Below are 225782 nucleotides of genomic sequence, written 5' to 3' on the forward strand. Positions count from 1 at the left end.
GGCTGATCACCCCGCCGGACCCGGTCGTCGCCCGCGCCGGCGCCACCCGGGTCGGGGCCCCCGCCCGCGCCCCCCGCCCCGCCCCCCCCCCACGGCGGGGATCAGCCGGTTTCGCGGCTGCGCCAGGTGGCCCGGACGAGCTCCCGCTCGGCGCCCGTGAGGTGGACGGCGGCGGCGAGCCAGCGCTCCGCGTACCGGTCGGCGCTGGCCTCGCCGAGCCGCCCGAACACGTCGCGCTGCCTCCGGTCGGCCTCCTCCGCCAGGGCGGTGGTGAGCTCCGCGGCGGTACGGAAGCCGGTGCGGCGCAGCGCCGCGGCGTCCGTCCGGGCGCCGCCGCTGCGGGCGGACTCGGCGACCGCGCGCCGCCCGCCGGAGACGGCGAGCTCCACCTGGCGGCGGACCCGCCACAGCGGGGAGCCGTCCAGCGGGTCGGGCTCCGCGGCGACCACCGGCCCGTCGGCGGCCAGTTCCTCCGCGGACGGGAAGTTGGCGCCCTGCAGCAGGTCGTAGCCGAGGTCCGCGTGGCCCTGCCACTCCGGCGGCAGCTTCAGCGTGGCCGACGCCCCCGGCACGGGAGCGACCGCCAGCGGACGCAGGGTGGCGGCCCGGTCCGGCTCGACCCGGCCGAGCACCCGCACCCGCAGGCCCGGGTGGGCGGCCAGCCGGGCGAGGTTGGCGGTGTGCGCCAGGTCGGGGTGGCGGTTGGCCGCCACCAGCCGGACGAGCGGGCCGTGCGGCGCACCCGTCTCCCGGTCCAGTTCGCGGGCGAGCAGGCAGTCGGCCTCCGCGCCGAGGACGACCAGGTCGCAGCCGACCGGCCGGCGCAGCCGCTCGGTCTGCTCCGGGTCGGCGAGCGGGCCGTCGGCGAGCCGGTCGGCGGCGGACTCGGCCAGCGGCCGGGAGAACAGCGCCGCCACCGGGCCCGAGCCCCAGCCCAGGCCGGCCACCGGGTTGGCCCGGACGCCGCGGCCGGAACCGAGCCTGCCGTCCGCGGAGACGGTCGCGCCGGAGACCAGCAGGCCGCCGCGGGACAGTCCGGCGTGGTCGAGGGCGGCCGACCCCACCGAGACGGGGGCGGTGCCGGCGCCGCGGGCCCGGGCGGGGCCACCCGGCTTGATGTCGGCGACCGACAGCCAGCGGCCGTCCTCGGTGACCAGGTGGGTCACCACGCCGCCGTAGCCGGTGGCGGTGAGCACCGGCTCGCGGAACACGCCGTGCACCCGCAGCGCACCGCCCGGCTTGTAGGCGCGGCGGGCCGTGCCGAGCAGCGCCGGGTCGGCCGGGCCGGAGCGCAACAGGGCGGTGGTGAGCAGGAGTTCGCGCAGTGCGGCGGCCAGGTCGGCGGTGCGGTGGCTGCTGTAGCGGGCGCGGGCGCTGCGCAGACCGCGCACCACCCGCAGTGCGGCGGCCTCGGCCCGGTGCAGGTCGGCCAGTCGTGCGGTGTGCGCGGCCCGCAGCAGTTCGGCCTGCGGGACGGCCCCGGCGGCCGGCACCCCGGCCGCGAGGACGGCCGCCGCGGCCGCCCACAGGTCGTCGGCCGCCCTCACCTGGGCGGGGGTCGGCCGGACGGGCGCGGGCGGTTCCGCGGCAGCCGGCGCCTGCCCGGCGGCCTCCTCGGCCGCGGGCGCACCGCCCTCGGCCTCGGCGCTCCCGGCCTGCGGGGCGGCCCCGGCGGCCGGCGGGTCGGCGATCGGGCAGCAGCCCAGCACGGCCGCCCGGTGCAGGCAGCGCGGTGCCAGCAGGCAGCTGCACTGCGCCTGGCCCTCCTCGGCCACCGTGCCGGCCGGACCGGGCAGCAGGGTCACCACGGTGTCCTCGCCGCACCGGACGCTCACCCCCGCACCGTCGGGCCCGGGGGCCAGGGGCAGCGCGGCGTACTGCTCCACGGTGGCGTCGAGCTTCTTGCGCAGACGGGACGTCAGGGACTCCACGGCCGCCGCCAGCACCTCGGGTGCGACGGGGGGCAGTCGGAGCTCGTCGGCAGCGGTCATCGCCTGTCCTTCGGTCATCGGGTGCCTCCGCGGAGGCGGTCGCCGACCCAGCGGGCGAGGGCGAGCGGGCTGAGGGCGGCCACCGGCATGCCGGCGGCGACGAGCTGCCGGGCGACGGGCACCGAGTAGCGCGGCGTGCCGGTGTCGTCGAGTGCCGCGCAGCCCATCAGGTGCACCCCGGAGGAGGCCAGCGCGCGGACCTCGCCGAGCAGGCCGCCGAGCGGGTAGCCCTCCTCGAAGTCGCTGACGACCACGACGAGGGTGCGGCTGGGCACGGTCACCAGCGACCGCGCGTGGGCGAGCGCGGCGCCGATGTGGGTGCCGCCGCCGACCTTGACCTCCAGCAGCAGCGACAGCGGGTCGGAGACCTTGTCGGTCAGGTCGGCGACCTGGGTGGAGAAGGCCAGGAAGTGGGTGGAGAGGGTCGGCACGCCGCCCAGCACCGCCGCGGTCAGGGCGGACCAGATGACCGAGGCCTCCATCGACCCGGACACGTCGACCACCAGGATCAGCCGCCAGTCGGCCTCCCGCCGGGAGCGGGTGCTGAACACCGGCTGCTCGGGCACCACGACCGTCCGGCCGTCCTCCAGCCGGCGGGTGTGGGCCAGGTTGGCCCGCAGGGTGCGCGGCAGGTCGATCCGGCCGCCGGGGCGGCGGGTCGGCCGCGGGGTGGCCAGGCCGGTCATGGCCGGGCGCAGCCGGGTGGCGAGCTCGCGGGCGAGTTCGTCCACCAGGCGGCGCACCAGCGGGCGCAGCTTGTTCAGCTGGTGCTCGGGCATGCCGCCGGCCAGGTTGAGGACGGAGGTCAGCAGTTCCATCGACGGGCGGACGGCCGACGGGTCGATCTCGGCGAGCACGTCGGTGCGGCCGGTGTCCGCGGCGGCGGCGAGCACCTCCTCGCGGACGTCGGCGCCGAAGAGCGCCTCCAGCTCCTCCGACCACTCGCGGGCGGTGGGGAAGGATGCCTCCTGGCCGCCGCCGCCGCTGCCGGAGCCGGTGTCGAGGTCGGCGGCGCCCTCGCCGCGCCCGGCGCCGTACAGCTCGTCCAGGGCGTGCGCGTAGCGGCGGGCGCCCTCGGGCAGGCGCTCGGGCTCGCGGCCGAGCAGCAGGCGCCAGCGGTCGGCCGGCGAGAGCCGGTCCGGTGCGGCGGCGCCGTCCGCGGGCTGCGCGTCCTCCGGCCGGGTCCCGGCGGTACCGGACTCGGTCCCGGGGGTGTCGGGCCCGGTCCCGGTGGTGTCGGCGGTGTCCGTTCCGGGGGTGCCGGGCCCGGTGCCGGGCAGACCGAGGGCGGCGAGGGCCTCGGCGGCGGCGGTGTCCGCCGCCGCCCACAGGGCGATCAGCTCGGCGGGGGCGGCGAGCGTCAGGTCGAGGCGCTCGCCGAGCCGTTCGGTGACGGTGTCCAGGAGCCGGCCGCGCCCGGCCGGGCTGAGCGCGTCGAAGCCGGCCCGCAGGGCGGGCAGCCGCTCCAGGAAGCCCCGGTCCGGCAGGGCGTCGATGCGCCCCATCAGCGGGTCGAGCGCGTCCGGCGCGTACTGCAGCAGCGGGCCGCCCGCGGTGAGCAGGCCGGTCAGCAGCCGGGCGAGCCGGCGGCGCCCCTCGGCGTCGGCGGCGGCGTCGACCCAGCCGGCGGCGCGGGCGCCGAGGCGGTCCGCGGTGTCCAGGTCGAGCAGCACGCGGGCGGCCAGGGCCGCGCCCTGGACGAGCGGGGAGCCCGTCCGGGCGAGGTCGGCGAGGGCGTCGTCCATGCGCAGGCCGAGCCGGTGGTCGCCGGCCCGGGTGGCGAGGGCGACCAGGGCGGCGGCGTCCGCCGGGTCCTCGCTGCCGGCCAGGCCGGGCAGGCCGCGGACGGCGGCGTCCAGCAGGACGACGGCCAGCTCGGCGGCCTGTGCCCGGCTCTGCTCGGTGGTGCCGGGCAGGTGGGAGAGCCGCAGTGCCTCCAACAGGTCCAGCGCGTCGAGGAGTTCGGGCAGGGTCGCGGAGGCGGGCAGCAGCTCCCCGGCCTCGGTGAGCCGTTCGGCGACGAGGCCGGGCAGGTCGCAGCCGGCGGCGGCGCGCAGCCCCTTCAGCACCTGGCGGCAGGTCGGGCCGCCGTCCGCGGCCTGGTGGCGCGCGGTCTCCCGGAGGGTGCCGGCGGCGGCGAGTTCGGCGGTGACGCCGCGCACGCCGGCCAGGTCGAGCCGGGCGGCGGTGGACGGCGTCCAGGACATCCGCCAGCGGGTGGTCAGCGCGGTCGCGTCGCCGGTGCCGGCCACCTCCAGCGGCTTGCCGTAGTCGATGCCGCAGACTGCGAGGCGCTGCAGCAGCACCTCGCGGCGCCGGTCCAGCGGGGAGCGCTGCGGGTCGAGGCGCAGCTCGCGGGAGTCCGGGTCGTCCGGGCAGGGCAGGCGCAGCTCGGCGAGCTCCGCCTCCACGGACGGGCCGAGGCCCGAGCGCGGGGTGCCGGGGGCGAGCCGACCGCGGTCGGCGCCGACCAGGACGGCCTCCAGGGCCTTGGCGAGGGCCCGGCCTCGGCCGAGCGGTTCGCCCTGGCCGAGCACGGCGGTGACCGCCTCCAGCAGCTCGCCGCGGCCGGGGGCCGGGAGGTTGCGCAGCCGGGCGAGGTCGCAGGCGAGGCGCAGGGTCTCGGCGGCCTCGCCGGTGCCGGCGGGGTGGCCGGCGGCGCGCAGCTCCCGGCAGATGTCGGTGATCGCCCGGGCGGCGGCCTCCTGCACCCCGTCCGGGTCGCCCTGCGCGGCCAGCACCTGCTGCTGCCAGCGGGGGTCGCGGATGCCCGCCGGGTAGCCGGAGCGGGCGTCGAGCAGGCCGAAGGTGTAGGGGACGAGCGAGGTGACCGGGCCGCCCTCGGCGGGTGCCGGGGCCGGCACGTCCTCCACGGTGCCGGCGACGGGGCCGACGGGCAGGGCGGGCCCGTGGAAGGCGCCGACGACCGCGGCGACCCGGCGTCCGCCGGCGGCGGCCTCCGCGATCACCTTGCGCATGTGGGCCTCGCGGGCGAGGTCGCGGGCGGGCACGCCGCCGCGCTCGGCCGCGTCCCGGCGCAGCGCCCAGCCGACGGCGAGGGCGGCGCGGCGCACGGCCTCCGGCTCGCTGCCGGGGGCGCGCACCTCGACGGAGCGGTCCCACAGGTCGTCGCCGTCGCGGCCGGTGCCGGCCGCCTCCAGGGCGTCCGCGTACGCGGTGCCGGCGGCGCGGGCAGGGGCGGAGTCCGGCGCGGGCGCCGACTCCCGGTCCCGGTCGGCCATCGGCAGGTCGCAGCAGCGCACCTCGACGCCGTGCTCGCGGGCCCAGCGGATCGCGGCGAGCTCCGGCGAGAAGTCGGCGAACGGGTAGAAGCCGAGCCGGCCGTCGCCGTCCGCCCCGGCCAGGGCGACGGGGGCGACGGTGCCGGGGTCGGCGAGGTGCGGCAGCCACCGCTGGAAGTCGGTCGGCAGCTCCACGCAGACCACCTGCGGGTCGGCCTTGTCGAGCAGTGCGGGCACCACCGCGGCCAGGGCCGGGCTGTGGTGCCGCACGCCGATCAGGTAGGGCGCCGCGGAGGCGGCGAGCGCCTCCACGGCCTCCCGCGGGTCGGCGGTGTCCTCAGTGGTACGGGGGTCGGTCACCGCAGGTTCTCCCGCAGGTCCCACAGGCGGCGCCACATCGCGGAGCCGTCCTCGGCGCGGCGGCGCACCGGGCCGTCCCAGTAGCCGAGCAGGCGGCCGTGGTCGGCCGGGTCGTCCTTGCGGACGGCGCCGAGCAGGTGCCCCGGGACCAGGTCGAGGACGTCGCCGCCGGACAGGTAGGCGCGGGCCAGGCCGAGCGAGGCGGCGACGTGCACGGCCTCGGCGGTGGACATCACGGTGCCCGGGCGCTCGACGTCCCAGCCCTCGGCGGAGCGGCCGGTGCGCAGGTCCCGGAAGACGGTGACGAGCACGTCGAGCACGGAGTCGTCGACGCCGAAGGCGGCGCCGGCGCGCTGCACGGCCGCGGTCGCCTGGGTGCGGACCAGCTCGGTCTCGGCGTCGGCGTCGGCGATCGGGTGGACCGTCTCGAAGTTGAAGCGGCGCTTGAGGGCGGCGGACATCTCGGAGACGCCCCGGTCGCGCAGGTTGGCGGTGGCGATCACGGTGAAGCCGGGTACGGCGGCGACGGTGGCGTCCGCGGTGCCGGCGAGCTCGGGCACGCTGACCCGGCGGTCGGAGAGGATCGACACCAGCGCGTCCTGCACCTCGGGCAGGCAGCGGGTGACCTCCTCGATCCGGGCGACCTTGCCGCTGCGCATCGCGGTCATCACCGGCGAGGCGACCAGCGCCTGCGGGGTGGGGCCCTGGGCGAGCAGCAGCGCGTAGTTCCAGCCGTAGCGGAAGGCGTCCTCGGTGGTGCCGGCGGTGCCCTGCACGGTGAGCTCGCTGGTACCGCTGACCGCGGCGGACAGCAGCTCGGAGAGCATCGACTTGGCGGTGCCGGGCTCGCCGACGAGCAGCAGGCCGCGCTCGCCCGCGAGAGTGACGACGCAGCGCTCCACCAGGGCGCGCTCGCCGACGAACTTCGGGGCGATGACCAGCTTGGCGGGCAGGGCGCCGTCCTGGCGGCGCTTCGGCGGCAGGGTGAGGGCCTCGCCGTCGCTGCCGCACACGAAGGTGACCACGGCGCTCGGGGTGAGCGCCCAGCCGGGCGGGCGGGGGCCCTCGTCGTGGGCGGCGAGGAAGGCGAGTTCGGCGGCGTACCGCTCCTCGGCCGGCAGGATCTGCCGGGCCTGCGGGGCCGTCTGATCGGTCGTCGGGGTCATGGGTTCGGTCCTTAGGTCCAGGGATGGGGATGTGGCGGGGCAGGGGGTGCGGCCGTTGCCTGTCGCGGCACTGGTGCCGCACCCCCGGGTGCCCGGTGCTCCGTCAGCGGCGCCGGCCGCGGCGCGCCTTGGGCGCCTTCAGCTGCTGGAAGCGCGGCAGGTCGCCGTCGAGCAGGCGCTGCCAGGCCCGGCGGTACAGCTCGGCCGCGGGCTCGGCGGGCATCAGCACGCCCAGCGCGGTGGAGCCGCCGCCGAACAGCGGGAGCTTCCAGGTCTCCAGCGGCAGGTGCGGGCTGCGCTGCTCGGTCCAGCCACCGGGCAGGAAGAGCGTGCGTCCGGCGCGGACCCGGGTGGCCTGCACCACCAGGTCGGTCGCCGCGAGTTCGGCGCGGGCGGCCTTGATCCGGGCCGGCCGCCAGCCCGTCCAGCGGGAGGTGTTGCGGTCGGTCGGGTCGGGCATGGCCAGCAGCATCAGGTAGAGCGCGGCGGCGTCCGCGCCGAGGCCGTGCCGCTCGGCGGCGTCCGCGACCAGGTCGGGCACCGAGCGGGTCGGGTCCTGCGGCCACCAGGTGCCGTCCTTGCCGCGCTCGCCGGCCACGGGCTCGCCCGGGTCGCCGAGCAGGGCCTCGAAGTCGGCCGAGCGCGCCGTCCGCAGGGCGGCCTCGGCGGGGAACGGCTCGGCGCCGTTCTCCCGCAGCGCGGGCAGGTGCGGGTCCTCGCCGGCCGCGTCGAGCAGCGCCGTCCGGATGCCGGGGGCGGGCTGGTTGTCGTAGGTGGCCATGACGACCGCGCCCCACCGCTCGTAGCCCTCGCCGACCTCGGTCGGCGCGCCCGCGACCTTGCGGAACTGCGGCAGGCTCACGTACCGGCCGAGGTCGAGCATCAGCTCGGGGTTGGCGAGCCGGGCGCGGACGGCGGTGAGCGCGGCCGGCAGCGAGGCCCGCAGCGGGTCGCCGGCCGGCAGGCGGTGGGCCAGCCAGGCGCTCATCGCGAGCGCACCGACCAGGGTGGCCGCGGTGAAGCCGCTGCCGGAGCCCTCGACCGGCACCACCCGGTCGTTGCGGACCGTCCAGGCCAGGTCCTCGGTGAGCTCCTTGGCCCGGGCCGGGTCCAGCACGCCGGCCAGCGCCTGGCGGGCGCCCCAGCCGGTGCGCACGGCGCGGACGGCCTCCGCCAGCAGCGCCTCCGGGACGGCGACCCGGGGGCCGACCAGCTCGTTCCACACCGCGGCGGCGGCCGCCACGTCCGGGCCCTCGGTCCACAGCAGGGCCGGGTCGGCCGGCACCAGTGCGGCGAGCACCCGGCGGCAGGTCCCGGCGCCCAGGCTGCGCAGCTCGTCGCGGGCGACCGCGGCGTCCGTGACCTTCAGCCCGAGCATCGCGCGGGTCTCGGACGGCAGGAAGTTCCGCTCCCACATCTCGATCCGCGGCATGCCGGACACCACCAGGGAGGCCATGGTGACGGTGACGCCGGTGAGCTCGGCGAACCGCGCGGCGGCCTCCGGGAACCACGGCGCCGGCTCGCGGTCGGCGGCGTACGCCAGCAGGGCCGCCGCCCGGCCGTCCCCGGCGGTGCCGCCCAGCGGCTCGCAGGACAGCAGGGTGTACGGCGCCGGCGCCTCGAAGCGGCCGGACGGGTCGTGGAACAGCACGGTCGACTCGGTGTCGCCGTTGGTCGCCACGTCGCCGTCGACGAACAGCAGGAACGCGCCGCCGCCGAGCTGCAGCAGCATGTCGCGGTCGCCGTTGCGGGTCGAGCCGTCGCGGCCGGCCAGGTGGGCGGCCCCGACGTGCAGCCTGGCGGTGCGCCAGTGCGCCGTCCCCGCGGGGTCGGTGAGGCCCACGCCGGCCAGCACCTCGAACAGGCCGCGCAGGGCCGCGCGGTCCTCGGGCGTGCTGGTGGCGGACACCGCGCGCAGCGCGGTCGCCATGGGCAGCTGGGGCAGCTTCTGCCAGGCCACCCGCTCGTACGGCGTCTCGGTCCCGTCCAGGTGCACGGTGCCGGGTGCGGTGGCCTCGGCCTCGGCGGAGGCGGCCCGGGCCAGGAAACGCACCTGCTCGGCGGTGTAGCGGCTCTGGTGCGCGTTGTACCAGGAGGACACCAGGCCGAGGCCGCTGAGCGCTGGCTGCAGCTCCTCGTCGCCGGGGCCGGGGGCCTCCTCGACCGGGACGGCGCCGCCGGAGAGCTCCAGCTCCAGGCGCTCGGTGACGGCGGCGAGCCGCTGCTGCGGGCCGGCCGCGTAGCGCAGCAGACCGGCGATACCGGCCAGCAGCCGCTCGTCGGTGACCTCCGGCAGCACCGCGCGGATCGCCGCGACGAGCTCCGCGGGGCGCTGCGGGTCGTCCTCGGCGGCGGCCTTGAGCAGCGCGGCGGCCGTGCCCTCGTCGATGCGGCGCAGCGCGGCGGAGCCCTGCGGGTCGCGCGGCTGCAGGTAGTGCCAATAGCGCAGCGGCGGCAGGATCAGCGTGCCCCGGGCGAACTCGCCGGGGACGTCGTCGGTGCGGACGGTGGCGGTGGTGGCGCCGTCCGCGTCGACCAGCCGGATGCCGTAGGTGCCGTTCTGGACGACGGCCTGCGGCCGCTCGGCGCCGGGGAACTGCACCAGGCGCAGCGGGCAGCCCCGGCCCGGCGGCAGGGTGATGCCGCGTCCGGCGAGGTCCTCGCCGCGGTGCGAGCCGTCGGCCAGGGTGAGGGTGCGCCAGCCGAGCAGGCCGTCCACCGGCGCGCCGCCGGGGGTGGTGTCGCCGGTCGGCGCGGGCATCACCCAGCCGCCGCAGACCTTGCTGTCCGCGGGGGCGTCCTTCAGCGCGTCGGCGAGGAAGGCGGGGTCGGCGACCCGGCCGACGGTGTCGGTCGCCGGGTCGTACTCGTGCCAGGCCCAGGGGGCCGTGCCGCCCGGGTCGGCCCACACCCAGAAGGAGCGGCCGTCGCCGATGATCCGGCGCTCGCCGGGCAGCGCGGTGTCCCCGGCGTGCACGGTGCCCCGGCCGCCGGTGCGCCCGCCGTCGGCGAGCGGCAGGCTGTAGGTGTTCAGCGAGCCCAGCCAGTAGGTGCGGGTGCCGCGGCGGGAGGTGTTCTCGGGCATGGTGAACACCTGGTCGGCGGCGGTGTGCCAGTAGCCGAGGAAGCGGCGGTTGTTGGCCTGCGACTGCCAGTGGACGAGCAGCGAGCCGTCCACGTAGTGGAAGCCGGTCTCGGCGGAGTCGCCGGCGGGGATCCGCAGGTCGTGGCTGAGCACGGTGCCCTCGGCGCCGAGCACCCGGGCCTGCGAGGGGCCGGCCGCGATCAGGTGCGGCCAGGCGTCGGCGACCACGATGTCGTCGACGTCCTTGCGGGGGACGAGCTCCGCGGCGGCCTCGTCCCAGGCCGGCCAGCCCAGTTCGTCGAGCACGCCGGCGCGCAGCGAGCGGGCGAGCACCGTCGACAGGTCGGTGGAGGCGGCGGCGCGGACCTCCTCCTCGGCGAGCGCCAGCACCTCGCCGGGCAGCCAGCCCAGCTTCTGGAAGGCGTTCGGCAGGTCGGGCAGGCCGACGGCGAGCGGCTGGCGGGCGACCTCGGCCATCCACTCGGCGAGCATCGGCCGGCCGCCGGGGGAGCGGGTCAGCAGCCCGAAGGTGCGCCGCCCCTCGGCGTTGTCGTAGATCTGGTGGGCGCCGCGCCGGAACGCCTCGCGGAACCGCGGGTCTGCGGCCAGGGCGGTCAGGTCGCGCCGGCCGTCGCCGTGCGCCCAGGAGTCCAGGCGCAGCGTGGTGTTCTCGGTCGGGTCGGCCACCGGCACGCCGAGCTCCAGCAGCTGGTCGAGCAGGTCGACGTCGGCGTCGGTGACCGGGACGGCGGTGCCGGCCTCCGTGTGCTCGGTGCGCAGCCGCTCGGCGATCCGGTCGACCAGCGGGTAGAGCACGGGTATCCGGGCGCGGGTGTTCCAGCGGTTGCCGCGCCAGGCGAGGAACCGGCCGAACCAGCCGGCGGTACCGTCCGAGGGACGCTGCTCCGCGGGCAGGGTGTCGTCGACGAGGCCCGCGGTCGCCCCGGACTCCTCCAGGATGCCCAGCCACAGGCCGGGCAGGTCCAGCTCCCAGCCGGTCGGCATCAGGTCGAGCAGCTTGCCGCGCCCGGCCGGGTCGCGCCGGCCGAGCGCCACCAGGCCGCCGCGGTGGCGGGTCCACCAGCCGGAGGCGGCGCGCAGCGTGGCGGGCAGGGTGAGCAGCTCGGCCAGGTAGTCGGCCTCGGCCGCCTCCGGGTCGGCCCCGGCGGCGCGGGCGAGCCGGCGCAGGTCGGTGGCCATCTGGGCGGACGGCTCGACACCGCCGGCGGTGCGGCGCACGCAGAGCAGGCGGAACCGGTCGAAGGCCTCCTGGGCGCTGACCCGGGCGGTCAGCTCCTTGGCGTACCCGGAGAGCACCTTGACGGGCAGTGCGCCGGCCAGCGCGAACTCCAGGAACACCGCGTCGGTGCGCTGCTCGTCCAGCCACAGGCCGTGCTGGGCCTCCGCCTTGCGGGCCCGGGTGAACAGCTGGGAGGCGAACTGGGTGTTCTCGACGCCGAGGAAGACCCGGCCGGCCTGCTCGAAGAAGGTCGGCAGGAAGTGCGGCACCGCCTCGGCGAGCTGCTCGCCGAGCTTGAGGTAGGCCTCCATGGCGGCCTTGGGCTTGGTGGAGGCGAGCTTGGCGACCCGCTCCATCTCCGGGACGATCGCCAGCGCGTGGTGGCCGTCCTCCGGGTGGTGGGCGAGCACGAACTCGGGGAAGCCGAGCGACTGGCGCTGGCCGACGCCGACCTCGACCGGGTCGCCGTCGCGCTCCAGGCCGAGGAAGCCGGCCACCAGGTCCTCGGCCTCGCCGAGCTCCTCCGGGACGAGCCGGACCACGACCCGCCCGTCCAGGCCGGGGTGGCGGTAGCTGCGCGCGGTCAGCGGCACGGCCCGCTCGCCCGCGCCTCGGGTGCCGGGCGGCAGTACGGCGCCCGCCTGCAGCAGTTCGGCGGCCTGCGCCCCGCTCGTCGCCATCGCCGTTCCCGCCCCCGTGTCCTTGTCCTTGCTCATGCGTTCGTGCCCTTCTCGACCGTGCGGCCCGCGTACAGCGCAGCGGCCATCCGCATCCCCTCCGACCAGGCGACCGGGCCGACCTCGGGCAGGGTCAGCAGCCGGCCCTCGCCGTCCCGCCAGCACAGCGAGCCGGTCTGCGAGTCGTTGTCCCAGTACTGCTCGCCGATCCACACCGCGGGCTCGACCGTCCGCTCGCCGTCGCGCACCCGGGAGGTCGCGTAGCCGCCGGAGACCCGGTAGCCGAGCGAACCCGCGCGGGCCGCCAGGCCGAACCGGGAGAACCGGCCGCCGGTGAACTCCTTGACCTCGGTGGCCTTCTCCGCCACCTCGGCCGGCTTCGCGAAGACCGCCCGGTGGATCTGGTCCACGCCCTGGACGACGCCCAGTTCGGCCGCGAACTCCCGCAGGTCCTCCAGGTCCTCCAGCAGCACGGGGTGCGGCAGGGTCACCGTGGCCGGGGAGATGCGGACGGTCTCGCCGTCCAGGTCCACCAGCCGCAGCTCGCCGTCGGCGGTCGCGTCGCGCAGGAAGCCGACCTCGTCCTCGCCGTCGCCGACGACCACCAGGTCGCGCAGCGCCGCCTGCCAGGCCTCGTCCGGCCAGACCCGGGCGATCACGCCGGTCGGCACCGGCAGCGAGGACACCATCCAGGCGTCGACCTGCTGCCGGCAGGACTCGGCGTGGCGGTCCAGCCAGGCGGTGAACCGGCGCAGCCGGTCCACCTCGGGGTGCTCGCGCACCGCCTTCGGCAGCGTTTTCAGCTGCTTGCCGGCGGAGCGCCCGGCGGTTGCCCGCGCCGTCACCCTGCCCTCCACCAGGGCGACCTCGTACCCGTCGCCCGCCGCCAGCCAACCCATGGCAGTCCCCACCTCGTGCTCGACATGTCGTCAGAAACCCCCGCAGCCGACCGGGGGTTCGAACACCCCGCCCGCGGTGATGTCGGAAACCTAGCGCCACCCGCGGACAACGCATCCCGCTGGGCGGTGCACGGGCCGCCGGGCGGCGCTCCGGAGGGGTTGCCGATACGGACGGCGAACGGGGCCGCAGGGTTGCGGCGGTCCGCGAGCGGTGTGCGGCGGCGGCGCGGACGCGGGCTCGTCGCTGCACGCACCAGACGGGCGCGGCACCCGCAACCGGCCGGCACGCCGCCGCGGCGCTGTGGTGCAGATCACAGCGCCCGGATGCGTCGCGGCCCTGAGTTGCTTCCCCGGTCAGGCGCTCGGGACGTGCTCCGCCTGCCCGCCCGGCTCGGTCTGCTGCTGGAGCTCCGCGACCTGGCGGCGCAGTTCGCGGACCTCCGCGGTCAGGTCCTGGATCGCCCGGTGGTTCAGGTGGTCGATCCGGTCCTCCGCCTCGAAACGGGACACGAACCACGCCGCGATGTTGGCCGTCACCACACCCAGCAGGGCGATCCCCGACAGCATCAGCGCCACCGCCAGCAGCCGCCCCAGCCCGGTGGTCGGCGTCAGGTCGCCGTACCCGACGGTGGTCATGGTGGTGAAGGACCACCAGAGCGCGTCCTCCAGGGTGCGGATGGTCGCGGTCGGGGAGGCCCGCTCGATCTCCAGCACGGCCAGCGAGCCGAACACCAGCAGCCCCATCACCACCCCCGCCACGTACGTCGTCAGCCGCACCTGCGAGGCCATCCGGACCCGCTGCCCGGCCAGCAGCAGCGTCGACACCAGCCGCAGCAGGCGCAGCGGCTGCACCAGCGGCAGCAGCACCGAGGCCAGGTCGAGCGGGCTGCGCCGGACGAACTGCCAGCGGTCCTCGGCCAGCACCAGCCGCGTCGCGTAGTCCAGCGCGAACGCGGCCCACACCGCCCATTCCGCCCAGGCCGCCCCGCCGAGCACCCACTCCGGCGCCCCGGGCGCGAGCACCGGCACCGCGTACGCGACGGCGAACAGCACCGAGAGTCCGATCAGCGGGGCCTGGGTGTGGCGCTCCCAGCGTTCACGTCGGGTCGTCATGTCCGGCCTTCCTCCGCGGGCACGAGCTGCGGGGGCCGGACAGCCGCGCCGCCGGCCCGCGGCACCGCACGGCGCACCCATGACGCCGGCGGCCGCCGCCGTGCCGGACGAACACCCTGGTCAACAGCCCCGCAGGCATCCTCCCACGGCGGCGCGCCGCCGATCGCCGCGATCGTCAGGACCGAGCGGATCCGCGAGCGCACCACGGACGCCGGGTGCACCGCCCCGGTGCACGGCCCCGGAGCGTCCTTCCCGTGGGGCCAGCCCGGCACGCCCGTCCGAGGGGCGGGCCCCTGGTGCCGACGCCCGGTCACGGTTGGTACGCTCCCGGTGAGCCGTGACTGGCGCGCAGGGATGGACTCGACCATCGGGGAGCGGCTCCGTGTCTCACGCTGTCGCCGTGCGCCTGGGCCGTTCGAATCGTCACGAGGAGACAGCCTTGGCCACCTCCGGCACCCCGTCCGCGCCGCACACCCAGGTCGACCCGACCGCGGGCACCGCCTTCCGCACCGCCATCGACACCGTCCGCGCCGTCGAACCCCGCGTCGCCGACGCCATCGGCGCCGAGATCGAGGACCAGCGGGCCTCCCTCAAGCTGATCGCCAGCGAGAACTACGCCTCCCCGGCCGTGCTGCTGGCCATGGGCAACTGGTTCAGCGACAAGTACGCCGAGGGCACCGTCGGCCGCCGCTTCTACGCCGGCTGCCGCAACGTCGACACCGTCGAGGCACTCGCCGCCGAACACGCCCGCGAGCTGTTCGGCGCCGAACACGCCTACGTCCAGCCGCACTCCGGCATCGACGCCAACCTGGTCGCCTTCTGGGCCGTACTCTCCCAGCGGGTGGAGAGCCCCGCGCTGCGCCGCGCCGAGGTCCGCCAGGTCAACGACCTCACCGAGCAGGACTGGGCCGAACTGCGCCGCGAACTCGGCAACCAGCGGCTGCTCGGCATGTCCCTGGACACCGGCGGCCACCTCACCCACGGCTTCCGGCCCAACATCTCCGGCAAGATGTTCGACCAGCGCAGCTACGGCACCGACCCGGCCACCGGCCTGATCGACTACGACGCGCTGCGCGCCACCGCCCGCGAGTTCCGCCCGCTGATCCTGGTCGCCGGCTACTCCGCCTACCCGCGGCTGGTCAACTTCCGCCTGATGCGGGAGATCGCCGACGAGGTCGGCGCCACCCTCATGGTCGACATGGCGCACTTCGCCGGCCTGGTCGCGGGCAAGGTCCTCACCGGCGACTTCGACCCGGTGCAGCACGCCCAGATCGTCACCACCACCACCCACAAGTCGCTCCGCGGCCCGCGCGGCGGCATGGTGCTGTGCACCTCCGAACTGGCCGAGCACGTCGACCGCGGCTGCCCGATGGTCCTCGGCGGCCCGCTCTCGCACGTGATGGCCGCCAAGGCCGTCGCCCTCGCGGAGGCCCGCCGCCCCGAATTCCGCGACTACGCGCAGCGCGTGGTGGACAACGCCCGCGCCCTCGCCGACGGCCTGCTGCGCCGCGGCGCCACCCTCGTCACCGGCGGCACCGACAACCACCTGGTGCTGGCCGACGTCTCCGGCTACGGCCTGACCGGCCGCCAGGCCGAGGCCGCCCTGCTGGACTCCGGCGTCGTCACCAACCGCAACGCCGTCCCGAACGACCCCAACGGCGCCTGGTACACCTCCGGCGTCCGGATCGGCACCCCGGCCCTCACCACCCGCGGCCTCGGCACCGCCGAAATGGACGAGATCGCCGACCTGATCGACACCGTCCTGCGCGGCACCACCCCCGCCACCACCGCCGCCGGCACCCCCTCCAAGGCCCAGTACGTCCTGGACGCCCGGATCCGCGACACCGTGGCCAAGCGCGCCACCGACCTGCTCGCCGGCTTCCCGCTCTACCCGGGCCTCGACCTGCTCTGACGACACGACGAACAAGGGACGCGTGGGGGCACCTCCCGGCCGAAGGCCGGGGACGCACCCCCACGCGCCCCTGACTCCTACGGTTCGTCGTCCACGGCGCCGGGGGCCAGGGCCGGGGCGGGGAAGGCGTGGCGGGTCTCGGCACCGGACCACCAGATGCCGATGGCGAGGACTGCGGTGGCTTCCAGCAGGGCAGCCCGGTCCAGGCCGCCGCAGGGCAGCGGTGTGCAGCCCATCGATCCGATCAGGTCCGCGGTCAGGACGACGGCGGCCGGGTCGTCCGCGCAGTACGGGACCGCCAGCGCCGCACCGCCGAACTCCGGCCGTGGCAGCGTCCAGATGCTCTCGTGGCAGATGCCGAAGGCCTTCGCCACCCGGGCGTCGGGGGCCGCCGCCGCGAGGCGGGCCGCAACGGAGTCCCGTCCGCCTGCCGTGGTCAGCACCGGTCCTGCGGCGCCGGGCGCCATCGGCACCGTGCAGTCCAGCAGCGTGCGCCCGGCGAGGTGCTGCGCCAGTCCCTCCACCACCTGCGGTGCGGCCTCGGCGGGCAGTGCCACCAGGACGGCCTCGCCGAAGCCCGCCGCTTCCGTCAGGCCGCCGTGCCGGGCGGCGCCCGCCACGGCCGCCGTCCGGGCCGCCGCCCTGCGGTCACGCCCGCCCACCAGGACCTCGTGCCCGGCCCGCACCCAGGCCCCGCCCAGGGCGGCCGCCATCGCGCCCGTACCGAGAATGCCGATCCGCATCGTCCGCTCCTCCTCACCGTGCGCCGCTCCGACGGCGGCGTGTCCCCGGACGCTAGGCGGGCCGATGCACACCGCCCGGTGTGTGTCGGCCGGGCAGGATGTCACCCATGGGAGAGCCGGACGACGACATGGGCGGGGACGTGTTCGCGGCGGACTGCCGGGCCAGGATCGCCTTCGAGGTGATCGCCAACCGCTGGGACAGTGTGGTGGTGTACATCCTCGGCGAGCAGGGCCCGATGCGGCCGCGTGCCATGCTGACCCGGATCGGCGGCATCAGCCCGAAGGTGCTCAACGAGGCCCTGCGGCGCCTGGAGTACAACGGCCTGGTGGAGCGCCGCCGCTACGCCGAGGCCCCGCCCCGGGTGGACTACGCCCTGACCGGGCCCGGCCGCGCCCTGATCGGCCCGATCCGCGCCCTGGGCGCCTGGGCCGCCGCCCACGGCGACGCCGTCCTCGCCGCCCAGGACCGCTTCGACCGCGACCGGGATCGGGACAGCGACGACGACCGGCCCCGCCGACCACAGCACGGCACGTAGGCTGAGTGCTCTGCCGACGGGGGAGCGAGGGGCGGCCATGACTGCCGAGGGCAAGGTCGACATGACGCGCAGCCAGGTGTTCGGCGAGGTCGCCGAGCTCTACGACGCTGCCAGGCCGGGCTACTCGGACGAACTGGTCACGGAGGTGCTGGCGTACGCGGCGCTCGGCGGCCGGGCGGCGCTGGAGATCGGTGCGGGGACGGGCAAGGCCACCCTGCCGTTCGCCGGGCGCGGTGTCCCGCTGCTGTGCGTCGAGCCGGACGCCCGCATGGCGGAGGTGCTGCGCCGTAACACCGCGCGCCACCCGGGGGTGCAGGTCCAGGTGGGCCCGTTCGAGGAGCTGTGCCCGGACGACCGCCGGTTCGGGTTGGTCCTCGCCGCGACGTCCTGGCACTGGGTGGACCCGGCGCGGCGCTGGGGTCTGGTCCACGGCGCCCTCGCCCCGGGCGGCGCGGTGGCCCTGTTCTGGAACCCGCAGGGCGTCCGCGACGCCGGGCTGCACGCCGCACTGGCGGAGGTCGACCGCCGGCACGGTCTGGCCGGCACGCCGCACAGCGTCCGGGCGTCCGACTTCGGTGAGGTGCCGGGGAACTGGGGCGGCCTGCCCGGCGGTTGGCCGGAGGCGGAGTGCCGGAGCGACGGACGCTTCACCGACCTGCGGTCGGTGCGCTTCCGTCAGGACCGCCACTACGACACCGAGAGCTACCTCGGGTACCTGGCCTCGCTGACGACCTACCGCGTGCTGCCGCCCGACCGGCGCGAGCGCGTCCTGGCGGACACCGCCCGGGTGCTGGACGCCCACGGCGGTGTGGCCACGGAACGCTTCAGCGACCTCTTCCTGGCCCGGGCCCGGTAGTACCGGGGTCAGCCGAAGAGCCGCAGGGCGCAGGCGACGAGTGCCGCCCGCGCCTCGCCGGACGAGTGGCACTTCCCCGATGCCGACCTGACCGTCCACCTGCACCGCCGGCCCGTCGACGACCGGCTCGGCTTCGACACCAGCGTGGTCTTCGGCCCGGCCGGCGTCGGGCTCACCGGCTCGGTCGTCCACGACTCGACGGGCCCCGTCGGGCGGCTGGAACAGGTGGTGACGATCCGCCGACAGGCCCTGGCCGCCGCGCACCCCGCAGCGGCCGGCCGAGGCCGCGGAGCCGTACGGGGCCGGTGGCCGGGAGTCAGCCGGTGGGCCCGCTTACGGCCGGCGTCGGGCTCACCGGCTCGGTCGTCCACGACTCGACGGGCCCCGTCGGGCGGCTGGAACAGGTGGTGACGATCCGCCGACAGGCCCTGGCCGCCGCGCACCCCGCAGCGGCCGGCCGAGGCCGCGGAGCCGTACGGGGCCGGTGGCCGGGAGTCAGCCGGTGGGCCCGCTTACGGCCGGCGTGCGGTGAACCGGTTGTCTCGTAGCGGGTCGCCAAGCGGTCGACCGGCGCCACCCGTCGGTAGGGTGTGTCGGTCCTGAGGGAAGGGGGCCGCGGTGGTGCAGCAGGAATGGCCCGAGGGCCCGGCGGCCGACCCGGTGGCGGCGCGCGAGCGGTACACGCACGACCTGCAGGAGGCGCGCCGGGATCTCCGGGAGGCGGTGCGGCCGGACCTCTTCGGGGCCAACGTCGGCCTCGGCCTGGTCGCCCTTGCCGCGGTGGCCGTCGGGTACGTCGAGGGCCCGGTGGTGGGAGCCGTAGTACCGGCGGCCTTCGCGGTGCTCTTCCTGGTCGTCGCGGCGATCACGGCCGCCTGCGGCGTTCGCGGCGCGAAACTGCTGCGCCGCAGCTACCTCCTGACCTTCGGCTGGGGCAACTGGATCTGACCGACTCCTTCGCTTGCGGACGGTTCGTCAACGGTCCGAAAGCTTCGCGCAGCAGGTCGCGAGGGGCGAATCGCCGCCGGTGTCACCCGATCTGACGGACCGACGGTCGGTGGAGGCCGCCCGGGGGGTCGGTCCGTGCGCGGTTCCGTGCGGAATCGGTGATCGTTCCGTGCTGGATCGGAGCGGCGGCGGGGTATGGGATGTCCGCCGTGGCGGCAACCGGCCGTGCCACGGTGCCGTCCTCCCCGGCGGCGCCCGACGGGCGGCCGGTGCCCCCGGTACTGCGCCACCCCGGCGACCGTACTCCCCGAACCGAAAGGCCCCGCCGTGGACATCCGACGCCGTGCTCTCGCCGCCGCCCTCGCCCTGGCCGCCCCGTGGGTGCTGGCCGGCTGCACCGGCGACGGCGCCGACGGAGCGGCGGACACCGCCGCCACCAGTGCCGTCTCCGCCGCCGCGCAGTCCGCGTCCGCCGCGGGCACCGCCGCCTCGGCGGCCGCCTCGCCGACGTCCGCCGCAGCCTCCGCCGCGGCCACTGCCAAGACCTCGGCCAAGCCCACCGCCACCCCGACCGGCGGCTCCGGCGGTGGCGGCGAGGCCGAGCGCTGCGTCAACCCCTGGCTGAGCGTGACCCCGTCCACCTCGGACGGCGCCGCCGGCACCATGGTGCAGCGCTTCGTGCTCACCAACACGTCCACCGCGCCCTGCTCCCTGCAGGGCCGCCCCTCCGTCGCCCCGTACGCCCCGACCGGGCAGCCGGCCCTGGCCGTCACGGTCGGCGCCATCCCCGCGGGCTTCGGCAACCTGGGCGGCGGCGGCAGCACGCTGCTGCTGGCACCCGGCGCCACCGCCGCGTTCTTCCTCAAGTGGAGCAACGTGCCGGTCGGCGACGGCCCCTGCCCCAAGGCCGCCGGCTTCGCCTTCCGCGCGCCGCTGGACCCGCTGGCCGACCCCGACAAGAAGGTGCCGTTCGCGTTCCAGCCGTGCGGCGGCAGCATCCAGGTCTCCCCGGTGCTCCCCGCCTCCGCCACGTCGTGAGCTGACGGCCCGCCATCCCGCCGTGCGGGCAGCCCGGTGCTGCCCGACACTGATCGCGACGACCGCGCCGGACGGACGCGGTCGCGGCACGCGGCCCCGGCCGGCAGGGAGAGTGAGCGACGTGGCGGAGAGCGGCTGCGCCATGATGAAGCGCCAGGCGAAGACCCAGCGGGAGGAGATCCACCGCTCCCGGCGGAGCGTCACCGAGTTCGAGGCGAAGATCCGGGCCCTGGAGGCCGAGCCCGAACCCGACCAGGCGCAGATCTGGGCGCTCAAGCAGGCCGTGCAGCGCCTGGGCCAGAAGGTCGAGGAGGACGAACGCGCCCTCTTCGACCTCGAGTCCGTGATCACGGAGAACTGCCGGCCGTGACCGGGGCGCCGTCCGGCGGCGCACGGCAGGCCGCCCGGGCCGGGGTTCGCACCCCTGCCCGGGCGGCCTCGCCGGCGGTCCGCCGGACGGCGCGGATCAGCCGATCTCGATCTCCGCGAGCGGGTCGTTGTCCGTGGCCGCGCCCGACAGCCAGGCGGTGACCAGCGCCGGACCGGCCTCCCAGAAGGAGACGTCCGGCACGTACGGCGTCGCGGCGAGGCGGACCACCACGTCCTGCGGGCTGCCCGTGCAGGTGACCATGGGCAGCGTGCCGGCCTCGTCCACCGAACCGGTGATGCCCTGTATCGCCCGCACCAGGACGGCGCGGACGTCACCGGCGGGGCAGGAGACCGAGACGGTGACGTCGAGGACGCGGCCGTCCTCGGCAATGGCGCCGCCGACGACGGCGATGCCGCCCTCGCCGACGGCGGACGCCTGCGGAGCCGCGGCCATGAGCGAACCGGTGGCGAGGAGCGCCGCAAGGGCGGCCGTGCGGAGGGTCCGGGAAACGGACATGGGTCGATCCCTTTCGTGATCGCGGAGACGGCCGGCCCCGGGAGGAGGCGGCCCGCGGACCAACCTCCACCGGACCCCCGGGGCCGGCAACTCGTAGCCTCCGTTCGATCGCGCACGGTAACTCCGTGCGCGCAGGTGATGTCCGACCAGGTGCTTCAACCACCCGAGCGTTCACGGAGGACACCCCCTAGCCTGGGCATGATGAGCCGCACGCGCGTACTCGTGGACCGGCTGCTCGCCCGTGATCCGGGCCTCAAGACGGTGCACCGCGCCGTGCGGGTCAGCCTGGCGGCCTGCGCCGGCTTCTACTCCTGCCGCTACGGTCTCGGACAGCCCGTCGCGGGCACCTACGCGCTGTTCGGGGCGATCTCCGTCGGCGTCCTCTCCCGGATCGGCGGCGGCTCCCGCGCCCGGGTCCGGACCCTGCTGCTCGTCCTGCCCGCCACCTGGGTGCTGGTGTCCCTTGGCACCCTGCTCGCCGTACGCACCTGGGCGGCGGCGCTCGGCATGCTCGCCGTCGGCTTCGCGGTGGCCTTCGCCACCGTCGGCGGCCCCCGGCTGGTCGGGCTCGCCAACGGGCTGCAGCTCTTCTACATCCTCCCGTGCTTCCCGCCCTACGCACCGGACGACCTGCCGCAGCGGCTGGCCGGCGTCACCCTCGGCATCGTCCTGCTGGCCGCGGCCGAACTGCTGCTCTGGCCGGCGCCGCCGCCGGTGGACTACCGGGACCGGCTCGCCCGCGCGGCCGCCGCCGTGGCCGCCCTCGCCGACCGCACCGCGGCACGCTGCGAGGGCCCCACCGCCCGCCGCCCGGCCGCGGACCCCGACCCCAGCGCCGAGCCGATGGCCGAACTTCGGCTCTCCCGGATCCCCCTGCTGGAGCGCCCGGCCTCGGCCGGCGCCACCGACCGCGCCCTGACCCAGGCCGCCACCGCCCTGCGCCACACCCGCACCCAGCTGCTGCGGATCGGCCGCTTCACCGACCGCGCCGGCCCGGACCCGGAGGCCGCCACCCTCCTCCACGCCACGGCCGAAGCCGTCCGGGAGTCCGCGGCGGGCGTCCGACCGGGCCGGCCGGCACCCGCCGTGCCCCCGATCGAGGCGGCCGTCGCCGCCTTCGAGGAGCAGCGGGCGGCCGCGGTCCACCCCTTCACCGCCCCGGACGGTCGTGACCCGGTACAGGACCGGGCGGCCGCCCGGCTCGCCCTCGGCAGCATCGCCCTCGAGGCGGCCGAAGGCGCCCGCTTCCTCGCCCTGGCCGTACGGATCTCCCGGCGCGCGCCCGTCCCGCCCGACCGGACGCCGCCCGCAGAACGGCCCGGCCCGTTCTGGTACGCGGGCCGCCCGGCCGCCCGGCTCTGGTGGAACCGCTTCCGGTACAACCTCACGCCCCGGTCGGTCTACTTCCAGAACGCCCTGCGGACGGCCGCCGCCCTCGCCGCAGCCCGCACGGTCGCCGGCAGCCTCGACCTCGCCCACGGTTTCTGGGTGCTCCTCGCGACCCTCACCCTGATGCGCACCACCGCGGCCGACACCCGGATGACGCTGCGCCCCGCGCTCACCGGCACGCTGTGCGGGGCCGCCGCCACCGCCGTCATGCTCGTCCTGGTCGGCGACCGGCACCTCTTCTACGCCGTCGTCCTGCCGGTCGCCATGCTCGTCGCCTTCACCGTCGGACCGCTCCTCGGCCTGGCCTGGGCCCAGGGCACCTTCACCGTCGTGGTGGCCATGGTCTTCGCCCAGCTGGCCCCGGCCGGCTGGCGGCTCGCCGAGACCCGGCTGCTCGACGTGGCCACCGGCGCCGCCGTCGGCACCCTCGCCGGCCTGTGCGCCTGGCCACGAGGCGGCGGCCGGGAGCTCCGCCGCCGGACGGCCGAACTGCTGGCCGACAGCGCCGCCGCCATCCGCGAGACCGTCGCCGTCCTCACCGGAGCCCCCGCCTCCGGCGGCGCACTCCGCCAAGCCCGCGTCACCGCCGTCCTCACCGAGGCCACCTACGCGCAGTACCGCTCCGAACACCACGACACGCCGCCCGACGGGCCCGACTGGCAGGCGGCGCAGCTCGCCGGGCTGCACACCGTCCGCGGCGCCGAACAGCTCCTCGCCCGGATCGCCCCCGAGTCCCTCGCCCCGTGGCCGGACACCTCCGGCTCCCTCGCCCGGGACGCCGACCGCGCCGCCGCCGCCTTCCGCGGCCAGGGTGCCGCCCTGCTCGCCGGGCGGCCGGCCGACCCCGCCGATCCGCTGCTGGCCGAGGCCCGCACCGTCCTGACGGACGAACGGACCACGGCGACCCTGCTGCCGGCCGACCCGGCGGCCCTGCACGCCGTGGACCTGGCGGTCTGGCTCGGCGGCGTCATCGACGACCTAGCGGCCCTGGCCGCACCCGCGGCGGACGCCGTGCCCTCCGGGGCGGCGGTCAGCCCTCCCGGTCGGCCTCCCGCTCCTCCGGGCCGGCGGCCGGCGGTGCCGCCGGACGGGACCGGGCCGCCTCGCTCTCCGTGGTGACCCGCGTGCCGGGGTGCCACAGGGCGCAGAGGAAGGCCACCGCCAGCGCCGCCGCCATGCCGTACAGCACCGGCCGGTAGGCCGCGGCGAAGTCCGCCCGGACGGCGTCCAGCAGGGCGGGGTCGACGCCGCTGCCCGCCCCGGAGGCCCCCGGGCCCGGCCCGGTGAGGCTGCGGGTGATCAGCTCCGCCGTCGAACGGGCGGTCCCCTGCGGCAGGCCGCGCTCCTCCAGCGTCGAGGTGATCCGGTTCGCCGTGGTGTGCAGCAGTACCGTGCCGAACACCGCCAGGCCGGCACTCGCCGCGTAGTTCCGGATCGTCTGGGTGATCCCGGTGACCTCCCCGTACGAGCGGCCGATCGCCCGGTTGACGGCGTCCGTCGAGGCAGGGGTGAGCAGCAGTCCGATCCCGGCGCCGGCCAGCACGATCCACGGCCACTGCGCCGCCGGCGACAGACGGGTGATCCTCGCCGCCCACAGGGCGAAGCCGGCCGCGCCGACCGCGGTGCCCAGCAGCATGGCCGGCCGGGCGCCGCGCCGGTCCAGGATGCGGCCGCCGATCTGCGAGGCGGGCCCGAAACCGGCGAAGAACATCAGCAGGTACAGGCCCGCCTCGTCGGCCGAGTACCCGAGCGCCAGCTGCGCGTACAGCGAGGCGAAGAAGAACACCGGGACGAAGGCCGGCATGGCGAAGAACAGCACCGCGTTGTCGGCCGAGAACGCGCGGTCCGCGAAGACCTGCACGGTGATCAGCGGGTCCCTGCTGCGCAGCTCGGCCAGGACGAACAGCACCAGCACGGCCAGCCCGCCGCCGATGCACAGCCAGGTCGCGGCGCTGTCCCAGCCCCACAGCGCGGCCTGCTGCAGGCCCAGCACGCTCAGCCCCATGCCGACCGCCACCAGCACGGCCCCCGGCCAGTCGACCGGCTCCGGACGGGGCGTGTTGCGGATGCGGGCGCGCAGCGTCAGCACCAGGGCGACCGCCGCCACCGGCACGTTCACCCAGAAGATCGCCCGCCACGTCCAACTGGTCAGCCAGCCGCCGAGGATCGGGCCGATGGCCGTCAACCCGCCCGCCACGCCGAAGAACAGCGCCAGCGCGCGGCCGCGGCGCTCCACCGGGAACACCTCGACCACCACCGCCAGCGCGGCCGGGAACAGCAGTGCCGCGCCCACCCCCTGCACGGCCCGGAACCCGATCAGCCAGGGCTCCGCCGCACCGCCCGTCGGCACGGCCCCGCACAGCGCCGAGGCCGCCACGAACACCGCCGTGCCGACCAGCATCATCCGCTTGTGGCCGGCGATGTCGGAGATCCGCCCGCCCAGCGCGAAGAACGCCGCCAGCGTCAGCAGGTAGGCGTTGACCACCCACTGCATGCCGCCCGCGGAGAGGCCGAGTTCGCGGATGATGCTCGGCGCCGCGATCGACACGACGGTCTGGTCGATGAAGGTCATCGAGACGGCGAACAGCATGCCCGCCAGCGCGAGCCCCTCACTGGTGGCGCCCCCGCCCCGCCCTCCGGTGCCCGAAGCCACAGCACTCTCCCTTCCCGAGGCACCCCCCGTCGACACTGCCCGCCCCGCCCCGACGGGCCGCACTGCGCCACGGCCAAGTCATCCACTCGGCGCAGACCGTGGCCGGCCCCTCGGGGAGGGGAAAACCGCGCGACCCGTCCGCCGGGACCGCGCCACAATGGCCCCATGCGTATTCGAGCCGCCCGCGCCGACGACCTCCCACTGCTCCAGGACATCGAGCGGGCTGCCGGGCAGCCGTTCCGCGAGGTCGGGATGGCGGAGATCGCGGACGACGAGCCGTTCTCCACCGAGGAGTTGGCGGAATTCGTGGCGGCCGGTCTGGCCTGGGCCGCGGTCGACGGCACCGATGCGCCGCTCGCGTACCTGGTGGCCGAGCGGGTGGACGGGAACCTGCACGTCGAGCAGGTGTCGGTGCACCCGGACAGTGCCCGCCGGGGTGTCGGACGGGCGCTGCTGGACCACCTCGCGGCGCTGGCCGCCGCCGAGGGCGTCCCCGCCCTCACCCTCACCACCTTCGCGGAGGTGCCGTGGAACGCGCCGTACTACGCGCGCTGCGGCTTCACCGTCCTCGCCGAGGAGCACCTCGGCCCCGGTCTGCGGGCCGTCCGCGGCCGGGAGGCGGCGCACGGGCTCGACCGGTGGCCGCGGGTGTGCATGCTGCGCCCGGTCCCGCCGTCCGCCGCCGACGCCTGACGGGCGGTCAGTCGGTGGTCGGCGCGGGCAGGTCGAGCGTGAAGCTGAACCGGTCGCCGCGGTAGAGCGTGCGCACCTGCTCCAGCGGGGCGCCCGTCAACGGCATCCCCGCCACCGTCAAGGGCTGGACGCACACCCCGCCCGCCGGCGCCGCCACCGCCCAGCTGCGCTTCCGCTACACCGGCACCAACAGCGCCTTCTGGACGGTCGACCAGGTCTCGCTCGACCGGTGACCGCCCCGGCGGGAGCCGCTTCCTCCGCGGCTCCCGCCCCCGGCCGTCAGACCCTCTGGTCCGCGGCGGCGCCGAGTCCGCCCCGCCGCTGTCGGCATCCACGGGGTGCGCGTGGGCCGTCCGCTCGCCGATGCTCCGTCGAGGAGCCTGCCTGTACCTCCGTGCGGGTCCGGACCCGTCCCGAGCAACCTCGCATCGGGGTCGAACCACCCGGTCGGAGTAGCCGCGCGGGCCGCGTGCCCCCGTGCGGGAGGACGGACGTTGCGCCGATCGGGTGGAGTGAGCGCAAACCGTCAACCCGAGGGTGCATTCCTGCCGAAGAGCTGATGGAGGCTGCACCTCACCGGAGCGGCCGACGCTTCGTCAGAACAGCTCGACAGGACAGGAGTCCACCATGACCACCCTCCGCACCACCCTCGCCCTCGCGGCTGCCGCCGGCACCCTGCTCCTCGGCGCCGGCACCGCCTCGGCGAGCGCCGGCGCCGAAGGGATCGCCACTGGCTCGCCCGGCGTGCTGTCCGGCAACGTCATCCAGGTGCCGGTCCACGTCCCGGTGAACGTGTGCGGCAACTCGATCGGCGTCGTCTCCATCCTCAACCCGGCGTTCGGCAACGCCTGCTCCAACATGGGCTGACACCCAGTCGGCACAAGCCCGCCGGCCCCGGACGCGCCGTCACACCGCACCGCCCGGGGCCGGCGGCCCACCCCGAACGACCGGGCTGTCGGAGCCGTCCGGCACCCTGACGGGGTGCTGATCCACGGAACCGAAGGCCCGCTCGTCCCCGGCGAGCCGCTCACGACCCGGCCCGGGTTCTGGGCCGCCCACCTGCTGCTGCTGTGCCGCAGCTCCGACACCCGACCCGAGTGGTTCGGCGGCGACGGCGCGGACGCCGATTCCACCGCCGAGTCCCTCTTCGACGAGCAGGCCTGGCCGGTGTTCCGGGTGCCGTTCACCGACGGGCACACCGTCGTCCTCGTGTACGGCAACAGTGCCGACGACCCGGCGATCGAACTGCTGCTCACCCACTCCGACTGGAGCCGCCCCGAAACGGTCCTCGTCGCCGACGGCGACCGCACCGGCCCGGGCCTGTCCTGGAGCGAGCTGTACGCCGTCGCCTCCTCGCCCGACCCGGCCGCCGACGGCCTCCACGCCACCGCCGTCCGCCTGCTGCTCCTGCTGCCCGCCCTGCGCGGCCCGGGCCTCCCGGCGGACGCCGCCGAACGGATCGCCGCGGCGCTGTGCGCCGTCGGGGCGCCGCCCGCCACCGCACCCACAGCTGCCGCCGAGCTACTGCGGGGGACGGTCGGCGAGGCCGGCCACTCCCCGTGCGAGGGGTCCCCGTTGAGCGGCGGCACGGGCAGGGGACCGGCCGACTGCGGACTCCCGCGCCGGCTGAACCTCTCCCGGGCGCAGAGCGACCGTCTCGCCCGCGCCCTCGGAGTCCCTGCCTGCGGCTGCTGACCGGCACGGCTTCGCGCGGGGCGCCCGAGTGTGCGGCTGCTGTCAGCGGGCGCTGCCCGTGAGGTCGGCCTGGTAGCGGGTCTGTCCGCAGAAGGCGCCGCCGTAGCCCATGATGTCCATCCGGCCGGTGAGCCGCCCGCCCGAGGCCGTCACCCGCATCGATCCCGACACCGGCGCGAACGGGCAGGCCGCCAGGCCGGAGGAGACCGTGTAGTGGTTGCCGAGGGTCGCCGCGATCCGCTGGTCGGGCTCCACGGTGACGGTCGAGCCGTATGCCGTGACGTACGCCAGGTCGAGGCGGGCGGCACCGGCCCCCGGATTGCAGCCCGAGTTGCTGCCGAACCAGATCGCGCCGGCCTCCGGACGGGCCGCGGGGGAGCCGGAGACCAGGCAGACGTCCACCGGGTTCACACCGTTGGTGGTGCCGGACTCGCTGATGGTGCCGAGGATGCGGAGGGTGCCCGCGCGGTTGAACGAGCGCCCGCCGGCCACACCCGTGATCGTCACGTCGTAGGTGCCCGAAGGCCCCTCCGCCGCGGTGTCGGCACCCGTGCTGCCGTCGTCGGCCTCGGGTGTGGCGGACTCCTCCTCGGCCTCCGGGCTGCTCTCCTCGGGCTCCTCGGATTCCTCGGGCGAGGGCGTGGTGGACTCCTCGTCCGGGGAGGCGGACGGCGAAGCGCTCGCCGAGTCCTCCGACAACGCCGAGGCCGACTCCGGGGACGCCGTCCCGGCCGACAGCACCGCGGAGTCCGAGGAGCCGGACGAGGCGCCGCTCCCGCACCCTGCGGTCAGCAGCGCCACCGCCACCGCAGCCCCCACCGCACGTCTTCTCCGCCCCGCCACGGCCGACCCCTCCCTCGCCCGGGGCCGCGCCGCCCCCGGCTGCTCCCATTCCGGCGCGGGACAGCGTGGCAGGAATCGTGGGTCTTCGAGCCGGTTCGGGTGAATTGCTGCGGATTCGAGCCGCGATGTGCACGGGCGCCGGGCGACCCGGCCGCGGAGCAGGCCCGGGACTACGCTGTCCGGGTGATCGCTTTCTCCGCGCCGGTCGCCGGCGACGTCCTGATGCGGCCCGCCGTCCCGGAGGACGCCGAGGCGCTGTGCCGTGCGCTGGTCCGCAACCGGGAGCACCTGCGGCCCTGGGACCCGCCGCGCGACGAGGACTTCTTCACCGTGGCCGGTCAGCGCGCCCGCCTGCACGACCAGCTGGTGCAGGCCGAGGCGGGCCGGCTCGCCCCCTGGGTCCTGGCGAGCGGGGACGAGATCGTCGGCGCCGTCACGCTGTCCAACATCGTGCGGCTGCACGTCCAGAGCGCCAACCTCGGCTACTGGGTGGACGCCACCCAGGCCGGCCGCGGCCTCGCCTCCGCAGCCACCCTGCTGGCCTGCCGCGCCGCCGACACCGAACTCGGCCTGCACCGCCTGGAGGCCGGCGCGGCCGCCGCAAACACCGCCTCCCGGCGGGTGCTCGCCAAGTGCGGCTTCGAAGTGATCGGCACCGCCCGCGGCCTGCTCTTCCTGGAGGGCGCCTGGCACGACCACGTTCTCTACCAGCGCCTGCTCAACGACCGTCCCCTGCGGACGTCCTGACGGTCTTCCCGCTCTCCGGCACGGCCGTCCCACCCCACCGGTGGGCGAGGTCGACGATCCGGTCGTCGAGCGGCTGGTACAGCCGGGTCGGGTGGTCGGTGCCGAGCAGCGGCCCGAGCGCGTCGATGGCCGACGGCTGGGACACCGCTTCGGCGCACGCTGCGCGGATCCGGTCCCTCGTCGACGGGCGGCCTGTTCCCGAACGGGTTGCCGACCTTCCTGACCCCGCTGCCCGGGGAGAGGGTCGGCCGCCCGCCGATCCTGTCGACGCCGTTCGACGTCGGGCCCTTCGCCCTCGGGCAGTGACCGGCGCGGCCCGGCCGGCCGCTGCGGCCGGCCGGGTCAGCCGGCGTAGGGGCCGGTGATGGCGAGGGTCTCGGCGACCGCCTCGCGGACGGCGCGGGCATGGGTGAGGGACACCGGCCCGGCCGCGTCCGGGGTCGGGCGGACGCCGCGGTCGGCCAGCAGGTAGAGCACGCGCAGCGTCCGCATGGTGTTGGAGGCGTAGGCGGGCACCGGCCCCGGGGAGGCGGCGCGGAAATCGGCGGCGATCGGCTCCAGCCAGCGCAGCGACTGCTGCTCGGTCAGCTCGGGGCGGGTGAGGGTGAGGGCGACGGCACAACCGAGCCGGTCGTCCTCCATGGCGTCGAAGACGTGGTCGGTGGGGGTGAGGAGCCGGGCGCAGGCGAGGTCCAGCAGCTCGGCCGGGTCGGTGTGCGGGCTGCGGCCGAACGCCCCGAGCAGGTCCGCGCCGTGTGCGACGGCGTGCAGCCAGCCGAGCCCGGCGTCGTGCCCGCGGAGGTCCCGCTCCTCGCGGTACCAGCGGTCGAAGGCCCGCAGCCAGGCCGGGTCGTGGTCGCCCAGCCGGACGAGCCGGGCGAGGATCAGCGGCGCGAAGGTACGGGCCTGGATCTCGGGGTCGGAGAAGCGTTCGGCCATTTCGTCGCCGAGCGACTGCCGCAGTTCGGGCGGGAGCCGGGGGATCCAGCGGTGCAGCAGCACGTAGGCCTGTTCGTCGCGGACCACCGGGTCCGGGGAGCGCAGGTCGGCGCTGAGGCCCGCCACCAGTCCGGGCGCGGGGCGCAGGGACTCGTCCTCGAGGAATGGCTGCCAGGAGCTCACCCGGTCATCCTACGAAAGCGCTCCCCGGCTGCCGGAACCCGCCGATCGGCTGCCGTCGCGGCGTTCTGACCGGACGTCGGCACCGCGGGGCGCGTCCGCTGCGCCGACCGGACGGCAGCGGCGGCCGGGCGGGCCGTTGCGGGTGTCCTGCCCCGTCGGGCGGGCCGGCGGCGGTTATCGTCGACAGTCCCTGCCCTCCGGATGGGAGTCGTGGTTCGCCCGTGGCGAGGTTGTCCGAGCAGTGGCCGCGCTACGTGCGGCTGGCGCCGTGGGTGCTGGTCGTCGGCGGGCTGGTCTGGGACTCGCTGGCGACCGCCGACTACTGGGGCGACCCGATGATGGCGGCGGCCTCGGTGCTGGCGGGCGCGCTGCTGTCGCTGCGGGACACCGTGGCGGTCGGCGTCGCCATCTCGGTCGGCGTGATCGTGCTGACCGCGCGGGACGGCACCATCGGCACCACGGCGGGCTGGCTGGAGCTGCTGAACACGGTCTTCGCGGCGCTGATCGGACTCTGGGTCAACCGGGTGATTGCCCGGCACGGCCGCCGGCTGGCGGTGGTGCGCTCGGTGGCGGAGGCGGCCCAGCAGGCGGTGCTGCCCGCGCCGCCCGCCCGGGTGGGCCCGCTGGCGGTGGCCGCGTGCTACCGCGCCGCACAGACCGAGGCACTGATCGGCGGCGACGCGTACGCCGTCCAGGAGACCCCGTTCGGCGTGCGGGTGCTGATCGCGGACGTCCGGGGCAAGGGCCTGCGGGCGGTCGCGGCGGTGTCGGTGCTGCTGGGGGCGTTCCGGGAGAACGCCGACCGCGAGCCCGACCTGCCGGCCCTGGCCGCCGGGCTGGAGCGCGCGCTGGCGCGGGAGAGCGCCCTCGGCGAGGAGGAGATGCAGGCGGAGGGTTTCATCACCGCGCTGCTCGGCGAGTTCGATCCGGCGGGGCGTCGGCTGCGGCTGCTGAACTGCGGGCACCCCGGCCCGTACCTGCTGGCCGGGGGCGGCCGTGCGGTCACGGTGCTGGAGGCTCGCGAGCCGGGCCTGCCGCTGGGGATGGGCGGTCTCGGGGTGCCGGTCGCGGCGGCGGAGGAGTGGCCGTTCGCGGCGGGGGACACCCTGCTGCTGGTCACCGACGGCGTCACCGAGGCGCGGGACCGGGCGGGGGAGTTCTACGACCCGGCGGTCCGGCTGCCCCCGCTGGGCCCCTTCGCCCGGCCGCAGCAGGTGATCGACGCCCTGGTGGCCGACGTCGAACGGTGGACGGGCGGCCCCCGGGACGACGACATGGCCGTCCTCGCCGTGACCTGCCGCCCGGGTCCGTAGGGCACACCATCTGGATGTTCCGTCCAGATCAGACGTATGGTCCAGGTGTGGAGACGGAACCGACCGACCCCCGGGTCCGGCTGTGGGGCCCGGTCTGCCAGGCGGTGGCCCTGCTGCTCGGCCCGTACGCCGAGGTGGTGCCGCACGACGCCCGCCGCGACCGGGTGCTCGCCATCTGGAACCGCACGCCGGCCGTGCCCCCGGCGACCCCTCGCTGCTGGGCGAGCTCGACCGGCTGCAGCCGGCGGCCCACGACGTCTACGGCCCGTACGAGAAGCTGCTCGCCGACGGCCGGCGGCTCTCCTCGGTCAGCGCCGTGCTGCGCGGCGAGGACGGCACGCCGTCCGCCGTGCTCTGCGTCAACCTCGACCGCACCCCGCTCGACCAGGCGGCCGCCGTGCTGAGCCGCTTCGCCGCGCCGACCGCCGAACGGCCCGAGCCGCTGTTCGAACAGGACTGGACGGAACGCGTCCAGGAGATCGTCGGCGCCTTCGTCCGCGACCGCGGCCGGCCCGTGGAGCGCCTGAACCGCGCCGAACGGCTCGCCGTGCTCGCCGAACTCGACCGGGCCGGCGTCTTCGCCGTCCGCCGCGCCGTCCCCGTCGTCGCCACCGCCCTCAAGGCCTCGCGCTCCACCGTGTACGCGCTGCTCGCCGACCTCAAAGCCCCCCGGAGCACCCCATGACCCGCCTGCCCGACTTCCGCCTCGAGACGTACTTCTCGCGGTGGGAGCTCACCGCCCGCCACCACCTCACCGCCTCCGACGTGCAGACCATGCCGATGGCCGACCTGCTCGCCCTCGCCGACGCGGAGGACCTCGACGCCTGGCAGAACCTCACCCTCGGCTACACCGAGACCTTCGGCGACCCCGGCCTGCGCGCGGCGATCGCCGGCATGTACGACACCGTCGGCGCCGACGACGTGATCTGCTTCGCCGGCGCCGAAGAGGGCCTGTACATCGCCACGCAGGTCCTCCTCGACCGCGGCGACCACGCCGTCGTCGTCACCCCCGACTACCAGTCCGCGGAGACCGTCCCGCCGGCGCTGTGCGAGGTCACCGGCATCGCCCTGGACGAGAAGCAGGACCGGGCCCTCGACCTGGACGCGGTCACCGCCGCCCTGCGCCCGAACACCCGCGTGGTGTCCGTCAACTTCCCCCACATATCGCATTACTGACCTCGGCTCGTCAGGGTGATGTCGAGGCTCAGACCGATGCCCGCTATGAAGCCGTCGAGAGTGTCGGGCCGGTGCTGCGGGCGCTTGAGCCGGTTGCGGACGAGGGCTTCGAGTCGGTCGAGGGCGACCACGGCCAGGTTGGCAAGGCTGCGCTTGACGTGCGCCCAGACCCACTCCACTGGGTTGAGGTCGGGTGAGTAGGCGGGAAGTGGGAACACCGTCAACCAGGCACGCTCGGCGATCAACTCGCGCATGGCGTGGGAGACATGGGTGTTCAGGCGGTCCCAGACCAGCACCATCGGCGCCTTGACGAGGTGGTGCACGCCGTCGACCAGGGCGATGAAGTCGCGCTCGCCCATGCTGCGGCGCCGGCCCTTGCCGGCGGGGGTGCGTGATCAGGCGGTGGCACAGCCGGGTGCGTGAGCCGGGTCGCATGGCGATCAGCCAGGCCACCGACAGGCGTCCCGATCGACGGCCGCTGACGGTCACGACCGGGGTGCGGCCTCGCCGGCCCCAGGTGCGCCCTTTGGGCGGCCGGCGGGTGAATCCTGCTTCGTCCTCGAAGCAGATGCAGCCCCCGCAGGCCGCCCGCGCTCTTTTACTTCCGCCCAAGTCGCCTCCTTCCACACGGCGTGGGCCTGCTCATCCCGCTCGGCCACCGGCCGTGCGGGGACCTGCGGGCTGAAGCCGAGCCGGTGCATCAGCCTCGTGGCACCCGAGACGCTGTACGAGACGTGGAACTTCCGGCCGATCAGCGTGGCCACCCTTGCCGCGGTCCAGACCTGGTCCTCCACCCAGCCGTGCGCGGCCGGACCCTGGTCCAGATACGCGGCTGGAGCACCAGGTTCTTCCATCATGCCCCTACCGCCCGATCCCGTCGGGCCCGCGCCCGGGCGGTGGACGGGGTGCTCCCGGCACCTGGTGGTCCTGCCGGCCGCGCGAGTGCTGCGCCGTGGGGCCGTGTTGTGATGGGTTTCCCGGGTCGGCCGGCCGGAGCGGACTTGCCGTGCACCGTCCCGCCTGCCCGCCTGTCGTTCGTACTGCTCCTGCTGATCCTGGTCGGGCTTCGGCGCGGTGTCTGTACCGACCGGTGGCGTGTTGCGCTGCTCCGTCCCGCGTACGGGCCGTTCACCGGTTGCGAACGACAGGGAGCCGGCCGCGGCCACAGCCCGGGGTGACCGATCGCCCTCATCCGACAGGCACCGGGCGCGGTGCTGGACCTGTGGACGGGCAGCGGCCCGTTCCCGGCGGACGGGCTGGGGGTCACGTGGGCTGGGCCGCGTTCGCGTCCCAGTCGATGTGGTGGTCGAACTGCCAGGCCATCTTCTCCGGGTTGATCAGCTTCATGGCCATCGGCATCAGCAGGTCGCGCAGGGCGCGGCCGACCGGGCCCGCGGTCTTGTCGCTGTTCGTGCGGGCGGCGAGCTTGATGATGCGTTCGACGCGGGGACGGCGAAGGTGCTCGTACGTCGCGAAAGCCTGGTCGTAGGGCAGGTCCCGCAGGCAGCGCGCGAGTTCGACGGCGCTCTCGGCGGCGATGGATGCTCCCTGGCCGGAGCTGGACGAGGGGGCGTGGGCCGCGTCGCCGATCAGGGCCATGCGGCCGCAGGTCCAGTTCGCGACCCTCGGCATGTTCTCCATCGGGCCGGTGACGAGGAGTCGGCCTGCGTCGGTGCGGCCGATCAGTTCGAGCGCGGGGGTGCGGTCGTCGGCGAAGGCGGTCCGCAGGGTGCGCATCCACTGCTCCGCGCCGATCGCCTGAGCCTCGGCAGTCGTCATCGGGGCACGGTGGGGCAGGTTCACGAACCACATCGCCGAGGAGTCGTCGAAGATCTGGTAGCCGAAGAACGCGCGCTTGCCGAAGCACATGTACATGACGCCGCCGGTGGAGGGCATACCCGACCGGTCCATCCGCGCTCCGAAGCACATCAGACCGGCGTAGTTCGGCTGCGGTGCGGCGGGGTCGATCAGGGAGCGGACCGTGGAGCGGATGCCGTCGGCGCCGATCAGGATGTCGGCGCTCGCCTGTGTACCGTCCGCGAAGTGCGCGGTGACGCCGGAACCGGTGTCCGTCGCGCCCGTCAGCCGCTTGCCGTGGTGGATGGGCACGGAGCGGCGCTCCGCCTCGTCGTAGATCGCACGGTAGAGATCGGCTCGCCAGACGAACTGCAGGGACGGGAGGCGGGAAGGCGGGGCGAACCGCGCGAGGTGCTTGCCCGTCCAGCTCCGCAGCCCCATGGCGGTGACCGGGGTGCCGATGGCGCGGACGAGGTCGCCCGCGCCGATCGCATCGAGGGCGTTCTGGCCGTTCGGGGCGATGGTCATGGCGCCTCCGATCCCATCGGCCGTGTGGTCGTACGCCTCGTGGACGGCGGCCTCGATGCCTGCCTGCCGTAGTGCCATCGCGACGACCGGGCCGGCGATACCGCCGCCGATGACGAGCGCGGTGCGGGCTTTGCCGATGCGGGTCATGACTGGTGCCCCCTCGAAGGGTCGCCGATTGTCGGCACGCCGCCGCTCTTGTGTGCGCGGCGCAGATCCTGGGCGTACGCGCGGGAGGTCATCGCCGAAAGAATCGCGATGCCGCCGCGGTGGATGCGGATCTCGCTGTTCGTCGCAGAGCCGGAGAGCCGGACCAGGCGGCCGGCCGCCCTGTCGTCGGCGGACGGGGACCGGGAGTCCTTGATCCGGCCGCGGGCGGTCCACCTCGGGTTCCGGTGGTCGACGGCGGTGCCGTCGTCGACGAGCAGCTTGACCATGGCCCGGTCCATGTCGAGGTGGATCTCGACGTCGTCGGGAAGGCCGGGGGAACGGAGGTCGAGGACAGCGGCGCCGCGGCGGGCCTTGACCTCGAAGCGGTCGGCCTCCGTCCAGTCGCCGAGGTGCTTGACGAGGTCGCGGTCGGAGTGGATGCGCTCGGTGAGGGACATCCCGGTGGTTCCTCTCTGTGAGGTGCCGTGTGGATGAGTTCGATAGTTTCACTGAAACTAGTATCTCGTCAACTAGTTTCTCGGAGGTTAGAATCGAGCCCATGCCCGCATCCGCCCCCCGCAGCTCCCCTCTCGCCCTGACCGTCCTGGCCCTGCTGCACTACAAGCCGCTGCACCCGTACGGCATCCAGCGGCTGGTCAAGGACTGGGGCAAGGAGCAGGTCGTCAACGTCAGGCAGCGCGCGAGCCTCTACCGCACGATCGAGCGACTCAACGGCGACGGGCTGATCGCGGTCCGCGAGACCGGGCGCGATCAGCAGTACCCCGAGCGGACCGTGTACGAGGTCACCGACGCGGGGCGCGAGACCGCCCGCGCCTGGCTGGAGGAGATGCTCACCACGCCCAAGGAGGAGTTCCCGGAGTTCCCGGCCGCCCTCTCGAACCTTCTGCTGCTCACGTCCGACGAGATGGCGGACCTTCTGGAACGCCGGGTCGACGCCCTCGCGCAGAAGCTCGACGGGCTGGAAGCGGCCGTGGCCGCGGAGGCGGAGCAGGGACTGCCGCGCATCACCCGCCTGGAAACCGAATACCTGCGGGCCGTGACGGCCGCAGAGCTGGCGTGGGTGCGCACGGTGGTCGAAGACCTGCGGGCCGGCCGGCTCTCCTGGTCGAAGGAGCAGTTGGACGCCCTGGCGGCAGGGCCGGGAGCGAGCCCGCCCCCGGAGGGTCCGGGGACGGCCTGAAGCGTTGCGGTCGCGTGACCGGGGTTCCGTGGCGTGATCTGCCGGGCCCATCAGCATGCGGCGGGGTGCCCGCCGCAACGGCGCGGGGCAGAAGGAACCGCCCGGTGGTGTCGCCGCGGAGCCGGACGACCACGGGCTGGGCAGGTCGCGGGACGAAGATCCATCTGGCGTGCGAGCAACGGCAGAAGCCCCTGTCGCTCTTGATCACTGCCGGGCAGCGGGGTGACAGCCCGCAGTTCGAGCCGATTCTGGACGCGATCCGGGTGCCTACCGGTGGTTTGTTAAACCCATAAGACCGACCGGCAATAGGCATCGAAGACGTGGGGAGACGGCAGAACGGGCACAGGCCCACGTGATCATGGAGTTCTCTACGCTCTGTGACCGCAATAGGACGACTGTGCCCGCGCTGCCATCTTCCCTGCTGGAACCTGCCTGGGTCCAGTTCAGTGCTCTGCTGCCCGAACAGCCGGAATTCCATCCGGGCCACCCGCTGGGCCGCCACCGGCGACGCATACCGGGCCGCGTTGTGTTCGACCACGTCGTCCAGGCGCTGGTCCACGGTTCCGGATACGAGCGCGTCTCCTCGCCCGGATGCTCCGACCGCACGATCCGACGCCGCGTCAAACTGTGGGCTCAACTGGGCATCACGCAGAATCTGCACCGGATCGCCCTGGAGGCGTACGACCGCATGATCGGCCTCGACCTCGGCGAGATCTCGGTCGACGGCTGCATCACCAAGGCCCCATCCGGCGGGGAGAAGGCCGGCCGCTCACCCGTCGACCGGGGCAAGCAGGGACTGAAGCGGTCGGTCGCCTCCGACGCGTGCGGGGTCCCGCTGGGAATCGTGTCCGCCGGCGCGAACCGCCACGACTCCCCATTGCTCGGCCCCACCCCGGCGGCGGCCGGGGAACAGGCCGGCGCAATGCCGGAGGTCGTCAACATCAACCTCGACCGCGGATACGACAGCACCAAGTCCCGCGTGCTCATAGCAGAGTTGGGATTCTCGGCCGGGATCGCCCGCAAGGGCGTGCCCGCCCCGGTCCAGGCCGGCAAGCGCTGGGTCGTGGAGCGCACGCATTCGTGGATGAACGACTACGGCAAGCTGCGGCGCTGCACCGAGAGGAGCGGCGAGGTCGTGGACTTCTACCTCTACCTCGCCGCCACGCTCCGCATGCTCATCCGGCGCTCGACGAGCCGCTACCGCTGGGACGGCCGCCCCACAACCCGACGCCTCAAGTGATCCATTTGCCGGTCGGTCTTACATGGGGCAAGGCGGGTCTTCGAAAGTTTCGGGAGCACGGGTGGACCCTGCTAGGGGTCGGAATCACACTGTCCAGCCCGGCGGGAGAGTGTCAGTGAGCGGCATCTCGGCCCAGATGGTTTTGCCGGTGAGACTGTGTCGGGTGCCCCAGCGGTGCGCCATCTGGGCGACGAGCATCAGGCCGCGGCCACCCTCCTCCCAGTCACGGGCGCGGCGCAGGTGCGGGGCGGTGCTGCTGGCATCCGAGACCTCGCAGATCAGGACCCGGTCGCGGATCAGGCGCAACGTGATCGGCGGGGCCGCGTAGCGGATCGCGTTGGTCACCAGTTCGCTGACGATCAGTTCCGCCGGATAGATCTGCTCGATCGAGCCCCACTCGGACAGCCGTTGGGAGACCGCCTTGCGGGCGGTCGCGACCGCGGACGGGTCGGACGGGACCTCCCAGGTGGCGACGTGGTCGTCGCCCAAGGCGCTGGTGCGCGCGATGACAAGGGCGACGTCGTCACGGGGCCGCCCCGCCACCAGGTCGTCGAGGACCGCGTCGCAGGCATCTTCCAGCGACGGTCCGCTGTGTGCGAGCACCTGGCACAGCCGCTGGTATCCCTCGTCGACATCGCGCTCGCGGGTCTCGATCAGACCGTCGGAGAACAGCGCCAGCAGGCTGCCTTCGGCCAGTTCCACCGTGGTCGCCTCGAAGGGCAGCCCGCCGACGCCGAGCGGTGGGCCGATCGGCGTCCGGGCTGCCGCTGGCGCGCCCTCCGGCGGCACGATCACTGGCGGCGGATGCCCGGCGCTGGCCATCGTGCACGACCGGGACACCGGGTCGTAGATGGCGTAGCAGCAGGTGGCTCCGATCTCGCCGACCTCCCCCGTGGCCCCGGCCTCCGACGACAGCCGCACCACGAGGTCGTCCAGGCTGGTCAGCAGCTCGTCCGGCGGCAGGTCCACGTCCGAGAGCGTGCGCACGGCGGTGCGCAGCCGGCCCATGGTCGCGGTGGCGCGGATGCCGTGGCCCACCACGTCGCCGACGACCAGGGCGATACGGGCACCGGAGAGCGGGATCAGGTCGAACCAGTCACCACCGATTCCGGAGCGGGCCGACGCCGGGATGTACCTGGAAGCCGCCGCCATCGCCGCCTGCTCCGGCATGCGCTGCGGCAGAAGACTGTGTTGCAGGGAGAGCGCGGTCTCACGCTCACGGGTGTACCTGCGAGCGTTGTCGATCGCGACGGCGGCTCTGGCGGCCAGCTCCTCGGCCAGCAGGAGATCGTGCTCCCCGAACCGTTCCATCCGATCGGGGCGGCTTCGGCGGTAGAACACGGCGACACCGAGCGTCACCCCGCGGGCACGCAACGGCACCGCCACCATCGAGTGGTAGCCCTGGTCCCGGATGATCGCGGCGCGGCGCCTGTCCACTCCCATCCAATGGACGAATTCGGGGTCCTCGGCGTTGCAGAGCACCCCGCCGCCCGTGGCGAGCGCGCGGGCCGGGGGTGAGAACTCCGGATAGCTGTCGGTGGTACCGATCTCCAACACGGTCGGCAGTCGCGTGCCCGGGGCGAAGCGGTGCGCGATCCGCCGGAGCATCACACTGCCGGAGAGCTCGCCCGCACTCGGTTCGACATCGGCTTCGAGAGCGGTGAGCAGGTCGACGCTCGCGAAATCCGCGAACTCGGGAACCGTCACCTCCAGCAGCTCACACGCGGTTTGGCCGAGATCCAGCGTGCTGCCGATCCTGCTGGCGGCCTCATTGAGCAGCACCAGCCGCTTGCGCGCCCAGAACTGCTCGGTCATGTCATGGGCGACGAGGGCGACACCGTGCACCGCGCCGTCGGAGTCCTTCAGGGGAGCGAAGTCGACGGACCACGCATGGATCCGCCGCTCGCCTCCGGTGCGCTGGAAACTCTCCAGGTGCACCGGCTCGCCGCCCTCCAGCGCGCGGCGCAGTCCGTCGGCGAGGTCGACGGTCTGAGGCTGGGTGGTGATGTCGAGAATGCCCAGGCCGCGCACCGCGCTGTCCGGCAGGCCGACGACGGGAACCATGGCCTGATTGGAGCCGCGGTACCTGAGCTGCGCGTCGTACAGCGAGACCGAGCAGCGGGGCAACTGCTCGAAGGCCCACCGTGCGAGATCCTCGTCCTCGGGTCGGGCATCCGACCCCGTCAGCGCGCACACGACGCGCCAACTGTCCGGCGCGGCATCCGGCGCTTCTCCGCGCGGCACGCCGTGATGCGCGACCACCGTCACATCCACGCGCTGCCCGTCGCGGTGCCGCAGGGCGAGCGGGCCACTCCACCGTTCCGGGCTCCCGGCCAGAATGCGTCGCACGTCGTCGCGTGTGACGGGCTCGACCAGCAGGTCCGCCGCCGGCCGACCCACGACCTCGTCGGCGGGATAGCCCAGTAACCGCTCGGCATCGGCGTTCCAGCGTGTCACGTACCCGTGAACATCGACGATCGCCACCGCCGTGCCCGTCTCGCCACCGCCCCACGGGGTCGGTCGGCCCTCGGGAAGGCGCCCATCCTGTTTCGTCACGGCATGATCACTCACAGAAATTCGGGAGCATCCAGCCTAGCCCGGCGAGGAGACCAGCCACAACAGCACCAGCAGCTCCCCGCCCACCCGTTGCGACCAGGCAAGTTGCCGTAGTCCGCGCCCCGGCGGCCACCCGCGCCGAGAGCGCGGCCTCGCGGGCACACGCCAGGTGCCGTCCGAGGGAATCCGCACATCCGAACAGGTGACTGCATGCGAACGATTCGATGCGCAGCGGGGGTGTCTTCGGAACATGGCCGAATGACGGATCCCTTCGACTGCGCACTTGCCCACGCCTTCGCCCCGTCGTCCTCGTTGGCCTCCGGACTCCCATCGACGCCTGCGGCAGGCGGATCGGGTGCAGAACCCGGCGCGGGTCAGGGGTCGGGTGCGGGTCGGTCGAGCAGGCTTCAGGCGCGCGGAGCCGCAGGCGGTGCCGGGCGGGTTCGCTGCTGCGAGCGCGAAGGCGCGACGCGGGCGAGGGCCCGGTGAAGGCCGTGTGGGGCACGGCGTGCGCCGGACCCCACACGGGTGGTCGGCGTCAGGCGTCGCCGTTGAGCATGGCGGCGGTAAGGACGTTGCCGGCGACACCCCAGCCGCCGTCGACGACCTCGTCGACGAGCACGACCGTGGTGGGACGGGCCCGCTCACCGTAGATCTCCGCGTACAGCTCGGTGGTGCGCTCGACGATCTTCTTCTTGTCCTCGGCGGTGATGGTGCCTGCGGGAACCTTGAAGTTGGCGAAAGGCATGGGTCCTGCTCCTTTGAGTGGGTTTCTTCCATGGGGTCGGCAGTCTGTGTCCGAGGGCGGAAGCCGATGGCCGTCCCTCGGCTGGTGCCGGCGTGGGTCAGAGGCTGGCGCGGGGAGTGAGCAGTTCGTCGATGCCGATGTGGTGGAGGAACTCCGCACGAATGCGGTCGTACACGGCGGAGACCACTTCGCTGCCGTCGCGGCCGGGATCGAAGCCACTGGACGCGCCGGTGATCACCACGACCTTCGGCCGCGCACTCACACCATGCCGCCGTTGGCCCGCAGGACCTGGCCGTTGACCCAGTGCCCTTCCGGGCTGGTGAGGAACGCGACCACGTTGGCGATGTCCTCGGGGGTGCCCAGCCGCTCCAGCGGCGGGGTCTTGGCGAGCAGGTCGATCTGCTCGGGGGTCTTGCCGTCGAGGAACATGTCCGTGGCCGTGGGCCCGGGAGCGATGGTGTTCACTGTGACGTCCCGTCCGCGCAGCTCGCGGGCGAGGATCAGCGTGATCGACTCGATGGCGCCCTTGCTCGCCGCGTACGCGGCGTACGCGGGGAACTGAGTGCCGATCACGGAGGTCGAGAACCCTACGAAGGAGCCGCCCGTACGCAGGCGCCGGGCCGCCTGCTGGGCGACGACGAAAGTGCCGCGGGTGTTGGTGCGGTGCACGGCGTCGAGCACGGCGAGGTCGAGGTCGGCGATGGGCGACAGAGCGAGTCGACCGGCGCAGTTCACGACGACGTCCACGCCGCCGAACTCCTTCTCCGCCAGGTCGAACATCGCGGCCACCGCGATCTCGTCCGCCACGTCCGCCTGCACGCCGATCGCCTGCCCGCCGGAAGCGGTGATCTCCGCCACCGCCTCCTCGGCGGCCGCCGCGTCCTTGGCGTAGTTCACCACGACGGCCAGGCCGTCCCGGGCGAGCTTGCGGGAGACCGCGCGGCCGATGCCGCGTGATCCTCCGGTGACGACGGCGACCCGCGCGGCCCCCGGTTCTTGCGTTCGATCTTGGTGGTTCGTGGTCATGTCCTCCACGATGCACCGCCCTGACCTGCACAACCAGGGGATGTCATCCCCTGGGTCACGGGCCCGGCCGAGCGCAGAATGGATGCCATGAGTTCTGCGAAGTACACCGAGCTGGGAGCCTTCCTGCGTTCGCGGCGTGAACGCATCCGCCCCGCCGACGTCGGCCTCCCCACCGGGCCCCGGCGCCGGGTGCCGGGGTTGCGCCGCGAAGAGGTCGCCCAGCTCGCCGGGGCGTCGGTGGACTACTACAACGAGCTCGAACGGGGCGCCGGATCCCAGCCGTCCGAGCAGATGATCGCCTCGCTGGCGAGGGCGCTACGCCTGAGCGCCGACGAACGCGACTACCTGTTCCACCTGGCCGCCCGCCCGGTGCCCGTACAGGGCGGAGCGGCCTCGCACGTGCACCCCGGCATGCTCGACCTCCTCGACCGGCTGGCCTCGACACCGGCACAGGTGATCACCGACTTGCACGTCACCCTCGTGCAGAACCCGGTCGCGGTGGCCCTGCTCGGAGACCAATCCGGTTTCCGAGGGGCCCGCGCCAGTTTCGTCCACCGGTGGTTCACGGAGCCCGACTCCCGGCGTCTCTACCCCGAGTCCGATCACGAATCCCAGTCCCGTGCCTTCGTCGCGGATCTACGGGCCGCCGCCGCGCGGCGGGACGCCAAGGACACAGAAGCCACCTCGATGATCCATTCGCTGCTCGGCGTCTCCTCCGAATTCGCCGCGCTGTGGGCCGACCACGACGTGGCCTTCCGGCGGGACGACCGCAAGCGCCTCAACCACCCCACACTCGGTCTGATCGAGGTCAACTGCCTCAACCTGTTCAGCGAGGACGGCCGGCAGCGCCTGCTGTGGTTCACTCCCGCAGCCGGTATGGACAGTTCCGGCCTGTTCGACCTGCTCGCGGTCATCGGCACGCAGGAAATCGCCGAACCGACACCTTGACGACCCAGCTGGCTCGGCCTGCACCGAGCATCATTTGACGGGGCGGGGCGGGACGGAGCCGCGCTGCAGCGGCAGCAAATCCGCTCGCCTGCCCAGGCGATCAGCGTGAGCGTCCTTGAGGTGATGACAGCAGACGACGTTCTGGCGTCCTCGCCGTGCTGCGGCGGGCGGAGGTGGACATCTGGATCGGTGGCGGCTGGGGCAGCGACGCCCTCGTCGGTGAGCAGACCCGTGAGCACCGCAACCTGGACCTGATGCACCGGGTCGATCAGGAGCCGGAGGTGGTCGCGGCCCTCTCCCGAGCCGGTTTCGCCGAGACCCTGAATTGGCGGCCGGTACGGTTTGTGGTCACCGACCCCGGTGGTCGAGAGATCGATCTGCACCCGCTGCTCTTCGCCGCTGACGGGTCCGCAGCCCAGGCCTCGACCGACGCCGAGCACCCGTTCACCTACCCCGCCTCGTGCTTTGTCACGGGGATGATCGAGGGGACCGCCGTCCCGTGTCTGTCGGCCGATCAGCAGGTCTACTTCCACCGTGACCGCAGCACCGGCTGCGCGCAGATCCTCGGCATGCCGTCGGGCGGCGTTCTCCTCGATCCCCTTCGAAGAGCAGAACCGGAGGCGTGTCGGTCACGGTCTGCTTTGCGCGCCACAGCCCGACGCCCGTCATTGTGCGGAACGTCTTCGCAACCTCCAACGGGCTGGGGGCCGACCTCGAGGAGCACCACGTTGTGAGGGATGTCGTCGCAGATGAGCGTGGAGTACTCGGTCATTTCTGCTCGGGCTGCTTGCAGCGTACGCAGCGGAAGACAGTCACAGGCTCGCCTCCGTGTCGGGCTGGGGCCGGAGCTCGTGGACCACCTCGATGCGGCCGACGATGTGCCGGTTGAACTCCTCCAGTTCCTCGGCCGGTACCCACAGTTCGCCTGGGACATCGCCCGCTCTCCTCGGTCGTACGGTTGGGCGCCCACCGTAACCGCGCCGCTGACCGTGGTCGATTTCCGCGCGTGATCTCCGCGCCGTACTGGGCGGCGTCGAAGCGGAGACCAGGCAGTTCAGGCTGTGGCGGTTCGGATTTCGGCGCCGGTGGTCGGCGCCAGTTGCGTCACAGCACGGTGTCGCCGTCGCGGACGACGGTGCACGTCCGGATCGACCGGCTTTGGCGCCTGGGCCGGCGTGCACGCGCACCCGCTCCCGCAGTGGACGGAGCGCTGCGGCGCCGGCATCCCCGGTCTCCGGGAGGGTCTGACGGGCGGTAGTAATCTTGGGTGGCCGGGGGCGCTAGCAGGCCGGTCGACCCGGGGAGAACATTAGTGGCGGAGGACAAGCGGGGCCCGTCGCTGGTCGGGCGGCAGCGGGAGACGGAGCTGCTGACCGCGGCCCTGACGCAGGCCCGGGGCGGGGCGGGTGGCTCCGCGGTGCTGCTGCGGGGCGATGCCGGCGTCGGCAAGAGCACGCTGCTGGCCTGGGCGGAGCGTGAGGCGCGCGAGCGGGGATTCACTGTCCTGCGGGCGGTGGGCACCGAGGCGGAGACCGACTTCGCGTTCGGGGCACTGCACCAGGCCCTCTGGTCGCTGCTCCGGCGATCCTGCGCCCTGTCCGCCCACCAGCGTGAGGCATTGGAGAGCGCGCTCGGTGTCCGGGCCGGAACCCCGAGCGGGTTCGCCGTGGGTACCGCGGCCCTGGCGCTGCTGGACGAGGCGGTGCAGAGCTCCCCGGTGCTGCTGCTCCTGGACGACCTGCACTGGATCGACTCGTCGAGTGCGACCGTCTTCGCCTTCCTCCGCCGGCGCTGTGCGGAGCTGCCACTGGTGATCGTCGGTGCCAGCCGCCCCGACGGCCCCGCGGCGCAGACGTGGGCGGACGGACCCGTCGACGTGGAAGCCCTGTCCCGGGCGGACGCGACCCTGCTGCTCGGCACCTGCTACCCCGAGCTGGCGGCGACCACCACGGACCGGGTCCTGGAGGAGGCGGCCGGCAACCCCTTGGCGCTGGTGGAGCTTCCCCGGCAGCTGGTCGACGGCCAGCGGCGGGGGATCGTCCCGCTGCCGGACCGCCTGCCGCTGGGGCGGAATCTGGAGCGGATGTTCGCCGAGCGGCTGGGATCGGTGACGCCGGAGGCCGGCCGCCTGCTCTTGATGGGCGCGCTGGCCACCGGTACGGACTTCGGCGGCCGGGTGTGGCTGGGCGCCGTCGGGGGCGACGACGTGCGGGACACCCTGGAGCGCATCGAGGCGGACGGTCTCGCCCGCCTCGATGCCGACGGACGGCTGGTGTTCCGGCATCCCCTGGTCCGCACCGCGGTGATCTCGGCGGCCTCGGACTCGGCACGCCGCGAGGCCCACCGCGCCCTGGCTGACTCCCTCGCGCCGGACGACCCCCGGCGACTGGTCCACGAGGCGTCGGCCGCGCTCTTCCCGGAGGAGGGCCTCGCACACCGACTGCAGGAGGTCGGCCGTGGCCTCGCCGGACGCGGCGGTGACGCGGAGGGAGCGCTCCTGCTCGAACGCGCCGCCGCCCTCAGCCCCGACCCTGCCGACCGCGCCCGCCGCCTCACCTGGGCCGCCGTGATGGCGGCCCGCGGCGGCCAACTGCGTCACACGGCGGCCCTGGTGGAGGAACTGAAGGCCGGCCCGGTCCCGCCGGATGTCGCTCCGCTGTTCGCATACGCGGTGGTCTACGCCGACCAGAGCCACCACATCGACTTCGAGTCCTCCGCCGCACTGCTGCCAGGGGTTCTCGACACACTGACGGCGCAGGGCGCCGACATCTTCGGCGGTCTGGTCGAACAGGTCTACTTCAAGCTCTTGTTGGCCGCAACCTACACGGACGACCCGTGGGCCTGGCGAGCTCTGGAACGGCACCGGGAGAACGTCTCCGAGGCGGGCCGGCTCTGCCTGCGGGCCTGGACCGACCCGGGCTCGGGCGTCGCCGAGGAGCTACGGGCGGTGACCGAGGACATGACGCAGGAGCAGGAGGCCGGTGCGGCCTGGCTGCTGCTGTGGACCGCTTCGGCGCTCGACCGGCCGGAGGTCGACCTGTGGCAGCGCTCCACCGGGCTGCACGGCTATGCCACCCAGGGCTCGGTGGCCAAGGCCAAGTGCCACCGGGACTACCTGCTCGGACACTGGGACCAGGCCGCCGTCTGCCGGCGCGAGGCCGAGATCGCGGAGGAGCTCGGCTACCACTGCAACGCCTTGATGTTCCGCCAGTACTACGCCCACTTCCTGGCCGGGCGGGGCGACGAGGCCGGACTGCGCGAGATCGAACGGGCCATCAGGCCCACGGCCACCCGCGCCCGGATGCGGTTCGTCCTCGACCGGCTGACCCACCTGCGCGGCCTGGCCGCCCTCGCCCACGGTCGCTACGAGGAGGCGTACGCGATCTTCAGCGAACTCGCCCCGCCCGGCCGGCCGCCCAGTGGCCCGCCCTGGTACCACGCGCTGGTCTTCGACCTGGTGACGGCCGCCGTGCACACCGGTCGGCGCGAGGAGGCGCGGGCCCGTGTCGCGGCGGGGCGGGCCGAAGGCTCCGCGGAGATCTCCGGCCGGCACGCCTTCCTGCTGGCGGCCGCCGCCGCCCTGGCCGCCGAGGACGAGGACGCCGACGCCGCCTACCATGCCACGTACGCAGTGCCGGGTGCCGAGCAGTGGGTGTTCGACCTCGCCCGACTGCGGCTCGCCCACGGCTCGTGGCTCCGCCGCCGCCACCGGCCCGGGGCCCGGGAGGCGCTGCGCGCGGCGCACCACGTGTTCCGTCGCCTCGGGGCGGATCCCTGGGCGCGGCGGTGCGAGGAGGAGCTGCGTGCCGCAGGCGACCCGGTGGCACCGCCGTCGGGCGGAGCGGCTCCGAATGCGTCCGGGTTGACCGGCCAGGAGCTGCGGATCGCCCGGCTGGCCGCCACCGGCCTGAGCAACAAGGAGATCGGCCAACTGCTCCAGCTGTCGCCCCGTACCGTCGGCGCGCACCTCTACAAGGTCTTCCCGAAGCTCGGCATCACCTCGCGGGCCGCGCTCGCCCTCGCCCTGGGCGGCGACTGACCCGCCGGGGCGTTCGGCCGACTGTGCTCTCCGCGCACCGGGCCGGTCCCGCAGCGCACCACGGCGGCCCGGTAGTCAGATGACCTAACAGGCCTGCCGACCTGCGGATCAGGCTTGCGTCGCAGGGTTGCGACGGAAGGGCGGTCAGATGGGCTCGCAGGTGACGACCGCGTCGGTCCCGGACGACGAGAAGGCGGCGTTCTGGAATCGGGCGATGTCGCGGACGCTGGTGCCGGTGGAGGTGGTCCCACGCGCTGGGCGGTCGTTCGAGGGGCACCTGGCGTCGCACCGGCTCGGGTACGTCCGGATCTCGACGCTGGAGGCGGACGCAGCGCGGATCTCCCGTACGTCGGCGTTGATCGCACGGACCCCGCGGACCGAGCCACAGGTGGGGGTCGGGGTGCAGGTGTCGGGTCGGGCCGTGCTGGAGCAGGACGGGCGCCGGGCGGAGGTGTCGGCAGGCGGGCTCGTCCTGTACGACACGACGCGGCCGTACTCCGTCGACTACCCGGAGCGCTTCCGCACCCATCTGTTCCACCTGCCGCGCCGGCTGCTGGGCGTGCCGGAGCGCGAGCTGCAGCAGGTGGCGGGCACGGCCGTCAGCCCGGCGGAGGGGTGCGGGTCCGTGCTGCTGCCCTTCCTCAGCACACTCGCCGCGTCCGCGGACTCGTACTCCGCCCCGGTCGGTGACCGGCTGGCCGGCAGTGTCGCCGACCTGCTCAGCACGCTCGTCGCCCAGCTGACCGCTGACCGAACGGCCGACGGGCCGCGCGCTGCGAACGACCATCTGGTCCGCCGGGTGCGGGAGCACATCGACCGCCACCTGTGCGACACGGAACTGTCGCCCGAGACGATCGCACGGGCCCACCACATCTCCGTGCGGTACCTGCACCGGCTCTTCGAGCGCGAGGGGGTGACGGTGAGCCGGCTCATCCAGCAGCGTCGGCTGGACGCATGCGCCCAGGAGTTGGGCCGTCGCGGCCGTGCCGCGCCGACGGTGTCGGCGGTCGCCCAGCGGTGGGGCTTCGTCAACCCGGCGCACTTCAGCCGGGCCTTCCGGGCCGCCTACGGAGTCTCGCCCCGCGAGTGGCGCGCGCTGCGGACCACGGATGCCGGCTGACGATCCGCAGGCCGGTGGCCGCAATCCGTGCACGGACAGGCCATTGCGGCCGCCGTCGGGAACATACGGTCGAGCGGCGTGCGCAGCGCCCGTCCGATCACGCCAGGAGCCAAGAGTTGTCCGACACCACCCCCTCGCACCGCCGACGACCGGCGCTCGACCGGGCGCTCCAGGAGTTCCTGGACGCGTCCGCCGGCAAGGCGGCGACGGAATTCCCGGACTTCTCCCTCCTCGCCCCGGACGGCGCGGACGTTGCGGGCGACGTCGCTGCGGCGGTCCTCGGGGAGCCGGACGACCCGTACGGCACCACGGCTGAGTGGCTCGCCCTGCCCTGCGGGCCGACCGGGCGGGTGCACGTTCAGGTGACCAGGCCGGTCGGCGCCCCCGAGCCGAGCCCCGTGGTGCTGTTCCTGCCCGGCATCGGCTGGTCGTTCGGCGACGCCGCCTCCTACGGTCAGCTGATCCGGGAGTTCGCCCTGGGCACCGATGCCGCGGTCGTGTACGTCGACTACGCCCGGGCACCCGCGGTCCGCTATCCGGTCGCCGTCGAGCAGTGCTACGCCGTGGCCCGGTGGATCCACGCGCACGGCCACGAGATCGGACTGGAGGGAGGCCGGATCGCCGCCGTCGGCGACTCCGCGGGGGGCAACCTGGTGGCGGCCCTGACGTTGCTCGCCCGGCAGCGCGGGGACGTACGGCTGGTGCACCAGGTGCTGCTCTGCCCGGTGACCGACGCGGATTTCGACACCCCGTCCTACCACCGGTTCGCGACAGGGTACTTCCTGCACCGCGACCACATGCGCCGGTTCTGGGACGACTATCTGCCCGAGCCGCGGCGGCGGCGGGAGGTCACCGCCGCGCCGCTGCGGGCCACCCTGGACCAACTCGCCGGGCTCCCCCCGGCGCTCGTGGTCACCGCCGAGGCCGACGTGCTGCGGGACGAGGGCGAGGCCTACGCGGCCAGGCTCCGTGTGGCGGGCGTCCCGGTGGTGGCGACGCGTTACCAGGGTGCCGTGCACGGCTTCCTCCTCCTCGACGCGCTCCATCCCACCGGCACCGCCCGGGCCGCGCTGATCCAGGCCGTCGACACCGTGCACGTGGCCCTGCACCGCCGCTCCTGGTGAGGTCGGGTGAGGCGGACCTCGGCGGGTGGGTTTCTTCCTGCGGTTCTTCCTGGTCCGGGACGTCGCAGCGCGGTGGGATGGAGCGGGCGGCGGAGCGGGGATACCTGCCGCCCGCCTGATGCCCCGCACCCCGACACGTGAGGAGCGCTGATGTCCGCCGTTCTCGACACCGCCCCGGTGCCGCCGGCCGAACGGGCCGAGTACTGGCACGAGGCGGTCTCCCACACCTTCATCCCGCTGGACGTCTCCCTGCTCGAAAGCGCACCCGCAGCCGGGACCATCACCAGTCACCGCCTCGGTGCCCTGCAGGTCTCCCTGGTGCAGGCCGGCCCGCAGCGGGTCGTCCGCACCGCGGGTCTGATCGCCCGGGGCGGGGAGGACCACCTCACACTGGCGCTCCAGCACCGTGGCACCGCCCGGCTCGGGCAGGACGGCCACCAGGTGCTGCTGCGGCCGGGCACCTTCGCGATCTCCGACGCCGGGCGGCCGTTCGCCAAGGAACTGCCGGAGCCCTTCGCCTTCACGGCCTTCCACTGGCCGCGCTCCGCGGTGGGCGTGTCCGACGAGGACCTGCGGGTGCTCACCGCGACGGCCTTCGACACCGGCAGCGGTACGGCCGCACTGGTGGCCGCGTACCTGGAGCGCCTCGCCCGGTCGGCGGGCTCGCTCGAGCCGGGTGTGGCCGGCCGGCTCGCCACCACGGCCCTGGACCTGCTCGCGGTGCTCGCCCACGAGCGCAGCGGGCGGTCGGTCCCGGACGCGCCCGAGCCGGCGGGCGCCACGCTGGCACGGGTGAAGGACCACATCCTGCGCCACCTGGGCGACCCGGACCTGTCACCGGAGCGGATCGCGGCGGCCCACCACGTGTCGGTGCGCTACCTGCACAAGATCTTCCAGTTCGAGGGCGAGACGGTGGCCCGCTGGATCCAGCGGCAGAGGCTGGACATGTGCCGGCGGGACCTGGCCCGCCCGGCGCTCGACCGGTCGACGGTGGCGGCGGTCGCGGGCCGGTGGGGCTTCGTGAGCGCCAGTCACTTCAGTCGGGCGTTCCGGGCCGCCTACGGCGTCTCCCCGCGCGAGTGGCGAGCGTGCGCCGGGACGGGCCTCACCCCGGACCCGGTCCTGGCCGCGCGGGAGTTGCGGCGGCCGGTCACTCGAAGCTGGTAGGCGGCGACAGCCGTCCGGTCCCAAGCCCCTCGATGCCGGCACGGGCCTCCCGCACCAGGTCCGCGGGGATGCGGTCCTCGAGTGTGAGGACGGCGCGGTACTCGGTGGCGGCCTCGCCGCTCCCCCCGAGGTGGGCGAGCGCGTGAGCCAGGTGGAGGTGGACCTTGGCCGCCACCCGGTGGTAACCGCGGGCGTCGAGCTGCCCGCGGAGGGGGCGAAGGGCATCGACCGCCTCGACCCAGTGCCCGAGATTCAGGTGGACCAACGACAGGTGGTACGTGGCGATCAGCGTGGTGAGGCCCCGCACGCTCTCCGGTATGTGTTCGGCATGGCGGGGATCGGCGAGCACATCCATGACCTCCCGGTGGGTCGCGATGGCTTCGTCGATGCGGCCGGCCTTGTGCAGCAGCCGGATGCTCACGTTGCAGGCCGGGAGGTAGCGGTTGATCTCGTCCGCCGCGATGAAGAGGTCCATGGCCCGGCGGCAGTGGTCCGCAGCCGACGAGGCGTCACCGACGGCGTCCCGCAGCACGCTGAACCGCAGGTGCGCCCGTGCCTGCTGGACCTGGTCTCCGCAGGCCCGGGCGAGGTCGAGTGCGGCCGCGGCGGCGGCGTCCGCGTCCGCGTGGCGGCCCTCGCACACCCAGTGGGCCCAGGACAGGTCGTTCAGATGGCCGGCCTCCGTCGCGGGCTCGCCGAGCGCCGACGCGGCCCGGGCGGCCGTCGTGAAGACCTCGGTCCAGTGGCCGGCGGACACCCAGTTGTCGGACACCAGGCCCATGGCCCGGCCGACCTCGTTGACCGCGCCGTGTTCACCGAGTTCGGCGGCCTCACGGAAGGCGGCCAGCCAGTTGGCACGCTCCGCCTTGAGCCAGCCCATGGCCTGCTCGGGGCTCTCCAGTGCCGCCAGCCGCTCGGGATCCGGCGCCGGCGCACCGTAGTCCGGTTCGTGCCACCGCCCGGCGATGACGGCGGTGTCGAGCAGCCAGGCGCGCAGCCGGGAGCGTGAGGCCTCCGGTTCCGCCCCGCCGTCCTCCTGGCGCAGTTGCGCCCTGGCGTACAGGCGCAGCAGATCGTGGAGACGGTAGCGGTCGTCCCGGTGGGTTGTCAGCAGGCCGGCTTCCAGCAGCTCCTCCAGCAGGTCCTCCGCGTCGAACAGGGAGACCCGGGCGAGGACGGCCGCCAACGGGAGGCTGAAGTCCGGCCCCGGGACCAGCGACAGCAGCCGGAACATCCGGGCGGAACCCGGGGCGAGGCGCGAGTAGGACAGTGAGAACGCCGAGTTGACGCGCAGATCGCCCGCGCTGAGCGAGTCCAGCCGGCGGTCCTCGTCGGTGAGGCGGACGGCCAGTCGGTGCAGGCTCCAGTTCGTCCGGGTGGCGGCCCAGTTCGCGGCGACGCGCACGGCGAGCGGCAGATGGCCGCACAACTCGGCGATCGTCCGCGCGGCGTCGGGCTCCGCGTCCACCCGGCCGGCGCCGACCACCGCACGCAGCAGCGAACCGGACTCCTGCGGATCCAGCACGGGCAGCTCCACGCGCCGCACCCCCTCCAGCCCGGCCATCGTGTGGCGGCTCGTCACCACGACCAGGAGCCGCCCTTCCCGCGGCAGCAGAGGCCTGACCTGGGCCTCGCGGCCGGCGTTGTCCAGGACGAGCACCCCGTGCAGCCTGCCCGCGACCTCCTGGTAGCGCGCGAGACGTTCCTCGGGGCTCAGCTGCACCAGATCCAGGTCACCCGCACCCCACGCGCCCAGCAGCCGCATCACCGCCTCCTGCGGCGACAGCGGCTGCGCGTCCAGCCCCTGCATGTCCAGCAGGTACGCCCCGTCCGCCAGCTCCGGCGCGAGCTGTTCGGCCAACCGGACGGCCAACGACGTCTTGCCGCTGCCCGGCGCGCCGAACACCACCGCGACCGGCGGTGCCGCGGTGCCCCCACCCGGCTCGGCGGGCGGCGGCCGGTGCGCGAGGCCGCGCAGCGCGGCGAGCTCCGCCTGCCGGCCGACGAAGTCCCGGACGCCTCTGGGCAGCGCGCAGAGCGGTGCCTTGACGGCAGCCGGTGGCCTGCTGCCCGTGCGGCCGGCCCGTGCGACCGCCAGCAGTTCGGCATGTGCGGCCTCGTCCAACACGAGACCCTGCGCGATCGCGGTGACGGTTCCGCGCTGCGGGCGCAGACTCCGCCCCCGCTCCATGTCGCCGATCGCGCGCCCCGAGACACCGGAGGCCTCCGCCAGCTCCTCGATCGTCAGGCCACGAGCCTGCCGCAGCTCCCGCAGCATCCGGCCGAACCGTGTCCCGCTCTCGTCGCCCATCGCACTCCCGTCCGCCCGGCCCGCCGAGGTCCTCGGGCTCATTCATACCGCCACGGAGAGCGGAAGTGAAACTTTCAACTGAACCCTCGAACGACAGCGGCGAGGCCGGTCCGTCCGCTGGCGCGGTCAGGGGTGCGCGGAGCGGCTGGAGGCGGTGCGCCGTCAGTACAGGCCTCCTGCCTGCGCGTTCCTAGCCTGATGACCGTCCTGCAGAACAACGAAACCCCGAGGTGATCACCATGTCCGCGCAGAACGCCGCCGGCGCCGGGCCGACCCTGGAGCCCGAGGCCCGGGCCTTCGCCGAGGCCACCGCGAACCCGCCGTACCTGTTCGACCTGGGCCCCGCCAAGGGCCGCCAGGCGGTCGACGAGGTGCAGTCCGGCGAGATCGCCAAGCCGGAGATCGACGAGGAGTGGATCGAGGTGGCCGGCGGCCCGACCGGCGCGGTCCGCGCGCGCATCGTGCGCCCCGCCGGAGCCACCGACCCGCTCCCCGTCGTCCTCTACATCCACGGCGCGGGCTGGGTGTTCGGCAACGCCCACACCCACGACCGCCTGGTGCGCGAGCTGGCGGTCGGCGCGCAGGCCGCCGTCGTCTTCCCGGAGTACGACCTGTCGCCCGAGGCGCGCTACCCGATCGCCATCGAGCAGAACTACGCCGTCGCCCGCTGGGTCGTGACCGACGGACACACCAAGAACCTGGACGCGTCCCGCTTCGCCGTCTCCGGCGACTCCGTGGGCGGCAACATGAGCGCGGCGCTCACGCTCATGGCCAAGGAGCGCGGCGACGTCCCGCTGGTGCAGCAGGTGCTGTTCTACCCGGTCACCGACGCCGCCTTCGACACCGACTCCTATCACCGGTTCGCGACCGGCTACTTCCTGCGCCGCGACGCCATGCAGTGGTTCTGGGACCAGTACACCACCGACCCCGACCAGCGCGCCGAGATCACCGCCTCGCCGTTGCGCGCCACCGTCGAGCAGCTCCAGGGGCTGCCGCCGGCGCTGATCATCACCGGTGAGGCCGACGTGCTGCGCGACGAGGGCGAGGCGTACGCGGTGAAGCTGCGCCAGGCCGGTGTTCCCGTCACCGCCGTCCGGTTCCTCGGCACCATCCACGACTTCGTGATGCTCAACGCGCTGCGCTCGTCAACCTCCGCGCAGGGCGCCGTCACCCTGGCGGTCCAGACGCTGCGTCAGGCCCTGCACCAGGGCTGACCGCCCGCCGCCGCCCCGAAGAACTCGGCACACCCAAGGAGACACGAATGACGGCGAACGACACCCCCACCGTCGTGCTGGTGCACGGCGCCTTCGCCGACACCTCCAGTTCCGCCCGGGTCATACCCGAACTGCTCGCCGACGGACTGAAGGTGCTGGCACCGGCCGTACCCAACCGCAGTCTGACCGGCGACAGCGCCTACATCGCGTCCGTGGTCCGGCAGATCCCGGGACCGGTCGTGCTGGTCGGCCACTCCTACGGTGGCGCCGTGATCACCGTTGCCGGCGCCGAGGAGAACGTCAAGGCGCTGGTGTACCCGGCGGGTTACGCGCTGGAGGAGGGCGAGAGCCTGGGCGAGCTGCAGGGCGGCTTCCCCGCCTCCGAGCTCGCGTCGGCGCTGGTGTACACGCCCTTCCCGCTGGAGGGCGGCGACGGCCAGGGCACCGACGTCCCGGTCGAGGTCGACCGCTTCCCGGCGATCTTCGCTGCCGACGTCGACCCGGCGCTGGCGCGGGTGCTCGCGGTCTCGCAGCGCCCGCTCGCCGCCGCGGCCTTCGGCGAGGCCGTGCCGGTCTCCGCATGGAAGAGCAAGCCGTCCTGGGGGCTCGTCTGCTCCGCCGACTGGACCATCAACCCCGAGGTCGAGCGGTTCGGCCACCGGCGTGCCGGGGCGACCACGGTCGAGATCGACTCCTCGCACCTGGTCATGCTCGCCCACCCCGAGCAGGTCGCCGACCTGATCCGCACCGCCGTCCGCTCCGTCACCTCCGTCACCGACTGAACAGGAGAACCATGAGCAGCCAACCACGCCTCCACCAGCACAGCCCCGAGATCCACGCGTTCGGCACCGTCACCCAGCTGCCGATCGCACTGTCCCACGACGCCCGGCAGTACTCCTGCCAACGGCTCAACCGCGTCCTCGCGGACACCCAGTTCCTGTACGCCCTGTACAAGAAGCACCACTGGGGCGTGCACGGCCCGACCTCCTACCAACTGCACCTACTGTTCGACAAGCACGCCCAGGAGCAGCTGACCCTGGTCGACGTGCTCGCCGAACGGGTGCAGAGCCTGGGCGGCGTCGCCGTGGGCGATCCCCGACACGCTGCCGAGATCACCGGCGTGCCGCGTCCGCCGGACGGGGTCGAGGACGTGCCCGCGATGCTCTCGCGGCTCCTCGACGCCCACGAGACCATCCTGGCCGAGGCCCGCGACGCGGCCACCCGTACCGCGCAGCTCGGCGACGACGGCACCCAGGACCTCCTGGTCTCCCAGGTCATCCGCACCGGTGAGGCCCAGGTCTGGTTCCTCGCCGAGCACCTCGTGGTCACCCCTCACCCCGGGGCATGACCGGCGGGCGGGGCCCGTCCGACGACGGGCCCCCGCCCCGACACGGCCGCTCACACGATCACGATCACCGAAGCCGCGAGGGCGACCGGCTCGGACGCCGTACCGCCCGTCACCACCTTGGAGGTAGCGTGCCCGGACGCCACCCGATGCACGACCAGGGTCCCGCCGAGGGAGCGGACTCCACGGTGCTCCCGTTGGGGGCTCAACTTTTCATTGGAGAAGGACAGTTCATCGACCTGCCGGTGCGGTTCGAGTACCGCCGCGACGCTCCCTTCGCCGTGCTCCTGGAGTTCCCCGACTCCGACGAGGCCGTCGGGACCTGGGAGTTCTCCCGCGACCTGCTGTGGGAGGGCCTGCACAAGCCGGCGGGTCTCGGCGACGTGCGGATCTGGCCGCCGTGCCACTGCCACGGCCGCCGACAGCTGCGGATCATGCTCATGGGACGTGACGGCACGGCCCTGCTCGACGTCCCCGTCAAGCCGCTGCGCGGCTGGCTCCGCAGCCGGAGCTTCGCCCTCGTACCCCGCGGCACCGAGTCCGAACTGATCGACTGGGACGCCGAACTGAGCCGCCTGGCCGGTGACCGCTGAGGTCACCTCGCCGGTGCCCGCCGTCGAGCGGCCACCGGTCGGCCGGGCCCGGGTCAGCCGCGGTAGGCCTCCAGCAGGCGCAGCCAGACCTCGCTGATGGTCGGGTAGGCGGGCACCGCGTGCCAGAGCCGGCTGAGTGGTACCTCCCCGGCGACGGCGACGGTCGCCGAGTGGAGCAGCTCGGTGACCCCGGATCCGACGAAGGTCGCCCCCACCACGGTCTCCCGGTCCAGGTCGATCACGGCCCTGGCCTGCCCGCGGTACCCGTCGGCGTACAGCGCGGCCCCCGCCACATCGCCGATCCGGTAGTCGACGGCCCGCACGCGCCGGCCGCTCGCGGTCGCCTCGGCGAGGGTGAGCCCGACCGAGGCGACCTCCGGGTCCGTGAAGACCACGGCGGGCACGGCCGCCCGGTCGGCGGTCGCGACGCTGCGCCCCCAGGGGGTGAGGTCGAGTTCGCGCCCGGCCGCCCGGTCGGCGATCACCGCGCCGAAGATCCGGCCCTGATACTTGCCCTGATGGGTCAGCAGCGCGCGGTGGTTGACGTCGCCGGCCGCGTAGAGCCAGCCGCCGGCCACGCCCACGGCCAGCCCGGTGTCGTCCACCTCGATCCAGTCGCCGGGCTCCAGCCCGACCGTGTCCAGTCCCAGGTCACCGGTCGAGGGCCGCCGCCCGGTGGCGAACAGCACCTCGTCGACCCGAAGCTCTCCGTGACCGCCGAGGTCCAGGACGACCTCGCCGTCCCGGGCCAGGCCGGTCACCGGGACCCCGAACCGCAGATCGACCCCGGACTCCCGAAGTGCCTCGGCCACCAGGTGGCCGGCGAAGGGCTCCAGTCGCGGCAGCAGGGCCGGTCCCCGGACCAGCAGGGTCACCCGGCTGCCGAGCGCGCTCCAGGCCGTGGCCATCTCCACGGCGACCGCGCCGCCGCCGACGACGGCCAGCCGGCCGGGGGTCTCGGCCGCGCTGGTCGCTTCGCGACTGGTCCACACGCCCGTCCGCTCGATGCCCGGCAGGTCGGGCAGGGCTGCACCGGTGCCGGTGCAGACGGCCACGGCGTGTCGTGCGGTCAGGACCCTTTGGCCTCCGCCCGCGACGTCCACCACCACCCGTCGCTCGCCATCCAGCCGGCCGTGCCCGCGGACCAGTGTGATCCCGGCGGAGTCCAGCCAGGCCGCCTGGCCGTCGTCCCGCCACAGCGAGGCGAAGTCGTCCCGGCGGCGCAGCACCGCGTCGGCGTCCAGCCCGCCCCCGACCGCGGCCCGGGCGCCGGGCAGCCGCCGCGCCTCCCGCAGCGCGGCCGGCGGCCGGAGCATCGCCTTGCTCGGCATGCACGCCCAGTACGAGCACTCGCCGCCCACGAGTTCGCGTTCGACGATCGCCACGCTCAGCCCGCCGGCCCTCGCGCGATAGGCGAGGTTCTCCCCGGTCGGACCGGCACCCAGCACCACAAGGTCGAACTCGTCGGTTCCGCTCATCTGTCAGCTGTCTCCCTCGCCACCTGATGCACAGTCACCGGACGTCCCCCGCAGGCGCGGTCCGGACCGTAACCGACGTTAGGCAGGCCGGCCGGAGAGGCCTGTTCCGTGCGTGCCCGGTGCTGTCCTCGGAGGGCACGGAAAGTTCCGTCGTAGCCGTGGACCTCGCCGAATCGGGTGCCGGACATCCAGTCCTCGCGCGCCCGGGTGATCTCCTCGCCGGTGCGGCCGATGAAGTTCCACCACATGACGAGCTTCTCGTCGAAGGGTTCGCCGCCGAGCAGCAGCAGGGAGCCGTCGGTGAGGGCGCGCAGGGGCAGTTCGCGGCGGCCGCTGCCCAGGTAGAGCATCGAACCGGGCTCAAGCCGGACGCCGTCCACCTCGGTGAGCCCGGACATGGTGAGCACCGCGTACTCGAAGTCCGGTTCGACGGGGATCCGGGCCGAGCGGCCCTCGCGCAGCGTCAGGTCGGCGCCGACGAGGGGGGTGTGGATGGTGCCGGGGGAGGTAGTGCCGTCGAGGGTGCCGAGGATGACGGTGGCGTGCAGGCCGGGGGCGGTGACTTCGGGCAGGTGGGGGTGGTGTTCGAAGGCGGGGTCGGTGTGGCGGTGGGCACCGGGCAGGGCGACCCAGAGCTGGGCGCCCTGCAGGTAGCGGGCGTGCTCGCGCGGGGACTCCTCGGAGTGAGAGATCGCCCGGCCGGAGGTCATCAGGCTCAGCTCGCGCGGACGCACGGTTTGCAGGCTGCCGAGGCTGTCGTGGTGCAGCACTTCGCCCTGGTGCAGCCAGCTCACGGTCTGCAGGCCCATGTGTGGATGCGGCGGCACCTGCATGCCCGGCTCGTCCGTGATGTCGTCCGGACCGTAGTGGTCGACGAAGCACCACGCACCCACCATCCGCCGGCCGAGGTTCGGCAGCAGTCGGCGGACGATGGTGCTGCCGCCGAGCGCGGTCCCGCGCGGTTCGAGGAGTTCGCGGACCGGTCCGCCGGGGGTCGCTTCACGACCGCCGCGGACGGACGGGCGAAGGTCGGATTCAGCCATGGTGGGCGGCGCCTTCCGGGATCGGGCCGCGCGGGGCGGCCGGGACGATGGGCGTGCCGGCGGAGACGGCGCGCGTGACCGGGTCCGGTCGGCGATGTCGAGCAGTCGGGCGCGCTGGGCGTCGTCCAGGTCGCCGAACAGGTCGATGCGGCGGGTGATGTGGACAGCCTTCTCGGGCCCTTCTCGTAGCCGAGGTGCACCCGCACCGTCTCCAGCGGCCATTCCTTGCGCTGGGCGTACATCCGCAGGGTGATCGCGGTGCAGGATCCGAGCGCGGAGAGCAGCAGCCCGATGGGGGTGGTCGCAGTGTCCGCGCCGCCGACCGACGGCGGTTCGTCGGCGGTGAGGTGGTGGCGGCCGGAGCGGATGTCGACGCGGTAGTCCTCGCCGGTGCTGGTGGCGACGACGCCGGCCGACCGGACGAAGTCCCGGGCGGCGACAGCGGGGGCGGGGGCGGTGTCGGCCGCCGTGTCGGGGCTCACAGGCCGAACCGGGTGCGCTCGGCCTCGGGCACCAGGTCGACGTAGTCGGGGTGCTTGCCGAGCCAGCCCCGGATGAACGGGCAGTACGGGAGGACGGCCAGGCCCCGTTCCCGGGCGCTGTCGAGGGCTGCGCGGGCCAGGATGCCGCTGAGTCCGCGGCCGCCGAAGTCGGGGTCGATCTCGGTGTGGATGAACTCGATCTCGTTCTCGTAGCGGTGATACTCGGCGAAGCCGGCGAGTGCGCCGTCCTCGGTGATCTCGAACCGCGACTGGTCAGGGTTGTCGGTCACAGCGGTCGTCATCGTTACCTCCGGGTGGCGGACCGCAGGATGGCCTGTCGTTGAATATGGTTTATTCTTCAACTAGATGTCGATCAAGTGACTCGATGATTCCGGTCGTCCTGGTCGCCCTCGCGGTAACCGAGCGCGACCGCCCCGACCAGGACGGTACTGGCCAGCAGTGCCCAGCCCAGGTGGCCGTGGATCACCAGTGCGGCGCCCGGTGCGGCGCCGGCCAGCATCGCCAGGACCGCGCCGAGCCGCCGCGCCAGCCGGGGGTTGTCACCGCCGGCGAGCGAGGAGTCCGCCGCGAGGCCGGTCAGGGTGAGCGTCAGGACCGTGGTCGTCAGATCCGGGACCGCGAGCTTGCGGACGGTGCCGTTGCGCAGGCCCATGGCCAGCGCCAGCAGGGCGATCAGCGTGGTCCCGGCCGCCGTCCCGTACTCGCTCGCCCCGTTCGGCGCGCACGCGAACGCGACTGCCGTCGCCGCCGCCTGCAACGCCGTCTCGGCCAGCAGCGCCGCGCGCAGCCATGGCGCCCGGCGGCCGGCGCTGTGCCTGGCCGCGAGCCGCCCGGCCAGCACCGAACCCGCCAGGAAGGCCGCCAGTGAGGTGAGCGAGCCGGTGATCGAGAAGCCGTCCGTGCCCACCAGGGCGAAGCCGATCACGACCACGTTCCCGGTCATGTTCGCGGTGAAGACGTGGCCGAGTCCGAGATAGCTGATCGCATCGATCAGGCCGCTCACGGCGGTCAGCGCGAACAGGGCCAGCACGAGCGGGTGGTGGTCGTGGATCCGCGCGGCGGGTACGGACGTGGGGGAGGAGGGGGAGGTCACGAGGGTGGTCCTTTCACGGCTCTCGCCGGGCAACGCCGTGCGCGCCAAGCGGCAAGGACCGGGCGGCGCATGGTGGTTGAACCAGTCAACCGGGAAGCGGACGGCTCAGAGGAAGCAGGGGTCGTCGAGTACGGGACCGCCGCCCTGTCCGGGTACCCACTGGCCGCGGGCCGCGCGCCAGGCACGTTGCTCGTCGGAGTCGGCCACCGCGGCTGCCAGCTGCTCAGCCTGCCGGACGCCGGACAGGCTCGGTGCCGGGGAGGCCTGGTAGCCGCCGAAGCGGGCCACCGGGCTCCACAGCGGCACCACGGCCGGCAGCTCGGGCGCAAGGCCCTCGTGCTCCTGGGCGCCGTACACAATGCGGCCGCCGACTATGGTGAGCACCGACTCGATGTGCGGGATGTCCGCCTCGGGGACGGTGAGGTAGTCGGCGCTGAGCACCGTGAGGTCGGCGTAACAGCCCACCCGCAGACGACCCTTGACCTCGTCCTCACCGGTGAGCCGGGCACCGCCCAGGGTGTACAGGTCGAGCGCCTCCTCGCGGCTCAACCGGTTGGTGTCCGGGCGGAGCGCACGTCCACTGACGGCCCGTCCGGAGACCAGCCAGTGCAGGGCCACCCACGGGTTGTAGGAGGAGACCCGGGTGGCATCGGTGCCGGCGCCGACGGTCAGGCCGCGCTCCAGCATCGCCCGCACCGGCGGGGCTTCGGCGGCCGCGCTCGCGCCGTAGCGCCGGAGGAACGCCTCACCTTGGAAAGACATCCGGTTCTGCACCGAGACGGCGCCGCCGAGCGCCGCGATCCGGTCCAGGCTCGCGGTGGAGACCGTCTCGGCGTGGTCGAAGAGCCAGCGGCCCCCGCCGGGGAACAGGCCCTCGGCGGCCAGCCGCTCGAAGACCGCAAGGTCGCGGCGGATCGTCTCGTCGTAGCTCGCGTGCAGCCGGAAGCCCCAGTCGTGCTCCGTCAACAGGCGCACCGCCTGCTCGAACCCGGCCTCGTAGGGTCCGAGTTCGGGACGTGGCTCGGAGAAGTTCTCGAAGTCGGCGGCCGCCCAGGTGAGGTTCTCCCCGGCCCCGTTGAGCCGTAGCCACTCGTCCCCGTCGCCGGGTCGGACGGTCTCCACCCAGCGCCGCAGGTCGTCCAGCTCCTGTCCGGCGGTCTGCGGGAACAGGTGGTAGGCGATCCGGAGCGTCAGCCGGCCGCCCTTCGCCAGTTCCGTGACGGTGCCGTAGTTCTCCGGGAAGCTCTGGAAGCCGCCCGCCGCGTCGATGGCGGAGGTGAGCCCGAAACGGTTGAGCTCGCGCAGGAAGTGCCGGGTCGAGGTGGCCTTGTCGGCCTCGTCCAGGGTCGGCGCCTTGGCCAGCGTGGAGTACAGCAGCAGGGCACCCGGGGCGGCCAGCAGCAGGCCGGTCGGCTCGCCGTCGTGAGCGCGCACGATCTGCCCGCCGACCGGGTCGGGAGTGTCGCGGGTGAAGCCCGCGGCCCTCAGCGCCGCCCGATTGAGCAGCGCCGACTGGTACAGGTGCAGCACGAACACCGGGGTGTCGGGGGCGGCTGCGTTGAGTTCGGCGAGGGTGGGCAGCCGGCGCTCGGCGAACTGGTCGGCGGACCAGCCGCCCACCACCCGGACCCACTGGCCCGGCGGGGTGCGCTCGGCCTGGGCGCGCAGCATGGCCAGCGCCTGTCGCAGCGTCGGTACGCCGTCCCAGCGCAGCTCCAACACGTAGTTGAGGCCGCCCCGGATGACGTGCAGGTGCGAGTCGTTGAGGCCGGGGACGGCGCGCCGGCCGAGCGCGTCGACCACCCGGGTGTCCGGGCCGACGTGCGGCAGGACGTCGGCGTCGTCGCCGACGGCGGTGATCAGGCCGGCGCGGATCGCGACCGCGCTCGCCCGGGGGTGCAGCGGGTCGCCTGTGTACACCTTGGCATTGCGCACGACCATGTCGGCGGCGTGGTCGGGGGAGCGGTCGGAGGCCGACGGGCCGGGGCGGATCCCGGCGACGGGCATGCTGGACATGCGATCTCGCTTTCGGAGAGCGGGGGAAGCGGTTAATCACTCGCCGATGAAGGCGGGGCGGTCGGCGTGGATGGCGCCCTGGATCTCCTCGAAGACGATGCCGTCGGCATCGTCAGGGTTGTCCTCGGTCTTCAGCAGGGAATGGCGGTACCACGCCGAGCACCACGGCCTTGGAGACACGCCCCGAGCCGTAGGTGCCGAGGTAGCGGGTGACCTCGCCGCTGCCCATACGGGGAGGAAGGGCACGTTCGCGCTCCGTGCAGGTGTGGTCCTGCCGGTGTCGGCAGCCGGCGCGATCGGGACTCGGTACGGACGAATCCGGGGACCCGCAAGGCGGCGGCTGTCCTCCGCACGCACCAGTTCTGATCCGTCCGGGCAGCGCGCGCCTCAGTCGAAGCGCAGGTCCGCGAGGTGCTGTTCGAGGGCGGTGACATCGTCCGCGGGTTCGACCCGGGTCGGGCGGTCCGCCATGAGTGTGGCCAGCTCACCGCCCGCCCGGCGGATCCGGGCGGGCAGGCCGTCGGCGTACGCGTCTCCCCCTGAACCCCAGTCCGCAGACGCCGCGTACACCGCGGTGGGAACGACGGCGGTGCGCAGATACGCGAAGAGCGGTCGCATGGCGTGTTCCAGGACGAGGGAGTGGCGAGCAGTGCCCCCGGTGGCCGCGACCAGGACCGGCTTGTCTGCGAGGGCGTCCGGATCGATCACGTCGAAGAAGGATTTGAACAGCCCGCTGTAGGAGGCCGTGAACACCGGGGTGACGGCGATCAGGCCGTCGGCTCCGGTCACCGCGCCGATCGCGGCAGCCAGGTGCGGTGCCGGAAAGCCGGTCACGAGATGGTCGGCGATATCGCCGGCCAGTTCGCGCAGCTCCACGACCTCGGCCGACACGACACCGCCCCGGACGGCGAGTTCGTCGCGGACCGACTCGACCAGCCGGTCCGCGAGCAGGCGGGTGGAGGAAGGGGTGCTCAACCCCGCGGAGACGGCGACCAGCCTCATGAGGCGGTCACCCCCTGCGGCGTCGCGGCGGCGGTGGCTCGCGCCGCGTGCGTCGGGGCGTCCGGTACGGTGGCCGGGCGTCCGATCGCGAACTCCCTGCGCAGCACGGGTACGACCTCCTCGCCGAGGATGTCGAGCTGCTCCAGGACGGTCTTGAGGGGCAGGCCTGCGTGATCCATCAGGAAGAGCTGGCGCTGGTAGTCGCCCACGGTCTCCCTGAAGGACAGGGTCCGTTCGATGACCTGCTGGGGAGAGCCCACGGTCAGCGGGGTCTGCTCGGTGAAGTCCTCCAGCGACGGGCCGTGGCCGTAGACCGGCGCGTTGTCGAAGTACGGGCGGAACTCCCGTACCGCGTCCTGTGAGTTCCTTCGCATGAAGACCTGGCCGCCGAGCCCCACGACGGCGTCCTCCGGACGGCCGTGGCCGTGGTGGGCGTACCGGCGCCGGTACAGTTGCACCATGCGCCTGGTGTGGTCGGCCGGCCAGAAGATGTTGTTGTGGAAGAAGCCGTCGCCGTAGAACGCGGCCTGTTCCGCGATCTCCGGCGACCTGATGGATCCGTGCCAGACGAAGGGCGCGACGCCGTCCAGCGGGCGCGGTGTCGAGGTGAAGGCCTGCAGGGGCGTGCGGAACCTGCCCTCCCAGTCCACCACGTCCTCACGCCACAACCGGCGCAGCAGCGCGTAGTTCTCCCTGGCGAGGTCGATGCCCCGGCGGATGTCCTGCCCGAACCAGGGGTACACCGGTCCGGTGTTGCCACGCCCCAGCATGAGGTCGACCCGGCCGTCGGCCAGGTGCTGGAGCATCGCGTAGTCCTCCGCGATCTTCACCGGGTCGTTGGTGGTGATCAGAGTCGTGGCGGTGGACAGGATCAGCTTCTCGGTGCGGGCGGCGACGTAGCCGAGCATGGTGGTCGGGGAGGAGGGAACGAACGGCGGGTTGTGGTGCTCGCCGGTCGCGAAGACGTCCAGGCCCACCTCCTCGGCCTTGAGAGCGATGGTGACCATCGCCTTGATGCGCTCGTGCTCCGTGGGAACACGACCATCGGTGGGGTCGGGTGTCACGTCCCCGACGGTGAAGATGCCGAACTGCATGATGCTTCTGCTCTCCTGAACCTGTGTGGATGCTGTGATCGCGGGCCTCGAAGCCGGAGTGCGCCTGATCGTCGGTGCCGGCGTTGGTGTCGATGTCGGCGTCGGCGCCCGCGGCAGCCGGTGGTCCGGCTGCCGCGGGTGGGGCTCACTCCGGGTGAGCCGGCGGGAGAGGCCTCACTTCGCCAGGAACGCGAGGAGTGCGGTGTTGACCTCCTCCGCGTGGGTCCACAGCAGGCCGTGCGGGGCGCCGTCGATCTCGACGTAGTCGGCGGACGGGAGGGCCTTGTGGAAGGGGCGCGCGGTGCCTTCGGCGGGGAGGATGCGGTCGGCCGTGCCGTGCAGGATCAGGGCGGGGACATCGATGGCCGGGATGTCTGCACGGAAGTCGGTGTACCACGTCGACGGTGCCGCGGAGGCCGCGAAGGAGCCGCCGCCGGCCGCGGTGTTCCAGCTGTTGCGGACGGCTTCCTCGCTGATGCGGGTGCCCAGGTTCTCGTCGAGGTTGTAGAAGTCGTTGAAGAAGGCGGTGTAGTAGGCGTAGCGGTCGGCCTTCACGGCGGAGACGATGCCGTCGAAGAACTCCTTCGGGGCGACACCGTCCGGGTTGTCGTCGCTCTTGAGCAGGCAGGGCTCCAGCGAGGCGAGGAAGGCGACCTTGGCAACGCGGGCGGAGCCGTACCTGGAGACGTAGCGGGCGACCTCGCCGGTGCCCATCGAGAAGCCGACCAGGACGGCGTCGGTCAGGTCGAGGGTCTCCATCACGATGTTCAGGTCGGCCGCGAAGGTGTCGTAGTCGTAGCCGGTGGTGGGCTGCGAGGACTGGCCGAAGCCGCGTCGGTCGTAGGTGATCACGCGGTAGCCGGCGTCGAGCAGCGCGGCGCTCTGCCGCTCCCAGGAGTGGCCGTCGAGGGGGAAACCGTGGATGAGGACCACCGGCTGCCCGGTGCCGTGGTCCTCGTAGTAGAGGTCGATGGAGGTGGTGTTCTCGTGGCCCGCGGTGATGTACGGCATGGTTGTCTTCCTCGCTCAGGGTCGGCTGGTCCGCGCCTCGTCGCGGCGCGGAATGCCGTCACGCTATGGCGGGGTAGGCGCCGCGAGTTGTCACAGGACGTCCTGGGTCTTGCCTGCGGGTGCAGCGTCCGCGGACGGATGCGGGGGCGGGAACGGGGACGGACCGACCGCGTCGACGTCGGCCTGCGCCATTACCGGCGATGGCCGACCGGTTGGTGTGCTCACGCTCGTGAGCAGGCGCGGGATCGCATGTGACCGAGGTCCGGCCCGCTGTGACGAGCCGACTTGCCGCCTCCTGCTGCAGTGCCCGCCGCGCGGAGGTTTCGAGATCGGTGCCTGGACCGCCTGACGGAGCAGGTCATGACGGAACACTGGGCGTTCGCCCGTCGTCCTCGATGAGGCCGGCGGTGATCGCCCAGTGCGATGGAAGGCGCGCCCCAGGACCGAGCCGATCCATAGGAATTCGAGGGTGCCCGCTCGGAGTGCGGACAGCTTGCGAGCAGCCGGAGAGCCGGGGTCTCGTCATCATCGACCAACGGTCCGAGGACAGCGGCTTGTACGGGGGTGCGCGGGTCTGGGGTGCAGGTGTTCAGAGTGTGCGGCGAACGCCTGCCTGGCGTTCCAGATTGCGGAGCTGGACCGCGAGGTCGCCCTCGACGGCGGCGTGGGCCGGGCCGCTGCGGCCGATGGGCAGGACCTCCTCGGTGCGCATGTCCTCCAGCATCAGGGCGAAGGCCGTGTACATCGCAACGAGCGCCACCAGGAGGCCCAGTGCGCCGGACGTGCGGGTGAGCCACGCGGCGCCGGTAAGGCCTGACAGGCCGGTTGCCGCCCAGCGGGGCAGGGAGACCAGCAGGACGAACCACAGCGCGCGCTTGGGCCGTGTTACCGCGGTCATCAGCGCCCCCAGGCACAGGAACGCCAGATTGAAGACGCCCAGCACGCGCAGACCGTCAGCCGCGCCGCTTAGCATGACGAGCGCGTACGCCAGCCAACTGCCGGCGAAGGCGCCCATCAGTGTTGCCGCGATCACGTCGCGGGCGCCGAAAGCCAGGATGCTCACCAGGAGTTGCAGCGCGAAGGCCGGCAACACGCACAGGGCGACGGCGCGGCGGGCCTCGGCTTCGAATACTCCGAGCTGCAGGCACGCCGTCATCACGGAAGCGATCGCCACCGCGAAGAAGCCCAGCGGCATCGGTGAGGCGATAGGACGGAGGTTGATCCGGGTCATCGACCGGAGGTCGGGCTCGAATCTGCGTCGCGGCGGAGTGTTCGGCCGGCTGTCCTGCGCGTCGGCGTCGTCGGCGCCGTTGGTGGCGGAGGCTGTGTTCATCGCGTGGATCTCTCGTTCGGGTACTCGAAGCGGGGCGGGGCCGAGGGCTCCGGATGAGGCGATGGTGGTGTCCACTCGGATGTCCGCGAGCCGACGGGTGAAAGGGTCCGGCCGCCCGGTCGGGGACTCGGGCGGCCGGACCCGGTTTGTGCGGATCGTGCTCAGTGCCCGCTGGTGACCGAGGACTGTGCCCCGGGGGCCGGCCGGTGCAGGACGATCCGGGTGAGCAGGCCGGAGCCGAGCCCGGCAGCGAGTGCGAAGGCTGCCCACCACAGCGGGTACGGCGTGAGGCCGAAGGCCGCGTCGAGGGACCAGTCGCCGGGTCCGGTGGCGGTCAGAGCCGCGGCGGTACCGATGAGGACGAGCGGGTACTCGTACCCGTCGTTCTGCACCCAGAGGCCATGGCGCCACTTCACGGTGAGGGCGACCGTCATGACCCCGATGGCGCCGATCGCGGCGAGCGGAGTCAGGAAGCCGGCGGCGAGCAGCAGACCCGATCCGATCTGGCCGCCGCCTGCCGCCAGGGCGGTGAGGGCTCCGCCGCGGAAGCCGTCGGCGCGGAACTCCTCGGTGCCGCCCGCGAGGCCCTTGCCCCCCAGGTGTGAGCTGATCTTCTGCACGCCATGGCCGGCGATGAGCAGTCCCACCAGCAGACGCAGGATCAGAATGCCGGTGTCCACGGGCGTCAGCCGGCCGCGTGCGCGCCGATGACGCTCTGCGCGTACACGACGCCCAGGCCGTACGCGCCCGCGTGGGCCTTGACGATCTCCATGACCGCGCCGTACGTCTCCTGGCGCGCCCAGTCGCGCTGCAACTCGAGCAGGACCTGGACCCAGGTCACCGGGACCGCGCCGGCGGCCACCATCCGCTGCAGCGCGTGCTCGTGGGCGGCCGGGCTGACGCCGCCGGAGGCGTCGGAGACGACGTACACCTCGTACCCCTGCCCCAGCGCCGACAGCGCGGGCAGCACCAGGCAGACCTCGGTCCACAGACCCGACAGGATGATCTTCCTGCGCCCGGTCGCCTTGACCGCCGCCACCAGCGCCTCGTCCTCCCAGGCGTTCATGGTCGTGCGGTCGATGATCTCGTGCTTGGGGAACACCTCGGCGAGCTGCGGCAGGAGGGGCCCGGAGAACGACTCGGCGGCGACCGTGGTCAGGACGGCCGGTACGTCGAAGGCCCGAGCCGCCTTGGCGAGTCCCACGGTGCTGTTGATGATCGCGGCGCGATCACCACTGCCAGTGCCGAAGAACATCTGCGGCTGGTGGTCCACGAAGAGCATGACCGCGTTGTCGGGCGTGAGGAGATCCGCGCTCGGAGCAGCCTGCACCTTGGTGATGTCGAACATCGGGAACCCTTTCGGAGCTGTCGGTGGGGCGCCTGCCGCGTTCGCGGCCGGGCACACCCCGAAGCTACGAGCGGACCGACCGGCCGGGTTTCCCCCGCGTGCCCGGGAACCAGCACGACAGTGCACTACCGGTCAGCGCGGTCCTCGCACGCTGCCCTGCCAATCGGTGAGGTCGCCGCCCTTTGGTCGGCGGTGCGGAATGACCACCAGGAGAGGAAGAGCGGTCAGACCTGTGACGATGCCGGAGCAAAGCCCCTATTCGGACACGGACCCCCTGCCCCGAAGGCAGACACCCGCCGCCCCGGACGCAGCCGGCAGACCGCACTCAGGGCATCAACGAGCGAGCCAGGCAGGATATGGGCCAGGCCACCCCCGGAGCGGCACCCTCATCCTCACAGGCAGGATAGGTGACCACCAGTGCTCTCCGGCAGAAGAGTTGAGACGTCAGATACCTCACTCAACTGCCTGGGAGCCCTGTCTGTTCTTCCCCGGTCCGCGACCGCCCAGCCGCCACCCGATCGGTGGCCGCTCTGAAAAGGCTCCATGTTCGAGGGAGTCACCTTCAACAGCCGCCGGACTTCTCCGGAACCGACTTCAGAGGTACGGCCCACTTCACCGACGCCACATTCAGCGGATGGCCCACCTTCCGGAGCGCTGTCTTCCAGAGCCCTGCAGGGTTTGCCGGAGCGACCTTCGAAGACGGGGCGAACTTCAGCGATGTCGCCTTCGTCAAGGACGTCGACTTCGAGCGCGCCACCTTCCACAGCACCGCCTCATTCAGCGAGGTCGCCTTCGAAAGCGGCGCATACTTCGCCAACGCCGTGTTCAACGGCGCGGCTTGGTTCGGGGGCGCTGTCTTCAACGGTGTCGCCCGGTTCGAGGACACCACCTTTGCCGCAGACGCCGGATCCAGCAAGGTGGCCTTTGCCGACGAGGCGATGTTCAACGGTGCCGTGTTTCCAAGGCTGCCACCTTCAGCGCCGCGACCTTCACCGACGCCCGCTTCGACAGGGCCCACTTCGCAGGCAACCTCTGGCTCGGCGCCACCGCCTTCACCGGCATGGTCATGTTCGGCAGCGCCACGTCGACGGCATCCAGCACCTGGGCCCGCTCACCGCATCCATGCTCGTCCTCACCGGCGCGCGGTTCACCGGCCCGCAGGCCACGACCGAAGCCATCGCCCGGAGGTCACCTGCAGCGCGACCGCCTTCGAAGGCTCTGCGACGCTGCGCCTGCACTACGCCGAGCTCCACTGCCCCCTCGCGACGCTGACCGTCCCCACCGCCGTGCAGTCCTGGCCCACCCCGTTCACCGTGGACGGCAACCCGCTCGACGAGAGCCTGCTCGCCGCCGGAGGCATCCCGGCCAGCGTGCAGCTCGTCTCCCTGGAGGGCGTCGACGCCGCGCACCTGGTCCTGACCGACGTCGACCTGACACGCTGCCAGTTCACCGGCTCATTCCACCTGGACCAGATCCAGATCTGCGGCGGCTGCAGCTTCGCCGAGCCCCCGACCGGCCGGCGCCGCCGCGGCGCGCTGCCGGCCCGGTGGTCGCAGCGCAACGTCCTGGCCGAGGAACGGCAATGGCGGGCTCTGCAGGGCGGGGCAACAGCCGCGGCTGGCCAGCCGGCCCCCACCACGCAACGCCCGCACGAGCCCCCGGCCCGGACGACCTGGCCGGCGTGTACCAGCAGCTGCGGAAGGCGTTCGAAGAGGCGGGCAACGAACCGGACGCCGCCGAATTCTCCTACGGCGAGAGGGTCTGTTAGGCAGGTTCGTGGTCTCGGTGCCACCGCGCGCAGTCGGCAGCCCAGTCGGCTCGGGTCGTTGGAGTGCTTGGTACAGCCGCTCGGCAGGTACCTCGAAGGCGCGTTCGTGCTCAGGCTTTGGGATGCTGATCCGCCGGCGTAGCGAGGTCGTGTCGGACATTCAGCAAGACCGCCGTCGTCATCACCGCGAAGTCCGCCGGGCGCAGGGTCTTCGGCCTCGCCACCGCAGGCGTGCGTCTCGCTTGACCTGCTGCGCGTCAGTCCGGCAGCCAGTTCAGCTCGTGCGCCAGGGTTTTGGCGACGGCACGGATGCGGCGGTGTAGTGGCGACTGCTCGCGTGGGAGGACCAGGTGGAACGTCAGGCTGGGCGCGCCCCGCAGCGGTCGCCAGGTGAGACCGGCCGGTTGTGCCGTGGCCGCGGCTTCTCCGGCCGGGGCGAGGGTGAGCCCGTCGCGCAGGTCGCGCTGAGACATGTCGAAAGAGACTGCGGGCGTGTGGAATCGGGGGTGTGGTCGGGTGTCTCGGAACAGCGCGGACAGCTGATCGTGGATCACGGGGTTGGCCGCACGGTCCGGGAGTCGCAGCGGATACGCGGCCGCGTCGGCGATCTCGATCTCCGGGTGTTCGGCCAGCGGATGGTGCTGCGCCAGCTGGACCCCGGTGCGCGCACGCCGCAGCAGGAACCGGCGTACGCCACGGCCCGGTTGTTCACCGCGGGTGATCCCGGCATCGATGCGGCCGTCGGCGACCGCGGGGGAGATCTCCGGTGTCGCCATCGGGACCGCGCCGACCTCGAGTCCGCTGTTGCCGCGAATCAGCCTGTCCACCAGGGCCGGTGCCGTCTCGGCCCCGGCGCTGAGGCTGTATCCGATGCGCAGCGTGCCCAGTTCACCGGCCGCCGCGCTCCGGGCGGTGTCCCATGCCCGGTCCAGCGCCGCCAGCGCGGGCGGCGCGGACTCCGCCAAAGCCGCACCGGCCGTGGTCAATACGACGTTACGCGTGTTGCGGACCAGCAGGGCCGTACCGAGCTCCGCCTCCAATCGGCGCATCCGGGCGCTGAGTGCGGGCTGTGCGATACCGATCCGTGCGGCCGCGCGGGTGAAGTTCAACTCCTGCGCCAGCACCAGGAAGTACCGCAGGCTCACCGTATCCGGCGCCACGTGCCCTCCCTGCCGATTGATAACGATCCGTTCTGAGTCTATCCCGTACCGGTCTTTCCCTCGACCGCACATCAAGCCCTAACCTGCGCATGCCGGATCGATCGATCCGAGTGTCAATTCGAAGTCGGACGTGTCCGGCCGAACACAGGAGGTTTCCATGGCCAAGGGCTACTGGGTCAGTGTCTACCCCGCCATTTCCGACCCTGAGAGGCTGACTGCCTACGGCAAGCTGGCCGGTCCGGCTGTCCGGGCCGGGGGCGGGCGCACCCTGTCCCGTGGCGGTCGAGTCGTCGCCCACGAGGCCGGAATCACGCAACGCGTCGTTCTGATCGAGTTCGACAGCTTTGAACAGGCCGTCGCGGCATACGAGAGCGAGGCATACCAGAAGGCACTGGTGGCCCTCCCCGACGGCGTCGAGCGCGACTTCCGCATCATCGAAGGCATCGACTGACCGGCGGGCCCAGCCATCGCTGAGCACCCGTCACCTGAAACGCACACGGTGCTGAACGACGACTCATGAGACGAGTTCGAAGCGATGCCCCGTGTCCCAGTTCGTCGTCGACGTCCTCGACGGCCTGATCCCTGTCGGCCGCTCGCCGCGCCACCCGACGCCGAGCAGCTTGCCTGACTTGCCTGATACGGCGATCAAGCTCTGACCTGCCACAACGGCGATTCACCCTAGACAAAGCTCGACCGGCACGGCGGTGCCGGCGGGGTCCGCTCGGCCCAGGAGCGCCCGAGCGGGACGGCGAAGACGGTGCCCTCGGCTGTCTGCGCCAGGAGTACCTGGCCTGGCGCAGCGTTCCCCGGACGCGGTAGGCGCAGGCGGGCAGAGACGGCCTGGAGCGCTTCTCGCCGGGCCTCGGGTCCGACGAGATCAGCGCCCGTCGGTCCGGACTGCGGCGAGCCGGTCGAGCCGTTCGGCGGCTCCGGTTTTCGTGGCCCGCCAGAGCTGTCGCGGGCCCCTGCCGCGCCCCGTGCCGCGGAGGGTGCTGTCGCGCCGTGCGACCTGCGCGGATACCTGCGTTCTCCGCTCGTCCGGCCGTCGTTCGCCGGGCCCGTCGGCGGAGGGTTGCGATGGTGGCGAGCGGGGTGGTGGTGTGCGGCTGCCGAGTCCGCTTCGAGGCGGTCGCCTCCACTGGTGAGCCCTACTCGCACACGCGCCGATGGATCCGCGATGACCCGTCGTTCGGCGAGTGCGTGGGGGGGGCTTCCCGGGAGCTGTCGGAACGCTGAGGCCCGGCCGCCCACCGCCGGCCGGGCGGTCCGGTGCGCAGGGCCCCGGACCGCCCGGCCGTGTGCGTGTTACCGGACGGCCGACGTCAACGGGTACTTGGTGAAGTCGTAGAGCGGCAGCCGCGCGCTCTTGTACCGGTACTGCATGCTCACGTCGTCGAGGAGGAACGGCGCGGTGTTGCCGGCCTCGTCCCAGTGCGTGAACTCGAGCGTCACCGTCTGGTTGCTGCTGGAGTAGAACTTGTCGGGGAAGGTGACCGTCACCGGCTCGTAGCCGCCGCTGCCCCCGGCCGCGTTGTGGCGGGTGTAGAGGTCGGTGCGGGTGCCGTCCGCGGTGACCGCGGTGACGACGAGGCGGTGCTGGATCCCGATGTAGTCGGCCTTCATATGGAAGGTAACCGCCGGCACCCGGAGGGCGGGGACGGTGATGTCCTGGCTGATCCGGTGACCGAGTCGGTACGTGGCGCCGGAGCCGCCCAGCTTGGCCTTCCAGACACCGGAGTTGGCCGGGTAGGCGGGGTCGTCGGTGACCAGCTGACGGTACAGGCCGGTGACGCGCCAGTCGTCCACGGACACTTCGCCCCAGCCGACATGCTGCCGGATTCGAAGCCGGGGTTGACGACGCCCTGGTCGGTGGCGGAGGCGCTCGGCGCGGCGAGGAACACGGCGGCCGCGGCGAGGGCGGTGGCGCGGACGGCGAGACGCGCCGGACGCGAGGTCTTTCTCATGGTTCTCCTGTAGCTGTACTGCCCGGAACGGCCCTCCGGGATCGGCCGTCCGTCCCGCCCCGAAGTGGTCTGCCGATCGTTCGAGGACGTGCCGATCTCCCCGGGGGCATACGGGAGTTCACCCCTGACGGGGTGTCATGGTGAAGGGTGGGTCGGACGGCGCATCGGCAGCCGTTCCAACTGCGGGGACACTCTAGCGGTAGTTACCGACGAGTTCACACGGCCCGGAACAGCACACGGGAAGGGGACGCCGGACGGCGGATCCGCGATGCCCCGCCCCGAATCGCGGTGGCAGCGGACGGTGTGACGGCCGGCCGGAAGGTCGTGGGAGTCCCGGCGTTGGCACGTCGCGCGGGGAGCGGCAGGAGCAGCTGGACCTTGGTGGCGAACTCGACGCCGTCTGCGATCCCGGCCGCCCGGCAGCGCTCGCGGTCGTCCGTCCAGGACTTCGGCAGGTAGAGCGCCGGTCGATCAGGGTCCGGCCCCGTTCGCCCGCGTAGGCGAGGAACACCCCGACCTGGCAGTTCTCGGTGCGGCCGGCGGTGCCGGAGTACGCCGCTGGACGCCGGCCGACCGCACGCCCTGCTTCAGGAGGCCGGTGTCGTCCACGATCAGCACGCCACCCGGGTCGGCCGGGTGCTCGACCACGTACTCGCGCACGTCGTCGAGCACCCCGTCCGCGTCCCGGTCGATCCGGTTCGGCAGCCGCTGGATCCGGTCCGGACCGCCGCGGCCGGCCTCCTCGGCCACCGTCCACCCGTTCTTCCGCTCCAAAGGCGCCGGCAGGCCCCGCATGTAGGCCAGCGCCGACTCCCGCGACTCGCTTCGCGCGAACCGGATCCTCGGGCTCGGCACCTTCTTCCTCACCCTCTACACCACTCACCGCAGCAGCACCCAGGGCAACGCGGGGATCAGCGTGCTCTTCGGTTCCATCTACGGCCTGAACGGCAGTCAGGCCGCCGTCGTCGTGATCGCCGCCGCCATCGCCGCCGCCGTCCTGCTGATGGCCCGTCCGCTGCTGCTCGCCACACTGGACGAGGCGGTCGCCGCCGCCCGCGGGGTGCCCGCCACCGCGCTCGGCCCGGCGTTCCTCGCACCGGTCGGTGCCTGTGCGGCGGAGGCCACCCAGGCGGTCGGCTCCCTGCTGCCGCTCGGACTGCTCGCCGCCCCCGCCGGCACGGCCATCCGGCTGACGACCCGTCCGTACCGGGCTCTCGGGCTCTCCGTCGCACTCGCCGTCCTGGAGCTGTGGGCGGGGCTCGCACTCAGCGCCTAGGTGCCCGCACTGCCGCCGAGCTTCAGCATCATGGCCGTCGCAGCGGCCTGCTACGGCGCGGCGTTCCTGGCCCCGCCCGCCACCCGCCGGGCCGGCACCTGACAGATGGAGGCCCCCACCCTGCCGAGGAACCGTCGGACGGCGGCACCGATCTGGAAGGAGACCCCGCAGCGGACTCTGGTGCTCCAGGCCCTCGCCGCCGGCCCCGGCTTCATCAGCGCCCAGCTCCTGCACGCCCGCATGGTCTCGGCGGACAAGGCCGTGGGACTGAGCACCGTGTACCGGGCCCTTGCCTCGCTCACGGCCGCGGGCCGGGCCGATGTGGTCCGCGACGAATCGGGCGAGCGGCTCTTCCGGCATCGGCCCGGTACGGACCACCGCCACTTCCTGATCTGCCGACGGTGCGGCTACAGCCTCGCGGTCGAGTCGGAACCGGTCGAGAGCTGGGCCGACGAGGTCGTCGAGCGGTCCGGTTTCGTCGACGTCCGGCACACCGTCGAGCTGGCCGGTGTCTGTGCCGACTGCGCGGCCGCATCTCCGGCTCGCCCATGGCGGCCCCCGAAGAGTTCGGCGCGCCCACCCCGCCGCGCCTGCGGGTCCGCGAGCCGCAGGGCCCCGATGATCGGACGTGGCAGAGGACGGGCCCGACGGTGGGTGTCCGGTCAGCCGGGAGGAGCCGCAGCATGGACGACGGAAAGCCGGGTGACGCCGATCCGCACCACGAGCCGGCCACGGGCGCCGTACACGCCCACACCCACACCCACGGCCCCGCGACGCCGGTCTCGGCGCACCTGCGCAGGGTCATCGCCGCCGTGCTGGTCCCGTTCGGCGTCGCGGTCGTGGTCGGGCTCATCGTGCTGTGGCCCGGAGGGGTGCCCGCGCACGAGCGCACCGGCGTCGGCTTCGACCAGCAGACGCGGCAAGGCAAGGTCACCCAGGTGATGGAGGTGCCCTGCTCCGACCTCAACCCCCAGGACACCGGGACCTGCCGGCAGACCACCGTCGAGGTGACCACCGGCCCGGACAAGGGCCGCACCTTCACCGTGACCGTCCACCCCGGCGAGCTGCGCCGCTACAGCAAGGGGGAGGGGGTCATCCTCACCTACTCGCCCGACGCGCCGCAGGCAGACCAGTACACGGTCGTCGACGTCGATCGCGACACGCCGATCGCGCTGCTGGCGGGGCTCTTCGCCCTGGCCGTCCTGCTGGTCGGGCGCTGGCGGGGCCTGACGGCCCTCATCGCCCTGGCGATCAGCTTCGCGGTGCTGTCCCTGTTCATCCTGCCGGCCATCCTGCACGGCTCCGATCCGCTGCTGGTCGCGGTGGTCGGTTCCAGCGCCATCATGCTGATCGCGCTGTACCTGTGCCACGGGCTGTCCGCACGCACCTCTGTCGCCGTGCTCGGCACGCTGGTCTCGCTGGTGCTGATCGGCGTGCTCGGCTCGGTGTTCACCAACTGGGCCCACCTGACCGGCAACACCTCCGAGGAGACCGGCCTGATCCACGATCTCTACCCGAACATCGAGATCCGTGGTCTGCTGCTGGCCGGGTTCATCATCGGTTCACTGGGCGTGCTGGACGACGTGACGGTCACCCAGACGTCGGCGGTGTGGGAGCTGAAACAGGCCGACCCCACGATGAGCGCCCGCCGTCTGTACAGCGCGGGCGTACGCATCGGCCGCGACCACATCGCCTCCACGGTGAACACCCTGGTGCTGGCCTACGCCGGCGCGGCCCTGCCACTGCTGCTGCTCTTCTCCATCGCCCACCGGGACTTCGTGTCCGTGGCGACCAGCGAGCTCGTCTCCGAAGAGATCGCCCGGACCCTCGTCGGCAGCATCGGCCTGGTCGCCTCGGTGCCGGTCACCACCGTGCTCGCCGCGCTGATCGCCGCGGCAGACCACCCCGGCTCGGCGCCGAAGACGGCTACGCGACTCATCGGACGCGGCCGACGGCACGGCCGGTAGCCTCACGCGCCATCGAGGCGGGTTGCTATGGGAAATGACTGCCAAGCGAAGCCTGTCGGGGCCCGCCAGGAGGCCCCTGATGGGGCTCAGGAGCCTCTCGGCTACGTCCCGCCGGACGAGTACGAGCAGGCGCACTGGGAGCAGCAGGCGTAAGCCCCGCAGACTGACCACACGATCGCGGACTCCACGAAAGTCAGGGCGGCTCAATCGGTCCGTCTGGCCGATCGCGCCGTCGGCCACCAGGTGCAGCACCAGGGCCCGCGGCGAAAACCTTGGCGGAGCTGCCCACCCAGAACCGTCCGTCCGTCGGCGGCTTGGCGGTCTCGCCCGGCTTGTGCACCCGGGCGCTGCCGACCCACTCGCCCCGTTTGTCGTACACGCGGATCTGCACACCGGCGAACCCGGCATCGACGAGCTCCTGGACGGCCTTCTGCCGGCGTCGTCGGAGGTGTGCCTTGGGCCGCTCCTGGTCGCCACCCCGCCGCTCACGGCCTCCCTCGCCGGCCCGTGGACAACCACAGCCATCCGTGCGGCGGCCGTTCCGGCCCAGGGAATCGTTGCGGTGGTGCGGACCCGCGCTGGTCGACCTCGACACCCAACCGGCCGCCAGGAAACCCTGTCCCTGCACACCAGCTGGCACCTCAATCGCCTGTTCCCGGTGTACGCACCGAACGGCTTCGTACGACACGCCGTCGACGGCACAGCCGGGGTGTGACCCGGCTCATTCCGTGGCGAAGGCCGGCACGGGTGGCACGAGCCGCCTTTCCGGCAGGGTGCTCAATCGCTCTTCGGGGCCGAGGGGATATGACGGAAGGCCACTTGTCCTGTTGGCTTTTCGGGCTGACGACTTGTATCGCCTCGGAGGGGCCGATCCGGTGCCGGGCCGGTCGTCCACCCTCCGTTTCCCCTGCAAGTAGTCATGTCCCGGTAAAGCTTCACCGCCCGCCCTTGAGATCCCCGCGATCATCGGAATAGTTAGCTAACGGCAGTTAACTCCCAGGCCGGACCGAGGACTTCCCTCCGGCTCACGCTGCCGTGCCTTCGCCGAGCGCATTCTCGGCATTCCGTCAATTCCGAAGTGGGGACAGACGTGCCCATAGCACGCAACCGGATCTCCAGGATCGCCGTACCGGCCACCGCCGCACTGATCCTGGGGACCCTCGGGGCGGCCGCCCCGGCCGGCGCTGCCACGCCGACCGGCGAGCAGACCGCCAAGCCGCTCCCCGGCACCCATCCGGGGTGGGCCACCGCGCAGGCCGATGCCGGAGCCGTGCCCGACTCCACCCCGGCCTCCGCCAGGATCTACCTGGCCGGCCAGGACCAGGCAGGCCTCGCCGCTCTGGCCAAGGCGGTCTCCGACCCGAACTCGCCGGCCTACGGGGCGTTCCTCCCCGACGCCCAGGCCAAGGCCCGGTTCGGCGCCACCGCCGCCCAGGTCAAGGCGGTCACCGACTGGGTGACCGGCGCCGGCCTGAAGGTCGACGCCACCACGGCTCATTACGTGCAGGTCTCCGGTAGCACCGGCGCCCTCGCCAAGGCCTTCGGCACCGGCTTCCGCACCTACCGCACCGAGGACGGCCTGCACCGGGCCGCCGCGAAGGACGCCGTCGTCCCGGCCTCGGCGGCCGGCGCGGTACTCGCGGTCAGCGGCCTCAGCGACACCCTGCACAAGAACACCTCGCACGCCGTCTCCGTCCGCGAGGCCGAGGCCCGCGCCCGGTCCGGTGCCGCCGCCCGGCTGGCCGGCCCGGACAAGAAGGCGCCGGCCACCCTGCCGACCGTGCCGACCTGCTCCGAGGACGGCTACGGCTCGAAGACCGCCAAGGGCGCACCGGACGGTTACGAGAAGAACGAACCCTTCGCCCCCTGCTCCTACGTTCCGAGCCAGCTGCGAAAGGCGTACGGCGTGACCGACGCCAAGGTGTCCGGCAAGGGCGCCCGGATCGCGATCATCGACGCCTACGGCCTCGCCACCATGGAACAGGACGCCAACCACTTCTCCACCCTGCACGGCGACAAGCCGTTCGCCGCCGGGCAGTACCGCGAGTTCGTCACCCCGGAGAAGTGGACCCACCAGGACGAGTGCGGCGGCGCGGACGGCTGGGCCGGGGAGGAGGCGCTCGACGTCGAGATGGCACACGGCCTCGCGCCGGACGCCCAGGTGGTCTACGTCGGCGGCAACTCCTGCTACGACCAGGACCTCTACGACGCCATGGCCAAGGTGGTCGACGAGCACCTGGCCGACGTGGTCTCGAACTCCTGGGGCGAGATCATGCACGGCACCGGCGGGGACCTCGACCCCGCGGTGATCGCCGCCGACAACCAGATCTTCCAGCTCGGCGCGGTCACCGGCATCGGCTTCACCTTCTCCTCCGGCGACTGCGGCGACAGCTCGCCGGGCGCGGCGGCCACCGGCGTCAACTGCCAGACCGACACCACCCAGGCGCAGACCGACTGGCCGTCCTCCTCCCCGTGGGTCACCTCCGTCGGCGGCACGGCGCTCGAACTCGCCGACAAGGCCGGCCACTACGGCCGCGAGGTGTCGATGGGCGACCAACGCTCCGTCCTGTCCGACGACCAGAAGTCCTGGACGCCGTTCCCCGGCAAGTTCTACTTCGGCGGTGGCGGCGGCGTCTCCAAGGACTTCGCCCAGCCCTGGTACCAGCAGGGCGTCGTGCCGGACCGGATCGCCAGGACCGCGGCCGACGGCACCAAGTCCGACACCCCGCTGCGCGCCACCCCGGACGTCGCGATGAGCGGCGACCTGGTCGCCGCCACCCTGGTCGGCTACACCGACGGCGGCACCTACAGCGAGGGCGGCTACGGCGGCACCTCGGTCTCCGCCCCGGAGTACGCCGCCATGCTCGCCGACGCCGTGCAGGCCCGCGGCGGCCGTGCGATCGGCTTCGCCAACCCGGCGATCTACGACCGGGCCGGTAGCGGCGCCTTCCACGACGTCAACGACTCCGCCGTCCACAACAAGTTCGGCAACGTGGTCGACCTCGGCCTGGTCGGCGGCGCCCTGAGGGTCCGCCTGTACAAGATCGCGGCCGACTACGGCCTGTCCGCGGCCAAGGGCTACGACACCGCGACCGGCGTCGGCGCCCCCGGCAAGGACTTCTTCGACTCCTTCCGCCCGCCGCACCACCGGTGACCGCAGGCCGGGACGGCTCGGCCGAGCCGTCCCGGCCCCCCCGGGGCGGCGTGGTGCAGAGGACGTCCGGTTCAGTCATCAAGGTGCCGAAAAGTGCCTGGCGATGACTTCCATTGAGAAAACCTCCGTGGTGGGTCGTCAGCGTTGTGGCAGTGGCTGGTACGTGCCGGCCGGCGGTGCCGACGAGGCCTGAGTGCCTCAGGAGGTGCTGCTCTCGGCCGACGGCAGGTCACGGTAGGGGGTCCGCGGCTTCTGCACGGCCTTGACCTCCAGGACCCCGGGCGCAGGCGCAGCGGTGGCGAGGTGGTCGGCACCACGGCTCTCCACTCCCGCGGGCCGGCCCATCCTCCGCATCCCAGGCACCTGGCCGACCGCTACCCCTGCGGCCGGACCGCACAGCTTCTCCGCGTCTACGTCAGACCCGGCCACCGCCGCCAGGGGCTGGCCCACCACATGGTCCGACTGGCATGCGGGGTTCGCCGCCCGCGAGGGCGGATACGACGGCATCTGCCTGCACACCAACGTGGACATCCCGGGCGCCGAACCGTTCTGGCGCAGTCTCGCCGAGGAGGTCCATGACGCCCGGCCCGGTGGCGAGCACGGGCCAGGCGTCTCCACGGTCCACTTCGGGATCCCCATGCCGCACTGATCGGCGTCTGCCTGGTATGTGACGGCAGGTCCGCGCGGTGGCGGCGGCGCTCAGCCGGCGCCTTCGATCCCGTCGCATCGCGGTTCGCCGAGCCCTGGCGAGCCATGCGCGGAGCTGGCACGACTGTCCAATGCACGGTCGTGCTGGACGTCCCTTCCCGGGAAGGGCAACCGTGCAGATGGGTAGCGGCGGGGCACAAGGACGGACGCACCCACAGCGGGATGTTCATCCCGGAGCAGCCGGCCGGTTTACCGGAGGGGGCGAAAGCGAGGGCGGCTGTGCTGCCCGGTGCGGTTCCGGCGAGGACTTGGGCGGGGGTGTGGGCCTTGAGGACGAGTCGGGACCGGCCGATGGCCGCGGCACCGGCGACGGAGAGGGGCATTGGCGGGCCGAAGGTCGGCATCAGGATCATCGCGGTGCCACCGGCCGCCGAGTTGTGGACGGAGATCTGCCGGCGGACGGTGACCGCCATGGACGGGACGAGACCCACGAGCATGGCGACGACCGGGGCGGAGGCGTCACGCGGTGCGCCGGTCGCGTGGAGAAGGGCGAGGCCGGCGACTGCGGAGAGCGGGCTTGCCTTGGACTCTTAGTCCAAGGTGGACGTATAGTCCAGAGTATGGAGACTGCCGAAGCGAGCACGGATCTTCGGGTCCGGATGTGGGCGCCCGTGGGCCAGGCCGTCGCGCTGCTGCTCGGTCCGTATGCCGAGGTGGTGCTGCACGACCCGGACACCGACCGGATCCTGGCGATCTGGAATCCGATGGGCTCCCGCGGTCCAGGAGACCCTTCGCTGCTGGGCGAGCTGGACACGCTGGACCCGTCGGCGCGGGATGTGTTCGGACCGTACGAGAAGGTGCTCGCGGACGGCCGGCGGCTGTCGTCGGTGAGCGCCGTCCTGCGCGATCCGGACGGGAAGGCCGCCGCGGTGTTGTGCGTCAATCTCGACCGCACGCCGCTGGAGCATGCCGCAGCCGTGCTGTCCGCGTTCGGCGCCCCGACGACGTCCCGGCCGGAGCCGCTGTTCGAGCAGGATTGGAACGAGCGCGTCCAGCACATCGTCGGCGCGTACGTGCGCGAGTGCGGCCGCCCCCTCGAGCGGCTGACCCGCGCCGACCGCCTGGCCGTCCTCGCCAGGCTGGAGGAGGCCAAGGTCTTCGCCGTGCGCCGCGCCACCCCCGTCGTCGCCTCCGCCCTGCGCGTCTCCCGCTCCACCCTCTACGGCCTGCTGGCCGAACTTCGCACTCCCAGCACGAAGGACCACACGTCATGACCCGCCTGCCCGACTTTCGCCTGGAAACCTACTTCTCCCGCTGGGAGTTCACCGCGCGCCACCACCTGACCGCCTCCGATGTGCAGACCATGACGCTCGGCGAACTGCTCGCCCTGGCCGAGGACCAGGACCGCGCCGCGTTCGAGAACCTGCCGCTGGGCTACACCCGGACCTACGGCGACCCGGCCCTGCGCGAGGCGATCGCCGGAATGTACGAGCGGGCGGACGCCGGCGACGTGATCTGCTTCGCCGGCGCCGAGGAGGCCCTCTACCTGGCGATGAACGTGTTGCTGGGCGCAGGCGACCACGCCGTGGTGGTGACCCCGAACTACCAGGCGGCCGAGACCGTGCCGCTCGCCCTGTGCGAGGTCACCGGCGTCGCCCTGGACCCCGACCGGGACTGGGCCTTGGACCTCGACGCGATCCGAGCGGCGATCCGCCCGAACACCCGGGTCGTGTCGGTGAACTTCCCGAACAATCCCACCGGCAAGGTCATCGGCGCCGCCGACTTCACCGAACTGGTGCGGCTGTGCGACGAGCGCGGCATCCACCTGTTCAGCGACGAGGTCTACCGCGGCCTGGAACGCGATCCGGCCCGCACCCTCCCGCAAGCCGCCGACCTGTCCGAGCGTGCCCTGTCGCTGAACGTCACCTCCAAGTCGCTGGGCCTGCCGGGCCTGCGGATCGGCTGGATCACCTGCCGCGACCGCGCGCTGCTGTCCCGCCTGGAGCGGGCCAAGCACTACACCACCATCTGCAACTCCGCCCCCAGCGAGGTCCTGGCCCGCATCGCGATCAAGGCCCGTACCGCGATCCTGGGCCGCAACCGCGGCATCATCGCCGCCAACCTCCCGCTCTTCGACGCCTTCTTCGCCGAGCACCCCGACCTCTTCGAGTGGCAGGCCCCCGACGGCGGCTGCGTCGCCTACCCCCGCTACCTCGGCCCCGAGGGAGTGGAGGAGTTCTGCACCCGCCTGGTAGAGGAGGCCGGCGTCCTGCTGCTCCCCGCCAGCATCTACCGCTCCGAACTCACCCCCACCCCCGCCGACCGCTTCCGCATCGGCGTCGGCCGCCGCGACCCCGAGCCCGCCCTGCGGGCCTTCGGCGACTGGCTGCGAGCCCGCCGGTGAACGCCCCCGACGCACGGCCGGCGACCGGCCCCGACACCCTGCTCTCCCGGCTCCCGCCCGCTCTCCTCGCGGTGCCGTACGTCGGCGCACGGCACCCGCTGTCCCGGGCGGTCGCCGAGCGGCCCGGCCCGGAGCACGGCGCCAACTGCCAGCTCTACGCCTACGCCGTGCTCGCCCACTTCGGCCTGCGGGCACCGGCACTGCGCTCCAGCGACCTCTGGGAGGACACCGGGAGCACCCTCCGGGTGGCCGAACCGGCCCCGCTGGACCTGCTGCTCTTCAACGCCGGACCCGACCCGTACGGCGCGCACGTCGGCGTGTACGCCGGTGAGGGCGCCGTGCTCCACCTCTGCGCGGAGGTGGGCCGCCCGGCCGTCTGGAGCCTCGCCGAATTCGCAGCCCGGGAGCGGTACCGGGTGCTGATCGGGGCCAAGCGGGTCACCGCCTGACGCTCCACCAGTACGCGGACCCCGGGCCGCCGCGCTGGTCACGGCCCATCCGCCCGGCCGGCGGCCCCGGGCGCGTTGGTAGATTGGGCGGCGCAGCAGTCCCCGGTCCAACCGCAGCCACCCCCGGAGGGGAACCCCGTGTCACAGCCGTCCACGTCACCGTCGGTCGGGCCGGAGCAGGCGGCGGAGCTCGCCGCCGCCCGCGCCGCCTACGAGGAGCTCCGCGCCAGCGGCCTCAAGCTCGACCTCACCCGGGGCAAGCCCTCGTCCGAGCAGCTGGACCTCTCGGACGAGCTCCTGACGATCCTGCAGCCGGGCGACGTCAAGGCGGCGGACGGCACCGACTGCCGCAACTACGGCGGCCTGCACGGCCTCACCGAACTCCGTGCGGTCTTCGCCGAGCTGCTGCAGGTCCCGGCCGAGCAGCTGTTCGCCTGCGGCAACGCCAGCCTCACCGTGATGCACGACATGGTCGCGCACGCGATGCTCTCGGTGCTGCCGGGCGCCAAGCAGCGCTGGGCGGACGAGGACGAGATCCGCTTCCTGTGCCCGGTGCCCGGCTACGACCGGCACTTCACGATCTGCGACCGCTTCGGCATCACCATGGTGCCCGTCCCGCTGACCGGCGAGGGCCCCGACATGGACGTCGTCGAGGAGCTCGTCGCCGCCGACCCGCGGATCAAGGGCATGTGGTGCGTGCCCAAGTACAGCAACCCGACCGGCGAGAGCTACAGCGACGAGACGGTGCGCCGCCTCGCCGCCATGCCCACGGCCGCGCCGGACTTCCGCCTGTTCTGGGACAACGCGTACGCCGTGCACCACCTCACCGCCGAGCCCACCGAGGTCCTGCCGATCCTGGCCGCCTGCGCCGACGCCGGCCACCCGGACCGCGCCTTCGTCTTCGGCTCCACCTCCAAGATCACCGCGGCCGGCGCCGGTGTGGCCTTCTTCGGCTCCTCGCCCGCCAACACGGCCTGGTACGCGGGCCTCGCCGCCGCGCAGACCATCGGCCCGGACAAGCTGAACCAGCTGCGCCACGCGCGCTTCTTCAAGGACGCGGCCGCGGTCGAGACCCACATGGAGCGCCACCGGGCGCTGCTGGAGCCGCGTTTCGCCGCGGTGTACGAGGTGCTGGAGCGCGAGCTCGGCGGCATCGCCACCTGGACGCGTCCGAGCGGCGGCTACTTCGTCAGCCTGGAGGTCCCGGAGGGCTGCGCGTCCGAGGTCGTGCGGCTGGCCAAGGAGGCCGGCATCGCGCTGACCCCGGCGGGCGCCGCCTTCCCCGGCGGCCGTGACCCGCGGGACAGCCAGATCCGGCTCGCCCCGTCCTTCCCGTCGGTCGACGAGGTCCGCGCGGCCATGGAGGGCGTGGCCGTCTGCGTCCGCCTCGCCGCCGCCGAGCGCGCCGCAGCCTGACACGAGGCGATCACCCGTAGGGGCACGTGGGGCCGCACGCCCCTACGGGTGACCCGCCGTTGATGCGGCGGGCGGGCGGGCCAGTCGCAGTGTGCAGACGTACGAGACGACCACGGCGACGATCACCAGCGGCATGACGGTGAGGCCGTCGCCGCCGAGCAGCAGGCTGGCCAGCAGTACCGAGGTCATCGGCAGCTTCAGCATGGCCACCGACATGGCTCCCAGCCCCATGGCGAATCCGGCGGTGGTGTCCAGGCCGGGCAGGTGGGAGAGGGCGAGCCCGCCGGCCGCCCCGACGAAGATGGCGGGGAAGACCGGGCCGCCGCGGAAGGCGCTCAGCGAGGCGATGTAGGCGAGCGACTTGCAGAGCACCAGCACCACCAGGGCGCCGGCGGTGTAGTCCGCGCTGTCGGCCAGCAGCGGGCCGAGGGCGTCCTGCCCGGAGAAGAGCAGCCCGGTGATCGGCTTGTCGGTGATCACCGCGTAGATCAGGGCGAACACGCCCACGGCGAGGCCCATCAGCACGGTGAGCGGCAGCCGGTGCCGTTCCACGTGCTGCTGCAGGTTGAGCGAGGAGCGGCGGATCGCCTCGCCGAGCAGGGCCGCGGCCACGCCGGCCACGATCGCCCAGCCGAACTCGGCGAGGGTGGGCCGGTCGGCGGCCGGTACCTGGTGCAGGGTCAGCGAGTAGGTGCCCAGGCCCGTCCAGGAGCCGAGACCGGTGAAGATCAGCGAGCCGATGCCCGCCGCGAGCAGGCCGGGCACCAGCACCACGCCCATCATCGGCCCGCCCAGCCCGGACGCCTCCATCAGCAGGAAGGCGCCGACCAGCGGTGAGCCCAGCAGTTCGCTGATGGCCGCGAAGCTGCCGGCCGCGGCGACCACGTTGACGGTGCTGGGCGGGGCGTCCCGTTTCAGCAGCTTGATCGTACCGACCGCGAGCCCGCCGCCGAGCGCGATCAGCGGCGCCTCCGGGCCGAGCACGACGCCCAGGCTGAGCGAGGCGAGCGCGGCGAGGGCGACACCCGGCACCGACGCGACCGTGGGCGCGCCGCCGGTCTTCAGGCCCTCGGCCGGCTTGTGGCCGCCCTCGCCGGGCAGGTACCGGATCGTCAGGGCGACCAGCACACCGGAGACCGCGAGCGGCGGGATCGCCCACCAGTCGGGCGTCCCGTCGAAGCCGAGTCCCTTCGGAAGGTCCTCGAAGACCAGCGACTGCAGTTCGGAGACCAGCGCGAGGAAGCCGAACGCCGCGGCGGAGATCGGTACGCCCAGCGCTGCCGAGAGCACCAGCACCGAGATGTAGCCGCGGCTGCGGACGATCGCAATGGGGTCCTGCGGGGCCGTGGCGGGCCCGGCGGCCGGTTCGCCCGGCATACGCATCGTCTCCTCGGCGTCTGGACCGGGCGAAGAGCCCGCGGTCCCCGGTCACGTGATACCACGCGGCCGCCGCCCGGCCGCGGCTGCTGCCGCCGGTCGGCGCCGCGCATCCGGCACGGTCGTCCGCACGGCTCACGCCCGGTTGCCGGCACGGGCCGTGGCACGGTCGGCTCAGTCGGCCTTGGCGACCGGGTCCGCCGCCGGCAGCCGGCCGGCCCGGACGGCCGCCACCAGTGCCTCGTGGTCCCGCTCGTTCTGGTCGGCGTACGCCTCCGCGAACTGCGCCAGCGCCCGGTCGAAGACGTCCTTGCCGCCGAGGTAGGAGGAGATCGCGATCCGGTCCCCGGAGCGGGCGTGGGCGCGGGCCAGGGTGAAGCCGCAGAGCTGGCCGAAGGCCCGCATGCCGGGCGGTTCCATCGCCTCGGTGACCGCGATGCCCTTCCAGTCGCGCAACTGGCGGACGTAGAAGTCGCGGCGCTTGCCGTCGATCCCGTCCACCCGCTCCCAGCCGAGGAAGATGTCGCTGGCCGCCTGCATCAGCCGCTGGCCGGACACCACCCGCTCACCCTGGTTGCGGTACCGGCTGGCGCCGACGTGGGCCGCCAGCACCGAGGTGTCGGCCTCCTTGGCCTGCAGGAACAGCGGGTCGCGCCCGTCCCGGCCGAGCAGCAGGAAGATCCAGCAGCGGGTGCCGACACTGCCGACGCCGACGACCTTGCGCGCCACGTCGACCAGCCGGAAGTCCGTCAGCAGGTGCCGCCGGTCGCTGGGGAGGGTGCGGCCGTAGCGTTCGACGAGGCCATGGAAGAGCGTCATCAGCGCCGTCCGTTCGACGGCGGGCAGCAGCTCGGAGATCGGCACCAGCAGCGGCGCGTCCGGGGCGATCCGGGGGCTGCCGTCGACCGTCTCGGTGAGCTTGTCGAAGACCTGCAGGCTGTCCCGGGTCCGGGCCTTCGCCATCGCCTGCGCGAGGCCGCGCTGCCCGCGCTTGGGCGCCCGCTCGGCGGCCAGTGCCTGCAGCATCTCGGAGTCCATCCGCAGGTACCAGACGTCCAGGTTCCGCATCTGCGCGAACCGGGCCATCGACTCGCGGTACTGACGGACCGTGGCCTGCACGATGTCCGCTCGCTCCCGGTCGTCGAAACCGTTCGCCCGGCCGGCGATCACCAGGCTCGCCGAGAGCCGCTTGACGTCCCACTCCCAGGGCCCGGGCAGGGTCTCGTCGAAGTCGTTGATGTCGAACAGCAGCTGCCGCTCCGGCGAGGCCAGCAACCGGAAGTTCAGCATGTGGGCGTCGCCGCAGAGTTGGGCGCGGATGCCGGAGTCCGGGCTGCCGGCCAGGTCGGAGGCCATGATGGCGGCGGCGCCGCGGTAGAAGCGGAACGGGGACTCGGTCATCCGGCTGTAGCGGATCGGCACCAGCTCCTGCACCCGCTTCGCCGACTGGGCCTCCAGGATGCCCAGCGGGTCGGGCCGCTTCGGGCCCGGCCGGAACTCGGCGTGGCTGGAGCGGGGTGCCGTGCGCCGGGCCGCCCGGCCGCGTGCCGCGCGCTCCTCGGGCGTGGCGTGGTGAGCCGGCGTCCCCGTGCGCTGGTCCTGGGCCATCGGTCGTCCTCCTGCCTGGCGGAGCGCCGCACCCGCGCGTCGTCGGCGGTGCGCGCAGCCGTCCTCCGATCATCGCGGCCGGGGGCGGTTCCGTCCTGCCGAGCGGGCCGCGGCACCACCCGTACGCCCATCCCCGGTGGTGGGGGCGCCGGGCCGCGCATCTCCTGGTAGGGCGAACTGCCCCCGACCCGAGGAGAGCCCGATGACATCGAGCGACTCCGAGCCCGGCCCCGGCGAACCCCGGCCCGGCCGGCCCGACCAGGGCCCGCCGCCGGAACCCGCGCCCCCGGGCGGGCAGCCGACGGTGCCCGGGACGCCCGCGCCGCAGCCCCCGCCCGCCACGCCGCCCCCGTCGTCCGGGACGCCCGGCCCTTCGAGCGGGGAATCGGAGGAGGTCGCCCGGCTGCACGCCCGGATCGCCGCCCTGGAGGCCACCCACCCCCCGGCGAAGAAGGAGCACCACCGCTGGCGGACCTCCGGCGCCGTGGTGCTGATCGTGATCGCCTCGCTGCTGTCCATGATCTCCGTGCTGGCGGTCTGGACGGCCGACTTCGTCGGCAACACCGACCGGTACGTCTCCACCGTCGCGCCGCTGGCCACCGACCCCGACGTCCAGGCGGCGGTCACCAACCGGGTCACCCAGGTCGTACTGGAACAGATCGACGTGGACGCCCTGGTGAAGGAGCTCTCCGACGCGGCCGCCCAGCAGGGCGTGCCGGAGAACGCGGCGAAGCTGATCGGCGATCTCAAGGGGCCCATCAAGAGCGGCCTGACCCAGTTGGTCAGTTCGGCCGTCGACAAGGTGGTCACCAGCCAGGCGTTCGACACCATCTGGGTCGACGCCAACCGGCTCGTCCACTCCACCCTCAACAAGGCGTTGACCGGCGAGGGCGGCGGCGCGGTCAAGCTGGAGAACAACCAGGTCGCCATCGACATCGGGCCGATCGTCGCCAAGGTCAAGGACGAGCTGGTCAAGGCCGGCTTCGGCCCGGCCGCCAGGATTCCCGACGTGCACACCAACTTCGTGGTCTTCGCGTCCAAGGACATCGGGAAGATCAAGACGTACTTCCGGCTGCTCGAGATCATGGGCGTGTGGCTGCCGATCGTCGCCGTGCTGATCGCCGCCGGCGGTGTCTTCCTGGCCGTCAACCGGCGCCGGGCGCTGATCGGCGCCGCGGTCGGCGTGTTCCTCGGCATGCTGCTGCTCGGCGTCTCCCTCACCGTCTTCCGGGAGATCTACCTGGACCGGCTGCCACCGGGCGCCAACCAGGCCGCGGCCGCCACGATCTACGACACGTTGGTCCGGTTCATGCGGGCGAGCATCCGAGCGATCGGCACGGTCGCCGTGGTCACCGCCGTCGGCGCCTTCCTGATCGGCCCGTCCAGGCCGGCCGTGGCCGTGCGCACCGCCTGCCGGCGGATCATCGGGTCGCTGCGCGACGCGCTGTACTCGCTGGGCATGAAGCTCGGCCCGGTGGGCCCCTTCGTGCACCGCTGGAAGCGGTGGATCGGCGTGGCGATCCTGCTGATCGCCGCGATCGTGCTGGCGACCTGGTCCTACCCGACCTGGGCCGTGGTGCTGTGGATCACCTTCTTCGTGGCGCTGGGCTTCGCCATCCGCGAGTTCCTCGACACGGGAGCGGAGGGCGACCGGGCGCCACCCCCCTCGGCCGTGGGCGGGCCGCCACCGGCCCACGCCTGACCGAGCCGGGGCCGGGGCCCGACCGCCCCGCCCCGGCCCCTGCACGCGGGAGAGACCCTCCGCGCTCGGGAGAGACTCTCTGCGCTCGAGAGAGGACGGGCCATGGCCGGAGCGGACACCCTCGAACCGCGGACGGCGGCCCCGGGCCGGGTGCTGGCACCGCTCGCGCTGGCGCAGTTCATCTGCAGCTTCGCCGGCTCCAACATGAACGTGATGATCAACGACATCAGCCAGGACCTGGGCACCACCGTGCAGGGCGTGCAGGTGGCCATCACGGTGTTCCTCCTGGTGATGGCCGCGCTGATGATCCCCGGCGGCAAGGCCACCGACCGCTTCGGCCGCAAGCGCTGCTTCCTGGTCGGGCTCGCGGTGTACGCGGCGGGCGCCGTCCTCAGCGCGGTGTCGCCGGGGCTGGGGGTGCTGATCCTCGGCAACTCGATCCTCGAGGGCGTCGGCACGGCCCTGCTGATCCCGCCGGTCTACATCCTCACCACCCTGCTGTTCACCGACCTGACCTCCCGGGCCCGGGCCTTCGGGGCGATCATGGCGGCCGGCGGGATCGGCGCGGCGGCGGGCCCGCTGATCGGCGGCCTGATCACCTCGGCGATCAGCCGGCGGGCGGCCTTCGTGTTCCAGGCCCTGGTGATCGTGGTGATCATCGTGCTGAGCCGCTCGATCGCGGACCCGCTGCCGCCGGACCCGGCGCGGCACTTCGACGTCCGCGGGGCCGTGCTCTCGGCCGCCGGCCTCGTCATGGTGGTCATGGGCATCCTGGCCGCCGACGACAACCTGTGGCTGATGGCCGCGCTGCTGGTGGCCGGTGTGCTGGTGCTGGCGTGGTTCCTGCACTGGGTGCGCGCCGAGGAGCGGGCCGGGGTGGAACCGCTGCTCTCCACCGCCCTGTTCCGCAACCGCACCTCCGACCTCGGCCTGGTCACCCAGAACGCCCAGTGGCTGCTGCTGATGGGCTCCTCGTTCACCGTGGCGGCGTTCCTGCAGGTCGTCCGCGGCTACGACGCCATCCAGACCGGTGTGATCTTCACGGCGGCCACCCTCGGCCTGCTGGCCTCCTCGCTCGCCGCCGAACGACTGGCGAAGCGGCGCCCGCAGCGCACCCTGATCATCGCCGGGTTCGTGCTGACCATCGCCGGGATCGGCGTCCTGATCGGACTGGTCGCGGGCTCGCCCGGCGCCTGGGCCTTCGCCCCCGGCCTGCTGCTGATCGGCCTGGGCCTCGGCGTGATGCTCACCCCCTCGGTCAACGTCGTCCAGTCGGCCTTCCCCGAGGAGCGCCAGGGCGAGATCTCCGGCCTGTCCCGCAGCATCTCCAACCTCGGCTCCTCCTTCGGCACGGCCGTCGCCGGCACCATCCTGGTCGCCGGCCTGAGCAAGAACGCGTACGCGGCCGCCATGGCCGCCCTCGCCGCGGCCGGCCTGATCGGTCTCGGCGCCGCCGTCCTGCTGCCCCGCACCGGCAAGCCGGACGGGCGGTCCTGAAGGGGCCGCGGACCGGCCTCAGCCGCCGGCCCGGGCGCCGCGGCGACGGCCGATGCGGCGCCAGACGGCGCGCTGGAAGCGGAGCGTGGCGGTGCCGACCGCGATCAGTACGACCACGTTCAGCAGCAGCTGGAAGAACGAGCCGCGGGCCTTGTCCCAGGACTCGAAGGCTGCGGAGACGCTGACGTCGGCGGCCGCCGGAATGGTCGTCACCGAGATGAACACCCCCAGCAGGGCACTCGTCCGGGCCTCGGTGAGCGAGACGATCCCGACCACGCCCGCCAGGCAGGCGACCACGACCGAGAAGAAGTCCGGGGTGCCGATCAGGTGGGAGACCGGCCGCAGGCCCGCCCGGTACGCCGGGGACTCCAGGCCGAAGCCGCGGATCAGCAGGGCGAACAGGAAGGTTGCGGCGATCGCGGCGAGGAAGCCCCCGGTCAGGGCGGTGAGCCCGCGCCGGACGGCCGCCCGGTCACCGCGGTCGAGGCCCAGCGCCACACCGACGATCGCCCCGTACTCGGGGCCGACCACCATGGCGCCGACGATGAGGATCTGCGAGTTGGTGACGATCCCGACGGCGCCGATCAGACCCGCCACGACCAGGTAGAGGTAGAAGCTCGGCGCGAACGCCGTCTGGGCCCGGATGCGGGCCTCGACCTCCTCCCAGACCGGGGCATGGGCGCGCGGGCCGAGGCGGCGGGCGCCGTCCTGTGCGGCCCGACCGAGGAAGGCCAGGTCCACCGGCTCCACGACCACCGAGCCGCGGGTGTCCAACTCCAGCTCCCGCAGCCCGCGCAGGACCTCGTTGGCGCCGCCGGCCAGCACGTCGCACTCCAGCGCGTCCCCGTCCGGGTGGCGTGCCGACCCCGGCAGCAGGACCAGGTTGAGCACGCACGGATCGCCGGTGAGCAGCGCCACGACCTCGTCGGTCAGCTCCGGCGGGCTCACCGCGCGGACGTGCACCATGTCCATCCGGCACCTCCCGCACTCCGGGCGCTCCGCCCGCGGGCCCGGCGGCCACCTCCAGTAACACCGCGGGCCGCGGGTGCGGCAATCCGGGCCGCTCCGGGTGCAGCAGGCGCGGGCGGGCCGTTGGCCCGATAGTGGACCGAGCGGGGGACCTCCGAGAGGGGATGTTCATGGACCGCTACCCGCCGATCGCCGAACACGGCCTCGTGGGCGACCTCCAGACCGCCGCCATGGTGTCCTCGCAGGGCGTCGTCGACTGGTTCGCCGCACCGCGCTTCGACTCGCCGAGCGTGTTCGCGGCGCTGCTCGACCACGACCGCGGCGGATACTTCCGGCTCTCGCCAGTCCACGAGGAGGGCACCTGCCGGCAGCTGTACTACCCGGACAGCGCCGTCCTGGTCACCCGCTTCATGTCGCCGGACGGCGTCGGCGAGGTGGTCGACTACATGGTGCCCCGGCCGGGTGCCGCGAGCCCCCGGCACACCCTGGTGCGGACGGTGCGGTGCGTACGCGGCAGCGTCCGGTTCACCCTCGAGTGCCGGCCCCGCTTCGACTACGGGCGGGCCGCCCACGAACTCGACCTGCGGCCCGAAGCGGCCGTGTTCCGCGCGCCCGGCACCACCGCCCACCTGATGACCACCTTCCCGGTGGAACGCGACGGCCGGGACGTGGTCGGCGAGGTCACGCTCGCCCTGGGCGACGGCGCCGTCGCGGCGTTCACCGTCGGCGGTGCCGACGACCCGGCCCCCGCGCCGGTCTCCGTCGAGGGCGCCACCGAGGAGCTCTGGCAGGTCGTCGACTACTGGCAGGACTGGGTCCGCAACTCCCGCTACCGCGGCCGCTGGCCGGACATGGTGAACCGGGCCGCCATCACCCTCAAGCTGCTCACCTACGCCCCGACCGGCGCACCGGTCGCCGCGGCCACCATGGGCCTGCCGGAGCAGATCGGCGGCGAGCGCAACTGGGACTACCGCTACACCTGGGTGCGCGACGGCTCCCTCTCCGTGCGGGCCCTGGTCGACCTGGGCTTCGTCGAGGAGGCCGGTGCCTTCACCCGCTGGCTCGGCGCCCGGCTCCGCGACGGGGTCGACTCGGGGGGCGAGGCCCTGCAGATCATGTACAAGGTCGACGGGGAGCCCCTGCTGACCGAGGAGATCCTCGGGCACCTGGAGGGCTACCGCGGCTCGGCGCCGGTGCGGCTCGGCAACGCCGCCGCCGACCAGCTGCAGCTCGACATCTACGGCGAGGCGTTCTACGCCCTCTCCGAGGGGCGCGAGGTGGAGCTGCAGTCCGCCTACCAGGGCTGGAAGACCGTCGCCAAGGCGCTGGACTGGCTCGCGGACTCCTGGGACCGTCCGGACGAGGGCATCTGGGAGACCCGCGGCGGGCGCAAGGACTTCACCTACAGCCGGCTGATGTGCTGGGCGGCCTTCGACCGCGGCCTGGAGATGGCCACCCGGTTCAGCCGGCCCGCCGACATCCCCCGCTGGCGGACGGCCCGCGACGCCATCCTGGAGCAGGTGGTCGAGCGCGGCTGGAGCGAGAAGCAGCAGGCCTACGTCCAGCACTACGAGGAGGACGTCCTCGACGCCTCGCTGCTGCTGATCCCCCGGGTGGGCTTCCTCGCACCGAAGGACCCGGCCTGGCTGTCCACCCTGGACGCCATGGACCGCACCCTGGTCTCCGACAGCCTGGTCTACCGCTACGACCCGGCCGCCTCCCCGGACGGCCTGCGCGGCTCCGAGGGCACCTTCAGCCTCTGCACCTTCCTGTACGTGGACGCACTGGCCCGCGCCGGCCGGCTGCGGCAGGCCCGCTACACCTTCGAGAAGATGCTCACCTACGCCAACCACGTGGGCCTGTTCGCCGAGGAGATCGGCCCCACCGGCGAGCAACTGGGCAACTTCCCGCAGGCCTTCACCCATCTCTCCCTCATCATGGCGGCCACCACCCTCGACAACGCCCTCGACCGGCTGCGGAGCTGACGGGGCAACCACTCGGGGCGCGGAGAACCGCGCAGTTCTCCCCCCAGCCTTCGGCCGGGAGGTGCCCCCACGCGCCCCTACGGGGTGCCCACGGGACCGAGGAGGACGGCCGTGTCGCCGGCTGCCGCTTGCGGGGCGCGGTCCTCGGTGACGGGGACGAGGCGGCCGTCCGGGCGGACCAGGAACAGCACCTGGTGGCCGGGCGGGCCGCTGCCGGCCGAGTGCGTGCTGATCCTCGCCCCGGCCGCGTAGCGCCGTACCAGTTCGGGGCGGGTCAGGCCGCCGCCGAAGAGCACTTCGCCGCCGGTGAACGGTGCCACCACGCCCCGGCTCCCGGTGGCCGGGCCCAGCCGGTAGACCGCCCCCTCCAGCGTCTCGTGCAGCGTCACCGAGGCCAGCGCGTTGAAGTCGTCCTCCTCGGTGAGCAGCAGCACTCCGGTGATGCCCTCCAGTTCGGCCCCTGCGCCGGTGGCCGCCGCCAGCAGCTCGCCCGGCGCGAGCTCCAGCCCGGCGGCCGTGATCCGGGCGCGTTCGGCATCGGCGCCCGCCCACATCAGCACGTCCAGGCCGAGCGAGTGCAGGGCCCGGCCGAGGTCCACCGCGAACGCGTCCCCGCCGACCAGCAGCGGCCGCGAGCGGGCGGGCCGCAGCACGCCGAGCCGTCGGGCGACCGGGAAGGCCGTCAGGCCGTACAGGGCCACGGTGGCGACGATGACCAGGAAGGTCGCGGGCAGCAGCCGTTCCGCGCCGTCGACGCCCTCGGCGACCAGGGCGGCGGCGAAGGTGGAGGCGGTGGCCGCGGCGACGATGCCGCGCGGCGCCATCCAGCCGACGAACGCCCGCTCCGCGCGGGACAGGTCGGTGCCGAGCGTGGCCAGCAGCGTCACCAGCGGCCGGACGACCAGGACGAGCGCACCGACCAGGCCGATCGTGGGCAGCACCATGCGCTGCAGCGACGCGGGGGTGACGGTGGCCGAGATGGACACGAACAGCAGTCCGATGACCAGCGAGACCAGGGTGTCCAGGAAGGGGCGGCGGGCCGGCAGGTCCAGCCCCGGCAGGTTGGCCATCGCCATCCCCATGACCACCGCCGAGATCAGGCCGGTGTCGTCGCGCAGTGAGTCGCAGGCCGCCGCCACCCCGATCACGGCGGCGAGCTGCGCCGTGGTGCCGAGCACCTCGGAGAGCCGCAGGCTGCGCAGCAGCACGAAGAGCAGCCCCGCGCCGATCGCGCCGCCCGCGCAGCCGACCCCCGCACTGATCCAGAACTGGCCGATCTGGCTCCGCAGTCCGTCCGCGTCGGCCGAGAGCACCCCGTGGAAGACGAAGGCGCCGAGGATGCCGCCGACCGGGTCGATCAGCGAACCCTCCCAGATCAGGATGCGCTGCAGCCGTTCCTTGGGGCGGACGAAGTGCAGCAGCGGCCCGACGACGGTCGGCCCGGAGACGACGAGGATCGCGCCGAGCATCACCGCCGACCGTTCGGACATGTCGAACAGTGGTACGGCAAGTGCCGACGCGGCCGCCCAGGTGATGAGGGTGCCCAGCCAGATCAGTCGGACGACCACCCGCCGGTCGTGCCCGCGGAGGCGTCGCAGGTCCAGTCCGAGGCCCGCCTCGTAGAGGATCACCGCGACCGCCAGCGACACCATCGGGGAGAACGCCGTGCCCAACAGCTTCTCGGGGTCGACGGTGTCGGTCAGCGCCCCGGCCGCGAACCCGACCGGGAGCAGGACGAGCAGGGCGGGGATGCGCAGGACGCCAGCCAGCAGCTGGGAGGCCGCGGCGAGGACCACGATCAGCCCCAGACCGGTCAGCACCTGCTCGGCCGTCACAGCGCCGCCTCCTCGGTCGGTCCACCGGCTGTCCCCGCGCCCGGCGGCACGGATCTGCCGCCGGGCGCGGGGCGGCCCGCGCCAGCCTCCCGCCGCGGCGGGCCGGGTGCAGGGTGCGGCTCGCGGTACTAGGCCGTCGGGGTGAGCGCCGTCCCTCCGACGGCGTACCCGCCGGGCGGCGCAGGGCGTCCTCCGTTTGCACCCGTCCGACCCGGTGTGCGCCGTCGTACCCGGGGTCTACACTCGCGGTCTGACGCCAGGTCAGGCCGGGCGCGGCGCGTGCACCGGCGGGGGGCGGCTACGGGGGTGCAGGTGGCTCAGGGCTCGGCGCGCGAGAGCGCCCGGATCGGTGGTGTGCGCACGACCGCCAAGTACGAGGTGGACGCGCTCGTCAAGGACCTCATCGACCAGTTCAGCGGCGCCCGGCTGCCGATGCCGGTCGTCGTGCTGTACGCCGAGGACGACGACCCGGAGCTCGACCGCGAGGTCGAGGGCGTGGTGCACGCCGTCCAGGAGGCCCAGGAGAGCGGCGGCCTGCCGTACCGGGTGGTCGCGGGCGCCGAGGGCGACGACCCGCACCGCAACGCCGTCGCGATCCTCGACGGCCTCTCCAAGGGCCCGTGGGCCCGCCGCGGACCGGCCTGGTACCGCGCCTACCCCAGCCCGCGTTCCCGGCTGGTCGCCGCGATCGAGGCCGCCGCCCGGCACGTCCTCACCGCCCCCGCGACCGCCGGCCGGCCGCTGGACGAGCAGGTCGAGGCCGTCCTCGCCCGGCTGCGCGACCTGCACTGGCGGCCCGAGCCGCGCACCGCTGGCGGCGAACTCCAGCGCGTCCTCTCGCCGGTGCTCAACTCCACCACCCTGATCGGCGCCTTCGTCCTCGCCGGGCTCACCAGCCTGCTCACCCAGGCGCAGTGGCAGCTCGTCGTCCTCGTCATGCTCGGCGCCCTGCTCGTCCTCGGCGTCACCGGGTGGGTGCGCCGCAACACCGCACCGCTGTCCTGGCTCGGCCGGGCCAGCCGCTGGTTCGCCACCACCACCTTCCTCGCCGCCTCCGGGCGGCAGGCCGCCGCCTGGTCGCTGTGGCGGCCCCGGATGTCCTGGGACGTCACCCAGGCCCGCGCCCGCGAGGTCACCGGCGAGATCCTCAAGGCCCAGCTGCCCGCCACCCCCGACGACGAGAAGGACCGCGCCCAGCAGTTCCACCTCCAACTGCGCACCCTCGCCCTGCTGGAGGACCTCCGCTGGGCCCACCGCTCCTGGGCGCCCGACCTGCGCGGCCGCAAGCGCCGCGTCCCGCCCGTGGTGTTCGTGCCCCGCGCCGACGCCGGCAACGGCGCCCTCCGGGTGCTCGGCGCCATCAGCGACGTCCGCAGCCGCCGCAGCGAACAGGACCCGCTGCTCGTCCTCGCCGGCGTCGCCCACGCCGACGTCGCCGCCTGGCTGGAGGACGCCGGGACGGCACCCGTCACCGTGCACGCCGTCGGTGCCCGCCGCCGCGGCCCCTACGAGAGCTGGGTCAGCGACCTGCGGGTGCGCCAGGCCCCCAGCCGCGGCCGCGCCCTCGCCTGGACGCTGCCGGTGCGCCTCACCCGCCTCCAGCTGAGCGCCGGCGAGACCACCCGGCTCGCCGCCGTGCCCGTCCGCCGCTCCTGGTGGTTCCTGTGGTCGCGCTGGACCCTGCTCGCCGTCCTGGTGCTCGCCGCCTGCGGCGGCGTGCTGCGCGCCCAGCAGCTCGGCGACCGCTACTGCGAGGCCCGGCTGCTCGGCTCCAACCCCGACGCCGTGTGGCGGCAGGACCCGGGCGGCACCCGCGAATGCATCGGCGTCGCCACCGGCGGCGTCTCCTTCGCCGGCGACGGCGGCGGCATCCGCCTCAGCGGCACCCTGCCCGGCACCGACACCGACCGCACCGGCGCCGCCGTCGGCCTGGAGACCGTCGAGGCCGCCATCCGCCGCGAGAACGCCCGCATCGACGCACTCCCCGACGTCCGCTACATCACCGTCGTCTACGCCGGCTCCCTCACCACCGCCGCCGGCCAGCAGCCCCGGGCCCTCAACAGCCTCAAGGAACTCACCGGCGTGCACCTCGCCCAGCTGCGCAACAACGCCGGCGACCCGCTGAAGATCAAGATCCTGGTGGCCAACGGCGGACAGGACATGTACTTCCAGACCGAGATGGTCCAGCGGATCGTCGACGCCGCCCGCCGCGACCGCTCGATCGTCGGCGTGGTCGGCCTCGGCCGCGACACCGCCGACAGCGACAGCTCCCTCACCCTCCTCCAGCAGGCCGGCCTCGCCGTCGTCAGCACCACCAACTCCGCCACCTACCTCGCCAAGGGCCACGTCAACTACTTCGGCCTCGCCGCCACCGACCAGGAGGAGGCCGCCGCCCTGCGCCTGATCGTCGACGGCCTCGCCCTGCCGGCCGCCGACAAGTACGCCGCCGTGCTCACCCGCACCCCCACCCGCGACGACCGCTACAGCCCCGAACAGGCCGAGTACGGCTCCGCCATGCTCAAGGACGCCGGCTTCCAACTCCTCGGCGGCCGCCCCCTCGAGTACGGCCTCACCAGCAACGGTGACCCCGACTTCGAGGCCGCCCTGCGCACCAGCTGCCACTCCGACCACCAGCCCTCGGTGCTCTACCTGGCCGGCCGGGCCGACGACGTCAACCAGCTGATGCGGCGCCTCGCCGCCGACGCCGGCTGCAGCCGCCCGCTCACCGTCCTCACCGGTGACGATCTGACGAAGGCCCAGTTCCGCACCGGCGCCACCTGGATGGCACCCCAGGCCACCCTCTACTACACCGCCCTCACCGACCCGGCCGTCACCGCCCGCGCCTCCGACCTCGCCGAGGTCGCCGCCGCCGAACTGCGGCTCGTACCCCGCGGCGACAACCCCTACGAGGACGACGTCTTCTCCGACGGCGCCCTCGCCCTCGCCTACGACGCCACCGCAGCCCTCCAGGCCGGCGCCGCCAAGGCGGGTGCCTCGCAACTGGGCGGGATCGGCTCGGTGATGGCCGGCCTGCGGGCCGTCGAGATGAAGAACCGGGCCACCGGCACCGTCGACTTCCGCGACACCCGCCCCCTGGCGACCGGACCGCAGCCCGGCCACGGCCTCCACATCATCCGCGTACGCCGCGCCGCCGAAGGAGCCCTCCTGATCGAACGCATCTGCGGCCGCCCCGCCGGCGACCCCCGCCCCCTGACCACCTGCACCCCCTGAAACCTGAAGGGGTGCGACCGGCGGGCCATGAATCAGGTGCCCCTGCGCCCCTGATGGCTCGCCCATCCGTTCAGATCGGGTGGCCGGCGGTGCGGAGGCCTTCGCGGACGGCCAGGGCTGCGGCGGCGGCGCCTGCGTAGGCGTCGGGGCGGGCGTCGTTCGCCGCGGCGATCCGGGCGGCCCGCTGTTCGGCGGCCTCCGCGACCGCGCGGGCCTCCTCGTCGGTCAGCCGGGCGCCGTCCAGGCAGGCGGCCCGCCGTTCACGGAGGGCTTCGGCCCGTTCCCGGGCCTGCGCCAGCTCCACTTCGGCCTCGGTGACCCGGTCGGTGAAGTAGTTCGTCACGGCATCGCGCACCGGCGGACCGTACGGTGCGGACGGCTCCTCTAGCTCGGCCATGGCAGCACGCTAACCGCCGGTGCCGGATACGGCGTCATCTCAGCCCTTCGCCTTCTTCCGCGCCTTTGCGGCCGCCGCCATCTGCTGCTCCTCCCCGGCTCGCTGCGCCGCGTACAGCAGGCCGTACCCGAAGGCGTCCTCGTCGTGGTGCCGTGCCTCGTCGGCGGTGTCGAGGATCGCGGGTTCGGCGACGACGCCGTCCTGGTGGGCGCCGAGCGGCTTCTGGATGCGCTTCATGTTCTTGCGCAGCCGTTCGGCGGGCTTTCCGGCGACCGGTGCGGCGCTCTCGGAGGTGTAGCGGGCCCGTTTGGCCGCCTTGCGGGCGCGGTGCAGGGCGGCGTCGCGGTCGGGGCCCGGCGGCAGGTCGAGGGCGGTGCCGAGGCGGCGCACCGTCCGGCGGCGCTGCTTCTTCAGGACACGCCGGGCCTCCGCCTTGCCCTTTTTGGCCCGGCGGGTGAGCGGGGGATCGGCGGCGAGCCCGTCGAGGGCGTCCAGCAGGGCGAAGTAGCGGCGGCTGTCCATGACCTCCAGCGCGGCGCGGTGCGCGCGGCGGTAGCGGCGGCCGAACCGGGCGGTGATCCGGGCGGACACCTCGGCGGGGCGTCCCGGGGCGGGCAGTTCGGCGGCCTGCTCGCCGAGGAGTTCGCCGAGCACCTCGGCGTCCCTGGCCCGGCCGAGCACCTTGCCGAACCACCGGAGTTCCCTGTCCAGCGGGTCGGTGATGCCGCGGTCCAGCAGTTTGCGGTGAGAGGCGAGGGCGCTGCGGATGCGGCGCACGGTGACCCGCAGCTGGTGCACCGAGTCCGGCCGGTCGTGGCGGACGGCCGGGTCGAGGGCGCGGACGGCCGCCACCTGCTCGCGCAGGTAGGCGGTGAGGGCGGCGCCGACCGAGCCGGCGGGCCGCTCGGACTGCTGCTGCCCGTCGGGGAGGCGGTCGCCGAGCACCCGGCCGAGCTTGGAGCTCGCCGCGGACCGGCGCAGCCCCTGGGCCCGTAGCTGCTCCTCGACCTCGTCCAGCAGCTCGGGCCGGCCGTCGGCCAGCTCGACCTCGGTCTCCTCCCAGACGGTGACCGCCGCGCGCCGGGCCGAGGGTTCGGCGGACGGTTCCTCGGCGGACACCCGGTCGCGGACCACCTCGGCGAGGGTCCGCCGCTCGGCGTCGACCAGCAGGGTGATCGCCCGTTCGGTGCGCAGCCGGGCCACCGGGGCGAGCGGTTCGCCGCGGGCCGCGCCGCGGGTCAGCCGGACGAGTTCCTTCGGCGGCCGCCGCTTGCGGCCGGCGTCCAGGGGCAGCCGGGTCTCGACGCGGATGCCGTTCGAGCCGGGTGTCTTGAGGTGCCAGCCGGCGTCGGTTCCGCCGCGGCGTCGGCGCAGGGTGATGCCGCTGCGCAGCAGGCGCAGGTCCGGGGTGTCGAAGTAGACGGCGTCCAGCTTCTCGGTGCCGCCCGGGACGGTCTGCGCCACCTGCGGCAGCCCGTCGGCGGACAGCGGGCGCTCGAGGGCGCCGTCGTACTTGCGCTCGTTCTCCTCGTGCACGGTCGTCATATCGACCGTCTGTCCGCTTCGCGCCCGCTCCAAGCGGGGAAACGGCGGCTGTTTTCGGCGGCCGCGGTCACTTCTGCTTGATCGCGGAGATGTCGAACTCGAGGAGGATCCGGTCGGAGACCAGGACGCCGCCGCCCTCCAGCGCGGCGTTCCAGTTGACGCCGAAGTCCTTGCGGGAGATGGCCACGGAGCCCTCCAGCCCGACCCGGAGGTTGCCGTACGGGTCGACGGCGCTGCCCGTGTACTCGAAGTCGATGGTGACCGGCCGGGTGGTGCTTTTGATCGTGAGGTCGCCGGTGACGTGGTACTCGTTGGTGCCGACCTGCCTGACCCGGGTCGATTCGAAGGTGATCTCGGGGTGGTTCGGCACGTCGAGGAAGTCGTTGGTGCGCAGGTGCTGGTCGCGCTGCTGGTTGCCGGTGTCGATGCTGCCGGCCTTGATGGTGACGCGGGCGCGGGAGTTGCCCGGGTCCTCGCTGTCCAGGTGGGCGGTGCCCTCGAACTCGTGGAAGGAGCCGCGGACCTTCGTCACCATGGCGTGGCGGGCGACGAAGCCGAGCCGGGTGTGGGCCGGATCGATGGCGTACTCCCCGGTGAGCCGGGGCGTCGTGGTGGTCATGGCGGCGTTCCTCCTCGGGCGGGCCCGCGCCGGCGGACGGGCGCGCGGGCGTTCCTCTGCCGGCGCGCTTCTGCCCGGCTCCGGGGCCGGCGACACGCCGTCCGACCAGGAAAGACGAACGGCCGCGGCCGCCCGGTGAAGGGCTGCCGCGGCCGCTGGGCGTGTCCTGCGGATCAGACGTGGACCTTGGCGGCCGGCTCGCCGGCCTCCGCGGTGCCGTCCGCCGGCTCGCCGGCGGTGTGCGGGCGGGCGTGCCGGGGGAGCAGGAAGATCGCGACGAAGACCACGGCCATCATGACGAGCTCGACGACGAGGGTGATCTGCTCGGCGTGGACGAAGTCGCCGTCCTTCACCTGCTCGAAGAAGACGGTGCCGAGGATCGCGGTGCCCAGGGCCGCGCCGAACTGCTGCACCGAGGTGAGCGTGCCGGAGGCGGAGCCGGTCTCGTGCGGCTCGACCGAGGCGAGCACGGTGTCGAAGAACGGCGCCATCACGAAGCCCATGCCGAGGCCGGTGACGGTCAGGGCCGGGGCCAGCTGCCAGGGGGTGACCTCGGCACCGGCCAGGTGCAGGGTGAGCATGATGCCGCCCACGCCGAGGGCCATCACGATCAGGCCGCCGTGCATGACCTTGCGGCCGAAGCGCTGCAGCGCCTGCGAGGCGACGAAGGCGACCACCATGCCGAGCGAGGACGGGATGCCGGCCAGGCCGGCCTTGAACGGCGAGTAGTGCAGGCCGATCTGGGTGTAGAGGCTGAAGGTGAGCCAGAAGCCGGTCATCGCCGAGAAGAACAGCAGGCCGAGGACCATGCCGCCGCTGAAGCCGCGCTTGGCGAACAGGCTGGGCTCGACCAGCGGGTCGCCGCCGTTGCGGCTGCGCCGGCTCTCGTACCAGCCGAAGAAGCCGAAGACCGCGACGGAGGCGGCGATCAGGGCGAAGGCCCAGAAGGGCCAGTCGTGCTCGCGGCCCTGCACCAGCGGGAAGATCATCAGGGCCGAGCCGGCCGCGGCCAGCAGGGCGCCGAGCAGGTCGAGGCGGACGGCGCGGGCGCTCTTCCACTCGGGCAGGAAACCGAGGCCGCCGGCGATGGCGAACAGGCCGAGCGGGATGTTGATGAGGAAGATCATGCGCCAGCCGGTGCCGAACAGGTCGGCGTCGACCAGCCAGCCGGCCAGGATCGGGCCGCCGACCGTGGACAGACCCATGACCGGGCCGAACATGCCGAACGCGGTGGCCTGCTCCTTCTCGGAGAACATCTCCTTGAGCATGCCGAGCCCCTGCGGCAGCATCACCGCGCCCAGCAGGCCCTGGAAGACCCGGGCGGCGATCAGCTGGTCGGGCCCCTGGGCGAGGCCGCAGCCGATCGAGCCGAGGGTGAAGCCGACGGCGCCGATCAGGAACATCCGGCGGCGGCCGAAGATGTCGCCGAGCCGCCCGCCGGTGATCAGGCCGATGGCCATGGCCAGCGTGTAGGCGGCGCCCATCCACTGGATGGTGCTCTCGCCGCCGCCGATGTCGGCGCGGATGGAGGGGGCGGCGATGTTGGTGACCAGCGAGTCGAGGAGGTCCATGACCTCGGCGGCGAGGATCACGAACAGCGCGGCCCACCGCCAGCGGTAGGGGGTGGGTATGTCGCTCATGGCGTCTCCAGACGGGAGGAACAACGTTTCCATCAAACGAACACTGTTCTACGGACCCGATCGACGTTCTGTCAAACAATATTCGCGGGGGCGAACGCTGTTCGTTCTCGGTTACGATGATCGTCGACGTCCGTTGCGTTCGTCGATGCCCGTTTGCACTTGAGGAGGCGGCCGTGACCTCGGAGATGCCCGCGATCCCGTGGCACAAGACCCGGAAGGCCGACACCCGCCAGCCGCTCACCCCGGACGCCCTGGTCGAGGCCGGCATCCGCGTGCTCGACCGCGAAGGGCTGGAGGGCGTCACCATGCGCCGGGTCGCCCAGGAGCTCGGCACCGGCCCCGCCTCGCTCTACGCGCACGTGTCCGGCAAGGACGAACTGCTGGAGCTGATGCTGGAGCGCGTCTCCGGCGAGATCCGGCTGCCCGCCCGGCCCGAACCGGAGCGCTGGAAGGAGCAGATCAAGGAGGTCTGCCGGGAGGCCCAGCGGGTCTACACCGCGCACCGCGACATCACCGTGGTCTCGCTCGGCGGCATCCAGCTCGGTCCGAACAAACTGCGGGTCGCCGAATTCGTGGTCGGCCTGCTGCTCTCCGCCGGCATCCCCCGGCAGGTCGCCGCCTTCGCGTTGGACGGCCTCGGCCAGCTGATCGACTCGGACGCCTACGAGGCCTCGCTCTACACCACGAAGATCGCCGCCGGCGTGGACGTCGACGCGTACTTCGACGGCGTCCGGGACTACCTCGCCCGGCTCCCGGAGGAGCGCTTCCCGCTGCTCAGGGACATGGCCGAGACGATGGTCCACGGCGACGGCGACGAGCGCTTCGAGTTCAAGGTCGAGGTCTTCCTGCGCGGCCTGGAGTCGTACATCGAGCGGTAGCCGGGCTCCGGTGCGGGTCGGTTCCGTGCTGCGCCCGCCGATGCGGACGCCCGGGCGGCTCGGGGGCGCCGCCCGGGCGGGCTGTGGGGAGGGGCTGTGTGTGCGGGGGGCTCCGGGCGGGTCAGGCCAGGAACCGCTCCAGGCCGGCGACCACCATGCGGTGGTCCTCGGCCTGCGGGAGGCCGGAGACGGCGACCGTGCCGACCACGCCCACACCCTCGACGGTGATCGGGAAGGCGCCGCCGTGCGCCGCGTAGGTGTCGGGGTCGAGCCGGGACTTCTCCTCGAAGCTCTCGCCCTTCGCGGCGAACCGCAGCCCGACCAGGTAGGAGGAGCAGCCGTAGCGGTCCACCGTGCGGGTCTTGCGCAGGATCCAGGCGTCGTTGTCGGCGGAGGTGCCGGGCAGCGCGCAGTGGAAGAGCTGCTGGCCGTTGCGCCGGATGTCGACCACCACCGGCGCGCCCTGCTCCCGGGCCATGTCGACCAGCAGGCTGCCGAGCCGCCACGCGTCGTCGTTGTCGAAGTGCGGCAGCCGCAGGCGCCGCTCCTCGTCCTCGATCCGCCGGATCAGGGCGCCGATCTCCTCGGGGGTCACCGGGCCTCCTCCGCGCTCAGGGCGATCGTCCGGCCCTCGGCGGAGGAGCGGCGGGCGGCCTCCAGGACGGCGAGCGCGGCGACCGCGTCGCGCGGGTCGACCGGGGCCGGCCCGCCCTCGCGCAGGGCGTGCACCACGCCCGCGTAGAAGGCTGGGTAGTCGCCGGGCAGCGAGGGGTGCGGTGCGGTGCCGTTCTCGGTGCCGAGCAGGCCGCGGCCCGCCTCGGCGACCTCGCCCCAGCCGGGGCCGGGGCGCTGCCCGGCGCGCAGCGCGTCCTCCTGCGGGTCCATGCCGTGCACGGAGTACGCCGAGCGGTCGCCGAGCACCCGCAGGCGCGGGCCGAGCTGGCCGGTGAGGGCGCCCATCCACAGGTGGGAGCGGACGCCGCTGGTGTGGGTGAGCGCGACGAACGCGTCGTCGTCGACCCGGGCGCCGAGGCGGCGGGTGTCGACCTCGGCGTAGACGTGCGTGGCCGGGCCGAAGAGGGTGAGCGCCTGGTCGACCAGGTGGCTGCCGAGGTCGTACAGGATGCCGCCGGCGTCGGCCGGGTCGGCCGACTCGCGCCAGCCGTCCTTGAGCTCGGGGCGCCAGCGCTCGAAGCGGGACTCGTAGCGGTGCACCGTGCCGAGGGCGCCGTCCGCGAGCAGCTGCTGCACGGTGCGGAAGTCGGTGTCCCAGCGGCGGTTCTGGAAGACCGTCAGCAGCAGACCGCGGGCCTCGGCCAGGTCGGCCAGCTCGGCGGCCTCGGCGGCGGTGGCGGCCAGCGGCTTGTCGACGACGACCGGCAGGCCGGCCTCCAGCGCGGCGCGGGCGAGCGGCACGTGGCTGCGGTTGGGGGAGGCGACGACCAGGAGGTCCAGCGCGCCGGGGTCGGCGAGCAGCCGCTCGGCGGTGTCGACGGCGCGGGCCTGCGGGTGGTCGCGGTGCAGCTGCTCGCGCCGCTCGGGGTCGGCGGTGACCACGGCCTCCAGGCGCAGGCCCGGAGTGGTGGCGATGAGCGGGGCGTGGAAGGCGGCGCCGGCCAGGCCGTAGCCGACCAGGCCGACGCGGAGTGCGGGGCTCTCGGTGCTCTGGGTGGTCCCGGTAGTCATATCGCCAGTTAAACAACACTGTTTCCTAAGTGCAAGCCCAGGCAGAATGAAGCCATGACGACGCCGCCGCACCCCGGACCGTCCGGCACCAACCTCGCCGGACTGCGCGACCACAACGCCGCCCTCGTCCTCGGACTGCTCCGGGCCGCCCCGCACGGCGGCAGCCGCGTCGAACTCGCCACCCGCACCGGCCTCACCCCGCAGGCCATCGGCAAGATCACCGCCCGGCTGCTGGCCGACGGCATGATCGTCGAAGCCGGGCAGGCAGCCTCCACCGGCGGCAAGCCCCGAACCCTGCTGCAGCTGCGCGCCGAAGCAGGCTGCGCCGTCGGCGTCCACCTCGAACGCGACGAACTCACCGTGCTGCTCGTCGACCTCGCCGGCCGGCAGCACCACCTGCACACCCGCCCGCTGGAGGATGGCTCCGCCCCCGCCGACACCGTCTCGGTCGTCGCCGGGGAGGTCCGCCGGGCCCTCGCCGCCACCCCGCCCGGAGCCCGCCTGCTCGGCGTCGGCGTCGGCACCCGCGGCCCGCTGGACCACGCCGCGGGCATCCTCCACTGGTTCACGCCGGCCGGCCCCCGCGGCTCCTCCGACTGGCACCACTACCCGCTGCGCGACGAACTCGCCGCCCGCCTCGACGGCCTGCCGGTCATCGTCGACAAGGACACCAACACCGCCGCCCTCGCCGAGCCCCCCGCCGGCCCCCCTCCCGGCGGCGGCCTCGCCTACGTCCACCTCGCCGCCGGCCTCGGCGCGGGCCTGCTGCTCGACGGCGCCCTGCACCGCGGCACCCGCACCAACGCCGGCGAGTTCGGCCACCAGACCGTCCAGGTCGACGGCCCGCCCTGCGCGTGCGGCAACCACGGCTGCCTGGAAGTGCTCTGCCTCGCCGAACTGCGGCGCGGCGACCACGCCGCCGCCGCCCGACTGGTCGGCGTGGGCGTGGCCAACCTCGTCCGGCTGCTCGACATCGATCGCGTGGTCCTCGGCGGACGGGCCGTCCTGGCCGCCCCCGACACGTACCTCGACGGCGTCACCGCCCAGCTCAAGGCCCGCATCCCCGACCCCGACTGGCAACCCGTCCCGGTCACCGTCAGCACCGCCGGCCGCCTCGCCGTCGCCGTCGGAGCCGCCGAACTCGTCCTCGGCCCGCTCTTCGGCCGCCGCACCTGACGGTCGGCCGACGGCAATCCGCGGGCGGTGACGTCGCCGTAGCCGGTAGCGGCGTCGAGGGAGCCGGTGTCGCCGAGGATGCGGTTCTCCGCGGCCGGTGCCTCGATCCGCGGGGGGCCGTTGTCGTACGCCCCGGCGTCAGCCGGTGCGCAGGCCGGTGAGGAGGGCGTCGACGGTACGGCGGGTGGTGGCGGCCATGTCCACGGCTTCCGGGGCCAGCAGCCACTGGACCTGGAGGCCGTCCATCACCGCGATGATCGCGTTGGCGACGGCCTCGACGTCAGTGTCGGGGCGGGTCTCGCCGAGGTCGCAGGCCTCGCGCAGGGCCTCGACCACCAGGGCGCGCAGGCCGCGGTAGCGGGCGCGGAAGAAGTCCTGGGCGGGGTGGCCCTCGGTGACGCTCTCGGCCGAGAGCACCGCGTACAGCCGGACGATGCCCTCGCGTTCGGTGTTGCGCCGCACGGTCTCCACCAGGTGGTCCAGGAAGGCCAGTCCGCGCGGGCGTTCGGGGCCGAGCTGGCGCATCTCGGAGTCGTCGCGCAGCTCCAGGACCCCGCTGAGCAGGGCGGTCTTGGAGCGGAAGTGGTGCAGCAGGCCGGCCTGGGTGAGCCCGGCGCGTTCGGCGATCTCGGCCAGTGAGGAGTGGTGGTAGCCGCGGGTGGCGAAGGTCTCCACGGCGATGGCGAGGATCTCCTCGCGTCGGCGCGCCCCGTCGGCGCGCGGGGAGCGGTGGCCGGACGCCGGTGCGGCGTTCGCGGCCCGTCCGTCAGTGCTCTCGAGGGTCACCGGGTGAAGTGTACGAGCCCTCCGGGCGCTTGTGCCGCCCGTCCGGGGAGGTCGTCGGCCGATGATCCGTCACGCCGTGAAAAAAGTCGCGCAGAAGACTTACCTAGTGGTCGGTAGGTCTGATTGCATGTCAGCTGCCCTCAGCAGTGCACCACCCGGCGCGGCAGTCCCGTCTGCCGCTGCCGGACGCGCCTGTGTGCGCGTGTCCGCCCATCCACCGCGATACGGAGAGACACGTGGAACCCACCCGCTACGGCACCACCCGCCGCCCGCACCGCCGCCGGGCCCTGCTCGCCGGCGCCGTGCTCGCCGCATCGGCCCTGGCCGCGGGCACCGTGCCGCTGACCGCGGCACAGGCCGCGGAGCAGTCACCGGCGACCGTCGGCGGCCGCCCGCTGCCCTACCTCGACCCGAAGCTGCCGACGCAGCAGCGGGTCAAGGACCTCCTCGGCCGGATGACCCTGGAGGAGAAGATCGGCCAGATGACCCAGGCCGAGCGCAACGCCGTCGACGCGGACCGGGCGCAGATCACCGACCTCGGGCTCGGCTCGCTGCTGTCCGGCGGCGGTTCCACCCCGACCCCGAACACGCCCGGGGCCTGGGCCGACATGGTCGACGCGTACCAGCAGCGCGCCCTCGCCACCCGCCTGCACATCCCGCTGCTGTACGGCGTCGACTCGGTGCACGGCCACAACAACCTGGTCGGCGCCACCGTCTTCCCGCACAACATCGGCATGGGCGCCACCCGGGACCCGGACCTCGTCGAGGAGGCCGCCCGCATCACGGCGACCGAGACCCGCGCGACCGGCCCCCAGTGGGTGTTCGCGCCGTGCGTCTGCGTGGCCCGCGACGACCGCTGGGGCCGCACCTACGAGAGCTTCGGCGAGGACCCGGACCTGGTCACCCGGATGGAGACGGCCGTCGACGGCCTCCAGGGCGACAGTCGCAGGGACCTCTCCCGCCCCGACCGGGTTCTGGCCACCGTCAAGCACTACGCGGGCGACGGGGACACCGCCTACGGCAGCTCCACCAGCGGCAGTTACAAGCTCGACCAGGGTGTCACGATCACCGACCGCGAGCACTTCCGCACCGTCGACCTGGCGCCGTACGTGGCCGCCGTCCGCAAGCACGGGGTGGGCAGCATCATGCCCTCGTACTCCAGCGTCGACTGGACGGAGGACGGGGTCGGGAACCCCGTCAAGATGAGTGCCAGCAAGGAACTGCTGACCGACGTCCTCAAGCAGAAGATCGGCTTCGACGGCTTCCTCATCAGCGACTGGGACGCCATCAACCAGATCCCGGGCGACTACCCGACCCAGGTCCGCACCGCCGTCAACGCCGGCCTGGACATGTTCATGGTCCCGTACAGCGCGGCGAAGTTCGAGCAGGCCCTGCTCGCCGAGGTGCAGGCAGGACGGGTGCCGACCGCGCGCATCGACGACGCCGTCCGGCGCATCCTGCGCGCCAAGTTCGACCTCGGCCTGTTCGAACACCCCTACACCGACCGCAGCAACGCCGGCACCATCGGCTCCGCCGCCCACCGGGCGGTCGCCCGCCGCGCCGTCGCCGAGTCGCAGGTCCTGCTGAAGAACGACGACCGGACGCTGCCGCTGAAGGCGGGCCGGAAGATCTACGTGGCCGGCGCCAACGCCGACGACATCGGCAACCAGGCCGGCGGATGGACCGTCACCTGGCAGGGCAGGTCCGGCGCCACCATCCCCGGCACCACCCTGCTGCAGGGCATCCGGCAGTACGCCCCCGACGCCGCCTACAGCCGCGACGCCTCCGCCCCGACCATGGGCTACGACGTCGGCATCGTCGTCGTCGGCGAGACCCCGTACGCCGAGGGCGTCGGTGACGTCGGCAACGGCCACACCCTGAACCTCTCCGACGCCGACCGGGCGAACATCGACCGCGTCTGCGGCGCGATACCCACCTGCGTCGTCCTCGACGTGGCCGGCCGCCCGCAGATCGTCACCGGCGAACTGCCCAAGGCCGACGCCTTCGTGATGTCCTGGCTGCCCGGCAGCGAGGGCGCCGGTGTCGCCGACGTCCTCTTCGGCAAGCGGCCCTTCACCGGCAAGCTCCCGGTCAGCTGGCCGCGCAGCGAGGCCCAGGAGCCGATCAACATCGGCGACCGCTCGTACGACCCGCTCTTCCCCTACGGCTTCGGCCTCACCACCCGGCGCTGACCGACCGTCCGGCGCCGTTCGTCGGTGTCCTCCCGTAGCACCCGCAGCCGCCGCCGACCCGGCGGCTGCGGGCAAGGCACGGAGGGCCCTCCCGGTGCAGGGGAGGGCCCTCCGCCCGCAGGCCGGTGCAGACTGGGGACGTGCACCGAGCCTTCGTCCACGACGCGGTCCTCGCCCTCGGTCCGGGCGGCGACCCGCGCGCCCCAGGGGCCGCCGTCACCGTCGCCCTCTGCGGCCACTGGGAGCACGACCCGCCGTGCCCGCTGGCCCCGCACCGCACCACCGTCGAACCGGCGGCCGGCACGGGGGAGATGTACCTGCGCGTCCTCTTCGCCGCCGACCCGGCCGACGAGGCCGAGGTCCGCGCCCGGATCGAGGATGCCCTGCGCAGCGGCGGCCTGCAGGGGCCCGACGCCGCCCGCCTCACCGCACCCTGACCCGCCCGCTGCCGGTCCCGGCCGGCGGCCGGCCCGGCGCTTACGATCGTGAGCACTTGCCCGCCGTCCGGTCCCGCACCGGGGGAAGCCAGGTGCGCGCGTGATCGCGCTGGTCGTCAGCATGGCAACGCTCTTCGCGTGGGCCCTGGTCGCCGGGCGGCTGGCCCGCTGGAGCGTCACCGCGCCGGTCGCGATGACCGCCGCCGGTGTGCTGCTGACCGTCGGCCCCCACCCGCTGGTGTACGTCAGACTGACCACCGCGGACGCCGAACTGGCCGTCGAGATCATCCTCGCCGTGCTGCTCTTCACCGACGCCACCGCCGTTCCGGAGGGCGTCGTCCGCGGCCACCGCCGTCTGCTCGCCCGGCTCCTCCTGGTGGCCCTGCCGCTCACCATCGCCACCGGGGTGTTGCTCGGCGGCCTGCTCTTCCCGTCGAGCCGCTGGTGGCTGGCCGCACTGTTCGCCACGGTGACCGTCGCCGTCGACCTCGCGCCCGCCGCCGAACTGATCCGCGACTCCCGGCTGCCGTCCTGGCTGCGCGGCGTCCTCACGGTCGAGACCGGGCTCAACGACGGCATCCTCGCCCCCGTCTTCCTGGTCTGCCTGGCCGGCGCCGAGGCCTACGGCGACGTCCCGCAGCCCTCCGGCGACCCGCTGGGCGACGCGCTCGACGCGGTCCTCTGGGCCGTGGTCGCGGGCGCCCTGGTCGGCAAGCCCGGCGGCCTGCTGCTGCGGAGGACCTGGCAGGCCGGCTGGACCAGGCCCGCCGCCGTACGGCTCGGCATCGTGGCCCTGCCGCTCGCGGCGTACGGGCTCGGCATCCTGCTGGAGGGCAGCGGCTTCATCGCCGCCTTCGTCGCCGGGCTCTGCTTCGCCCCGGACGCACGCGCGCTGCCGCCCAGTACCCTCCGCCTGGTCGACGACGTCGGCACCCTGCTCTCCCTCGCCCTCTGGTTCGTCTTCGGGGAACTCGTCACCCAGGCCTTCACCGGCGACTTCGACGTCCGGGTGATCGCCTATGCCGCGCTGTCCCTCACCGCCGTCCGCGTTCTCCCCGTCCTGCTCGCCCTGACCGGCAGCGGCCTGCACCGCGCCGACCGGCTGCTGCTGGCCTGGCTCGGCCCGCGCGGTATGGCCACCATCGTGTACGGGCTCCTCGCCTTCAACGGCCTCGCCCCCGTCGACCCGCACGCCGCCGACCTCGTCGGGCAGGTGATGACCATGACCGTGCTGATGAGCCTCGTCCTGCACGGCCTGACCTACGGCCCGCTCGCCGCCCGCTACGAGGGCACCCGCAGCCGGGCCCCCGCAGACCCGCCCGGCGGGGCGGCCTGAGGAGCCCGGCCGACTGGCCGGCGCCGCCGACGTGCCGCCGGACGCCTTCGCGCTCCCGGCATCGGTGGCCCCGGTCAATGTGCGCCGGTGTGCTCGAGGATCGCGCGGACGATCGTCGCCCAGTCGGCCCGTTCGACCCCGTGGCCGGCGTCCTGCAGGACCAACAGCCTTGCCCCCGGGATCCGTTCTGCGAGTGCCTCGCCGTGCCGGAGCGGGAACACCGGATCGGCGGTCCCGTGGACCACCAGCGTGGGCACGGCGATCGAGGACAGGGCCTCCTGCGGCAGCTCGCCCTCCGGAAGCATGTCGTGGTTCCGGGCCGAAGCGAAGTCGTGCGCGCGCTCGACGTCGCGGCGGACCAGGCTGCGCACGGCACTCTCGTCGAACGGGCGCCGGCCCCCCGCGAGCATCCGCGCGTAGGAGACCTGGTGGTCGATCACCGATCCGGCCTCCGGCCGGTCGGCCTGCGAGGCCGCCGTGAACCGCATGTACTCCTCGGTCGGCGGCGGGAGTTCGCCGCCGACGGGCACGGCGGCCGACGTGCTGACCAGGACGAGCGAGAGGACGCGGCCGGGGTGGCCGAGCGCGAGCAACTGCGCCATCGCCCCGCCGGCCGAGACACCCACGACGTGCGCGGCCGGGATCCCGTGGCCGGCGAGCACGCGGGCGGCGTCACCGACCAGGTCCGCGCCGGTGTACCCGGGACGGCCCGGCCCGTAGGTGACCGACCGACCGGTGTCGCGGTGGTCGTAGCGGATCACGAAGCGCCCGCCCCCGGCGAGCATCCGGCAGAACCCCTCCTCCCACCAGAGCATCGAAGCCCCGGTGCCCATGACGAGGAGGACGGGTGGATCGGACGGGTCGCCGAAGGCCTCGGTGCACAGCTCGACACCGTCCACCTCGATGATGCGCTCGGCCATCGCTGCGCCTCCTCTCCCGTCCCATGGTCGCCCGAGCGCCCGGGACGCACCCTCCGGGCCGCCGGCCGCGGTGTCGGGGGTGTGCGGTTGGATGGCGTGAGTTGCCGTTGAACGGGGGATGTCCGTGAACAAGTCCGAGCTGGTCGCCGCCGCGCGCCGACCCACCACCGAGTGGCTGGAGTCCTGCTTCGGCCCGGGGACGGTCTGGCGGCCGACCGAGGAGGAGCTGCCCGGGCGCCTCCACGACACCGGGGCACGGGCCTTCCTGACCGAGGTCGGGATTCCGGCCGTGCGCCTCTCCTTCGTCGACTGGGACTCCACCGGCCTGCCGGAGAAGGGCATGTGGGAGGAGGACCCGGACGAGCTCTTCGGAAACCGGTACCCGGACGACAACTCCCCGCCCGCCTGCTACTCCTACAGCATCGGCACCCGCAACGTGCGGCACCTGATGGTCCGCGGCGACACCGGTGCCGTCGAGATCTACGACCCGGAGGGCTGGGACCACGGCGCCGGCTACGGCGGCTACGCCGCCGAGGCGCTGCCCGTGCTCGTCGGCGCCCTCGGCCTGCTCGCCCGCTACGAGGACCGCCTGACCGGCGACGAGGCGGACGCCGCCCGCGAGGAGTTCACGGCCCTGCTGGAGGAGTTGGGCCAGGGGCCGGACGACTCCTCGTTCTGGGACGGCCTCCTGGCGGAAGTGGAGGACGAGTACGGCCTCCTGGAGGACTGACGGCCTGCGCCCCGCCGCCCGCCCGCGCCCCGCCGCCCGCCCGCGCCCCGCCGCCCGCCCGCGCCCCGGCCGCGCGGGCGGGCCCGCCGGCCGTTGAGCGCATCCCGGGGCGGCCGAGCACGATGCCGCCCAGGATGAGGGCCATGCCGGCCAGCTGCCGCAGAGTCAGGGACTCCCCGGCGAGCGAGGTGCCGAGGACCACACCGGTGACCGGGTTGAGCAGGCCGACCAGGCCGACCGTCCCGGCGGGCAGGCGCCGCAGCCCGGCGAACCAGACGACGAAGGCCAGCGCGGTGGCCACCACGGTGACGTAGCCGAAGGCGAGCAGTTCGGAGCCGCCGAGCGGTGGTGGCGGGCCCTCCACCGCGGCGGCCACCGGCAGCAGGAGCAGACCGCCTGCGGTCAGCTGCCAGGCGGTCGAGGCCAGCAGGCCCGCACCGGTGCCCCACCGCTTGCCGAGGACGAAGCCGAGCGAGGACACCAGCATGGCCGCGGCCGAGGCCAGCACCCCCGGCACGCTCACCCGGCCCGCCCCGCCGAGCAGCATCAGGCACACCCCGGCGATCCCGATGCCGGCGCCGGCCAGATGGCCGGGGCGTGGCCGTTCGCCGAGCAGGGCCCAGCCGGCCAGCATCATCACCAGCGGCGCGAGCGCCATGACGGTGGACGCCACGCTGGTGGCCAGCAACTGCGACGCCGCGTAGACCAGCACGAAGAAGGCGCTGGTGTTGAGCAGCCCGAGCACGGCCGACCGCCACCACCAGGCACCGCGCGGCAGCTCCCGGCAGAGCGCGAGGAGCAGCAGCCCGGCGGGCAGCGCCCGGACGGCCGCCCCGAAGAGCGGGTGGTCCTCCGGCAGGAACCGCTGGGTCACGAAGTAGTTGACGCCCCAGGCCACCGGGGCGATCGCCGTGAGCAGGAGCCACCGCAGATTACCTTCCATGGAAGACAATATAACTTCCCAGGAAGATATAGTCGCCCCATGGACGAACCGCAGCCGCTCGACCACGTCGCCCGCATCCAGGCCGAATGGGCCCGCGAACGGCCGGACCTCGACGTCCGCCCGCAGGGCGTCATCGGCCGCCTCCACCGCCTCGCCGCCCTGCTGACCGAGGAGCTCTGCCTGGTGTACGGCCGGTACGGCCTGGGCGAGGGCGAGTTCGACGTGCTGGCGGCGCTGCGCCGGGCCGGCGAGCCGTTCGAACGGACCCCCGGCGAACTCGCCGCCCACACCATGGTCACCACCGGCGCCATGACCAAGCGGATCGACCGTCTCGAACGGGCCGGCCTGGTCACCCGACGCCGCAGCGACGCCGACGGCCGGGCCCGGGTGGTGGCCCTCACCGCCGCCGGACGGGAGCTCATCGACCGGGCCTTCGCCGACCACATGCGCAACGAACGCCGCCTCCTGGACACGCTCGACCCCTCCGAGGCGGCCGCCCTCGAGGCCCTCCTCACCACCTGGCTCGCCCACATCGAACCCCCGCAGGTGCACCGCTGAGGGGCGCGGCCCGGCCGGGCGCCGCTGCACGATCAGGGCGTGCAGCGGGTCGAAACGGCCGAGCCGCGCCACCTCCCGCGAGCGGACCGTCGACGGCGGCCGACGCCACCAACCCGCCGAGCACGACACGGATGTGCCCGGATCGAGTGAGCGGCCGCGGGACACGCCGAGAGCCCCGCCGGCCGGCTGGAAGGATCGTGCCCGCACCGGCAGTCCGGGCCCGCTGCCGTCCCCTTTTCCCGCCCGCAGTGTGCCTTCCGGCACCTGCCGTCCGCTCGCGCCCGCGCACACCACCGTGCGGCGCAACGCCCCAACACACCCGCACAGCACCGCATCGCATCGCAGCACCGCACCGGCACCCTGAAACGCCGAACCGAGGAGCAGCATGTCCGAGCAGAGCGCACCACCCGAGCACAGCACACCCGAGCACGGCGCACCCGAGCACAGCACACCCGTCGAGCACAGCACGCCCGTCGAGCAGGGCGCACCACTTGAGCGCGACGAACAGATCCGTCCCCGCTTCACCAGTGAGGAGCAGTTGAAGGCCGCGGCCTCCATGTCCACCGTCGCCATGCTTCGCCGGATGCCCCAACTGGTGCGCCGCGCGATGGGGTTGGCCTGGGACGCCGACCGTACCTCCACCGTGCTGCTGCTGGTCTGCCAGCTGCTGGCGGGTCTCTTCGGCGCGCTCGCGCTGTACGCCACCACCGGAACCCTGGGCGCGCTGCTCGTCCCCGGCCCGGTCGGTGACCACCTGCTGGACGCAGCACCGTCGTTGACGGTCCTCGCGATCTCCGCCGGACTGCACGCGGTGCTCGGCATCGCCGTGGCCGCGCTGTCGGCGAGAGTGTCGCCGCGGGTCAACCGGGAGGCCGACCTCGCACTGCTCGCGACGGGCTGCGCCGCGGAGTTGAAGGCGTACGACGAGCCCGCCTACAACGAGCAGTGGGAGGCCGCGGACCGCGGTGCGGCCACCACCCCGGACCTCCTCGCCGACGCGCAGGACGTGATCGCCTCCACGGTGTCCCTGGTGTCGGCGGCCGGGGTGCTGGCCGCCCTGCACCCGTGGCTGGTCCCCTTCCTGCTGCTCGGTTCGCTGCCGGCGGGCGTGGCCGCGGTGCGTACCGCCCGCATCCACTACCTGGCGGCCGTCACCACCAACGAGGAGCGGCAGGCGCTGCGCATCTACCGCTGGTACCTGATCGACAAGGGCCGGGCCGACCAGGTGCGTTCGGACCAGGTCACCCCCTTCATGATGGCCACCTATCGGGAGGTGGAGGCGCGGATCGCGGCCGCCACCGACCGGGCCGCCCGGCAGGCGGCCAAGGTGTCGCTGGTGGCCGCCGTCGGCAGCGGTGCCGGCGGCGCCCTGATCTGGGGCACGCTGCTGTACCTGGTGGCCTCCGGCCGGATCGACCTGGCGGCCGCGGGCGGGGCCGCCTTCGCCCTGCGCACCGCCTCCTCCGGCGTGCAGGGCATGGTGGGCAACGGTGCGCACCTGTACCGGACGGGCCTCTACCTGGACGACTTCTTCGCCTTCCTGGACGAGGCCGGCGGCCACCGCATCCGGCGCGGCGACATCGTGCCGGACGCGCCCGAGGTGGTGGAGGTCGAGGACCTCGCCTACACCTACCCGGGCGAGGAGCAGGAGCCCGCTCTCCAGGGGGTGAGCATGACGCTGCGGCGCGGCGAGGTGGTCGCGGTGATCGGCCAGAACGGCAGCGGCAAGTCGACCCTCCTCAAACTGCTCGCCGGCCTGTACCTGCCGCAGTCCGGCCGGATCAGCTGGGACGGCGTACCGGTGGAGGACCTGGACGCGGATGGCATGTGGGCGCGGGTCGCCCGGGTGCCGCAGGAGTTCGCCCGCTGGCCGCTGCGGGCCGCCGAGAACGTGCACCTCGGTCACCGCACGGACGACCTGATGGGGGCGGTCCGGCGGGCTGCGGGCAGGACGGGCTTCGACGAGGTGGTCGCCCGGCTCCGTTCCGGCTGGGGCACCCTGCTCGCGCAGGGCTGGCTCGGCGGGGCCGAACTGTCCGGCGGCGGCTGGCAGCGCGTCGCTGTGGCCCGCGCGCTCTACCGCACCGAACGCCACCCGGGGCTGCTGATCCTCGACGAGCCGACCTCCGACCTCGACCCGCGCGCGGAGCACCGGATCCTGCACTCCCTGCGGGAGCTCGCCGCCGGGCGGATCACCCTGCTGGTGACCCACAACATCGCCAATGCGGCGGTCGCCGACCGGGTGGTCGTGATGGACTGCGGCAGGATCGTCCAGACCGGCACCTGGACGGAGCTGGCCGGGCAGGAGCACGGCCTGTTCCGCGAACTGCTGGACCTCCAGCGCGACCGCGCCCTTCCCGCCCAGCGCACCCCGGCCCCGGCTCCCGGCCTCACCGCCGGGGCGTGACGCCCCTCATGGGGCACAGCGGGCGTGCTCAACTGCCTTCGCGCAGGCCCCACGGGGAGCCGTATTCGGTGAGGAGGTCGAGGAAGGGGCGGGCGGGCAGGGCCTCGGGGCCGAGGACGCCGGTGCCGCTCCAGGTGCCGTCGGCGATCAGCTCCAGGGCGACCACCGGGTTGATGGCGGTCTGCCAGACGACGGCCTGGGAGCCGTACTCGCGCATCGACCACTGGTTGTCCACCACGTGGTACAGGTACACCTCGCGGGGCTCGCCGTTCTTGGTGCCCTTGACCCAGGTGCCGGCGCAGGTCTTGCCGTGCATCCGTTCGCCGAGGTCGGCGGGGTCGGGCAGGACGGCCGCCACCACGTCCCGCGGGGAGACCTCGGCCCGGCCGCCGTTGCTGGAGACGGAGACCGGTGCGGTGCTGTCGAGGCCGAGGGCGTGCAGGGTCTTCAGCTTGTCGATGAAGTCGTCGCCGAGCCCGTACTTGAAGGTCACCCGCTTGGCGTCGACCCAGCGGGGCACCAGCAGCACCTCCTCGTGCTCGACGTTGACGCACTCGACGGGGCCGATGCCCTCCGGGAAGTCGAACACCTCGGGTTCGCTGAAGGGCGCCGTGGTGAACCAGCCGCGGTCCGCCTCGTAGACGACCGGCGGGTTGAGGCACTCCTCGATGGTGGTCCAGATGCTGAAGGAGGGGGCGAAGTCGTAGCCCTCGACCGTCAGGTTGGCGCCGTCGCGGATGCCGATCTCCTCGATCTCGTCGAAGAGTTCGTCGGCCGCGTGGCGGGCGAAGACGTCGGAGAGGCCGGGTTCCACGCCCATGCCGACCAGTGCGAGGCGGCCGGACTTCTCCCACAGCTCGGCGCGCTCGAACTGGGCGTCGCCGAGCTTCACCCCGCACAGCTCGTACGGCCGCTCGGGGTGCGGCGCGGACAGCGACATCGCCATGTCGACATAGTGCGCACCGGCCGCGAGCGCCGCCTCGAACAGCGGCATCACGAAGCGCGGGTCGGTGGCGTTCAGCAGGACGTCGCAGCGGTGCTCGGCGAGCAGGGTCCGGACGGCCTGCTCGTCGGAGGCGTCGACGTGGCGGGCGGTGAACCGGCCGGCGGCCTCGCCGAGCGCCGCGACGGCGGCCTCGGCCCGGGCCGGGTCGTAGTCGGCGACGACCATGTGGTCGAAGAACGGGCGGCGGGCCGCGATCCGGGTGATGGCCGTGCCGACGCCGCCGGCTCCCACAAGCAGTACTCGCATGGCAGAACTCTTCCTTTCCCGGCGGATTCCCGCCTGCCGGAAGGAAACGCCCCGGGCGGATGCAAGGTCAATGGCGTTGGCATAAGCTCCCGGGAAGGCGGAACACGGGAAGCGAACGCGGGAAGGTGCCCATGGCCAAGCAGGTCGTCCCCGAGGCGGAGCGCCGGCGGCGGCGCCCGACCAAGCAGGGTGCGGTGCTCTCCGAGCAGCTCATCGTGCAAACCGCCCTGCGGATGCTGCACGAGCACGGCAGCAGCGGCCTCACCGCCCGCCGCCTCGGCCTCGCCCTCGGCGCCGACCCGAGCACGCTCTACCGGTACTTCCGCAGCATGGACGACCTCACCCTGGCGATCGGCGACGAGCTGATCGGGCGGGCGCTGGCCGACTGGCAGGCTTGCGGCCGCTGGCAGGACGACCTGCGCGAACTCGGCCTGCGCATCCACCGCTCGTACCTCGACCACCCGCAGGCGGCCGTCCTCACCGCCAGCCGGGTCACCGGGCGGGCCAGGGAGATCGCCGCCGACGAGACCGTGCTCGGCATCCTGCGCACCGCGGGGTTCGCCGACCCGGCGGCCGTCCGGATCTACCACGCCTTCGTCGACCAGGCCCTCGCCTTCGCCGCCCTGGACGCCGCCTCCCTCGCCCTGCCGGCCGAGGCGAGGGCGGCCGACGAGCGGATGTGGGAGTCCACCTACGCCCAGCTGTCGCCCGAGACCCACCCGCACATCGCCGCCGCCGCAGGGCTGCTGGCCGCCCGGATGAACAACAGCGCCTACCCGGCCGCCCTGGACATGCTGCTGGACAGCGCCGAACGTCAACTCCCTCGGTCCGCAACGGGCACGGGCACACCCGGCGCCCCGCCCCAGGGGCTGTGAGGACACGTCACGGTCGCACCCGCCCCCGCCTCCGCGGCCCTGCCGTCCGACGGCCCCAAGCCGCGGCTGCCAGCATGGAGCCATGGTCTCCGTACGGGTCGCCCACACCGCCGATCTCGACGCCGCCACCCTCACCGCGGCCCGCCGGCTGCTCGACGAGGTCTTCGCCCCCGACATGGCCGACGAGGACTGGGAGCACTGCCTCGGCGGCCTGCACACCCTGGTGTGGGACGGCCCCGAACTGGTCGGCCACGCCGCGCTCGTCCAGCGGCGCCTGCTGCACGGCGGGCGCGCGCTGCGCACCGGCTACGTGGAGGGCGTGGCCGTGCGCGCCGACCGGCGCCGCAGCGGGGTCGGCGCCGCCATGATGGACCACCTCGCCCGGGTGGCCCGCGCCGCGTACGACCTGGCCGCGCTCGGCAGTTCCGACACGGCCGGCCCGTTCTACACCGCCTGCGGCTGGCAGCCGTGGCGCGGCCGGACCTTCGCCCTCACCCCGGACGGCATCCGCCGCACCCCCGACGAGGACGGCGGCATCCACGTCCTCCCGCTCGCCGCGCCGCTGGACCTCGGCGGCGACCTGGTCGCCGACTGGCGGGACGGCGACGTCTGGTGACTGAGGCCCCGGGCTCAGCGGGCCGGCGGACCCGCCGCCGCTGCGCCCGCCGCCTCCCGCCGGCGGGCGGCGCCGTCGAGCCGCTCGTCCGCGGTCCGCCAGGCTGCCGTGACGGCCGCTCGTGCGGTCTCGGTCGCCTGTGCGACATCGCCGTCCAGCCGGACCGGCGTGCCGAGATGGACGTGCAGGGCCGGGCGGCGCAGCGGTGCCGTGGCGAAGCCCGCGATCTGCTTGGCGGTGCCGCCCGAGCTCAGCCGGCGGGCACCGCACTGCCCGAGCGGGACCACCGGCGCACCGGAGGCCGCGGCCAGCCGGGCGAGGCCGGTTCGGAAGGCGCCGGGGGCGGCGTCCTCCGGGTTCTGCCGCTTCGGCAGGCCGCCCTCGCCGTAGATCAGCACCACCCGGCCGTCCGCGAGGGCCGCGGCCGCCCGGTCGAGCGCCTCGGCGGCCCGGGCGGTGCCGCGGTGCACGGGGATGTGCCCGCCGCTGCGGAGCGCGCCGCCGAGCACCGGGATGCGCCACAGTCCGGCCGTCGCCATCACCACGGGCTCGGTGCCGAGCCGGTGCAGGGCGGCGAGCACCACACCGGGGTCGGCGAGCGAGCTGTGGTTGGCCGCGACGATGGTGCCGGGGGCGACGGGCCCGTCGAAGTCGGAGCTGACGGTCAGGCGGCCGAGGGCGGGCACCAGCGTGCTGGCGATCCGGCTGAGCATGGGTGGGTCCTTCGCAGGTGGCGGCGCAGTGCCTTCTGGCGCGGCGGCACGCCCATCCTCCCGAAGTGCCGTTGCGCCCACCTGAGTAGGCCTACTCAGATCCGGCGCGGGGCGTGCTCGGCGCGGGGCCGGCCGTACGCACACGGCAGGACAGCTCCGCGACGCCCATGCCCGCGGTGGCGATTCCGAGGCCGATCCACCACACGGGCAGGAGCAGCCCGAGGGTGCAGCCGACCGCCAGCAGCACGCTGCCGAGCGCCCACAGCCGCGGTGAGGCGACCCGGTCGCCGAACCAGCGCGGTGCGCGGCCCCGTACCAGCGCGGGCCCCGCCTGGGCGATCACCATCACCCAGACCAGGGCCGTGCACGTCCATCGGAACGACGCCACGAGCCTCTCCTGCTTCCTGTCCCTGCGTGCCCGCGGCGCCCTGCCGCGGCGGGAGGGGATCTTCGCACATTTCCGGCCGATTCCCGGTACGGCCGGTGCGTGCCGGGCGGCGCCCCCGCCGTCCCTGCGGCTCCCGTGCCACCCGCAGAGGGTGCCGGTGAGAATGTCTGACGATTCGTCAGCTGTATTCCGAATCGTCCGGGGCGCAGCGCCGGCGCATGCTCCCGGCGCGCATGGCCGGTTCCCGTCCCCGTGGCCGTACGGGCACGCACGGACCGGGCCCGGCTGTCCGGAGCCGCTGCTAGACCGGTGTCGGCCGGTCCGCACCGGGCGGGCCGGAGACCAGGGAGGGGAAGCCGATGGGTCAGGGACGCCACTGGGTCCGGGGTCACTACCGCCGCAACCCGGCGCCGCGCGCCGCCAAGTCCGGCTGGTGGGTGGTGGCGGCAGCGGCGGTGGTGCTGCTGTGGATAGCGCCGTCGGGCGGCGGGGACGGCGAGCCGGAGACCGCGCCGACCGCGCCCGCCTCCGCCGGGGCCGGCCGCTGATGCCGCGCGGACGCCGCCGGCGGGCCTGGCCGAGGCCCCCGCGGACGACCTCCGAGCGGATCGCGGCGGGTGTGATCGCCGCCGTGGTGCTGATGTGGCTGGCCGACCTCGCCAGGGCGGCCGGCCGGGCCGCCGCCGCCCTGTGGCCGCTGCTCGTGCTGGTCGCCGTCGGGGCGGTCGCCGCCCTCGGGGTGCGGGTCCGCCGCGCGGCCGTACGGCGGCGCGCCGAGGCCGAGCGGGCGGCGGCGCTCCGGATGACGCTGCGTCAGATCGATGCGATGACCGACCGGGAGTTCGAGTTCGCCGCCCGCGACCTGCTGCTGCGGGAGGGGTGCACGGCCCGGCAGGTCGGCCGCCAGGGCGACCAGGCGGCCGATGTCGTCGCGCAGCACCCGCTGCACGGCAGGATCGTCGTCCAGTGCAAGCACACCAGGGTGGGCGGCAAGGTCGGCTCCCAGGTCATGTACCAGGTCAAGGGCACGGCCGGGCCGGTGCACGGCGCCGATGTGGCGGTGGTCGTCACCAACGGCGGCTTCACCCGTGACGCCCGGGCCTGGGGCGACGCCCACGGCGTCCACTGGGTCGACCGCGAGCGGCTGCGCCGGTGGGCCGAGCACGGCACCGCCCTCCCCGACCTGCTCGACCTGCCGGCCCGGGCCGGCCGTTCCCCGCTGCGGCGCGGGGTGGCGTGATCCGCCGCGCCGGCCCGTCAGGGTGCGGTGAACAGGGCGGGGAAGCGCGGGGCGAGCCAGGGCTTGCGGCCCCAGGCCAGGACCTTGCCGCGGGTGAGGGCGTCGGTGGCGGTGTACCGGCCGAGTGCCATCAGGAAGAAGGCGACCGGCTCGGTGAGGATCGTGCAGTCGGGGCGGCGCGGCGGCTCCTCGCTCACCGCGGCGCCGCCGTCGGTGAAGGTCACGGCGAACCGTTCGCCGCCGCGCAGGCGGAGTTCGTAGCAGGCGTCGTGGCCGGCCGCGGACCGCGGGTCGACCACCCGGGGCATGGCCGCCGTCAGGAACGGCAGGGTCAGCACCACCCGCGCCCGGTCGATCGGGTGCGGCCGGCGCAGCGCCACCGCGATGTCGTACAGGTGGCCCAGCATGTGGGTGAGCAGGTACGCGCCGAGGGTGTCCACGTCCATCGGGCCGAGCGGGCTCCGCGCCGGCTCCGTCCCGTCCCGCCGCTCCGCCGCCGCGGTGAACGCCCTTGCGTGCCGGGCGATTTCGGCGCCCAGGACGGCCGGGTCCCGTTCGGTGAAGGCGGCCAGCGACTCCTCGTTGGCGGCCGCCAACGAGCCGGGAGTGCCGTCGCCGTACGTCCGCTCCTCACCGGCTGCCAGGGCGGCCATCAAGTCGTTGGCGAGGGCGAGGTGGGCGGCGGCCTCGCCCACCGTCCACTCCGCGCCCGGTATCGGCACACCGCTGTCGCGGCAGGCGCCGAGCAGCGCGGCCGCCTCGTCGCCGACGGCGATGACGGCCTCGAACAGCCGGGTGCGCGCCTCGGGGGAGCGCCGGGGGAGCGGGAGGGTCATGGAGGTGAAGAGTGGCCCACGCCCGCCCGGCTGTCCAGAGGCCCGGCCGCGGTGCACCGCGCCCGCAGTGCCATTTCCCGCAGGGCCTTTCAGGGGCCCGCAGGGCCTTTTCAGGAGCCCGCAGTGCCTTTCAGGAGGCGGCCCGCTCCGCGGGGTGCACGCCGGTGGCCGGCGCAGCCGGGGCTGCCGATGCGGTCGACCGTGCCGGTGCCGACCGCGGCCGCAGCACCCGGGCCAGCATTGCGGGCGCCATCAGCCGCTGCGGCGGCTCCTCCAGGTTGGCCACGGCCAGGAAGGCCCGTCCGACCGTCGGATCGGCCTCCGCCGCGCGGTGGATGCGCGCCACGTACCGGTTGAGCAACCGGACGCGCGGAGTGCGGCGCCCCTCGACGAACGGGAACCGCAGGTCGCCGCCGACCGACATGTCCCAGGCCACGTCCGTGATCCTGGCCGCGCGGCGGAAGAACCGCTGTGCCAGCGGCGCGGCGGACTCCTCCGCCAGGCACTCGCGCAGCGCCGCCGCCTCGCACGCCGCGACCGTCATCCCCTGACCGTAGGTCGGGTTGAACTGGCACAGCGCGTCGGCGATCACCAGGTACCCCTCCGGGAAGCGGGCGAGCCGCTCGTACCGGCGGCGGATCGACACCGGGCTGCGCATCAGCCGCGGCGCGGTCAGCGGCTCCAGCCGCTCCAGCAGTCGGTGCAGGTCGGGCACGGCCAGGCGCTGCGCGAACCGGTGGTAGCCCTCCGGGTCCACCGGCGGGACGTCGCCGTTCATGCCGAACAGGGTGACCAGCCAGCGGTCGCCCTCGCCGCTGAGCGCGACCCCGCCGCGCGGTGCGTCGGCCGAGGCCCCGACCACGAAGGCGTCCGCGTCCGCGTCGCCCGGCCGGCGGCGGTACTCCCGGGAGACGTAGACCAGCCCGGAGTCCACCCGCTCCTCCGGGGCGGCCTCGTAGCCCAGGGCCCGCAGCCAGGTGGCGCCGCGGTTGCTGCGGCCGGTCGCGTCCACCACCAGGTCGGCGTCGAGCACCTCGGGCTCCGCGTTCACCCGCAGCAGGCGCACACCGGTGACCCGGCCGGCGGGGTCGGCCAGCGGCTCGAGGATCTCCGTCCGCTGGTGGATCTCCACGCCCGGCAGGGCCGCGACCCGCGAGCGCAGGTACCGCTCGAGCCCCGGCCGGCCGACCATCAGGCAGGGCAGCTGCGAGGGCTCGCGCCGCAGCCGGCGCCCGTCGTTGAACCAGTTCACGTCCGACTGCACGTCCCGGACGAGCGCCCCGCGCGCCACCAGGTCCTCGCGCAGCCCGGGGAAGAGGTCCTGCAGGACCTCGAAGCCCTTCGAGAGCATGCCGTGCGCGTGGTGGCTCTGCGGCACCCCGCGCCGCGGGACGCCGTCCTCCGGCAGCGCGTCCCGCTCGATCACGCTGACCCGCTCGAAGTGCTCGCTCAGCACCCGCGCGGCCAGCAGCCCGCCGATCCCCGCCCCCGCGACGACCGCGTGGCCCCGTCCCGTCCCTCTGCCGTCCCTCATGGCGTGTGTCCCCCTCGTCCTCGACCGGACCAAGCCTGCCGTCCGCCGATTGACGCCCGATTGCCATCGGATTGCCGCCGGTCGGGCAGCGCCCGCCGGAGCGGTGGCCGCCCCGGCCGCATGCCGGGTGCGTCCGGTACGGCGAAGCTGGAAGGACGGACATTCGGGCGGCACGCCGGAGGACGGGCATGGGCGACGAGGATGCGCAGGACCGGCGGCACACCCGGCCGGAGGGAATGGACGACGGGACGGTGGAGGCGCTCGGGCTGCTCTCGGAGGCTCTGGAGACGACCGAACGGGCCCGCGGCCGGCTCTACGACTTCCACCAGCTGACGGGCCGTGCGCACCGGACGGTCGGCCGGGCCGTCCGGGCACTGCGAGCGGCCGGGCACGAGGAGCTGGCCGAGCTGGTCGCCCGGGAGGTGGAGGGCCGCGACGTGCTGCCGGGCATGTGGACCTTCCAGGTCGTCGAGGCCTACGACGAGGACTACCACCGGACCTTCGTCGAGATCGAGCGGCGGGTGCGGGAAGAGCTGGCCCCGGGCCGCGACCACATCGCCGAGGCCGAGATGCGGCTGCGCCGCGAGACCCGCTGAGCCGCGGGGCACGGCCGCGGCGGCCCCCGGCCGGGCGGCCCGGCGGGCGTGAGAGTGTGTGGCCATGAGCGAGACGATCACGCTGACCACCTGGTACCTGGAGCAGACCTCCCGCGACGACCTGGTGACCGCGCCCGCGCCGGAGGGCGTCGCACTGCAGGTGGTCAGGGCCGAGGAGACCGGACCGGAGTTCGCCCGCTTCCTCTACACCGCCGTCGGCGGCCCGTGGACCTGGACCGACCGGCTGCCGTGGACGTACCGGCAGTGGCAGCAGTGGCTGGACCGGGACGGTGTGGAGACCTGGGTCGCCTACGTCGCCGGGACGCCCGCCGGATACGTCCAGCTGGAGCCGCGGGACGGGGGCACCGTCGAGGTGGCCTACTTCGGGCTGCTCCCGGCGTTCATCGGCCGCGGCCTGGGCCGGCACCTGCTCGGCACCGGCCTCGCCCGGGCCTGGGACCTCGCCGACCGGCACCCCGCGCTGCCGACCACCCGCACGGTCACCGTCAACACCTGCTCGCTGGACGGCCCCGCCGCGCTCCGCACCTACCGGGCGGCGGGCTTCCGGGTGGCCCGCACCGAGACCTCCGAGAAGCCGGTCGTCCCCGCGCCCGGCCCGTGGCCCGGCGCCGACGCCGACCGGCCCGGCGCGGCCCTGCCCGACGGTCCGCGCGGCTGAGGGACGACGCGGCTGAGGGGCGGGGCGCGGTCCCGGCGGAAATCGCCGGGCCTTCCGCGTTAGACATCCCCGGGACGGGACACACGCGAGGTGTCCGACAGCCCGCCGAGACCTGGGGGAAGGGAGCCATGTCCCGTCGTGTTGCGCTACCTGCTGACCACCGCCGGCTGACGCTGGCCCCGGGGCGCCCCGACAACATCACCAACGCCCTGGCCTTCGTCCAGCGCACCCTCGACGCCTGGACCGGCGGCGCCCGCCCCCACGCGCCGGACGCCCGCCGGACGTACGACGACATCGTCCTGGTGGTCTGCGAACTCGTCGCCAACGCCTGCGCCCACACTTCCGGTCCGACCGGCCTCGACCTGGACCTGGACCCGGCCGGCGGCCGGGTCGTGGTGGCCGTCACCGACACCGGGCCCGGCTCGCTCCGGGCGGGCGGCCCCTACAAGCCCGGCCTCCCGTACGGCCGCGGGCTGGACATCGTCGAGCGGCTCGCCGCACGCTGGGGCCACGACCCCGTGCCCGACGACGGCAAGACCGTCTGGGCCGACCTGCCCGCGCCGCCGCTCACCGGCCCCGGCGCCCCCGGCAGCCCCACCCGTCCGTCACTGCCGTGACGCCGTCCGGGCGTTCCGCGGCCGTCACGGCTGCCAGACGACCCCGTGCGCGCGGGCCGCGCCGGCCAGCAGCGGGCCGAGATCGCGGTGCACCCCGAAGACGAAGCCGCCCGGGCCGGAGAGCAGCCGGTCGACGTAGCCGCTGCCGACGTCCAGTCGGAGATCCGCGAACGGGACGAGGCGGGTCACCACCAGCGGCCGGCGGCGGTACCGGCGGTACGCGCGCGCCCTGCGGTCGAGGGGCCTGCGGAAGTGCCGGGCGACCTCCTCGTCCGGTCGGAACAGCGCATACGCCTCCCACATCGTCCGGGCCTCGTCCCGGGCCACCCCGATGTGCCCGGTGGTGAGCACGATGTTCCGCGTCGCGTGCCCGCGGTCGCCCCGGGCGTCGGACGCCGCCGCCTCGTGCGCCCAGCCCTCCAGCAGCCATCCGGAGACCGTGCCGACCGGAACGTCCGGGCCCTCGGCCCGCCAGGCGGCGACCCCCGGGCTGCCCGCCGCCGTCATGGCCCCGAGGAACCCCTCCGCGGCGGCCACCCGGGCCTGCCGGACCGGCTCCTCCGCGGCCAGCACCCGCGCCCGCCGCTCCTCGGCGCGGGAGACCACCGCCCGCCGGCAGTCCGTGCACTGGTCCTGCGGCCCGCTCGACGGGGGCGCGGCGTGCGACGGGCAGTACGCGCGGCCGCAGTCCGCGCACCGCCCCTGCGCTGCGACCACGCAGAGGTGCCCCTGAGCGGCCACCGCGCAGAAGCACAGGGCACTCTCAGCCATCGCCGCCTCCTCGGGACGAACCTGCTCCGCCCGACAGTGTGCCGGGCCGCGGGCCGTCATATGCGCAGAACACCCGGATCGCCCCGGCACGTGACATTTGCGGCCTCCCCTCGTTGGTGAGCGAGACGGGTCCGGCGGCGAACGGCGCAGCAGGTCCCGAGGGCCGCACCACACCGGACCGGTGGCAGCACACCGGACCGACCGAACGACCGCCACGGGGGTTCCTCACCTGATGCCGTACCGACCCGCACGCACCGCCGCGAAGGCCACCGCCGCACTCGCCCTGGTGCCGACCGTGCTGCTGGGCGCCGCGCTCGGCCGCCCCGCCGAGGCCTCCGCGGTCGGCACCGCGGCGGAAGCCCCGCCCGCAGAGCCGGTGCACACCGGCCCCGCCGACCGCGCCGGGCACGAGGCCGGCGCCGCCGAGCGGCCGCTCCGGCCGACGTACAGCGCGGTCCGGACGCTGCCGGACAAGGGGCTCGGCGTCCTGACCGCCGACCGCTCGGGCCTGCGGCTGCACGCGGCCGGCCTGGGATCGTCGCGCGCCGCAGACGCCGCCGCCGTCCTCACCATGCCGGCCGACGGCCGGGACCCGCAGGAGTGGCTGGTGACGCCGACCGCGGACGGCCGGCTCGCCCTGCGCTCGGTGCTGCTGAACGCCGACGACACCGGCCCGCTGCTGCTCACCGCCGACCCGGACGGCACCGTCCGGCTCCGCCCCGACCGCACGCAGGGCATGCGCGGCGACCCGGCGCAGCTGTGGTCCTTCGCCCCGGTGGGCGCATCCGACCCGTGGAACCGGGAGCCCGACCGGGTCCGGTTCACCGTCCGGATCGGCGGGGGCGGCTGTCTGGTCGACCGCGGCGAGGGCGAGCCGATCGGCCTCGGCCCGTGCGACGACCCGGCCGCCCGGTGGACGGCGGACGGGCTGACGACCTGACATCACCGCCACCGGACCCGGTACCGGGATTCCGCGACGAGGCCGACACCGCCCGCGCCCGCGGCCTGCCGACGCAGTCCGCGGGCGGTTCACCCACCACATCTAGGGGCGGCTCCAGTGCCCCTGGGTGACGGTGCGGTCGCAGTCGGGGCAGATCCGGGCGGTGGACGGTGACGGGTACCAGGACGCGGAGGGCGTGGACTCCAGGTCGACCTGGCTCATGCCCTCGGCCTCCTCCCCGCAGAAGGTGCGGGTGAGCGGAACGTCGGCCGGCGCCGCGTGCACCGTGGTGCCACCCGCCCCGCCACCCGGCCCCGCGGGCCGGAGAGCCGCGCTGTCCGCCGCCGGCTCGTGCAGAACGACGATGCTCATGCCTCCACTCTTCTCCCCGCCCGCGGTTTCGGCACCCCGTCCCGGTGCCGGCGGACCTGCCGTTCCGGGCACGGCGGTTGGCGGACCCGGACGCGGCAACTACGGTCGTGCAATGACGATCACCGCCCTCCTGGTCGACGCCACCACGGCCGCCTCCGTGTTCGCCGGGCTGCTGCTCGGCTCCCGGCTGCCGGCCCGCCCGGCACCGTCCCGGGCCGGCCGCACCGTTGCCCCGGGTGTCCTGCTGGCAGTGGTGATCGCCCTGGTCTACCTCAACCAGTTGCTCTGCTCCGCCTACCTGCTCCGGGTGCACGGCGGGGACACCTCCTTCGTCACCCGCTACCTGCCGCCCGGCTGGTTCGAGCAGCCCGTCGGCAATCCGCTGATCCGCCGGCTGGCCGACCACCTGCCCGCACCCGGGCTGTTCGCACCCACCGTGCTCCGGGTCCAGGCCTTCCTGGAACTGCCGTTCGTGCTGCTCGCCTACGGCACGGTGCTGCGTCGGCTCAGCCCCGCCCTCTACCGGACGGCGCTCGGCTCCCGGCCGCTGGTGTGGTCGGCCGCGCTCTCGTACACGGTGGTCTTCGGCGTGGTCGAGTGGGACCTGTACAACCCGTGGACCACCCAGGACCTGGTGATCCGCGCGGCGTCGGCCGCCCTCACCGCGCCGCTTCTCACCGCACTCGCCCGGCGCGAACCCGGCCCCGACCGGCAGCCCGGGGCGCTCGGACTGCTGCTCTTCGCCGCCTCGCTCTGGGCCGTCGGGCAGCTGGTCATGGTGGTCTACGACACCGCCCTGCTCTACAACCTCGGTCACCTGCAAACCCGTTGGCCCGAGGCACTGCTCGCCCTGCTGGTGCTGGCGGCCACCGCCCGGTACCGGCCGGCCGACACCGCCGACCACGGGAGCGTGGCCGCCCTCCGGGCGGTGCTGCGCCGGTCGCTCGTGCTGTTCCTGGTGCCCGCGCTGGCGATCCGCTACGGCGCCGCCTTCGGCACCCCGCTGCTCGCGGCGGGCGGCGCCCTGCTGGTCGTCGCGGTGGCGCTGTGGCACCGGCCGGTACGGGACGCGCTGCTCCCGCTGGCCGTCGCCGGGGCGGCCGGGCCGGTGGCCGGGTACTCGGCGGTGCGACTGGTCACCGACACCTACTACGAGAGCGCCCTGCTGCGGGCGATGGCCGCCGTGCTGGTGACGGTGACCCTGGCCTGTGCCCTGGCCGACCGTCACCGCCGGAGCGTCGGCGAGTCGCTCAGGTGAAGTCGAGGGCGCCCGTCCGGATGCGCTTGAGTTCGAAGAGGCGGGGGAAGCCCATGACCCGGAAGGTGAGGTCGAGTTCGCGCCGGCTCTCGACCTCCGGCATCCAGCGGGAGGTGATCCAGGCGAACGGGCAGACGGGGTCGAAGAAGAAGTCGGCTTCGGTGGTCACCCGCCCGGGCCCAGGAGCCGATCCGGCGCCGGGGCAGGGCCATCGGCCCGCCATGACCGTGGGCCACTCGGTGCCGCCCGGGCCTGTCGGTGCGGGCGGGTACGGTGCTGTGCCCAGGAGGCCCGATGACGTTCCACGCCCGCCCGACCGGCACCGTTCTGCTGCCCGACGCCGCCGCGGTGGTCGGCGGCCACGCCCTGCTCCGGCATCCGTCCGGTTCGCGGCACGCCCTGCTGCGCGACGCGGGCACGATCCGGCTGGCCGACCTCCTCGCCGCGTTCGACGGGGGCCCGGGGCTGCTCGCCGTGGTGCCCGACCCGTGGCCGGGGTGGCGCAACAGCGCCTGCGGGGCGAGCGCCGACGGCAGCTTGATCGTCCTCGCCGGCCAGCGTTCCGTCCTCGCCCTGGAGGCGGACGGCCGGACCCGCTGGGAGTACCGGCACGGGTGCTGGGGCGACGGCCCGCACGCACACGGCAGCGCCGACGTGCCGTGCCACGGGCTCTGGTCCGGATCGTGCGCGGTGAGCCCCGACGGCACGCTGGTGTGGGCCCACGTCCTGCCGGACCTGGACCACGGCGACCTTGCGGTCGACTCGTACGAGGAGTGGCTGATCCTCGATGCCGCGGACGGGGCGGTGCCGGGCCGCGCCCGGCTCGAGGGCGGCACGGGCGGTTCGAACCACCTGCCGTACCCGGACGGAGCGCACATGCTGCTCTCCACCGGCCAGGGCCAGGACGGCACCCCCGCGTACCTCGGGCACTGGGACGGAACCGGGTTGACGGTCCGTGAGGTCGGTGACGGCTTCCGCATCCCGGTGGACGTCCATTCCAGCGGCCGGGCCTTCCTGAGCACCCCGCACGGCCGGGACGGCCTGCAGCTGCACCGCTCCACGGACGGACTCGTCGTGACTGAACGCGCAGCCGGCGACCTCGTCGCCGATGGCGACGAGGCACCGCGGTGGGGCTACGCCGCCGGATTCGTCGACGGCCACACCGTGATCGCCGCGGCCCACGACGCAGGTCGTCGCGAGGAGAGGCAGCACTGGCTGCTCGATGCCCTCACGCTGCGCCCGCTCGGCCCGGTCGCCTATCCGCGCCCGGTGGGCGGGTACCCGCTCGCCCTCGGCGACGGGAGCTGGCTGACCCCGGACGCCGGAGGCTCGGCACTGCTGCGCTGGAAGGGCGGCCGTACGGCGGCGTGACCGCTGTGGCCCACGGGCCCGGGACGCGCCCAGGGAGAAGGTGCTCAGGCAGGTCGGACGACCGGCTGCCGGAGAGCGTTGGATGCCGGTGCGGGAGGTTCCTCGTCGCCCTGTACGGCGTCGTCGGTGTGCTGGCACGACGGGCACAGTTCGTGCCGGCCGGCTTCGGTGATCACACTGCCCCAGCCGCGACATTCGGTGCAGCCTCGGGCGAGTGCGACGTTGGCACGGGGGGCAGGTGCGGGAGCGGGATGGGCTCCGTGATGCATGGGTGATGTCCTCGGTTGAGCGGTATCACTTCCATCCACTGTGTCATGGTTTGCCCGGAATCGGATGTGACGTGGATCTCCCGTGCGGTGCAGCGGCCGCGGTCCGGGCCCGGCGGGCGCGCCCGTGGCAGAATCGCCCGCGCACGGAGAACGGCGGAGGAACGGGGCGGGCGTGACCCTGGAAGTACTGCGGGCGAGCGAGCGGCAGGCCGTGCCGTGGCTGAACGGCGGCGGCGTGACCCGTGAGGTCGCCGCCCGGCCGGAAGGCTCCGGGATGACCGACTTCGACTGGCGGATCAGCCTGGCGGACGTCGACCGGGGCGGGCCGTTCTCGGGCTTCGCCGGGGTCGACCGCGTGATCACGCTCGTCGAGGGCACCGGGATGGCCCTCACCGTCGCCGGTACCGAGCAGGTGCTCGACGCGCCGTACCGGCCGTTCCCCTTCCCCGGCGACGCGCCCACCGACTGCCGGCTGCTCGCGGGCCCGGTCGTCGACTTCAACGTGATGACCCGGCGCGGCCGTGCGACGGCCGAGGTCGCGATCGCCCGCTCGGCCCGCCCGCTGCCCGTCCCCGCAGGCGCCGAACTGCTCGTCGTCTGCCTGGCCGGCACCGCCGAGCTCGCCCCCGCCGCACCGGAGGCCGCCCCGCTGCGGCTCGAGCGCTTCGACGCCGTCCTGCTCCGCGGCGACGGCGCCCGCCTCACCGAGGTCGACGGCGCCGCAGCCGTGGTCACCCTCGGCACCCCCTGAAGCCCCCGCCCCCGGCCGGGCAGCCGTGCCCGTGGTGTCGCAGCGCCTCCTCCCGCATAGCGCAGCCCCTCGTGCCCGAGTGACCCGTGGCCGGGTTCGAGGACGCGCCATAGGCTCGATCTGGATGCCGACCGCCCCCGGGGCGGCGGCCGCCCGAGCGGAGAGGGCCACCGGATGCCTCGCGAGATCGCACTGCTGGGAGTCCCGTCCTGCGCCGGCACCCACGGGCCCGGCCAGGAGAAGGCACCCGCCGCCGTTCGCGCCGCCGGGCTGGTCGACGGGCTGCGGGCCGCCGGGGCCTTCGTCCGCGACGACGGCGACCTGCCGGTGGTGCCGTTCCGCACCGACCCCGCGAACCGCGACCGGCAGAACCTCGGCCTGGTCGCGGAGGTCGCCCGGAGCGTCGCCGAGCGGGTCGGGCGGCTGCTCGACGACGGCGTCCTGCCGCTGGTCGTCGGCGGCGACTGCACCATCACCCTCGGCGTAGCCGCCGCCCTGGTCGCCCGGTGGCCGGACACCGGCCTGCTCTACTTCGACGGCGACCTCGACCTGTCGGTGCCCGGCACCGGGCTCTCCGGCATCCTCGACTCGATGGTGCTCGCCCACCTGCTCGGCGAAGGCGTCCCCGAACTGCGGGACATCGGACCGCGGACCCCGCTGCTCCCCGCCGAGTCGGTCATCGCCTTCGGCCACGATCCCGCCGAGGTCGGCCCGCACCACCAGGACGTCCTCACCGGCCACGGCCTGCGCACCCACCCCTGCACCGAGGTCATCGCCCCCGGCAGCGAGCCGATCGCCGCGGCCCGCACGGCCCGCCGCACCCTGGCGGCCGGGCACTCCCACCTCCTGCTGCACTTCGACGTCGACGTGATCGACTCCACCGAGCTGCCGCTCGCCAACTTCCCGCACTTCAACGAGGGTCTGCCGCTCGCGGTCGCCCTGGACTGCCTCGCCGAGTTCGCCCGGGCCCCGCAACTGGCCGCCGTCGTCGTCACCGAGATCAACCCCGACCACGACCCCGACGGCGGCATGGTGCGCACCCTCAGCGACGGCCTGGTCCGCGCCCTCACCACCCCGCCCGACACCGGCGGGGACACCGCCGTCCGCTGACCCGGCGTCCCGGCCGGCGCCGGACGGCCGGCTCCGCAGCAGCGCGCCCGGCGGGACTTCTCAGCGGGACTTCAGGGCCTCGTCGCAGGTGAGGCAGTGCCGGGTCGTCTGGGACGAGGGGTACCAAGGGTCGTCGGGGCCTTCGGGCCGGTAGGGCTCCTGCTCCAGGTCGCCGGTGTCCAGGCCGCAGAAGGTGGTGGCAGCGGGCCGGTCGGAGTCCTGGGGGTCGGGCGGTGCGGCGTGCACCCACCGGATGCGTGCGCCGACGTCGACCTCGCCGGCGTCCAGCACCTCCGTGGACGGTTCCAGTTCGAGGAGTACGACGACATCGGTCATGCCTCGACCTTGCCCCGCACGGCCGACCCGCGCATCCCGGCACAGGGGCCCACCCGGTCCGTGGCGCCGGCCGGCGGTCGCCCGGGCGGGCGACGCACGTCGTGGGCTGCGGCCGGTCGGCGCGGGGCGGGGATAGGGTCGCCGGGTGAGGGCCGGTCCCGGGGCGGGCCGGGCCGCCCGGAGGCTGGAGGTCACGTCGTGTCCCGAGTGCGCGTGCACAATTTCACCGTCTCGCTGGACGGCTACGGCACCGGTGAGGGGCAGAGCCTGGAGGCGCCGTTCGGGCACGCGGGGGAGCGGCTGCTCGACTGGTTCCACCACACCCGGACGTTCCGGCAGATGCAGGGGCAGGACGGCGGGGGGACCGGGCTCGACGACGAGATGGCCCGCGCCTGGGGCGAGGGGATCGGCGCCGAGATCATGGGCCGGAACAAGTTCGGCCCGCAGCGCGGCCCCTGGAAGGACCACGAGTGGACGGGCTGGTGGGGCCCGAACCCGGTCTTCCACACGCCGGTCTTCGTACTCACCCACCACCCCTGGCCCTCGGTGGAGATGGAGGGCGGCACCACCTTCCACTTCGTCGACGCCTCCCCGGCGGAGGTGCTCCGCCGGGCGCGGGAGGCTGCCGGCGGGCTCGACGTGCGGATCGGCGGCGGGGCGACCGTGATCCGCGAGTTCCTGGCCGCCGACCTCGTCGACCACCTGCACGTCGTGGTCGCACCGATCCTGCTGGGCCGCGGGGTCCGGTTCTGGGACGGACTCGAGGGCCTCGAACAGCGGTTCCACATCGAGTCCGTGACCACCCCGAGCGGCGTCACCCACCACACCTTCACCCGCCCGTAACGGCTGCTTCCGAGGGGCGCGGAGAACTGCATCGCGCGGTTCTCCGCGTCCCTTTGCGTCTGCCCGCTCTGCGCAATGCTACGCGCACCGATGCGCAATACTGCGCGAAATTCGGCTCGAACGCGCAATTGACGTCACCTGGTGCCTCTGCTGTCATGTCATTGCTCGACTGCCCCTGCGCGTCCGCCAGTTGAGCCATCGGACCCCGCAGACCTCCTGAGGAGGCACCCCCGTGCGATCCGCTCCACCCTTCGTCGTGCCGCGGCCCGGGAGCCCCGGCTCCCGTCGCACCGCCCTCGCCCCGGCCCTTCTGCTCATAGCGGCGCTCGTCGCCGTCCTCGGTCCGGCCGCCCCAGCCCGGGCCGCAACTCCCGGGAACGTCACGGGAATCAGCCGCAGCGGCAACACCTTCACGGTGACCGCGTCCGGCGGGGCCGCCGCCCGGGTGGTCCTCGCCAGGGCCGACATCCTGCGCATCTGGCTGTCCCCGACCGGCGCGTTCACCGACGACCCGGCCGGCACCGACCTCGCCGTGAAGACCGACTTCGGTGCCGTGAACGCCACCCTGACCGACGCGGGCAGCCACTACCGGATCGCGACCTCGGCGGTGAGCCTGCACATCACCAAGTCGCCGCTCACCTTCGCCCTTTACCGGGCCGACGACGCCACACTGCTCTGGGCCGAGTCCCAGCCGACCAGTTGGACCGGCACGCAGACCACCCAGTACCTCGCCCGCGGCGCCGACGAGCAGTTCTACGGCACCGGGCTGCGGCTCGGCGAGTGGGCACTGCGCGACAAGACCGTCCCCGTCGCGGTGTCCAACTCCTGGAAGGAGAACACCAACGCCAGCCCGGCGCCGTTCTACATGTCGACCAACGGCTACGGCGTGATGCGCAACACCTGGGCCCCCGGCTCGTACAGCTTCGGCGCGCCGACCGCGCTCACCCACGACGAGAAACGCTTCGACGCCTGGTACTTCGTTCCTCGCACCGGTCTGGGGCCTCGAACTCGGCAACGCCGACTGCTTCAACGCCTCCAACCCCGACTACAGCGGCGACCACGACCGGCTGCGCCACCAGACCACGCCGGACGTGGCCGGCTACGCCGCCGACGCCCGGGCCGCCGACATGCCCTCCGGCTGGTTCCTGCCCAACGACGGCTACGGCTGCGGCTACACCGACCTGCCGAACACCGTGGCCGCCCTGAAGGCCAAGGGCTTCAACACCGGGCTGTGGACCTCCACCGGCCTCGGCGGCATCGACTGGGAGGTGGGGACGGCCGGTTCGCGTGCGGTGAAGACGGACGTCGCCTGGATCGGCGGCGGCTACAAGCAGGCCTTCGCCGGCGTCCAGCAGGCCGTCGACGGCATCGAGAACAACTCCGACGCCCGCCGCTTCGTCTGGACGGTGGACGGCTGGGCCGGCACCCAGCGCAACGCCGTGGTGTGGACGGGCGACACAAGCGGCACCTGGGACGCCATGCGCTGGCACGTCCCGGCGATCGCCGGCGCCGGCCTGTCCGGGCTCAACTACGCCTCCGGCGACGTGGACGGCATCTTCGGCGGCAGCCCCAAGACCTATGTCCGCGACCTGCAGTGGAAGGCCTTCACCCCGGCGTTCATGACCATGTCCGGCTGGGGCGCCACCAACCCCGCCGCCGGCTACCAGGACAAGCAGCCCTGGCGCTTCGCCGAGCCGTACCTGTCGATCAACCGCAAGTACCTGCAGCTGAAGATGCGGCTGACGCCCTACCTGTACACGATGAGCCGCAACGCCACTGACACCGGCGTGCCCGCCACCCGCGCCATGGTGCTGGAGTACCCGGACGACCCGGTCGCCCGCGGCAATGCGACCAGCGGCCAGTTCATGGCCGGCGACTCCTTCCTGGTCGCCCCGGTGGTCTCCGACACCGCAGTCCGCGACGGCATCTACCTGCCCGCCGGGAACTGGACGGACTACTGGACGGGCAAGGTGTACACCGGTCCCGGCTGGCTGAACGGCTACAGCGCGCCGCTCGACACCCTGCCGCTGTTCGTCAAGTCCGGTGCGATCGTGCCGATGTGGCCGCAGATGAACTACGCGGGCGAGAAGCCCGTCTCCCGGCTCACCTACGACGTCCACCCGCGCGGCAGCTCCACCTTCACCCTCTACGAGGACGACGGCACCACCCGCGCCTACCGGTCCGGCGCCTTCTCCCGGCAGAAGGTGGACGTGACCGCACCCACCGCAGGCAGCGGCGACGTGACCATCGCGGTCGGCGCCGCCGACGGCAACTGGACCGGCAAACTACCGTCCCGTGACTACGAGTTCACCGTCCACGCGGCGGCCGCCCCGAGCAGCGTCAGCATCGGAGGCACCGCACTGCCCGCACTGTCGAGCCGCAGCGCCTACGACGCGGCGACCACCGGCTGGTACTTCGACCCGGCCGACCGCTCCGGCGTGCTGTGGGTGAAGACCGGCGCGCGCTCCTCGGCGTTCACCGTCACCGCCGCCGGGCTCACCCTGCCCTCCGGCACCCCCGTCCCCGTCTCCTCCGGCATCCCGACCGCGGGCTGGTCCCTCGTCCAGGTCGACAGCCAGGAGACCGCGGCGGAGAACGGCGCAGCCACCAACGCCTTCGACGGCAACAACGCCACCATCTGGCACACCCAGTGGTCGGGCACCGCGGCCCCGCTGCCGCACGACATCCGGATCGACCTCGGCGCCCGCTACACCGTCGACGGGCTCAGCCAGCTCCCGCGCCAGGACGGCGGCGTCAACGGCCGGATCGGCCGGTACGAGGTGTACGTCTCCGACTCCACCACCGACTGGGGAGACCCGGTCGCCACCGGCACCTTCCCCGACAGCGCAGCCCTGCAGCGGATCACCTTCGGCGCGAAGGACGGCCGCTACCTGCGGCTGCGCGCCCTCACCGAGGCCGGCAACCGCGGGCCGTGGACCAGCACCGCCGAGATCGGCGCCACCGGCCGGGCCGTCCCGCTGCCGAGCAACGCCACCCTGGTCAACGGCGCCTCCGGCACCTGCATCGACCTGCCGGGCAGCGTCACCGCCCCCGGCACCCGGCCGACCCTCTACAGCTGCCACGGCGGCGGCAACCAGCGCTGGACCCTGCGCACCGACGGAGCGCTCACCGGCCTCGGCGGGGTCTGCCTCGACGGCTCGGCGGCCACCGTCGCCGTGCAGACCTGCAACGGCTCCGCCGGCCAGCGCTGGCAGCAGGGCCCGCAGCTCGCCCTCGTCAACGGCGGCCGGTGCCTCGCCCCGCGGGGCTCCGGCACCGCCAACGGGACCGAACTCGTCCTCGCCACCTGCAACGGCGGCACCGCACAACGCTGGACACCCACCGCGTAACCGCGAAACCCCGTGATCCCGGGCCGTCGGCCGCCCCCGCGGTGGCCGACGGCCCGGCCGCGTCGGCGGCCCTCAGCCGCCGACGGAGGCCGCGATCTGGGCGTACTCGTGCGCGGCGGCCCACAGCTCGCCCGAGGTCGGCCGCATGCCGGGCAACGCGTTCATCGCGGCCTCGGCGTTCATCGCGGCGAAGCCCCACAGCTCGCGCCGCTCGCCCCGGGCGGCGCCCTCCGCCCGGCGCAGCGCCGCCAGCAGGGCGGTGCCGGTCATCAGGTCGGCCGGCGAAAGGTCCAGGAACGACCACGGGCCCGGCGGGGCCTGGTCGAACAGGTCGGGCGGCTGCGCCGCACCGCGTGAGGTGGTGTCGTTCATGCGGCACACCCTTGCACCTGGATCTGACACGCCGTCGGTGCCGGACGCAGGGCCGCCCGCGGTGGCGGTCAGCCGGCCGATCGGCCGACGGCGGCGAGGACGGGCGCAACACCGTCCTCCGTGCGCAGGCGTGCGGCCAGCGCCTGTGCCCGCAGGCGGTACCCGGGGTCGGCGGTGGCCCGCCGCAGCGCATCGGCGAGGACACCGGCGTCCAGCCGGCGCAGCGGGACGGCACAGGGCGCCGTGCCGAGCGCGGTGAGCCGCCCGGCCCAGAAGGCGGCGTCGAACTGGACGGGGACGGGTACGGACGGCACTCCGGCCCGCAGCGCGGCCGCGGCGGTGCCCGCGCCCGCGTGGTGGACCACGGCCGCCACGTGCGGGAACAGCAGGCTGTGCGGCACGTCGCCGACCGTCAGCACGTCGTCCCCCTCGGCCTGCAGGCCGCTCCAGCCGCGCTGGACGACGCCGCGCAGCCCCGCGGCGCGCAGGGCCCGGACGACCGTCCGGGCGACCCGCTCGGGATCGGGCACCGTGGCACTGCCCAGCCCGACGAAGACCGGCGGCGGACCGGCCGCCAGGAAGTCGGCCAGCTCGGCGGGCAGGCGCTGCCCCGGCCGGTCGTACGGCCACCAGTAGCCGGCCACTCGCAGTCCGGGCCGCCAGTCCCGGGGCCGGCGCACGACCAGCTCGCTGAAGCCGTGCAGGACCGGCCAGTCGGTGCGCTCGCGGGCACGGCGGACGGACCGCAGGCTGCGCGGCGGCAGCCCGAGGTCCGCGCGGACGCGGCGGATGCTGTCGGTGAAGATGGCGTCCACGGCGGCATTGACGGCCCGGCCGGCCAGTCTGTTCCCGGTCGGCCCCCAGGACCGGGTGCCGATCACCGGCGGCCCGAACTCGGTCGTGGCGGCCAGCGGTTGCAGGTGCAGGCCGATGCTCGGCAGGTGCAGTCCCTCCGCCACGGTGTGGCCGAGCGGGGCGACCGGCGCGGACAGCAGCAGCAGGTCGTGGCCGCGGGCGGCCTCGAGCAGCCCGTCGGCCATCCCGCCGACCAGTGACCTGGCCATGGGGACGAGCCGGGCGAACCTGGTGACACCGCCCGCGCTGCGGTGCAGCCCCTGCCCGCGGGCCGACTCCAGCACCGCCCGCGGATCGACGGGCAGCGGATGGAAGTCCAGCCCGGCGGCCTCCGCGAGCGGCGCGAACCGGGCATGCGTCACCAGCGTGACCCGGTGGCCCGCCGAGGCCAGCTCGTGCCCGAGGCCCGTGAACGGGGCGACGTCACCACGCGAACCCGCCGTCATCACCGCGACACGCATGATCGCAAGTATCGCCCGGCCACCCGCCCGGGCCCGGGACGGCGCGCCCACCCGACTCGTGGGAAGAGCTTCTGACGGCACGCCGACTGATTCCGCGCCGCCACGGGCGGACACCCGGCGGGCCGTGGAATCCGGGAAACCGCGTGGCGACGCCGTACGCTGCTGGAGCGTCCCCGACCGACGACTCCCAGGAGTGACGTATGCCGAGGCTCCCGCTTCCCGACGAGGCCGTCGCCATGCTGGGCAGGCCCAATCCTGCGGTGATCGCGACCCTGCGGCCCGACGGGCAGCCGGTCTCGGTGGCGACCTGGTACCTCTGGGAGGACGGCCGGGTGATGGTCAACATGGACGAGGGGCGCCGCCGCCTCGGCCACCTGCGCCACGACCCGCGGGTCACCCTCACCGTGCTCGACGAAGACTCCTGGTACACGCACCTGAGCCTGGTCGGCCGCGTCACCGAGATGTACGACGACACCGGCCTGACCGACATCGACCGCCTCTCCCGGCGCTACCTCGGCCACGACTACACGCAGCGCGGACGCGGCCGCGTCACCGCCTGGATCGAAGTCGACCGCTGGCACGGCTGGGGCGCCTTCCGTACCCGCCACCACCGGCACTGACCGCCCCCGCGGCACCCATCCGCACGGCCGTGCCGTCCGAATGGGGTGTGTGAGCGACGGACGAGAGCGAGCGGACGGGACGCCCGCCGCCGGCCCGGGCGGTCGGCGTGGACGGTGGACCGTCCTGGCGTGGGCCGGTCTTCTCGGGCTGGTGGCCGCCGGGCTGGCGGTGGGCGTCGGGGAGGCCGTGGCGGCCTTCACCGGGCCGGCCGGTGCGCCGGTCGTCGCGGTCGGGTCGGCCGCCATCGATTTGGCGCCCACCCCGCTGAAGGAGTACGCCGTCCGGACCTTCGGCACCCGGGACAAGGCCGTCCTCCTGCTGGGCATCCACACCGTGACGGCCCTGCTGGCGCTCCTGGCCGGCCTGCTGGCGTACCGACGGCCGGCTGCCGGTGCCGCGGTGGTGGCGGGCTTCGGCGGGCTCGGGGTGTGGGCCGCCGCGTCCCGTCCCGCAGCCGTCCCGACCGACGCCCTGCCCTCGGTGGCCGCGGGGATCGCCGGCGCGGCGGCCCTCTGGTGGCCGGCCCGCCTGCTGCGCGGCGCCACCACCGATCGCACGGCAGCGGCGCCGGCCGGCGAGCCCGGAGACGGGGCGGGCAGGCCGTCCGACGACCGGACGAGCCGGCGCACCGTGCTGGCCGCGACCGGTGCAACGGCCGCGGTGGCAGCCCTGGGTGCGGTCGGCGGCCGGGTGCTGGGCGAGAGCCGTACGGACGTGAGCGCCGCCCGGAGGGCGGTCCGCCTGCCCCCGCCGTCACGCGCGGCCGCGCCCCTGCCCGCGCACGTCCACCCCACGGTGCCCGGCCTTTCGCCGTTCACCACCGCCAACGCCGACTTCTACCGCGTCGACACCGCCCTCACCCTGCCGATGATCGACCCGCGCGCCTGGGCGCTGCGCATCCACGGCATGGTCGAACGCCCCACCGTGCTCACCTTCGACGAGCTGCTGCGCCGGCCCCTCGAGGAGATGGATCACACGCTGACCTGTGTCTCCAACGAGGTCGGCGGCCGGTACGCGGGGACGGCCCGCTGGCTCGGCGCCCCACTGCCCGCGCTGCTCCGCCGGGCCGGAGTGCGGGCGGGCGCGGACCAGCTGGTCGGCCGCTCCAAGGACGGCATGACGATCGGCACGCCGTTGGACGCGGTGCTCGACGGGCGCCGCGCACTGCTGGCCGTGGCGATGAACGGCGAGCCGCTGCCGGTGGCGCACGGCTTCCCGTGCCGCTCGCTGGTGCCCGGCCTGTACGGCTACACCTCGGCCACCAAATGGCTGGTCGACCTGGAGGTGACGCGCTTCGCCGCGTTCGACCCGTACTGGGTGAGGCGCGGCTGGGACCGCACCGGCGAGGTGCGGACGGCCTCCCGGATCGAGGTGCCGGCACCGTTCGCCCGCGTCCCTGCGGGGGACGTCACCGTCGCCGGGACGGCCTGGGCCACCCACCGGGGGATCGCTGTCGTGGAGGTCCGCATCGACGGCGGCGCCTGGCGTCCCGCGGACCTCTCGGCCGACGCCGGCCTTGACCTGTGGCGACAGTGGTCGCACACCTGGCGCGGCGCCGCCCCCGGCACGCACCGCATCGAGGTCCGGGCCACGGACACCGCCGGCGCCGTCCAACCGGAGGCCCGCAGACCACCCTTCCCCTCGGGCGCGACGGGTTGGCACAGCACCGTCGTCACGGTGGTCTGAGCACCTCCGCCGCGCCCGGGGCCGCCGGGGTGCGGGGCCGCGCGGGTGACACGCCTTCACGACCTCTTCGCAGTCGGGGGCAACCGCCCCCCGGCCGCGTACGGTCGATGTGGTCGGTCCCGTCCGACCCGCCACCGCGGCGGCGGGACGAGCGCAGGAGGTAACGGATGACCACGCCCGGCCCGCCGGACCCGCCCGAGCCGTCCGGCCCGCCGCCGGAGCCCGCCGGCCCGACCCCGCCCGCCGGTGGAGTGACGGCCCGGCAGGTGCTGGGCAATCCCAGGATCTGGATCCTCCCGACCGCACTGGTCGGGGTGGTCGCCTTCCTGCTGTCGGTGCTGTACATGGGCGGCATCCTCAACCCCCGCCTCGACCTGCACCGGCTGCCGGTGGGGCTGGTCAACACCGACCGCGGCGCCACCGTGAACGGGCAGCAGCAGAACCTCGGGGCGAACATCACCGCCGCGGTCGCCGCCGCGCCCGACCCCGACGAGCGGGTCAACTGGAAGATCCTCACCCCCGAGGAGGCCCAGGAGCAGCTCGCCTCCAACAAGCTCGCCGGGGCGCTGCAGATCCCCGCCGACTTCACCGCGGCCGTCGCCGGGCTCGGCCAACCGGCGGGTGCCACGTCAGCCCGTCCGACCGCAGTCGTGCTGACCAACCCGGGGGCGGGCAGCCTCGCCTCCTCCTTCGCGAGCTCGATCGCCACGGACGCCGCGCACCGCGCCTCGCTCGACCTGGGCAAGCAGCTGACGGCGGCCGCCGCACAGCAGACGGCGCAGCAGGGCACGCAGGTGTCCACGGCGTCGGCCCTGCTGCTCGCGGACCCGATCACGGTGGAGACCCGGGTCGGGCATCCGATCGGCCCGCACAGCGGGCTGGGGCTGAGCGCCTTCTACTACACGCTGCTGCTGGTGCTGGCGGGCTTCCTCGGCGGCAACGCCATCGGCAACGGCGTGGACGTGGCACTCGGCTACACCGACAACGAGCTGGGCCCCTGGCACACCCGGCGGCCGACCGTCCCGATCAGCCGCCGCCGCACATGGATCGTCAAGTCGGTGATGACCGCGGGGATCTCGCTGGTCAGCTCGGCCGTGATCATGCTGGGCACGATCGGCGTGCTCGACATGGACGCCTCGCACCTGCCGCTGCTGTACCTGTTCTCGGTGTGCGCGAGCGCGGCGGTCGGCCTCGGTGTGCAGGCGATCAATGCGACCTTCGGCGGGATCGGGCAGCTGGTCGGCATGTTCGTCTTCATCGTGCTGGCACTGCCGTCCTCCGGGGCGACGATCCCGCTGCAGGCGCTGCCGTCGTTCTACCGGTTCCTGGCCGAGTTCGAGCCGATGCGGCAGCTGAGCGACGGCGTCCGGGCGATCCTCTACTTCGACGCCCGCGGCGACGCGGGGCTGACCCGCGCCTGGATCATGATCGCCATCGGCACGGTGCTGGCCCTGGTCCTCGGCTACGCCATGACCACCTACTACGACCGCAGGGGCCTCCACCGCCTCTCCACCACCATGTCGGCCTAGGGGCGCCCCGACAGGGGCGGCCGGGGACGGTCAGAGGTCGGCTGCGCGGTGAGGTCGGCTCGATGGCGGCGACCACCCTCGACACGGCCGACCCGCAGAGCGCGCTCACCGCGATCCTGCCGTCCTGGTTCGGGCCCGCCTTCCTGCTGGCGATCGTCCTCGGCGCGGTCGCCAACAACGCCATGACCGCGTACAGCTCCGGCCTCGCCCTGCCGGCCATCGGCCTGCGCATCCGGCGCTCCCGCAGCGTCGCCCTGGACGGCGCGCTCGGCGTCGCGCTCACCCTGTACGCGCTGCTGGTCTCGAACTTCCTGGACACCGTCAACACCGTGCTCGAGTTCATGGTGGCGCTGATGGGCCCGACCGTCGCCGTGTACGCCACCGACATCCTGTGGCGGCGCAACCGCTACAGCGGGGCGGAGCTCACCGACGAGACGCCCGCCGGCCCGTTCTGGTACACCGCCGGCGTGAACCGGGCGGGCGCGACCGCCCTGGCCGCCGGCACCGCCGCCGCCGTGCTCTGCCTCGCCACCGTCCCCTGGACGGGGCCGGTCGCCGCCGCCCTGGGCGGCACCGACCTCTCGCTGCCGGCCGGCATCCTGGTCGCCTCCGCGGACTACGCGGTGATGATGCGCCCGCGCCGGCCCGCCGCCTCACCGCCGCCGGCGGTTTCCGGAAACCCGCCCGCCGCGCCGGACCCGCGGCGCGGCGGGTACCGGAACGGATAATTCCGCTCTTCGGCCCTTCCGTGCGGCGCAGCGCCGTGGCAGAGTGCCGACCCTGGGGAAGCGGGCGATGACCTGGTGGAACAGGGACCGCACGCTTCGCTGTGTAAGGCCGCCCGCGCACACGGGCGGTGCCGCGGTGCCCGGCAGTCCAACCGCCGCCGGGCCACCGTGAGCCCTCTCCCGACCTTCCCGACGCGCCGGTCCGCGACCGCCGCCGCGGTGTCCGCCACCCCGCCGGAGAGGGGGTGTCCAGCTGCCCCGGCCGACCCTAGAATGCGGAGCTCGCACGGCATTACTGACCGGTAGGGGCAAAGGGGTTCGGATGGCGGGGGAGCGGGTCCACGCATTCGGGGACGACGCGCTGGGCGAGCACGACGCGGTCGCCCTGGCACAGCTCGTACGGGAACGCCGGGTCAGCCCCGGCGAGTTGGCCGAGGCGGCGGCCGCCCGCGCCCGACGGATCGACGAAGCCCTCGACCCGGTCGCCTTCGCCGCCTACCAGGCACCGCACCGCGCCGCAGCGGACCCGGACGCACCCCTGCACGGCGTGCCCAGCTACCTCAAGGACAACGTCGACCTGCAGGGCATGCCCACCGGACAGGGCAGCGCCGCCTTCCGGGCCCGCCCCGCCCGCCGCACCGCGGGCTTCGCCGACCAGTTCCTCGGCACCGGCCTGGCCGTGCTCGGCAAGTCCCGGCTCCCCGAGTTCGGACTCAACGCCTCCACCGAGTACGCCGCCGCCCCGCCGGTGCGCAACCCCTGGAAGACCTCCCACTCGCCCGGCGCCTCCTCCGGCGGATCGGCCGCCCTGGTGGCCGCCGGCGTCGTCCCGATCGCGCACGCCAACGACGGCGGCGGCTCGATCCGCATCCCCGCAGCCTGCTGCGGCCTGGTCGGCCTCAAGCCCACCCGCGGCCGCCTCGTCGCCAACGACCAGGGCAAGCGCCTGCCCATCGACCTGGTGACCGACGGCGTCGTCACCCGATCCGTCCGCGACACCGCCGCCTTCTTCGCCGCCGCCGAACGCCACCACCGCAACCCCGCCCTGCCCCCGCTCGGCCTCGTCGAAGGCCCCGGCGACACCCCGCGGCGGATCGGCCTCGTCGTCGACTCACCGCTCGCCGCCAGCGACGAGGACACCCGCCGCGCCGTCGAGCAGACCGCACAGCGCCTGGAGGCCATGGGCCACCGCGTCGAACCGGTCGAGCTTCCGTTCGGCGAGGAGTTCTCCCGCGACTTCACCATGTACTGGGGCTACATCGCCTTCCTGATCGCCGTCACCGGCAAGCTGATGCTCGACCGCAGCTTCCGCGCCGACCGGCTCGACGGCCTCACCACCGGCCTGCGCCGCAGCTTCCGGCGCGAATTCCGGCACATCCCCGGTGCCCTGCGCCGCCTGCGCCGGGCCGAACAGGCCTACGCCGAACTGTTCCGCCGGCACGACGCCGTCCTCTCCCCGGTGCTCGCCCACACCGCCCCGCCGCTCGGCCACCTCAGCCCCAACGTGCCCTTCGAGGAACTGATGGAGCGGCTGCGCCGCTACGTCGCCTTCACCCCGGTCAACAACGTCACCGGCGCCCCCGGCATCGCCCTGCCCACCGGCAGCGCGGCCAACGGCCTGCCGGTCGGCATCCACCTCTCCGCCGCCCACGGCGCCGAACGCACCCTGCTGGAACTGGCCTTCGCCCTCGAGGCGGACCGTCCCTGGCGGCGCATCCAGGACTGACCGCGCCCGAGCAACACGCGTCAGCTGTAGAAGTTCCGCTCCCACCGGTGCTTGGCGAGCACGGCCAGCTGCTCGTCCGTCAGCAGCGGGCCGTCGCTCAGCGCGGTGTTCCGCTCCACGTTCCGCACGCTGCGCATCCCGGGAATGACCGTGGAGACGGCCGGCGCGGCGAGCACGAACCGCAGCGCGGTGGCCGCCATCTCCTCCCGGGGGATGCCCAGATCCTCGGTGATCGCACCGACTCGCCGCTCCACCTGCGCCGGGCGGTCGCCGCGGAAGTAGCGGCTGCGGAAATCGCCCTCCGGGAAGGTCGTCCCCGCCGTCATCCGGCCCGTCAGTCCGCCCTCGTCGAGCGCCACCCGGACGACCACGCCCACCCCGTGCTCGGCGCAGGCCGGGAACAGGGCATCGGCCGGGGACTGGTCGAACACGTTGTAGATGACCTGCACCGCGTCCACCACACCGCTGCGCACCAACTCCAGGGCGTTGCCCGGCTGGTGGTCGTTGATCGACACGCCGAACAGCCGGATCCTCCCCTCCTCCTTCAGCGCGGCGACCGTCTCCAGCCAGTCGCCGCGCCCGACCCACTCGTCGTTCCACACGTGGAACTGCAGCAGGTCCACCCGGTCGAGGCCGAGGGCGCGCAGACTCGTCGCCAGGCTCTCCCGGATGTGTGCGCCGGGGAACGTCTCCGCCGGGTCGAGCCCGTCCGGGGCCGGCCACACCCCGTTCTTCGGCGGCACCTTGGTCGCCACGTGCACCCCGTCGCCGGCGCGCTCGCGGACCACCCGGCCCACGATCCGCTCGCTCTCCCCGTAGCCGCGGGCCGTGTCGACGAAGTTCACCCCCAGGTCGATCGCCCGGTGCAGCGCCCGCACCGACTCGTCCTCCGTCGCCCCCACCCAGCTCGACGCGCCGATGCCCCACGCCCCGTAGCCGATCTCCGACACCGAAAGCCCACTGCGTCCCAGCTCGCGGTAGCGCACCGCGGCCCTCCTTCGTCGCCGAACGGAAACCCTCCGATGCGCCGACCCTACGGGTTGCCGCCCGCCCCGGCCACGGATTCGACCGGGGACGCGGCGAGCCGGGGCCGTCCCCGCCCCGGGCCCTGACGGGCCGTCGACGCCGCGAACGGTGATCGCCCGGGCTGGGCGGCGGAACCGCCGACCGCCCCCACGGCGTCCTCCACCTGCGGCGGAACGGGTGCCGGAAGGCGTCCGCCCGCCCGTCCCCCGCCACCCCGCCCCGGCCGCCCCCGGCCGGGCCCTCGGATCGGAGCCCTCGTGAACCTCGACGCCCACCCCCAGCACGCCGGAGCGAAGCCGTTCCGACTGGTCGTCACCGGCGGTGGCACCGGAGGCCACACCTACCCGGCGCTGACGGCCGTCCGCACCCTGCGGGCCGCCCTCGCCGCCTCCGGCCGGGGCCTGGACGTGCTGTGGGTCGGCACCGCGGAAGGCCTGGAGGCCAAGGTCGCCGCCGCCGAGGGCATCCCCTTCGCCACCGTCGCCACCGGCAAGATCCGCCGGTCCGCCAATCCGCTCAAGCTCGCCTCGCCCGCCAACGTCCGCGACATGTTCCGCGTGCTCCGCGGCATCGTCCAGGCCCGCCGCATCGTCGCCGACTACGCCCCCGACGTGGTCCTCGCCACCGGCGGCTACGTCGCCGTCCCGGTCGGGCGGGCCGCACAGCGCTGCGGCGCCCCGCTGGTCGTCCACGAGCAGACCGTCCGCCTCGGCCTGGCCAACCGGGTGCTCGCCCGCTCCGCCGCCCGCATCGCCGTCTCCTCCGACTCCACCGTGCCGCTGCTGCCCGAGGCGGCCCGCGCCCGAGCCGTGGTCACCGGCAACCCCGTCCGTCCCGAGGTCTTCCACGGCCGGCCGGACAAGGCCGTCGAGGCACTCGGCCTGTACGGCTTCGACCGCAGCCTGCCGACCGTCTACGTCACCGGCGGAGCCCAGGGCTCGCTGCAGATCAACACCGTCGTGCAGGACCTGCTGCCGTGGCTGCTGGAGCGCGCCAACGTCGTCCACCAGTGCGGCGCCGCCCACGCCGACGGCCTGCGGGCCCGCGCCGCGGAACTGCCCGCCCACCTCGCCGGCCGCTACCTGGTCACCCCGTTCGTCGGGCCCGAACTCCCCGACGTGCTGGCCCTGGCCGACGTGGTGCTCTCCCGCAGCGGCGCCGGCACGATCGCCGAACTCACCGCGCTCGGCAAGGCCTCCGTCCTCGTCCCGCTCGCCTCCTCGGCCGGCAACGAGCAGGCCCACAACGCGGGCCACCTGCAGAACGCCGGCGCAGCCGTCGCCCTCCTCGGCGAGGTCACCCCGGACACCCTGCGCACGGCCGTCGAACCGCTGCTCATGGACCCGGCCCGGCGCGCCGACATGGCCCACCGCGCCCGCGCCCACGGCCGCCCCGACGCGGCCGACCGCCTGGTCGACGTCCTGTTGGACGCCGCCACCGGCCGCTAGGGCTACACACACTCCGGTACGGGCGACGGCCGGTCAGAGACCGCCGTCGGCCCGTACCGCGGCGGCCGGGCGCACGGGCACGTGCCGGGACGGACCGGGCGAGGTGACCACAGCGGGCGCGGCCGTGCCGTCGAACGGGTGAAGCCGCGGATCGATCCGGGGCGTGTCCTGAAGGACGAGCGAGTGGTCCACCGGCACAGGACACACCGCGGCCCAGCACCCCCACCCGGTTCCGGCCGGCGCACCGACGGCCCGAAGGCCGCCACCCCGAGGGGTGACGGCCCGTGCCGTGCAGGCTGCGGCCCGGAGGCTGCGGCCCGGAGGGCCTGGGCGGCGTTACTTGCCCATGCCGCCCTGGACCTGCGCCTGCACCTCGGCATCGGCCACTGCGATGGCGATGCCCAGCGCCTCGGCGATGTGACCGGCCGCGGACATGACGCGCGCGGTGCCCACGATCGGGGCCACGGCGACGAGCACGTCCTGCAGTTGGTTCGCGGTCACGTTGGCCTCCACGGCGGGGCCGATGTGCGCGAGGTAGGAGATCGCCGGGGCGTCCATCGCGGCGAGCGCGGCGATCCTGGTGAGGATGAGCATGTTCTCGTCCATCTGACAGCGCTCGATCGAGTCGATCGTCATCGCCGCGAGGGTGTCGAGGACGGGGGTTTCGGACATGGTGGTCATGGTCGGCTGCCCTCCGAAGGGGTGCGGGGCTGGCACGGCCCGAGGCAGGACGCGAGGCATCCGGAAGCCGGGGCCGCTCTGCTGCCGACCCTAGAGCCAGGTCCGCACTCCCGCACCGCGGGCCGATCGCACCCCGGGCGCGGCGCACCGCCCGGCCGGGCGGCCGAAGCGCGAAATCCCCTGCCGGGCTGCGCCCCGGTCAACTACGGTCGTCCGAATGGAGATCGGTGAGTTGATCGGCACGGGGCGGACGGCGGACGTCTTCGCCCTGGACGGGGAGCGGGTGCTTAGGCGCTACCGGGACGGCCTTCACGCGGCCGGGGAGGCCGAGGTCATGGCGTACCTGGGGGAGCGCGGCTACCCGGTGCCGGCCGTGTGGCCCACCGCGAGTGCCGACTCGCTGGTCATGCAGCGGCTCTCCGGCGGCACCATGCTGGAGGCGCTGACCGAGGGGGCGATCACGCCCGAGGAGTGCGGTGCGGTCCTCGCGGACCTGCTGCGGCGGCTGCACGCGATCCCGGCGCAGGCGTCCGCCGACCCGGGGCACCGGGTCCTGCACATGGACCTCCACCCGGACAACGTCATGCTGACCCCGCAGGGGCCGATCGTGATCGACTGGGGCACCGCCACGGAGGGCCCGCCCGGTCTGGACTCGGCGATGGCCGCGCTGATCCTGGCACAGGCCGCCCTCACCGTCCCCGGGGTCGAGGCCGCCGCCCGGGCCGTCCTGGCCTCCCTGCTGCGGCACCTCGGCGGCACCGGGGGAATGCTGCTGGACGAGGCCAAGGCGCGGCGTGCCGCCAACCCGACCATGAGCCGCGAGGAGGTCGCCCGGCTCGACGACGCGATCGCGCTGATCCTGGAGAGCGCCGGGGCCGTCCCCGACCCCGCGTAGGGCGTGGGCCCGCCGCCCCGTGGGAGCGCCACTGCCGCCTTTTTCCGCGAGGTCCTGACCGAACGGGCCTGACGAACACTCGGCTCTCCGATCCGCCGGGCAGGCATGCGCTTGCGGGAGAGCGGTCGTTCTCCTAGGGTGGGGGCACCGGGAGAACGAGCGTTCTCCCCCGGGTTCGGAGGAATGCCATGGGCAAGCGCCCGCCCCTGCCGCCGTTCACCGAGCAGAGCGCGATCGAGAAGGTCCGCCTCGCCGAGGACGGCTGGAACACCCGCGACCCCGAGCGGGTCGCCCTCGCCTACACGGTCGACTCGCGGTGGCGGAACCGCGCCGAGTTCGCCACCGGCCGCGAGGAGATCGTCGCGTTCCTGACCCGCAAGTGGGCCAGGGAGCACGAGTACCGGCTGATCAAGGAGCTGTGGGCGTACGGCGACCACCGCATCGCGGTGCGCTTCGCCTACGAGTGGCACGACGGCTCGGGCCGGTGGTTCCGCTCGTACGGCAACGAGAACTGGGAGTTCGACGACGACGGGCTGATGCGGCGGCGCCACGCCTCCATCAACGACCTGCCGATCGCCGAGGCCGACCGCAAGTACCACTGGCCGCTGGGGCGCCGCCCCGACGACCACCCGGGCCTGAGCGACCTCGGCCTCTGATCCCCGTCCCGGCCGCAGGCGGTGTCAGGCGGTGGCCAGCAGCGCCGCCGCCGCGCCGCGGGCCTGCAGGGCCGCCTCCGGCGAGCCGGTGACGGCGGCGGTGGTCATCGCGCCCTCCGCGAGCAGGAAGAGGGGATCGACCAGCGACTGCGGCCGGCCCGCCTGCCGCAGCAGCCCGGCGAGGTAGTCCCGCAGGGCCGCCTTGTGGGCGCGGACGACCTCGGCCGCGGCCGGGTCGGTGGCCCCGATCTCGGCGAAGGCATTGATGAACCCGCAGCCGCGGAAGTCCGGTTCGCCGAACCAGCCGTGCAGCCAGTCGAAGACGGCGAGGATACGGGCGTCGCCCTCCGGCCGGGCGTCGGCGTACCCGGTGAGCGCGGCGAGCCAGCGGGCGTCGCGGCGCCGCAGGTAGGCCAGTACGAGATCGGCCTTGGACGGGAAGACCTGGTACAGCCGCTTCAGCGAGACGCCCGAGGCGGCACGGATCTGGTCCACGCCGACCGCCTGGATGCCCCGCCCGTAGAACAGCTCCTCCGCCGCGTCCAGCAGTCTGGTCTCCGCCTCGCCCTGGTCCATGGCCTCCCCCAACCGTCAGAGAACGTTCGCTCTCCACCGAGCTTACGCCCCGCCTCCCGTAGGATCGGCGGATCATGGACGCGAAGGTGGGCATCGAGATGATCCCCGTCCCGGCGGGGCGGGTCGTGCTGTCGGACCGGCGGACGCAGCGCAGTTGGCCGGTCGAACCGGCGCCCTACGAGCTGGCCGCCGTGCCGGTCACCCAACGCCTGTACGCCGAGGTCACCGGCCTGCGGCCGAGTGCCGCCCAGGGGGAGCGGCTGCCGGTCGAGGGCGTCTCCTGGTGGGACGCCGTCCGGTTCTGCAACGCCCTGTCCTAGCGCGAGGGCCTGGCGCCCGCCTACCGCCTGGTCGGCGAGACCGACGACGGCACCGTGGAGTGGGACACCACCACCGACGGGTACCGGCTGCCCACCGAGGCCGAGTGGGAACACGCCTGCCGGGCCGGCACCGGAGGCCCGCACTACGCCCCGCTCGACGAGATCGCCTGGTACCGCGGCACCTCCCAGGAGCGCCTCCACGAGGTGGGCGGCCTGCGCCCCAACGCCTGGGGCTTCCACGACATGCTCGGCAACGTCTGGGACTGGTGCTGGGACGTGTACGACGCCGAGGTCTACGGCGACTACCGGGTGCTCCGCGGCGGAGGCTGGTTCGACGAGCACTGGAGCTGCCGGGCGTCCGCCCGCCGCCGCAGCCACCCCACCTTCACCGTCGACGACGTGGGCTTCCGCCTGGCCCGCTCGCTCCCCGCCTGACCGCCGCCGCGCCCCCGAGGCTCGGAAGGACTCCATCCGGGTCCGCTCCTCCGCCGTCGGAGCCACCCGGCCTGACCGGCGGTCCTGAGCCGCGCAGACCCTCGATCCGCGTCAAGCTTCGATACGAAGCCAGGTGTCGCCGGCACGGAGCCACAGGGAGCCGTCGCGTCCCTGGCCGCAGCGCATGACCACCCGGCCGGGAACCCGGATCCTGCGCCGGTCGGTCACGCTCCAATCGGCGCCGACCAGTTCGGCGCGGACCACCTCGGTCGATCGACGGTTGTGCTCGCGCTTGGTCAGGACCGCACGGTTGCCGCGCACAGCGAACCCGTCCGGGGCGTGCACAGGGCTGCGCCGGCTGGTCGCCTCGCCCGTGGAAGGCGTGATCCGGGTCAGGAACGTGCCCCCACGGCTGCTGCCGGAGTACCAGACCAGCCACACTCGGTCTCCTTCGGTGGCGGAGGTGCAGCCCTGCAAAGGCGTGTCGGGGAGACGGCCTCCCGGCGCCCACGTCACCCGGCCGTCGGCACTCCATCCGGCAAGGCCGGCTGCCGACTCCGGATGGCCGCCGTACATCCCTTCGCCGCCGTAGGCCGTCCAGATCGACCCACTCCGATCCGTCATCAGAACCGTTATGTCGTCACCGATGCAGAAGGTGCTCTCCTGGTTGCCCTCCGGAGACCGCACCACGGCGTTCGGCGGCCACAGGCCCGTGTCATCCCTGAACGTGCGGCCGCTTGCCATGAGAAGGCGCGAATCAGGGAGAAGCGCGATGTGACCGGGCCGGTCCTGCACGTCCATGACCATCCGGCGCTCCACCGATCCGTCCGTCCGGCGGATCACCAGCACTCCGTCGAACGGGACGTCGGGGCTCCGTCCGACCCAGCCCTTGACGTAGCGGCTCCGGCGGAGGTGCCGTCGATGCACCAGCAGAACGGCGAGCTCTCCTGCGGGACCGGCCGTCCACCACAGCGGGCACCACCCCGCCCGGCGGTCGGCAGCGGGCGGCCTCCAGACCTTCTGCGTTCCAACGACCGTCGACACCGCATCCCCCTCACGACCGCAGCACCCGAACGTCGGCGCTGCCGAGGGGAGTGTAGGGGCGCCGGGACCAGCCCCCTGCCCGACGATGCCTGTTTCGCGTGGCGGGTGGACCTCAGCTCCTGACGGCCTCCGCGACCCGCAGGGCGGCCTGGGCGGGCGTGAGATGCGTGGTGTCGACGACCTCGGCCTCGCCGTGCAGCCAGGTGCGGGCCGCCTCGGCGTAGGGCTCGAGGTATTTGAGACGGAATGGGGAGGGGCCGAGAAGAGTGTCCCCCTCGATGCGCGCGCGGAGGGTGTCCTGGTCGGCGTGGAGGACGAAGTGCCGTACCGGGATGGCATGTCGGGCGAGGCCCGTGCTGATCTCGCGCCAGTACTGCTCGACCAGGACGGTCATGGGCATCACCAGAGTGCCGCCGGTGTAGTCGAGTACGCGGCGGGCGGTCTCGACCACGAGCTGCCGCCACGGCGGCCAGTGCTGGAAGTTGTCCGTCCCGGGCAGTCCCGGTGTGATGTCCATGAGCGTCTCGCCGACCTTCTCGGCGTCGAACACCCGTGAATCCGGGATCAGTGGTTGCACGAGTGCACTGGTCGTCGTCTTGCCTGCGCCGTGGGTGCCGTTGAGCCATACGATCATGGGGCCCGATACTAGGGCCGGGCAAGACCTACGAGCGGCGGGCCAGCAGGTGGGCGTCGAGGAAGCCCCGTTCGGAGGCCGGGTCGTGGAGCAGCCGGGCGAAGGGAACGAACCCGGCGCCGGCCAGCAGTTCGGCGAGGCGATCCACCGGCCAGCTGTAGGCGGGCGTCACCTTGTGGTCGAACCGGACCGGCTCCGGCCCGTCGGTCCCGAAGAAGGAGACCAGGATCAGGCCGCCCGGTGCCAGGACGCGTGCCTGCTCGGCGAGCAGCTCCGGCAGTTCCCCCGGCGGGGTGTGGATCATCGAGTAGTGGGCCAGTACGCCGCCCAGCGCGCCGTCCCCGACCGGCAGGGACTCCATCCGAGCCTCCTGGAAGCGCAGCGCCGGATGGGCCCGCCGGGCGTGGTCGACCATGCCGGGGGAGAGGTCGAGTCCGAAGGCGTCCAGGCCCAGTTCGCGCAGCATGGCCGTCAGGTGTCCGGGCCCGCACCCGACGTCCGCTGCCCGCGGGTTGCCCGTCGCGTGCACCAGTTCGGCGAAGGTGCCGATCATGGCCCGGGCGAACGGCTGCTTCTCCAACCGGTCTGCGAACAGCGACGCGTACAGCTCGACGACCCCGTCGTAGGCCGCCCTGGTCTCGTCCTGATGATCCGGCACAGGAAGGACTCTAATGGGCCCTGGTGCTGTGCGGGCCGCGGGAACGGACACGGCGGAAATCCGGTACGGCTTCGGCGTTTCTCGGGGTGGCGCCGACCACCGGGATCAGGCGTCACCTGTCTCGAAGAGCCGCAGTCGGTTGACTGCGGCATGATCGCCCCTGCGGCCGCGGGCCCGGCTCACACCTCGCCGAGGAACCCCGGATCGGCAGGGCCCATCTGCCGTGCGAAGTCGACCGCCACGCCGAGGACCTCACGCATCGGCACGGCCTTCCGAGTCGTCGCCGCCAGGTCGGCACGGGCCTGCTCCGACCAGAGGAACGGATAGACGGCGATCCCCTGCGAGAGGGCCAGCGCCGCGCTCTCCTCGCGCCAGCCGGGCCACCGCAGCCCTTCGTAGAACGCCTCCGGGCCGTCCGACAGCAGCCACGAGACCCAGGCGGAGTGGCCGATGTCCAACGCCTCCCACTCCAACGTGTCCGGAGCGAACCGGGTCATCTGCCCCGGAGCCCCGGGGCGGCCCTCACCCGCGGGGTCGTGGCCGTTCAGCGCGAACACTCCGCCCAGGACGTCGTGCCCGACGACCAGACCCGTCGCGGGGTGCCAGGCGGGATCGAACGCGGAAGGGAACCGGTTGACCTGCGCCAGACCCGGCAGGCCGCCGACCGCCTCCGAGCCTCCGCCGAACACCCGCACCCAGCCGTCGTCGACGACCAGGCCGCCGCAGTGCAGTGCCAGGGCGCCGAGCGTCGATCGCGCGGTGACCTGCATCTGCACCAGGCACCGGCGGCCCTCCTCGTGGTCGACGGGCAGGACCCGTACGGGCACGCTGCTCGCCGCGCACGCCGCCTCGATGTCCGGCCACGCCGGGTCGTCCACGTTGACCAGCTGATCGATCGTTCGCATCCGAGCATGATCCCAGCTGCTCCCGGAGCCCCGACCGTGGGGCCGGTGCGCCGGCGTGCGGCAGGGCCGGAGCTGCTGCGGTGTCAGGCCGGGGCGGAACCGGGGCAGCTGCCGTCGGGGTCGACGGCGGTGGTGACGCGGCGCCCGATGTCGCGGAGCCGGCGCTGCTGTGCCCTGGTGAGGGGGTCGAAAACCAGGCGGCGTACCTCGGCGACGTGGCCGAGGGCGGTGGCGACCACCTTGCCCCAGCCGGACGGGGTGAGCAGGGCCAGGGTGTAGCGGCCGTCCTCGGCGTCGCACCGGTGCTGCCGCCTGGGTGGCCCTCGGCCCGGCGCTGACCATGGTCGGCGCAGCCGTCGTCCACGCACGCCGCAAGGAGTACCCGGGCATCGCCGTCAACGTGGTGCTGCTGGCGCCGGCCGTCGCAGTGGCTTGGGGACGCTTCGGCCCCCAGGCCTTCCGACCCGGGGTCTTCCCGGGGTGCCGATGAGGGGCACCCACGTGTCCTAGGCCGAGGCGCGGACCACCAGTTCGGTGGGGAGGATGACGGTCGGGGCGGTCTCGCCGGCGATCTGGGCGAGCAGCGGGCGGACCGTCTCGCTGCTGATCCTGTCCCAGGGCCGGCGGACGGTGGTCAGCGGCGGGCGGGTGGGCAGGGCGGCGGGGGAGTCGTCGAAGCCGCCCACCGCGACGTCCCCGGGCACCGAGCGGCCTGCCCGGTCGAGGGCGGTCAGGGCGCCGTCGGCCATCAGGTCGGGGGCGACGAACAGCGCGTCCAGGTCGGGGGCGGCGGCCAGCAGTCCGGTGGTGGCGGCCTCGCCGCCGGCCCGGCTGTAGTCGCCGTACGCCACCAGCCGCTCGTCGTACGGGAGGCCGTACTCCTCGAGGACCTCGCGGTAGCCGAGCAGGCGTTCGACGCCGCCGGGGTGTCCTGCGGGCCGGCCACGGTGGCGATCCGGGTGCGGCCGGACTCGGCGAGGTGGCGGACCATGTCCTTGGCGCCCTCGCGGTCGTCCGCGGCGACGCAGGTGACCCGGCCGCGCCGGCCGAGCGGCTTGCCGCAGCAGACCATCGGGATGCCGGCCTCCCGGAGGTGCTCGATCATCGGGTTGCCGCGGTGCGAGGAAACCAGCAGGACGCCGTCGACGTGCCCGGCCGCCAGGTAGCGGGTGATCCGGCGGCGCTCGGCCTCGTCCAGCAGGAAGTAGCCGGGGCTGACGGTCGGCAGGTAGAGGAAGCCCCACAGCAGCGAGGCCACGATGCCCGGCACCGCGTACGGCAGGAAGATCGCGAGGCGGGAGAAGGCGTTGAGCCGTACCCGGGGGGTGTCCAGCAGCAGGGCGAACAGCAGGGCCGCACCGAGCACGGCGGGCACCAGCAGGGCGCCGTACAGCAGGGTGCGCCCGGAGCCGGAGAGCAGCTCCGGGTCGGTGAGGGCCGAGGTGTAGTTGGACAGGCTGGCCCAGACCTCGGTGCGGGCGTGCGAGCCGAGGCCGAGGCCGAGGCCCTTGACCTTGACGGCGCGAACGCTCAGGTAGAGGGCGTAGCCGATCGGCAGCGCGAAGAACAGCGCGAGCAGCACGACGGCGGGGGCGGGGAAGGCGTACGGCGCGAGGCGCCGGGCGGGGCGGGCGCTGCCCCGCGACGTGGAGGTGGTCGAGCGGGTCGGCGAACTCGGCCGCTACCTGTTCGCGGTGAACCACAGCGGCACGGACGCCCGCGTCCCGCTGCCGGGCGACGGCATGGAGCTGCTCACCGGGCTGCAGGTCGGCGGCGTGCTGGACGTCCCGGCGGGCGGTGTGCGGGTGGTCCACCTCTGAAGCGGAGGTACTCCACCCGCCCCGTCGCGCGCCCCCGCCAGGCATCGTCTACATTGACGTAGACGATGCCTGGCGACATGCGGCACGCCCGCCCGGGGAGAGGTACGGCCCGAATGTCCACGTCCACCGACCGTGCGCCGGACGCCGGATCACTGCCCGGCGCCACGCAGCTGCGGCGCCCCCAGCAGAACCGGCCGGCCCGCGAGAGTGCCGAGCGGGAGCCCGCGGGGCGGCCCGGCCCGCGGCCTGCACGGCCTGTGCGGCCGGGGAACCGGGGTCTCCGGTGGCCCGCACCGCCGCCCGAACGGGGGCGGGAGCGGCGCGCTCCGGCGGCCGCGGTGGTTCTTCTCGGCGCGTGGACCGCCTTCGCCGTACTGGCCGTCGTCGTCGCCCTCCACGGATCGGCCCCTTTCGGCTGGGAACAGCAGACCGTGCAGTGGGCGGGCGGCCATCGCCCCGGCGCAGCCCGGGCCACCGCCGGGGTCGTCACCTCCCTGGGCACGGCCGCCGTCCCCTGGGCGGCGGCACTCGCGGCGGGCCTGCTCGTCGCCCGCCGGGCCCCCGCCGACCGGCGGCTGCTCCTCGCCGTCACCCCGCTGCTCTGGCTGCTCGCCGGACAGCTGCTGCGGACCCTGCTGATGCACGGCATCGGCCGGCCACGACCGCCGACGGCCGGATGGGCCGTGCCCGCGAGCGGCTTCTCCTTCCCGTCCGGCCACACCTTCACCTCGGCCACCGCCTTCGGCCTCCTCGCCTGGGCCCTCGGCCGCGACCTGGCGTTCCGCGGGTACGGGCGCACCTTCCGCCGCCGCTGCACGGCCGCCCTCGCGGCCCTCGCCGTCCTGGTGGGCCTGAGCCGGGTGTACCTCTCCGTGCACTGGCCGCTTGACGTCCTCGGCGGCTGGCTCCTCGCCACCGGCTGGCTCGCCCTCGGCGCCCTGCTCCTCGTCCGCCCCCGCGCCCGCCGCCGCACCGCGGAGCCCGAACGCATCCGGGCACCCTGAACCCGGCGTTCGACCGTCGGCCCGGCGCGCGGTCCGGAAGAGGCCTCGGACGGGTTGCGGGGCGCGCTCCAGGACACATGCAGCAGGGGACCGGCCGTCAGCCGAGGGCGTCGAGCAACTCGCGCTCGCGCTGAGTGCCGAGGCCGGCACGTCTCGTCCGGTTCAGACCCTGCTCGCGTTCCCAGAGCAGTGTGTCGGCCAGCAGCTCCGCCCGGGGCCGATGGCGCAGCCCTGCGGCGCGCGCCGCAGACCCGTCCCGGGCGGAGAACCCCTCCCAGCCCGGTTCGACCAGCCACATCGGCAGTGACCCGGCACCCATGTACTCGGCCACGCCGTTCTTGAGCAGCCATGCCGAGTCGGCGGTGACCACCGGACCGGTGTGCCCGCCGACGGCGCGGGACAGCTCGATCCACTCTCCGAACGGAACGACCGGACCGACAGCGTCGTACGTGCCGGTGGTCCCCGTCTCCGCGGCGTCGAGCAGCCAGGCGGTGAGGTCCCGTACGTCGATCGTCTGGGTCGGCATGTCCGGTGCGTCGGGAACCAGCATGGGCCCTCGCGGGTCGCGTGCGGCACGGGCCACCCAGTAGCCGGAGCGTCCGCTGTGATCCCCCGGGCCGCCGATCAGGCCGGCGCGTGCGACGAGGAGGCGGTCGCCCACAACGGCCGTCGACGCCCGTTCGCAGGCGACCTTCGCCTCGCCGTACAACGCGCGGTCGACCTCGCTCCGGTCGGTCGGAGCAAGCAGGGCCGCGGACTCGTCCGCGCCCGGCGCGGCGTGGGAGGCGTAGGCGCTGACGGAGGAGACATAGGCCCAGTGCCCGGCCCGGCCGCCCAGTGCGTCGAGCGCCTCACGAACGAACCCCGGCTGCCACGACACCTCGACGACCGCATCCCATTCGCGCTCGAGCAGGGGTGCGTACGCCGAAGGATCGCGCCGGTCGGCGGCCACCAGCGTCGCTCCGTCCGAGACCTCTCCGCTTCCGCGAGCCAGGCACGTCACCCGATGACCGCGCTCGATCGCCTGTCGCGACAGCTCCCGGCCCACCCACGCCGTTCCGCCCAGAACCAAGATCTCCATTCCGACACCCAAGCACCGCGAACACGAGCGCCCGGTCGGGTTCGCCGACAGCGGATCCGGAACAGCCGCCGACCGGCCGGCGGCCCCCATGCACAGCACATCCAGCCTGCCGATCGGCGACGGGCGTGCGTTGCGAGCCAGGCCGCATGGCGACGCATCCGGGCCAGGTCGTCCGGGAAGCAGTCCTCCCGGTCGTGGTCCGGACGGATCCAGGTCGCCGGCCGGCCGCTCTCGGCGGTGAGCGGCACGGCGCGGTCGACACGTGCGGCGTACGACAGTCCGAGCGTGGCCGTCCACCCGGGGCGGTACGAGCGGATCGCGGCCGTGGCCGGCCACGGCTCTCCGCGGACGGGGCGCTGGTCCTGCCCGGCCGGGTGGAGCAGCTCGGCACGGTCGGGGGCCGAACGGAGTGTCCGTCGTCTCAGCGGGAGAGGGGTGCGGTGCTCTCCTGGCCCTGTTCGACGTACTCGTGGAGGTCGTAGGCGGAGCCGAGGCCGGCGGCGGTGGAGATGCCGACGACGGCGAGCAGGCCGGCCACGACCAGGTGGAGGACTCGGCCGCGCGGGGCCCGCGGCGGTGGGGCGAGCAGGGCGGCCACCCGCTGCGGCACCGGGCCGGCGTGGGCGGCGGGGAGGGCTGCACCGCGTGGTCCGGGGCCGCGGCGTGCGGTGGCGGCGAGGGCGCCGCGGGCGACGGCCCGGGCGGTCAGCGGGCGGTCGCCGACGGTGCGGGCGGCGTCTTCGTCGGCCCAGCGTTCCAGGTGGAGGTCGAGCGGGGCGCGCAGCCGGCGCAGTGCCGGGTGGGCGGCGGCGGCCACGTGGACGGTCCGGGAGAGTAGGTGGTGGCGGCCGGCCAGGTGGGCGCGTTCGTGGGCGATCAGGGCGCGCTGCTCCTGCGGGCCGAGTGCGTCGAGCATTCCGGAGGTCACCACCACGCGGCCCGGGCGGCCGGGCAGGGCGAAGGCCTCGGGGGCGGGGTCGTCGACGACGACGGTGTCGCCGTCCACGGGCAGTCCGGCGACGGTGCGGCGGGCGGCGGTCAGCTGGGTGTGCTGGGCGGCGAGCGCGCGTCCGCCGGAGACGGTGACCGCGGCCAGGGCGACCCCGGCGGCGACGGCGACGGGGACGGCCGCGGGGGAGGTGGCGGCGAGCCAGGCGAGCGGCAGCCGTCCGGCGGCGGCCAGCCAGGGCAGGTGGAGCAGCCCGGCGAGGACGAGGACGGCCAGGCCGGTCACGGCCCCGGCGGCCAGTACGGCGGCGCAGCCGGCGACGGCGAGGGCGGCCCAGCGCGGGGTGAGCCGTGCGGCGAGCGCCCGGGCGGCCGGTGCGGCGAGCCAGGGCAGACCGAGGGCGACCAGGGCGAGGGTGTTCACGGCCGTTCCGCGGTGCCGTCGGCGCCAGCGAGCAGGTGGCGCAGCAGGGCCTCGTCGCCGGGGCTGAGGGTGGAGACGAAGTGGCGCAGGACGCTGCCGCGGTCCTCGCCCTTGCTGAGTTCGCTGTGCATGCGCGAGGCGACGATGCCGGAGGCGTCCTGGGCGGCGGCGTAGACGTAGCCGCGGCCCGCGCGTTCGCGGTGCACCAGGTCCTTCTCGTGCAGCCGGGTGAGGATGGTGGTGACGGTGGTGCGGGCGAGGGCGCCGCCGAGCGCGTCGTTGACCTGGCCGGGGCTGAGCGGGCCGTCGGCCGCCCACAGCACTTCGAGCACGTCGGTCTCCAGCTGCCCGTGCTGGCGTCTGGTGGCTGCGGCGTCGGTCATCGCCGGTGTGTCCCCTCTCCCCGTGCGGCCGCGGGCGGCGCGGTGGCCGGCGGCCGGGTTTCCAGGCTAGTCGGTGGTGTGCCCGCCCCGGGCGGGGCGGAACGGGCTGCGGGCGGCCTCCCGCCTTTCGGGGGTGGCCGCCCGCGGGTGCCGGGTCGGGTGCGGCGGTCAGGCGTTCAGGACGCCGGTGCCGAGCAGGCCGAACAGCAGGACGCCGACGGCGATCCGGTAGAACACGAAGGCGTTGAAGGAGTGCTTGGCGACGTACTTGAGCAGCCAGGCGATGGAGGCGTAGGCGACCACGAAGGAGACCGCGGTGCCGACGATCAGCGGGAGCGGGTCCACGCCGGCGCCGAGGGCGTCCTTGAGTTCGTAGATGCCGGCGCCGGTGAGCGCCGGGATGCCGAGGAAGAACGAGAGCCGGGTGGCGGCCACCCGCTCGAGGTCGAGCATCAGGCCGGCCGACATGGTGGCGCCGGAGCGGGAGAAGCCGGGGAAGAGCAGGGCGAGGATCTGCGCCGAGCCGACGATCATCGCGTCCTTGAGGCCGGTGTCGTCCTCACCGCGCTTGAGCCGGCTCATCCGGTCGGCCGCCCACATCACACCGCTGCCGACGATCAGCGAGCCCGCCACCACCCAGAGCGAGGCGAGCGGTCCTTCGATCAGCGGCTTGGCGGCGAGGCCGACGACCACGATCGGGACGGTGGCGTAGATGACCCACCAGGCGAACTTGTAGTCGTGGTGGTACCGCTCCTCCTTGTTGACCAGGCCGCGGCCCCAGGCGCGGACGATCCTGGTGATGTCCTTGAGGAAGTAGAGCAGCACGGCCGCGATGGCGCCGACCTGGATGACCGCGGTGAAGCCGACGACGGACTTGTCGTCGACCGGGATGCCCATCAGCCCTTCGGTGATCTTCAGGTGGCCGGTGGAGGAGATGGGCAGGAACTCCGTCACCCCTTCCACGATGCCGAGGACGACGGCTTGACCGACGGTGATCACGCTCACGTGGACCCTTCCCGGAACTTCCCTGCGGACGGACCTGCGCCCGCGCGTCTACGGGAATGTAGACGGCGGAGGGCTGCCGGGTCCACCCGGGGGCGTGTCGGTCCGGCGTGTCGTTACCGGGCGGCCGGGGCGGCGGCAGCGGCAGGGTTGCGGGCGGGGGCCGGGGCGGGGTCGAGCATGCGGTCCAGGGCCCGGCGGGTGCGGTCGGCGGCGTCGGCGGAGCCGAACAGCTGGAGCTCCTGGTTCAGCGCCAGGTAGAGGCCGCCGAGCTCGTACGCGAGCTGCTCCGGGTCGGTGCCGGCGGGAAGGGTGCCGTCGGCGGCCGCGGTGCGCGCCTCGGCGGCGAGCCGGCGGCGCCAGAGCCGCAGCAGGCGGCCGACCGCGTCGTGCACCGGGCCGCCGCGGGCGTCGAACTCCACCGCGGCGGTGGTGAACAGGCAGCCGCCCGGGAAGACCTCGCGCTCCGTCTCCAGGTAGGTGATCCACGCCTCGCAGAGCGCCCGCAGCCGGGGCAGCCCCGGGGGCTCGTGCTGCGCGGGCTCCCAGACCGTACGGGAGAAGACGGCTGCGGCGCCCTCCAGCGCGGCGAGCTGCAGCGCCTCCTTCGTCCCGAAGTGGCCGAGCACCCCGGCCTTGCTCATGCCCAGGTCGGCGGCGAGGCGGCCGATGGTCAGCCCCTCCAGACCGTCGACGGAGGCCAGTGCGATGCCGTGCGCCACGATGCGCTCCCGCGTCCTGCGGGCCTCGGCGACGGACTTGCGTGGGCTCATGCCGCCCATGCTATCCGGGTGCCGCCATTTAGCGTCCGACCGATCGGTTGCTATATTCCCGGCATCCGTCGCCGAGCCGAGGAGAGACCAGCCGTGCCGGGAAGCCGCATCACCGCCCTGGGCCACCACCAGCCCGACCGCGTCCTGACCAACGACGACCTGGCCGCCGTCGTCGACACCAGCGACGAGTGGATCCGCCGCCGCACCGGCATCGCCACCCGGCGCATCGCCGGCCCCGACGAGTCGGTCACCGACCTGGCGGCCGCCGCTGCCGGCAAGGCCCTCGCCGCAGCCGGACTGGACCCGTCCGACATCGGCCTCGTCACCGTGGCGACCTGCTCCGCCGTCGACCGCTGCCCCTCCATCGCCGCCCAGGTCGCCGCCCGCCTCGGCATCCCCTCCGCCGTCGCCTTCGACCTCAACAACGGCTGCGCCGGGTTCTGCACCGCCCTCGCCTGCGCCGACCACGCCCTGCGGGCCGGCGCCGCCCGGCACGCCCTCGTGATCGGCGCCGAGAAGATGTCCGACGTCACCGACTGGACCGACCGCAGCACCTGCGTGCTGCTCGGCGACGGTGCGGGCGCCGCCGTCCTCAGCGCCGCCGAGGACGCCGGCATCGGGCCCGTCGCCTGGGGCTCCGACCCCACCCGCGGCAACGCCGTCCGGCTCGTCGACGAGTGGCAGCCGCGGTTCGCCCAGGAGGGCCAGGCCGTCTTCCGCTGGGTCACCGGCGAACTGCCCGACATCGCCCGACGCGCCTGCGAACTCGCCGGCCTCACCCCCGCCGACCTCGTCGGCGTGGTCACCCACCAGGCCAACCTGCGCATCATCGAGGCCCTCGTCCGCCAACTCGACCTGTCGCCGGACGCGGTGGTCGCCCAGGACGTCGTCGAGTCGGGCAACACCTCCGCCGCCTCCGTCCCGCTCGCCCTGTCCAAGCTGGTGCAGCGGCGCGAACTCCCGCCGGGCGCCCCCGTCCTGCTCCTCGCCTTCGGCGGCGGCCTCTCCTGGGCCGGACAGGTCGTCAGCTGCCCGTAGCCCGCCCCGGCCGGACCGACCCGGCGGCATCCCGCCGGGTCGGTCCCGAACGAGTGAGGGCAGGGCACCCCGGGGGTGGGTAGGGATGAAGCGTCCGTCAGATGCATCGGCGCCCCCAGGAGGAGACAGTGACGCCACCGGCGCAGAACCCGCCCCCGCCGCAGACCTCCGCAACGGCCGACCCGCCCGCCGTGGAGGAGGCCGAGGTGATCGTCGTCGGCGCCGGGCCCGCCGGGGCGTCCGCCGCCGTCCACCTGGCCCGGGCCGGCGTCGACGTCCTGCTGCTGGAGAAGAGCCGCTTCCCCCGCGACAAGGTCTGCGGGGACGGCCTGACGCCGCGCGCCGTACGCCAACTGCTGCGCATGGGCATCGACATCGACGCGCCCGGCTGGAACCGCTCCCGCGGCATGCGGTGGGTCTGCGGCGACCGCCAGGTCGTCATCGACTGGCCGGACCTCGGCCGCTTCCCCGACTTCGGCCTCACCCGCAGCCGCCACGACTTCGACGACATCCTCGCCAACCACGCCGCCGCCTCCGGCGCCCGCCTGCGCACCGAGGTGAAGGCCACCGGCCCGCTCACCGACCGGGCCGGCCGGATCACCGGCGTCAGCGCCGGCGCCGGGCCCGAGGGCCGGCCCGTCGAGTACCGGGCACCGCTCGTCGTCGCCGCCGAGGGCGCCTCCGCCCGGACCGCCCTCGCCATGGGCCTCGACCGCGACCCCAGGCGGCAGCTCGCCACCGCCGCCCGCCGCTACTACCGCAGCCCCGAGCTGTCCAAGGACGAGTACCTGGAGCTGTGGGCCGACCTGCGCTGCCCGCGCACCGGCCGCGACCTGCCCGGATACGGCTGGATCTTCCCGCTCGGCGACGGCCGGGTCAACGTCGGCCTCGGCGCGCTCCCGCACCGCAACCACGGCGCGGTCGACCTGCGCGCCACCCTCGACCAGTGGCTCGCCCGGCTGCCCCGCGACTGGGGGCTCACCGAGGAGAACGCCGACTCGCCGCTGCGGAGCGCGGCCCTGCCGATGGGGTTCAACCGCCACCCGCAGTACGGCCGCGGCCTGCTGCTGGTCGGCGACAGCGCCGGCATGATCAGCCCCTGGAGCGGCGAGGGCATCGCCCAGGCCATGGAGGCGGCCGAGATCGCCGCGGAGACCGTGGCCCTCGCCCTCACCCGGGCACCGGGGCAGGGGCGCGAACACGTCCTGCGGCGCTACCCGGAGGAGATCCGGCGCCGCTGGGGGCGCTACTACCGGCTCGGCAACACCGCCGCGGACCACCTGTTCAGCCGCTTCGGCTACCGGCCGCTCCTCAACGAGCACGTCATGGCCAGGCCCGGCCTGGTCGGCTCGCTGGCCAGGCTGCTGACCGAGCTGATGGACGATCCACCGCGGGACGTCGCCGACCACATGCTGCGCACCGTCCTCCGGATGGTCCCGGCGGCCCGCCGCAGACGCTAGTGTCCTGCACCGCGAATCACGAGGGAACCACCAGGGGCGCGTGGGCCGTGGCCCGGTCGTGGGCGAGTTCACGGGGGTCGGGGCGGCGGGCTGCGGCGAGGGTGGCGAGCAGGGCCCACGGCGAGTCGCGTACGGGGCCGCGTGCGACCGCGGCGCCGGCCCGGCGGACGGCCTCCAGGCGGCGGCGGGCCAGCCGCAGGGCCATCCGGCTGAGCGGGCGGTACTCGGCGGGGACCTCGAGGATCGCGTCGGCCAGGCCCAGGGCCTCCTCGGCACGGTCGGCCTGGTCGGCCACCAGCGCCGCCGCGCCCGCGCTGCGGCGGCCCGCCGCGAGGTCCTCGCGCGTCACGCCGTGCTCGCGCATGGCCTCCTCGGGGAGGTAGAGCCGGCCGTCGCGGAGGTCGCGGGACAGGTCGATCAGGAAGTCGAGCCGCTGCCAGGCGTCGGCCAGCGCCCGTCCGGCAGCGGTGTACCGCTCGTCGCCGCCGCCGATGTGCACCAGGCCGGCCGTCAGCATGGTGAACGGCCAGGACAGCCGGTCGATGTACGCCTGGTAGTCCTGCTCGGTGCCGAAACCGGTGAAGGACAGGTCCGTCCGGGCACCGGCCAGGTAGGACTCGATCCAGTGCACCGGCAGCCGGCGCAGCCGTGCGGAGTGGACGAACGCCCGGGCCAGCGGCTGCCCGCAGGCCTCGCCCGCCAGGGCGGCGCGGACGTCCTCCTGCCAGCGGGCGAACCGGTCGGCTCGCTCCTGCGGCGCACCGAGGTCGCACAGGTCGTCGGTGAAGCAGGCGAACGCGTAGCCCGCCACGGCGTGCGGCTGGTAGGCGGGCACGCCGAGCAGCCGCACCGCCGAGAACAGCGCGGGCTCCCGCCCGAGCAGGAAGCGGCCCGCCGCCCGGTAGTCCTCGATCCGCTCCTCGCCCACGCCCGCCTCGACCAGGCAACGCCTCCACCGGTACACCCGTACACCTCTCCACCTGTCGCACTCGAACGCACCCATGATCGGTGAGGGTGTCCGGTCGCGCTGACACCGCCCCTCCGTTCCGCCCGTCCGCGGTGGCCCCGGCCGGGCCGCGCCGGCGGTGTCCGGACGCCCCGGACGGGCGATCGTTTCCGGTCAATCTCGTGTCGGTGGGCGGGGGTTGCGCCGGGGAGCGCCGACCGGGCGGCGCGGAGCTGGACCGGGAGGCGCGCCGAAGGACGGCGGCGCTGCTCGCGCCGGCCCGGCGGGGACGTCCGGGCGGGTCTGGGATGTGGCGGCTGGGCCGGAGTCGTCCGGTTATGGCGCCCGTACCGGTGTGGCCGTATCCGACAGGTCGGGCGCCGTCCCGGGGCGGCGGCGAACGGCCTTTCCGGGAAGCACCGTTGACCCCCTTGAAGCGGCCATGGCAGTTTCGTGCGGCTCGGTCGCGCGCAACCGGTCGCGTGTCCGGCACATCCCCCACAAGGAGACCCCATGTTCAAGGGACTCGCCGCCGCCGTCGGCGCGGTCGCGGTCGCCGCCGGCACGCTGACCGCTGCCGCCACGCCGGCCCACGCCGTCCAGGCGGGCGATCTGACCTCCACCATCGCCCTGAGCAACTGCTCGGCGTCGCTGGTGCGTTACCCCTCGTCGGTCGACACCGACCGGGCCATGATGCTGACCAACGGGCACTGCCTGCCGACCATGCCCGCCGCCGGTGTGGTGATCCAGAACCAGACCGCCAGCCGCAGCGGCACCCTGCTCAGCTCCTCCGGCTCCTCGCTCGGCACCGTCCAGGCCGACAAGGTGCTCTACGCGACCATGACCGGCACCGATGTGGCGCTGTACCAGCTGACCGACACCTTCGCCTCGATCAGCAGCAAGTTCGGCGCCACGGCGCTGACCATCAGCGACACCCACCCGGTCGACGGCTCCGCGATGTTCATACCCTCCTCGTACTGGAAGCAGGTGTGGAACTGCTCGGTCAACGGGTTCGTCCCGACCCTGCGCGAGGACGAGTGGACCTGGCACGACTCGATCCGCTACAGCTCGGGCTGCAACACCACGCACGGCACCTCCGGTTCGCCGATCGTCGACGCCGCCACCAAGAAGGTCGTCGGCATCAACAACACCGGCAACGACGACGGCGCGATGTGCACCCTCAACAACCCCTGCGAGGTGGCCGCCGACGGCACCACCACCGCCACCAAGGGCCAGAGCTACGGCGAGCAGACCTACTGGTTCACCACCTGCCTGGGCACCGGCCGGGTCATCGACCTCAACGTCGCCGGCTGCCTCCTCACCAAGCCGGCCGGCTCGACCGCCGTCACGGTGACCAGCCCCGGCAACCAGACCACCGCCGTGAACGGCACCGCCAACCTGCAGATCTCGGCCTCCGGCGGCACCGCGCCGCTGACCTTCACCGCCACCGGCCTGCCGACCGGCCTGTCGATCAGCAGCTCCGGCAGGATCACCGGCACGGCCACCACCGCGGGCACCTACAACGTGACCGTGACCGCCAAGGACGCCGCCAACAGGACCGGCTCCACCAGCTTCACCTGGACGGTCTCCGGCACCGGCAGCTGCGTCCCGGCCCAGCTGCTCGGCAACGCCGGCTTCGAGACCGGCACCGCCGCCCCCTGGACCACCAGCAGCGGCGTCGTCGACAACTCGGCCTCCCAGGCCGCCCACTCCGGCTCCTGGAAGGCCTGGCTGAACGGCTACGGCTCCACCCACACCGACAGCGCCTCGCAGACCGTCACCATCCCGGCCGGCTGCAAGGCCACGCTGAGCTACTGGCTGCACATCGACACGGCGGAGACCACCACCTCCACCGCGTACGACAAGCTCACCGTGACGGTCAACGGCACCACGGTCGCCAGCTACTCCAACCTCAACAAGGCCACCGGCTACAGCCAGAAGACGGTCGACCTGTCCTCCTACGCGGGCCAGTCGGTCACCCTCAAGTTCAACGGCACCGAGGACTCCTCGCTGCAGACCAGCTTCGTGATCGACGACACCGCCATCCAGACCGGCTGACGCCGACACACCGAGAACGGACGGGCCCGGCCGCACACCCAGCGGCCGGGCCCGTCCCGTGCCCGCGGGTCCGGGTGACCGTCCTGGGCGACCGTTCGCGGGCGTGGCATGCTCGTCGGCGGACCGGGTGCCGCCGGTGCCCGTTGCCGACCGTTGGGAGACCCCGCCGAGATGACACTGCTGGAGCAGGTCGGCCGGATCGGGCCGTACTTCGCCGTGCGGACCGGCTCGGCCGGGGCCGGGCCGCCGGCCGGGTTCCGGCCGCTGCGGGAGCTGTACGACGGCGGGCCGGACGGTCCGCTGGCCGCGCGGATCGCGGAGGTCGCCCGGCGGATGGGCACCGCGGAGCCGCGGGTGGCGGCCTCCACCGTCCACCTCGGGCTCGCCGCCCGGCTGTGGTCCGTGGCGCTCGGTACGGCGGCGCTCGGCGCAGCCGTACCGGACCTGCACCCCGACCGGGCCCACTGGGCGCTGCCCGCGGAGGGCCCGCTCGACCTCTGGCTGCCGTACCCGGTGGCCCTGTCCGACGGGCCGCCGGCGGACGCCCTCCACCGGGCGGTCATCACCGAGAACCTGGCCCCGCTGACGGCGGCCGTCCGCGCCGTGACGCCGGTCGCCGAGCCGCTGCTGCACGGCAACACGGCCTCCGCCCTGGCCGGGACGCTGAAGGTCCTGGCCATGACGCCCGCCCTCCGGCGCACCCGCGCGCTGCCCGCCGCCGAGGCGCTGGTGCGGGACCTCCTCGACCGCCCGCCGCTGCGCGGGACGGGTACCCTGTCGGCGCCGGGGGAGCCGTTCGCGTTCCGGCGCACCTCCTGCTGCCTGTACTACCGGGCGCCCGGCAGCTGGGTCTGCGGCGACTGCGTCTTCGACCGGCCGCCCGCACGCCGCCGCTGAGGGCCGTTGCGGCGCGGTGCCGCCGGGCGCCTCCCGCGGTCGGTCGCCGCGGTCAGGTGCCGTGGGCCTCGGCGGCGGCCAGTTGGGCGGCGAGCAGCCCGGGAGCCTCCACCAGGGACGGCCCGTACCAGGTGAGATGGCGCCCGCTCACCAGCGCCGCCGGCACACCGGGGAACGCCTCCGGCCCGTCGGTCGCCGAGAACCGGTACGGCTCGTCCGGCAGCACCGCCAACTCGGGACGGGACGCCCTGAGTTCGTCGATCGGTACGGCCGGGTAGCGCTCTGCGTGGTCCGCGTACAGCTGGTGCACGCCCAACCTGCGCAGCAGGTCGCCGGCGAAGGTGTCGCGGCCCACCACCATCCACGGGCGGCGCCAGATCGGCACCACCGCCCGCCGCGGCGGCCCGGCCGGCGCCGGCACGGCGGCCCAGGCGCGGCGCGCCTCCGCCAGCCAGGGCGGGGCGGGCAGGGCACAGGCGCCGGTCAGCAGCCGTTCCAGCGAGACGAAGGCCTGGTCCAGCGTCCTGACCTCGGTGACCCAGACGGCCAGCCCGGCCCCGCGCAGCGCGGTGAGGTCGGGAACGCGGTTCTCCTCCTCGTTGGCGACCACCAGATCGGGCCGCAGCGCGGCGATCGCGGCGGTGTCCGGATTCTTGGTGCCGCCGATCCGTGCCACGTCCAGCCCGGCGGGATGGCTGCACCAGTCGGTGGCGCCGACCAGCAGCCCCGGGCGGGTGACGGCGATCGCCTCGGTCAGCGAGGGCACCAGCGACACCACCCGGCGGACCTCGCCGAGCCGCACCACGGCCCCCAGGTCGTCGGTGAGCGTCCGTACGGCTGGCGCTGGTGACATGGGCACGGGCATGGGCTCACCGTAGCCGAAGGGGCTGCCCCATCAGGGGTGCGGGCACTGCGCGCGGCGCTCAGTCCTCCGCGGGACCGTCCGCCACCCGGTGCGTCCGCGTCCACTCCTCGCCGCACCGGCACGCCCACTGCTCCACGAGTTCGCCCTCGCCGCCGACGGCGATCCCCTGGCGCAGCCGGACATGGACGTGTGTGCTCATCGGCGATCGGGCTCCTTCGTGCATGGTGCAGGGACGGGTGCCGACATCCTCACCGCCCGACGCCCCGGACGGAAGGCCGCACCGCCCCGGTCCCACCTGGCGAGACCCCGTCCGGGGCGCACCGACCGGCTGATCCCCAGCCCGTGCCCGGCCGGCCGGGTGCTGCCAGGCTGGAAGGAGCGGCCGGCCGGGGAGGCGGTGGACCGGGCCGGGCCGTGCACCGAGGAGGACCGATGACCACCAGCGCCCCCGACCGGCTGTCCGCCCACTACCACCACGACGACGGGCCGCGGCGCGCGGACTTCGACCGCGCCCTGGGCCGCTACCTGCGCGGCCACCACGACCCGTGGGACGTCACCCCGCTCCTGGAGGCCCTCGAGCGCCTCGGCCGCGACGTCGACGACATCACCCTCACCCTGGAGCGGGAAGCCGACGGGGCCCTGACGGCCACCCTCCGCTGCGCACTGGAGCCCACGGAGGCGGCCGCGGCGCGCCCGACCACCGGCACCGCATGACCCGGCGGCCGCTGCCGGAAGCGGCTCCGCGCCGGAGGTGTCTACCGTGGAGGGAAGAGCACTCCGCAGGGAGGCAGTCATGGCCAACGAGCTGCGCCGAAGGTTCCCGTTCTCCTCGCACCGTCCGGCGATACCCGACTGGTTCGAGGACATGGCGATGCGGATGTCGCCCGGCGAGCACATGATCCGCATCGAGGAGTCCGAGGAGGGCGGCGTCTACCAGGTCCGCGCCGAGCTGCCCGGCATCGACCCGGACAAGGACGTCTCCGTCACCGTCGAGGACGGCCTGCTCACCATCCACGCCGAGCGCGTCGAGGAGGAGAAGGAGAAGCACCGCTCCGAGTTCCGGTACGGCTCCTTCACCCGGACCGTCCAGCTGCCCGCCGGCGCGTCCGAGACCGAGGTCACCGCCGGTTACGAGAACGGCGTGCTGACCGTACGGGCGCCGATCGCCCCGCAGCCGGACAAGCCCGCCCGCAAGATCGAGATCACCCGCACCACCTGACACGGTCGACCGGCCGACGGCGGGGCACCCGGTCGAGGGAGGTCCCGCCCCGGCCGGCGGAGGCCCCTCGCGGCTACTGGAGGTTCAGCCGGAAGGGGTGCGAGCCGTCGACCGGGCAGGTGAACACCCGCAGTTCTCCGAAGCGCCCCACGTTGAGGTGCGGGTCGCCGCCGCTGTCCAGGGTGAGCAGGAGGCGCATGGCGGCGCCGCAGTCGCATTCGACGGGGACCAGGTCGGTCTGGTGCCAGCTCGGCCAGCCGCCGACCTTCCAGCCCGGGCGGCAGGCGAGACCCCGGTGGAACTCGACGCCGTGCTCCTCGGCCCAGGCCTCGCCGGTCTCGTACAGCTCTGCCGGGAGCTCGTCCGGGTCGGGCAGTTCGGCGATCCGGACGGGTGCCACCGTGCAGGGATGCGGCAGATAGCCGCGGTCGGCGCGGTCCGGCCGGGGCGGCGGCACCCGGTGCTGCCGGGCCGCCGGCGACGCGCGGAAGCGCAGGTCCACGGCAGGCCCCCGGTAGCCCGGCTGTGCGGGCTGCTCGGCATGGTCGTTGGGGCACCACAACAGCTGCAGGACGTCCGTGCCGGACGGCCACGGGACGCCGGGGACGTCCCGGGCGAAGAGCTGCACCACGGGCACCATCGGGACACCGCTGCCGGTCGTGTCCGGCACCCTCCGCACCCGCTCCCAGGCGATCAGATCGAGGACCCCGGCGCCCGCCATGATCCGTGCCTGCTCGGCGGCGTCCTCGGTGGACAGCCGGTACGGCCGGTCGGGGTGCCGCACGTGCCACTCGCGCCGCTCCCGGTCGATCCGCAGACAGGTCTCCCGCTCCCGGTCGGTCAGTTTCTCCCGGGTCTCGACCAGGTGCGCGGCCGTGCACAGCGGCCACTCCTCCCCGGCCGGCCACAGGAGCGGGCCGCCGACCGAGCTGTCCTCCCGGACCGGTGCGCCCGCCTTCGGACGCAGCAGTGTCGCCGCCCGGAGATGGCCGGCGAACGCGGGTATCTCGGACAGCAGCACGGCGACACCGGCGTCGGATCTCCTGAGGGCCAAGGGTGGGCCTCGCTCTCGTGAGTGCGCTGGTGCGGAGGTGATCCGCCAGGAGGATCGTGGCACAGCGCCCGCCCGCCTCCGCCGACCGCCGACGGCGACACGGGCTCAACCGGTCGCGGGCCGGGCCCGTTCCGCCAGCAGCCGGGCCGTGTCCAGGAGTTCGGCGGCACGGCGGGCGGAGCGCCGGGCCCCGGCGGTGAGCCGGGCGTACAGGCCGTACAACTCGTGGCGGACGAGGGCGGGGACGGCCGGCGCGTCCTGCAGGGCCGGCGGGAGGAGGGCGAGGGCGCCCTCGACGTCGCCGGCGCACAGCAGGCAGTCGGCCGTCCGCACCGCGAACAGCAGCCGGGCCGACGGCAGCTGCTGCGGGCCGAGGAGACGCAACGCGGTGCAGGCGGCATCGGCGGCGAGGCGGGCGAGCCGGGGCTCGCCGGTGGCCGCGGCGAGGTCGCGCAGGGCGGCGGCCGCGCCCGCCTCGACCCGGATCTGCATCGAGGCGATCGACAGCCAGGGGGCGTCCGCCGTGTCGTCCTCACCGATGTGGTCCACGTGCAGGCGGGCACGGGTGAGGTGCCGCACGGTCTCGCGGACGTCGCCGGTCGGAGCCTGGGCACGGGCCATGCCGATCCGGGCCATGGCGCCCGCCCAGTGCCGGTCGGGTGCCGCCCGGCCGATGGCGCCCGCGCAGCCGAGGGCGGTACGGGCGTCGCCGTCCAGCCTGGCGAGGGTGCTCATGTCGCTGAGCGCGGCGACCTGGGTGGCGGGATCACCGGCCAGTTCGGCCCAGGCGAAGCAGGCCATCGCGGTGGCCGCACGCCCGCTCTGCATGCGCAGTGCGCCGGCGGCGTGCGCGTGTTCGGCGGCGAGCCTCAGCAGCGGCCGGCGACGCAGGCCGGCGGGGCGGGCGACCAGGCGGGTTCGTCCGCCACCATGACCGTCTCGGCCTCCGCCGCGGCACCGGCCGGCACCTACACGCTGACCGTCACCGGCAGCGGCTCCGCCGTGCACACCGCCCAGTACACGCTGACCGTGGGCGGCGGCGGCAACCCCGGCGGCAGCGCACCCGACATCGACGTCGCCGAGGTGCAGGCGCACCTCGCCCAGCTGAACACCGTCGCCGCGCAGAACGGCGGCAACCGCAGGGCCGGCAGCGCCGGGCACACGCAGTCCGTGGCCTACGTCAAGAGCCGCCTCCAGGCCGCCGGTTACACCGTCACCGAGCAGACCTGCACCTCCTGCACCTACACCTCCAACAACCTGATCGCGGACTGGCCGGGCGGCCCGTCCGACCAGGTGACCGTGTTCGGCGCCCACCTGGACAGCGTCTCCGCCGGGCCCGGCATCAACGACAACGGTTCCGGCTCGGCCGTCCTGCTGGAGACCGCACTCGTCCTCGCCCAGCAGAACCCGACCCTCACCCGGCACGTCCGCTTCGCCTGGTGGACGGGCGAGGAGCAGGGCTTGCAGGGATCCGAGTACTACGTGGGGCAGCTGAGTTCGGCCCAGCGAACGGCGATCAAGGCGTACTACAACTTCGACATGGTCGGCTCGCCGAACGCCGGCTACTTCGTCAACAACCTCAACTCCGCGGCCGCCGCGCCGATGAAGGCCTACTGGGACTCGCTCGGCCTCCAGCCCGAGGAGAACACCGAGGGCCAGGGCCGCTCCGACGACTACTCCTTCCAGCAGGCCGGCATCCCCACCTCCGGCTACGCGACCGGCGCGAGCGCCGTCAAGTCCGCGGCACAGGCGGCCAAGTGGGGCGGCACCGCCAACCGGGCGTACGACTCCTGCTACCACCAGTCCTGCGACACCACCGGCAACATCAACACCACCGCACTGGACCGCAGCGCCGACGGTGTGGCCCACACGCTCTGGAAGACCTCGGTGGGCGGCACCGCCCCCGCCGACGACTTCTCGGTCGCGGTGAACCCGGCCACCGGTACGGCAGCACCGGGCGGCACCACCACCGCGGCCGTCGCCACGGCCGTCACCTCCGGCCGGGTCCAGACGGTCAACCTCACCGCATCCGGCCTGCCGGCCGGCGTCACCGTCGCCTTCAGCCCGGCCTCGGTGCAGGCCGGTGCCTCCGCCACCATGACCGTGTCGGTGAGCACCGCCACCGCCCCCGGCACGTACGGCATCACCGTGACCGGCACCGGCACCGCCGCCCGCACCACCAGCTACACGCTGGTCGTCGGCAGCGGCCCCGGCGGGCCCGGCACCTGGGCCGCCGGCACCGTCTACCAGGCGGGCGACCGGGTCGGCTACGGCGGACTGAACTACCGCTGCATCCAGGGCCACCAGGCCCAGACCGGCTGGGAGCCGCCGAACGTCCCGGCGCTCTGGCAGCCGATCTGACACCACAGGCGTGCCGAGGCCCGAACCCCACACGGGCCTCGGCACAGCCGCGCGCCGACGGCCAGGTACGGACTGCGGCGGGACACCGGAGCCCGGCCGGGCCGGGAGGGCCGGCGCGGGGCGGGGATGAGGGCGGCAGCGGTCCCGGGGGTACGGGACCGCTGCCGCCCGCCGGCGTCCGTGCCCCTGCGCCGGCATACGGGTTGGTGCGCCCGCCCTGGCCGGTGCGCGGAGCTCGGGGGCAAGGCCTGCTGACACGGCTCTACGCGGTCTCCGGCGCGGTCGGCTCGGTGGCGCGGGTCTGGTGGAATTCGGTCCAGGTGCGGGCGGAGACGCGGAACGACAGGCCGCCCTCCACCTGCGAGAGCGGCGCGGGCATCTCGGTCAGGGTGCCGTCCGACAGCAGTGCTGCGATGACGGCACCGCGCCACGTCGGGGTGTCGAAGTACGGCTGTCCGCGGAGGAATTCGCCGAGGTCCACCCACTCCGCGGGGGTGCTCGCCCGTTCCAGCAGCTCGGCGCGCAGCTCGTCGGCGAACGCCCGGATCTCCGCGGGCTCGTAGTGCCGGCCGCGCTTGCCGCGACTGCGCAGGTACAGCCCCAGCGGGATGCCGATCACCGCACCGATCACCAGTGCCACCGCAAGTTCGGTTCCGCCCATGGTTCTCCCCGTTCGCCGGTAACCCCCGGGCCGCGGAGCCTACCGCCCGCCCGTGCGGTCGGCGAGGTTCCCACGCGTGTTCGGTGTGTCAGTTGTGGTTCCGGCCAAACCCCGTGACCGAGTGCCGTGCCGAACCCCGGCGGCAGTGCCTCGATCGGAGGCGCCGCATCGGACGTTCCAATCGCCGGGGCCGGTGACAGCCGTGCCGTCCGCTCCTACGATCGGCACACCGCCGAGCCCGACATGCGGGTGGGCGGCCGTTCGAGCAGTGACCGGCCGCCTCGCGGGTCCCGGGGCGCGCCCCACCGCGCCCCGGGACCGTCCCTGCCGGAACGTCCGCAACCCCGGCCGCGCCGACCCCGCGGGTTCGCTGCCGGGGCGCTCTGCTTGGATCTGGGCATGAGTACCGATCTCCCGGGCGGGTACGAGATTTCGACCGAGCCTTCGCGCCTCGACGCCGAGCTGATCCACCAGTGGCTGTCGAAGGACGCCTACTGGGCACTCGGCCGCTCCCGCGAGAAGCAGGACTCGGCGATTGCGGCCTCCCTCAACTTCGGTGTCTACGAGACGGCTTCCGGTGCCCAGGTCGGCTACGCCCGGGTGGTCACCGACCGGGCCACCTTCGCCTGGCTCTGCGACGTCTACATCGCACCCGAGGCGCGCGGCAGGGGGCTGGGCACGGCCCTGGCCGCGGCCGTCCGCGACCAACTCGCCCCCCACGGCCTGCGCCGCATCCTGCTGGCGACGGCCGATGCCCACGGGGTGTACGCCAAGGCGGGGTTCGAGCCGCTGGCGAAGCCCGGGAAGTGGATGGCCCTCGGCGAGCAGTGAGCCGGCCCACCGGGCGGAGGCGGCGGGACGGTGACCGCCGGCCGCGACGGCGCAGGGTGGTGCTGCAGATCCTCAGGGTGACTGCCGCCGGGAGCACATGCCCTGGCCGCGCCGGAGAGTCGGCGCCACTGGCCGCTGGTGGGCCGCGTCGTCCGGCTGTTCCGGGGTAGGACAACAGGTGGCGGTCGGCGCCGCGTCGTGCCGTTCATCATCGGGGTCCGGGTGCGTCCCGTGCGCACCCGGGCCTTTCGCCCGCTGCGGACGGGGACCGCGGCGCGGGTCGGGGCCGCGAGGCCGTGCCGGGCCGGGTGCGGTCGGCCGGGCTGCACCGGGCCGAGGAGGACGTCATGATCGTCGACTGCGCGCACTACCGCGACGGGCGCCGGCAGCACGCGGGCGCCATGCCGCTGGAACAGGCGGCCGCCCGTGCCGAACAGGGCGGATTCGTCTGGCTGGGCATGTTCGAACCCGCCCCGGAGGAGCTGGCCGTCGTCCAGCGCAACTTCGGGCTGCACGAGCTCGCCGTCGAGGACGCGCAGGCCTTCCACCTGCGGCCGAAGGCCGAACAGTACGAGGACGGCACCGAGCTGATCATCGTCCGCACCGCCCGCTACGACGACGGACGCGAGGAGATCGACACCGGCGAGATCAGCATCTTCCTCTCCGAGCACTTCGTGATCACCGTCCGCCAGGGCATCGCCAGCGAGCTCGCCGGCGCCCGCAGCCGCCTCGAACACCGCCCGGAACTGCTGCGCACCGGAAGCGCCTCGACACTCTGGGCGATCCTCGACCAGGTCGTCGACGGCTATGCGCCCGTCGTCGCCGAACTCGACCGCGACATCGAGCAGATCGAAGCCACCGTCTTCTCCGGGACGGTCGCCCCGACCGAACGGATCTACTCGCTGCGGCGGGAGGCCACCGACTTCTACCGCGCCGTGCACCCGCTGCTCGCCGTGGTCGGCCGGCGGCTGCAGTCCGGACGGTCGCCGACCGAGCTGCTGCCGTACTTCCGCGACGTCCACGACCACCTGCTGCTGGTCAACGAGGAGGTGGCCGCCCAGCGCGACCTGCTGGCCACCGTCCTGGAGGCGAACATCGCGGTCATCTCCGTGGAGCAGAACGAGATCAACCTCCGGCAGAGCTCCACCGTCGAACGGCTGACCATCATCGCCACGGTGTTCCTCCCGCTGTCCTTCGTGGTCGGCTTCTTCGGGCAGAACTTCGGCTGGCTGGTCGAGCACATCAGCAGCTTCACCGCGTTCATCGTCCTCACCGCCACCGGAATCCTGCTGCCCTGCCTGCTGCTCTACCTCTGGCTGCGCCGCCGGCGCCGGCGCCCGGTCCGGCCCACCCCGGTCGCGATGGGGGCCGAACCCGTGCGGAAGCAGGGCCGCCCGCTCGGGGACGAAGGGGGCGCAGGGTCCTGACCACGGCGGCGGCGGGACCCTGCGGCGCCCCGCCCCGGGACCTCCCGGCGGGCGGGGCGCCGCCCGGCGCGGAAGACTGGCAGGCATGACGGGCACGGTCTCCCCCTGGCGCATCCGCGGCCTGGAGGACGGCGACATCGACCAGGTGGTCCGGATCTGGGAGGAATCCCGGGAGACGGACGCCGACCCGGCCGCCGGCCTCGCCGAGGTCCTCACCGCCGTCCGGGCCGGCGCACCCGCCGTCGTCGCCGAGGTCGGCGACCAGGTGGTCGGCGCGGCCGTGTCCGCGACCGCCGCCGAACGCGGCTGGGTGCTCCGCCTGACCATCGCCCGGCCCTGGCGGCACCACGGCATGGGCTCGGCCCTGCTGGCCGCCCTCGAGGCCCGGCTCGCCGAGGCCGGCGTGCGCCGCATCGGCGCCCTGCTGCCGCGCGGCGAGGTCGGCGAGCAGGCCTTCGCCAACTCCGGCTACACCGGCCGCCCCGACCTCGGCTACTTCGAGAAGGTCCTCGCGGCGGACTCGGCCGAGGCCACCATCCTCGACCAGCTCGGCGGCTCGGTGCCCGAGACCGGGCTCTGGGAGCACATCGCCGGCATGGACGCCGAGAAGAGCCTGATCGAACGACGGCTGGTGCTGCCGCTCGAAAACCGGCGCACCGCCGAACGCTACCGGCTGGAGCCGCCGCGCGCCGTCGTGCTCTTCGGGCCGCCCGGCACCGGCAAGACCACCTTCGCCCGGGCCGTCGCCTCCCGGCTGCGCTGGGCCTTCGTCGAGGTCGTCCCGCACCGGCTCGCCGCCGACCCGCAGGGCGTGGCGGGCGGCCTGCGCGAACTCTTCTCCCGGGTCGACCACTTGGACGAGGTCGTGCTCTTTTTCGACGAGGCCGAGGAGATCGCCTCCGAGCGCCGCGACCCGACCACCCTCGCCCACCGGGTGACCAACGAACTGCTCAAGCTCATACCGCCGTTCCGCCGCCGCGACCGCCGGCTGCTGATCTGCGCCACCAACGCCGTCCGCAGCCTCGACCAGGCCTTCCTGCGCCCCGGCCGCTTCGACTACCTGATCCCCGTCGGCCCGCCCGACGCCGAGGCCCGCCGGGCGATCTGGACCCGCTACCTCGGCCCGGACCGGGCGGCCGGCATCGACCTGGACGCCCTCGTCCTGGCGAGCGACCGCTTCACCCCCGCCGACATCGAGTACGCCGCCCGGACGGCCGCCCAGACCGCCTTCGAACGCCATCTGGCGGAGGGGGACGGCCACGCCGCCGACCCCCGCCGGCTGACCGAGGACCACCTGAGCGCCATCGCCCACACCCGCCCCTCGCTCACCGAGGAGGACATCCGCACCTTCGACCAGGACCTCCGCAACGCGGCCCGGGTCTGAACGCGCCCGTCCCGTCCGGCGACCGGCCGTCATGCAGGCCGGTGCAGGGCGAGCGTCCAGGTGTGGACGGTGTACCGGGTGTGGTCCTCGGGAGGTGTGCGCAGCGAGACGGTGGCGGTCAGCCGGTCGCCGGTGCGGTGCAGGGTCCCGTAGTAGCCGGGGGAGTTGCGGGGGTCGAGCGGCAGCAGCTCCGTCAGTACGGCGTCGTCCAGCCGGCGGCCGACGGCACGCAGCACGCCGGAGTCGAGCACCAGGACGGTCCCGTCCTCCAGCACCACCGGCCGCGGCACGGTCGGATCGGTGAGCCGCGGTCCGCGCTCCACCACGCCGCCGCGCAGCAGTCGCACCACCCGGCTCTCGGTCGGGAAGGAACGGTCGCACTCGACGACGCGGACACCGGTGCCCACCACGTAGTGCCCGTAACTGCGCCACGCGTCCACCCGGTTGCCGTCGCGGTCGTACTCCCAGGTGTCGAAGAAGTCGTAGCCCTCCAGGCCGAGCAGGAAGCGGCCGCCGCGCAGGGATGCGCCGCGGGCGCCGCGGAGTTCGGTGACCCGGGTGCCGTCCGCGAGGTCCAGCAGCAGGGCGGGGCCGAGGTTGCCCCAGGGGGTGTACTCCATCGAGTCCGTGGTGACCAGGACCCGGTCGCCGGAGACGTGGGCCGCGTTCGGCCGGCCGTCGAGCCGGTGGCGCCAGCGCGTCCGCCCGTCCTCGTCGATGCACGTGACCTCCCCGAGCGCGCCGTGGATGCGCAGGCCGCCACGGTGGGCGAGCGGCTCTCCCTCGGTGAACCTGCTCTCGTACGGCGGGGTGCCGACGACTTCGCGGTGGTCCAGCACGGTGACCCGCCAGGCGGGTGACGGCGCCTCCGCCGCGCGGTCGTTCTCATCGGGCATCGGCATGGGCGCGATGCTACAGCGCCCGAAGCCCGTACGGGCCGCTGCCGGTGGAACTGAACAACTACTGAAGAGCGTGGTTGCGGCGCCTTGGAGTGGCTGTGTCCCGCTACGGCTCCTTACGGGTGGATTGCCCGCCCCGGGGTCGCTCGGCGCCCGCAAAACATGCAGGTCAGAGCCGTTCTGTGGGCGTGGGTGCGGGTTGTTCGACGTCTCTCGCCCGGTGCGGGCGAGGCGGACTTAACCGATTTGGTTCAGGGTGTTGTGCCGCCGTCCGACGGGCCCCTACTCTGATGCCGGGCCGCCGGGCGGGCCGCACCGGCCGCCCATGTCCGGGATCCGACGGTCATTCACCGTTCGTTCCGCGAGCCGAATCCCGTCGGCCCGCCTGCCCGTGCAGAGCCGCTCGACCATCTCGGGCCGGCAAGCCCCGCTGCACCGTCCGTCCGCACCGTCGTACGCCGAACTGCACGCCGCACCCCACCCCGTGCGTCCGGTCGGTCGCCGCGACTGCGGTGGTGCCGTCCGGGCGCAGTCAACCCACCCCATTCCGCGGCACCGGTCTCCCCCCCACGCGGACCGGCACCAGTGCGTGCGCAACCCCCGTCGGGAGCACCAAGGATGAACCGCAGACTCGCAGGTGCGGCAGTGGGCCTCGCCGCCGTGGCCGCCTCGCTGTTCGTGGCCGTGCCCGCAGGCCGTGCCGCGGCCGTGCCGGGTTTCCACGTCAGCAACGGGCGCCTGCAGGACGCCGCCGACCAGGATGTCGTGCTGCGCGGGATCAACCACGCCCACACCTGGTACCCGGGGCGGACCACCCAGGCGCTCAAGGACATCAAGGCCACCGGCGCCAACTCGGTCCGTGTCGTGCTGAGCACCGGCGACCAGTGGACCAAGAACAGTGCCGCCGACGTCGCGGACATCATCGCCCAGTGCAAGGCGAACCGCCTGATCTGCATCCTGGAGGCCCACGACACCACGGGCTACGGCGAGCAGAGCGCAGCCGTCTCCCTCTCCCGTGCCGTCGACTACTGGGTCTCCGTGCAGAGCGCACTGCAGGGCCAGGAGAAGTACGTCATCCTCAACATCGGCAACGAGCCCTTCGGCAACAGCGGTCACGCCGCCTGGACGGCCGACACCACGGCCGCGGTCCAGCGCCTGCGCTCAGCCGGGTTCGCCCACACCCTGCTGGTCGACGCCCCCAACTGGGGCCAGGACTGGTCGTTCACCATGCGCGACAACGCGGCCGGCGTCTTCGCCGCGGACCCGCAGCGCAACACCGTCTTCTCCATCCACATGTACGGCGTCTTCGACACCGCGGCCGAGGTCGACGACTACCTCGGCCGCTTCGTGAACGCCTAACTACCCATCGTCGTAGGCGAGTTCGGCGACGTGCACTCGGACGGCAACCCGGACGAGGACGCCATCATGGCCACCTCCCAACGGCTCGGCGTCGGCTACCTCGGCTGGTCCTGGAGCGGCAACGGCGGCGGCGTCGAGTACCTCGACATGGCCACCGGCTTCGACGCCACCAAGCTCACCACCTGGGGCAAGCGGCTGATCGACGGCGCCAACGGCATCCGCGCCACCTCCAAGGAGTCCCCCGTGTACGGCGGCGGGGGCGGCGACACCCAGGCCCCCACCGCGCCCGGCACCCCCGCGGCGTCCGCGATCACCTCCACCGGGGCCAGGCTCACCTGGGCGGCCGCCACCGACGACACCGGCGTCACCGCCTACGACGTGGTCCGGGTGACCGCGGCCGGCGAGAGCGCCGTCACCACCGTCGCCGGGACCAGTGCCGACCTCACCGGGCTCACCCCCCCCACCCAGTACGGTTTCGCCGTGTACGCCCGGGACGCCGCCGGCAACCGCTCGCCCCGCTCGGGCACCGCCACCCTCACCACGGCCGGTGGCGGGACGGACCCGGCCGGCGCCTGCTCGGTGCGGTACGTCCTCAGCGACTGGGGCTCCTCCTTCAACGGTGACGTGACCGTCCGCAACACCGGTACCACCGCCGTCGACGGCTGGGCACTGGACTTCGCCTTCCCCGGCCCCCAGCAGCTCAACTCGGTGTGGAACGCCAAGGGCACCCAGAGCGGGCGGAACGTCCACGCCACCGACGAGGCCTGGACCCGGACCATCCCGGCCCGCGGCAGTGTGACCTTCGGCTTCAACGCCTCCTCCGTCCCCGGCACCAACGGCGTCCCGGCCGCTTTCACCCTCAACGGCGCGTCCTGCAGCACAGGCTGACGCACAGTCAGTATGCCCCCGGCCGCCCCCTGCTGCGGGGCGGCCGGGGCCGGCTGCGGAGCTCGGGTACGGGCTACGCGGGGAGGCAGGGGGCCGTGCGGGGCCGGACGGCCTCTTCCGCCGTGCGCGCCTCGGGGGTTGCCCGGTTTCCGCGGTCGGCGCGGTGCAGGGCGAGGGCGGCGGCGCCGACCAGGCCGGCGTCGGTGCCGAGGCGGGCCGGCAGGAGGTCGAGGCCGGCGGTGAAGGAGAGCGTGGCGTAGCCGTCGAGGTGGCGCCGGAGGGGTTCGAAGAGGACCGGTCCGGCCTTGGCCACGCCGCCGCCGACGACCGCCGCCCGGATGTCCACCAGGGCCGCCGTGGCGGCGATGCCCGCGGCCAGGGCCCGGGCGGCACGGTCGAAGGCGCGCAGCGCGACCGGGTCGCCGAGGCGGGCGCTCTTTGCGACGGCGGAGGCGGAGGTGTCAGGACCGGTGGGGCGCCAGCCGTCCCGGGCGGCGCGGGCGGCGATGGCGGTGCCGCTGGCCAGGCCCTCGAGGCAGCCGCGGGAGCCGCACGGGCACGGGTCGCCGTCGAGGTCCACGGTGATGTGGCCGAGGTGGCCGGCGTTCCCGCTGGGGCCGTGGTGGACGGCGCCGCCGAGGACCAGGCCGGCACCGACACCGGTGGAGACGACCATGCACAGGACGTCGTCGTAGGGGCGGGCGGCGCCGAGCCAGTGTTCGGCGGCCGCCATCGCCACCGCGTCGCCCCCGAGCACCACGGGCAGGCCGTGGACGGCCGGGTGGGCGGAGACCTCCCCGACCAGCGGGAAGGACCGCCAGGCGGGGATGTTGACCGGGCTGACCGTCCCGGCGGCGGTGTCGACCGGGCCGGCGCTGCCGATGCCCGCGGCCGTCACCAGCGGCCATCCGGGATGGGCGGCGAGAGCGTCCAGAACGTGCCGTACGGCTCCGAGCACGGTGGCCGCGTCCTCGCGGGCCGGGGTTGGGCACTGCACCTGGTGCAGCAGGCGGCCGGAGGGGTCGACGAGCCCGCCGGCGATCTTCGTGCCGCCGACGTCGAGTGCGGCGACCGATCCCCGGACCGGGGCTGCGGGGGCGGCGGTGCTGGCGGTGCTCATGGTGCTGGCTCCGGGGGAGTGGTGGTCGGTGCGGTGCGTGGCCGGAGTACCGCGGGGGCCGGTTGATTCTGACCCAGGCAGACAACGTTGTCCACCTTCGGCGGGCAACGTTGTCCACGAGTCCTCCGCCCGCGCCCCGGGGTCGTATGCTCGCTGGCTATGAACAGCCGTCCGGTCGCCAGACCGACCATGAAGGACGTCGCGGCCGCCGCCGGCGTCGGACTCAAGACGGTCTCCCGGGTCGTCAACGAGGAGTCCGGCGTCAGCCCGGCCATGGCGGCCCGGGTCCGCGCCGCCATCGATGCGCTGGGCTTCCGCCGCAACGACAGCGCCCGGCTGCTGCGCACCGGCACCACGGCCAGCATCGGCCTGCTGCTGGAGGACATCGGCGACCCGTTCTCCTCCGCGCTCTCGCGCGGCGTGGAGGGCGTCGCCCGCGAGCACGGCTCCCTGCTCTTCACCGGTTCCAGCGCCGAGGACCCGCAGCGCGAACGGGAGCTCGCCCTCGCCTTCTGCGCCCGCCGGGTGGACGGGCTCGTCGTGGTGCCGGCCGGCGCCGACCACGGCTACCTGGCGCCCGAACTGGCCTCCGGCACCGCCGCGGTCTTCCTGGACCGGCCCGCCTCGGGCCTGCCCGCCGACGCCGTACTCAGCGACAACGCCGGCGGCGCCCGCGAGGGCGTGGCCCACCTGATCGCGCACGGCCACCGCAGGATCGGCTTCGTCGGCGACCTGCCGCACATCCACACCGGCTCCGAGCGGCTGCGCGGCTACCGCGCGGCCCTGGCGGAGGCGGGCCTGCCCGCCGACGAGCGGTGGATCGCCACCGGCCCCACCGACGCGGGGACCGTGGCCCGGGCCGTGCGCGGCATGCTCTCGGGCAGTGAGCCGGTCACCGCGCTGTTCACCGCCAACAACCGGGTCACCCTGGGTGCCCTCCAGTACCTGGCCGGGGCGTCGCCGCGCCCCGCCCTGGTCGGCTTCGACGACCTGGAGCTGGGCGCCCTGCTCTCCCCGGGCCTGACCGTGGTCGCCCAGGACCCGGAGGCCCTGGGCCGGACCGCCGCCCGCCTGCTCTTCGACCGGCTCGGCGGCGACACCTCCCCGCCGCAGCGCATCGAGCTGCCCACCCGGCTGATCGTGCGCGGCTCGGGGGAGGTGCCGCCGGGCGCCGCGTGAGTGCCGGGCGGTCGGCGGGCCGGGTTCCCGGCCGTCCGGTGCAGGCGTCGGGAGCGGCGCTGCACACGCGGTCGCACCCCGGCCCGGAGAGCGGCTGCCCGGCCCTTCGGCGTCGGGGCGGCCGCACGCGTGTCGGGCCGCGGCGGCGGTTGTCCCGACGCCTGTCGGATGCCCGGCGGGCCGACGCCGTGGGACGGTTCTTCCCGGGGCGCCCGCCGGATCACGAGGGTTTCCGGCGGGCGCCCGTCCTGTGCCCGTTCCCGTGCCCGTCTCCGCCTCGGAGGGACCGCCAGCGTGCCCCACGCCTACGACCCCGAACTGGCCGCGGCCCTCGCGATGTGGTCCCCGGTGGACATCTCCGACCTGGCGGCCGCCCGCGCCGCGCAGGCCGCCGAACTGGCCGGCACCGCCGAACGCGCCGACAGCACCGGGGTGAAGGTCGAGGACGTCCGGGTGCCGGGCGCCCCCGGAGCCCCCGACGTCCTGCTGAGGACCTACCGGCCGCAGGGCCGCCCCGGCCCGCTGCCCCTGCTCTACACCCTCCACGGCGGCGGCTTCGTGCTCGGCAACCCCGACGTCGACCACGAGGACAACCTGCACCTCTGCCGGGAACTCCAGGTCCTCGTCGTCTCCGCCGACTACCGCCTCGCACCCGAACACCCCTACCCGGCAGCCCTGGAGGACTGCTGGACCGGCCTGTGCCGGCTGGTCGAGCAGGCCGCCGGATTCGACCTGGACGCCGACCGGATCGCCCTCCGCGGTGACAGTGCCGGCGGAGGACTGGCCGCCGGTCTCGCCATGCTCGTCCGCGACCGCGGAGGCCCGCACATCCGCCTCCAGCAGCTGCACAGCCCCGCCCTCGACGACCGGCTGACCACTCCGAGCGCCGTCGAGTACACCGACACGCCCGTCTGGAACCGGCCCAACGCCCTGCTCTCCTGGGCGGCCTACCTCGGCCCGACCGCCGGCGGCGACACCGTCGACCGGTACGCCGCACCCGCCCGCGCCGACGCCGCGGACCTGGCCGGCCTGCCGCCCGCCCACATCACCGTCATGCAGTTCGACCCGCTGCGGGACGAGGGCATCGACTACGCCCGCGCCCTGCTGGCCGCCGGCGTCCCCACCGAACTCCACCTGCTGCCGGGAACCTTCCACGGTGCCGGCATGGTGACCCACTCGGCCGTGGCGCGGCGGGCCCGTGCCGAGGTCGTCGCCGTGCTCCGCCGGGCGCTGGGCCGATGAGCCCGGCCCGGCCGGTGGGCGCAGCCCCGCCCGGCGGCCTGCCGAAGGACGGTCAGTCCTCGGCGGAGGCCGCCAGCCGCCAGGCGTACCAGGCAAGTTGGGCGCGGAACCGGTCCTGCGGGTCGCGCAGCCGCCAGCCCGTCTCCTCCTCCACCCGGGCCAGCCGCGCGGCCACCGAGCTGTGGTGCCGGTGCAGTTCGGCCGCGGCCTGGCGCAGGGAGCCCGTCCGGCAGAACGCCGCCAGGGCCGCCACCGCCGCCGCGCCGTCCTCGCGCTCCGCCAGCAACTCCAGTGCCCGGACGTCCGGTCGGCCGCGCAGCCGGTCCGCCGGGATCTCCGCCAGCAGTACCACCGCGCCCAGCGCGTCGTGGTCCGCCACCGCCTCCACCGGCGCACCCGCCACCGCGAACCGCAGCGCCGCACGCGCCTGCTGCCAGGACTCCCCGGCCGCCAGCGCCTCCGCCGGGCCACCGACGCCGACCCGCAGGCCGCGCAAGGCCGTTCGCGCCCCGCCCGGCCCGCGGCCGCGCTCCCGCAGCGCCGTGCGCAGCTCCGCGGCCGGCGATCCGTCCGGCGATGCCCGCGGCCCCCGCGGCTGGAGCAGCACCGCGCCCACCGCACCCAGCCGGGCCACCCGGACCGTGCCCGCCACCGTGCTGCACCCGAGCAGCGCCACCGCCTCCGCTCCCGCATCGGTCGCCGGGCCGCCCGCCACCGCCACCACCCGCAGCGGGAGTTCGGGCACCAGCCCGAGCAGCCGCAGCGCCCGGGCCCGGTCGGCCACCGCCTCCCGGCCGGACAGCACCAGCTCCACCAGTGCCGGATCGGCGACGTGCGGCGCCCCCGCGCCGCGTGCGCCACCGCCCACCACCCGGGCGGCCGTCGCCATCCACTCCAGCACCAGATCGTCCAACGGGCCTGCCGCGCCCGGACGTTCCAGCCACACCCGGCCGGCCGCACCCAGCTCCGCCGCGGACGAGACACGTCCGGGCGGACCGGCGAGCTCCCCGCCGTCCGGCCCGAACCGCACCGGCTCGCCGCCGGCCGGCAGCCACCCGGCCGCGCACTCCGCCAGACCCGCCGTCGAGCGCACCAGCGAGGCCGCATCGAGCGCCCCGCTGCCCAGCAGCGCCTCGAAGTGGGCGATCACCCGCAACGCCGCGGCCGCGTCCGCGTCCAGCGCCGACAGGCGCAGCAGCAAGCCCTTCACAGCCGCAGTCTAGAAAGGACAGGGACATGTCCGACAGGCATCTGCACACCCGATCGGCGCCGCCCGGGCGGAAGTCGCGCTCGCTTCCCGCCCTCCTGCTGGGAGCCGTCCTCCCGTTACTGGCGGCCCTCCTGCTCACCGCCCCGGCCGCAAGGGCGGCGAGCCTCACCGAGGTCACCGGCTTCGGCACCAATCCGACCGGCCTGCGGATGCACCTCTACGTGCCCACCACGGTCGCGCCCCGGCCGGCCGTGCTGGTCGCCGTCCACTACTGCACCGGCTCCGGGCCCGCCATCTACTCCGGCACCGAATTCGCCTCGCTGGCCGACCGGTACGGCTTCATCGTGGTCTACCCGTCCGCCACCCGCAGCGGGAACTGCTTCGACGTGTCCTCGCCGCAGGCCCTCAGGCGGGACGGCGGCAGCGACCCGGTCGGCATCCGCTCGATGGTGGGCTGGGTGCAGCAGCACTACGCCGTCGACCCCGCCCGGATCTTCGTCACCGGCGCCTCCTCCGGCGCGATGATGACCAACGTCCTGCTCGGCGACTACCCGGACGTGTTCAGCGCCGGCGCCGCCTTCATGGGCGTGCCGTTCGGATGCTTCGCGACCACCGACGGCTCCTCGTGGAACAGCGCCTGCGCCAACGGCACCGTCACCAAGTCCGGTCAGCAGTGGGGCGACCTGGTCCGCGCCGCCCACCCCGGATACAGCGGGCCGCGGCCGCGGATGCAGCTGTGGCACGGCACCGAGGACAGCACACTGCGGTACCCGAACCTCGCCGAGGAGATCAAGCAGTGGACGGACGTGCTGGGCGTCCCCGCGACCCCGGCCCTCACCGACCACCCGCAGACCGCGTGGACGCGAACCCGCTACGGCAGCACCGGCACCCGGGCCCTCGTCGAGGCCGTCAGCGTGCAGGGCGCCGGTCACACCCTGCCCACCGCCGGCATGGCGGCCCAGGCCATCGCCTTCTTCGGCCTCGACTCCACCTCGCCGAGCACGCCGCCGACGAGTCCGCCGCCCAGCACCCCGCCGACCACTCCTCCCGGTGGCAGCGCCTGCCGGATCGGCTACACGGTGAACAGCTGGAGCACCGGTCTGACCGCGGCGGTCACCGTCACCAACACCGGCAGCACGGCCGTCGACGGTTGGTCCCTCGCCTTCACCCTGCCCGCCGGACAGACCATCACCTCCGGCTGGAACGCCACCTACACCCCCGCATCCGGAGCGGTCACCGCCCGCAACGCCGCCTACAACGCGGCCATCGCCCCCGGCACCTCCGTCTCCGTCGGCTTCCAGGCCACCCACACCGGCAACCCGGCCGCCCCCACGGCCTTCACCCTCAACGGGACCCCCTGCACAACGGGTTGACCCGGACCGCAGGGTCACCACCGAGGTGCCCCCACGCTCCCCGGTGGTGACCCTTGTGCGGTGTCCGTCCCTTGCCGACGGGTGTTGCGGGAGGATGGGTGCATGACGGAGTTGCGGAGAAGGGCCGAACTGTTCGCCGGTGCCGAGAGCGAAGGCCGCTTCGGCGGGCCGGCGACCGGGGACGAGCGGAGGATGCTCGCCGACATGCTGGCTGCTCAGCGCACCACGCTGGAGATGAAGTGTTCCGGGCTGGGCCCCGAACTGGCGCTGCGCGCCGTGGAACCGTCCACGCTCTCACTGCTCGGGCTGGTGCGGCACCTGGCCGACGTGGAGCGGCGCTGGTTCCGGCAGGTGCTGGCCGGCGAGGACGCGCCGGCCCTGTACTCCTCGCCCGCCGACCCGGACGGCGACTTCGACGGGGCCTCGGCCGCGCCCGGGGTTGCGGAGGCGGCCTGGCAGGCGTGGCGCGACGAAGTGGCCTTCGCCGAACGGTTCGTCACCGGGGCGCCCCACCTGGACGTCGAGGGGCACGACGTATGGCGCGGCACGGTGTCGCTGCGCTGGGTGCTCGTCCACATGATCGAGGAGTACGCCCGGCACAACGGCCATGCCGACCTCCTCCGCGAACGCATCGACGGAGCGACCGGAGTGTGAGGACTGTGGGGAGGACGGGCCCTCAGCCGGGCTCGTCCTCGATGTCGAAGGCGGCGGGGTAGAGCGTCGAGGACGGCCCGACGAGGTCGTCGTCGCCGCCGTACATGTCCTCCGCGGCCCGGCGGGCGGCGGGCCTGCGACCCGGTGGCCGGGGCGCGGCGGGAACGGACTGCTCGAGGTCGTCCGGTCCTGCGATTTCGTGCTCTGCGGGATTGCTGCTCATCGGACTCTCCGCACCTGCTGGTCCCGATGCTTCGATGCTACGCCCCGCCGCCCGCGCCCTGCCGCGGCCGGCCCGCCGGGTCGGCCGCCCCCGCGGAGCCGAGCTGCGCCGCCAGGGCGGTCAGCGCCGTGCCGAGCGGCAGCGCGACCCGGGTGGCGGCCAGGGCGTCCCCGCGGGTCTCGCCCTGGTTCACGATCGCGACCGGCTTGCCGCTGTGCGCCGCGCGGCGGACGAAGCGCAGGCCCGACATCACCGTCAGGGACGACCCCAGGACCAGCAGCGCCCGTGCGCCGTCGACCAGGTCGTAGCACTGCTGGACCCGGTCCTTGGGGACGCTCTCGCCGAAGAAGACCACATCGGGCTTGAGCACGCCGCCGCACGCCTCGCACGGCGCCACCCGGAAGCCGTCCACCAGCGCGTCGGGGAGCTCCACGTCACCGTCCGGGTTGATCCGGCCGCCCGCGTCCCGGAAGTCGCCGTTGAGCGCGTGCAACCGCCGGTCGAGGGCCTCGCGGGAGCTGGTGCGGCGGCAGTCCAGGCAGATCACGCGGTCGAGGCCGCCGTGCAGCTCGACGGCGTCCACGGTGCCGGCGGCGCGGTGCAGGCCGTCGACGTTCTGGGTGATCACCGCCGCCACGTGCCCGGAGCGGCGCAGCCGTTCGACGGCCCGGTGCCCGGCGTTGGGCTGCGCCCGGGCGATCGTCCGCCAGCCCACGTGGCTGCGCGCCCAGTACCGGCGGCGGCCGGCCTCGCTGGCGGTGAACTCCTGGTAGGTCATCGGTGTGCGGGGGCGGGCGCGGCCGGTGGCCCCCCGGTAGTCGGGGATGCCCGACTCCGTGGACAGCCCGGCGCCGCTCAGTACGGCCACGCCCCGCCCGGCCAGCAGGACCCCGATCTCACGCAGGGCGACGCCGTCCCCCGCGCTGCCGTCCTCCGTACCGCCGTACGGCTCCGCGCCGCCGTACGGCTCCGTTCCGTCCTCCGGCCAGGTGCCGGACCCCGGGTGCACACGCATGCCACGAGCCTACGTCGGCCGTCGGGCGGAACCCCGGGGCCGGTCGGCCGCACCTGCCGGGAACGGCGGTGTTCCGCGTGTAGTGTCCGGCCGGACGGGTTCTGCGACCTCCGAGGACTGCCTTCCGTGCCTGCTGAGACCAGCCGTACTGCGGCAGCCGACACCCGCGCCCGGGCCGCCGGGCCCTGCGGGACGGGACGGGCCCGGTGATCTCCCTCGGCGCACTCGCCACCGAGGCCGGCACCACCGAGGCCGTGGGCTTCCCTGCGCTGTTCCTGCTGGTCGCCCTCGGTTCGCTGGTGCCGGTGTTCCCCACCAGCATGCTGGTCAGCGCGAGCGCGGCGGCCGCCGTCCATGCGACCCAGGTGCCCCGGGACGTGGCGCTGGTGGTGGTCTGTGCGGGCCTGGGGGCCTGGTGCGGCGACGTGACCCTCTACCGGATCGCCGGTCACGCGGGCGGGCGCCTGGAGGCGCGCATCCGGCCCCGGTTCGACCATCCCCGGGTGCAGGCGGCCGAGCGGAGTCTGGACGAGCACGGCCGGATCGTGCTGGTGCCGTCCCGGCTCGTCCCCGGCGGACGGATGTTCATGATCGGCGCCTGCATGCTCTCGGGCTGGCCGGTGCGGCGCTTCGCCGTCGCCGAGGCGCCGGCCGCCCTGGTGTGGGCGGGTTTCTACACGCTGATCGGCGCACTCGGCGGCGCGCTCTTCGACGAGACCTGGAAGGGCGTCGTCGCCGCCGTGGGCATGGTGATGCTGGTCGGCGGTGCGACCCTGCTGTGGCGCCGCCGCAAGCGCCGCCGGGAGGAGGCGGCGGGTACCGGGCCGACCGACTGACCGCCGGGTCAGGCCGGGGTGCCGGTTGTCGCGGCCCATCCACGGTTCGGCGATGCGCTCCGCCGGGAAGGTCCCGTCGGCCTCCTGACGGACGAGCAGGTGGGGGCGCCCGCCGGCCCGGACCTCGGCGCGGACCGCCCCGATGTCCTCGGTCAGGTCCGGCCACACCGCCAGCCGGGCCCGCGGGGCGAGGCGCCCGCGGACGGCGGTCACCGCGGCCTCGGCGGCCAGCCGGTGCCAGCGGCGGCCGTGGGCCGCGTACTCCTCCTTCAGCAGGACCGCCCCGCGTTCGGCGACCAGGCAGTGCACACCGGTCCAGAACACCCCGTCGGCGGGCGGCCGCACGTCCGTCTCGTCGAGGGAGGGGTCGTAGGGGGAGCGTCCGACCTTCTCGGCGAACAGCCCCGGGCGGCGCGCCTCGGTCAGCGCCGTTTTGAGCGGGCCGTCGCCGCCGTCGAAGCCCACGAACAGGTCGTCGCGGTGCCCGGGATGGAGGAAGAACCCGCCGCCGGCCCGTAGCCTGCACCAGGCACCCTCCCGCTGGAGCACCGCCCGCAGCAGCGCCAGACCGGCGGCCACCGGGAGGTCCGCGCCGTCGCGGAAGCCGGTGGGATCGCCGGGGAACACCCCGGCCAGGCCGTCCCGCCCACGGGAACCCCGGGCGGAGAACGAGAAGAAGCCCTCCACCATCGGACTGCCGATCACCAGTCGCTCCGCACCCGCCGCCCGGGCGAACCCGGCGGCGGCCTCGGCGAGGGCCGCGGCGGTCTGCGTGCGGGCGCGGTGTGCGGCGGGGGAGCAGGCGTCGTACTCCGCCTCCGCCGCAGGGTCGTACGGGGTGAGGCGGTAGACCCGGGGCGCCATGTCAGCGCCCCGCTCGGTCCGCCGTCGATGCAGGGGCAGAGTGCCCGCGGGCGGAAGAAATGATCATCCGGTCACCCTACGGAGGTGACGGCGTGTCGGACAAGCCCCGGCGCGGCGCGGTCCACGGGTGGGTAGGACCTGCTGGGAGGAGCGGCGGCCCAGTCCGCTCCACGACCCGGAGGAGCCGGCATGGACAGTGAACTGCAGCGGATCGTCGAAGCGGTCCGGGCGGTCGAGACGCAGCTGCGCGAAACCGCGCTCGGCCCGGCCCGCACCCGTTATGACGCAGTGCCCAGGGCCGACGAGGAGCACCTGCTGAGTGCCCTCGCAGCGGTGCTGGAAGTCCTCAAGGACCTCACCGGAGTGCTCCCCGGCAGACTCCACACCCCCAACGCCAGATTCGCCCTCAACAGCGCCTCGCTCGAACTGGGCGGCCTCGCCGGCAACCTCCGCCGCGCCGAACGCCACGCCTCCGCGGGCGGGGTGTGACCGGACGTCGCCTCACCGGCACCCGCACGGCGGCCTCCTGCCGGCCGTCGGCCTGTGCGCCCTTGCGGCACGAGCGGTCGGGGGACTTCCCGGTGGCTCCGATATGCGCTGTACCGGGGCCACCGGGCGCCGAAAGACTGTCGGCATGGAGTTCTTCTGCTACCATCGCGATCGGCCCGACTCACTGGCGCTGCGCGACGAACTGCTCGAACAGCACTGGTCCTACATGGACGGGTATGCGGCGGAGATGATCGCCCGCGGGCCGACGCTCACCGACGCCGACGGGGTGCCCACCGGCAGCGTGCACATCGTCGACCTGGCCGGCCCGGCCGCCGCCCGTGCGTTCGCCTTCGACGAGCCGGGCTACCAGGCCGGGGTGTACCGGGACGTCCTGCTGCGGCGGTGGCGCAACCTGCTGGGCCGCACCATGTGGGAATTCCCCGGGGGCCGGACGGGCGGCCACCGGTTCCTGGTGCTCGGCCTGGGCTCGGGCGAGCCCGCCGACCTCGACGTGCCGTCCGACCGGGGTGAGTTGATCGCCTACGGGCCGCTGCTGTCCGACGACGGAGCCACCTGGCTGGGCACAGCGGCACTGCTCCGAGCACCGGACCCGGAGACGGCGCGCGCCGTCCTCACCGCGGACCGGTACGCGGACATCGAGGTGCACCGCTGGCAGTTCGGCGGCCGGCCGTCATGAGCCGTCCGGCGAGGCCGGGAGCTTTCGGCTCCCGGTGATCATCCACCGCACGACCTCGGTCGGCAGCGCGGGGTTGGCGGCGGCGTCCCTCGCGGTCTCCGGGTCCCGCAGGGTTTTGACCCCGTCCGGCCGACCGGGGTCCACCCACCGGCGTTCTCGGCACCTGCGGTAGGCGGACGTCGGCTACTCCGCGGGTGTGCCGGCGGTGGACCGACCCGGGTCCGCCAGCAGGCCGGCCAGGTGCTCGGGGTGCTCTTCGACCACGAGGTGTCCGGCCCCGGGGATCACGCCCAGCTCGACGGCGAGTCGTCTGCGCACCGCCGTGGCAAGCCGCTCGGGCGGCAGGAAGACGTCGTGCTCGCCGGTGACGACCAGACGGGGGATCGGGCGTGCGGGCAGGTCGGCGGTGCCGGGCGCCCCGCTGGAGCGCGAGTGCCGGGCGACCAGGGTCATCCAGTCCACCAGGTTGGCGCGGGGCTGAGTGCCGGGGGCGAGCATCGCGCGCAACAGGCGGGCGCTGTGCGTCGGCGCCGGCCGCAGGAACCAGGCGGCCGAGGCCGCCAGCACCGCAGGGGTCAGCCTGAGCCCGGTCAGGCCGCCGGGTGAGACCAGGACGAGCCGGCGGACAGGGCTACGGCGGCACCGAAGGAGTGGCCCATCACCGCCACCGGCTCGGGGGAGATCCTCTCGACCACCTCGCCCAGCCACGCCCCGTACCAGGCCAACCGGACGTCGGAGAGCGCCCGTTCGCCGGAGCTGAGTCCGGGCTGGCCCGGAACGTCCACCAGCAGGACCCGGTGGCCGGCGGCGACCAGGGCCGTGGCGAGCGGCAGGGAGACGGCGGCGTTGAAGTTGGTGCCCGGGACGAACACGACCGTCGTGCCGCCGTCCCCGGCGAGGACCACGTGGGTCCGGGCACCGTTGGCGGTCACCTCCGTCCGCTCGTGCGGCACCGCCCACCCGTCGAGCCGGTCGGAGCACCAGCGCCGGACGAGGTCCTCGCCCGTCGTGCTGCGGTAGATCGATTCCACCCGGTCGAGTATCGCGCCCCGGTCAGGACCGTGATAAGGAACGGTCGGACGGCCCGGGTGAGTTGTGACGCCCACCCGGGCCGGTGACCATCAGGTCGTCCAGTCGGCCGGGCCCGGGGTGCCGGGTTCGGTGATCCAGCCGGCGGCCAGGGGGAGGGCGGAGGGGCGGTGGACGGCGAGGAAGGCGAACGGCCGGTCGAAGACCGCCTCGGCCAGGGTGATCCGGTGCATGGGCCGGCTGAATCCGGCGGCACTGCGGGACATGCCGACGGCGGTGACGGCGGACGCCTCGAACCCGTGGGCGCCGAAGGTGGCGGCGGCGCTCTGCCGGGCGCTGGAGACGGCCAGCGGCTCGCTGCGGCTGATGCCGGAGAAGCCGCCCTTCTCGGTGGCCGTGGCGAGCCCGAAGACGGGTGGCCGGTCGAGCAGGTCGTGTTCGCTCGTGAGGGCGAAGGGCACGGTGGTGAGGGCGAGCCGGTTGTGCGGCTGCAGGCTGTCGGCGGCACGGACGGTCAGCCCGGGCCACTCGCTGCCGGTCGGCAGGGCGGTCACGGGGATGCGCCGGCACCGCTGCGCCACGAGGTCGAGCCCGGCGGACAGGACGGCGCCGAGCGGCGCGTCGGCCTCGCCCGCGAGCAGGTGGACGTCGACGTCGCCGGTGCCGGGCAGCCGGACTTCGGTGACCGGGCCGGCCGCGGTCTCCGCCGCCGCGAGCCGGTCGAACAGGTCGGCCGTGTCGACCGTCAGCGCGGTCAGCAGGCGGCCCGCCCAGGGGCCCGCCCCGGGCCGCAGCAAGGTCGGGCCGAAGGGCCGGAGCCACTGGGTCCGTACGGTCACGGCGCTCGCCAGGACCAGCAGCAGGATGTCGGTCGCCCGTATCGGCATCCGCTCGATGATGCCGCCGGTGCGGTCGGACGCCCAGGCGTCCATCGCCGCCTGGTCCTCGGCCGGGTCGCCGGTGAGCCGGGCGTGGCTGCCCGGGCCGAGGCCGGCGAGCCACTGCGGTTCGACGACCAGGTGCTCCCGGGTCCACAGGCCGATCGCGGCGCTGGTCCCGGGCAGTTCGCGGAGCACGGCGAGCAGGTCGCGGGCCCGCCCGGCCGCGTCCTCGGCGTGCGCGCCGAGCACCTCTTCCAGCTCCTGGCGGACGGGTTCGTCGGCGCCCGCGGCGAGGAACGCGAGCAGCGGCCACACGCCGGCCGCGGTGAAGACCGTCCCGCTGCCGCCGTCCACGATCCGCGCCCAGTCCGCGGTGAGTCTGCTGACGGCCTGCGCCGTCGTCCCCGTCGTGCCCAAAACCGCCCCCGGTGTCCTGCGTCGGGCCGACCCGTCCGGCCCGTCGGTGAGGCCGATGGTAGAGCGGATCGCCCGCAGAGGGGGCTGGGAGGACAGAACCGAGGAATCGTCAATACCTGTGGACCGCCGTGTCCGTCAGGCGTCGCCGGACTCCGGTTCCCCGACTTCGAGCATGCGGCGAAGACGTCGAACCTCGGCGATCAGGCGCGGGATGTCCTGACGGGCGTTCGCGATGAAGAAGGCGTTCTCGTCCCAGCGTTCGTCGGCGATGTCGACGTATCGCGGTTGCTGTACGAGGGTGGCGGCCACGTTCTGCCCATGGTCGAAGCCCGGCCATCGTTCACCGCGTCCGGTGTCGGGGACCGTGCTGATCGCGACGAGGTTCATGGCATGGTCGTCGTCGAGGAAGCGAACGTGCCAGGGACCTGGGGTCGCGGCTCCGGCGAGCTCCTCGATCTCGGCGAGTTCCTCGTCCGCCAGCGGCTCGGGTATGTCCATCGGGCTGCCAGCTCCTCGCGTTCGACCAAGCGCCCCTTCGCCACCGTGCGCAGGCGCACGGTGGCGAAGGTCGACTCTATGGGGTCCGTGGTCCGCGAGTGGATCCAGTGCTCGGCCGGGAAGTCGTAGAAAGCCGGCAGCACCCCGCTGTCGTCGGTGGCTTTCCGACGGCCCCGGGAACTCGGCGCCGTAGGCGGCGGGGAACGAGGCCACCACCTTCTCGGCGTGCTCGCGGTGGCCCTCCGTGAGGGCGATGAGCTCCTTGCGGCCGTCCGCCCGGACTCCGAGCAGGACGAGGGCACAGAACCGGTCCTCGTCGCACCACAGACCGTCCAGCCGGTCTCTCGCCCACATCGCCGTCGTACCGCCCGGATTGCCCGCCCGCGCGGTCTGCGCAGTCGAAGACGGTACGTGCCCACCGGAACGGGGACGGGTGACAACGGACACCTCGGCAACCGCATCGATATCGATCTCCGAAACGGCCCCGGGCAATGCCTGCTGATCATGCCGGCATCGGGAAACTCCAAGATCCCCGACGGGGTAAAGCTCGGAGGGCGCACTGCTCGCCGCGCTCAGGTCACCGCCTCCCGGGTAATGGCGAAACTCTTGACAGTGAGTCAGTTGAACGAAACGCTCGGCAGCGCCACTCGGGTGACTGCCCACCCCGCACATTGGCTGTTCCTCAGCAGATTGCTACTTGCTACCTGGAGGAAGTCCACAGATGCGAAACGGAAGAGCCCCTGCTCCAGCACCGAGGCTGCCAAAACGGGCCGCTGCCAGCCGCTTCTTCGCGCGACTGGCAGGTCTGCTTCTGTTCGCCGGCGCTCTCGTCGGCGTGCCGACGGCGCCCGCACACGCCGGGCCGGAGTGCGAGTGGGGAATCTGCGGACAGATCATCAACAACACCGCGAACCCGGGTGCCGTCGTCCGCGCCCTCAGGAGCTGGTGCCTGGACGATCTCCAAGTCTCGCTGGAGTCTTCCTCCGTCAAACTGCCGGCCGATCGGGACGGAGACGGCAACAGGGACGACAAATGCGGTCCCGCCGGAGATACCTGGGACGACATTCAAGATCTTGCTCCAGGGGGCGCAACGGACAACAACGTCGACTGGGACGGCTTCCGTGTCGACCAGGGCTGCAAGGCCGAAACGGACGCCGGCACGTACGACAACACCGACCTCCTCGGCGACCTCTGGGCCAAGGTGGACGCCAATGCAGACCGTGACATCAACAAGGTCACCTGCGCATCCGCACTGCCGGCCGTTTCCGACAGCCGCTGTGCCCACACCGGCACCAACTTCGCCGGAACGGGCGTCTTCAGCACCACCGCCGCGAACGGCGAGCTGGTGTCCTCCGAAGACCGCCTCGATGCCCCCGGCGCACTGCGAGCCCGGACCGACAGCAGCAACACCAGCGGCTTCTGGGAGCAGTTCCGCTTCGAGGTCGTGGACCCCAACTGCTCGGTCTACGCGATCTGGTCCGTGAACAAGGGGTCGTATGTGACGGCCGAGGCGAGCTGGCGCGGCGGCACCTCGGGCGCGCTGCGTGCACGCATGAAGCCCACTCAGACCACCACCATCGGGGCATGGGAGAAGTTCACGCTCCACGACCTGGGCGGCGGGAACTTCGCCCTGCGCTCGTGGGCGAACGGCCGGTACGTGTCGGCGGAGCTCGGCTACCCGGGCGACCGCCACGCCCTGCTGCGGGCCCGCGCCACCTCCATCGGGCCGTGGGAGACGTTCCACAAGAGCTCCACCTCGCAGTTCGCCTCGTACTGCGAAGAGCCCGCGGGTGACCCCGACACCACGTACTGCCAGGTCAGGACCAACGGCGCATCGGGAACCGGCGCGACCGGCACCACGGGCACCACCTACGCGTGGTTCGACTGGAGCGGCCGCTCCTCCGGCCGCTGGACATCCGTGAGCGGTTCGGTCTGCGTGACCGACACCTGGGCCAACGGGCGCGGTGTGAAAGCCCAGATCGACGTCCACAAGGCCGGCGCCGGCACCACCGTCAACACCACCAACTACGTCATCCGCGGCCCCTACAAGGACACCGGCGGATCCTGCTCCTCCTGGTACACCTTCACTGCCAGCAACAGTGGCGGAATCGACTTCGTCTACATCGAGTGGGGCGACACCTGGAGCAACTGCAGCTACTGCTACATGGGCCGGTACAAGCTCACCGTCCTCTGAACCTCCGAAGGATAGGCCGTCCCGCCCTGCCTCGCCCGCGGCAGCCTCCTCGGCTCCCGGTGCGAGCCCGGCGGCACCGGACGGCGGAGCGGCCGGCGCCGCCCAGGCCGGCGGTGTTCCGGCCGGTGGAGCTGCCGGCGGTGCGGCCGCCGGAGGCGCGGCGGGCGGCGCCGTACCCGTCGGCGGTGCCGGTGGCACGCAGGCCGGCGGCGGCGCGGGCGGCACCCAGGCGGGCGGCGGTTCCGGGAGCGGGGGAGGCTCCGGTGCGAGCGGCGGGACGGGCAGCAGGCCGACCACGGCGGCGCCCGCGACACCGGCCACCGTGCCGAGCGGCTGCGGCGGTTCGGGCTGGGGAGCGATCACCAACGTGGGTGACGGGCTCAAGGTGGGCCTGGCCTCGGCCGCCCTGACCGGCGGTGTCGCCGTCGTGATGGGCGGCCACACCGAGTACGGCTGGATGCGGGTCGGGACGGTCCCGCCGTACGTGGCACTGCACGCCTGCAGCACCAACCATCCCAAACTGGGTGTGCCGTTGGGCGCGTCCACTCCGGGCGGGACCGTGCTCGCCACCGGCTTCGCGGACACCACCGCCTTCACCCTGGTCGACGCCGGGTCCGGCACCTACAACATCAAGCCCTCCTACGGCCCCGGCACGTCCTGCCTCACCGACAACGGCGCCAACCGTCAGTTGACCATCGGCGACTGCGTTCCCGGCGCCAAGTCCCAGCTCTGGCGCGTCCCCTGACCGACCGGCCCTTCCTGGGCGGGCCCCTACCGCTGCAGGCCGGCGGTCGACACACTGGGTGACGGCAGTACGGGAGCTGCCGGGGAGCACAAGGGGGAGCAATGCCGCTGATCGACCACACCCGCCGGAGCCGGGCCGGCTACGCCTGGCTCGCGGTGGTCGCCGCCGTCCTGACCCTGGTGGGCCTCTACGTGTGGCCCTGGTGGTCGGGGCGCCACAGCACCACCTTCCTCGAGTACCGCGAGGACTTCCTCACCGACCGCACCAGCGGAGACCAGTGGTGGAACGTCCTCTACGAGAGCTGGTTCCGGTTCGGCTTCGCCGTGCAGACCGTCGCCGTGCTGGTGCTGCCGATCGCCGTCCTGCGGTGGGACCGCTGGCACTGGCTGTCCGCCGCGGCCGTGCTCGGCGCGGTGTGGCAGCTCGTCGGCGTGCTCGGCAGCACCGTCTTCCACACCACGCCGGCCCCGTTCCTCGGCCCGCTCGCCGGTGTCCTCGCTGCGGTCGCCTGGCTCGGCGGCCGCTTCGAGCGCCGTCAGCCCGCCGGAGCCTGACTGCGGGCCGCCCGGCGCTCGTCCGGGCGGCCTCCCGCCGACGGGGTGGCGGCACGGGAGAAGTGCAGCTCGGGGTCGAGGACGCTGTCGGCGCGCAGCAGTCTGACGTCGGCCTGGTAGTCCATCGAGGTCAGCCACGGCATGCGGTCGCCCTGGCGCGGCAGCCGGTCGACGGCGCGCTGGATGTAGCCGGCGCCGAAGGAGAGGAACGGCTGCGTCGGCATGGCCGGGTCGGCGGGCTCGGGCCGGCAGGCGTCCCAGCCCTGGGCGTCCATGTGGGCGAGCAGCCGGCAGAAGTGCTCGCACAGAAGGCCGACCTTCAGTGTCCACGAGGAGTTGGTGTAGCCGATCGCGTAGGCGAAGTTCGGCACGCCCGACAGCATCATGCCCTTGTAGGCGATGGTGTCGGGCAGGCTGACCTGCTCCCCGTCGACGGTCAGCTGCGCCCCGCCGAAGGCCTGCACGTTGAGGCCGGTGGCGGTGACGACGATGTCCGCCTCGAGTTCCCGGCCGGACTCCAGCAGCACCCCGCGCTCGGTGAACGTGGCGATCCGGTCGGTCACCACCGAGGCCCGCCCGGCGCGGAGTTCCTTGAACAGGTCGCCGTCCGGCACGGCGCACAGCCGCTGGTCCCACGGGTCGTACGGCGGGTTGAAGTGCTCGTCGACCGGATAACCCGCGGGCAGCTGACGGACGTTGATCCATCGGATCAGGCGGCGCGCCGCCTTCGGGTACCGCTGGCAGAGCCGCCAGACCGCCCGCTGCTGGGCGATGTTCTTGCGCCGGGTCAGCGCGTGCCCGCGCTCCTCCCCGAGGACCTTCTTCAGCAGGTTCCCGACGGTGTCCCTCTTCGGGACCGGCAGGATGTACGTCGGCGTCCGCTGCAGCATGGTGATGTGCGCGGCCGTGCCGGCCATCGCCGGCACCAGGGTGACCGCGGTCGCGCCGCTGCCGATCACCAGCACGCGCTTGTCGGCGTAGTCCAGGTCCTCCGGCCAGTGCTGCGGGTGCACGATGGTGCCGCGGAACCGCTCCCGGCCCTCGAAGCGGGGTGTGAACCCCTCGTCGTAGCGGTAGTAGCCGCCGGCGCAGAACAGCCAGTTGCAGGTCAGCTCCGTCCGCCCGCCGGTGTCGGTGCGCTCGACCTCGACCGTCCAGCGTGCCCGCTCGGAGGACCAGGACGCGGAGACCAGCCGGTGGTGGTAGCGGATGTGCGGCTCCAGACCGTTCTCCGCCACCGTCTCCCGCAGGTACGCCAGGATCCGGGGTGCGGAGGCGATCGCCTCCTTGTCCCGCCAGGGCTTGAACTCGTAGCCGAAGGTGTGCAGGTCCGAGTCGGAGCGGATGCCCGGGTAGCGGAAGAGGTCCCAGGTGCCGCCGGAGGCGCCCCGCGCCTCGAGCACGGCGAAGCTCTTCGACGGCAGCTCCGTCTTGAGGTACCGCCCCGCCCCGATACCGGAGATTCCGGCACCGATGATCAGGACGTCGAGGTGCTCGGCGGCGGGCGGTGCGGCGGCGGAGGACATGGGTGGCGGCTCCCGAGGGGTGGAGGTGGCGGGGTCTTTCCATGGTGGGCTCGGCCCGGCCCCCCCGGCCAGGGGCGGACTGCACCGCATCCTTCCGGAGGAGGTGCACTCTGCACCACTACACTGCCGCCATGCCGTGGAACCCGCCGTCGCCCCGGGTCCGGGAGCTGATCCGCCGGGGTGCCGAGATCGCGCTCAACCCGCCGCCGGAGTGGCTGGCCGAGCTCGACGCCGCCACCCTGGCCGGCGAGTCCAGGCAGCAGATCGCCACCGACCCGGTGCTCGCCGCGGGCGCCCGGCGGACCAACCGCTCCAACCTGCTCTTCTGGGCCGCCGCCAACATCCGCGCCCCCGGCGAGCCCGTCCCCGCCAACGACGGGGAGGCGCCGCTGGCCGTCGCCCGCGACCTCGTCCGGCGCGGCCTCGACGAGTCCGCGCTCGACGCCTACCGGGTCGGCGAGAGCGTCGCCACCCGGATGTGGACGCAGGTCGCCTGCTCCCTCACCACCGACCCCGAGGAACTGCGCGAACTCCTCGACGTCTCGCTGCGCTCCATCTCCGCCTTCGTCGACGCCACCGTCGCCGCGATCTCCGCACGCATGGACGCCGAACGCGGTGAACTCACCCGCGGCACCCACGCCGAACGCCGCGAGACCGCCACCCTGCTGCTGGACGGCGCGCCGATCACCCGGCAGCGCGCCGAGGCCCGGCTCGGCTACGCCCTCGAACCGGAGCACACCGCGGCCGTCCTGTGGGCCGACGACCCGGCGGCGGACCTCCGCCAGCTGGACCGCGCCGCCGACGCCCTCGCCGCCGCGGCCGGCCGGACGCGTCCGCTGAGCATCATCGCCAGCGCGGCCAGCCGCTGGGTGTGGGTGCACGGCCGGCCCGACACCGGCGACCTGCACACCGCCCTCGCCGGGCTGCCGGCCGTCCGCATCGCCCTCGGTTCGGCCGCGCCCGGCATGGACGGCTTCCGCCGCAGCCACCTCGATGCGCTGACCACCCAGCAGATGCTCGCCGGACTGGGTTCGGCCCACCGGCTGGCCTCGCACGACGAGGTCGAACTCGTCGCACTCGCCACCCAGGACCCGGAACGCGCCGACCGCTTCGTCCAGCGCACGCTCGGCGACCTGGAGTCCGCGCCCCCGGAGATCACCGAGGCGGTGCGGGTCTTCATCGCCGAACAGTGCAACGCCTCCCGGGCCGCCGCCCGGTTGTTCACCCACCGCAACACCATGCTCCGGCGGCTGGCCCGCGCCGACCGGCTGCTGCCGCGGCCGCTGGCCGAGCACACCCTCCAGGTCGGCGCGGCCCTCGAGATCCTCCGCTGGCGCGGCCGTGACTGACCGTCCGGCCGCCGACCGCCCGGCCGCCGACCGCTTTGCCCCGGGAGCCGATGTGACCGCCACAGCCGGCCTCGCCCCCACCGACCGGTGGCACGACGGCGAGGTCAGGTGGCAGGCCGTACTCGGCCGGGCGCGTGCGTCGTGACGGTCAGTCGGCGGCGGTCGGGACGCGGCTGTCGGCCGGCCGACTGTCCGGGCGGCCGGGTTCCGCGTGGACGTGCGCCGGGCGGTGCGGTCGCGGACCGGCCGTGGCGGGGCGGGTCTGGGCGAGGACGACCGAGCCGAGGGCGAGCGCCCCGCCGAGCAGCTGCAGGCCGGTGAGCCCCTGGCCGAGCGCCAGCCAGCCGAGCACGGTGGCGACCAGCGGACTCAGCAGGCCGAGGAAGGTGACCTCGGTGGGGGAGAGGGCGCGGATGCCGCGGAACCACAGCGCGTACGCCACCGCGGCGCCGATCAGCCCCAGGTAGCCGTACCCGGCGAGGTTCCGGACGGTCAGGGCGGGTGGCGTCCCCTCGGCGAGCAGCGCGGTCGGAGCCAGCAGCAGCCCGCCGGTGACCAGCTGCCAGCCGGTGACGGCGAGCAGCCCGGCGGGCGGCGCCCACCGCTTGCTGAGCACCACGCCGGAGGCCATGACGACGGCACCGCCGAGCGCCGCGGCGATGCCGATCGCGTCCGGCCGCGCATCGGCGCGCAGCACCAGCAGGCCGACCCCGGCGATGCCGCCGAGGGCGGCGACCAGGGAGCGGAGGGTGAACCGCTGGCCGAGCAGTGCCACCGACAGTCCGACGACCAGCAGGGGCTGGACGGAGCCGACGGTGGCGGCGAGCCCGCCGGGCAGACGGTAGGCCGCGACGAAGAGCAGCGCGAGGAAGATGCCGATGTTCAGCGCGCCGAGCACCAGCGACTTCCACCACCAACTGCCGCTCGGGAGGCGGCGGGTGATGAGCAGCAGGAGGAGTCCGGCGGGCAGGGCGCGCAGCGCGGCGGCGGTCAGCGGCCGGTCGGGCGGCAGTAACTCGGTGGTGACGAGATAGGTGGAGCCCCAGACGGCCGGGGCGAGGGCGGTGAGCAGCAGGGTGGCAGGTCGATTCCTTAGCACTAAGAGAATGTATCTCACCGCTAAGAGATTCCGCTAGGCTTCCGCCATGGCAGACCACGTCGACACCGTGCTGGACCAGTGGGCCCGACAGCGGCCCGACCTGGACGTCTCCCCGATGGCGGTGATCGGACGGCTCAAACGGCTCGTCATGTTCATCGAGCCCGAGCTGCGCCGCACCTTCGCCGCACACGGCCTCGACACGCCCTCCTTCGACGTCCTCGCCACCCTGCGCCGCAACGGCCCGGACAACCCGCTCACCCCGGCCGAACTCATGCGCTCCGCGATGGTCACCTCCGGCGCCATCACCCAGCGCCTGGACCGCCTGCAGGCGAACGGACTGATCACCCGCAGCCCCAGCCCCACCGACGGCCGCGTCGTCCTGGTCTCCCTGACGGCCGAGGGCCTCGCCCTCGTCGACCGCGCCCTGCCCGACCACCTCGCCACCGAACAGCGGCTCCTCGCCGGCCTCGACGCCGCCGGCCGCGAGGAACTCGCCGCCACCCTGCGCACCCTCCTGGAAACCCTGGAGGGGCCCAGGCCCTGACCCCGCCGGTCAGCCCGCCCGGCACGCACACAGCAGCCCGGCCGCGGAGCAGGGCATCACCACACCGAAGCCCGCCCCGAGGGCGCGGGGCGCGCCGTTGGCCGGCGCCGACAGATAGAGGGCAAGGAGGGAGCGGCCGCGCAGCCGTACGGGCTCCAGGCGGCTGCGCCGACGGGCCGGCACCCGACCGGACGCCAGCAGGACTGCCGGGGGCAGGAACGCCACCGTGGTGACGGCCGGAAGTACCCACTGCAGATTCACCGGCCCACCGCCGGCGCAGCGCAACGGTCGGACTGTCGGGCGTGGTTCACAGGGCGGCTCCGGGCACGGCAGGGCAACGTGCCGACCGGACTTCCCGGCTCACCTGCGGAAGGTCGTAGCGAGCCCCGAAGGGTCCGGAGCCGTCATGGAGCAAGCATCCCCGACCCGTCCGGCGACTCGTTCCGGCGGCCCGTCGGTTGACGGTCGGCGCAGTGCCTCCACGGCCCCTCCGCCGACCCGCCACGGAATGCGGTTGCCCGAGTGTGCCCTGGTGGGCCAGGCTGCGGACGTGAACGATGATCGCCGCCCGCTGGGCATGCCCGTCTTCTCCGCCTCGGCCACCGACGCGGTGGACGCCCCGGACCGCCGGCCGCTCCCGCCGATCGACCGGGCCCTGTTCCTGCCCCCGCCCGCGTCCGAGCCGACCGTGCCCGCCCCGGGCCGCCGCCCGCTCGCCGACGGCGGCCTCACCTTCTCCGCCGACCACGCCCCTCAGGGCTGACGGCCGGCCTCAGCGGTACGGCTGCCCGTCCTCGCCGCGGGTGACGGTGCCGTCCTCGATCCGCCAGGAACGGCTGTGCGGGCTCAGCTTCCAACCCTCCGGCGCCTGCCGGGCGTTGGCGATCCAGGCGCGGAGCTCGGGCAGCACCCGCCCCCGCAGGAGCTCGCGGGCGGCGGCCCGTTCGCCGGCGGGAAGCGGCGCGACGGCGATCTGCAGTGTGTTCCACAGCCCGGGGTGGATGCCCTGCCCGTAGTTGGACGAGGTCGGCGGCAGCCAGGTGACCTGCAGCAGCGTCCCGTCGCCCCAGGGGTGTCCGTCGAACGACACGGCGTCCGGGGCGACGGGTTCGCCGCCGAGGGCCTCGCGGAGGTCCGTCGGGGTGAGCGGCCAGGAGAGATGGCGCGGGAGGCGGCGGTTACGGGCGGGCACGGGCCCGATCGTGCCAGATGCCCAGGTGGGGACGCATACCGGTTTCTCCGGACTCGGCGGACTCGCCCGGGAGGAGTCGGCCGTCCTTCGCCCCGGCCTGCCGGACCCACCACGGTGAGGTGTTGAGTTCCTGCTGCGGACGGCTGCCCGGCCGGGCCCGCGGCGTACTGGCGGGCGTTGCCCGCCTCCGCGGAGCTGCCCGGTCGGCACGCCTGACAGGGCCGGCGGTCAGGTGCCCGCGGTGGGTACCTGGCCGGGGGCGTCGACGATGCCGCGGGTGACCATGGCGATCGAGCTGACCTCGTCGCCCGCGTGGCCCCAGGGGCCGTCCTGGAGGAGGACGGTGCGTTCGCCGAGCAGGCGCAGGGTCCCGGGGTCGAAGATCCACTCGGAGCGTTCCCCGCCGTGCACCCGGGCGACGGCCGTGCCGTGGCGTCCGGCGGCGTCGACGGCGTCGTCCACGGTGACCACGCCCGGGATGCGGGCGGCCGCGCGGTAGAGGGCGGCGCTGACCTCGGGCGGGGCCACCGAGCTGCGCAGCAGGTCGCCGATGGCCGTGAAGGCCTCCTGGTCGGGGCCGGTGGTCGAGCCCGAGCCGGCGCCGTGGTTGAGTTCGGCGTCCGCGCGGATGCGGGCGAGCAGGGCGTCCGGGTCGGTGGGCAGCGCGGCGAGAAGGCGGTGGGTGGGGGAGTTGAGCGTGCCGGCGCCGGGGGCGGGGAGTTCGTGCTCTCCCCGGTCGGTGCGCTGGAGCCCGGGGCGGGTGCCGTCCACGGCAGTCCACTGCTCGGTGTTCTCGCTGACGGTGTCGCGCCGCATGGTGCCGCCGTCCTCGCTGAGCGAGGTGCTGCGGCCGACCGTCCTGACGTAGCTGTACTGGGTGCCGCGGGGGGTGGGCCCGGGGTCGGCGTGGGCGGCGAGGGCCGCCCGTTCCAGCAGCCGTACCGAGGCGGCGCTGGCCGGCGGCACCGGTGCCAGCGCCGGCGGCGTACCTGTACCCAGGGTGTTCACCCCGAGGACCAGGACCGCGACGGCAGTGGCGGCCGCCAGTACCAGCAGCGGGCGGCGGGCGCGGGACGGGGCAGGTCGCTCGGCCTCCCTCAGCAGGAAGGCCCGGTGGGTGTGTCGGCACTCGGCGGAGAGGCCGGCGTGCGGCGGCGGGGGCAGCAGCCGTGCGAGCGTGCGGCGTTCGCTCTGCTCGTCGGCGTCGTGGCGGTGTCCGGGTGCGGTGGTCACTGCTGCCTCCCCTGCGGGTGCGCCGCGGCCCGGCCGCCGGCGTCGGAACGGACTGTGCGCTGTTCGGCGGCGACGGACCTGCGGAGCTTCTCCCTCGCCCGCGACAGCCGGGAGCGGACGGTGCCCACCGGCACGCCCAGTGCCTCGGCCGCCTCCGCGTAGCCGAGCCCGGACCACACGACGAGGGCGAACACTTCCCGTTCGCCGCGCCGCAGTCGTGCGAGCGCACGGACGGCCGCGGCGAGCGCCTCGGCGTCGGCCATCCGCCCGACCAGCTCCTCGGCGAAGTCGGGCACCGGTTCCCGCGGCGGCATCCGGGAGAGCGCGGCGCGGTGGCGCCGTGCCGCCCTGGCGGTGTTGCGCAGCACATTGGCGGCGATGCCCAGCAGCCACGCCCCGGGGTGGAGGACCTCGCCGCGCAGCTTGTCCCGCAGCCGCCAGGCCTCCAGGAAGGTCAGCGACACCACGTCGTCGGCGAGGGCCCGGTCGCCGGTCGTTCTGACGGCATGCGCGAACACGGCGTGCACGTGCTCGTCGAAGAGGGCGCCGAACGCCTCACGGTCCTCTGCATGCGACCCCTCACCGGGCAGGAATGACTCCACGTCGATCCAGTGTCCGGACGGGCCCCTCGGGTTCCCGTGGATTTCCGCCACTTTCCCGGCGTCACCCCGCCGGCGCGGGGCCGGCCCTCGACCGGGGGCGTGATGAGCGCGGTGCCGGGTCGTCCGGTTGGATGGGCGCGTGACCGTTCATGACGTGGCCCGCCTGCTGCCCTCCGTCGCAGACCTGCGGGACCTGTGCCGCTCGCTGGCGATGCTCGATGCGATCCTGAGCCCGGACTGGGAGGGCCGGTACTACTCCTTCGACGCCGGTTGGGCCGACGGCGAGGAGATGGCCTCGATGCGCAACGGATCGGGGGACGAGTACTCCGTCGTGTTCTCGGCGGCCGGCGCGTACGTCCGCGGCTTCGACCACGAATCGCCGATGAGCCCGTACGGCAACGACGACGAGCCCTGGCCGGGGGTGATCGACGACGTCCCCGAGGTCTTCGGGCCCTTCGTCGAGGAACCGGCGTTCACCGACGAGGACGGCGTGCCCGTGGTGACGGTCTGCCTCTGGCGGGAGCGGACGGACGACCGGTGGCAGCACGGCGTGATCGACTTCCCGGACGGCCACGCCGACCCGGACGGGGCAGCGGGGCTGTTCGAGCTGCTGGCCGACCGCTCGCCGGAGGCGTACCGGCGCTTCGCCGAGGACCACTACGAGGTGTCCGTCGACCTGGAGGCGGTGCGCGCCGTGTACGCCCTGCGGCCGCTGAGCCGTGAACTGGTGTCGTCGCTGAACCCGGAGCTCACCCTCGCGGACCTGGCCGAGGACATCGTGGAGATCGGCTACCCGACCGAGTGAGCAGCCGCCGGCCGAGTGCCTGACGGGTCACTCGCGGCGGAGGGCGTCCAGCACGGCGGCCACGGCCTCCTCCGGTGTGGCGGCGGAGCGGAGGGCGGGCTCCGCCGGGGCGTCCGGGACGGCCCAGCCCTCCAGGACGACGGCGGGCTTGCCGCGGCGCACCGCGAGGGCGATCTCGTTCAGCGTGCCCCAGCTGCCGCCGACCGCCAGCAGGGCGTCGCTCGCCTGCACGACCAGACCGTTGCGGAGTTCACCGACGCCGGTGGCCAGCGCCACCGTCAGGTGCGGGTTGGCGTCGGCGCGGTCCGTGCCGGGCAGCAGGCCGACGGTGGTGCCGTCGCGGCTGCGCGCCCCCGCACAGACGGCCTCCATCACCCCGCCCGTGCCGCCGCAGACCACCACCGCGCCGTGGCCGGCGAGGAGTTCGCCGACCCGGCGGGCCAGCTGCTGCTCCCGTCCGGTCGCCGTGGCAGGGCCCACGACGGCGATGTACGGGGTGTCCGGTGCCAAGGCGAACCTCCGGGGCCTGCGGCGGTTTCGGGGCAGGGTGCGCGCCACCACGGCGGCCGTCTCCTGCAGCGGCCGGCGCGCGGTGGTGGGCGTCGGACCGCTCCGGCGTGTCACCGGGCCGTCGTCGAAGCCGGTCGCGTGCGCTCGGCGGTCAGCGGTACCAGCCGCGGATGGCGTCCGCGCACTCGCGGACGTCCGTCCGCCCGTCGCGCAGCCGGGAGGCCAGCTCGGCGGCCTGCTTGGGCTCCGCGGTGACGATCACCCCGGAGGCGCTCAGGTAGGAGGCCGCGACGACGGCCGCGAAGTGCTCGTTGCCGAACTGCAGCGCGGGCACCCGCACCAGCTGGTGCATCAGTGCCGCCGCACGCTGGTGCAGGCCGCCGTAGACCGGCACCTCCATCACCTCGTCGACGTGCCGGGCGACGGCCGCGGCCAGCGACCCGTAGTCGGTGACGTCCGGATCCCCGGGCAGGAACTGGTGGGCGATGTCGAGCAGCCAGGCCCGGTCGATGCGCAGGATCACGCGGCGCTCGCCGCCCCGGCGCCGCCGGCCTGCGGGTAGGGGCCGAACTCGGCCTCGAAGGCGGGGCCCCACTCCTGGGAGAAGTGCGCGGCAGCCGTCAGGAAGCGCTCGCGGCGCTCGTCGGCCTCCTCCGCGAGGACCTTGCGCGCGTATTCCGGGAGCGTCATCCCCGCCGCTTCGGCGCGCTGCTCCAGGGCCTCGTGGGCCTCGTCGTCGAGTCGGACGTTCAGCTGCTTCATGGGAGGCAGCGTAGCCGCGCGTACAGCGCCCTACAACGGCTTCGCCGAACCTCCACAGGAGGGAGGGGACGCGACGGGCCCCGTCGTGCTCGGGGGTTCACGACGGGGCCGGAAGACCAGCATTGCCCGTCCCGCCCGGCCCGGCCACCGACGGCGTCCGAACAGGCGTCGGGGCAGCCGCCGGGTCGGCCCCCGGCCGGGCCGGTCAGGCCTGGCGGGTGGGGAGGACCACCAGCTGGCGGAGGTTCACGTGGCGGGGGCGGCTCGCGGCGAAGGCGATCAGGTCGGCGACGTCCTCGGAGGAGATCGGGCCGATGGCGTCGAACATGGCGCCGAGCTGGCCGTCCAGGCCGAGAGCGGGGTTGTCGATGTGGTGGCCGAGCTCGGTGTCGGTCAGGCCGGGCTCGACGTTGGTCACCCGGACGTCGCGCGGGCCGAACTCGCTGCGCAGCGAGGCCGCGAGGTGGGTCAGGGCGGCCTTGGTGGCGCTGTAGACGGCGTAGTTCGGGAAGCTGACGTGGGAGGCGATCGAGGAGACGGTGACCAGGTCCGCGGGGCCGCCCCCGGCGGCCGAGGCCACCAGGTCGCCGGTGAAGGCCCGGACGGTCCGCAGCACACCGGTGAGGTTGGTGTCGATCATGCGGGACCACTCGTCGATCCGGCCGTCGTCGACGGGGTTGGGGAGCATCACCCCGGCCGCGGCCACCACCAGGTCGACCCGGCCGAGTGCGTCGCCGACCAGGGCGGCGGCCGCGTCCACCGACTGCTGGTCGGTGACGTCGGCGGGCACGGCCAGGGCGCGCCCGCCCTTGGCCCCGATGCCGGCCGCGAGCTCCTCGAGCCGGTCCTCGCGGCGGGCGAGCAGGGCGACCGAGGCACCCTGCTCGGCGAGCAGCCCGGCGGTGGCGGCGCCCATGCCGCTCGCGGCGCCGGTGACGACGGCGGTGCGGCCGGAGAGGGAGGTGTACGACACGGTGGACTCCTGACGGAAGGCCGGGCCGTCGGCGGTTGCCGTCGGCGCTCGGTGACATCCGTCAGCCTGCCGCCGCGGCGGGGCGCCACCCAGGGGGCTGGTGTTCCCGGGTCCACCAGGGCCACCCTCCGCAGGGGCCGGTGCGCGCCCGGCGGCAGGGCGGGAGCCTGCGGGCCACACCGGCAGCACCGGGCGCGTCGCGTGGCCGACCGCGAAGCGCGTCGCCGGGGCGGGGCTGCGCGGGCCCGGGCGGGTGCGGTCGCCGTCCCGGGCGAGCACCAGCAGGTCCGCGCCGGCCGCGGCGGCCACCACCTCGTGCTCGACCCGCCCGGCGAACGCACCGTGCGCCGCGCCCGCCACGTCCTCCGGGCTCACGTGCAGCAGCACGACGGGCGTCTCCGCGGGGACGTGGGTGCGCACCGCATCGATGCAGGCCTGCCAGGTCCCCCGGTCACCCGCACCACGACCGCCACCGGCTCACCCTCCGACGAGCTGCAGGGCCCCCACAGTGCCACCACGGAGTCTCCCTGGTGGAGACGGTGGCCCTCGCCCCGGTCATCCCGTGGCCCGCGGTGCACGCGGCCGTCCTCGTCCTCGACGTGTGGGGCGTGTACTTCGTCGCCGCCCTGCACGCCTCCTGCGTGGTGCGTCCGCACGTGGTCGGTGCGGACGGCTCGCTGCGGCTGCGGTACGGGGCGCTGCTGGACATCCGCATCCCCGCCGCGGACATCGCCGACGTCAGGATCGAGCGCCGCTACCCCGACGCCAGGTTGGCGGCGGTGGACGAGCACGGCTGCGCCGATCTCGCGGTGGCCGGGCAGACCACCGTCACCGTCGACCTGCACCGGCCGGCCGCGTACGTCCGGGCATTGGGCAGGCCGGCGGAGGCCCGTACCTTCCGCTGGTACGCCGAGGACCCGGCGGCCGCGGTCGCCGCACTGCGCACTCACGGTGCCCTCGACCCGATCTGAGGGAGCGTCAGTGGTGGTGGCCGTGCCGGCCGAGGGTCTCCACGGGGGTCGCGCCGGGGCGGGTCCACTGCGGCACGGGACGGCTGGTCGGGCCCCAGGTGGCGACGCCGTCGGCGTCCGTGCGCCAGTACCAGCTGATCGGCGAGCCGTGCCCGCCGACCGGCGAGCCGACCTGGGGGGCCTCGGGCCGGCCCTCGGGGTTGTCCTCCCACGCCTCGCGGCGGCCGTAGGGCGTCATGTCGAGCAGGGCCAGGGACCCGTTGACCGGCTCGTTGCCGCGGCCCGTCGTGGTGTAGGTGAGGAACGTGCGGTCGCCGTCGCGCAGGAAACAGGCGAGGTACCCCATCTCCCCGCCCACCGGCTCGTCCACGCCGCGCACCGAGTACCAGGGCTGGGTGTAGCCCATGAACCCGACGTAGGAGGCCACCTCGTCCCAGGGGCCCGTGGTCAGGACGGCGAACGAGACGCCGCGGGCGTTGAGGTGGACGGCGTCCTTCAGGTGTCAGACGGTGGTGGTGCAGCCCTCGCACTGCCCCTGGGGCGGCGCGCCGTCGTACCACATGTGCTTGTGGACCACGAGCTCGTCGCGGCCCTGGAACAGGTCCAGGAACGGGACCGGGCCGTCCGGTCCGACGACCTCGACCGTCCCGTCGAACTCCACCATCGGCAGCCGGCGGCGGGCCGCGGCGAGGGCGTCGCCCTCGCGGGTGTGGGCCTTCTCGCGGACCAGGAGTTCGTCGCGGGCGGCCTGCCAGGCGGCCGGGTCGGCCACGGCCGGGCGGCCGGGCAGCGCGGCGGTCGGGTCGCTCGGATCGGTCGTCATGGTGTCCTCCGTGGTGTCCCGTGTGTCGAGCAGCGTCGCACGCCGTTCTGTGCGGACAGTTGATGCACCGTTCGAGGGGACACGTGTCGACCCGGTCGGAGGCAGGGCGCACGGCAGCCGTCACGGCGGTGGTGTGCGCGCCGTGACGGCAGGACGGCAGGGGTTGCTTGCGGAAGGTGAAGAAGACCTTGGTGAAGGTGCCGGGGATGGTTGCCGAGACATCGTTGGTGTCGTCGAGGATGCTGACATTGGTGTAGGTGACGTCAGCGAGCACCAGCGTCTGGCCCTTCGGGCACGAGAAGTCGCCCGCACTCGGCGGGCTCAGGGTCAGGCTAGCCGAGGCCGTTCCGTTCTTGCCGGAGTCGAACGTGCCCGATGCCGTGACCGGTCCGCTGACCGTCTCCTTGTTGGAGGCCTGCGGGTGGTTTTCGCCACCGTTGATGCAGCCGTAGTCCGCGGTCGCGTCGGCGCTCGCCACGTAGTTGATCAACTGGTTGTTGCCGAGACCGGTTTCCTTGAAGTTATATTCACCGGGTCAACCAAGTGCCGTGGCGGGCACATCGGTTACTGAATGTCACGTGCTGCGAACGTGATGCGGCGGCGGGCGGACTGCGCCTACGGAGGGTAGCGTGTGAATGTGGCCCGAACGCCTGCCGGTGCCCCTCGGGGCGCCGGATGACGCCGCGCGTCTCCCGCCGCGCCGTACTGGTCGGCGGTGTCGGGGGAGTGCTGGCGGCATGCGGCGGCCCCGCGACACGGACGGGACCGCAACCCGGCTCGGGCACCACGGAGGCCGCCGCGACGCGGGCCGCCGTACGGCTGCCCGTCGCGCTCGCCGTCCACCCGTCCCGCTCGCCCGGCCTCGCGGCGAGCCGCGCCGAACTGGAGGCCGTGCAGCCCGGCGGGGCCGATACCTGGCAGGGGTTCCGGGTGGTCCGCGGCCCCGGCGCCGTCGCCGCCGCCCTCGCCGACCGGAACACCGCCGCCCTGGTGACCGCCGACGCGCTCGTCCCCGGCATCGCCGCGGTGCCGGTCGACGGAGTGGACCCGCTGACCGCCCCCGGCTCGTACCCCGTCACGGCCGAGGTCGCGGCCGAGGGACCCGGGCCGGTGGTGACCAGCCTGTGGACCGGGGACGTGATGCTCGGCCGGAGGGTCGGTGCCGGCATGGCGCGCACCGGCGACTGGGAGCTCCCCTTCTCGCAGACCGCGGACCGGCTGGCCGCCGCCGGCCTGACGGTCGGCAACCTCGAGTGCACCCTCTCCAAGGAGGGCCGCGCCACGCACGGCGGCGACTCCTTCGGCGCGGACCCGCGGGCCCTCGCCGGAGTGCACCGGGCCGGTTACGACATCCTCACCCTGGGCAACAATCACCTCGGCGACTACGGCCCCACGGCGCTGGTCCGCACCGCGGCCATCGCCCGCGGCGAGGGCTTCGCCACCACCGGGGCCGGCGAGAACATCGCGGCGGCGCGGGAGCCCGCACTGGCCTCGGCGGGCGGCCTGCGCTTCGGCGTCCTCGCCTTCAACGCCGTCGGCGAGTCGCCCGAGGCCGGGGCGGCCTCGCCCGGGGTCGTCTGGCTGCGGATGCCGCCGATCACCGGCCCGCTCGCCCCCGCCGACCTGGAGGCCGTCGCACAGTCCGTCCGGGCGGCCCGCGGCTCCGCCGACGTGCTGGTGGTGGTCCCGCACTGGGGCCGGGAGTACAGCCACCGCCCGGTCGCCGACCAGTACACCGTCGGCCACACCCTGATCGAGGCCGGGGCCGACGCCGTCATCGGCGGCCACCAGCACTGGGTCCAGCCCATCGAGATCTACCGGGGCCGGCCGATCGTGCACGGGATGGGCAACTTCGTCTTCGACATGACCTTCTCCGAGCAGGTCCAGCAGGCCGTCGTCGTCGAACTCGTCCACTGGGGGACCGTCCTGAAGGCGATCCGGGCCCTCCCGGTACGGATCGGCACCGGCGGCGTGCCCCGCTTCCTCGACCCGGCGGGCGCCGAGGGCCGCACCATCCTCGGCCCGGTCTGGGGCTGACGCCCCGGCAGGTCACAACCCGTCGACGGACGCACCGGACCGGAGCCCGCAGCAGGACCGGCAGCCGATCGCGGCCGGCCGGCCGGCAACCCGCCGTGCACCGCGTGGGGCCGAACCGTCACGGTGTCCCCGACAGCACGCGGCTCGCCAGCAGGATCGCGGCGACGCTGCCCGCCTCGGTGATCGCGCCCGAGACCACCATGCCGACGGCCTCCGGGAGCGGGCAGCGGTGGACGGTCATACCGGCCTCGGCCTCGTCCCGTGCCATCCGGCCCGCCGACAGCCCGCTCGCCAGGAAGAGATGGGTGGCCGCCGCGGTGCTCGACGGCAGCGGGTGGATGCGCCCCAGCGGAGTCCACCGCGCCGCCCTGAGACCGGTCTCCTCCTCCAGCTCGCGGCGGGCCGCCTCCTCCGGCTCCTCGCCCGGCTCCGTGCCGCCGCCCGGCAGGTGCGGCATCCGACCGCCCGTCAGGTAGAAGTCGTCCTCCACCACCAGCAGCCGCTGTTCGTCGTCCAGCGCGACGGTCCGCACGGAGTCGGCGACCTGGATGTGCTCGTAGCCGAACGCCGGCGCGTACGGGCCCTGCACGGTGTCGGACAGCAGCCGGATGAACGGGCCGGAGTGCAGCACCTCCCGGTCGATCCTGGTCCAGCTCCCCGCCTCGCCGCCGCCCATCCCTGCCCGCCCTCTCCTCGCCCGGGCCGAACCTTGAGCCCGACCTCGATTCCGACCCCGACGCTACGCCCGCCGCCGGCCGGCCGGGGCCGACCCGCGGGGGCGTTCGGAAGCACCGCACCGGCGCGCACCGGCCGGCCCTACTCGTTGTGGAGGACCTCCGCGATGGTGAGGCGGGCCGCCGACCGGGCGGGGACGAGCGCGCCGAGGACGGCGATCGCCACGCCGGCCAGGGCCAGGCCGGCCAGCTGCGGTGCGTGCCAGACGTCCTTCATGGACTCGGCGAAGACGAGGACTTTCACGTGGTCGACGATCAGCCGGTGGGCGAGCATGCCGAGCGGGATGCCGAGCAGCCCGCTGACGGCGCCGAGCCCCGCGACCGAGGTCACCGTCATGGCGACGACCTGGCGGGGCGTCATGCCGATGGACTTCAGCATGCCCAGGTCCCGGCGGCGCTCCCGGACGTTCAGCAGGACGGTGTTGAAGACGCCGAGCGCGGCCACCACGGACAGCAGGAGGGTGAACACCGTGGAGAAGCCGATCACGGTCGCGGTGGCGGTGTTCGGGTCGGTGCTGCTCGCCGATGCCCGCAGGCCCGGTTCGGCGGCCGTCACGGCGGCGGCGTAGGCGGCCGCGTCCGTGCCGGGGGCGAGCCGCACGTCGTACTCGACCACGTGCGGTTCGGCGGTGAGGGCGGCCAGTGCGGCGGCGGTCGCCCCGACCGCCCGGGCATTGCCCTCCAGCGGCATGCCGACGACGGTGACGGGCAGACGGCGGCCCCGGAGGTCGAGCGTGATCCGGTCGCCGAGCTTCAGCCCGTGCTGGTCGAGGAAGGCCGGCCCGGCGATCACCTCGTTCGGCCCGGCCGGCACGCGTCCCTTGACCACGTGCAGCGCCAGGGCGGCCTCGTCCCCGTCGTAGAAGTCGCCGAACACGGTCTCGTCGTGGCCGACCAGGCCGAGCCGGACGAGCGCCCGCGAGGTCACCGCCGCGGCGCCGGGCGTGGAGCGGAGCAGGGCCGCGGAGCCGCTCTCGCCCAGCGCGGGCACCGGCTGGTGCTCGGCGGCGCTGCCGACCTGCACCCTGACCCGCGGCCCCGCGGCGCTGCCCTCCGGGGGTGCCGAGGCCGCGAGCATGGTGCTGCTCAGACCGGTGGTGAGGGTCACGGTGACCACACCGAGGACGATGGCCGACATGGTCAGCGCCGTCCGGCCGGGCCGGGCGAACGGCTGGCCCAGGCCGAGGCTCACCGCGCGCGGCAGCCGGGTGCCGCTCAGGGCCCGCTGGACCCGCAGACCGCGGCCGGTGCGCGGTGCGCTGCCCGCAGCGATCGCCCGGGCCGCGGACAGCCGGTGGGCGCGGGAGGCCGGCACCAGCGCGGCGACGGCGACCAGGGCCGGCACGGCGACCGGGCAGGCCGGCACCAGCCAGGCGGGCGGCTCCAGGGCCGCGGTGCCGGTCTCGATCCCGGCGAAGGTGACGCGCAGCACCGGGCCGGACAGCGCCCACCCGAGTGCGGTGCCGAACAGGCAGCCGACGACCGCGGGCACCGAGACCATGGCGAGGTACACGGCGACGACCTGGCGCGGGGTGAAGCCCAGCGCCTTGAGGACGCCGATGTGCCGGTACCCGGACACCACCGCGCCGCTGACGACGTTTCCGACGATCAGGACGGACACCAGCAGGCCGAGCACGCCGAAGACCGTGATGAACGGCAGGTAGGAGTCGGCCAGCGCCGAGTAGGCGGACTTCAGCGTCAGGTACGACCGGGCGCTCTCCAGGGCGCCCTCCGGCAGGCCGGCCGTCGCCGCGGCGAGCCCCGCCCGCACCCTCCCCTCCGTCGCGGCGGAGTCGAACCGGTACTGCATCTGCAGGCCGGACGGGTGCAGTGCGGCCGCCTGCTCGGGGGTGACCCACCCCCCGGCCGACTTGCTCATGCTGTTCGCGAAGCCGACCACCACCAGCGGCGGGGCCCCCGAAGGGGTGAGCCGGGCGCCCAGCATCGAGGCCGGCGAGCCGCGGAAGCCCTGGTTGACCACGATCTCGCCGGGGGCGGTGGCCCAGCGGCCGGCGAGGAGCTCCACCCGGTCCACCGGGCCCGCCGGATCGGCCCGGCCGACCACCGTCAGCCGGCCGGGCGGGTGGCCCAGCCAGTCCTCCGGCATGTCGAGGTCGGCCTGCGCGAACGGCCCGGCCGCGGCCTCGACGCCCGGCCGCCGGGCCGTGTCGGCCAGCTGCGCCGGGGTGGTCCTCGCGGCGTCGAAGGCGGCCACCGCATGGGCGCCGCGCTGCCCGTCGAAGGCCGCGTCGAACGGCGCGGAGGCGGCGGTGAGCACCGACAGCGCCAGCACGACGGTGGTGGTGGCGCAGAACACGACCAGGCCGATGACGGCGGTCTGCAGCCGGCGGCGCGCGACCGCCGCCCGGGAGGCCCGCCACACGGCGCTCATGCGGTGCGCTCCGGGGTGCCCTCGTCGATGCCGCTCTCGCGGGCCACCCGGCCGTCGGCGAACTCCACCAGGCGTCCGGCGCAGCGGGCGGCCAGCTTCGGGTCGTGCGTGACGATGAGCAGGGTCTGCCCGATCTGGTTGAGGTCGATCAGCAGGTCCATCACCTGCTCGCCGGAGCGGCTGTCCAGGGCGCCGGTCGGCTCGTCGGCGAGCAGCAGCGCCGGACGGTTCATCAGTGCCCGGGCGACGGCGACCCGCTGGCGTTCGCCGCCGCTGAGCGCGGCCGGGTAGGTGTCCTTGCGGGAGGCCACCCCGAGCTCGTCGAGGAGCTCCACGGCCCGGCGGCGCGCCTGGCGGGCCGGGGTGCCGGTCAGCTGCGCGGCGAGGGCGACGTTGTCCAGCGCGGGCAGGTCGTCGATCAGGTTGAAGAACTGGAAGATCATGCCGATGTTGCGGCGGCGGAACAGCGCCAGCCCGGTCTCGTTCAGCGCGCCCAGGTCCTGGCCGTGCACGCGGACGGTGCCGGCGGTCGGGCGGTCCAGCCCGGCGACCATGTTGAGCAGGGTGGACTTGCCGCAGCCCGAGGGGCCCATCACGGCCACCGCCTCGCCCGCCCGGATCTGCAGGTCGACGCCGTCGAGGGCCTTGGCGTCCCCGTACTCCTTGTGGACACCGGACAGGTCCACGACGGTCGGCGGAGCGCCGTCGTGCCCGGTGGTGCCGTGTCGGTCAGTGGTCATGGGACGAACGTAGGAGCAGGGGCGCCGTCCCCGCGTCGGACTGCGGATGTAACTGTCGGGGCACGTAGTACCGGGGATGTACCGGGGCGGCACCTGGGGAGGATGTGGATCACCTGGGCCGGCTGGGAGACTGACGGTGTGTGGGGATCGGAGACGGGTCTGCTGCCGTGGGCCGCCCTGGTGGCGGTGAGCATCGTCGCGGCCTGGCTGGGCGTGGCGCTGGCCGGGGCGCGGCGGAAGTACCGGGCGGCCGTCGGCGAGCGCGGCTGGCTGCTCGAGCGGGAGCGGGAGAGCGCGGCACTGGCGGCGGTCGACGCGGAGCGGGCGAGGATCGCCGCGGAGCTGCACGACATCGTCAGCCACAACGTGAGCCTGATGGTCATTCAGGCCGGGGCCGCCCGCGAGGTGCTGGCCACCATGCCGCAGGAGGCCGCGACCGCGATGGGCGCCGTCGAGGCCGCCGGGCGCGACACCATGACCGAGCTCCGCCACCTGCTGGGCCTGCTCGCACCCGCCCAGGACGGATCGGACGAGCCGTACGGCGCCGGGGCGGCCCGCGGCGCCCACGGCGCGGCGGACACCGACCGGTCGCCGCAGCCGAGCCTGAGCCGGCTCGGCCCGCTGATCGACCGGATCTGCTTCGCCGGCCTGCCGGTGGAGGTGCGGATCTCCGGCGAGGTGCGGCCGCTGCCGGCCGGGATCGACGTCACGGCGTACCGGATCATCCAGGAGGCGCTGACCAATGCACTCAAGCACGGCGACGGGGGGAGGGCCGAGGTGACGGTGCGGTACGCGGACCACAGCCTGCGGGTCGAGGTGCTCAACAGCGGGCCGAGCGTGCTGTCCGGCGAGGGCACGGCGCCCCGGCCCGGTGCCGTCGGCGCAGGGCGCGGGCTGGTCGGGCTGCGCGAGCGCGTCGCCGTGTACGGCGGCGACCTGGACGCCCGGCGGCGCCTCGGCGGCGGCTACCGGGTCCGCGCCAGGATCCCGCTGGACCGGCCGTGCTGACCGGCCCGCCGGCCGGGGACGGCCGGGCCGGGGAGGCCGGGGCGCCCGCTGCGACCCGGCCGCGGGTGGTGATCGCCGACGACCAGGAGCTCGTCCGCACCGGCTTCCGGATGATCCTCACCGCCCGGGGCATCGACGTCGTCGGCGAGGCCTCGGACGGCGCCGAGGCGGTCGCCGCCGTCCTCCGGCACCGGCCGGACGTCGCCCTCCTGGACATCCGGATGCCCGTGACGGACGGCCTGGAGGCCGCCCGGCGGATCATCGCGCAGGCCCCGCAGTGCCGGGTGGTCATGCTGACCACCTTCGACCTCGACCACTACGTCTACGCCGCCCTGGAGGCCGGGGCCAGCGGCTTCCTCCTCAAGGACGTCACCTCGGCCCACCTCGCCGCCGCGGTGCGCCTGGTCGACACCGGGGACGCCCTGCTCGCCCCGTCCATCACCCGCCGCCTGGTCGAGCGCTTCGCCTCCGGCGCACCCGGGCCGGCGACGGGTGACGGACGGGCCGCCGACCGGCGGCCGGGGCAGGCCGACCGCAGCCTGGAGCCGCTGACGCCCCGTGAGCGCGAGGTGCTGACCCTGGTCGGCCGCGGGTACTCCAACGCCGAACTCGCCGACCGGCTGACCCTCAGCGAATCCACCGTGAAGACCCATGTGGCCCGCATCTTCGCCAAGTCGGGCCTGCGCGACCGCGCCCAGGCCGTCATCCTGGCCTACGAGACCGGCCTCGTCTCACCCGGTGAACCCGGCGCGTCCGGTGTGCCCGGTGTGCCCGGTACCGGTCCGGCGGGGCCGGCAGGGGGCTGACATCCTGACGGACACCGTCCCCGTCGTCCCCGCCGTCCGCGTGCGGATCACCGGCACCGCCGGAGCGGGATCAGGCGAGGCCGAGGTGGGCCAGCGCCCGCTTCACCAGGATGCCCTGCCCGCCCGGCATCTCCTGCTGCACCTGCGGCGAGGCCGCCTCCTGCGGGGTGAACCAGACCAGGTCGAGCGCGTCCTGCCGGGGTCTGCAGTCGCCCGCCACCGGCACCACGTACGCCAGGGACACGGCGTGCTGCCGCGGGTCGTAGAAGGAGGTGACGCCCTGGGTGGGGAAGTACTCCGCCACGGTGAACGGCTGCAGCGAGGGCGGGATCTGAGGCAGTGCCACCGGCCCGAGGTCCTTCTCCAGGTGCCGCAGCAGCGCGTCGCGCACGCGTTCGTGGTACATCACCCGGCCGGAGACGACGGTACGGCTGACCGTCCCGTCCGGGCCGATCCGCAGCAGCAGGCCGATCTGGGTGACCTCGCCGGTGGCGTCGACCCGCACGGGCACGGCCTCGACATACAGGATCGGCATCCTCGCGCGGGCCGACTCCAGCTCGTCCGGGGCAAGCCAGCCCGGCGTGGTTTCCGTCATGTCAGACATTGGCTGATCGTACGTTCCGCAGGAGGTGAACCGCAGCGTCCGCCGGGAGCGTCCGCCTGTTTCTCACCTCGGCGGCCCGCCGCCGGCCGCCCCGGGCCGTCCGGTGCGCCGCCGCCGTGGAGACTGGCCCCATGACCGGTACTCCCGAGGACCCGCGCCCCGGCCCGTCGCAGCGCCCCGTCCCCGCCGAACTGCGCCCGTACCTGGAGGAGCTCGTCCGGCGGACGCACGCCGCCTGCGGCGACCGCCTGGTGAGTGTCCTCGCCGTGGGCTCCGTCGCCCTCGGGGACTACCGGCACGGGCGCAGCGACGTCGACGTCATGGTGGTCGTGGAGCCGTCCCTGCCCGGGGCCGCCCTGCACGAACTCGCCGAGGAACTCGCCCACCCGCGGCTGTTCTGCCCCGCGGCCGGCCTGGAACTGGTGGTGTACGGCACCGACGCGGTGAGCCGTCCCTCCGGCACGGCGGGCTACCTGCTGGACCTCAACACCGGCCCGCAGCTGCCCGACCGGGCCTCCTTCGACCCGGCGCAGTCCCCGGCCTTCTGGTACGTGATCGACCGCGCCGTCGCCCACCGGGCCGGGCTGGTCCTGTACGGCAGCCCCGCGGAGCGGGTGGTCGCCGCGCCGGACCGCGCCCGGGTGCTGGCCGCGATCGCCGCCTCCGTCCGGGAACACACCGAGGGGGAGGGGCACCTCGCGGACAACCGCGTCCTCAACGGCTGCCGCTCGGTGGTCTACTGCCGCACCGGCCGCTGGACGGCCAAGCGCACGGCGGCCCGCGAGATCGCCGCCACCGAGCAGCGCTTCGGCCCGCTCGTGGCGGCCGCCCTGCACAGCTTCGAACGCCCCCGCACCGCAGCAGCAGCCCTGCCCGCCCCCGAGGTCCGGACCTTCCTGCGTTGGGTACGGGAAGTCGTCGACGAAGCGGCCCGCCCCGCGGGGCCGTGACCCGGGCAGGTAGGGTCGGCAGTCGCCGGGGCAGTGTCGCGGCGCCGCGCGGAAGGAGTCCCGTTGCGCACCCACCGAGACCGTCTCCCTCAGATCCCGTACCCCGTCAACCGGTTGCCGGCCGGCGGCCCGTGGATGACCGAGCAGGAAGCGGCCGACCACCTCGGGATCGGCCACCTCCATCTGGGGTGGCTGATCGGGGCGTCGCACCGGCTGGAGATCGTACGGACCACCAGCCCGGCCTGCGCCGTGACCCGGGCCGGCGTGGAGACCGAACAGCAGTGGCGGGCCACCGCCTCGCGCAGGCAGAAGGCCTGGCGGCTGCTCAGGGACGTCCTCATGGGGTTCTGAGCGGGCGGGCTCGTCGTCCGGAGCAGCGGGTGGCCCCGGCCCGCCCCCGGAAGGGCGGGCCGACGGGCCGGGGTCAGGACTCCAGGGACATGTAGAGGCGGGTGCCCTGGGGGTGGAAGCCGATGCGCTCGTAGACGCGGCGGGAGCCGTCGCCGGAGTACTCCAGCCAGACGGAGTCCGCGCCCTTGTGGAACATGGCCTCGGCCAGTGCGGCGGTGACGGCCGCTGCGATGCCGCGGCCGCGGAAGGCGGGGCGGGTGCCGACACCGGCCAGCTCCGAGGTGCCGACGGCGGGGGCGGAGCAGGTGGCACCGCCCGCGCAGCTGCCGTCGGGGGCGCGGACGAACCGGACGGCGCCGCCGCTCTCCTGGTTCCTGCGAAGGCGGTTGGCCCCCTCGGGGGAGGAGGCGAACTCGCCGGAGAAGGCCTCGGCCAGTGCGGCGTCGACGGCCGAGTAGTCCGCGTCGCTGTCGGGCGTCTCCACCACCGGCCCGGACGCACCGTCGGCCTGCGGCATCCTCAGGGAGCCGGGCGTGCAGACCAGGTACTCGTGCACCGCTTCGACGGTGAAGCCGGCGGCGCGCAGGGCGGGTTCCACGGCGGGGGCGCCGTCGGGGGCGAACTCCAGCCGCGGCTTGAGGCCGCGCTCGCGGAAGGCGGCCACCAGGGCGGCGACGTCGGAGCCGGTCGGCGCCGCGCCGAGCAGCGGGGTGGCGTAGTTGATGTACGGGCTGGTGGTGTCGGGGTCGAACCCCACGACGAAGCCCCCGGCCTCGACGACCACGGGACGGCGGCGGAGGTTGGCGACGGCAAAGCTCTGGACAGGGGTGTCCACGGTGATGATGACCTCACGTCATGACAAGGGTGGGCGCGTGCGCCCGCCGCACAGGGCGGGACGGGTGGCCGCGCATGGTGTCGGCCCGGCCTCGGGCCGGTACCGTCGCCGCGCAGGGCAACGGCAGATGCGGTGCGTGGCACCGCGCGTGGGGCCGCCGTGAGGTGACGTGCCAGGCAGTGAGGGTGCGCGGAAGCGCAGACCGCTCAGTGCCGACGGCGGCCGCTGGGGGACGCCGAGACCATGGACTTCAATCCCTCGGTAAGAGTGCGTGTGCACTCCCTTTCGGAGCGCGGGCCCACACTGCCACGGCGAGTGGCAGGTGCGCAACAGGCTTTCGGGCAACGGGTACCGGGTGGTCGGCCGGGCCGGGGCACCGCCGGGAAGCACCGGGCAGGCCACACCGCCGGCCGGTGCGTGCACCACTGCTTCCGCGGCTGACCTGGGAAGAAATGCCGGTGCGCCGCCGGTCCGTGCGCTGACATACTCCGTGCGGACATCGAACAAGGAGGTGCGGACGATGAAGCTTGCCGAGGCGCTGGCGCTGCGGGCGGACGCAGTGCGCCGGGTGGAGCAGCTGCGCACCCGGATCGCCGCGAGCGCCCGCTACCAGGAGGGCGAGGAGCCGGCCGAGGACGCCGGACAGCTGCTGGCGGAGTCCGCCGCGGTCCTGGACGACCTGGAGTCGCTCGTCCGCCGGATCAACCGGACCAACGCCGCTGCCGCGCTCGACGGCGGCGGCACCCTCACCGACGCACTCGCCCGCCGGGACGTGCTGCGGCTGCGCCACTCCGTGGTCACGGCCGCGGCCGACGCGGCCGCCGGGCAGTACGGTGCCGCGCGGCAGCTGCGCTCCGAGCTGCGGATGCTCTCGGCCCTGCCGGTGGCCGAACTCCGCAGCCGGGCAGACGCCCTGGCACGCGAGATCCGGGAGGTCGACGTACGCATCCAGCGTGCGAACTGGGAGGTCGACCTGCTGGACTGACGACTCGGCGGTGTGGAGGAGCAGGTAGGCGTTCACGGAGGCGTGCACAAGCCGAGGGCCGGCGGTTCATCCGGCCCACTCGTGGTGCGCGGAGGGCAGCGCAGGGGTTCGACTCCCCGATGACGAGGCAGCCCAGCAACGCGAACACGAGACGGTGCACAGCACACAGCACACAACCACGTGCAGATCCGGAACGCCGAGGGCGGGCTCGGGGCGCCTCCACACCGCCGGCACCACCCCGGCAGCCGTCACAGCGTGCCCGTGTCCGGGTTGCGGGCGGTGAGGCAGTAGAGACCGTCGGAAGGGTCGCGCATCACCGTCCAGTGCGGGTGTTCGGCGACCGTCACCGCGCCGAGCTCCTCGTGGGCGGCCCGTGTCGCGGAGCGATCCGCGCAGGCGAGGTCCGGGTGGGCGCCGGCGGGCCGGGACACGTCCAGCCGGTGCAGCAGGATCCGGATCGGGAGCTCCGCCGGCGCCTTCACCACCCGGAACTCCGGGCGGGAGCCGCTCAGCACGGGCCAGCCGGTCAGCCCGCCCCAGAACTCCGCCTCCGCCTCGTAGGCGTCCGCCGTGACGTCGAGCGCCACCTGGTCGAGCCGGGTGCCCTCGAAGACCTCCGGCCGCCGCGACTCGCCGTGCCACGGCACCGCGCAGATCGGCACACCGGCGGGGGAGGCGAGCACCACGTACTCGCCGTGGTCCGCGACCACCGCTGCACCCAGCTCCACCGCCCGCCCGGCCAGCGCCCGGACGTCCTCCACGGCCAGGTCGAGGTGCACCCCGCCCCCGCCCTCCGCGACGCCCTGCAGCTTGACGCAGGCCTCCGCCGCGCCGTCCGGCACCAGCGTGGCGAACTCGTCCACCGCACCCCGCCGCGCGGACAGCGCAGTCCCGGTGACCGCCGTCCAGAACTCCGCGGCCTCCCCGAACCGCGCCCGCGGCCGGTCCACGAACGCATGCACCCACCGGATCACGCCTGCCTCCATCCCCTGCCCGCCGCCTGCGGCGACCTGCTGTGATGCTAAGCGGTCTTGCGCAAGTCGGCCGCGGTGAGGGCATATCGGCTGGTGGGGGGCTGCCGTGCCGAGACTGCTGGTGCTTGAGCTTATGCCGGATCAGAAGAGTGGCGTGGAGGAACTGCTGCGGCGCCGGGATCTGGCGCCGCACACGCGGATGAGGGCCGAGTGCGTCCGGCCGGCCGGCCAAGGGCGGACGGCAACGGAGATCGCGGGCATCGTGACGGTGCACCCTGCCACGGTGCGGGGAGCGCTTCGCCGGTACGACGCCGGCGGGCTGTCGGCGCCGGCGGACGCGCCCCGCAGCGGTCGGCCGCCGAAGATCACTCGGGCCGACCTGGACGCGCTGGAGAGCATGCTGGGGGAGTGCGCCGAGAACGGGGGCCCATCCTGGACGCCGCCCAGAATGGCGGCGTGGCTGGAGCGCGGGCGCGGCGTGCGCATCCACTCCGCGCGGCTGTCCGTGCTGCTCAAACGGGACGGCTTCCGCTACAAACGGACCCGCACCACCGTGCGGCACAAGGCCGACGAGGCCCCCAGCGGTCCGCGAGGGACCCGCTGGAGGGCCTGCGGCTGTACGGCTGGGGGCCGAAGCCGGCGACATCGAGCTCTACTACCCCGACGAGGCCGGCTTCGCCCCGACCCTCCCGACCGGGTACACCTGGGCCCGCCGGGGCACCCGCGCCCTCGTCCTGCAGGAAGGCACCTGCGGCCGACGGGTCAATGCCCTCGGCGCCCTGCGCATCGACGGCCCCGACCCACAGCTGGTGTTCCGTACCACCACCGGCAAGATCACCGCCGACGTGCTGCTCGACTTCCTGTGCACCCATATCGCCGACCTGCCCGCAGGCCGGGACACCCTCCCGGCCCGGCCCGCCGTTCGGTCACATCCCGAGGTCGCGCACCGTGGTGCTGGACAATGCATCCGCGCACGTCAGCCGGGTCGTCAAAAGCGCACGACCGCTCCTGGAGGCCACGGCGTCACCCTCTACTACCTGCCGCCCTACAGCCCGGAGCTGAACAGGATCGAACGCGTGTGGCGATCGGTGAAGCACGAAGACATCCCGATCCGCGCCTACCCGTGGATCCAAGAACTCCAGGCAACCGTCGACCAGGCCCTCGCGCACCGGAACGCTCAACTCCGAACAACGGAAGCCAACTTACGCAAGACCGCTTAGGCAGGACCGGCGCGCCTGAGTTCAGCCAGATAGGCGTACACCTCGGGGAGCTTGGGGTGCTGGGGGCCGCCGACGCGCACCAGGTCCGCGATCAGCCGTTCGGTCGCCGCGATCGCCTCGGCGAGCCGCCCGGCCTGGTCGTAGCCGGAGATGAGGGAGATCAGGGCGTCCAGGGTCCCCGGGTCGTCGAGGCCCCGGCTGTGTTCGCGCGCGGCGAGGGACGCCTTCAGGTACGGCAGGGCCACCTCCGGGCGGCCGGCTTCCAGGTGGGCGATCGCGAGGTTGTGGTAGCGGTAGGAGATCGCGTCGCTGTCGGCTCCGTGGATCTGCTCGAAGCCGCGGACGACCCGTTCGTAGCAGGCGATGGCCCCGTCGAGGTCACGGGCGTCGTGGAGGAGGTGGGCCAGGTTGTCCACCCAGATGTAGGTGTTGAGGTGGTCCGGGCCGTAGAAGCGCTCCTTGTCGGCGAGGATCTCCCGGCACAGCGCCGTGGCCTCGGGCCGGCCCGCCTTGTGGTAGGCGGAGAACAGTTTCTGCTTGCGGGCCTCCAGCCGTTCGCCGCCCGGCGGCAGGAGGCGCCTGCTGCCGGCCACGGTCTCCTCCAGCAGGGCGATCGCCCGGTCGGTGTCGCCCGCCGCCGCGTAGGCGTCCGACAGCTTCTCGCGGCGGTCGAGGATCCGCTCCTCGCCGCGGTCGGGGCCGAGTTCGCTGCCCTCCAGGGCCCGTTGCAGGTACGGGAGGGCCTCGGTCGGGCGTCCCGCCGAGAGGTGGGCGCTTCCGATCCCGTCCAGGGTCAGCAGGGTGTCGCGGGCGTACGGGCCCAGGGTCGCCGTCTGGTGGTCCAGGTTGACCAGGAATAGGGGGATCGCCCGGTCCTGCATGCGCGTGTCTCCGGGCGGGGCGGCGGCCGACCAGACGCACAGGAAGAAGGCGTAGTCGTGGCGCAGCCCCAGGACCTCGGGGTGGCCCGGGCCCAGCCTCCGTTCCGCGTCGAGCAGGTTGTCGCGCATGCGCAGGGTGGTGTCCATGCTGAGGTGCGTCGGCCCCTCGCCGTGCTCGCCCAGCCGGAGGTCGAGGGGGTCTTCCGGACTGCCGGACTCCGGCGGCGGGTTCGGTGGCTGTTCTGAGTGGTCAGGGTGCTCGGGGTGCGTCGGCCTTCCGGGGTCCGGCGGGGTGCCCTTGGTGCGTTTCCTGCGGAACATTCGCGGTCACTCTCCCTGCCTCGGTGGCGGTCACATGGGGGACCCGAGGTCCCGTACGAGCTCCAGCAGTTCCCGGACTGCGGCCGACGGCGCCCTCCCCCGGTCGAGGTAGGCGCCGAGGAGTTTCCGGTCTGCCGGGGTGAGCGAGGCTAGCGGCCTGCCCACGAAGGAGAGCGGGTCGCCGAGGTCGTGCACGGCCGAGCCGTGGACCACGTGGCGGCCACCGGGCGGGGCGGCCAGCAGGCGCGGCGGGTCCTCGCGCGACGCCCCCGCGAGCAGGCGCGGCGCCGGTACCGGGGCGAGGGTGATCGAGTCGTGGAAGTGCGTCCTCGCCCCGCCGCGGGACCGGCCGCCGACGACGCGCCATCCGGGGACGGCGATCAGGTCCTCCAGCGGCGGCCCGACGTGCCAGGCGGTCACCGCGATCCGGTCGGACTCCTGCTGGAACAGGTAGACGCCGCCGGTCGACGCGGCGGTGACGAACTCCTCGGGGGACAGGAACACCGCGGACTCGACCGTGCCGTGCTGCTCGGGCACCCCCCACCAGCCGTCGGCCGACAGCGGCTCCAGGG

The 225782-nt window shown here is 74.1% G+C and carries 205 protein-coding genes, 21 pseudogenes and 1 riboswitch (1 of these 227 running past the window's edge); of the genes and pseudogenes, 116 read left to right on the top strand and 110 right to left on the bottom strand.

Translation table 11 applies throughout. The features are described 5' to 3' along the window. Positions 1-101: 101 nt before the first annotated feature. From AB0M03_RS00005 to AB0M03_RS00030, 6 genes are all read right to left on the bottom strand, one after another. On the bottom strand, positions 102-2009 hold the full coding sequence (locus AB0M03_RS00005; RefSeq protein ID WP_363486609.1) for a hypothetical protein: 1908 nt from the start codon (positions 2007-2009) through the stop codon (positions 102-104). Further along, entirely contained in the window at positions 2006-5593 is a 3588-nt protein-coding gene (locus tag AB0M03_RS00010; RefSeq protein ID WP_363486611.1) for a DUF5682 family protein, read from the bottom strand. Before AB0M03_RS00010 ends, AB0M03_RS00005 begins: the two co-directional genes overlap by 4 nt. Further along, positions 5590-6759, bottom strand: a complete 1170-nt coding sequence (locus tag AB0M03_RS00015) for an AAA family ATPase (RefSeq protein ID WP_363486613.1) — start codon at positions 6757-6759, stop codon at positions 5590-5592. The genes AB0M03_RS00010 and AB0M03_RS00015 overlap by 4 nt, the downstream gene beginning before the upstream one ends. A gap of 103 nt (positions 6760-6862) precedes the next feature. Then, a complete protein-coding gene (locus tag AB0M03_RS00020; RefSeq protein WP_363486615.1) occupies positions 6863-11800 on the bottom strand; it encodes a DNA-binding protein in 4938 nt (1645 codons plus the stop codon). Then, positions 11797-12660 carry a DUF4132 domain-containing protein gene (locus AB0M03_RS00025; protein ID WP_363486617.1) on the bottom strand — a complete coding sequence of 288 codons (864 nt, stop codon included), beginning with the start codon at positions 12658-12660 and terminating at the stop codon, positions 11797-11799. The genes AB0M03_RS00020 and AB0M03_RS00025 overlap by 4 nt, the downstream gene beginning before the upstream one ends. A 354-nt stretch (positions 12661-13014) precedes the next feature. Next, positions 13015-13773, bottom strand: coding sequence for an ion channel (locus tag AB0M03_RS00030; protein WP_363486619.1), 759 nt, complete (start codon positions 13771-13773; stop codon positions 13015-13017). Positions 13774-14100: 327 nt separating this feature from the next. After that, a riboswitch (ZMP/ZTP riboswitch) is annotated at positions 14101-14192 on the top strand. 20 nt (positions 14193-14212) lie between these two features. Between AB0M03_RS00030 and AB0M03_RS00035 the strand changes: the two genes are divergently transcribed. After that, entirely contained in the window at positions 14213-15685 is a 1473-nt protein-coding gene (locus AB0M03_RS00035; protein WP_363486621.1) for a glycine hydroxymethyltransferase, read from the top strand. A gap of 77 nt (positions 15686-15762) precedes the next feature. On the opposite strand, the gene AB0M03_RS00040 is transcribed toward AB0M03_RS00035, so the two are convergent. Further along, positions 15763-16428: an NAD(P)-binding domain-containing protein gene (locus AB0M03_RS00040; RefSeq protein WP_363486623.1), complete on the bottom strand. Its 666-nt coding sequence runs from the start codon at positions 16426-16428 to the stop codon at positions 15763-15765. Between the two features lie 107 nt (positions 16429-16535). Between AB0M03_RS00040 and AB0M03_RS00045 the strand changes: the two genes are divergently transcribed. From AB0M03_RS00045 to AB0M03_RS00070, 6 genes and pseudogenes are all read left to right on the top strand, one after another. Then, complete coding sequence (locus AB0M03_RS00045; protein WP_363486625.1) at positions 16536-16964, top strand: helix-turn-helix domain-containing protein; 429 nt, start codon at positions 16536-16538, stop codon at positions 16962-16964. A gap of 37 nt (positions 16965-17001) precedes the next feature. Beyond that, positions 17002-17820, top strand: coding sequence for a class I SAM-dependent methyltransferase (locus AB0M03_RS00050; protein WP_363486627.1), 819 nt, complete (start codon positions 17002-17004; stop codon positions 17818-17820). A gap of 54 nt (positions 17821-17874) precedes the next feature. Beyond that, positions 17875-18231, top strand: a pseudogene (locus tag AB0M03_RS00055) (hypothetical protein); the annotation flags it as partial. Positions 18232-18438: 207 nt separating this feature from the next. Then, positions 18439-18768, top strand: coding sequence for a hypothetical protein (locus tag AB0M03_RS00060; protein ID WP_363486629.1), 330 nt, complete (start codon positions 18439-18441; stop codon positions 18766-18768). Between the two features lie 327 nt (positions 18769-19095). After that, on the top strand, positions 19096-19806 hold the full coding sequence (locus tag AB0M03_RS00065) for a DUF4232 domain-containing protein (protein WP_363486631.1): 711 nt from the start codon (positions 19096-19098) through the stop codon (positions 19804-19806). A gap of 121 nt (positions 19807-19927) precedes the next feature. Continuing rightward, positions 19928-20176 (top strand): hypothetical protein, encoded by a 249-nt coding sequence (locus AB0M03_RS00070; RefSeq protein ID WP_363486633.1) that lies wholly within the window; start codon positions 19928-19930, stop codon positions 20174-20176. A 96-nt stretch (positions 20177-20272) separates the two neighbouring features. Here AB0M03_RS00070 and AB0M03_RS00075 read toward each other — a convergent pair whose 3' ends face one another. Then, positions 20273-20692 carry a hypothetical protein gene (locus tag AB0M03_RS00075; RefSeq protein WP_363486635.1) on the bottom strand — a complete coding sequence of 140 codons (420 nt, stop codon included), beginning with the start codon at positions 20690-20692 and terminating at the stop codon, positions 20273-20275. 201 nt (positions 20693-20893) lie between these two features. Here AB0M03_RS00075 and AB0M03_RS00080 point away from each other — a divergent pair, with 201 nt between their 5' ends. After that, positions 20894-23200, top strand: a complete 2307-nt coding sequence (locus AB0M03_RS00080) for an FUSC family protein (protein WP_363486637.1) — start codon at positions 20894-20896, stop codon at positions 23198-23200. On the opposite strand, the gene AB0M03_RS00085 is transcribed toward AB0M03_RS00080, so the two are convergent. Then, positions 23112-24671, bottom strand: a complete 1560-nt coding sequence (locus AB0M03_RS00085) for an MFS transporter (RefSeq protein WP_363487366.1) — start codon at positions 24669-24671, stop codon at positions 23112-23114. The genes AB0M03_RS00080 and AB0M03_RS00085 overlap by 89 nt on opposite strands. A 228-nt stretch (positions 24672-24899) precedes the next feature. On the opposite strand from AB0M03_RS00085, the gene AB0M03_RS00090 reads away from it, so the two are divergent. The 4 genes from AB0M03_RS00090 (at position 24900) to AB0M03_RS00105 (ending at position 27122) form a co-directional block, all read left to right on the top strand. After that, positions 24900-25427, top strand: a complete 528-nt coding sequence (locus tag AB0M03_RS00090) for a GNAT family N-acetyltransferase (RefSeq protein ID WP_363486639.1) — start codon at positions 24900-24902, stop codon at positions 25425-25427. A 68-nt stretch (positions 25428-25495) separates the two neighbouring features. Beyond that, a complete protein-coding gene (locus tag AB0M03_RS00095; RefSeq protein WP_363486641.1) occupies positions 25496-25660 on the top strand; it encodes a hypothetical protein in 165 nt (54 codons plus the stop codon). Positions 25661-26054: 394 nt separating this feature from the next. Then, positions 26055-26294, top strand: a complete 240-nt coding sequence (locus tag AB0M03_RS00100; protein WP_363486643.1) for a chaplin — start codon at positions 26055-26057, stop codon at positions 26292-26294. A gap of 114 nt (positions 26295-26408) precedes the next feature. Beyond that, the gene (locus tag AB0M03_RS00105; RefSeq protein WP_363486645.1) at positions 26409-27122 is read left to right on the top strand and encodes a hypothetical protein; all 714 of its coding nucleotides are present in this window, start codon (positions 26409-26411) and stop codon (positions 27120-27122) included. Between the two features lie 42 nt (positions 27123-27164). Here the strand turns inward: AB0M03_RS00105 and AB0M03_RS00110 are convergent, their stop codons facing one another. Next, positions 27165-27941, bottom strand: a complete 777-nt coding sequence (locus AB0M03_RS00110; protein ID WP_363486647.1) for a hypothetical protein — start codon at positions 27939-27941, stop codon at positions 27165-27167. Positions 27942-28187: 246 nt separating this feature from the next. On the opposite strand from AB0M03_RS00110, the gene AB0M03_RS00115 reads away from it, so the two are divergent. Then, positions 28188-28712, top strand: a complete 525-nt coding sequence (locus tag AB0M03_RS00115) for a GNAT family protein (protein WP_363487368.1) — start codon at positions 28188-28190, stop codon at positions 28710-28712. Here the strand turns inward: AB0M03_RS00115 and AB0M03_RS00120 are convergent. Together AB0M03_RS00120 and AB0M03_RS00125 are read right to left on the bottom strand one after the other, a co-directional pair. Beyond that, a complete protein-coding gene (locus AB0M03_RS00120; protein WP_363486649.1) occupies positions 28684-28857 on the bottom strand; it encodes a hypothetical protein in 174 nt (57 codons plus the stop codon). The two genes, AB0M03_RS00115 and AB0M03_RS00120, sit on opposite strands and share 29 nt — an antisense overlap. Positions 28858-29054: 197 nt before the next feature. Then, the gene (locus AB0M03_RS00125; RefSeq protein WP_363486651.1) at positions 29055-29834 is read right to left on the bottom strand and encodes a DUF2785 domain-containing protein; all 780 of its coding nucleotides are present in this window, start codon (positions 29832-29834) and stop codon (positions 29055-29057) included. A 221-nt stretch (positions 29835-30055) separates the two neighbouring features. On the opposite strand from AB0M03_RS00125, the gene AB0M03_RS00130 reads away from it, so the two are divergent. The 3 genes from AB0M03_RS00130 to AB0M03_RS00140 all read left to right on the top strand — a co-directional run bounded on the left by AB0M03_RS00130 (position 30056) and on the right by AB0M03_RS00140 (position 32323). Further along, entirely contained in the window at positions 30056-31147 is a 1092-nt protein-coding gene (locus tag AB0M03_RS00130; protein WP_363486653.1) for a PP2C family protein-serine/threonine phosphatase, read from the top strand. 82 nt (positions 31148-31229) lie between these two features. Beyond that, complete coding sequence (locus tag AB0M03_RS00135; protein ID WP_363486655.1) at positions 31230-31832, top strand: helix-turn-helix domain-containing protein; 603 nt, start codon at positions 31230-31232, stop codon at positions 31830-31832. Beyond that, entirely contained in the window at positions 31829-32323 is a 495-nt protein-coding gene (locus tag AB0M03_RS00140; protein WP_363486657.1) for an aminotransferase class I/II-fold pyridoxal phosphate-dependent enzyme, read from the top strand. Before AB0M03_RS00135 ends, AB0M03_RS00140 begins: the two co-directional genes overlap by 4 nt. On the opposite strand, the pseudogene AB0M03_RS00145 reads toward AB0M03_RS00140, so the two are convergent. The 4 genes and pseudogenes from AB0M03_RS00145 to AB0M03_RS00160 form a co-directional block, all read right to left on the bottom strand. Continuing rightward, positions 32317-32812 (bottom strand): annotated as a pseudogene (locus AB0M03_RS00145) (transposase). The gene AB0M03_RS00140 and the pseudogene AB0M03_RS00145 sit on opposite strands and share 7 nt — an antisense overlap. Continuing rightward, complete coding sequence (locus AB0M03_RS00150) at positions 32809-33180, bottom strand: winged helix-turn-helix domain-containing protein (protein WP_363486659.1); 372 nt, start codon at positions 33178-33180, stop codon at positions 32809-32811. The pseudogene AB0M03_RS00145 and the gene AB0M03_RS00150 overlap by 4 nt, the downstream one beginning before the upstream one ends. Positions 33181-33586: 406 nt before the next feature. Beyond that, a complete protein-coding gene (locus AB0M03_RS00155) occupies positions 33587-34795 on the bottom strand; it encodes an NAD(P)/FAD-dependent oxidoreductase (RefSeq protein ID WP_363486661.1) in 1209 nt (402 codons plus the stop codon). Then, a complete protein-coding gene (locus tag AB0M03_RS00160; RefSeq protein ID WP_363486663.1) occupies positions 34792-35253 on the bottom strand; it encodes a hypothetical protein in 462 nt (153 codons plus the stop codon). The genes AB0M03_RS00155 and AB0M03_RS00160 overlap by 4 nt, the downstream gene beginning before the upstream one ends. Before the next feature lie 101 nt (positions 35254-35354). Between AB0M03_RS00160 and AB0M03_RS00165 the strand changes: the two genes are divergently transcribed. Together AB0M03_RS00165 and AB0M03_RS00170 are read left to right on the top strand one after the other, a co-directional pair. Beyond that, positions 35355-35996: a PadR family transcriptional regulator gene (locus tag AB0M03_RS00165; protein ID WP_363486665.1), complete on the top strand. Its 642-nt coding sequence runs from the start codon at positions 35355-35357 to the stop codon at positions 35994-35996. 397 nt (positions 35997-36393) lie between these two features. Then, complete coding sequence (locus tag AB0M03_RS00170) at positions 36394-37236, top strand: IS5 family transposase (RefSeq protein WP_363487370.1); 843 nt, start codon at positions 36394-36396, stop codon at positions 37234-37236. A gap of 84 nt (positions 37237-37320) precedes the next feature. Here the strand turns inward: AB0M03_RS00170 and AB0M03_RS00175 are convergent, their stop codons facing one another. The 4 genes from AB0M03_RS00175 to AB0M03_RS00190 all read right to left on the bottom strand — a co-directional run bounded on the left by AB0M03_RS00175 (position 37321) and on the right by AB0M03_RS00190 (position 41566). Beyond that, positions 37321-39792 (bottom strand): SpoIIE family protein phosphatase, encoded by a 2472-nt coding sequence (locus AB0M03_RS00175; protein WP_363486667.1) that lies wholly within the window; start codon positions 39790-39792, stop codon positions 37321-37323. Positions 39793-40330: 538 nt separating this feature from the next. Beyond that, a complete protein-coding gene (locus AB0M03_RS00180; RefSeq protein ID WP_363486669.1) occupies positions 40331-40540 on the bottom strand; it encodes a tautomerase family protein in 210 nt (69 codons plus the stop codon). Positions 40541-40637: 97 nt separating this feature from the next. Beyond that, positions 40638-40802 carry a hypothetical protein gene (locus tag AB0M03_RS00185; RefSeq protein WP_363486671.1) on the bottom strand — a complete coding sequence of 55 codons (165 nt, stop codon included), beginning with the start codon at positions 40800-40802 and terminating at the stop codon, positions 40638-40640. Further along, positions 40799-41566, bottom strand: a complete 768-nt coding sequence (locus AB0M03_RS00190) for an SDR family oxidoreductase (RefSeq protein ID WP_363486673.1) — start codon at positions 41564-41566, stop codon at positions 40799-40801. The genes AB0M03_RS00185 and AB0M03_RS00190 overlap by 4 nt, the downstream gene beginning before the upstream one ends. Positions 41567-41653: 87 nt before the next feature. On the opposite strand from AB0M03_RS00190, the gene AB0M03_RS00195 reads away from it, so the two are divergent. The 7 genes and pseudogenes from AB0M03_RS00195 (at position 41654) to AB0M03_RS00225 (ending at position 49964) form a co-directional block, all read left to right on the top strand. Continuing rightward, positions 41654-42514, top strand: a complete 861-nt coding sequence (locus AB0M03_RS00195; protein ID WP_363486675.1) for a helix-turn-helix transcriptional regulator — start codon at positions 41654-41656, stop codon at positions 42512-42514. A 123-nt stretch (positions 42515-42637) separates the two neighbouring features. Beyond that, positions 42638-43047: pseudogene (locus AB0M03_RS00200) on the top strand (amino acid transporter); the annotation flags it as partial. A 318-nt stretch (positions 43048-43365) separates the two neighbouring features. Then, on the top strand, positions 43366-43524 hold the full coding sequence (locus AB0M03_RS00205) for a hypothetical protein (protein ID WP_363487399.1): 159 nt from the start codon (positions 43366-43368) through the stop codon (positions 43522-43524). Between the two features lie 302 nt (positions 43525-43826). Then, positions 43827-46553 (top strand): BREX system ATP-binding domain-containing protein, encoded by a 2727-nt coding sequence (locus AB0M03_RS00210; RefSeq protein ID WP_363486677.1) that lies wholly within the window; start codon positions 43827-43829, stop codon positions 46551-46553. A gap of 160 nt (positions 46554-46713) precedes the next feature. Next, a complete protein-coding gene (locus AB0M03_RS00215) occupies positions 46714-47673 on the top strand; it encodes a helix-turn-helix domain-containing protein (RefSeq protein WP_363486679.1) in 960 nt (319 codons plus the stop codon). A gap of 116 nt (positions 47674-47789) precedes the next feature. Continuing rightward, on the top strand, positions 47790-48797 hold the full coding sequence (locus AB0M03_RS00220; RefSeq protein WP_363486681.1) for an alpha/beta hydrolase: 1008 nt from the start codon (positions 47790-47792) through the stop codon (positions 48795-48797). Positions 48798-48947: 150 nt separating this feature from the next. Beyond that, positions 48948-49964 (top strand): helix-turn-helix domain-containing protein, encoded by a 1017-nt coding sequence (locus tag AB0M03_RS00225; protein ID WP_363486683.1) that lies wholly within the window; start codon positions 48948-48950, stop codon positions 49962-49964. Here the strand turns inward: AB0M03_RS00225 and AB0M03_RS00230 are convergent. Continuing rightward, positions 49948-52317, bottom strand: coding sequence for a helix-turn-helix domain-containing protein (locus AB0M03_RS00230; RefSeq protein WP_363486685.1), 2370 nt, complete (start codon positions 52315-52317; stop codon positions 49948-49950). The two genes, AB0M03_RS00225 and AB0M03_RS00230, sit on opposite strands and share 17 nt — an antisense overlap. Before the next feature lie 197 nt (positions 52318-52514). Between AB0M03_RS00230 and AB0M03_RS00235 the strand changes: the two genes are divergently transcribed. The 4 genes from AB0M03_RS00235 (at position 52515) to AB0M03_RS00250 (ending at position 55427) form a co-directional block, all read left to right on the top strand. Next, complete coding sequence (locus tag AB0M03_RS00235) at positions 52515-53489, top strand: alpha/beta hydrolase (RefSeq protein ID WP_363486687.1); 975 nt, start codon at positions 52515-52517, stop codon at positions 53487-53489. A 47-nt stretch (positions 53490-53536) separates the two neighbouring features. Beyond that, positions 53537-54271 carry an alpha/beta hydrolase gene (locus AB0M03_RS00240; RefSeq protein WP_363486689.1) on the top strand — a complete coding sequence of 245 codons (735 nt, stop codon included), beginning with the start codon at positions 53537-53539 and terminating at the stop codon, positions 54269-54271. Positions 54272-54282: 11 nt separating this feature from the next. Next, positions 54283-54837: a DNA starvation/stationary phase protection protein gene (locus AB0M03_RS00245; RefSeq protein ID WP_363486691.1), complete on the top strand. Its 555-nt coding sequence runs from the start codon at positions 54283-54285 to the stop codon at positions 54835-54837. 194 nt (positions 54838-55031) lie between these two features. After that, positions 55032-55427, top strand: coding sequence for an SsgA family sporulation/cell division regulator (locus AB0M03_RS00250; protein WP_363486693.1), 396 nt, complete (start codon positions 55032-55034; stop codon positions 55425-55427). A 53-nt stretch (positions 55428-55480) separates the two neighbouring features. On the opposite strand, the gene AB0M03_RS00255 is transcribed toward AB0M03_RS00250, so the two are convergent. The 13 genes and pseudogenes from AB0M03_RS00255 to AB0M03_RS00315 form a co-directional block, all read right to left on the bottom strand. Then, positions 55481-56905: an NAD(P)/FAD-dependent oxidoreductase gene (locus AB0M03_RS00255; protein WP_363486695.1), complete on the bottom strand. Its 1425-nt coding sequence runs from the start codon at positions 56903-56905 to the stop codon at positions 55481-55483. Positions 56906-57051: 146 nt separating this feature from the next. Beyond that, positions 57052-57948 (bottom strand): annotated as a pseudogene (locus AB0M03_RS00260) (pirin family protein); the annotation flags it as partial. A gap of 179 nt (positions 57949-58127) precedes the next feature. Then, positions 58128-58430, bottom strand: a pseudogene (locus AB0M03_RS00265) (OsmC family protein); the annotation flags it as partial. Further along, the gene (locus tag AB0M03_RS00270; RefSeq protein ID WP_363486697.1) at positions 58427-58732 is read right to left on the bottom strand and encodes a GNAT family N-acetyltransferase; all 306 of its coding nucleotides are present in this window, start codon (positions 58730-58732) and stop codon (positions 58427-58429) included. The gene AB0M03_RS00270 and the pseudogene AB0M03_RS00265, both read right to left, overlap by 4 nt. Before the next feature lie 71 nt (positions 58733-58803). Next, positions 58804-59544, bottom strand: coding sequence for a YoaK family protein (locus AB0M03_RS00275; RefSeq protein ID WP_363486699.1), 741 nt, complete (start codon positions 59542-59544; stop codon positions 58804-58806). 105 nt (positions 59545-59649) lie between these two features. Then, a complete protein-coding gene (locus AB0M03_RS00280) occupies positions 59650-61560 on the bottom strand; it encodes an amidohydrolase (protein ID WP_363486701.1) in 1911 nt (636 codons plus the stop codon). A gap of 114 nt (positions 61561-61674) precedes the next feature. Further along, positions 61675-61789: pseudogene (locus AB0M03_RS00285) on the bottom strand (alpha/beta hydrolase); the annotation flags it as partial. A gap of 158 nt (positions 61790-61947) precedes the next feature. Continuing rightward, entirely contained in the window at positions 61948-62562 is a 615-nt protein-coding gene (locus tag AB0M03_RS00290) for an FMN reductase (protein WP_363486703.1), read from the bottom strand. Next, on the bottom strand, positions 62559-63656 hold the full coding sequence (locus AB0M03_RS00295; protein WP_363486705.1) for an LLM class flavin-dependent oxidoreductase: 1098 nt from the start codon (positions 63654-63656) through the stop codon (positions 62559-62561). The genes AB0M03_RS00290 and AB0M03_RS00295 overlap by 4 nt, the downstream gene beginning before the upstream one ends. A 174-nt stretch (positions 63657-63830) precedes the next feature. After that, on the bottom strand, positions 63831-64667 hold the full coding sequence (locus tag AB0M03_RS00300) for an alpha/beta hydrolase (RefSeq protein WP_363486707.1): 837 nt from the start codon (positions 64665-64667) through the stop codon (positions 63831-63833). A gap of 589 nt (positions 64668-65256) precedes the next feature. After that, on the bottom strand, positions 65257-65898 hold the full coding sequence (locus AB0M03_RS00305) for a GPR1/FUN34/YaaH family transporter (protein WP_363487372.1): 642 nt from the start codon (positions 65896-65898) through the stop codon (positions 65257-65259). Positions 65899-66161: 263 nt separating this feature from the next. Continuing rightward, the gene (locus tag AB0M03_RS00310) at positions 66162-66680 is read right to left on the bottom strand and encodes a DoxX family protein (protein ID WP_363486709.1); all 519 of its coding nucleotides are present in this window, start codon (positions 66678-66680) and stop codon (positions 66162-66164) included. A gap of 5 nt (positions 66681-66685) precedes the next feature. Beyond that, positions 66686-67348 carry a hydrolase gene (locus AB0M03_RS00315; RefSeq protein ID WP_363486711.1) on the bottom strand — a complete coding sequence of 221 codons (663 nt, stop codon included), beginning with the start codon at positions 67346-67348 and terminating at the stop codon, positions 66686-66688. Between the two features lie 521 nt (positions 67349-67869). Here AB0M03_RS00315 and AB0M03_RS00320 point away from each other — a divergent pair. Continuing rightward, positions 67870-68178, top strand: a pseudogene (locus AB0M03_RS00320) (pentapeptide repeat-containing protein); the annotation flags it as partial. Positions 68179-68290: 112 nt separating this feature from the next. Here the strand turns inward: AB0M03_RS00320 and AB0M03_RS00325 are convergent. Further along, positions 68291-68449: a hypothetical protein gene (locus AB0M03_RS00325; RefSeq protein WP_363487401.1), complete on the bottom strand. Its 159-nt coding sequence runs from the start codon at positions 68447-68449 to the stop codon at positions 68291-68293. Between the two features lie 481 nt (positions 68450-68930). On the opposite strand from AB0M03_RS00325, the gene AB0M03_RS00330 reads away from it, so the two are divergent. Next, the gene (locus tag AB0M03_RS00330) at positions 68931-69116 is read left to right on the top strand and encodes a hypothetical protein (RefSeq protein ID WP_363487403.1); all 186 of its coding nucleotides are present in this window, start codon (positions 68931-68933) and stop codon (positions 69114-69116) included. A 257-nt stretch (positions 69117-69373) separates the two neighbouring features. Here AB0M03_RS00330 and AB0M03_RS00335 read toward each other — a convergent pair whose 3' ends face one another. Further along, positions 69374-70276, bottom strand: a complete 903-nt coding sequence (locus AB0M03_RS00335; protein WP_363486713.1) for a LysR family transcriptional regulator — start codon at positions 70274-70276, stop codon at positions 69374-69376. Between the two features lie 157 nt (positions 70277-70433). Here AB0M03_RS00335 and AB0M03_RS00340 point away from each other — a divergent pair, with 157 nt between their 5' ends. Further along, complete coding sequence (locus AB0M03_RS00340; protein ID WP_363486715.1) at positions 70434-70727, top strand: DUF1330 domain-containing protein; 294 nt, start codon at positions 70434-70436, stop codon at positions 70725-70727. Positions 70728-71581: 854 nt separating this feature from the next. Here AB0M03_RS00340 and AB0M03_RS00345 read toward each other — a convergent pair. Together AB0M03_RS00345 and AB0M03_RS00350 are read right to left on the bottom strand one after the other, a co-directional pair. Beyond that, entirely contained in the window at positions 71582-72082 is a 501-nt protein-coding gene (locus AB0M03_RS00345; protein ID WP_363486717.1) for a hypothetical protein, read from the bottom strand. 526 nt (positions 72083-72608) lie between these two features. Further along, a pseudogene (locus tag AB0M03_RS00350) lies at positions 72609-73107 on the bottom strand (transposase); the annotation flags it as partial. Here AB0M03_RS00350 and AB0M03_RS00355 point away from each other — a divergent pair. The 4 genes and pseudogenes from AB0M03_RS00355 to AB0M03_RS00370 all read left to right on the top strand — a co-directional run bounded on the left by AB0M03_RS00355 (position 73079) and on the right by AB0M03_RS00370 (position 78637). Beyond that, positions 73079-73516, top strand: a complete 438-nt coding sequence (locus tag AB0M03_RS00355; RefSeq protein WP_363487375.1) for a metal ABC transporter permease — start codon at positions 73079-73081, stop codon at positions 73514-73516. The pseudogene AB0M03_RS00350 and the gene AB0M03_RS00355 sit on opposite strands and share 29 nt — an antisense overlap. Positions 73517-73621: 105 nt before the next feature. Continuing rightward, positions 73622-74008: pseudogene (locus AB0M03_RS00360) on the top strand (Fur family transcriptional regulator); the annotation flags it as partial. 191 nt (positions 74009-74199) lie between these two features. Continuing rightward, positions 74200-75483 (top strand): YibE/F family protein, encoded by a 1284-nt coding sequence (locus tag AB0M03_RS00365; RefSeq protein ID WP_363486719.1) that lies wholly within the window; start codon positions 74200-74202, stop codon positions 75481-75483. 1090 nt (positions 75484-76573) lie between these two features. Continuing rightward, positions 76574-78637 (top strand): S53 family peptidase, encoded by a 2064-nt coding sequence (locus tag AB0M03_RS00370; RefSeq protein WP_363486721.1) that lies wholly within the window; start codon positions 76574-76576, stop codon positions 78635-78637. A gap of 198 nt (positions 78638-78835) precedes the next feature. Here the strand turns inward: AB0M03_RS00370 and AB0M03_RS00375 are convergent, their stop codons facing one another. Continuing rightward, on the bottom strand, positions 78836-78991 hold the full coding sequence (locus tag AB0M03_RS00375) for a hypothetical protein (RefSeq protein ID WP_363487405.1): 156 nt from the start codon (positions 78989-78991) through the stop codon (positions 78836-78838). Here AB0M03_RS00375 and AB0M03_RS00380 point away from each other — a divergent pair. The 5 genes and pseudogenes from AB0M03_RS00380 to AB0M03_RS00400 form a co-directional block, all read left to right on the top strand. Beyond that, positions 78935-79286 (top strand): annotated as a pseudogene (locus AB0M03_RS00380) (GNAT family N-acetyltransferase); the annotation flags it as partial. The gene AB0M03_RS00375 and the pseudogene AB0M03_RS00380 overlap by 57 nt on opposite strands. Positions 79287-79905: 619 nt before the next feature. Continuing rightward, positions 79906-80559: a PAS domain-containing protein gene (locus tag AB0M03_RS00385; RefSeq protein ID WP_363486724.1), complete on the top strand. Its 654-nt coding sequence runs from the start codon at positions 79906-79908 to the stop codon at positions 80557-80559. Next, a complete protein-coding gene (locus tag AB0M03_RS00390) occupies positions 80556-81689 on the top strand; it encodes an aminotransferase class I/II-fold pyridoxal phosphate-dependent enzyme (RefSeq protein WP_363486726.1) in 1134 nt (377 codons plus the stop codon). The genes AB0M03_RS00385 and AB0M03_RS00390 overlap by 4 nt, the downstream gene beginning before the upstream one ends. Beyond that, complete coding sequence (locus AB0M03_RS00395; RefSeq protein ID WP_363486728.1) at positions 81686-82138, top strand: hydrolase; 453 nt, start codon at positions 81686-81688, stop codon at positions 82136-82138. Before AB0M03_RS00390 ends, AB0M03_RS00395 begins: the two co-directional genes overlap by 4 nt. Before the next feature lie 138 nt (positions 82139-82276). Further along, positions 82277-83554, top strand: coding sequence for an aminotransferase class I/II-fold pyridoxal phosphate-dependent enzyme (locus tag AB0M03_RS00400; protein WP_363486730.1), 1278 nt, complete (start codon positions 82277-82279; stop codon positions 83552-83554). A gap of 42 nt (positions 83555-83596) precedes the next feature. On the opposite strand, the gene AB0M03_RS00405 is transcribed toward AB0M03_RS00400, so the two are convergent. After that, positions 83597-84931: a chloride channel protein gene (locus tag AB0M03_RS00405; protein WP_363486732.1), complete on the bottom strand. Its 1335-nt coding sequence runs from the start codon at positions 84929-84931 to the stop codon at positions 83597-83599. Between the two features lie 174 nt (positions 84932-85105). Further along, positions 85106-86539, bottom strand: coding sequence for a DUF2252 domain-containing protein (locus tag AB0M03_RS00410; RefSeq protein ID WP_363486734.1), 1434 nt, complete (start codon positions 86537-86539; stop codon positions 85106-85108). Positions 86540-86741: 202 nt separating this feature from the next. Here AB0M03_RS00410 and AB0M03_RS00415 point away from each other — a divergent pair, with 202 nt between their 5' ends. Both AB0M03_RS00415 and AB0M03_RS00420 read left to right on the top strand, forming a co-directional pair. Beyond that, a complete protein-coding gene (locus tag AB0M03_RS00415) occupies positions 86742-88241 on the top strand; it encodes a hypothetical protein (protein ID WP_363486736.1) in 1500 nt (499 codons plus the stop codon). Between the two features lie 102 nt (positions 88242-88343). Continuing rightward, positions 88344-89738 (top strand): MFS transporter, encoded by a 1395-nt coding sequence (locus AB0M03_RS00420; RefSeq protein ID WP_363486738.1) that lies wholly within the window; start codon positions 88344-88346, stop codon positions 89736-89738. 18 nt (positions 89739-89756) lie between these two features. Here the strand turns inward: AB0M03_RS00420 and AB0M03_RS00425 are convergent, their stop codons facing one another. Continuing rightward, positions 89757-90710, bottom strand: coding sequence for a DUF389 domain-containing protein (locus AB0M03_RS00425; RefSeq protein WP_363486740.1), 954 nt, complete (start codon positions 90708-90710; stop codon positions 89757-89759). Between the two features lie 167 nt (positions 90711-90877). Here AB0M03_RS00425 and AB0M03_RS00430 point away from each other — a divergent pair, with 167 nt between their 5' ends. Continuing rightward, complete coding sequence (locus tag AB0M03_RS00430; RefSeq protein ID WP_363486742.1) at positions 90878-92692, top strand: glycoside hydrolase family 15 protein; 1815 nt, start codon at positions 90878-90880, stop codon at positions 92690-92692. Positions 92693-92769: 77 nt separating this feature from the next. Here the strand turns inward: AB0M03_RS00430 and AB0M03_RS00435 are convergent, their stop codons facing one another. Further along, positions 92770-94527: a cation:proton antiporter gene (locus AB0M03_RS00435; protein ID WP_363486744.1), complete on the bottom strand. Its 1758-nt coding sequence runs from the start codon at positions 94525-94527 to the stop codon at positions 92770-92772. A gap of 312 nt (positions 94528-94839) precedes the next feature. Here AB0M03_RS00435 and AB0M03_RS00440 point away from each other — a divergent pair, with 312 nt between their 5' ends. Continuing rightward, positions 94840-97758, top strand: a complete 2919-nt coding sequence (locus AB0M03_RS00440; protein WP_363486746.1) for a hypothetical protein — start codon at positions 94840-94842, stop codon at positions 97756-97758. Positions 97759-97828: 70 nt separating this feature from the next. On the opposite strand, the gene AB0M03_RS00445 is transcribed toward AB0M03_RS00440, so the two are convergent. The 4 genes from AB0M03_RS00445 to AB0M03_RS00460 form a co-directional block, all read right to left on the bottom strand. Continuing rightward, entirely contained in the window at positions 97829-98155 is a 327-nt protein-coding gene (locus tag AB0M03_RS00445) for a hypothetical protein (protein WP_363486748.1), read from the bottom strand. A gap of 39 nt (positions 98156-98194) precedes the next feature. Next, positions 98195-99700, bottom strand: coding sequence for a CYTH and CHAD domain-containing protein (locus AB0M03_RS00450; RefSeq protein ID WP_363486750.1), 1506 nt, complete (start codon positions 99698-99700; stop codon positions 98195-98197). A gap of 67 nt (positions 99701-99767) precedes the next feature. After that, positions 99768-100319 (bottom strand): YceI family protein, encoded by a 552-nt coding sequence (locus tag AB0M03_RS00455; RefSeq protein ID WP_363486752.1) that lies wholly within the window; start codon positions 100317-100319, stop codon positions 99768-99770. A 173-nt stretch (positions 100320-100492) separates the two neighbouring features. After that, a complete protein-coding gene (locus tag AB0M03_RS00460; protein WP_363486754.1) occupies positions 100493-101959 on the bottom strand; it encodes an MFS transporter in 1467 nt (488 codons plus the stop codon). A gap of 173 nt (positions 101960-102132) precedes the next feature. On the opposite strand from AB0M03_RS00460, the gene AB0M03_RS00465 reads away from it, so the two are divergent. After that, positions 102133-102837: a TetR/AcrR family transcriptional regulator gene (locus AB0M03_RS00465; protein ID WP_363486756.1), complete on the top strand. Its 705-nt coding sequence runs from the start codon at positions 102133-102135 to the stop codon at positions 102835-102837. A 121-nt stretch (positions 102838-102958) separates the two neighbouring features. Here the strand turns inward: AB0M03_RS00465 and AB0M03_RS00470 are convergent, their stop codons facing one another. Both AB0M03_RS00470 and AB0M03_RS00475 read right to left on the bottom strand, forming a co-directional pair. After that, the gene (locus AB0M03_RS00470) at positions 102959-103432 is read right to left on the bottom strand and encodes a heme-degrading domain-containing protein (protein WP_363486758.1); all 474 of its coding nucleotides are present in this window, start codon (positions 103430-103432) and stop codon (positions 102959-102961) included. Beyond that, positions 103429-104523, bottom strand: coding sequence for a Gfo/Idh/MocA family oxidoreductase (locus tag AB0M03_RS00475; RefSeq protein WP_363486760.1), 1095 nt, complete (start codon positions 104521-104523; stop codon positions 103429-103431). Before AB0M03_RS00475 ends, AB0M03_RS00470 begins: the two co-directional genes overlap by 4 nt. A gap of 54 nt (positions 104524-104577) precedes the next feature. Between AB0M03_RS00475 and AB0M03_RS00480 the strand changes: the two genes are divergently transcribed. Next, positions 104578-105699, top strand: coding sequence for an ROK family protein (locus AB0M03_RS00480; RefSeq protein ID WP_363486762.1), 1122 nt, complete (start codon positions 104578-104580; stop codon positions 105697-105699). A gap of 138 nt (positions 105700-105837) precedes the next feature. Here the strand turns inward: AB0M03_RS00480 and AB0M03_RS00485 are convergent, their stop codons facing one another. Further along, positions 105838-106380 (bottom strand): TetR/AcrR family transcriptional regulator, encoded by a 543-nt coding sequence (locus AB0M03_RS00485; protein ID WP_363487377.1) that lies wholly within the window; start codon positions 106378-106380, stop codon positions 105838-105840. 341 nt (positions 106381-106721) lie between these two features. On the opposite strand from AB0M03_RS00485, the gene AB0M03_RS00490 reads away from it, so the two are divergent. The 3 genes from AB0M03_RS00490 (at position 106722) to AB0M03_RS00500 (ending at position 110450) form a co-directional block, all read left to right on the top strand. Continuing rightward, positions 106722-108677 carry a glycoside hydrolase family 3 N-terminal domain-containing protein gene (locus AB0M03_RS00490; RefSeq protein ID WP_363486764.1) on the top strand — a complete coding sequence of 652 codons (1956 nt, stop codon included), beginning with the start codon at positions 106722-106724 and terminating at the stop codon, positions 108675-108677. 140 nt (positions 108678-108817) lie between these two features. Next, positions 108818-109114, top strand: a complete 297-nt coding sequence (locus AB0M03_RS00495; RefSeq protein ID WP_363486766.1) for a hypothetical protein — start codon at positions 108818-108820, stop codon at positions 109112-109114. Positions 109115-109214: 100 nt separating this feature from the next. Further along, a complete protein-coding gene (locus AB0M03_RS00500) occupies positions 109215-110450 on the top strand; it encodes a cation:proton antiporter (RefSeq protein ID WP_363486768.1) in 1236 nt (411 codons plus the stop codon). A 74-nt stretch (positions 110451-110524) separates the two neighbouring features. Here AB0M03_RS00500 and AB0M03_RS00505 read toward each other — a convergent pair whose 3' ends face one another. Then, positions 110525-111370 (bottom strand): alpha/beta fold hydrolase, encoded by an 846-nt coding sequence (locus tag AB0M03_RS00505; protein ID WP_363486770.1) that lies wholly within the window; start codon positions 111368-111370, stop codon positions 110525-110527. Between the two features lie 124 nt (positions 111371-111494). Between AB0M03_RS00505 and AB0M03_RS00510 the strand changes: the two genes are divergently transcribed. Further along, a complete protein-coding gene (locus AB0M03_RS00510; RefSeq protein ID WP_363486772.1) occupies positions 111495-112100 on the top strand; it encodes an SUKH-4 family immunity protein in 606 nt (201 codons plus the stop codon). Here the strand turns inward: AB0M03_RS00510 and AB0M03_RS00515 are convergent. Further along, positions 111997-113043 carry an EamA family transporter gene (locus AB0M03_RS00515; RefSeq protein ID WP_363486774.1) on the bottom strand — a complete coding sequence of 349 codons (1047 nt, stop codon included), beginning with the start codon at positions 113041-113043 and terminating at the stop codon, positions 111997-111999. The genes AB0M03_RS00510 and AB0M03_RS00515 overlap by 104 nt on opposite strands. A 39-nt stretch (positions 113044-113082) precedes the next feature. Between AB0M03_RS00515 and AB0M03_RS00520 the strand changes: the two genes are divergently transcribed. Together AB0M03_RS00520 and AB0M03_RS00525 are read left to right on the top strand one after the other, a co-directional pair. Continuing rightward, the gene (locus tag AB0M03_RS00520) at positions 113083-113601 is read left to right on the top strand and encodes a MarR family transcriptional regulator (protein ID WP_363486776.1); all 519 of its coding nucleotides are present in this window, start codon (positions 113083-113085) and stop codon (positions 113599-113601) included. 385 nt (positions 113602-113986) lie between these two features. Continuing rightward, complete coding sequence (locus tag AB0M03_RS00525; protein ID WP_363486778.1) at positions 113987-116008, top strand: ABC transporter ATP-binding protein; 2022 nt, start codon at positions 113987-113989, stop codon at positions 116006-116008. Positions 116009-116036: 28 nt separating this feature from the next. On the opposite strand, the gene AB0M03_RS00530 is transcribed toward AB0M03_RS00525, so the two are convergent. Then, a complete protein-coding gene (locus AB0M03_RS00530; protein ID WP_363486780.1) occupies positions 116037-117260 on the bottom strand; it encodes a saccharopine dehydrogenase C-terminal domain-containing protein in 1224 nt (407 codons plus the stop codon). Between the two features lie 131 nt (positions 117261-117391). On the opposite strand from AB0M03_RS00530, the gene AB0M03_RS00535 reads away from it, so the two are divergent. Next, positions 117392-118135 (top strand): helix-turn-helix domain-containing protein, encoded by a 744-nt coding sequence (locus AB0M03_RS00535; RefSeq protein ID WP_363486782.1) that lies wholly within the window; start codon positions 117392-117394, stop codon positions 118133-118135. 82 nt (positions 118136-118217) lie between these two features. Beyond that, a complete protein-coding gene (locus AB0M03_RS00540; RefSeq protein WP_363486784.1) occupies positions 118218-118751 on the top strand; it encodes a GNAT family N-acetyltransferase in 534 nt (177 codons plus the stop codon). 14 nt (positions 118752-118765) lie between these two features. Here AB0M03_RS00540 and AB0M03_RS00545 read toward each other — a convergent pair whose 3' ends face one another. Both AB0M03_RS00545 and AB0M03_RS00550 read right to left on the bottom strand, forming a co-directional pair. After that, positions 118766-119464: a lysophospholipid acyltransferase family protein gene (locus tag AB0M03_RS00545; RefSeq protein WP_363486786.1), complete on the bottom strand. Its 699-nt coding sequence runs from the start codon at positions 119462-119464 to the stop codon at positions 118766-118768. 91 nt (positions 119465-119555) lie between these two features. Then, positions 119556-119852, bottom strand: a complete 297-nt coding sequence (locus AB0M03_RS00550) for a hypothetical protein (RefSeq protein WP_363486788.1) — start codon at positions 119850-119852, stop codon at positions 119556-119558. Between the two features lie 359 nt (positions 119853-120211). Here AB0M03_RS00550 and AB0M03_RS00555 point away from each other — a divergent pair, with 359 nt between their 5' ends. Beyond that, complete coding sequence (locus tag AB0M03_RS00555; RefSeq protein WP_363486790.1) at positions 120212-120400, top strand: hypothetical protein; 189 nt, start codon at positions 120212-120214, stop codon at positions 120398-120400. Between the two features lie 71 nt (positions 120401-120471). Then, positions 120472-121092 (top strand): restriction endonuclease, encoded by a 621-nt coding sequence (locus AB0M03_RS00560; protein WP_363486792.1) that lies wholly within the window; start codon positions 120472-120474, stop codon positions 121090-121092. A gap of 17 nt (positions 121093-121109) precedes the next feature. Here the strand turns inward: AB0M03_RS00560 and AB0M03_RS00565 are convergent, their stop codons facing one another. Together AB0M03_RS00565 and AB0M03_RS00570 are read right to left on the bottom strand one after the other, a co-directional pair. Beyond that, complete coding sequence (locus AB0M03_RS00565) at positions 121110-121928, bottom strand: maleylpyruvate isomerase family mycothiol-dependent enzyme (protein ID WP_363486793.1); 819 nt, start codon at positions 121926-121928, stop codon at positions 121110-121112. 130 nt (positions 121929-122058) lie between these two features. Continuing rightward, the gene (locus AB0M03_RS00570) at positions 122059-123462 is read right to left on the bottom strand and encodes an FAD-dependent monooxygenase (protein WP_363486795.1); all 1404 of its coding nucleotides are present in this window, start codon (positions 123460-123462) and stop codon (positions 122059-122061) included. Between the two features lie 188 nt (positions 123463-123650). Between AB0M03_RS00570 and AB0M03_RS00575 the strand changes: the two genes are divergently transcribed. The 3 genes from AB0M03_RS00575 to AB0M03_RS00585 all read left to right on the top strand — a co-directional run bounded on the left by AB0M03_RS00575 (position 123651) and on the right by AB0M03_RS00585 (position 125354). Beyond that, entirely contained in the window at positions 123651-124058 is a 408-nt protein-coding gene (locus AB0M03_RS00575) for a hypothetical protein (protein WP_363486797.1), read from the top strand. Positions 124059-124122: 64 nt separating this feature from the next. Continuing rightward, positions 124123-124737 carry a GNAT family N-acetyltransferase gene (locus AB0M03_RS00580; RefSeq protein WP_363486799.1) on the top strand — a complete coding sequence of 205 codons (615 nt, stop codon included), beginning with the start codon at positions 124123-124125 and terminating at the stop codon, positions 124735-124737. A 128-nt stretch (positions 124738-124865) separates the two neighbouring features. Beyond that, entirely contained in the window at positions 124866-125354 is a 489-nt protein-coding gene (locus AB0M03_RS00585; RefSeq protein WP_363486801.1) for an ATP-binding protein, read from the top strand. Positions 125355-125378: 24 nt separating this feature from the next. Here the strand turns inward: AB0M03_RS00585 and AB0M03_RS00590 are convergent, their stop codons facing one another. Next, positions 125379-126125 carry a hypothetical protein gene (locus AB0M03_RS00590; protein ID WP_363486803.1) on the bottom strand — a complete coding sequence of 249 codons (747 nt, stop codon included), beginning with the start codon at positions 126123-126125 and terminating at the stop codon, positions 125379-125381. A gap of 232 nt (positions 126126-126357) precedes the next feature. On the opposite strand from AB0M03_RS00590, the gene AB0M03_RS00595 reads away from it, so the two are divergent. Then, positions 126358-127065 (top strand): hypothetical protein, encoded by a 708-nt coding sequence (locus AB0M03_RS00595; RefSeq protein ID WP_363486805.1) that lies wholly within the window; start codon positions 126358-126360, stop codon positions 127063-127065. A 102-nt stretch (positions 127066-127167) separates the two neighbouring features. Here the strand turns inward: AB0M03_RS00595 and AB0M03_RS00600 are convergent, their stop codons facing one another. Next, on the bottom strand, positions 127168-127437 hold the full coding sequence (locus AB0M03_RS00600) for a hypothetical protein (RefSeq protein WP_363486807.1): 270 nt from the start codon (positions 127435-127437) through the stop codon (positions 127168-127170). Between the two features lie 112 nt (positions 127438-127549). On the opposite strand from AB0M03_RS00600, the gene AB0M03_RS00605 reads away from it, so the two are divergent. After that, positions 127550-128695, top strand: coding sequence for a hypothetical protein (locus AB0M03_RS00605; RefSeq protein ID WP_363486809.1), 1146 nt, complete (start codon positions 127550-127552; stop codon positions 128693-128695). A 52-nt stretch (positions 128696-128747) separates the two neighbouring features. Here the strand turns inward: AB0M03_RS00605 and AB0M03_RS00610 are convergent. Continuing rightward, positions 128748-128918, bottom strand: a pseudogene (locus AB0M03_RS00610) (DsbA family protein); the annotation flags it as partial. Between the two features lie 71 nt (positions 128919-128989). Here AB0M03_RS00610 and AB0M03_RS00615 point away from each other — a divergent pair. The 3 genes from AB0M03_RS00615 (at position 128990) to AB0M03_RS00625 (ending at position 132196) form a co-directional block, all read left to right on the top strand. Continuing rightward, positions 128990-130066, top strand: a complete 1077-nt coding sequence (locus AB0M03_RS00615; RefSeq protein ID WP_363486811.1) for a hypothetical protein — start codon at positions 128990-128992, stop codon at positions 130064-130066. A 441-nt stretch (positions 130067-130507) separates the two neighbouring features. After that, entirely contained in the window at positions 130508-131086 is a 579-nt protein-coding gene (locus tag AB0M03_RS00620) for a HutD family protein (RefSeq protein WP_363486813.1), read from the top strand. A gap of 174 nt (positions 131087-131260) precedes the next feature. Continuing rightward, a complete protein-coding gene (locus AB0M03_RS00625) occupies positions 131261-132196 on the top strand; it encodes an arginase family protein (RefSeq protein ID WP_363486815.1) in 936 nt (311 codons plus the stop codon). Between the two features lie 60 nt (positions 132197-132256). Here AB0M03_RS00625 and AB0M03_RS00630 read toward each other — a convergent pair whose 3' ends face one another. Beyond that, the gene (locus tag AB0M03_RS00630) at positions 132257-132532 is read right to left on the bottom strand and encodes a hypothetical protein (RefSeq protein WP_363486817.1); all 276 of its coding nucleotides are present in this window, start codon (positions 132530-132532) and stop codon (positions 132257-132259) included. 198 nt (positions 132533-132730) lie between these two features. Between AB0M03_RS00630 and AB0M03_RS00635 the strand changes: the two genes are divergently transcribed. The 3 genes and pseudogenes from AB0M03_RS00635 (at position 132731) to AB0M03_RS00645 (ending at position 136725) form a co-directional block, all read left to right on the top strand. Further along, positions 132731-133375, top strand: coding sequence for a dihydrofolate reductase family protein (locus AB0M03_RS00635; protein ID WP_363486819.1), 645 nt, complete (start codon positions 132731-132733; stop codon positions 133373-133375). Positions 133376-133820: 445 nt separating this feature from the next. Then, a pseudogene (locus AB0M03_RS00640) lies at positions 133821-134231 on the top strand (DUF4968 domain-containing protein); the annotation flags it as partial. A gap of 235 nt (positions 134232-134466) precedes the next feature. Then, positions 134467-136725, top strand: coding sequence for a TIM-barrel domain-containing protein (locus AB0M03_RS00645; RefSeq protein WP_363486821.1), 2259 nt, complete (start codon positions 134467-134469; stop codon positions 136723-136725). 72 nt (positions 136726-136797) lie between these two features. Here AB0M03_RS00645 and AB0M03_RS00650 read toward each other — a convergent pair whose 3' ends face one another. Continuing rightward, positions 136798-137097 (bottom strand): hypothetical protein, encoded by a 300-nt coding sequence (locus AB0M03_RS00650; protein ID WP_363486823.1) that lies wholly within the window; start codon positions 137095-137097, stop codon positions 136798-136800. A gap of 68 nt (positions 137098-137165) precedes the next feature. Continuing rightward, entirely contained in the window at positions 137166-138413 is a 1248-nt protein-coding gene (locus AB0M03_RS00655) for a glycosyltransferase (protein WP_363486826.1), read from the bottom strand. Between the two features lie 200 nt (positions 138414-138613). On the opposite strand from AB0M03_RS00655, the gene AB0M03_RS00660 reads away from it, so the two are divergent. From AB0M03_RS00660 to AB0M03_RS00680, 5 genes are all read left to right on the top strand, one after another. Further along, positions 138614-139033, top strand: a complete 420-nt coding sequence (locus tag AB0M03_RS00660) for a PPOX class F420-dependent oxidoreductase (RefSeq protein WP_363486828.1) — start codon at positions 138614-138616, stop codon at positions 139031-139033. Positions 139034-139073: 40 nt separating this feature from the next. Beyond that, a complete protein-coding gene (locus AB0M03_RS00665; protein WP_363486830.1) occupies positions 139074-140720 on the top strand; it encodes a molybdopterin-dependent oxidoreductase in 1647 nt (548 codons plus the stop codon). 167 nt (positions 140721-140887) lie between these two features. Beyond that, on the top strand, positions 140888-142249 hold the full coding sequence (locus tag AB0M03_RS00670) for a DUF3533 domain-containing protein (RefSeq protein ID WP_363486832.1): 1362 nt from the start codon (positions 140888-140890) through the stop codon (positions 142247-142249). Positions 142250-142311: 62 nt separating this feature from the next. Then, a complete protein-coding gene (locus AB0M03_RS00675) occupies positions 142312-142977 on the top strand; it encodes a cytosine permease (protein ID WP_363486834.1) in 666 nt (221 codons plus the stop codon). A gap of 322 nt (positions 142978-143299) precedes the next feature. Beyond that, complete coding sequence (locus AB0M03_RS00680) at positions 143300-144703, top strand: amidase (protein ID WP_363486836.1); 1404 nt, start codon at positions 143300-143302, stop codon at positions 144701-144703. 20 nt (positions 144704-144723) lie between these two features. On the opposite strand, the gene AB0M03_RS00685 is transcribed toward AB0M03_RS00680, so the two are convergent. Further along, complete coding sequence (locus AB0M03_RS00685; RefSeq protein ID WP_363486838.1) at positions 144724-145689, bottom strand: aldo/keto reductase; 966 nt, start codon at positions 145687-145689, stop codon at positions 144724-144726. Between the two features lie 297 nt (positions 145690-145986). On the opposite strand from AB0M03_RS00685, the gene AB0M03_RS00690 reads away from it, so the two are divergent. Beyond that, positions 145987-147177: a UDP-N-acetylglucosamine--N-acetylmuramyl-(pentapeptide) pyrophosphoryl-undecaprenol N-acetylglucosamine transferase gene (locus AB0M03_RS00690; protein ID WP_363486840.1), complete on the top strand. Its 1191-nt coding sequence runs from the start codon at positions 145987-145989 to the stop codon at positions 147175-147177. A 336-nt stretch (positions 147178-147513) separates the two neighbouring features. On the opposite strand, the gene AB0M03_RS00695 is transcribed toward AB0M03_RS00690, so the two are convergent. Further along, the gene (locus AB0M03_RS00695) at positions 147514-147858 is read right to left on the bottom strand and encodes a carboxymuconolactone decarboxylase (RefSeq protein WP_363486842.1); all 345 of its coding nucleotides are present in this window, start codon (positions 147856-147858) and stop codon (positions 147514-147516) included. Between the two features lie 217 nt (positions 147859-148075). Between AB0M03_RS00695 and AB0M03_RS00700 the strand changes: the two genes are divergently transcribed. Both AB0M03_RS00700 and AB0M03_RS00705 read left to right on the top strand, forming a co-directional pair. Continuing rightward, positions 148076-148753 carry a phosphotransferase gene (locus tag AB0M03_RS00700; protein ID WP_363486844.1) on the top strand — a complete coding sequence of 226 codons (678 nt, stop codon included), beginning with the start codon at positions 148076-148078 and terminating at the stop codon, positions 148751-148753. A gap of 188 nt (positions 148754-148941) precedes the next feature. Beyond that, positions 148942-149409 (top strand): nuclear transport factor 2 family protein, encoded by a 468-nt coding sequence (locus tag AB0M03_RS00705; protein WP_363486847.1) that lies wholly within the window; start codon positions 148942-148944, stop codon positions 149407-149409. A gap of 24 nt (positions 149410-149433) precedes the next feature. Here the strand turns inward: AB0M03_RS00705 and AB0M03_RS00710 are convergent, their stop codons facing one another. Then, complete coding sequence (locus AB0M03_RS00710) at positions 149434-149985, bottom strand: TetR/AcrR family transcriptional regulator (RefSeq protein WP_363486849.1); 552 nt, start codon at positions 149983-149985, stop codon at positions 149434-149436. Positions 149986-150059: 74 nt separating this feature from the next. Here AB0M03_RS00710 and AB0M03_RS00715 point away from each other — a divergent pair. Continuing rightward, a pseudogene (locus AB0M03_RS00715) lies at positions 150060-150740 on the top strand (formylglycine-generating enzyme family protein). 111 nt (positions 150741-150851) lie between these two features. Here AB0M03_RS00715 and AB0M03_RS00720 read toward each other — a convergent pair. The 5 genes from AB0M03_RS00720 to AB0M03_RS00740 form a co-directional block, all read right to left on the bottom strand. After that, positions 150852-151784: a hypothetical protein gene (locus AB0M03_RS00720; protein WP_363486851.1), complete on the bottom strand. Its 933-nt coding sequence runs from the start codon at positions 151782-151784 to the stop codon at positions 150852-150854. A gap of 112 nt (positions 151785-151896) precedes the next feature. After that, positions 151897-152418: an AAA family ATPase gene (locus AB0M03_RS00725; protein ID WP_363486853.1), complete on the bottom strand. Its 522-nt coding sequence runs from the start codon at positions 152416-152418 to the stop codon at positions 151897-151899. 28 nt (positions 152419-152446) lie between these two features. Continuing rightward, complete coding sequence (locus tag AB0M03_RS00730; protein WP_363486855.1) at positions 152447-153076, bottom strand: class I SAM-dependent methyltransferase; 630 nt, start codon at positions 153074-153076, stop codon at positions 152447-152449. 179 nt (positions 153077-153255) lie between these two features. After that, complete coding sequence (locus AB0M03_RS00735; protein ID WP_363486857.1) at positions 153256-153981, bottom strand: DUF2625 domain-containing protein; 726 nt, start codon at positions 153979-153981, stop codon at positions 153256-153258. Positions 153982-154064: 83 nt separating this feature from the next. Further along, positions 154065-154349, bottom strand: a complete 285-nt coding sequence (locus AB0M03_RS00740) for a hypothetical protein (RefSeq protein ID WP_363487407.1) — start codon at positions 154347-154349, stop codon at positions 154065-154067. On the opposite strand from AB0M03_RS00740, the gene AB0M03_RS00745 reads away from it, so the two are divergent. Beyond that, entirely contained in the window at positions 154322-154471 is a 150-nt protein-coding gene (locus tag AB0M03_RS00745; RefSeq protein WP_363487379.1) for a hypothetical protein, read from the top strand. The two genes, AB0M03_RS00740 and AB0M03_RS00745, sit on opposite strands and share 28 nt — an antisense overlap. Before the next feature lie 16 nt (positions 154472-154487). Here AB0M03_RS00745 and AB0M03_RS00750 read toward each other — a convergent pair. Beyond that, positions 154488-155593: pseudogene (locus tag AB0M03_RS00750) on the bottom strand (substrate-binding domain-containing protein); the annotation flags it as partial. Positions 155594-155597: 4 nt separating this feature from the next. Here AB0M03_RS00750 and AB0M03_RS00755 point away from each other — a divergent pair. Together AB0M03_RS00755 and AB0M03_RS00760 are read left to right on the top strand one after the other, a co-directional pair. Beyond that, a pseudogene (locus AB0M03_RS00755) lies at positions 155598-155801 on the top strand (Beta-galactosidase C-terminal domain); the annotation flags it as partial. Between the two features lie 338 nt (positions 155802-156139). After that, positions 156140-156805 carry a phosphatase PAP2 family protein gene (locus AB0M03_RS00760; protein ID WP_363486859.1) on the top strand — a complete coding sequence of 222 codons (666 nt, stop codon included), beginning with the start codon at positions 156140-156142 and terminating at the stop codon, positions 156803-156805. A 97-nt stretch (positions 156806-156902) separates the two neighbouring features. Here AB0M03_RS00760 and AB0M03_RS00765 read toward each other — a convergent pair whose 3' ends face one another. The 5 genes from AB0M03_RS00765 to AB0M03_RS00785 all read right to left on the bottom strand — a co-directional run bounded on the left by AB0M03_RS00765 (position 156903) and on the right by AB0M03_RS00785 (position 161416). Further along, a complete protein-coding gene (locus tag AB0M03_RS00765; protein WP_363487381.1) occupies positions 156903-157886 on the bottom strand; it encodes an NAD-dependent epimerase/dehydratase family protein in 984 nt (327 codons plus the stop codon). A gap of 421 nt (positions 157887-158307) precedes the next feature. Further along, the gene (locus tag AB0M03_RS00770; RefSeq protein ID WP_363486861.1) at positions 158308-159258 is read right to left on the bottom strand and encodes a M56 family metallopeptidase; all 951 of its coding nucleotides are present in this window, start codon (positions 159256-159258) and stop codon (positions 158308-158310) included. Further along, complete coding sequence (locus AB0M03_RS00775) at positions 159255-159641, bottom strand: BlaI/MecI/CopY family transcriptional regulator (RefSeq protein WP_363486863.1); 387 nt, start codon at positions 159639-159641, stop codon at positions 159255-159257. The genes AB0M03_RS00770 and AB0M03_RS00775 overlap by 4 nt, the downstream gene beginning before the upstream one ends. A gap of 168 nt (positions 159642-159809) precedes the next feature. Then, positions 159810-160646 (bottom strand): undecaprenyl-diphosphate phosphatase, encoded by an 837-nt coding sequence (locus AB0M03_RS00780; protein ID WP_363486865.1) that lies wholly within the window; start codon positions 160644-160646, stop codon positions 159810-159812. A gap of 113 nt (positions 160647-160759) precedes the next feature. Next, positions 160760-161416 carry a TetR/AcrR family transcriptional regulator gene (locus AB0M03_RS00785; RefSeq protein WP_363486867.1) on the bottom strand — a complete coding sequence of 219 codons (657 nt, stop codon included), beginning with the start codon at positions 161414-161416 and terminating at the stop codon, positions 160760-160762. Positions 161417-161509: 93 nt separating this feature from the next. Between AB0M03_RS00785 and AB0M03_RS00790 the strand changes: the two genes are divergently transcribed. Next, on the top strand, positions 161510-162454 hold the full coding sequence (locus AB0M03_RS00790) for a beta-ketoacyl-ACP synthase III (RefSeq protein ID WP_363486869.1): 945 nt from the start codon (positions 161510-161512) through the stop codon (positions 162452-162454). 191 nt (positions 162455-162645) lie between these two features. Then, on the top strand, positions 162646-163914 hold the full coding sequence (locus AB0M03_RS00795) for a geranylgeranyl reductase family protein (protein WP_363487383.1): 1269 nt from the start codon (positions 162646-162648) through the stop codon (positions 163912-163914). Between the two features lie 16 nt (positions 163915-163930). Here the strand turns inward: AB0M03_RS00795 and AB0M03_RS00800 are convergent, their stop codons facing one another. Continuing rightward, positions 163931-164878 carry a squalene/phytoene synthase family protein gene (locus tag AB0M03_RS00800; RefSeq protein WP_363486871.1) on the bottom strand — a complete coding sequence of 316 codons (948 nt, stop codon included), beginning with the start codon at positions 164876-164878 and terminating at the stop codon, positions 163931-163933. 675 nt (positions 164879-165553) lie between these two features. Between AB0M03_RS00800 and AB0M03_RS00805 the strand changes: the two are divergent. The 3 genes and pseudogenes from AB0M03_RS00805 to AB0M03_RS00815 form a co-directional block, all read left to right on the top strand. Further along, positions 165554-165991: pseudogene (locus AB0M03_RS00805) on the top strand (trypsin-like peptidase domain-containing protein); the annotation flags it as partial. A gap of 213 nt (positions 165992-166204) precedes the next feature. Beyond that, a pseudogene (locus AB0M03_RS00810) lies at positions 166205-166918 on the top strand (putative Ig domain-containing protein); the annotation flags it as partial. A gap of 171 nt (positions 166919-167089) precedes the next feature. After that, complete coding sequence (locus tag AB0M03_RS00815; RefSeq protein WP_363486873.1) at positions 167090-167815, top strand: (2Fe-2S)-binding protein; 726 nt, start codon at positions 167090-167092, stop codon at positions 167813-167815. A gap of 52 nt (positions 167816-167867) precedes the next feature. On the opposite strand, the gene AB0M03_RS00820 is transcribed toward AB0M03_RS00815, so the two are convergent. Next, positions 167868-168668, bottom strand: coding sequence for a helical backbone metal receptor (locus AB0M03_RS00820; RefSeq protein WP_363486875.1), 801 nt, complete (start codon positions 168666-168668; stop codon positions 167868-167870). A gap of 70 nt (positions 168669-168738) precedes the next feature. After that, entirely contained in the window at positions 168739-168879 is a 141-nt protein-coding gene (locus AB0M03_RS00825; protein WP_363486877.1) for a hypothetical protein, read from the bottom strand. 233 nt (positions 168880-169112) lie between these two features. Between AB0M03_RS00825 and AB0M03_RS00830 the strand changes: the two genes are divergently transcribed. Together AB0M03_RS00830 and AB0M03_RS00835 are read left to right on the top strand one after the other, a co-directional pair. Next, the gene (locus AB0M03_RS00830; RefSeq protein ID WP_363486880.1) at positions 169113-169394 is read left to right on the top strand and encodes a hypothetical protein; all 282 of its coding nucleotides are present in this window, start codon (positions 169113-169115) and stop codon (positions 169392-169394) included. A gap of 79 nt (positions 169395-169473) precedes the next feature. Further along, entirely contained in the window at positions 169474-169899 is a 426-nt protein-coding gene (locus AB0M03_RS00835; protein WP_363486882.1) for an Hsp20/alpha crystallin family protein, read from the top strand. A 73-nt stretch (positions 169900-169972) separates the two neighbouring features. On the opposite strand, the gene AB0M03_RS00840 is transcribed toward AB0M03_RS00835, so the two are convergent. Then, positions 169973-170953, bottom strand: coding sequence for a hypothetical protein (locus AB0M03_RS00840; protein WP_363486884.1), 981 nt, complete (start codon positions 170951-170953; stop codon positions 169973-169975). A 105-nt stretch (positions 170954-171058) separates the two neighbouring features. Next, a complete protein-coding gene (locus AB0M03_RS00845; RefSeq protein WP_363486886.1) occupies positions 171059-171781 on the bottom strand; it encodes a hypothetical protein in 723 nt (240 codons plus the stop codon). 81 nt (positions 171782-171862) lie between these two features. On the opposite strand from AB0M03_RS00845, the pseudogene AB0M03_RS00850 reads away from it, so the two are divergent. Continuing rightward, a pseudogene (locus tag AB0M03_RS00850) lies at positions 171863-173314 on the top strand (M28 family peptidase); the annotation flags it as partial. A 262-nt stretch (positions 173315-173576) separates the two neighbouring features. Here AB0M03_RS00850 and AB0M03_RS00855 read toward each other — a convergent pair. Beyond that, positions 173577-173975 (bottom strand): hypothetical protein, encoded by a 399-nt coding sequence (locus AB0M03_RS00855; protein WP_363486888.1) that lies wholly within the window; start codon positions 173973-173975, stop codon positions 173577-173579. 399 nt (positions 173976-174374) lie between these two features. Here AB0M03_RS00855 and AB0M03_RS00860 point away from each other — a divergent pair, with 399 nt between their 5' ends. The 3 genes from AB0M03_RS00860 to AB0M03_RS00870 all read left to right on the top strand — a co-directional run bounded on the left by AB0M03_RS00860 (position 174375) and on the right by AB0M03_RS00870 (position 177617). After that, positions 174375-174806: a GNAT family N-acetyltransferase gene (locus AB0M03_RS00860; protein ID WP_363486890.1), complete on the top strand. Its 432-nt coding sequence runs from the start codon at positions 174375-174377 to the stop codon at positions 174804-174806. A 347-nt stretch (positions 174807-175153) separates the two neighbouring features. Continuing rightward, positions 175154-176233, top strand: a complete 1080-nt coding sequence (locus tag AB0M03_RS00865; protein ID WP_363486892.1) for a CorA family divalent cation transporter — start codon at positions 175154-175156, stop codon at positions 176231-176233. An 85-nt stretch (positions 176234-176318) separates the two neighbouring features. Continuing rightward, positions 176319-177617 (top strand): ATP-binding protein, encoded by a 1299-nt coding sequence (locus AB0M03_RS00870; RefSeq protein ID WP_363486894.1) that lies wholly within the window; start codon positions 176319-176321, stop codon positions 177615-177617. A 29-nt stretch (positions 177618-177646) separates the two neighbouring features. Here AB0M03_RS00870 and AB0M03_RS00875 read toward each other — a convergent pair whose 3' ends face one another. Continuing rightward, positions 177647-178519 carry a hypothetical protein gene (locus AB0M03_RS00875; RefSeq protein ID WP_363486896.1) on the bottom strand — a complete coding sequence of 291 codons (873 nt, stop codon included), beginning with the start codon at positions 178517-178519 and terminating at the stop codon, positions 177647-177649. Positions 178520-179134: 615 nt separating this feature from the next. Between AB0M03_RS00875 and AB0M03_RS00880 the strand changes: the two genes are divergently transcribed. Both AB0M03_RS00880 and AB0M03_RS00885 read left to right on the top strand, forming a co-directional pair. Further along, positions 179135-179875, top strand: coding sequence for a cellulase family glycosylhydrolase (locus tag AB0M03_RS00880; RefSeq protein ID WP_363486898.1), 741 nt, complete (start codon positions 179135-179137; stop codon positions 179873-179875). Positions 179876-179941: 66 nt separating this feature from the next. Next, positions 179942-180763 carry a cellulose binding domain-containing protein gene (locus AB0M03_RS00885; protein WP_363486900.1) on the top strand — a complete coding sequence of 274 codons (822 nt, stop codon included), beginning with the start codon at positions 179942-179944 and terminating at the stop codon, positions 180761-180763. 73 nt (positions 180764-180836) lie between these two features. Here AB0M03_RS00885 and AB0M03_RS00890 read toward each other — a convergent pair whose 3' ends face one another. Then, complete coding sequence (locus AB0M03_RS00890) at positions 180837-181883, bottom strand: ROK family protein (RefSeq protein WP_363486902.1); 1047 nt, start codon at positions 181881-181883, stop codon at positions 180837-180839. A gap of 159 nt (positions 181884-182042) precedes the next feature. On the opposite strand from AB0M03_RS00890, the gene AB0M03_RS00895 reads away from it, so the two are divergent. Further along, positions 182043-183062 (top strand): LacI family DNA-binding transcriptional regulator, encoded by a 1020-nt coding sequence (locus tag AB0M03_RS00895; protein ID WP_363486904.1) that lies wholly within the window; start codon positions 182043-182045, stop codon positions 183060-183062. A 294-nt stretch (positions 183063-183356) separates the two neighbouring features. Further along, positions 183357-184304 carry an alpha/beta hydrolase gene (locus tag AB0M03_RS00900; RefSeq protein ID WP_363486906.1) on the top strand — a complete coding sequence of 316 codons (948 nt, stop codon included), beginning with the start codon at positions 183357-183359 and terminating at the stop codon, positions 184302-184304. 52 nt (positions 184305-184356) lie between these two features. Here AB0M03_RS00900 and AB0M03_RS00905 read toward each other — a convergent pair whose 3' ends face one another. Continuing rightward, positions 184357-185514 carry a helix-turn-helix domain-containing protein gene (locus AB0M03_RS00905; protein ID WP_363486908.1) on the bottom strand — a complete coding sequence of 386 codons (1158 nt, stop codon included), beginning with the start codon at positions 185512-185514 and terminating at the stop codon, positions 184357-184359. A gap of 26 nt (positions 185515-185540) precedes the next feature. On the opposite strand from AB0M03_RS00905, the gene AB0M03_RS00910 reads away from it, so the two are divergent. Further along, positions 185541-186887, top strand: a complete 1347-nt coding sequence (locus tag AB0M03_RS00910) for a PHB depolymerase family esterase (RefSeq protein WP_363486910.1) — start codon at positions 185541-185543, stop codon at positions 186885-186887. 102 nt (positions 186888-186989) lie between these two features. Next, entirely contained in the window at positions 186990-187541 is a 552-nt protein-coding gene (locus AB0M03_RS00915) for a DinB family protein (RefSeq protein ID WP_363486912.1), read from the top strand. A gap of 22 nt (positions 187542-187563) precedes the next feature. Here AB0M03_RS00915 and AB0M03_RS00920 read toward each other — a convergent pair whose 3' ends face one another. After that, a complete protein-coding gene (locus AB0M03_RS00920; RefSeq protein WP_363486914.1) occupies positions 187564-187764 on the bottom strand; it encodes a hypothetical protein in 201 nt (66 codons plus the stop codon). 37 nt (positions 187765-187801) lie between these two features. After that, positions 187802-188779 (bottom strand): NAD-dependent protein deacetylase, encoded by a 978-nt coding sequence (locus AB0M03_RS00925; protein ID WP_363486916.1) that lies wholly within the window; start codon positions 188777-188779, stop codon positions 187802-187804. A gap of 206 nt (positions 188780-188985) precedes the next feature. Here AB0M03_RS00925 and AB0M03_RS00930 point away from each other — a divergent pair, with 206 nt between their 5' ends. The 3 genes from AB0M03_RS00930 (at position 188986) to AB0M03_RS00940 (ending at position 191665) form a co-directional block, all read left to right on the top strand. Then, positions 188986-189615 (top strand): VTT domain-containing protein, encoded by a 630-nt coding sequence (locus AB0M03_RS00930; RefSeq protein ID WP_363486918.1) that lies wholly within the window; start codon positions 188986-188988, stop codon positions 189613-189615. 1053 nt (positions 189616-190668) lie between these two features. Next, positions 190669-190968, top strand: coding sequence for a hypothetical protein (locus tag AB0M03_RS00935; protein ID WP_363486920.1), 300 nt, complete (start codon positions 190669-190671; stop codon positions 190966-190968). Positions 190969-191113: 145 nt separating this feature from the next. Beyond that, entirely contained in the window at positions 191114-191665 is a 552-nt protein-coding gene (locus AB0M03_RS00940; RefSeq protein ID WP_363486922.1) for a YciI family protein, read from the top strand. A gap of 183 nt (positions 191666-191848) precedes the next feature. On the opposite strand, the pseudogene AB0M03_RS00945 reads toward AB0M03_RS00940, so the two are convergent. From AB0M03_RS00945 to AB0M03_RS00955, 3 genes and pseudogenes are all read right to left on the bottom strand, one after another. Next, a pseudogene (locus AB0M03_RS00945) lies at positions 191849-192771 on the bottom strand (alpha/beta hydrolase). Between the two features lie 15 nt (positions 192772-192786). Beyond that, a complete protein-coding gene (locus AB0M03_RS00950) occupies positions 192787-193992 on the bottom strand; it encodes a serpin family protein (RefSeq protein WP_363486924.1) in 1206 nt (401 codons plus the stop codon). 135 nt (positions 193993-194127) lie between these two features. Next, entirely contained in the window at positions 194128-194490 is a 363-nt protein-coding gene (locus tag AB0M03_RS00955) for a hypothetical protein (protein ID WP_363486926.1), read from the bottom strand. Positions 194491-195325: 835 nt separating this feature from the next. On the opposite strand from AB0M03_RS00955, the gene AB0M03_RS00960 reads away from it, so the two are divergent. The 3 genes from AB0M03_RS00960 to AB0M03_RS00970 all read left to right on the top strand — a co-directional run bounded on the left by AB0M03_RS00960 (position 195326) and on the right by AB0M03_RS00970 (position 197983). Beyond that, positions 195326-196684, top strand: coding sequence for a hypothetical protein (locus AB0M03_RS00960; protein ID WP_363486928.1), 1359 nt, complete (start codon positions 195326-195328; stop codon positions 196682-196684). 322 nt (positions 196685-197006) lie between these two features. Then, positions 197007-197429, top strand: a complete 423-nt coding sequence (locus AB0M03_RS00965) for a hypothetical protein (protein ID WP_363486930.1) — start codon at positions 197007-197009, stop codon at positions 197427-197429. A gap of 101 nt (positions 197430-197530) precedes the next feature. After that, positions 197531-197983 (top strand): hypothetical protein, encoded by a 453-nt coding sequence (locus AB0M03_RS00970; RefSeq protein WP_363486932.1) that lies wholly within the window; start codon positions 197531-197533, stop codon positions 197981-197983. On the opposite strand, the gene AB0M03_RS00975 is transcribed toward AB0M03_RS00970, so the two are convergent. After that, on the bottom strand, positions 197965-199509 hold the full coding sequence (locus AB0M03_RS00975) for an NAD(P)/FAD-dependent oxidoreductase (RefSeq protein ID WP_363486934.1): 1545 nt from the start codon (positions 199507-199509) through the stop codon (positions 197965-197967). The genes AB0M03_RS00970 and AB0M03_RS00975 overlap by 19 nt on opposite strands. A gap of 131 nt (positions 199510-199640) precedes the next feature. On the opposite strand from AB0M03_RS00975, the gene AB0M03_RS00980 reads away from it, so the two are divergent. Then, positions 199641-200858: a PucR family transcriptional regulator gene (locus AB0M03_RS00980; RefSeq protein ID WP_363486936.1), complete on the top strand. Its 1218-nt coding sequence runs from the start codon at positions 199641-199643 to the stop codon at positions 200856-200858. A gap of 148 nt (positions 200859-201006) precedes the next feature. Here the strand turns inward: AB0M03_RS00980 and AB0M03_RS00985 are convergent, their stop codons facing one another. Next, positions 201007-201957, bottom strand: a complete 951-nt coding sequence (locus tag AB0M03_RS00985) for an EamA family transporter (protein WP_363486938.1) — start codon at positions 201955-201957, stop codon at positions 201007-201009. A gap of 46 nt (positions 201958-202003) precedes the next feature. Here AB0M03_RS00985 and AB0M03_RS00990 point away from each other — a divergent pair, with 46 nt between their 5' ends. Further along, complete coding sequence (locus tag AB0M03_RS00990) at positions 202004-202501, top strand: MarR family transcriptional regulator (RefSeq protein WP_363486940.1); 498 nt, start codon at positions 202004-202006, stop codon at positions 202499-202501. Between the two features lie 9 nt (positions 202502-202510). On the opposite strand, the gene AB0M03_RS00995 is transcribed toward AB0M03_RS00990, so the two are convergent. Beyond that, positions 202511-202762: a hypothetical protein gene (locus AB0M03_RS00995; RefSeq protein WP_363486942.1), complete on the bottom strand. Its 252-nt coding sequence runs from the start codon at positions 202760-202762 to the stop codon at positions 202511-202513. 289 nt (positions 202763-203051) lie between these two features. Between AB0M03_RS00995 and AB0M03_RS01000 the strand changes: the two genes are divergently transcribed. Further along, positions 203052-203264 (top strand): hypothetical protein, encoded by a 213-nt coding sequence (locus AB0M03_RS01000; protein WP_363486944.1) that lies wholly within the window; start codon positions 203052-203054, stop codon positions 203262-203264. Between the two features lie 9 nt (positions 203265-203273). Here the strand turns inward: AB0M03_RS01000 and AB0M03_RS01005 are convergent, their stop codons facing one another. The 3 genes from AB0M03_RS01005 to AB0M03_RS01015 all read right to left on the bottom strand — a co-directional run bounded on the left by AB0M03_RS01005 (position 203274) and on the right by AB0M03_RS01015 (position 205528). Continuing rightward, a complete protein-coding gene (locus tag AB0M03_RS01005) occupies positions 203274-203693 on the bottom strand; it encodes a hypothetical protein (protein ID WP_363486948.1) in 420 nt (139 codons plus the stop codon). 228 nt (positions 203694-203921) lie between these two features. Next, complete coding sequence (locus tag AB0M03_RS01010) at positions 203922-204926, bottom strand: CU044_5270 family protein (RefSeq protein ID WP_363486950.1); 1005 nt, start codon at positions 204924-204926, stop codon at positions 203922-203924. Further along, positions 204923-205528 (bottom strand): RNA polymerase sigma factor, encoded by a 606-nt coding sequence (locus tag AB0M03_RS01015; protein WP_363486952.1) that lies wholly within the window; start codon positions 205526-205528, stop codon positions 204923-204925. Before AB0M03_RS01015 ends, AB0M03_RS01010 begins: the two co-directional genes overlap by 4 nt. A gap of 139 nt (positions 205529-205667) precedes the next feature. Here AB0M03_RS01015 and AB0M03_RS01020 point away from each other — a divergent pair, with 139 nt between their 5' ends. Next, the gene (locus AB0M03_RS01020; protein WP_363486954.1) at positions 205668-206333 is read left to right on the top strand and encodes a hypothetical protein; all 666 of its coding nucleotides are present in this window, start codon (positions 205668-205670) and stop codon (positions 206331-206333) included. A gap of 27 nt (positions 206334-206360) precedes the next feature. Here the strand turns inward: AB0M03_RS01020 and AB0M03_RS01025 are convergent, their stop codons facing one another. The 4 genes from AB0M03_RS01025 to AB0M03_RS01040 form a co-directional block, all read right to left on the bottom strand. After that, positions 206361-206843, bottom strand: a complete 483-nt coding sequence (locus AB0M03_RS01025; protein WP_363486956.1) for a TIGR00725 family protein — start codon at positions 206841-206843, stop codon at positions 206361-206363. Between the two features lie 151 nt (positions 206844-206994). Next, complete coding sequence (locus AB0M03_RS01030) at positions 206995-207366, bottom strand: fic family toxin-antitoxin system, toxin component (RefSeq protein ID WP_363486958.1); 372 nt, start codon at positions 207364-207366, stop codon at positions 206995-206997. Next, positions 207363-207605 carry a hypothetical protein gene (locus AB0M03_RS01035; RefSeq protein ID WP_363486960.1) on the bottom strand — a complete coding sequence of 81 codons (243 nt, stop codon included), beginning with the start codon at positions 207603-207605 and terminating at the stop codon, positions 207363-207365. The genes AB0M03_RS01030 and AB0M03_RS01035 overlap by 4 nt, the downstream gene beginning before the upstream one ends. 205 nt (positions 207606-207810) lie before the next feature. Next, positions 207811-208578 (bottom strand): SDR family oxidoreductase, encoded by a 768-nt coding sequence (locus AB0M03_RS01040; RefSeq protein ID WP_363487385.1) that lies wholly within the window; start codon positions 208576-208578, stop codon positions 207811-207813. A gap of 530 nt (positions 208579-209108) precedes the next feature. Between AB0M03_RS01040 and AB0M03_RS01045 the strand changes: the two genes are divergently transcribed. Further along, positions 209109-209549, top strand: a complete 441-nt coding sequence (locus AB0M03_RS01045; protein ID WP_363486962.1) for a hypothetical protein — start codon at positions 209109-209111, stop codon at positions 209547-209549. A gap of 7 nt (positions 209550-209556) precedes the next feature. Here the strand turns inward: AB0M03_RS01045 and AB0M03_RS01050 are convergent. Further along, positions 209557-210372: pseudogene (locus AB0M03_RS01050) on the bottom strand (DUF899 family protein). Positions 210373-211047: 675 nt separating this feature from the next. Here AB0M03_RS01050 and AB0M03_RS01055 point away from each other — a divergent pair. Beyond that, on the top strand, positions 211048-212409 hold the full coding sequence (locus AB0M03_RS01055) for a CapA family protein (RefSeq protein WP_363486964.1): 1362 nt from the start codon (positions 211048-211050) through the stop codon (positions 212407-212409). 118 nt (positions 212410-212527) lie between these two features. On the opposite strand, the gene AB0M03_RS01060 is transcribed toward AB0M03_RS01055, so the two are convergent. From AB0M03_RS01060 to AB0M03_RS01070, 3 genes are all read right to left on the bottom strand, one after another. Then, complete coding sequence (locus tag AB0M03_RS01060; RefSeq protein WP_363486966.1) at positions 212528-213085, bottom strand: NUDIX domain-containing protein; 558 nt, start codon at positions 213083-213085, stop codon at positions 212528-212530. 140 nt (positions 213086-213225) lie between these two features. Continuing rightward, complete coding sequence (locus tag AB0M03_RS01065) at positions 213226-215535, bottom strand: ABC transporter permease (protein ID WP_363486968.1); 2310 nt, start codon at positions 215533-215535, stop codon at positions 213226-213228. Further along, the gene (locus tag AB0M03_RS01070; protein WP_363486970.1) at positions 215532-216275 is read right to left on the bottom strand and encodes an ABC transporter ATP-binding protein; all 744 of its coding nucleotides are present in this window, start codon (positions 216273-216275) and stop codon (positions 215532-215534) included. Before AB0M03_RS01070 ends, AB0M03_RS01065 begins: the two co-directional genes overlap by 4 nt. Positions 216276-216413: 138 nt before the next feature. Between AB0M03_RS01070 and AB0M03_RS01075 the strand changes: the two genes are divergently transcribed. Then, positions 216414-217283 carry a histidine kinase gene (locus AB0M03_RS01075; protein ID WP_363486972.1) on the top strand — a complete coding sequence of 290 codons (870 nt, stop codon included), beginning with the start codon at positions 216414-216416 and terminating at the stop codon, positions 217281-217283. Positions 217284-217348: 65 nt separating this feature from the next. Then, entirely contained in the window at positions 217349-218089 is a 741-nt protein-coding gene (locus tag AB0M03_RS01080) for a response regulator transcription factor (protein ID WP_363487387.1), read from the top strand. Positions 218090-218159: 70 nt separating this feature from the next. Here AB0M03_RS01080 and AB0M03_RS01085 read toward each other — a convergent pair whose 3' ends face one another. Continuing rightward, positions 218160-218693 (bottom strand): NUDIX hydrolase family protein, encoded by a 534-nt coding sequence (locus tag AB0M03_RS01085; RefSeq protein WP_363486974.1) that lies wholly within the window; start codon positions 218691-218693, stop codon positions 218160-218162. 131 nt (positions 218694-218824) lie between these two features. Here AB0M03_RS01085 and AB0M03_RS01090 point away from each other — a divergent pair, with 131 nt between their 5' ends. After that, positions 218825-219643, top strand: a complete 819-nt coding sequence (locus tag AB0M03_RS01090) for a nucleotidyltransferase domain-containing protein (RefSeq protein WP_363486976.1) — start codon at positions 218825-218827, stop codon at positions 219641-219643. 63 nt (positions 219644-219706) lie between these two features. Then, positions 219707-219994, top strand: coding sequence for a hypothetical protein (locus AB0M03_RS01095; protein WP_363486978.1), 288 nt, complete (start codon positions 219707-219709; stop codon positions 219992-219994). Positions 219995-220067: 73 nt separating this feature from the next. Here the strand turns inward: AB0M03_RS01095 and AB0M03_RS01100 are convergent, their stop codons facing one another. Further along, entirely contained in the window at positions 220068-220829 is a 762-nt protein-coding gene (locus tag AB0M03_RS01100) for a GNAT family N-acetyltransferase (protein ID WP_363486980.1), read from the bottom strand. A 520-nt stretch (positions 220830-221349) separates the two neighbouring features. Between AB0M03_RS01100 and AB0M03_RS01105 the strand changes: the two genes are divergently transcribed. After that, complete coding sequence (locus AB0M03_RS01105; RefSeq protein WP_363486982.1) at positions 221350-221814, top strand: DIP1984 family protein; 465 nt, start codon at positions 221350-221352, stop codon at positions 221812-221814. Between the two features lie 248 nt (positions 221815-222062). Here the strand turns inward: AB0M03_RS01105 and AB0M03_RS01110 are convergent, their stop codons facing one another. After that, positions 222063-222800, bottom strand: a complete 738-nt coding sequence (locus tag AB0M03_RS01110) for a VOC family protein (protein ID WP_363486984.1) — start codon at positions 222798-222800, stop codon at positions 222063-222065. Positions 222801-222987: 187 nt separating this feature from the next. Between AB0M03_RS01110 and AB0M03_RS01115 the strand changes: the two are divergent. Beyond that, positions 222988-223350 (top strand): annotated as a pseudogene (locus AB0M03_RS01115) (helix-turn-helix domain-containing protein); the annotation flags it as partial. Positions 223351-223432: 82 nt separating this feature from the next. Beyond that, a complete protein-coding gene (locus AB0M03_RS01120) occupies positions 223433-224008 on the top strand; it encodes a transposase (RefSeq protein WP_363487389.1) in 576 nt (191 codons plus the stop codon). On the opposite strand, the gene AB0M03_RS01125 is transcribed toward AB0M03_RS01120, so the two are convergent. Both AB0M03_RS01125 and AB0M03_RS01130 read right to left on the bottom strand, forming a co-directional pair. Beyond that, complete coding sequence (locus tag AB0M03_RS01125; protein WP_363486986.1) at positions 224005-225036, bottom strand: tetratricopeptide repeat protein; 1032 nt, start codon at positions 225034-225036, stop codon at positions 224005-224007. The genes AB0M03_RS01120 and AB0M03_RS01125 overlap by 4 nt on opposite strands. A gap of 204 nt (positions 225037-225240) precedes the next feature. Further along, positions 225241-225782, bottom strand: partial view of an ATP-binding protein gene (locus AB0M03_RS01130; RefSeq protein WP_363486988.1) — the 3' end only. Its footprint extends 3292 nt past the window's final position; only the last 542 of its 3834 coding nucleotides appear in the window; its start codon lies off the right edge, out of view; its stop codon occupies positions 225241-225243.

Origin of the sequence: Kitasatospora sp. NPDC051914 (assembly GCF_040680995.1) — a bacterium.
Classification (GTDB): domain Bacteria; phylum Actinomycetota; class Actinomycetes; order Streptomycetales; family Streptomycetaceae; genus Kitasatospora.

Coding starts and splice junctions, on each gene's coding strand:
- AB0M03_RS00180 (WP_363486669.1), bottom strand. CDS start 40,540: ATGCCTTTCGCCAACTTCAAGGTTCCCGCAGGCACCATCACCGCCGAG.
- AB0M03_RS00710 (WP_363486849.1), bottom strand. CDS start 149,985: ATGGACCAGGGCGAGGCGGAGACCAGACTGCTGGACGCGGCGGAGGAG.
- AB0M03_RS00870 (WP_363486894.1), top strand. CDS start 176,319: ATGACGGGCACGGTCTCCCCCTGGCGCATCCGCGGCCTGGAGGACGGC.
- AB0M03_RS00875 (WP_363486896.1), bottom strand. CDS start 178,519: ATGCCGATGCCCGATGAGAACGACCGCGCGGCGGAGGCGCCGTCACCC.
- AB0M03_RS00115 (WP_363487368.1), top strand. CDS start 28,188: ATGCGGCCCGCCGTCCCGGAGGACGCCGAGGCGCTGTGCCGTGCGCTG.
- AB0M03_RS00820 (WP_363486875.1), bottom strand. CDS start 168,668: ATGTCACCAGCGCCAGCCGTACGGACGCTCACCGACGACCTGGGGGCC.
- AB0M03_RS00190 (WP_363486673.1), bottom strand. CDS start 41,566: ATGACCACGAACCACCAAGATCGAACGCAAGAACCGGGGGCCGCGCGG.
- AB0M03_RS00650 (WP_363486823.1), bottom strand. CDS start 137,097: ATGAACGACACCACCTCACGCGGTGCGGCGCAGCCGCCCGACCTGTTC.
- AB0M03_RS00615 (WP_363486811.1), top strand. CDS start 128,990: ATGACGTTCCACGCCCGCCCGACCGGCACCGTTCTGCTGCCCGACGCC.
- AB0M03_RS00705 (WP_363486847.1), top strand. CDS start 148,942: ATGGGCAAGCGCCCGCCCCTGCCGCCGTTCACCGAGCAGAGCGCGATC.
- AB0M03_RS00725 (WP_363486853.1), bottom strand. CDS start 152,418: ATGATCGTATGGCTCAACGGCACCCACGGCGCAGGCAAGACGACGACC.
- AB0M03_RS00910 (WP_363486910.1), top strand. CDS start 185,541: ATGTCCGACAGGCATCTGCACACCCGATCGGCGCCGCCCGGGCGGAAG.
- AB0M03_RS00855 (WP_363486888.1), bottom strand. CDS start 173,975: ATGGGCGGAACCGAACTTGCGGTGGCACTGGTGATCGGTGCGGTGATC.
- AB0M03_RS00150 (WP_363486659.1), bottom strand. CDS start 33,180: ATGATGGAAGAACCTGGTGCTCCAGCCGCGTATCTGGACCAGGGTCCG.
- AB0M03_RS00330 (WP_363487403.1), top strand. CDS start 68,931: ATGGCGGGCTCTGCAGGGCGGGGCAACAGCCGCGGCTGGCCAGCCGGC.
- AB0M03_RS00535 (WP_363486782.1), top strand. CDS start 117,392: ATGGCCAAGCAGGTCGTCCCCGAGGCGGAGCGCCGGCGGCGGCGCCCG.
- AB0M03_RS00990 (WP_363486940.1), top strand. CDS start 202,004: ATGGCAGACCACGTCGACACCGTGCTGGACCAGTGGGCCCGACAGCGG.
- AB0M03_RS00045 (WP_363486625.1), top strand. CDS start 16,536: ATGGGAGAGCCGGACGACGACATGGGCGGGGACGTGTTCGCGGCGGAC.
- AB0M03_RS00280 (WP_363486701.1), bottom strand. CDS start 61,560: ATGTCCAGCATGCCCGTCGCCGGGATCCGCCCCGGCCCGTCGGCCTCC.
- AB0M03_RS00775 (WP_363486863.1), bottom strand. CDS start 159,641: ATGACCGACGCCGCAGCCACCAGACGCCAGCACGGGCAGCTGGAGACC.
- AB0M03_RS01085 (WP_363486974.1), bottom strand. CDS start 218,693: ATGTCTGACATGACGGAAACCACGCCGGGCTGGCTTGCCCCGGACGAG.
- AB0M03_RS01125 (WP_363486986.1), bottom strand. CDS start 225,036: ATGGACACCACCCTGCGCATGCGCGACAACCTGCTCGACGCGGAACGG.
- AB0M03_RS00315 (WP_363486711.1), bottom strand. CDS start 67,348: ATGTTCGACATCACCAAGGTGCAGGCTGCTCCGAGCGCGGATCTCCTC.
- AB0M03_RS00895 (WP_363486904.1), top strand. CDS start 182,043: ATGAACAGCCGTCCGGTCGCCAGACCGACCATGAAGGACGTCGCGGCC.
- AB0M03_RS00585 (WP_363486801.1), top strand. CDS start 124,866: ATGTCCCGTCGTGTTGCGCTACCTGCTGACCACCGCCGGCTGACGCTG.
- AB0M03_RS00515 (WP_363486774.1), bottom strand. CDS start 113,043: ATGGAAGGTAATCTGCGGTGGCTCCTGCTCACGGCGATCGCCCCGGTG.
- AB0M03_RS00480 (WP_363486762.1), top strand. CDS start 104,578: ATGACGACGCCGCCGCACCCCGGACCGTCCGGCACCAACCTCGCCGGA.
- AB0M03_RS00765 (WP_363487381.1), bottom strand. CDS start 157,886: ATGGAGATCTTGGTTCTGGGCGGAACGGCGTGGGTGGGCCGGGAGCTG.
- AB0M03_RS01110 (WP_363486984.1), bottom strand. CDS start 222,800: ATGGAGGCAGGCGTGATCCGGTGGGTGCATGCGTTCGTGGACCGGCCG.
- AB0M03_RS01070 (WP_363486970.1), bottom strand. CDS start 216,275: ATGACCACTGACCGACACGGCACCACCGGGCACGACGGCGCTCCGCCG.
- AB0M03_RS00075 (WP_363486635.1), bottom strand. CDS start 20,692: ATGTCCGTTTCCCGGACCCTCCGCACGGCCGCCCTTGCGGCGCTCCTC.
- AB0M03_RS00570 (WP_363486795.1), bottom strand. CDS start 123,462: ATGAGGGACGGCAGAGGGACGGGACGGGGCCACGCGGTCGTCGCGGGG.
- AB0M03_RS00675 (WP_363486834.1), top strand. CDS start 142,312: ATGGCGGCGACCACCCTCGACACGGCCGACCCGCAGAGCGCGCTCACC.
- AB0M03_RS01090 (WP_363486976.1), top strand. CDS start 218,825: ATGACCGGTACTCCCGAGGACCCGCGCCCCGGCCCGTCGCAGCGCCCC.
- AB0M03_RS00140 (WP_363486657.1), top strand. CDS start 31,829: ATGACCCGCCTGCCCGACTTCCGCCTCGAGACGTACTTCTCGCGGTGG.
- AB0M03_RS00020 (WP_363486615.1), bottom strand. CDS start 11,800: ATGAGCAAGGACAAGGACACGGGGGCGGGAACGGCGATGGCGACGAGC.
- AB0M03_RS00300 (WP_363486707.1), bottom strand. CDS start 64,667: ATGCCGTACATCACCGCGGGCCACGAGAACACCACCTCCATCGACCTC.
- AB0M03_RS00860 (WP_363486890.1), top strand. CDS start 174,375: ATGAGTACCGATCTCCCGGGCGGGTACGAGATTTCGACCGAGCCTTCG.
- AB0M03_RS00365 (WP_363486719.1), top strand. CDS start 74,200: ATGGACGACGGAAAGCCGGGTGACGCCGATCCGCACCACGAGCCGGCC.
- AB0M03_RS00660 (WP_363486828.1), top strand. CDS start 138,614: ATGCCGAGGCTCCCGCTTCCCGACGAGGCCGTCGCCATGCTGGGCAGG.
- AB0M03_RS00935 (WP_363486920.1), top strand. CDS start 190,669: ATGGACAGTGAACTGCAGCGGATCGTCGAAGCGGTCCGGGCGGTCGAG.
- AB0M03_RS00785 (WP_363486867.1), bottom strand. CDS start 161,416: ATGAGCCCACGCAAGTCCGTCGCCGAGGCCCGCAGGACGCGGGAGCGC.
- AB0M03_RS00955 (WP_363486926.1), bottom strand. CDS start 194,490: ATGGACATACCCGAGCCGCTGGCGGACGAGGAACTCGCCGAGATCGAG.
- AB0M03_RS00525 (WP_363486778.1), top strand. CDS start 113,987: ATGTCCGAGCAGAGCGCACCACCCGAGCACAGCACACCCGAGCACGGC.
- AB0M03_RS00235 (WP_363486687.1), top strand. CDS start 52,515: ATGTCCGCGCAGAACGCCGCCGGCGCCGGGCCGACCCTGGAGCCCGAG.
- AB0M03_RS00975 (WP_363486934.1), bottom strand. CDS start 199,509: ATGTCCTCCGCCGCCGCACCGCCCGCCGCCGAGCACCTCGACGTCCTG.
- AB0M03_RS00340 (WP_363486715.1), top strand. CDS start 70,434: ATGGCCAAGGGCTACTGGGTCAGTGTCTACCCCGCCATTTCCGACCCT.
- AB0M03_RS00255 (WP_363486695.1), bottom strand. CDS start 56,905: ATGAGCGGAACCGACGAGTTCGACCTTGTGGTGCTGGGTGCCGGTCCG.
- AB0M03_RS01105 (WP_363486982.1), top strand. CDS start 221,350: ATGAAGCTTGCCGAGGCGCTGGCGCTGCGGGCGGACGCAGTGCGCCGG.
- AB0M03_RS00670 (WP_363486832.1), top strand. CDS start 140,888: ATGACCACGCCCGGCCCGCCGGACCCGCCCGAGCCGTCCGGCCCGCCG.
- AB0M03_RS00830 (WP_363486880.1), top strand. CDS start 169,113: ATGACCACCAGCGCCCCCGACCGGCTGTCCGCCCACTACCACCACGAC.
- AB0M03_RS00825 (WP_363486877.1), bottom strand. CDS start 168,879: ATGAGCACACACGTCCATGTCCGGCTGCGCCAGGGGATCGCCGTCGGC.
- AB0M03_RS00580 (WP_363486799.1), top strand. CDS start 124,123: ATGAGCGAGACGATCACGCTGACCACCTGGTACCTGGAGCAGACCTCC.
- AB0M03_RS00080 (WP_363486637.1), top strand. CDS start 20,894: ATGAGCCGCACGCGCGTACTCGTGGACCGGCTGCTCGCCCGTGATCCG.
- AB0M03_RS00455 (WP_363486752.1), bottom strand. CDS start 100,319: ATGACCACCACGACGCCCCGGCTCACCGGGGAGTACGCCATCGATCCG.
- AB0M03_RS00590 (WP_363486803.1), bottom strand. CDS start 126,125: ATGGCTGAGAGTGCCCTGTGCTTCTGCGCGGTGGCCGCTCAGGGGCAC.
- AB0M03_RS00425 (WP_363486740.1), bottom strand. CDS start 90,710: ATGGACATGGTGCACGTCCGCGCGGTGAGCCCGCCGGAGCTGACCGAC.
- AB0M03_RS00555 (WP_363486790.1), top strand. CDS start 120,212: ATGGGTCAGGGACGCCACTGGGTCCGGGGTCACTACCGCCGCAACCCG.
- AB0M03_RS00885 (WP_363486900.1), top strand. CDS start 179,942: ATGGCCACCTCCCAACGGCTCGGCGTCGGCTACCTCGGCTGGTCCTGG.
- AB0M03_RS00165 (WP_363486665.1), top strand. CDS start 35,355: ATGCCCGCATCCGCCCCCCGCAGCTCCCCTCTCGCCCTGACCGTCCTG.
- AB0M03_RS00595 (WP_363486805.1), top strand. CDS start 126,358: ATGCCGTACCGACCCGCACGCACCGCCGCGAAGGCCACCGCCGCACTC.
- AB0M03_RS00695 (WP_363486842.1), bottom strand. CDS start 147,858: ATGACCACCATGTCCGAAACCCCCGTCCTCGACACCCTCGCGGCGATG.
- AB0M03_RS01035 (WP_363486960.1), bottom strand. CDS start 207,605: ATGAAGCAGCTGAACGTCCGACTCGACGACGAGGCCCACGAGGCCCTG.
- AB0M03_RS00040 (WP_363486623.1), bottom strand. CDS start 16,428: ATGCGGATCGGCATTCTCGGTACGGGCGCGATGGCGGCCGCCCTGGGC.
- AB0M03_RS01060 (WP_363486966.1), bottom strand. CDS start 213,085: ATGGGCGGCGGCGAGGCGGGGAGCTGGACCAGGATCGACCGGGAGGTG.
- AB0M03_RS00565 (WP_363486793.1), bottom strand. CDS start 121,928: ATGACCCTCCCGCTCCCCCGGCGCTCCCCCGAGGCGCGCACCCGGCTG.
- AB0M03_RS00540 (WP_363486784.1), top strand. CDS start 118,218: ATGGTCTCCGTACGGGTCGCCCACACCGCCGATCTCGACGCCGCCACC.
- AB0M03_RS00025 (WP_363486617.1), bottom strand. CDS start 12,660: ATGGGTTGGCTGGCGGCGGGCGACGGGTACGAGGTCGCCCTGGTGGAG.
- AB0M03_RS00600 (WP_363486807.1), bottom strand. CDS start 127,437: ATGAGCATCGTCGTTCTGCACGAGCCGGCGGCGGACAGCGCGGCTCTC.
- AB0M03_RS00845 (WP_363486886.1), bottom strand. CDS start 171,781: ATGCAGAGCGGGCGTGCGGCCACCGCGATGGCCTGCTTCGCCTGGGCC.
- AB0M03_RS00665 (WP_363486830.1), top strand. CDS start 139,074: ATGGGGTGTGTGAGCGACGGACGAGAGCGAGCGGACGGGACGCCCGCC.
- AB0M03_RS00865 (WP_363486892.1), top strand. CDS start 175,154: ATGATCGTCGACTGCGCGCACTACCGCGACGGGCGCCGGCAGCACGCG.
- AB0M03_RS01055 (WP_363486964.1), top strand. CDS start 211,048: ATGACGCCGCGCGTCTCCCGCCGCGCCGTACTGGTCGGCGGTGTCGGG.
- AB0M03_RS00030 (WP_363486619.1), bottom strand. CDS start 13,773: ATGACGACCCGACGTGAACGCTGGGAGCGCCACACCCAGGCCCCGCTG.
- AB0M03_RS00625 (WP_363486815.1), top strand. CDS start 131,261: ATGCCTCGCGAGATCGCACTGCTGGGAGTCCCGTCCTGCGCCGGCACC.
- AB0M03_RS00245 (WP_363486691.1), top strand. CDS start 54,283: ATGAGCAGCCAACCACGCCTCCACCAGCACAGCCCCGAGATCCACGCG.
- AB0M03_RS00240 (WP_363486689.1), top strand. CDS start 53,537: ATGACGGCGAACGACACCCCCACCGTCGTGCTGGTGCACGGCGCCTTC.
- AB0M03_RS00575 (WP_363486797.1), top strand. CDS start 123,651: ATGGGCGACGAGGATGCGCAGGACCGGCGGCACACCCGGCCGGAGGGA.
- AB0M03_RS00460 (WP_363486754.1), bottom strand. CDS start 101,959: ATGAGCGACATACCCACCCCCTACCGCTGGCGGTGGGCCGCGCTGTTC.
- AB0M03_RS00420 (WP_363486738.1), top strand. CDS start 88,344: ATGGCCGGAGCGGACACCCTCGAACCGCGGACGGCGGCCCCGGGCCGG.
- AB0M03_RS00545 (WP_363486786.1), bottom strand. CDS start 119,464: ATGCTCAGCCGGATCGCCAGCACGCTGGTGCCCGCCCTCGGCCGCCTG.
- AB0M03_RS00230 (WP_363486685.1), bottom strand. CDS start 52,317: ATGAGCCCGAGGACCTCGGCGGGCCGGGCGGACGGGAGTGCGATGGGC.
- AB0M03_RS00520 (WP_363486776.1), top strand. CDS start 113,083: ATGGACGAACCGCAGCCGCTCGACCACGTCGCCCGCATCCAGGCCGAA.
- AB0M03_RS00680 (WP_363486836.1), top strand. CDS start 143,300: ATGGCGGGGGAGCGGGTCCACGCATTCGGGGACGACGCGCTGGGCGAG.
- AB0M03_RS00605 (WP_363486809.1), top strand. CDS start 127,550: ATGACGATCACCGCCCTCCTGGTCGACGCCACCACGGCCGCCTCCGTG.
- AB0M03_RS00195 (WP_363486675.1), top strand. CDS start 41,654: ATGAGTTCTGCGAAGTACACCGAGCTGGGAGCCTTCCTGCGTTCGCGG.
- AB0M03_RS00050 (WP_363486627.1), top strand. CDS start 17,002: ATGACTGCCGAGGGCAAGGTCGACATGACGCGCAGCCAGGTGTTCGGC.
- AB0M03_RS00940 (WP_363486922.1), top strand. CDS start 191,114: ATGGAGTTCTTCTGCTACCATCGCGATCGGCCCGACTCACTGGCGCTG.
- AB0M03_RS00835 (WP_363486882.1), top strand. CDS start 169,474: ATGGCCAACGAGCTGCGCCGAAGGTTCCCGTTCTCCTCGCACCGTCCG.
- AB0M03_RS00655 (WP_363486826.1), bottom strand. CDS start 138,413: ATGCGTGTCGCGGTGATGACGGCGGGTTCGCGTGGTGACGTCGCCCCG.
- AB0M03_RS00630 (WP_363486817.1), bottom strand. CDS start 132,532: ATGACCGATGTCGTCGTACTCCTCGAACTGGAACCGTCCACGGAGGTG.
- AB0M03_RS00385 (WP_363486724.1), top strand. CDS start 79,906: ATGGAGACTGCCGAAGCGAGCACGGATCTTCGGGTCCGGATGTGGGCG.
- AB0M03_RS00815 (WP_363486873.1), top strand. CDS start 167,090: ATGACACTGCTGGAGCAGGTCGGCCGGATCGGGCCGTACTTCGCCGTG.
- AB0M03_RS00880 (WP_363486898.1), top strand. CDS start 179,135: ATGAACCGCAGACTCGCAGGTGCGGCAGTGGGCCTCGCCGCCGTGGCC.
- AB0M03_RS00920 (WP_363486914.1), bottom strand. CDS start 187,764: ATGAGCAGCAATCCCGCAGAGCACGAAATCGCAGGACCGGACGACCTC.
- AB0M03_RS00390 (WP_363486726.1), top strand. CDS start 80,556: ATGACCCGCCTGCCCGACTTTCGCCTGGAAACCTACTTCTCCCGCTGG.
- AB0M03_RS00890 (WP_363486902.1), bottom strand. CDS start 181,883: ATGAGCACCGCCAGCACCGCCGCCCCCGCAGCCCCGGTCCGGGGATCG.
- AB0M03_RS01065 (WP_363486968.1), bottom strand. CDS start 215,535: ATGAGCGCCGTGTGGCGGGCCTCCCGGGCGGCGGTCGCGCGCCGCCGG.
- AB0M03_RS00155 (WP_363486661.1), bottom strand. CDS start 34,795: ATGACCCGCATCGGCAAAGCCCGCACCGCGCTCGTCATCGGCGGCGGT.
- AB0M03_RS00530 (WP_363486780.1), bottom strand. CDS start 117,260: ATGCGAGTACTGCTTGTGGGAGCCGGCGGCGTCGGCACGGCCATCACC.
- AB0M03_RS00745 (WP_363487379.1), top strand. CDS start 154,322: ATGGTCGGCGCAGCCGTCGTCCACGCACGCCGCAAGGAGTACCCGGGC.
- AB0M03_RS00445 (WP_363486748.1), bottom strand. CDS start 98,155: ATGGCCGAGCTAGAGGAGCCGTCCGCACCGTACGGTCCGCCGGTGCGC.
- AB0M03_RS00405 (WP_363486732.1), bottom strand. CDS start 84,931: ATGCCGGGCGAACCGGCCGCCGGGCCCGCCACGGCCCCGCAGGACCCC.
- AB0M03_RS00475 (WP_363486760.1), bottom strand. CDS start 104,523: ATGACTACCGGGACCACCCAGAGCACCGAGAGCCCCGCACTCCGCGTC.
- AB0M03_RS00430 (WP_363486742.1), top strand. CDS start 90,878: ATGGACCGCTACCCGCCGATCGCCGAACACGGCCTCGTGGGCGACCTC.
- AB0M03_RS00290 (WP_363486703.1), bottom strand. CDS start 62,562: ATGAGGCTGGTCGCCGTCTCCGCGGGGTTGAGCACCCCTTCCTCCACC.
- AB0M03_RS00700 (WP_363486844.1), top strand. CDS start 148,076: ATGGAGATCGGTGAGTTGATCGGCACGGGGCGGACGGCGGACGTCTTC.
- AB0M03_RS00925 (WP_363486916.1), bottom strand. CDS start 188,779: ATGCGTGTGCACCCGGGGTCCGGCACCTGGCCGGAGGACGGAACGGAG.
- AB0M03_RS00980 (WP_363486936.1), top strand. CDS start 199,641: ATGCCGTGGAACCCGCCGTCGCCCCGGGTCCGGGAGCTGATCCGCCGG.
- AB0M03_RS00970 (WP_363486932.1), top strand. CDS start 197,531: ATGCCGCTGATCGACCACACCCGCCGGAGCCGGGCCGGCTACGCCTGG.
- AB0M03_RS00090 (WP_363486639.1), top strand. CDS start 24,900: ATGCGTATTCGAGCCGCCCGCGCCGACGACCTCCCACTGCTCCAGGAC.
- AB0M03_RS00735 (WP_363486857.1), bottom strand. CDS start 153,981: ATGCGAACGATCGATCAGCTGGTCAACGTGGACGACCCGGCGTGGCCG.
- AB0M03_RS00225 (WP_363486683.1), top strand. CDS start 48,948: ATGTCCGCCGTTCTCGACACCGCCCCGGTGCCGCCGGCCGAACGGGCC.
- AB0M03_RS00915 (WP_363486912.1), top strand. CDS start 186,990: ATGACGGAGTTGCGGAGAAGGGCCGAACTGTTCGCCGGTGCCGAGAGC.
- AB0M03_RS00410 (WP_363486734.1), bottom strand. CDS start 86,539: ATGGCCCAGGACCAGCGCACGGGGACGCCGGCTCACCACGCCACGCCC.
- AB0M03_RS00375 (WP_363487405.1), bottom strand. CDS start 78,991: ATGCGGAGGATGGGCCGGCCCGCGGGAGTGGAGAGCCGTGGTGCCGAC.
- AB0M03_RS00270 (WP_363486697.1), bottom strand. CDS start 58,732: ATGACGACCGCTGTGACCGACAACCCTGACCAGTCGCGGTTCGAGATC.
- AB0M03_RS00415 (WP_363486736.1), top strand. CDS start 86,742: ATGACATCGAGCGACTCCGAGCCCGGCCCCGGCGAACCCCGGCCCGGC.
- AB0M03_RS00450 (WP_363486750.1), bottom strand. CDS start 99,700: ATGACGACCGTGCACGAGGAGAACGAGCGCAAGTACGACGGCGCCCTC.
- AB0M03_RS00505 (WP_363486770.1), bottom strand. CDS start 111,370: ATGGCCGAGCGCATCATCGAGGTGGACGGTGTCGAGCTGTGCACCGAG.
- AB0M03_RS00160 (WP_363486663.1), bottom strand. CDS start 35,253: ATGTCCCTCACCGAGCGCATCCACTCCGACCGCGACCTCGTCAAGCAC.
- AB0M03_RS00015 (WP_363486613.1), bottom strand. CDS start 6,759: ATGACCCCGACGACCGATCAGACGGCCCCGCAGGCCCGGCAGATCCTG.
- AB0M03_RS00295 (WP_363486705.1), bottom strand. CDS start 63,656: ATGCAGTTCGGCATCTTCACCGTCGGGGACGTGACACCCGACCCCACC.
- AB0M03_RS00305 (WP_363487372.1), bottom strand. CDS start 65,898: ATGACCCGGATCAACCTCCGTCCTATCGCCTCACCGATGCCGCTGGGC.
- AB0M03_RS00005 (WP_363486609.1), bottom strand. CDS start 2,009: ATGACCGAAGGACAGGCGATGACCGCTGCCGACGAGCTCCGACTGCCC.
- AB0M03_RS00085 (WP_363487366.1), bottom strand. CDS start 24,671: ATGCTGTTCGCCGTCTCGATGACCTTCATCGACCAGACCGTCGTGTCG.
- AB0M03_RS00100 (WP_363486643.1), top strand. CDS start 26,055: ATGACCACCCTCCGCACCACCCTCGCCCTCGCGGCTGCCGCCGGCACC.